Raw genomic sequence first — 222,801 nt, 5'->3', positions numbered from 1 at the left:
GAGGCTTTTTCATCCTGCTTCTCGGCTGGCTCGTTGGAGGGTAAGGACGGCCTGGACAAGGGCGGTGATGCGGGTGGTCGAGCATCGCAGTTTGCGGAGGAGCCGCCAAGTCTTCAAAATGGCCATGGCCTGGTCGACCAGTGCGCGGATCTTGGCGTGGGACCGGTTCACCGCCTGCTATCCTACGAAAAGGGTGTCCGGGCGCCCCCAGTAGGGCAGCCGTACGGTTCCGCCGAAACACCGGTAACCCTTGTCCGCCCTGCAGTCGGTCCCGACTTCTTCGAGCGCGTCGATGATGCCGTGTTCCCCGGTGGCGCGGACATCGTGGACGGCGCCGGGGAGTGCGGGCGAGACCCACAACAGCCGTCCGAACGGATCGGCGATGACCTGCACGTTCATCCCGTGCTTCTTCTGCTTCCCCGAGGAGAGGGGCGGTCGGCAGCAATTCAGTCGATCGCCGGCAGGTCCCGTCGAGGAGTACATACGCCTTGCGCGATGCGGTCCGAACGGCCTGGGAGCGGGTAGGTGCGAGCGGGGCCAGTACGTCGACGGCTTCGCGGATGTAGCGGTAAGCAGTACCCGTCCCGATCCGGAAACCGGCCGCGAGCTGCCTGTAGTTCATCCCGTTCCGCAGATGCGCCAGTGCCGGGAGGGTCTGACGGCCGGGCAGGAGCCGACGCGACTGGCTGCCGATCCGGCGACCGTTTTCACGCAGGTGAGCAGCGAGGAAACGCAGGGATCGGCTGGACACGTCCAGCCCGCACCGGTAAACAAGCACAGCCTCTGCCCACCCAACCACCCAACCCACGCGACAGGTTGGCAAACGCTCAGCGCCCCCGTCGATGCTGCGTACTGGTGTCGATGGCTTACACGGTGCATCGCCCTGGCCAGCCGAGTAACAGTGGCTAACACAATGAGGTGGATTGGGTCTGGTGGCCGTGTCCAACGCGGGAGTTGAGCGTTCGGTCCGGTGTGGAGACACCACCGTGGATCGTGTCGGATGAACTGTGGGATCGCCTGGAACCGTTGCTGCCACAGCGTGAACGTAGGTTCAGGTACCCGGGCCGCAAGGCGCTGCCCGACCGGGACGTGCTGTGCGGGATCCTGTACGTGCTGCACACCGGGATCCAGTGGGAGTACCTGCCCCAGGAACTCGGCTTCGGCTCGGGCATGACCTGCTGGCGCCGGCTGCGGGACTGGAACGAGGCCGGCGTGTGGCAGCGGCTGCACGAGGTCCTGCTGGCCGAGCTGAACGCGGCTTCCCGGTTGGACTGGTCTCGCTGCGTGGTCGACGCCTCCCACGTCAGGGCGTTAAAAGGGGGCGGCACACGGGCCCCTCGCCGGTCGACCGGGGCCGGGCCGGCTCCAAGCACCACCTGATCACCGAACGGGCGCGGCACCCCGCTCGCGGTCCTGCTGACCGGCGGCAACCGCAACGACGTCACCCAACTCCTGCCGCTGCTCGACACGATCCCGCCGGTCCGCGGCCGGGTCGGCCGTCCCCGTCGCAAGCCGGACTCGCTCTTCGCCGACCGCGGCTACGACCACGACGTCTACCGCGACCAGGTCCGCGCCCGCGGCATCGTGCCCGCGATCGCCCGCCGCGGCACCCGGCACGGCACCGGACTGGGCACCTACCGGTGGGTCGTCGAGCGGACACTCGCCTGGCTCCACGGCTTCCGACGCCTGCGGATCCGCTGGGAACGCCGTGCCGACATCCACGAAGCATTCCTCAAACTCGCCTGCTGCCTCATCACCCACCGACAACTCAGCTCATTGTGTTAGCCGCTGTAAGAGCTGACCGACTGCTGTCTGGTTCCCGCCGGGGCGGGTTCGGTACTTTGGCCGGGTGTGGGGAGACTTACGCCGACGGTGGCGGGCCCGGCGGCCCGGGGGCGGGCGCGAGCTGGACCTGGAGCGGCGGCTCCAGGAGTGCCGGCTGACGCTGGCCGAGCGCGACGCCGACGTCCGGCGGCTGCGCGCCGAGCTGGACCGGGCCCGGGCCTCGTCCGCCGACGACGCCGCGCGGCGGGGGCAGGCCCGGGTCGAGGAGCTGGTGGAGGCCATGGGCGCCGCGCTGGTGCAGCTGGCGACGCAGGCTCAGCTGCACGACGGCGGCGCCGTGCGGGTGCGTACGGACGACGTCGTCGCCGTCGGCGCGCGGCTGGTGCGGTCGCTGGGCGCGGCCGGTGTGGCCACCCTCGGCGCGCTCGGCGAGGAGGTCCCGTTCGACCCGGACCGGCACGACCCCCTGAGCATGAGCAGCGCCCCGGAGACCGGCACCCGGGTGCGGATCCGCGTGGTCGGCCTCCGCTACGGGGACCGCGTGCTGCGCCGCGCCGGGGTCGAGACGGTCGCCGCGGACGGGGGCTGTTGATGGCGGGCCGCCTCGGCGTCGACTTCGGCACCAGCAACACCGTGGTCGCGCTCTGGGACGACGCCGCCGCCCAGGGGTCGGCCGTGCGGCTGGCCGACTACGGCCGGTCGTTCGGCCAGGGCGACGACCGGGTGCCCGTGGTGCCCTCCCTGATCCACTACGCCGGGGACCGCCGCCGGCTCCTCGGCGAGCAGGTGCTCGCCGGGAACCTCTACCACGCCGCCGGCACCTTCCGGTGGATGAAGCGCTACGTCGGCAACCGCAGCCCCCTGACGATGGCGGCGAACGGCCGCCAGGTCTCCCCCGCCGAGGCCGGCCGCGACTTCCTCTCCGCCGTGCTGGCGTTCGCCGCGGTCGAGGCGGGCGCCGAGGGCGAGGAGGTCGCGCTGACCGCGCCCGTGGAGTCGTTCGAGCACTACGAGAACTGGCTGGGCGAGGTCGCCGAGGCCGCCGGGCTGAGCAGGTACCGGCTGATCGACGAGCCGTCCGCGGCGGCCCTGGGCTACGGCGCGCACATCCGGCCGGGGAACGTCTACCTGATGTTCGACTTCGGCGGCGGCACGGTGCAGGCCGCCGTGGTGCGCGTCCAGGACGAGGAGGAGCGCGCCGCGACCGGCCGCACCTGCCGGGTGCTCGGCAAGGCCGGGGACGAGCTGGGCGGCGCCACCATCGACCAGTGGATCTTCGAGGAGCTGCTGGCGCGCAACGGCCGGCACGACAGCGACGACGAGGTGAGGCGGAACAGCCGCGCGCTGCTCGTGGAGTGCGAGCGCGCGAAGGAGGCGCTGTCCGCGCGCGCACACGCCGAGATCAGCGTGCTGGACCCGGACACCGGCGCGGTCCTCGGCCTGGAGCTGGTACGGGACGGGCCCGCCCGCGGCGGCCGGCGGGTCGTGTCGTTCGAGGAACTGATGGACCGCCGCGAGCTGTTCTCCCGGATCGACCGCGTCGTCCGCCGCGCCCTCCGCGACGCCTCGGCCCGCGGCTACGACGAGGACGACCTGGCGGCCGTACTGATGGTCGGCGGCAGCAGCCTGATCCCCGCGGTGCGGCGGACGCTGGAGCGGATCTTCGGGCGCGACCGGGTGCTCTCCGAGCGCCCGCTGGACGCGGTCGCGCGCGGGGCGGCCGCCTTCGCGGCGGGCAGCGACTTCTACGACCACATCCAGCACGACTACGCGGTCCGCTGGTTCGACCGGGAGGCCGGCCGCTACGAGTACCGCACCTGCGTCACCGCGGGCACCGTCTACCCGAGCACCGAACCGGTGCACACCATGACCGTGAACGCCACCCACGACGGCCAGACCGAGCTGGGCATCGCGATCTACGAGCTGAGCCGCCGCCGCGGCGGCGGGCCCGGCGGCGCCGACACCGAGCTGGTGTGCGACCCGTCCGGCGCCTGGCGGGTGCGTACCGTACCGGCGGACGAGGACCGCCACCGGTTCTGGGTGAACGAGAACAGCCCGACGTTCCTGCGCGCCGAACCCGCCGCGCGGGCGGGACAGGCCCGCTTCCGGGTCGAGTTCGGCATCGACGGCAACAAACGCCTGCTGCTGACCGCCTACGACCTGGTCGGCGGCCGGGTGACACACCGGGACTTCCCGGTGGTGAAACTGACCTGACCTGCGGGGTGAGGAGAACACCGTGGAGTTCCAGGAGATCGAGGTGACGATCGCGCCGGACGGCACGACCCGGATCGAGGTGCACGGCGTCCCCGGCCGCGGCTGCCTCGACCTGACGGCCGCCCTGGAGGACGCCCTCGGCGGCGAGGTCGTCAGCCGCGAACTCACCGCCGACGCCTACGCGGTGACCGACGAGCAGGTGCCCGACCACCTCCGGCGCGGACCGCGGACGTGACCGCGCCCGGGCGGCGCCGGCTGCGGCTGCACGGGTTCGAACCGGCCAGCGCCGCCAACGGGCCCGGCACCCGGGCCGTGATCTGGGTGCAGGGCTGCACCCTCGCCTGCCCCGGCTGCTTCAACCCGGAGACGCACGCCCGGGCGGGCGTGGGGGACCGGGGCGCCGGGGAGGCCGGCGAGGTCGAGGTGGCCGAGCTGTACGAGCGCGTGGCCGGGCTCGCGGACCGGATCGAGGGCGTCACGGTCACCGGCGGCGAGCCGTTGCAGCAGCGCGGCGCGGTGCTGGACCTGCTGCGGCGGATACGTACCGGAACGGGCCTGTCCACGGTCCTCTTCACCGGCTACGACTGGCCCGAGGTGCGGCGGATGCGCGAACTCGACGAGCTGCGCCGCTGCGTCGACGTGCTGCTGGCCGGACGGTACCGGCAGGACCTGCGGGTCGCCAGCGGACTGCGCGGATCGTCGGACAAGTCCGTGCAGCTGTTCTCGGACCGCTATACGCACGCCGACCTCGACGCCGTACCCGAGGCCGAGGCCATCGTGCACCCGGACGGCAGGGTGACCCTGACCGGCATCGACCCGCCCGCGGGGTGGTGAGGAGCGGTGCGCGACGAGAAAGTCGAACGGCTCGCCCGCGTACTCCGGTCCGGCGGGTCGGTGCTGGTCTCGCCGCGGCGTGCGGCCAGACGGCTGGCCAGGGCGGGAAGGCCGGACGCCGTGCGCGCCCTGGCCGAGGAGCTGGCCAGGTTGGACGGCGACCTCGACGCGCGAAGGGTCGCGAGGAAGGCGCTGACGCGGCTGGACGACCAGGGCGCGATCGACGCGGCGTGCGAAATATGGTGCTACCGGACCGGCGATGCACTCGACCGGCTGGTCGGGCAGAACGGCTGGATCGCCGCGCGTCCGCCGTACGTACGGGCGCGCAGCGCCCTGCGGGCCGGCCGCCCGGACGTACTGGACGACACCGAGCCGACCGTGAAGTCGCTCCTCCGCATCGCCGACGGCGACCGCGACCGGAACCTGCGCGCCCGTGCCACCACCGCGCTGGCCGGGCTGGGCGCCCGGGAGGCCCGCAAGCAGGTATGCGTGGCGGCCGTCGACGGCGGGAGCGAGGCCGCACTCAACGCTGCGGTCGCCGGCGGTTACGCACCGGAGGACCCCGGCCGCCGCGCCGTTTTCCTGTTCCTCACGGAACAGTTCGACGCCTACGGGCAGGTGGACTTCGACGGGCGCCTGCTGCGCGCCGCGCACGAGGCGGCGGAACCGGACCTGCGCGCCCGGCTGGCCGCGGTGGCGCGGAGGACCGGCCGGCTGGACTGGGTGCGCGCGGCGGCGCTCGACCGCTCCGACGAGCGGCTCGCGGCGCTGTCCGACGACGAGTGGGAGATCTCGCGCGCCATGCTCGTGAGTGCCGGGCGGTGGCCGGACCTGTGGCGGCTCGCGCTGGCCGCGCCCCCGCTCTGGGCGGTCGGGATCCTGCGGGACCTCGGTTCGTCCGGCTGGCGTCCCCTGCCTGAGGCGGAGCGGGCCGCTTACGCGGCGCTCGTCGGGCTCGCCGAAAGGTGCGACCGGCATCCGGCGGACCGGCTGCTGCTCCATCCCGAAGGAGACCGCGCGGCACGTGCCCTCGCCGTCTCCGACGACGGCCAGGTGCTCGCCGCCGGCGACGACAACGGAGTGGTCACGGTGTGGACGCTGCCCGAGGTGCGGCGGCTCCGGCGCATCGAAGTGCGCCCCGGTACCGTCAGGTCGATCGTCATCGGCGACGGCACCCTGGTCGCGGCGGGTTCGGCCGTGATGACGTCCTGGCGGCTACGGGACGGCGCAGAGCTGGCGCGGGCGTGGGAATCACGGGCGAACCTCCTGCTCGCGCCGGACGGCAGGACGCTGTTCTCCATGGGCTACGAGGGCAAGCCGACCGTGTGGGAGTCGCCGGGGCTGGGCAAAGTCCGTACCGCCGAGGATTTCTACGGCTCCCTCAGCAACGTCGTCACCACCCCGGGCCGGGAACTCGCGGCCGGCCTGGACGAGTGGGGAGCCAGGGTGTGGGAGCTGCCGTCCGGTCACCTGCTGGAGCGGATCCGCGGCAACGGCCCGCTGGCGCTCGCGCCGGACGGCAGCCTGCTCGCGGGTACGCCGCGGCGGCAGCCGCCGCCCCCCGTGCAGTTCGGCGACATCGCGCTGTGGCACCTGCCCGCCGGCGAGGCGGCGGGCACGCTCACCGGACACGAGGGCAACGTCACGAGCCTGGCGATCACCCCGGACGGCAGCCTGCTGGCCAGTGCGGGCCGCGAGGGGACGGTGCGCCTGTGGCGGCTGCCGTCCGGGGAGCCGGCCGGGGTGCTCGACGTCCACGACCGCCCGGTCCAGTGGGAGCGGTGGAACAAGGACGAGGTCGGTCGCCTCACGATCACGGCGGACGGCCGCTTCCTGATCGCCGGCAGCCACAACGGCCGGCTGCACGTATGGCGGCTGCCCTCGGGGGAACCGGCCGACTCCCCGGAGGGACTGGGGGCCGAGATCACCGCGCTGACGGTGACGCCGGGCGGATACGCGGTCGCCGCGAGCGGCGCCGGCGCGCTCCGGCTGTGGCAGCCCGCCGTCCTGGGCCACGCGCGCGCCCCGTCCGGCCGCGCCGGGCCCGCCGAGGTCGAACGGCTGCGGACGTCCGCGGGCGTCGCGGGGCAGCCCTGGGTGGATCTCATGGAACGGCTGATCCGGATCCGGCACCGGCACGACGTGGAGATCGACGGCGGGCCGGCCGCGGCCGCCGCGACCGACATCGGGCTGAGCGAGTGACCGGCGCCGGGGACGGCGCGGACGACACCGCCCGGCTGGCCGCCGAAGTGGACGCCCCCGGGGCGCTGTTCGGCGCCCGGCGGCGGCGCCGCGCCGCGCGCCGGCTGGCGGCGCTGCGCACGCCGGCGGCCGTACGGGCGCTGGCGGCGGCGTATGCCGCGAGCCCGGACCGTACGGTCGTGGAGACCGCCGGGGACCGGCTGGCCCGGCTCGACGGCCGGGCGGAGGTCGACGCGCTGTGCGAGGCGGTGTTCGGCAGCGGCAGCGCGCGGCTGGCACACCTCGTCGTGTCCGCCGGGTACCGGCACTCCGACCCGGCGCGCCACGCGCTGCTGCTGTTCCTGACGGGGCGGTTCGAGGAGTACGCCGAGCTGGACTTCGACGGCGGCGCCCTGGCCGCCGCCCGGGCGGCGGCCGACGAGCCGCTGCGCGCGCGGCTGGCGGCGCGGGCCCGGGAGTCGGAACGTACCGACTGGGTCCGCGCGGTCGTCGGCACCGGCGGGCGCGCGACGGTCGCGGAGCTGTCCGAGGCGGAGTGGGACGCCGCGATCGGCACGCTCCTGGCCGCCGGCGAACCCGCGCGGCTGTGGCGGCTCGCCCTTCAGGCCCCGCCGTTCTGGTCCGTACGCATCCTGTCCGAACTGCACGGGCACCAGTGGCGGCCGGACGCCGCACCCGAGCGGGTCCGGCGCTACCGGGAGCTGACCGCGCGGGCGCGCCGCTGCGCCGGGAACCCCGCCGAGGGGTACGGCGACGCCGTGGTGCTGCCCGGTTGCGCCGGCGAGGTCACCCGGCTGGTGACCACCCCGGACGGCGCCCTGCTCGCGACCGCCGGGCACGGCGGCGGCGTGTGCCTGTGGCGCCTGCCCACCGGCGAGCCGGTCCGTCGGCTCGCCGACGGGCGCTGGTTCGACCTGGCGGTCTTCCCCGGCGGGGACCTGCTGGCCGGCAGCAGGATCGGCGAGACGGCGGTGTGGCGGCTGCCGTCGGGCGAGCAGGTCGGCACCGTACGCACCTCGCAGCGCGAACCCTGGTCGAGCATGCTGCTCGTCACGCCGGACGGGGAGCTGCTCATCGACTCCGGGCTGACCGCGGCCTGGTGGCGCCCGCCCTGGGGCCCGAAGGCCGACAGGGCCGACGACCGGGCCGTCTACCACGCCATGATGTCCAGGTCCGGCGGCCGGTTCGTCGTCGGCGGGCGCACCCGCCTGCCGCCCGGCATCGAGAACGACACCGTGGCGATGACCGGCAACGGCACCGCCCCGCACGGTGCCGTGGCGATCCCCGGCACCCCGCTGGTCGCGACCGGCGGCGACGACGGCGACATCCGGCTGTGGCAGGCGGGCGCGCCGCGGGCCGCGGGCGTGCTGGCCGGGCACACCGGGCGGGCGACGCACCTGGCCGTGACGGCGGACGGCACGCTGCTCGTCAGCGGCGGGGCGGATCGTACGGTCCGGCTGTGGCGGATGCCCGCGGGCGACCCGGCCGGCGTCGTGACCGGCCTGCGGAAGCGGGTGACGGCGCTGGTCCTGTCGGCGGCCGGGGACGCCGTGGCCGCCGGCGACGCGAGCGGCGCGGTCCGGCTGTGGCGGCTGCCCGCCGGCGGGCCCCCCGGCGAGTTCGCCGCGTTCCGGTCCGGGCACGAACGGGCCGTCACCGGGCTCGCGTTCACCCCGGACGGCGGGTCGCTGGTCAGCGGCGACCGGCGGGGCGGCCTGCGGCTGCGGCACCTCTGGCACCCGGAGCTGACGGCGCTGTGCCGCCTTCCGCTGCGTGACCTGCACCCCGGGCGGGTCGAGGCTCTGCGGCGTAGGGCGCGGTCCGCACCGGAGCGTCCGTGGGTCGACGTGATCTCCGCGCTGGTGCGGTGGCGCCACCGCGACGACATCGAGGTCGCCGGCCCCGGGCGGACGCCGGACACGACCGACATCGAGGTGGACGGCGCGTGAGCGACGACGAGATCGGCGGCCGGGGACCGTCCGGCCGGCTGCGGCCGTGAGGCCCGGTCGGCTACGGTCATGAGGCTGTTCAGCGAAGGGGCTGGGGGGTATCCGGTGGCATTCGAGAGCGACCTCGACCTGTACCTGCGCGCGCGGTACACCCTGATCGTGGCGGTGACGGTGGAGGAGGAACGGGCGCTGGAGGCGATTCGCGCGGTGTGCGAACGCGGGCGCCGCCGCTGCCTCGCGTGGGATCTCGCGGACGGGTTCGAGGCGCTGCACGGCCGGGACGGCGCCCTGCCCACCGCGCACGACCCGGTCTCGGTCATCGAGCAGGTGGAGAAGGCGGAGGACGGGACCGTCTTCGTCCTGAAGGACTTCCACGACTGCTGGAGCAACCCGCAGGTGAAGCGGAAGCTGCGCAGCGCGGTGCAGCGGCTCAAGTTCACCCGCAAGTCGGTCGTCGTCCTCTCGCCGAACCGCACCGTCCCCGAGGAACTGCGGGACGAGGCCGTGGTGATCGGGCTGCCGCTGCCGGACCGCGGCCAGCTGGACGAGGTGCTGGGCGGGCTGACGGCGACGCCGGGCGTGAAGGTCGACCTCACGGCGGCCGGCCGGGAGAAGCTGGGGCAGGCCGCGCTCGGGATGACGGCCGCGCAGGCGCGCCGCGCCTACGCCAAGGCGATCGTCCGGGACAACGCCCTCGACGACCGGCACATCGAGGTCGTCGTACAGGAGAAGAAGGAGGTCATCCGGGAGAGCGAGGCGCTGGAGTTCTATCCGGTGCACGAGACCCCCGACGACGTGGGCGGGCTCGACGTGCTCAAGCAGTGGCTGCGGCTGCGCGAGCGGGCGTTCACCCAGGAGGCCCGGGACTACGGCCTGCCCGCGCCCAAGGGCATCGCGCTGATCGGGATTCCGGGCACCGGCAAGAGCCTCACCGCCAAGATGATCGGCGGGCTGTGGCGGCTGCCGCTGCTGCGGCTGGACGTCGGCGCGCTCTTCGGCTCGCTGCTCGGGGAGGCGGAGGAACGCACCCGGCGGGCGCTGCGGCTCGCGGAGACGGTCGCGCCGTGCGTGGTGTGGATCGACGAGATGGAGAAGGCCCTCGCGCACGGCGGCGGCGACTCCGGCACCAGCACCCGGGTGTTCGGCACGATCCTGACGTGGATGCAGGAGAAGACGGCGCCGTGCTTCGTCGTCGGCACCGCCAACGACGTCGCCGGCCTGCCGCCCGAGGTGCTGCGCAAGGGCCGGTTCGACGAGATCTTCTTCCTCGACCTGCCGACCGCCGGCGAACGCGCGGAGATCGTCGACGTCCACCTGCGCAAACGCCGGAGGCTGCCCGCGGACTTCGACGTCCCGGCGCTGGCGCGCAGCTCGGAGGGGTACGTGGGCGCGGAGATCGAGCAGGCCGTGGTGGACGCCATGTACGTGGGGTTCAACGCGGGCCGCGAGTTCACCACCGACGACATCCTCACCGCGCTGTCCCGGCAGGTGCCGCTGTCGGTGTCGCAGCGCGAGACGATCGGCGCGCTGCGCGGCTGGCTGCGGGAGGGCCGGGCGCAGTCGGCGTCGTTCGCGGAGACGAGGGAGGCGGAGAGCCAGTTCGTCGTTCCGCTCGACCCGCTGGAGCCCCGGGAACCCGATGCGTTCCGGAAGTGAAGGAGTCGGCACATGTCCCATTTCAGCGTGCTCAGCACGGCGTTGACCGACACCGGCGCGCTGTGCGCGGCGCTGGCCGACGTCGGGTACGACGAGGTCGAGGTGCACGACGACCCGCAGCCGCTGCACGGCTTCCTCGGCGACCGGCGGAAGAACACGGCCCACGTGATCGTCCGCCGCCGGCACGTCGGCCGGCAGTCCAACGACATCGGCTTCCTGCGCCGGGACGACGGCCGCTTCAGCGCCGTGATCAGCGAGTACGACCGTCACAGGCACGGCGCCGCCTGGCTGGAGCGGCTCACCGCCCGGCACGCCTACCACGTCACCACGGCCCGGCTCACCGAAGAGGGCTTCCACCTCGCCGAGGAGACGACGGAGCGGGACGGGACCGTACGCATGGTGCTGCGCCGGGTGCGCTGAGCGCTCCGCGCGGGCGCGGGTCACCGGCGGGCCGGGAGCGGGAGGGGCCGGGGGGCGGTTCGGTGGCTCAGCCGAGGAGCAGGGTGTGCGGCTGGGCGGACAGGGCGCTGTCGAGCACCAGCGAGGCCGCGCCGATGGCCGCCACGTCCTGCCCCAGCGTGGTCGTCGCCACCGTCGTCGGGTGGACGGGGCGTACGAAGGGGCTGCTGGCCACCATCGGCTCGATCGTGGCCAGCAGCGGGGCGTCCAGCAGGTGCCAGAGCGGGCCGCCGAAGACGACGTTGTCGGCGTCCAGGAGCGTGGCCGCCGCGCAGACCCCCCGCCCGATGCGGACCGCGAGCCGGTCGACGACGCCGGCCGCCGGCCGGTCGCCCGCGGCCGCGAGCCCGGCCAGCCGCTCCAGCCCGCGCTGGGCGTCGGCGGGGTCCCGCACGGTGTACTCCGCGCCCAGCACGCCCAGCGAGATCGCCTCGTCGACCACGGTACGGACCGCGAACCCGGCGCCCAGCCCGCCGACCTCGCCGGCGTTCCCGGAGGCCCCGCGCAGCACGGTGTCCTCGACCACCAGCCCCATGCCGGAGCCGGTGCCGAAGTAGAAGAAGAGCAGGTTGCGGCTGTCGGTGGCCGCTCCCGCCCAGCGTTCGGCGACCACGGCGGCCGTGACGTCCTTGTCCAGCAGCGCCGGGAAGCCGGTCGCCTCGCTCAGCCGGTCGCGCAGCGGGTAGCGGCCCCAGCCCGGCAGCTCCGGCGGGTCCACCACCCGGCCGGCGGCGGCGTCGATGGGCCCGGGCGCGGCGATGCCCAGCCCCAGGACCCGGCCGGCGTCGATCCCCGCCCCGGCCACCAGGGCGGACACCGAGGCCGCCATGCCGGCGGCGATCCGGTCGGTGTCGCCGCCCCGCGGGGTCCGGCGGCTCCGCCGGGCGACGACGGTGCCGAGGAGGTCCACCAGCACGGTGGTGATCAGGGCCGGGTCGAGGTGGACGCCGAGGGCGTAGCGGGAGGCCGGGACGACCCGCAGCAGCGTGCGCGGCTTGCCGCTGCCGGTGTTCAGCTTTCCGGCCTCCCGCGCGACGCCCTGGTCCAGCAGCCGGCGCGTGATGTTGGAGACGGTCTGCGCGGACAGCCCGGTGGCCCGGGCCAGCTCCACCCGGCTCAGGCCGTCCGCGTGCCGGCGGATGGCGTCCAGGACCACGCTCTCGTTGAAGTCGGCCATGCGCGGCAGGTTGGTGCCGCGCCGTATCGCGGGTCTGTCCGCGTGCGCCGCCGCGCTCGCACCCGTGTTCGCCGCTGCGTTTGCCGCTGCGTTTGCCGCCGTGTTCGCCGCCGTCACCCTGCCTCCCCGCGCCCGCGGCCATCGTATGCCGCGGACGCGGCGCGGGTGCGGTCCTCAGGCCCGCGGGACGCGCAGGGTGACCATCTGGAACGGCCGCAGGGCCAGCACGACGGCTCCGTCCGCCGCCACGGCCGGCTTCGCCTCGGGCAGCGGGCGCTCCAGCAGGTCCACGTACGCGGCCCGCGCCGCGTCGAAGCCCTCGGCGAACCGCACGGACGTCCGCACCCGCCCGCCGTGGGCCTCGTAGAGGCGGACGACGAGATCCCCGCCGCGGTCGTCGGCCAGCTTCACGGCGCTGGCCACGACGGCGTCCTCGGCCACCGTCACCAGCGGCGCGACCCGGGCGGCGGTGCCCGTGACGGTACGTTCCGGCAGGTTGGCCCGGTAGCCCTCCCGGACCGCGTCGCCGATCGTCGCGCCCGGCACGAGCGCGTGGTGGAACCGGTGCACGCCCTGGTCGGTCTCCGGGTCCGGGTAGCGGGGCGCGCGCAGCAGGGAGGCGCGTACGGTCGTGGTCGTGCCCGCGTCCGCGCCGGTGCGCACGGCGCGCGTCACGTCGTGGCCGTACGTCGCGTCGTTGACGACGGCGACGCCCCAGCCGGGCTCGTCGAGGTGGACGAAGCGGTGGTTGCACGCCTCGAACTTTGCCCACTCCCAGCTGGTGTTCTGGTGGGTGGGCCGGTGGACGTGGCCGAACTGGGTCTCCGAGGCGTACCGGTCGGCCTTGACGTCCAGCGGGAAGGCGAGCTTCAGGAACTTCTCCCGCTCGTGCCAGTCCACCTCGGTGTCGATGTCGAGCCGCCGGACGTCCGCGGGCACGGTGAGCGACTGGCTGACCCGGGAGTCGCCGAAGGTGCGCACGACGCGCACCGCGCTGCCCGCCACGCCCAGTTCGGTGACCTCCGTGAGGTCGCTGCCGGTGTTGCGGTAGAAGGCGTCGACGTCCCAGGCGTCCCACTGGTTGGGGAAGTCCGGGTGCAGTTGCAGCAGGTTGGCCGCCCCGCCCGGCGCGATCGCCTCGCGGTCGGCGACCCGGTCGTAGGCGGACACCACGAGGCCGCGCGGGTCGATCTCGACCCGCAGCAGGCCGTTGTCCAGGACGTACCCGCCGCCGTCCAGCGCGACGGGCGCCACGTCCTGGACAACGCTGCCGGCCGCGCCCGCGCGCGCCGCCGCGCCGCCGGCCGGGACGCCCCCGCGGGCGTGCGGGGCCGCGTTGAAGACCAGCTCGCCGCCGCCGGGCCCGTCCCCGGCCAGCGCCCGCTGGGCGCCGCCGATGAGGTCCTCCAGCTCCGCCGCCACCCGCGCGTAGGTCGCCCGCGCCTCCCGGTGCACCCAGGCGATGGAGGAGCCGGGCAGGATGTCGTGGAACTGGTGCAGCAGGACGGTCTTCCAGAGCCGGTCCAGGTCGTCGTACGGATAGGGGTGCCCGGCGCGTACCGCCGCCGTGGCCGCCCACAGCTCGGCCTCCGCCAGCAGCGCCTCGCTGCGCCGGTTGCCGCGCTTGGTCTGCGCCTGGCTGGTGAGGGTGGCGCGGTGCAGTTCGAGGTACAGCTCGCCGACCCACACCGGCCGGTCCGGATACTCGGCCTCGGCCCGGGCGAAGAAGTCGGCGGGCGTCTCCCAGCGCACCCGCGGCGCGCCCTCCAGGCTGCGCATCCGGGCGGCCTTGGCGACCATCTCGCGGGTGGTGCCGCCGCCCCCGTCGCCGTAGCCGGCCGGCGCGAGGGAGTGCCGGGCGGTGCCCTTCTCCTTGAAGTTGCGGGCGGCGTGGGCGAGCTGGGCGCCGGTCATCTCGCAGTTGTAGGTGTCGACGGGCGGGAAGTGCGTGAAGATCCGGGTGCCGTCGATGCCCTCCCAGTCGAAGGTGTGGTGCGGGAAGGAGTTGGTGCGGCTCCAGGAGATCTTCTGGGTGAGCAGCCGCCGGGCCCCGGCCGCGCGGATGATCTGCGGCAGCCCGGCCGCGAAGCCGAAGGTGTCCGGCAGCCACACCTCGTCGCTCTCGACGCCGAACTCGTCGAGGAAGAACCGCTTGCCGTACGCGAACTGCCGGGCCATCGCCTCCGAGCCGGGCATGTTGGTGTCGGACTCCACCCACATCCCGCCCGCCGGTACGAACCGGCCGTCCGCGACGGCCTTCGTGACCCGCGCGTACACCTCGGGCCGGTGCTCCTTGAGCCACGCGAACTGCTGGGCCTGGGACATGGCGAAGACGAAGTCCGGCTCGTCGTCGAGGAGCCGGGTCATGTTGGCGGCGGTACGGGCGACCTTGCGGACCGTCTCGCGCAGCGGCCACAGCCACGCCGAGTCGATGTGGGCGTGGCCGACGGCGCTGACGCGGTGCGCGGCGGGGGCGGCGGGCGCGGCGAGCACGTCGGCGAGCCGGTCGCGGGCGGCCGGCGCGGTGCCGTTGACGTCCTGGAGGTCCACGGCGTCCAGCGCCCGGCCGACCGCGCGCAGGATCTCCCACCGGCGGGCGCCGTCGACGGGCAGCTCGGCCATGAGCTCGCCGAGCACCTCCAGGTCCATGACCAGGTCCCAGACGGTCTCGTCGAAGACGGCCAGCCGCATCTCGCCGAGTACGTAGAGCGGCGCGTCGCCCGCGGTGGCCGGGTCGCCCAGCGGCGTCGGCCGGAACGGGACGCCGTCGGCTTCGAGGTCGGGGTTGGACGCGGCCTCGACGTGCCAGTGGACGCGCTCGCCGCCGGCGGCCGGGGCGCCGACGCGGACGTGGGCGTTGCGCGGGTGGAGGCCCTTGACCGGGGTGCCGTCCGGCTCGTAGACGAGGCCCTCGCACTGGAAGCCGGGGGTGCGGGGGGTGAAGCCGAGGTCGAGGACGGCCTCCACGGTCCGCCCCGCCCACGCGGCCGGGACCTCGCCGGTGACCTTGAACCAGCTCGTCCCCCACGGCGCGCCCCACGGGGTGCCGGCGGCGATCGGCCGGGTCGGCGCCGCGAGCCCTTCGGCGACGGGGACGGGCTCGCCCGGGGCGGTCCAGACCTCCACGGCCAGCGGGGCGGTGACGGGGTGGACGGCGGGCCGGATGCGTTCCCGCAGGACGCGCTCCAGGCGTGCTTCGACCAGGTTCCGGTCATCGTGCATGGGGGACTCCTACGAAAGGGGCGTCACAGGACGACCGGGGCGGGGGTCGGGCACGCGCCGTTTCAACGTAGGAACGGGCCGTCAAGTTTGTCAATACGTTTGACTAACGCCCGCGTTCCGCCGGCGGCCGGGGCGTCACTCCATGAGGAACACCTGCTCCATCGGCGCCCACCACTCGCCCGGCGCGGCCTCCTCGACCGGCTCCTGGCACGGGTCGGTGCGCGCCCACCACTCCCGGGTGGCCTCGTCGGCGGCCACCCGGGCGAGGTCGGCGGCCAGGTCGTCGCCGTGGTACTCGAAGTAGCCGAAGAGCCGGTCGCCGAGGAGGTGGATGGAGTAGTTGGCGATGCGGCAGCGGCGCAGGGTGTCGAGCACCGGCGCGGGTACGTTCCGGTGCAGCTCGCGGTACTCGGCGAGCTTCTCCGGACGGACGCGGATGACCTGGGCGACGCGTTTCACGGGTGGGGCGTCCCTTCTCCCGGGGCTGCCCGGCCGTCGCCGGCGCGGGCCTGTCGGGGTCCAGTCTGGCCCCGCCGGGGCTCAGGGCTTGCGGCCCACCGCGCAGATCCGCCAGGGCGCCACCGTGCGGTCGCCGCCCAGGTCGGCGTCGTCGGGCCGCCACGCGGCGCAGGGGACGACGCCGGGTTCGAGGATCTCCAGGCCGTCGAAGTAGCCGGCGACCTCGTCCGGGGTGCGGAGCGTCTGCGGGTCGGCGCCCTCGGCGTTCCACAGCCGCAGGGCCGCGTCCACCTCGGCGCTGACGCCCTTGACCGGGTGGGCGAGGGCCAGGTGGCTGCCCGCGGGCAGCTCGTCGACGAACCTGCCCACGACCTCGCGCGCCTGCCCGTCGTCGACGATGAACTGGACGATCCCCAGCATCATCACCGCGACCGGGCTGCTGAAGTCGAGCGTGTTCCTGGCGCGTTCGAGGATCGTCTCGACGTCCCGCACGTCGGCGTCCACGTACTCGGTGACCCCCCGCGGGCCGCTCGTCAGCAGCGCCTCCGCGTAGCGCAGCACGAGCGGGTCGTTGTCGACGTAGACGACCCGGGAGTCCGGCGCCTGGTGCTGGGCGACCTCGTGGGTGTTGCGGCTGGTCGGCAGTCCGGCGCCGAGGTCGAGGAACTGGCGGATACCGGCGTCCGCGGTCAGATGGCGGACCGCCCGCACCAGGAAGCCGCGGTCCGCCCGCGCGGCCTCGGCGGCGTCGGGCACCAGCTGCTCCATCTGATCACCGACCTCGCGGTCGACCTGGTAATGGCTCTTGCCGCCCAGCCAGTAGTCCCACACCCGTGCCGAGTGGGGCCGCGACTGGTCCAGGGACTTTCCCTCGCCTGCGGACCCGGGTAATGCGGTCATGTGATGCGCTCCTCGACTCTCGGTCGTCACGTGAGCGCTCAACGTACTAGTTGGCACGCGAGGCGCCCGCCCGGGGCTGCGCCTCTCCGCTCCCGGTGGCCGCCTGAGCGCTCACCGCGCTCGTGACGTGCCCGGACAGGGCGCGGAGGAAGGCGGGGGCGTCGAAGGCGGCGCCGGCGGAGGCGACGCCGGCCGTACGGGTCCGGCCGGTGAGGATCCGGTGCGCCGCCTCCACCGCCAGCGGGGCGGTGACCGCGTAGATGTCCCGGCCCGCGGCCGTGGCGCGGCGTTCCGCGCCGCCGGAGCGTACGACGACGTCGACGACGAACGTCTGCGCGGAGCGCCCGCGTTCGTCGGCCGCGGCCGGCGCCGGGGTGTCCGGGGAGGCGAGGTCCCGGGCCGCCGCGGTCGCCATGTAGGTGCGCACCTCGGGGATCGCCAGGTGGCTGGGGAGGGTCACGACGTCGGCCATCGAGAACCCGCCGAGGACCGGCCGGGTGCCCAGCGGCGCCGGGAACGGCCAGTCGAGGACGGGGAGTCCGGCGTCGTGGTACTCCAGCCGGCCGCCCGTGTAGCGGACGCGCCTGCCGCCGCGCCGGGCCCCGGAGACCTCGCCCGCGGCGCGCGTCCCCGGGGTGGGGTGCCAGCTGCTCAGCCCGTACGCGACGTGTGCCTCGTCGGCGGCCGTCCAGTCGCCCATCGCCGCGGTGGCCAGCAGGTCGCCGAGGCCGCCGAAGAAGGCCATCGCGGGGACGACCAGCGCGCCGGCGGCGCGGGCGCGGCCGGCGAAGTGGGCGAAGGTGTCGGCGTTCGCCTCGATCTCGGCGGCCACGTCCACGTACGGGACCCCGGCGCGCAGCGCCGCCTCGACCACCGGCGCGGCGGTCGCGGCGAACGGCCCGGCGGTGTTGATCACCGCGGCGGCGCCGGCGAGGGCGGCGTCGAGCGCGGCCGGGTCGTCGACGGCCGCCGGGCGGGCCGCCAGGCCGGTCGCCGACGCCAGCGCCGCCAGCTTGCCGGCGTCCCGGCCGGCGAGCAGCGGGACGTACCCGCGGTCCCGTAGTTCCTGGACGACGAACCGCCCGGTGTGCCCGTACGCGCCGAAGACCGCCACCGTCTGACCTGCACCCCTGTCCATGCGGCCATCCTCGCGGGGAGGAGCGCCCCGGCACGACCGTCCGGAACGACAAGACGCATACACTTTCGGACATGGACCACCGGGACCACGCCGTCGCGCTCGCCGTCACCGACGGGATGCTGCACTTCGAGCTGTCCGTCGCGTACGAGGCGCTCGCCGCCGCCCCCGACGGCGTGACCGGCCCTTGGTACGACGTGGCGCTCTGCGGCCCGGCGCCCGTGCGGTTCGGCCGGTTCCGGCTGGAGCCCGACCACGGTCTCGACCGGCTCCGCCGCGCCGGCACCGTGATCGTCCCCGGCTGGGCGGACGTCGACGCCGCGCCGCCCGCCGAGCTGGTCGACGCGGTACGCGCCGCCCACGCGGCCGGCGCCCGGGTGGCCTCCCTCTGCACCGGCGCCTTCGTCCTGGCCGCCGCCGGGCTGCTCGACGGCCGGCGCGCGACGACGCACTGGGCGCACACCGGTGTCCTGGCCGCCCGCCACCCGGCGGTGGCGGTCGACCCGGACGTGCTCTACGTCGACAACGGCAGCGTGCTCACCTCCGCCGGGAAGGCCGCAGCGCTCGACCTGTGCCTGCACCTCGTGCGCCGCGACCGCGGCTCGGCCGTCGCCAACGCCGTCGCCCGCCGCCTGGTCGTGCCGCCGCACCGGGACGGCGGCCAGGCGCAGTTCGTCGCCGCACCGGTGCCCGCCACGGACGACCGGCCGCTCGCCGCGCTGTTCCCCTGGGTGCTGGAGCGGATCGACCGGCCGCTGACGGTCGGGGACCTGGCCCGGCAGGCGCGGATGAGCTCGCGCAACCTGACCCGCCACTTCCGCACGGCGACCGGCGCCACCCCGCTGCAGTGGCTGCTGACCCAGCGGATCCGCCGCGCCCAGGAGCTGCTGGAGACCACCGACCGCGGCATCGACGCCATCGCGGCGGCCACCGGCATGGGCACCGCCACGACGCTGCGCCGCCACTTCCAGCGCACCGTCGGCGTGCCCCCGGCGACGTACCGCCGCACCTTCCGCGCGCGCCACGGCGACCGGGCGGTTGACCCTCACGTGGCGTGATGCCGCATCGTCGGGGAGGTGGCAGAACACCTCACCGTGGGGCGCGTGGCCGAGCTGGCCGGCGTCAGCGTCCGCACGCTGCACCACTACGACGACATCGGCCTCGTCCGGCCGTCCGCCCGGACCCCCGCCGGCTACCGGGCGTACGCGCCCGCCGACGTGGAGCGGCTCCGCGAGGTGCTCGGCTACCGGCGGCTGGGCTTCGGGCTGCGCGAGATCGCGGAGCTGGTCGACGACCCGGCGGCCGACACCGTCGCCCGGCTGCGGCGGCTGCGCGGGCTGCTGTGCGAACAGCGCGACCGCACCGCCGCCCTGGTGACGGCCATCGACAGGGAACTGGAGGCACGGGCGATGGGGATCGAAACGACGTCCGAGGAGCGGCTGAAGGCGTTCGGACCGCAGCTGTACGAGGCCATCGGATCCGCCTATCCCGCGACGCGGCGCACCGAGCCGCGCATCGCCGCGCGGATCTGGGACGCCCTCGGGGACGCCCGTACGGTGCTGAACGTCGGCGCCGGCACCGGTTCGTACGAGCCCCCCGACCGCGACGTCACGGCGGTGGAGCCGTCGGCGGTCATGCGGGCGCAGCGCCCCGCGGGCGCGGCGCGGTGCGTGGCGGCCGGCGCGGAAAGCCTGCCGTTCGCGGACGGGTCCTTCGACGCCGCGATGGCGGTGAGCACCGTGCACCACTGGCCGGACCCGGTCGCCGGGCTGCGCGAGATGCGGCGGGTGGCGCGGCGCGTGGTGGTGTTCACGTACGACGCCTGCGACCCGGGCCGGCGGGAGCGGTTCTGGCTCACCCGCGACTACCTGCCGGAGTTCGCCGGCCTCCTCGCCGGCTGGCCGCCGCTGGCCGACCTGACCCGCGCGGTCGGGGGCCGCGCGGAGCCGGTGCTGGTCCCGTGGGACTGCGCGGACGGGTTCTTCGAGGCGCACTGGCGCCGGCCCGAGGCGTACCTGGAGGAGCGGGTGCGCCGCGCGGTGTCGGTGTGGACCCGGGTGGGGCCGGAGGCGGAGCGGCGGGCGGTGGCGGGGCTGCGCGACGACCTCGACTCGGGCCGCTGGGCCGAGCGCAACCGCGACCTGCTCGCCCTCGACGCCGCCGAGCTGGGGCTCCGCCTGCTGGTCGGCTGAGCGCGCTCAGCTGCGGGTCCGCTCCCCGCGCGGGTCGTCGGCCTCGATGCCGAGCCCGGCCTCCAGTTCGCGGATGCGTTCGTGTACGTGCCGGGCGCGCAGGCGGCGCTCGTACGAGCTGCGCCGGGGCCGCGCCGTGACCACGACGACCAGCAGCCGGCCGATGCCGTAGACCGGCACCGCCAGCGGCCAGAACAGCGCGGCGGCGACCGCCGCGCCGGCCACGCCGGGCCGGTCGTGGGCCTCGAAGTACCCGACGGGGTCGGGGCGTCGGCCCCCTTCGAGCGAGATGATCTGCCGGCGCTGACGCCCGTAGAACAGCCGGGCGGCGAGCGGAACGCCGAGAAGGTATCCGGCTGTCCCCAGGAGGAGGTACCACGACATCACGACGGAGCCTCCCTTCGTACGGAACCGGCCGCGCGGACCCGCGGCCGCACCGACCGGGTACCGCGCAAGCCCCCGCGCCATGCAGGCGGCGCTCCGGGGCGTCGGGCGGGGCGCGGTTTGCCGCCCGGCGGCCCGGTCGGTTAAGAAGCATGCATGCTACGAGGTACCAAGGTCGGGCTCCGGGCCCGGCACGCGGACGACATCCCCGTCCTGCAGGCCGAGCTGTACGACGACGTGGTCATCCACTCGCGGGCCAACGGCTGGCCGTGGCGGCCCGTGGCGGCCGACTCGAAGGAGTCCCCGCTGCTGGTGGACGACGCGAAGGAGTCGCTCGTCCCGTTCTCCGTGGTGGAGCTGGCCGGCGGCACGCTGGTCGGCAACGCCGCGCTGTGGAGCATCGACAACCACCACCGGTCGGCGCACCTGGGGATGGGGCTGATGCCGTCCGCCCGCGGCAAGGGCTACGGCACCGACGTGGTCGCCACGCTCTGCCACTACGGCTTCGTCGTCCGCGGCCTGCACCGGCTGCAGATCGAGACGCTCGCGGACAACACCGCGATGCTGCGCTCCGCCGAGCGCAACGGCTTCGTCCGCGAGGGCGTGCTGCGGTCCTCGTCGTGGGTGCTGGGCGAGTTCCTGGACGAGGTGCTGCTGGGGCTGCTGGCCGAGGAGTGGCGGCCGGCGGCGGCGTAGCCGGAGGGGCGGGCGCTGATCATCCGATCGCCCGGATCCGCGCGAGCCGCGAGGGTCCAGCACGCGGTTCCTTTGGCATGCTGCACTCATGTCGACGCCGCCCCCGCGCCCGGGTGTCTCCACCGGGGTCTTCCCGGGTGTCCCCGCTCCGCCGGCCGCCGGGCTGCGCCTGCGGGCGCGGCGGGTGAGCCGGGACGTACGCGGCGCGGGGCGGGTGCTGCGCGAGGTGTCGCTGGACGTCGCGCCCGGCGCCCTCACCGTGATCGCCGGGAGCAGCGGCGCCGGCAAGACGGTGCTGCTGCAGACGCTGGCGGGGCTGACGGCGCCGAGCGAGGGCGAGGTGCTGCACGACGGCGCGCCGCCCGGGCCGCCGGGGCCGGAGTTCGGGTTCGTGCCGCAGGACGACATCATCCACCGCGAGCTGCCGCTGCACCGCACGCTCGTGTACGCGGCCGGTCTGCGGATGCCGCCGGGCCTGCCGGCCGGGGCGGTCGCCGCGACCGTCGACGGGGTGCTCGCCACCCTCGGGCTCACCTCGCGGCGCGACACCCCGGTGCGGGCGCTGAGCGGGGGCGAGCGCAAGCGGGCAAGCATCGCGGTGGAGCTGCTCACCCGGCCCCGGGTGCTGTTCCTCGACGAGCCGACGTCCGGGCTCGACCCGGCCACGGGCGCGGAGCTGATGCGCACCCTGCGCCGGCTGGCCGACGACGGCACCACCGTGGTGCTGACCACGCACGTCCTCGCCGACCTGCCGCGCTGCGACCAGGTGGTCTTCCTGTCCGCGGCGGGTGAGGCGGCGTACGCGGGAGACCCGGGGGGCCTGTGCGCGGCGTTCGGGGTGCGGACGGCGGAGGAGGTGTACGAGGCGGTGGCCGGCGGCGCCCGGGCGGCGGGGGCGGAGCCCGGGGACGGCGCCGGGGGCGAGATCCCGGAGCAGGCCGACGCGCCGTCGCCGGCCGCGGCCCCGACGCCCCCGCCCGCCTCCGCCACCCCGCCCGCTCCGCCCGCCGCCGCTGTCCCCGCCGGGCGGGCGGCCCGCGTCGGCGCCCTGCGCCAGTGGGCCCTGCTCACCCGCCGCGGCACCGCCCTGATGCTCCACAACCGGCTCTCCGTCGCCGTCCTCGCCGGCTCCCCGGTCATGATCGTGGCGATGTTCGCCGTGCTCTTCCGCGCCGGCGCGTTCGACCCCGCGTCGCCGGATCCCGGGTCCAGCGCGATGATCATGTTCTGGATCGCCTTCGGCGCCTTCTTCTTCGGGCTGACCTACGGCCTGCTCCAGATCTGCACCGAGTTGGCCGTGCTGCGCCGCGAATGGCTCGCCGGGCTGCGGATCGGCCCGTACGTCGCCTCGAAGCTCACCACCGTGCTCCCGGTGCTCGCCCTGGCCGACGCGCTGCTGCTGGCCGTGCTCCGCGCGCTGGACCGGCTGCCCCCAGCCGGCTGGGGCACGTACGCCTCGCTGTTCGTGTCGTGCGTGCTGGCCTCCGCCGCCGCGCTCGCGCTCGGGCTGCTCGCGTCGGCGGCGGTGTCGGAGCCGGGGCAGGCGACGCTGATGCTGCCGCTGCTGTGCTTTCCGCAGGTGCTGTTCTCGGGGGCGTTCGTACCGGTGCCGCGGATGACCCTGGGCGGCGAGGCGCTCAGCTGGGCGATGACCAACCGCTGGGCGTTCGAGGCGCTGGGCAGCGGGGTGGGGCTCGCGTCGCTGTGGCGTACGGGCGGCTCGCCGCTGGGGCCGCCGCTGCTGGAGTCGTACGGGGACTCCTTCGGGCACCCGGCGGCGCGGGGGTGGGCGATCCTGGCGGGCTTCGCGATGCTGTTCCTGGCGCTGACCTGGTGGGTGCTGGTGCGCAAGTGCCGGGACGGCGCGGTGCGCAGCCGCCAGGGCCGCTAGCTCCGGGCCCGGCGGCCGGGCCCCCGGCCGCGGGTGCCGGGCGCCGCCCGCGGGTCAGCAGCCCTGCCGCGGCGCGAGCCCGGCCACGTCGGGCACCCGGTCCCGGTACGTCCGCGCCACGAACGACAGAAACGTTTCTACATCGACGGGCTGCGACGCCACCCCCAGCGAGACGCGCACCGCGCCCGCCGACGGCAGGCCCAGCAGCTCCAGGTACTCCTCCAGCGAGCCGAGCCGCCGCCGGGCCGCCCGCCGCAGCAGGCGCGGCGGCAGGCCGAAGGCCGCCTCGCCGGCGCCCGGGTTGCAGAAGCAGCCGGTGCGCAGGGAGATGCCGGCCGCGGCGCTGTCGCGGATGATGACGCGCTCGTCGACGACCCGGCCGGCGGCGTCGAGCACATTCAGCGCGACGGTGCCGCCGCGCGGCGTGCCCGTACGGCCCGGCGCCGCCGACCCGTCCGGCCCGTACACCCGCACCAGCGGCGAGCCGTCGCCGTGCCGCAGCTCCCGCAGCCCCGCGAGCAGCCGCCCGGTCAGCGCGGCGACGTGGTCGTGGACCCGGTCCATGCCGATGCGCCCGATCCAGGCGAGCCCGGCGGTGACGTCCGGTATGGCGAGGAAGTTGACCGTGCCGTCCTCGAACGCGGCCTCGTCGTCGGCGAGGACGTGCCACTGCGCCTGCGCGCTGACCGCGTAGATGGTGCCGCCGGCGAACCACGGCCGGCGCAGCCGCGCCAGCGCCGCCCGGCGGGCGACGAGGGCGCCGACGCCGGTGGGGTGGCCGAAGACCTTGTACCAGCTGACGACGGTGAAGTCCGGGTGGTGGCGGCCGAGGTCCAGGCCGTTCGCCGGTACGTAGGCCGCCGCGTCGAGGACGACGTCGTAGCCGAGCCGCTGGGCGGTCGCGATCCACTCCAGCGGGTGCTGCACGCCGGTGAAGTTGCTCTGCGCCGGATACGCCAGCAGCCCCCGCCGCCCCGCCCCGCCGCCGGGCCACCGGGCCCGTACCGCCAGGGCGGCGCGCATCCGGTCCTCGTCGATGCCCAGGTCCGGGGCGCGCAGCGGGACGTACTCGACGGCCGCGCCGCGCGCCCGCGCGTACTCGCGCAGGCCGTTGACCGAGTTGTGGTTGTCGAGCGGCATGACGAGCCTGCTCCCCCGCCCGAGCGGGTACGCCTCGCCGACCAGCCGCAGCGCGCCCGTGGCGTTGGGCGTGAAGATCACGGCGTACTCGGCGGGGTCGGCGTTGAAGTGCCGCAGCACCGCCGCGCGGGCCTCGGCGAGCAGCTCGCCGGAGGCGCGGGAGGCGGGGTTCTCGGAGTGCGGGTTGCCGAACAGCCCGCCGGTGACCCGCCGGGCGCTCCCCGCGACGAGGGAGCGGGGCGGGAGTCCGGCGCCGGTGTGGTCGAGGTAGGTGTGCCCGCCCTCGTCCAGATAGCCGAACTCGCGTCCCCGCAGCTCCGCGAAGAGGCCGGGGGCCTCCGCCGGGTCCTCGCGTACGTGCCGGGTGGTGTCTGCCCTGCCCATGGACCCCTCCGCATGAAATCTGCCAAAGGTAGCCATACCAGGATGACACCGACGAGGCCCGGCGACCCCCTGCCGACGCGGCGAATCGCGGGCCATCGGGCCCGCACGGCCCTGAATTCGGGTGGCGTGGACCCGCGGCGGGCCGCCCGCGCCACCGCCGTGGCGCGTCCGGATCCGCCGCGCCTCTTCGGCGGGGAGCACGACGGCGAGTTCGCCGCCGCCCGGCGCCCGGCGGGCGCGCGGGAGTTGCCCCTCGCTCCGGCCCGCGGCAACTCCCCCCCGGGAACAGCCCGGGAGCCTCGCACGCCCCGGCAGGCGGCACGTGCGCCGGGGGGCGGCACCCGTCTACGGAACACGATGCCCGAAACTGCCTGCCGCTGATCGCCGAGTTGCCGACCCCGGCGCAGTGGGCCGCGTTCGGCGCCGACCAGCGCCGGCGGGTCGGCGCTGGTCGGGGACCGGCGGCGCGGGGGCGTTCCTGCCGTGGCTGCTCGACGGCGTACCGGAGGGCCACCGGCGCGAGGTGCCGGCGGCGCTTCCGCCGCCGGTCCGCGCGCTGTTCCGCACCGTGTGGAACCCCCGCTGCCGCCCCCGCACCGGCGCCGCCGGATATACGCCCTGCGCGCGGAACAGCGGCCGGGCCGCCGCGGCATAGGGTGGCGAACATGGACCCAGCAGACTTCTACACCGGAATCGTCGCCGAACTGTACGGGCCGCTGAAGTCCGTCACCCAGGACCCGGAGCCGTACGCCGCCTTCGTCGAGGAGGCCGGTTCCCCGGCGCTGGAGCTGGGCTGCGGCGACGGCGAGCCGCTGCTCGAACTGCGCCGCCGGGGGCTGGACGTGGACGGCGTCGACTCCTCCCCGGACATGCTGGACCGGCTGCGGCGGCGCGCCGCCGAGGAGGGGCTGCACGTGGCCGTGTTCCATCAGCGCATGGAGGCGCTGGACCTGCCCCGGCGGTACGCGGCGGCCTTCCTCACCGGCCCGACGTTCAACCTGCTGCCCGACGACGCCACCGCGCTGGCCGCCCTGCGCGCCATCCGCGCCCACCTCACCGAGGGCGGCACCGCCCTCGTCCCGCTGCACCTGCCCGCGCCCACCCCCGCCGAGGACGTCGGCCGCGCCCGTACGGCCACCGCCCCCGACGGCGCCGAGCTGCGGGTCCGGGTCGTCGCCGAGAACCGCGACGAGCACACCCGCACCCAGACGACGCTGCTGCGGTACGAGCGCCTCCACTCCTCGGGCAGCAGCGTCACCGAACGCCCGTGGGTGCTGCACTGGTACACCCGCGACGGCTTCGAGACCCTGGCCGCCGTCGCCGGCCTCGACGTCGCCGGGGTGACCGACCCGCAGGGCGCGCCCGCCTCCCCCGACGCGTACGACGTCCACGTGCGGCTGCGGACCGCGGGCTGACCCGCGCGGCGGCGCCTACCCACCGGTCACCCAAACGGGCGTATCGTGTGATAAGGGGATGCATGCGACTCTTCTTGGAGAGGAGGCAGCAACCATGTCGTATCCGCAACACACCACCGACATGACCTCGCACCCCGACGTGGGCGAGATGCGGGAGCGATTCGATCGCACGGCGGCCGGGGGTGGTGTGGTTGCCCTCGAAGGACTGATCCTGCTCGCCGGCTTGTACGCCGCGATTTCGGCCTGGGTCGTGCACTTCACGGGGAACACCAACCTAGCCGTCAGCAATCTCATCGTCGGCATCACCGTCGGCCTGGTCGGCCTCGGGCTGTCCCTCGCGCCCGAGCGGACGTCCGGCCTGGCCTGGCTGGCCGTGCCCCTCGGGGCCTGGCTGGTGGTCTCCCCCTGGGTGGTCACCACCGCGAACACCGCACCCGACGGCGCCATCTGGAGCAACTGCTTCGTCGGCGGCGCCATCGCCCTGCTGGGGCTGCTCGCCATGGGAATGACCGTGCGCTTCGGCAGAAAGGCGAAGGAGTAGGACCGGACGCTCCTGCCCCGCGGCACCCGGCGCCGGACGCCGGGCGCCGCGGGGCGACGGAGGTGAGGTGAGGACCGGAAGGACCACGCCGCTGTTCAACTCCCCGCGCCCGCACGGCGGACGGCGCCCCGGGGTGGGGGAAACCCCCGGGCCGTTACGGCGACCAGCACCATCGCCGCCGCCCCGCCGCGGGCGGCAGGCTTCCCACGTACGGAAACGGCGACAGCGTGGGAGCACGGGTGAAGCGGGTACAGCGGGTGCTGGTGACGGCGGCGACGGCGCTGGCGGTGGTCGCCGGGGCGGCCGGCGCCGCACCGGGGGCGGGGCGGGACGGCCACGGCGGGGCCGAGGGGCCCGGGCGGCTCCAGGAGCGGCTGGACGGGCTCGTGGCCGAGGGGGCGGTGGGCGTCGTCGCGGAGGTGCACGACGGCCGGCGCGGGTGGCGCGGCACCGGCGGCGTCGCCGAGGCCGGTACGCCGCGGAAGGTCCCGGCGCACGGGCGGTTCCGGGCGGGCAGCGTCATGAAGACGTTCCTCGCCACCACCGTCCTGCAACTCGTCGACGACGGCACGCTGCGGCTGGACGACCCGGTCGACACGTGGCTGCCGGGCGCCGTCCCGGACGGCCGCCGCATCACCCTGCGGCACCTGCTGGGCCACACCAGCGGGCTCTACGACTACAAGCGCACCCTGACCGTGCTGCCGCCCGACCCGGCGTTCCTCGACGAGCGGTGGCGCACCTGGACCCCCGCCGAGCTGGTGCGCCGCGCCGTCGCCCACCCGCCGACCTCGACGCCGCCGGGCTCGGCGTACGCGTACTCCAACACCGGCTACGTCCTCCTCGGCCAGATCGTCGAGGCGGCCACCGGCCACTCGTACGCCGACGAGATCGAGCGCCGGATCATCCGGCCGCTGCGGCTGCACGGCACCTCGCTGCCCGGGACGGACCCGCGCATCCGCGGGCCGCACCCGCACGGCTACGTGCCGATCGAGCGGGACGGCGGCGGCACCCGGCTCGTGGACGTCACCGAGATGAACCCGTCGATGTTCGGCGCGGGCGGCGAGCTGATCTCCACGGCCCGCGACCTCGACCGGTTCTTCGCCGCGCTGCTCGGCGGGCGGCTGCTGCCGGACCGGCTGCTGACGGAGATGCGGACGGCGTCGTCCGCGGACGGGCGGTACGGGCTGGGGCTGGCCTGGAAGGAGACCGCGTGCGGGAAGACGGTGTACGGCAACGACGGCGACGCCCTGGCGTACCAGACCTGGTCGTACACGACCGCGGACCTGAGCCGCCGGGTCACGCTCGCGGTCACGCCGGACCACCGGGCGGACCTGGACGACTCCGTGGACGCCCTGCTGGACGAGGTCTTCTGCGGCTGAACCGGCCGCCCCGGGCCCCCGCTGCCGCGCTCAGCCGCGGTAGTGGGGGTCCGCCTCGGGTGAGAGCAGCGCGCGCAGGCCGCTGCTCAGTTCGCCGCCGACGTCCTTGAACACCGCCCGCTGCACGATGAACCCCTGGATCAGGGCCATCAGAACGCGTACGACGTGGTCGGCCGGGACGTCCGCGCGCAGGTGGCCGGCGTCCTGGTAGGTGCGTACGACGACGACCCACATGACGCGCATCCGGTCGTACAGGGCGTGGAGCGTCGCGGCCAGGCTCTCGTCCCGCAGGGTCTCGCTCCACACCTGGAGGATCAGCTCGGCGAACGCGCCCGGCCGGTCGGTCCCCGCGCGGCGCGCCTGCTCTTCGAGCGCGCGGGTCAGGACGCCGTCGATCACCTCGTCGAGCGGGCGCAGCGGAGCCTCCCGGCCGGCGGACTCGAAGGCCAGCCGCATCCGGTCGAACGCCTCCTCGGCGACGGCCCTGATCAGCTCGTTCTTGCCGCGGAAGTAGCGGTAGACGGCGCCGGAGGACAGCCCGGTCTCCTTGAAGACGTCCTGCATGGACGTGGCGTGGAAGCCGTTGCGCGTGAAGCAGCGCCGCGCGCCGTCGAGGATCTGCCGGCGCCGGGCGTCCAGGTGGGCCTGGGATACGCGAGCCATGCCGCCACCGTAAAACGAACGTTCCTTCTTGACAAGCCGCGGCGGCCGCGCGCATGGTGAGTCTCGTAAAACGAACGATCCTTCTCTTTACGATCGAGGCTTCCGATGTCCTCCACCCGCAGCGCGCTCGCGGTCGTCGTCCTGGTCCCGGCGCTGATCGCCCTCGCCCTCTGGGCCTTCGTCTGGCCCAGCGCCCGGCTCGCCCCCCGCGACCTGCCCCTCGGCGTCGCCGGACCGGCCCAGGCCACCGCGCCGGTCACGGCGCAGCTGGCCGAGCGCGGCGACGCCTTCGCGGTGCACACGTACCCGGACGCGGCCGCCGCCCGCACCGCGATCGAGGAGCGCGAGATCTACGGCGCCGTCGTCGCCACCCCCGACGGGCCCGAGCTGCTGATCGCCTCCGCCGCCGGCCCGAGCGTCGCCCGGCTGCTCACCGAGGCGGTCGGCGAGCAGGCCGCCGGCGGCGCCGGGGCGACCGCGCGCCCCGTACCGACGAAGGACGTGGTGCCGCTGCCCGCGGCCGACCCCCGCGGCTCCGCCCTCAACTCCAGCGTCCTGCCGCTGGCGCTGGCGGGCCTCGCGCTCGGCGGCGCGGCCACGCTGCTCGGCCTGCGCGGCGGCCGCGCGGTGCCGGTGCTGCTGGGCGGGGCCGCGGCGATCGGCCTGGTCGCCGCCGCGGTCGCGGACAGCTGGCTCGGCGCCCTGGCCGGCGGCTGGTGGACGGAGGCCGGCGCCCTCGGCCTGACCGTCCTCGCCGGCGCCGCGGGGGTCGCGGGCCTGGCCGCGGTGCTCGGCCGGGCCGGGATGGGGCTGGGCAGCCTGGTGGTGATGCTCCTGGGCAACCCGTTCTCCGGCGTCACCTCGGCCCCGGAGATGCTGCCGGAGCCGGTGGGCGCGATCGGGCAGCTGCTGCCCCCGGGCGCGGGCGGCTCGCTGGTCCGCTCGGTCGCCTACTTCGACGGCAACGGCGCCGCGGGCCCGCTGGCGGTGCTGCTGACGTGGACGGTCGCCGGGCTGTCGCTGGTGGCGGCCGGCCCCCTGCTCGCCGGCCGGCGGCGGAAGCGGGCGGAGGCGCCGGCCGCGGACCGGCCCGCGGGGGCGCGGGTGGCGGCGTGACGGGAGGGGGATGGGGGTGACGGTGGCGGCGTGACGGCCGGGCGGGTCCCTGGTCACCGCGGGCCCGCCCGGCGGCGCGGGCAACGCCCGGGCCCTACCGGCTCGTTGACGTGTACGCGATGTGATCATACGCTCCACGCGTCGGCCCGGCCGCGCCGGTCACCTGCGCTCCTCCGGGTACGCGGCCGTCCGCCGCCCCCCACAACTCCGTCACGTCACCCCGGGAGTTGCCTTGAAGAGACGCCACGCGGCCGCCTGGGCCGCCTCCGCACTCGCCGCCGTCCTCGCGGCCACCGGCGCGCTCGCCGGCCCCGCCACCGCGGCGCCCGACGCGACCGCCCCGAAGGCCCGTACCGCCACCGCCACCGACCCCGTCACCCACGAGGAGAACGACCGCGTCCCCGAGGGCGCGCGGTGGACGCAGCACTACTTCCCCTCCGCCGACGACTCCGGCACCGAACTGCACGCCGACGTGCTGCTGCCCGAGGGGCTGGAGCGGGGCGAGGAGGTGCCCGTCATCCTGTCCGTCGGGCCGTACTTCGCGCACGCCGGCGCCACCGGCGACGAGGGCTGGTCGCACGCCGGGCCCTCCTCGCGCTTCCTGGACTTCATCGAGGGCGCCGACGTCTTCGCCGAGGGCTACGCCTTCGTCATGGTCGACCTGCGCGGCTTCGGCGGCTCGACGGGCTGCCTGGACTGGGCCGGGCCCGGCGAGCAGGCCGACGTCGAGGCCGCGATCGACTGGGCCGCGAGCCGGCCGTGGTCGACGGGCGCGGTGGGGATGTACGGCAAGTCGTACGACGGCGTGACCGGGCTGATCGGCAACAACCTGGACCAGCGGGCGCTGAAGGCCGTCGTGTCGCAGGAGCCGGTGTGGGACATGTACCAGTACATCTACTCCAACGGCGTCCCCCGCCCCAACGTGACCGGCACGGCCAACGCGTACAACTCCATCGCCACCCTCCCCCCGATGGCCGACGACGACCCCCGCTACCGGGCCAACGCCCGCTGGGAGGAGACCCACCCGGAGTGCCTGACGGAGAACGCCGCCGGCTACCGGATCTCCGACCAGCGCAGCGAGCACTGGAAGGCGCGCGACCTGGCGCGGCTGGCCAAGGGCAGCGACACGCCCCTCTTCGTCACGCAGGGCTTCATCGAGCCCAACACCAAGCCGGAGGAGATGGAGGAGTACCTGCTGGGCCACCGCGGCCCCGAGCGCGGCTGGCTCGGCCAGTGGGACCACGTCCGCGGCGGCGACCGGGTGCCGGACGGCCGGCTGGCGATGGGGCGCGAGGGCTGGTACGACGAGACGCTCGCGTTCTTCGACGAGTACCTGAAGGGCGAGCGGCCGGACGTCCGTTACCCGAGGTACGCCATGGAGGACAACACCGGCGACTGGCGCGCGCAGCGCACCTGGCCGGTCGTCGAGCGGCGCGCGGGCATCCGGCTGGGCGGCGGCTCGTACGTCGACGACGGCGGCGCCGCGGCCCGCGCCGACCTCACCGCCTCCGGGCGCGCGGCCCCCGGCAAGCCCGCGCAGCCGCCGGGGAAGTGGGACATGGAGAACGCACCCGCGGCCGAGCCGGCCGCGCCGAACGGGCTGGCGGCGGAGGCCGCCCGGGCGCAGCGGGCCGGCGAGGTCACGTCGAGCTTCTTCGTGTGGTCCGAGCCGCTGCGGCAGGACGTGCGCGTCACCGGCACCCCGCGGGTCTCGCTGAACGCCGGGGGCGCGGGGAACGTCATGATCAAGATGTACGACGTCGCCCCCGACGGCACCGCCGTGATGTTCGACGAGCAGGTCTCGCTGCTGAAGCGGGGGCGGTTCACCGTCGACCTGAAGGCGACCGACTGGCGGCTGGCGGCCGGGCACGTGCTCGCCGTGGAGATCGGCACCATCCAGACCGGCTCGTGGCGGGACACCCCGTCCGGCGAGACGATCCGGGTCCGCGGCGCCACGCTGCACCTGGCCCTGGACGGCCCCGCCGACGACGTGCCGACCGGCGGCGCGCGCTCGCCGTACCTGGACAGCTACCTCGACCGGTACACGGTGGACCTCCCCGCGGGCCCGCCGTCGTTCACCGTCCCCGGCGTCCGGCACCGCTGACCGCCGGCCGACCAGGCACCGCACAGCACGGCCGCCGCCCGGGAGCGCACCGGCTCACGGGCGGCGGCCCCGCCCACTTTCGCGTGCGACGTACGGCGCCGCCGTGTGCGGGGCGTCAGCGCGGTGGGCCGAGGACGAGCTGGCCGTGGCTGTCCGCCGCGGCGGCCAGCGCGTCCGGGGTGATCTCGAAACCGTCGGGTCGGGGTGTGGTGATGTCGCGTCCGGCGCTGCGGAACATGCCCTCGATGCCGCTGGGGGTGGCGATCATCAGCAGGTCCGCGGTGTCGGAGGTGATGCGGTAGCCGTGCGGCAGGTTCCGTGGCAGGTAGACGATGCCGCCCTCGTTCAGCTCCAGTTCCTCGTCACCGGCCCAGAGCAGGGCGGTGCCGCTGATGAGCAGGAAGATCTCGTCTTCCCGGGTGTGCAGGTGGAAGGGTGGCGCCTCGCCCTTGTTCACCCGGAACCGGCCGACCGTGAGTGCGCCGTCGGTCGCCTGGCCGTCCAGCAGGACGGAGAAGGTCCCGCCGTCCAGCCACTCAAGGGTCTGCTGCTGGTCGGGCTGCGCGACGTAGCTCATGGACATGGGTACTCCTCGAAGGAGAAGGGGGCAGGTCGGACCGGGATGTCGGACCGGGGCGTCAGGTCGGGATCAGCTCGCCGACGATCGGGATGAGCTTCTCGCCGGCAGGGGTGGCCCAGTGGCGGGCCAGCTCGGTGAGGATCATGTTGGTCGAGGTGATGCCGGCGCCGGCGTTCGCCATCCGCTGCCTGGCGACCTCGTCGGCGAGCGTGCTCATCGAGCCGCCGGCGTCGGCGACCACCTGGACGCGGTGGCCCCGGTCGAGTGCGGTGAGCGTCGGGTAGACGGTGCACACGTCGTTGGTGACCCCGGCGATGATCAGGTTCTGCCGGCCGGTGGCTCGCACGGCGTCGGCGAAGTTCGGGTCGTCCATGGCGTTGACGACACCGACGCGCTGGATCCGGTCGGCGAACTCCGCCGGGGCGACCTGCTGGAACTCCTCAAGCAGCGGGCCCTGCGCGTGGTCTTCCAGCGAGGTGGTCAGGACCAGGGGGATGTCGAGTGCCCTGGCCGCCTTGGCCAGGGCCAGGGCGTTGGCCTTGACGTCGGCGAAGGGCGCCGAGCGGATCCAGCTCATCGTGCCGACCTGGTGGTCGATGAGCAGGACGGCGGAGTCCTCGGGGGTGAACAGGTTGAGGGACATGGGCTTCTCCCCGGGTGTGGTGGTGATGGCTGTCGTGGTGCCGGGAGGCGTCCGACCGATATGTGGTCGGCCACGTAACTTCGACAGTACAGATATGTGGTCGGCCACGCAAATGGGGGAGAGAGGCCGGACGTCGCGCTATGCTCATTCCCGTTGCCAGCCACGTAACTGTCCGACAGGTCCGGGAGGTCCCATGGAGTCCGCCGAGCGGGGCGAGAGCGCCGGGGCCGGGTGGCCGGAGCGCACCGGCCGCCTCAGCTATGCGATCTTCTCCCTGGCGCGCACCCACCGCGCCTACGCGGCCAAGCTGCTGCGCGACCTCGGCCTGTACCCGGGTCAGGAGCATCTGCTGATGCAGTTGCTGGACCGCGACGGGCAGAGCCAGTCCGAGCTGCTCGCCGCCGTGGGCCTGGACCACTCCACCGTCTCCAAGTCGCTCAAGCGGATGCAGGACGCGGGGCTGGTCGTGCGGGAGAAGTCCAGCGAGGACCGGCGGGCGATGCGCGTGTACCTCACCGAGGCGGGACGGGCCATGCGCGACCGGCTTGAGCAGATGTGGTCGACCCTTGAGGACGCTTCGACGTCCGGGCTGAGCGAACAGCAGGTCGAGGACTTCATCGCGACCAGCGAGTCCATCAGCGCGGCGATCGTGGACCACCACGCCCGCAGCCCGCACCCCGCACCCGCCCCCGGCCTGAACTGACCGTCGGCCGGGACCGCCGGCGCCCGGCCGCGGGGGCCGTTTCTGACGGACTATCGTGTACGCCATGTCCGTGCCCGAGCACATCCGCATCGTCTCGCGCGACTCCCCCATGGCTCTCGCCCAGGTCGAGCGCGTCCGCGCCGAGCTGGCCGCGCTGCACCCCGGCATCCGCACCGAGGTCGTGCCGGTGAAGACCACCGGCGACCGGTGGCTGGGCGACCTGTCGCAGGTCGACGGCAAGGGCGCGTTCACCAAGGAGGTCGACGCCGCGCTGGTGACCGGGGCGGCGGACCTCGCGGTGCACTGCGTCAAGGACGTGCCCGCGGACCGGCCGCTGCCGGCCGGGACGACGTTCGCCGCGTTCCTGCGCCGGGACGACATCCGCGACGCGCTGGTCCACCCCGGCGGGCTCGGCCTGGACGACCTGCCCGCGGGCACCCGGATCGGCACCTCCTCCGTGCGCCGGATCGCGCAGCTGTCCGCCGCGTACCCGCATCTGGAGTGCGTGCCGTTCCGCGGCAACGCCAACCGCCGGCTGGCGAAGCTGTACGCCGGGGAGGTCGACGCGCTGCTGCTGGCGGTGGCCGGGCTGGAGCGCATCGGCCGGGCCGACGTGATCACCGAGGTGCTGCCGGTGGAGACGATGTGCCCGCCGCTGGGCGCCGGGATCCTGGCGTTGCAGTGCCGCGAGGACGACACCGCGACCATCGACGTCGTCAGCGACCTCAACCACCCGGAGACGTACCGGGAGGCGATGGCGGAGCGGATGTTCCTGCACGTGCTCCAGGGCCACTGCAACAGCCCGATCGCCGGCTTCGCCACCGCCGCGCCCGACGAACTGTGGCTGCGCGGCCGGGTGTTCACCCCGGACGGCAAGACCGTGCTCGACGCCCGCGAGTCCGCCGGGCGGCTCACCCCGCCGGACCTCGGCACGTCGGTGGCGCTGGCGCTGCTGCGGCAGGGCGCGCGCGAGCTGATCGACGGCATCGCGCACTGACGGCGGGCCTGCGGCAGCCGGTGGTCGAGGGCCGGCGCCTCCCCGGTGCCCGGCCGCGCTGAACTTCAGCCCGTGGACAGGCGCGCGTGGGGCGGAAGTCGGCCACGATACAGGGCGGTTTTCGCCACAAGCGGGCCCGTCGGACCGGCCGGGGCGCGCCGTCGCGCCCGTTCAGGGCGGGGGCGGCCGCCGCGGAAACGGGCCGAACCGGGCACGATCCGCCGCGTTCCACGCGCCGGTCACCGGCCGGTACGGCGGTAGCTTGCGAACTGACCAGTCGGGTTTTTCTGCGCGACCAGATCCGTATCAGTGAGGTGAGTTCGCGTGCTTTCCGTAGGGATCGTGACGCCTGACCGCCGGCACCTGTCGCACGTGCTCGGGCTCGCACTCGACAAGTTCCACATCGACATCGTGCTCAGCGGCGCCGCGGTGGCGGACGCCGTCTCGCGCCCGGAGGCCGGGCGGGTGGACGTCTGGCTGGCGCGGCCGGCCGCGGCCACCGCGGAGTCCGTACGCGAGTTCCGGCGGCTGGTGCCGCCGCGGGGGACGGCCGAGTACGGGGCAGAGGACGGCGGCGCCGGGGCAGGGGCCGGCGCCGGGGCGGGGGCTGTGGGGCGGCCGCGGCCGCTGGCCGTCGTCTGCGGGGGCGAGGAGAGCCAGGTGTCGCAGGCGCTGGCGTTGGGGGCGTCGGCCGTGATGCTGCCGGACGACTCGGTGTTCGACACGGCGGCCGCCCTGTACGCGGCGGCCTCCCGGGACCTGTTCGTCTCGCCGCGGCTGCTGCGCCGGGTGTCGCGGCGGCTGAGCGACGTGCTCAGCGGGCCGCTGCCGGTGAGCGTGGACGTGCTGACCGAGCGGGAGCAGCGGGTGCTGAGCCTGATGTCGGCGGGCATGTCCAACGGGGCCATCGCCCGCTCGCTGTGCATCAGCCCGGCGACGGTGTCCACGCACGTGGGGCACATCCTGCGCAAGCTGGGCGCCGGGAACCGTACCCAGGCCGTGATCGCCGCCCTGCGGCAGTCGCTGATCGCCCACCCGGCGCACCGCGCCTGAGGGCGGCACGGCGCGCCGGGGCGCGGCGGCGGTCACGGCGGGGCCGTCACGTACGGCCCGTCAGGTACGGCCCGTCACGTCCGGCGGCTCGGCGGCAGCTCGTGGAAGTCGGACGCGAACAGCGTGCGCGGCTCCTCCTCCTCGTCGAAGCCGCCGGACGACACCACGAGGAACTGGACCCGCCGGGCGCCCGGCGGGTGCGGGCAGTGGTGCGTGACGAAGGTGAGCAGCGCCAGGTAGGGGATGGTCAGTTGCAGCACCTCGATGCGCTTCTCGTCCAGCGCGAGCTGGGTCAGCTCCGAGACCGTGTCGGGCAGCAGCTTCTCCACCCGCCGCCCGGGGTGCCAGATCATGTGCCGGAGCGTGCGCCGCTCCAGCATCGGCGCCTCGGACCACGGGGTGGTGCCGCCGTCCGCGAGCCGCTCGCGCTTCAGGACGTGGATGTCGGAGCGGCCGGGGTTGGGGGCGAAGAACGTGGTGACGGGGATCGCCGTGTTGATCGGATCGATGCGGGTGAGGAACCGCGGGGTCCTGCGGAACTGCTTGGCCACGGTGAGCCCCAGCCAGGAGGCGAGGACGCCGTAGAGCCCGTAGCGGGCGGCGGTGTGCGGGAGTGCGGTGCCGGTGGTGGTCATGTGCGGTCTCCTTGGGCTCCTTCGGGGGCGGGCTCGGCGGGTACGGCACGGGCCGGGCCCGCCGCCGCGCGCGTACGCGCCCACTCCACGGCCCGTACGACGTGCGCGGCGTGCGCCTCGTCCAGCACCAGCGACTCATGCCCCGCCTCCTCGACGAGGTCGTGCCGGGAGACCGTCGACAGCAGCGCCAGCTCCCGCTGGAGCTCGGCGTGCAGCGGATCGCTGCGCACCGTCTCGCCCGCCGTGACCACCGCGACCGGGGTGTCGGTCGCCGGCAGCGGCAGCCGCGCGTCGGGGCCCCAGGTGCGCTGCGACTCGGCCAGCTCCTCGCGCGCCGTACGCCACAGCCGCGGCCGGCGCACGATCCGCGCCGTCGCCTCGCCCAGCGGCCCCGGCAGCCCGCTCATCTGCTGCGGGCGGCCGGAGTAGCGCAGCAGGCCGAACGCCGCCTGGAGGCCGGTCGTCGTCATGCGCTGCCGGATCCAGGGCAGCGCCTCGCGCTGCCGCGGGGAGCGGACGAACTGCTCGGGGTGGGTGGCGTCCACGAACACCAGGGCGCCGGTGAGTTCGGGGTGGCGGCGGGCGAAGGTGCGGATCAGCAGGCCGCCGACGGAGTGGCCGACGAGGACGTACGGCGGCTCGATCCCGAGCGTGCGCAGGGTCCCGGCGAGGACGTCGGCGGCCTCGTCCGGGCCCTGCGGGCGGTCGGCGGCGTCGCTCCAGCCGATGCCGGGGCGGTCGTACGCGGTGCTGGGCGTCCGCGGGTCGAGGCCGCGCTGCACCCAGCCCCACTGGGTTGCGGGGGCGGCGAGGCCGTTCTCGAAGACGACGGCGGGGCCGTCGGCGCCGGGGTTGCGGGGCAGCGCGTGGACGGTGCGGCCGGCGACGGTGAGGAGGCGGCCGGGCGCGTCGCGGCGCAGCCGGGCGTCGCGTACCCGGTCGGCCCGCCGCGCCGCGGCGCCGGCCAGCAGCGCGAGCCCGGCGCCGACGGTGACGGCGGCGGCGCCGCGGGGGGTGGCGGCGGTGCGGAGGAGGCGGCGGGCGGCGGCGTACGGGGCGGTGGTGCGGGGGGCGCCGGGGCGGGCGCGGGGGCCGAGGGAGCGGGAGACGTGGGCGAGCGCCGGGTAGGTGGAGCAGTACGACCACACGAACCGGTTGAGGCCCATGAAGCGGGCGTTGCCGAGGTGGAAGCCCGTACCCGCGGCCAGGATCCCGCGCGCCACCGGCCGCGGGGCGACCAGCACCAGCGGGAACGCCATCTCGCCCAGGATCGTCGCCCACGCCACCGACTTCGCCAGCCACGGCCGGTCGCGTACGGCGCGGAAGAAGAGCGGGTCGCCGAAGGTACTCGTGCGGAAGATCTCCGGGATCGCCGTGCCGTCGCGCCACACCGGGGAGATCAGCTTGGCCGCGCCCGAGGTGAAGTACGCCATGCAGACCTGCGCGGCGAGGAAGCGCACCAGCGTCTCGCGGGCCCGCGGGTCGTGCCCGAACGCCTTCTCGGCGGCGGACACCGCGTAGTTGACGAACGTCAGGTGGTCCGAGCCGTCGAGGCCGAAGCCGCCCATGCGGGTGTGCAGGCCGTGCGCGGTGCCGCACATCGTGGCCGCGAGCACGCCGCGCTGCGCGCGGGTGGCGCCGGGCAGCAGCAGGCCGAGGCCGGTGAGCGCGCGGGTCTGCACCAGGCCGACGACGCCGGGGTAGCCGAAGACCTTCGCCAGCCGCTCCTCGCCGGCGCGGCGCCACCACAGCGGGGCGCGCAGCCGCATCACGGGCCAGGAGAACAGGCCGTCGTCGGCGAGGGTGTCGGCGGTGGCGAGCTGTTCGACGGCGCCGATGGTGGCGCCGACGGAGGTCATCAGCTCCAGCTTGCGGAAGACGGTGTCGATGTCGTCGCGGCCGCCGCAGAGCCGGCCGGCGAGGAGGCGGGCGGCGGCGACCGGGGCGGGGGCGGGGGCGGGTGGGGCATCGGGGGGTGTCACGGGGCGGGTCTCCCTTCGGGCGGTGCGGCGGTGCGCTCCCGGGCGGCGGCGGGTGCCGTCCGCCCGGGAGCGCCGCGGCCGGCCGGACGCCGGGCGGTGCCGGGGTGCGGGCGGTGCCGGACGTCAGGCCGTACGGCGGCGGGGGTGCGGGCCGGCCGTCAGACCATGCCCGGGTGGCCGCCGGTCAGCTGGTCGACCGAACGGCCGCGGACCGCGGCGCCGTCGGGGGCGTCGGGCGAGGTGCCGTCGTGGTAGCCGAACGCGGTGGCGAAGGCCGTGGCCGGGCCGAGCGCGCAGCCGACCGCCCCGGCGACCGTCAGCGCGATCAGCGGGGTGAAGAGCACCGGGACGACCCGGTCGGCCGGGGCGGCGAAGTGCTCGTCGTGCTCGGCCGCGTTCCGCTGCGCCCAGACGGCGATGCGGGAGTCCTCCGTCGTGGGGGGCTGCATGGTCGGTGTCATGACCACTCCTTTCGTCGGGAGGTTCCGAAGCTAGGTCCGGCGGCGGGGCCCGGCATCCGGCCGATGCACCGTCTCGGCGGCGGGTGGGGAGGTGTTCTGCGGATTGACGCGGCGCCGGGGTCCGGTTTACGGGCAGGGGCGTGGCGCGCGGGTCCGGCGGCTGTCAATCCCCCGTGGCCCGCTCGTGTGCGGTGGGCCCTCCGGTGAACGGCGGATGCGCGGGCGCGGGCGCCGGTCCTACGTTCCGGGGCACGAGGACGCCGAGCGGGAGGGCCGGAGCATGAGCGAGCCGACGCACGACGGGGGCGGGGAGCGTACGCGGGAGCAGGAGGGGACACCGGCGCGGGAGGGGGCGCCGGCGGGAGACCGCGGCGGCGCCGACGAGGACGCCGCCCTGCGCGCCGCCACCGGCGCCCTCGTCTACGGCTTCGCGCTCTCCCGGGTCACCGCCGCCTTCGTTCGCCTCGGCATCCCCGACGCCCTCGCCGGCACCGCGCTCCCCGCCGGCCGTCTGGCCCGTGCCACCGGCACCCACGAGCCCTCCCTGCGCCGCCTGCTGCGCGCCGCGGCGGCGCTCGGCCTGCTGACCGTACGGCCCGGCGGGCGGTACGAACTCACCCTGCTCGGCGAGCTGTTCCGGGACGACCCGCGGCTGCGCCGGCTGGCGGAGCTGTACGGCGAGCCGGCCGTGTGGGGGGCGTACGGCGCGCTGGAGGACGCGGTGCGCGAAGGCGGCTCCGCCTTCCAGCACGCCCACGGCACCGGCCTCTTCGCGGCGCTGGAGGCGGACCGGCCGCTGGCGGGGCGGTTCACGGAGGCGATGGGCACGGTGACCGCGGCGCAGACCGCACCGGTGGTGTCGGGCTTCGACTTCGGCGGCGTCGGTCACCTCGTGGACGTCGGCGGCGGCGACGGGACGCTGCTGGCCGCGCTGCTGCGCGCGTACCCGCGGATGCGCGGCACCCTGCTGGAGCGCCCCGCGGCCCTCGCCGCCGCGCCGCGGGTGCTGCGGGCGGCGGGGGTGGCGGACCGGTGCGCGCTGGTGGAGGGCGACTTCTTCGCCGCGGTGCCGGCGGGCGCCGGCGGCCCGGCCGACGCCTGCCTGCTGAAGAACATCCTGCACAACTTCGGCGACGACGACTGCGTGCGCCTGCTCCGCGCCTGCCGGGCGGCGCTGCGGCCGGGCGGGCGGGTGCTGGTGCCCGCGCCGGTGCTGCCGGAGGCCGGGGGCGGGAGCGGGGACGGGGGCGGTGGCGGGACGCGCGGGGAGGCGGACGTGGCGCTGGCGCTGAGCGACGTGGAGATGATGGTGCTGACGGCCGGGCGGGAGCGCACCCTCGGCGAGTACCGCGCGCTGTTCGCCCGCGCCGGGCTGGCGCTGCCGGCCGGGGCGCCGGCGGTTTTGCCCGGGCTGCCCCACCATCACATGCTGGAGGGGAGGAACGAGGACGGGTACGGGACCGAGGAGGCGCGAGATGCAGCTGCTGTACGACGGTGACTGCGGCTTCTGCACCGGGTGGGCCGACTTCGGGCGCCGGTGGTTCGCGCCCCGGGTGCGGATCGTGCCGTGGCAGTCGGTGGACGTGGCGGCGTACGGGGTGCCGGAGGAGCGGCTGCTGCGCGAGGTGGTGCTGGTCGGGGCGGAGCCGGTGGAGAAGAGCGGACCCGCGCGGGCGGCCGGCGGCCGGGCGGCGGCCGGGTCCGGGTCCGCCGCCGCGGCCCCGTACCCCGGCGGCGCTCTGGCCATCGCCGGCACCCTCCGCAGCGGCAACCGCGCCGGCCGGCTCCTCGGCCGCGCCCTCGCCGCCCGGCCGGTGCGCCGCCCCGCCGCGGCCGTCTACCGCCTGGTCTCCCGCCACCGCTACCGGCTGCGCTTCCCCCTCCTCCCGGCCCGCTCCGGCGCGAGCTGCGGCGTCCCGCCCCGGACCTGATCCACCAGGCTGTTCAACCGACCGGTTGACCACGCCCGGGGCCTGCCTTACGGTTTATTCAACCGAACAGTTGAAGAGACAGGTGGCCACGGTGCCCGAACCCGACGAACGGCTGTCGCTGGTGTTCTCCGCGCTGGCGGACCCGACCCGGCGCGACATCGTCGCCCGCCTCGCCTCCGGCGACGCCACGGTCAACGAGCTGGCCGAGCCGTACGACGTCAGCGTGCAGGCCGTGTCCAAGCACATCCGGGTCCTTGAGGACGCCGGGCTGGTCAGCCGCAGCCGGGACGCCCAGCGGCGGCCCTGCCATCTGGAAGCCGAGGTCTTCGACCTCATGACGAAGTGGATCGAGCGCTACCGGCGGGCGGCGGAGGACCGTTTCCGCCGTCTGGACGCCGTCCTGGAGCGGATGGCCGCCCAGGACGGGGAGCCGGTGGCGGAAACCCGGACGACGAAGGAAGAAGAAGCATCTTGACTTCCTCCCCACCTAGGGGCGGGGAGTTCCAGCGGTCGCCCGCTGGGTTTCCTGCTTCACCGACGACTGCCCCGTCCGGGAGGACTCCCGTTGAGGTCTTATACCATCTCCACAGGCAGACGCCGCCAGCCCGGCGGCCAGAATGTTGCGTGCCGCGTTCACGTCGCGGTCATGCACGGTGCCGCAGCGGCACGTCCACTCGCGGAGGTTCAGCGGCAGCTTCTGCGCGACCGTGCCGCAAGTTCCGCACAGCTTCGAGCTGGGGAACCAGCGGTCGATCACGACGAGTTCGCGCCTGTACCAGGCACACTTGTACTCCAGCATGGCGCGCAGTTCCGTCCACGACGCATCCGAGATCGCCCGCGCGAGCGAGTGGTTCTTCAGCAGGTTGCGGACGGTGAGGTCCTCGATCACGACCGTTTGGTTCTCACGGACGAGACGAGTCGACAGCTTGTGCAGGAAGTCGCGGCGCCGGTCGGCGATCCGCGCGTGCAAGCGGGCGGCCTTGCGCCGGGTCTTCTCCCGATTCGCCGAGCCCTTGGTCTTGCGCGACAGCTCACGCTGCGCGTGGGCCAGGCGGGCGCGGTCACGGCGCTCGTGCCGGGGATTGGCGATCTTCTCGCCGGTGGACAGGGTCACCAGGGAGGTGATGCCGGCGTCCAGACCGACCGCGTTCGTGGTATCAGGGGCCGGGGTGATGGTGTCCTGGCACAGCAGGGACACGAACCAGCGGCCTGCCGCATCACGGGACACGGTCGCCGTGGTCGGTTCTACGCCTTCGGGCAGGGGACGCGACCACCGGACGTTCAGGGGCTCTGCCATCTTTGCGAGCGTCAGCTTGCCGTCGCGCCACTTGAAGGCGCTGCGGGTGTACTCGGCCGACGCGCGGGACTTCTTCCGGGACTTGTACCGGGGGTACTTGGCCCTCTTGGCGAAGAAGTTCCCGAAGGCCGTCTGAAGATGCCTGAGTGCCTGCTGGAGCGGGACGGAGGGCACCTGCGACAGGAAGGCGAGTTCCTCGGTCTGCTTCCACTGCGTCAGCGCGGCCGACGACTGCACGTAGGAGATGCGGCGCTGCTCCCCGTACCAGGCGCGGGTGCGCTCTTCCAGCGCCTTGTTGTACACGAGGCGGACGCAGCCGAACGTGCGCGACAGCTCCGCTGCCTGCACGTCCGTGGGGTAAAAGCGGTACTTGAAAGCCCGCTTGACCTGCTGCGGCACGCCTCACATTCTATCAGATCCCGTGTGAGCGGAGCGCGTTGGGCGGTCAGCGGAGCGTGCTGCGCCGCTGCCCGGCTCCGGGCACGGGATGCGGTTCCTCCCCCGGCTGATGCCGGGGGTTTCCACGCAAGGAGTCTCCGATGAGCACCACACCCGCCGGCCACCGCAACGAGACCGGGATCACCGTCGACCCCACGCTTCCCACCATCGTGATCACCCGGGAGTTCGAGGCCCCGCCCGCGCGCGTGTTCCGCGCGCACACCGACCCCGACCTGGTCGTCCAGTGGCTCGGCCCACGCGCGCTGACCATGAGGATCGAGCGGTACGACGCCCGCACCGACGGCTCGTACCGGTACGTCCACACCGACGACGAGGGCAACGAGTACGGCTTCCACGGCGTCTTCCACGAGGTGCGCCCCCACGAGCGCATCGTCCAGACCTTCACCTACGAGGGCATGCCCGACAGCGTCAGCCTGGAGACGGCCGTCTTCGAGGACCTCGGCGGCCGCACCCGGCTGACCGCCACCTCCCTGCTCGACTCCGTCGAGTCCCGCGACGCGATGATCTCCAGCGGCGCCGAGACCGGCATCCGCGAGGGGTACGAGCGGCTGGACGAGCTGCTCGACCGCGGCGGCGCGGGCCCGTCCGCGGCGGACGAGCACCGGAAGGTCGCCGGTGACTTCACCGCGCGCGTCCGCGGCGTCCCCGCGGGCGCCTGGGACAGCCCGGCGCCGTGCGAGGGCTGGGTCGCCCGCGACGTCGTGCGGCACCTGACCGACTGGTTCCCGGGCTTCCTGAAGACCGGCACCGGCATCGAGCTGCCGGCGGGCCCCTCGGTGGACGACGACCCGGTGGCCGCCTGGCAGGTCCACAGCGACGCCGTGCAGGCGCTCCTGGACGACCCGGCCACGGCGGGGAAGAAGCTGTCGCACCCGCAGATCGGCGAGGTCCCGCTGGACCGGGCCGTCGACCGCTTCTACACCGCCGACGTCTTCATGCACACCTGGGACCTGGCGCGGGCCACCGGCCAGGACGAGCGCCTCGACGCGGACAAGTGCGCCGCGCTGCTGGAGGGGATGCTGCCGATGGACGAGGTGCTGCGCGGAAGCGGCCACTACGGGCCGCGCGTCGAGGTCCCGGAGAGCGCCGACGCGCAGACCCGCCTGCTGGCGTTCATCGGCCGTACGCCCTGAGCCCCGGCGGCCGCCGGGCCGCGCGGCGCGCCCCCGGCGTGCGGCGCCGGGCCCCGGCCGGGGCGGCCGCGGCGCGGGCCCCGGGGCGCCCGCGCGCCCTCACGCCGGGGCGGGCGCCCCGATCGTCGCCCACACCGCGAACCCCGCCCCCGACGGCTCCGTCCCCCACGCCTCGCTGAGCGCGGCCACCAGGCTCAGCCCCCGCCCGCACTCGTCCTCCGGCCCGGCGACGGTGCGGATCGGCACCCCGTACGACCCGCCCTGGTCCCGCACCTCCAGCCGGACCCCGTACGGCCGCGGCGCCAGCCGGCAGACAATCCGGCCGCCGCCGGCGTGCAGGACGGCGTTGGTCACCAGCTCGGAGATCACCACCTGCGCCGCGCCGCACACGTCGTCGCACAGCCGCCAGCGGCCGGTCAGCCGTCTGACGTACGCGCGCGCCTCGGCCACCGAGGCGGGGCGGGCCGGGAGTTCGAAGCTCTCGCCGGACGGCGCGAGGGCGAGGCGGGCCGCGGCGCCGGGCGCGCTGTGGGATGAGGAGGCCATGGGCCGGGTGCCTTCCGTACGTCCGTCGAGGGGGCCACGGCGTCCGGCCGCCCCGGAGCCTCGGGCGCGGGTGGCGGACGGCCGTGTGAACGGCGTCACGCGCCAACTATGCGTGCGCCGCCCACAGATCGCAAGCGTCGTTTTGCAGACTGCACACCCGGGAATGCATATCGCTGCGAGCGGTCCCCCGGCGTGACACACTGCGCACCGGCGAACTCCCCCACGACACCCCGAGTCGGCTCCGGAGGTGCAGCGCATGGCGCGAGCGGGCGGCGATGCGGCCCCCACGGCGATATCCGGCCAGCCGGCCCCCACGGCGGGCCAGATCGTGCTGGGCCGCCGCCTCCAGAACCTCCGCGAGGGCGCCGGCTTCACCCCCGAGCAGGCCGCGCGGGCGCTGCGCGTGAACGCGACCAGCGTGCGGCGCATGGAGAAGGCCGAGGTCGGCCTGAAGTACGCCTCCGTGGAGAAGCTGCTGCGCACCTACGGGCTGCCGGAGCCGGACATCGGGGACTTCCTCGACCTCGTCGAGGAGGCCAACAGGCCCGGCTGGTGGCACCGGTTCCGCGACGTCCTGCCGGAACGGTTCAGCCTGTACGTGAGCCTGGAGTCGGCCGCCAGCCTCGTCCGCGCGTACGAACCGCACTGCGTGCCCGGCCTGTTGCAGACCGAGGACTACGCCCGCGCGCTGCTGTCCGCCGGCCACCTGCCGCTGGCCGCCGCGGAGCGCGAACGCCGGGTGGCGCTGCGCCTGGAGCGGCAGGGGCTGCTCCTGCGCGAGCCGAAGCCGCTGCGGCTCTGGGCCATCGTCGACGAGGCGGCGCTGCGGCGCACCGTGGGCGGGCCGCGGACGATGCGGGCGCAGCTGGACCGGCTGATGGCGGCCGCCCGGATGCCGAACGTCACCCTCCAGGTGCTCCCGTTCGACACCGGCCCGCACCCGGCCATGTACGGCCCGCTGCACCTGCTGCGCTTCCCGGCCGCCGAGCTGGGCGACTTCGGCTACAGCGAGAGCATGACCGGCCCCGCCTACGTGGAGGACACCGCGCTGGTCTCCCAGTGCCTCGAAGCCCTCAACCGCATATCCACCCAGGCCCCGCCGGCACATCAGACCGAGAACATCCTCGCCAACATCCGGAAGGAAGTATCAGGATGACGCACATGCACGGCACGCACGACGACGGCCGCGGCACCACCGCCCCGGCCGGCGACCAGGTGTACAACGGCATGCCCGCCCGCGACCTCGGCCCCGACGGCTGGGACAAGCCGTGGAGCGGCCCCAACGGCGACGCCTGCGTCGAGGTGAAGCGGCTGCCCGACGGCCGGGTGGCGCTGCGCCAGTCCACCGCCGCCGACGGCCCCGCGCTGATCTACACGGCCGCCGAGATGCGGGCGTTCATCGCGGGCATCAAGAACGGCGACGCGGACTTCCTGCTCTCCTGAGCCCGCACCCCGGCCGCCGGCCGCGGTCGTCCCGTACGCATGGCGTCCCGCCGGGTGGTACAGCCGATCAGCGGACCGGAACGAGCAGGTCACGCCGAGTGCTCCGGCCGCGGCATCACCGGTACCCGACCGGGCCACCTCGCGTGCCGCACCCACGAAGAAGACCATCGCGAACCCGGCACCGGCGGGCGAAGCCCGTGATCGCTCGCACCACCCCGCGGGACGCGACCCCGTACGCCGCCTCCGCCACCGCCCGGCCCGACCGAAACGGACCGAACCCGTGACCGACGAGACCCCCGGCCCGCCGCACGTCGACCGGACCCGGGCCCACCCCGCCCGTATCTACGACTACATCCTCGGCGGGCACGACAACTACGAGGTGGACCACGCCGCCGCCCGGCAGGTGCTCTCCGTCTGGCCGCAGGCCCGTACCGCCGCCCGCGTCAACCGCGCCTTCATGCGCCGCGCGACGCACTGGCTGGCCGCCGAGGCGGGCATCGACCAGTTCCTCGACATCGGCACCGGCATACCCACCGAACCCAACCTGCACCAGGTCGCGCAGGACGCCAACCCGGCCGCGCGGGTCGTCTACACCGACAACGACCCGCTCGTGCTGCGCTACGCCGAGGCGCTGATGACGAGCACGCCGCAGGGCCGCACCGCGTACCTGCACGCCGACGTCACCGCGCCGCACACCATCCTGGAGGCCGCCGAGCTGCGGAGCACGCTCGACCTCGACCGGCCGGTCGCGCTCTCCTGCAACGCGCTCTTCCACTTCATCCCGGACCGGGACGCCCCCCACGAGATCATGGAGGCGCTGCTCAAGCCGCTGGCCCCGGGCAGCTATCTGGCGCTGTCGCACGGCACCGTCGACTTCGCGCCCGAGCACATCGGGCGGGTCATGGAGATCTACCACGGGCAGGGCATCCCGCTGACCGCGCGCCCGAAGGCGGCGATAGAGCCGTTCTTCGCCGGGCTGGAGCCGGTCGCCCCGGGGCTCGTCGCCCCGCACCGCTGGCGGCCGGACCGGGATGCCGGCGCCGACTCCGGCGCGACGGCGCTGGACGCGGAGGTGTCCCAGTACGCGGCGGTGGCGCGCAAGCCGTAGCGGCCCCCGGAGGGGACGACCGCGGCAGAAGGCGGGACGGGGGGCTGCCTTCCGCCGCGGTCGCCGGCGGCCGTCCGCGACAGCAACGAGAGCTGCCGCGGACAGCCGCGGGCGGCGGCCCGGTCGCCGGCGTCAGCCGACGGCCAGCCGCCTGGTCACCTGGACGCGGGACTGGCAGCCCAGCTTGCGCATCACCTTGCGCAGGTGGTTCACGACGGTCCACTCCGCGATGCCCAGCTTGCGGGCGATGACCCGGTTCGTCAGCCCCTCCGACACCAGCAGCGCGACCTCCAGCTCCCGCTTGGTGAGGATGTCCGCGATGTCGTCGGGCACCTCCGGAGCGGCCACGGCCGGCTTCGTCTCCTCGGCCGGCATCAGCCGCATGGCCGCCTCCCAGGAGAGGTCGGCGCCCGAGCGCCACGCCCACGTGTAGTCGTCGGCGGTCAGCTCCTGGCTGGCGGTGGCGAGGATCGCGGTGGTCAGGTCGGTGAGCGGGCGCGGCCGGGTCAGGCCCTGGCGCCGGCGCAGCCGCTCGGCGAGGCCCAGCGTGGCGGTGAGCAGCCGCCAGTCGGTGATACGGCGCCATTTGTACAGCGCGATCGCCAGCAGCTCCAGGCACTCGGGCTGCTCCGCGACGTCCGGCAGCCCGCCGATCTGCTCCGCGGCGTCGGCGAACAGGGCGCGCGTCTCCGCCGAGTCGTGCTCCAGCAGCCGGACGGAGGCCAGGACGTAGCGGGCGGGCACCGCGCCGCCGAAGTCCTCGCGGCCCAGCTCCGCCGCCAGGGCGGTACGGGCCAGCTCGTCGGCGCGGGCGAGGTTGCCCGCCTCGCGGAGCACCACGGCGAGCCGCCGGGTCAGGTACCGGCCGGCGGCGGCCGCGGCGTCGCCCGTGGCGCCGGCGCCGCCGGGGCGGGTGGGCGCGGCGAGGACGGCCAGGCCCTCCTCGAACCGGCGCCGGGCCCGCTCCAGGTCCCCGGCGGTGTACGCCTCGTCGCCGAGCAGCCCCAGGCAGCGCACCACGCCGGCGTCGTCGTGCACGGCGCGGTGGGCGTCGCGGGCCTGGGCGAGGTAGCCGCGGGCCGCGGCGGAGCCCAGCCGCATGGCGAGTTCGCCGGCGGCCTCCAGCGTACGGGCGTGCAGCCGCGCGTCCTCGACGCCCGTCCGCAGCACCTCCTCGGTCAGCCGCAGGCACTGCCGGATCTGGGCGGTGCCGGCGGACTGCTCGCGCAGCGCGCCCGCGAGCACCGCCATCGACCGGCCGTCGCCGGCCTCCCGCCAGTAGCCGAAGGCGGCGAGCAGGTCCGCCTGCGTCTCCGGGCCCGGCGCGGGGCGCGGCGCGGCCGCGGCGCCGGGCTCGGGGCCGGTGCGGGCGGCGGCGAGCGTACGGAAGTACTCGCCGTGGGCCCGGCGCAGCGCCGGGTAGCCGGGCTGCCGGGCCAGCGAGCGGACCGCGGCGGACCGCACCGGGCTGGGGATGCTCAGGCTCAGCTCGCCGTCGTGCCGCTCGTCGGGGACGAGCACGCTGGCGTCGATGAGGCGTTCCATGGTCCGGTAGCCGGCCGCGTCGAAGCCCGCCAGCACGCCGGCCGCCGCGCGGGTGGTGAACGGGCCCTCGAAGACCGCCAGCTGGTCGAGCAGCGCGCGCTCGTCCGGCTGCAGCCGGGCGAAGACCCAGGCCACCATGTCGGAGACGCCGGCGTGCCGGGAGTACGGGTGCCGGTCCAGGCGCGTGAGGTCGCCGGCGCCGCGCTCGAAGCGCTCCAGGATCAGGTCCGGCTCGGCCAGCTTCACCTGCGCGGCGGCCAGCTCGATGGCGAACGGCAGGCCGCCGACGAGCCGGCAGAGGGCCAGCACGTGCCGGGAGTTGGCCGCGGTCAGCTTGAACTCGGGCCGTACCGCCCGCGCGCACTGTACGAACAGCTCCACGGCCGGTATCCGCGCGACGGCCGGCAGGTCGGCCGGTACGCCGTTGCCCGTCGCCAGCGGCCGGAGCCGGACGACCCGCTCGCCGTACAGGCCGAGCCGGGCGGTCCCGACCGTGACGATCCGTACCTGCGGGCAGCTCCGCCGGAACTCCGCGAGCAGTGGCGCCAGCTCATCGGCGACATCCTCGTAGTGGTCGAACAGCACGGTGTGCCGCCCGGGTCCGAGGCGTTCCAGGGCCGAGCGGACGGAGGTGGAGCCCTCGTGGAACTGCTCCTTGAGCTGGCGCAGCATCAGCGCGCCCACGGCGGTGTCCGTGACCTGGCCGAAGTCGAACACCTCGACGGTGCCGCCCGGGCCGGGGCCCAGGCGCCGGAAGTACTCCATGACCAGCCGGCTCTTGCCCACCCCGGCCGGGCCGGTGACCGTCACCAGCCCGGCGTCCGGCGTGGCCAGCGCGGCGGCCAGCCGGTCGAGGTCCCGGGCGCGGCCGATGAGCGAGGTGGGCGTGGCGCCGATGTACCCGGCCGGGCTGGTCGTCCGGCCGGCGAACAGGTCGGCGAGTCCCAGCGCCTCCTCGTGCTCCTCCTTCGGTGCCACCACGACGCCGGCGCTCATGGCGTCACTTCACGGGAGGTGCCGGGAACGACCGCCGACGGCGCGTGCGCCGAGGCGTCCTTTCGATTGCCAACAGGGCTGCTCACTGCGTTCCCTCCGATGACCTGTCCCGCTCCCCCATGCACACGACCGGCTCGTCCCTTACCGGGCGAAGATCAGTGTGGTCGGCGAAGGCGTGGGCTGGAACGTGATCTCCTCGTACCCGGTCTTGGTGAGCCAGGCGTGGTAGTCGGCCCGCCGCCAGGTGCTCCCGTGCCTGCTCTTCAGCAGCATCTCCGAGGCGAACTGGAGCGCGAAGCGCGGGCCGCCGCGGTCGTCGTCGACGACGTAGTCGGAGATGACGAGGGTGCCGCCGGGCTTCAGGGCCTTCTTCACCTTGGCGAAGAGGGCCATGTTGTCCTCGGGGCCCTCCTGGTGGGCGATGTTGGAGTACACCACATAGTCGTACGCGGCCTCGCCCAGCTCGGTGGTGTGCAGGTCGCCGTCGATGTGGTCGACGCGGTCGCCGACGCCGCGCTCGGCGAGCAGCCGGCGGGCGATGTTGTTGATCGGCGCCCAGTCGAGCTGGGTCGAGCGGGCGGCCGGGTTCAGGCCCAGCCAGGTGGCGGAGTAGATGCCCGAGCCGCCGCCGATGTCGAGGACGGAGAACTCGCCGGCGCCGGCCAGCCCGAGGGCGTCGGCGGCGACCTCGGCCACCGCGACGGACTGCGCGGCGAGCGCCTGGACCAGCGCCTCCCAGTGCGGGTTGTCGGCGACCTCGACCACCGAGGTGGTCAGCGGGGCGCCCTCGCGCACCACGTCGGGCAGGTCCACCAGGGAGCCCATGTGGCCCATCTTGACCTTGGCGAAGCCGGTGAGGCTGGTCGGCCGGTGGTCCACCAGGAAGGCCGCGGCCTCCTCGGTGTTGCGGTACTCGCCGGCCCGCAGTTCGAGAAGCTCCAGGCTGACGAGCCCGTCGAGGAGCGCCTGCGCGCCGCGGACCGAGATCCCGGCGCGCGCGGCGAGTGCGTCGACGGTGCGGGCGCCGTCCTCGATGTGGGTGAACAGCGCGTACGTCGACGCGGTGCCCACGATGCCGGTGGCCCAGTAGCCCGTGATGAGCCGCATTATCCGATCGGACGTCGGACGGCCGTCGCTCATGCCGCTCCTCCCTTGGTGGCCTGCCGGCCGGTGCCGGAAGTCTTCGTACGGGACGCGGCCGGTCCCTCGTAGCGCCGCGCCGAACTGACGTTGTTGCGCAGGGCGGCCCGCAGCGCCTCCACGACGCGCTCGGCCTGGTCGACGGAGAGCTCCGCGTGCATCGGGATCGCGAGCTGGCGCTGCGCGAGGTCCGCCGAGACGGGGCAGCTCTGGTCGGTGTCGTACGCGGGCTGGAGGTGGCTGGCCCAGGTGCCGTGCCCGCAGCCGATGCCCTGGGCGCGCAGGTCGGCGGCGACGCCGGCGCGGTCGACCCCGGGGTCGAGCGTCAGCAGGTAGGACTGCCAGGCGTGGGTGCGGTCCGCCGGCACGTGCGGCACGGTGACCAGCTCCTCGTCCTTGAGGAGTTCGGCGTAGCGCGCGGCCACCACGTTGCGGCGGTCCAGCAGCTCCTCGACCCGGCCGAGCTGCACCTGGAGGATCGCGGCGGAGATGTCGGACAGCTTGTAGTTGTAGCCGACGTCCGTGAAGATCGGGATCGGCAGGCCGATGACCCGGGCCTTGTCGAAGATGCTCCCGATCCCGAACGACGAGCGCAGCCGCACGTCCGCGCCGATCGCCGGGTCCTCGGCGAGCAGGGCGCCGCCCTCGCCGCTGGTGATCCCCTTGCGCCCGTGGAAGGACAGGCAGGCGACCGGTGCCAGCGAGCCCGCCGGGCGGCCCTGGTACGTGGCGCCGATGGCGCAGGCCGCGTCCTCGACGAGGAACAGGCCGTGGCGGTCGGCGAGCTGCCGCAGCTCCGCGTAGTCGGCGGGCAGCCCGACGGTGTCCACGGCGATGATGCCGGCGGTGCGCGGGCCGATGAGGTCCGCGACGGCCCGCGGGTCGACGGTGCCGGTGTCGGCGCGTACGTCGGCGAACATCGGCGTGGCGCCGACGTAGCGCACCGCGTGGGCGGGGGCCGGGAAGGTGTAGTCGGCGACGATCACCTCGGCGCCGGGCTCCACCTTCAGCGCGAGCAGGGCGAGGTGCAGCGCGGCGGCGCAACTGCTCAGGGTGACCGCGTCGGCGACGCTGTAGCGCTGGGCCAGCTCGGCCTCCAGGGCCTTGCCCCGGGGGCCCTGGCCGGCCGTCCAGTCGGAGGCGAACACCTCCTCGACGGCGGCCAGCTCCTGCTTGCCCAAACTCGCGTGAACCAAGGGAATGCTGTCCATCGTGCCCTCTCCGTGGCGCTTGCAGGAGACCGGTTGCCGGTCACCCGTAGCGAAGCGGCGTGATCTGGTTGACGTCGTAGCGGTCCCGCAGCAGCTGCACGGCGCCGGGGTCCACGGTTTCGCCGCTGGAGAAGATCTCGCAGATCTCCTCGAAGTACCGCTCGTGGTCCGGCGGGGGCGAGCTCTGGAAGAGCATGCGCGTCGGGGTGTCCGTGGGGTTGCGGAAGGCGTGCGGGGTGCCGCTGTCCACGAACATGCAGCTGCCGGGGCCTCCGCGCAGGGGCTTGGCGCCTTCCGGGGACTCCCAGTTGTGCCAGGTGTCCTCGGTGCGGGCGACGGGCTCGAACGCGAAGACCTCCAGCTCGCCTTCGAGGACGTAGAAGAACTCCTTGGCGTCCTGGTGCACGTGCGCGCCGACGTCGAAACCGGGGGGCACGACGACCTCGAAGGTCGAGGCGAAGCCGTTGTCCGCGCCGGTGACCTTGAAGGTCACCTCCTGCGCCTTGGTGATGAGCTTCCGTCCCTGACCGGGCGGGACGACCAGGCTGGTCATACGATCTCTACCCCTTCGTGGTGTGTGCCGAGGCGCGGGCGGGCCGGGGCGCGGCTCAGCCGACGGCGGCGGCGACGGGCGTGCCGGTCGCGTGCTCCCGCGGGCCGTCGCCGACCCAGCTGCCGACCGACATCTCGGCGGTGATACCGGGGCCGAAGCCGGCGATCATGCCGCTGGCGCCGGGGAGGACGGAGTTCTCCTCGAAGAGGCGGCGCAGCGCCTCCAGCACGACGGCGCTGGCGATGTTCCCGTAGTCCGTCAGGGTCGACCAGCTGTGCCGGAACATGTGCCGGTCGGTGTTGAGGAACTTGCTCAGGTCGTCCAGGATCCGCGGGCCGCCGGCGTGGATGATGTAGAAGTCCAGCTTCTCGACGTCCCAGCCGTGGTTCGTGGCCAGCTGGCGCAGCACCGGCGCGAGCGGCTCCATGGTGCCGGGGACCCGGCGGTCGAGCTGGAAGTGGAAGCCGGTGGAGCGGACGGCGTAGGAGATCCACTCCTCGGTGTCCGGGATGAGGTACGAGGCGTTGCGCTCCAGCGTGACGCCGGTGCCCCCGCGGCCGCGGACGACGGCGGCGGCGACGGCGTCGCCGAAGAGGCCGTCGGAGAGCAGCGAGCCGATGCCGTCGTCCTCCGGCTGGTAGCACAGCGAGCACAGCTCGGCGGAGACGATGAGGACGTTGGTGTCCGGGTAGGCGCGGATGAAGTCGTGCGCCCGGTTGATGGCTGCGCCGCCGGCGGCGCAGCCGAGCTGCGCGATGGGGATCTGCCGGGTGTCGGAGCGGAAGCCCATGGTGTTGATGAGCCAGGCGGTCAGCGACGGCATGAGGAACCCGGTGCAGGACACGTAGATGATCGCGTCGATGTCCCGGGGGGTCACGTCCGCGTTCGCCAGGGCCTCTTCGATGACCGGCGGGGTCATCCGCTTCGACTCGACCTCGTAGACCCGGTTGCGCTCTTCCAGACCCGGGTGGTCGAGCGTCTTCTCGATGGGCTGGACGATGTGCCTTTTGCGCACCCCGGTCTTCTCGATGAGACGAAGCGCCAGCGGCAGCTGCGGCTTTCCCGCGTGCACCTTCTTGGCGAATTCGAGGGTCTCTGCCATGGTGATGACGTATTCCGGCACACTCACCGCAGGTTTGCAAAGAGTCGACATGCCTGGCATCCACCTTCTGTAGGTAGAGATTTCCCCGAAGTTTCCCGTCGTCAGACCCCGGGTTACAACGAATTCAGCCGTGCCATCCGTGCATTCAGCACGGTGCACAAGCGGTATCTTTGCCCATTTCGCTTGCGATCGGCTTGGTGACGACTTGGCAACGCGTTTGCCCACCTCGCGGATCATGCGGGGGCGCAGGTCACACCGGCCCGTTCACCCAGTAAGCTCACTCCCGAGCTGACGGGTGGGAGGATCTGACCAGATGCATGAACACGACTGGCTGGCCGAGAGATTCGAGACCGATCGCCCTCGTCTGCGCGCCGTCGCGTACCGGATGCTCGGCTCGACCGACGAGGCGGAGGACGCCGTCCAGGAGGCGTGGATCAGGCTGAGCCGCTCGGACACCAGCCGGGTCGAGAACCTCGGCGGCTGGCTCACCACCATCGTCGCCCGAGTCTCCTTGAACATGCTCCAGTCCCGCAAGTCCCGTCCCGAGGACCTGGTGGACACCGAGCGGGCCGGCCAGACCCGCGACGAGCACGCGCCGGACGACCCGGAGGAGGAGGCGCTGGTCGCCGACTCCGTGGGCCTCGCGCTGCTCGTGGTCCTGGACGCGCTGTCGCCGGCGGAGCGGCTGGCGTTCGTGCTGCACGACATGTTCGCCGTGCCGTTCGACGAGATCGCGGCGATCGTGGACCGGTCCCCCGCCGCGGCCCGGCAGCTGGCCAGCCGCGCCCGGCGGCGGGTGCAGCACGCCACGCCGGTCGCCAAGACCACGCCGGTGGGGGTCTACCGGGAGGGCGCGGCGGCGGCGGTGCGCAGCGGCAAGACGAGCCTGGCGAGCGCGTTCCTCGCGGCGTCCCGGGAGGGCAACTTCGAGGCCCTGCTGGAGCTGCTGGACCCGGACATCGTGCTGCGCTCGGACCCCGCCGCCGTGCAGATGGGCGTCGAGGCGGAGCTGCGCGGGCCGGACGCGGTCAACCGGGTCTTCGCCGGGCGTACGTGGGCGCCGGTGCTGGCGGACGTCGACGGCACGGAGGGCCTGGTGTGGGTCGTCGGGGGGCGGCCGCACGTGGCGTTCCGGCTCACCGTCACCGACGGCCGGATCTCGGCGATCGACATCAAGGCGGAGCTGGACGAGATGGACATCGCCCTCGCCGGCTAGCGGGCCCGCGCACGGCGGCAGGGCCGGCGCGCCCCCCGGTCGGGGACGGCCGGCCCTGGGCCGTACGGCGGTGCTCAGCGGGAGCCGACGACGGTGTCCGCGCTGTCGCTGCGGCGGCCGGAGACCGCCTCGGTGACGGAGCGGGCGATGTGCTGGCCGGTGAGCCCGGCCTGTTCGAGGATGCCGCCGCGGGTGTTGTGGTCCAGGAACTCCTGCGGCAGCCCGAAGCACGTCACCGGGGTGGCGACGCCCGCGTCGCGCAGGTCGCGGGAGACGGCGTCGCCGAAGCCGCCGGAGATGCCGTTGTCCTCGACGGTGACCACGAGCCGTACGTCCCGGGCCGCGGCCGCCAGCGCCGGGTCCACCGGCTTGACCCACCGCGGGTCCACGGCGAGCGCGCCGATGCCCTGGTCCGCGAGGCGGGCCGCGGCGTCGGCGCACACCCCGGCCATCACGCCGGCGCCGACGAGCAGCACGTCGGCGGCGGTGCCCTCGACGGGGCGGGCGACGATGTCCATGCCGCCCAGCTTGCCCAGGCCCGGGACCTCCTCGCCGGCCGGGGCCTTGGGCCAGCGCAGCAGCGTCGGCCCGGTGGAGTCGTCGAGTGCCTCCGTCAGCAGCTCCGACAGCCGGGTGGCGTCCCGCGGCGCGGCGACGCGCATGCCCGGGACCATCTGGCTGATGGAGCCGTCCCACATGCCGTTGTGGCTCGCGCCGTCGGGACCGGTGACGCCGGCGCGGTCCAGGACGAAGGTGACCGGCAGCTTGTGCAGGGCCACGTCCATGAGCATCTGGTCGAAGGCGCGGTTGAGGAACGTCGAGTAGAGCGCCACCACCGGATGCAGCCCGCCCATCGCCAGCCCGGCCGCCATGGTGACGGCGTGCTGCTCGGCGATGCCGACGTCGAAGACCCGGTCCGGGTGCGCCTTCGCGAACGGCGCGAGCCCGGTGGGGTGCAGCATCGCCGCGGTGATGCCGACCACGTCCTCGCGCTTGCCGCCGATCTTCAGGATCTCGTCGGCGAACACGTGGGACCAGGTCCGCGACCCCTTCTTCACCGGCGTGCCGGTGAGCGGGTCGGTGTTGGCCCCGACCTGGTGCAGGTGGTCCTCGTCGTTGTTCTCCGCGGGCGCGTAGCCGTGGCCCTTGCGGGTCAGCACGTGCACGATCACCGGGCCGCCGAAGTCCTTGGCGTGGGCCAGCGCCAGCTCCAGGCCGGCCTGGTCGTGGCCGTCGATGGGGCCGACGTACTTCAGGCCCAGGTCCTCGAACATGACCTGCGGCTGGAGGACGTCCTTCAGGCCCTTCTTGATTCCGTGCAGCGTCTCGTACAGGGGCGCGCCGACCAGCGGGGTCTTCGGCAGCGTCGACTTGATGGAGGCGAGCACGTTCTCGTACTTCTGCGACGTCCGCACCTGCGCGAGGTGCGTGGCGATGGCGCCGTGCGTCGGCGAGTACGAGCGGCCGTTGTCGTTGACGATGACGACGACGCGGTTGGACTTGGCGGCGGCGATGTTGTTCAGCGCCTCCCAGGCCATGCCGCCGGTCAGCGCGCCGTCGCCGATGACCGCGGCCACCGTGCGGTCGTCCTCGCCGCGCAGCTTGAACGCCTTGCCCAGCCCGTCGGCGTACGACAGGGAGGTCGAGGCGTGCGAGTTCTCCACGTGGTCGTGGGGCGACTCCGCCTGGCACGGGTATCCGGACATGCCGCCCGGCTGCCGCAGGGTGGCGAACTCCTCCTGCCGACCCGTCAGCAGCTTGTGCACGTACGCCTGGTGGCCGGTGTCGAAGATAAGCGGATCGCGCGGGGAGTCGAAGACACGGTGCATGGCGATGGTGAGCTCCACGACCCCGAGGTTCGGACCCAGGTGCCCACTGTTCGCCGACACCGTGGAGATCAATCGGTCTCTGATCTCCGCGGCCAGGCCGGTGAGCTCATTCGGCCCAAGGTCCTTGAGATCCTGCGGACCACGGAGCGAATCAAGAAGTGTCATGGAACAACACTCGGGGCGCGCACCGAATTCAGCAAGGAGTCTTGAGAGGCAACATGTTGCTGGCGGCCCGGCATGACAGACTCTTGTCATTTTTCGGGCAAATGATCGATCGACCGGCGGGCTCACGAGCCGCCAAGCCAACGCCAAGTCGGAGCCCAGTCCGGCCCAAGGAGCACCGTCATAATCATGGCTGTGGAGCGGTAGGACGAGACAATTATTCATGTAACGCGGGAGCGCTCGTCCGCCGCTCCACTATTCGGCTCCGGCCCGTGCGGACGCCCGGCGCATTTCCGCGTCGGCGCGTCTTGGCGCGGGCCTTCTCCTTTTGTCCCGGCACACCGTCGACAACCCACGAACGCGCAGGTGGGAGCGGTTTCGAAAGGGGCGTGACAAGATGTTGCCCCACCGTGATTGTTGACGCTCGTCCCACGGATTCCGCACCCTGTCCCATATGGCTATCGCGGTGGAAAAAAGGAAGCAAACGGGCGGCAAGAAGGTCATTCTCGCAGAGCCGCGTGGCTTCTGCGCCGGCGTCGAGAGGGCCATCGAGATCGTGGAGCGCGCGCTGGAGATTCACGGCGCGCCCGTGTACGTACGCAAACAGATCGTGCACAACCAGCACGTCGTGCACGAACTGGAGGAGCGCGGCGTGGTCTTCGTCGACTCCGAGAGCGAGGTGCCGGAGGGGGCGGTGTGCATCTTCTCCGCCCACGGCGTCTCGCCCGAGGTGCGCGAGAACGCCGCCGGGCGGCAGCTCAACGTCATCGACGCGACCTGCCCGCTGGTGTCCAAGGTGCACCAGGAGGCCCGGCGCTACGCCCGCGACGAGCGCACCCTGCTGCTCATCGGACACGCCGACCACGAGGAGATCGAGGGCACCTACGGCGAGGCGCCGGACCGGACGCTGATCGTCGAGGACGCCGAGGAGGCGCGGCAGGTCCAGCTGCCGCCGGGGACGGAGGCGGCGTTCCTGACCCAGACCACGCTGTCGCTGGACGACACCTCGGAGATCGTGTCGATCCTCAAGGAGCGCTTCCCCGACATCGTCGGCGCGGGCAGCGAGGACATCTGCTACGCCAGCCAGAACCGGCAGAACGCCGTCAAGGCCATCGCCGCCCGCAGCGACTTCGTCCTGGTCGTGGGCGCCACCAACTCCAGCAACTCCATCCGCATGGTCGAGGTCGCCGAGGCGCACGGCACCCCGGCCAGGCTGGTCCCGTCCGTCGACGACTTCGACCCGGCCTGGCTGGAGGGCGTCGAGACCGTCGGCGTCAGCTCCGGCGCCAGCGCGCCGGAGATCCTCGTCCAGCAGGTCATGGAGCGGCTCGCGACCCTCGGCTACGTCGACACCGAGTCGGAGGTGACCGCGAAGGAGACCGTCGTGTTCCGGCCGCCGTCGGGGCTCGAAACCCCCGCGGAGCGCGCCGAGGCCGAGGCCGAGGCCGCCGAACCGCCGGCGGGGGAGGACGGGGAGAAGCTGCTCGCCCGCGCCGTCACCCGCATCGACGGCCTGCTGCGCGCCGAGACCGAGCGCTGGGGCGGCGTGGACGCCCGCGCCGCGCAGCCCATCGAGTCCATCGCCGAGCTGGTCGCCGCGGGCGGCAAGCGGCTGCGCCCGACCTTCTGCATCAGCGGCTACCTGGCCGCCGGCGGCGGCCTCGACGGCTCGCCCGCCGAGGAGGCGGTCGTCAACGCCGCCGCGGGTCTGGAGTTACTCCACGCCTTCGCCCTCATCCACGACGACGTCCTCGACAACTCCCCCACCCGGCGCGGCCGGCCGACCGCGCACGTGAAGCACGCCGGCATCCACGAGCGGCACGGCTGGGCCGGCGAGTCCCGCCGCTACGGCGAGAGCGTCGCCATCGTCGCCGGCGACCTGGCCTTCAGCTACGCCAACCGGATCACCGGCGGCCTGCCGGACGCCGCCCGGGAGGTGTGGGCGCACCTCGGCACCGAGATGCTCATCGGCGAGCAGCTCGACATGGCCCTCGCCGCCGAGCTGGCCCCGGACCCGGACCTGGCCCGCTACGTCGCCGTCTGCAAGTCCGGCCAGTACACCATCCACCGGCCCCTGGCCCTCGGCGCCGCCATCGCCGGCCGGGAGGACCTGCGCGAGGCGTTCGAGGCGTACGGCGTCGCCGCCGGCGAGGCGTTCCAGCTCCGCGACGACCTGCTGGACGCCTTCGGCGACGCCGCGGCCACCGGCAAGCCCGCGGGCCTGGACATCAGCGAACACAAGATGAACCTGCTGCTCGCCCTCGCGGCCACCAAGGACGCGGACGTCGCCGCCCTGGTCGCCGACGGCGAGAACTGGGACCCCGCCCGGCTGCACGCCGCGCTGCTCGCCTCCGGCGTGCGGCAGGAGGTGGAGGACCGGATCGACCAGCTCGTACGGACCGCGCGGGCGGCGCTCGCGGACGCGCCGCTGGCGGACGGCTGGCGGGAACGGCTGGACAGGATGGCGGAGCGGGTCGCGTACCGCGACCGCTGACGCAGAGCGAGACCGTCGGGGTCCGGACTCCGGCCCGGCACGACCCAATTGAGAGGATGATCAAACGTGGTGGACCTGGGCATGCCCAAGGTGCCGCAGCAGGTTGCTCCCCGGCGGGAGAGCCGGCAGCTGAAGCTCGGGCACGACGACAGGGCCGTGCTGGTGGGCGGCGGTGCGCCGGTGAGCGTGCAGTCGATGTGCACCACCGTGACGGCCGACGTGAACTCGACGTTGCAGCAGATCGCGGAGCTGACGGCGTCCGGTTGCCAGATCGTACGCGTCGCCGTGCCCTCGGCCGACGACGCCGACGCGCTGCCGGAGATCGCGCGCAAGTCGCAGATCCCGGTGATCGCGGACATTCACTTCCAGCCCCGGTACGTCTTCGCGGCGATCGAGGCGGGCTGCGCCGCGGTCCGCGTGAACCCGGGCAACATCAAGGCGTTCGACGACAAGGTCGGCGAGATCGCCAAGGCCGCCGCGGAGGCGGAGGTGCCGATCCGTATCGGCGTGAACGCGGGCTCGCTGGACAAGCGGCTGATGGAGAAGTACGGCAGCGCGACCGCGGACGCGCTGGTGGAGTCGGCGCTGTGGGAGTGCTCGCTGTTCGAGGAGCACGGCTTCCGGGACATCAAGATCTCCGTGAAGCACCACGACCCGGTCGTGATGATCACCGCGTACCGCAAGCTGGCCGCCGCCTGCGACTACCCGCTGCACCTCGGCGTGACCGAGGCCGGCCCCGAGTTCCAGGGCACGGTGAAGTCCTCGGTGGCCTTCGGCGCCCTGCTGGCCGAGGGCATCGGCGACACGATCCGGGTGTCGCTGTCGGCGCCGCCGGCCGAGGAGGTCAAGGTCGGCGCGGCGATCCTGGAGTCGCTGGGGCTGAAGGAGCGCCGCCTGGAGATCGTCTCGTGCCCCTCGTGCGGCCGGGCCCAGGTGGACGTCTACAAGCTGGCGAACGAGGTGACCGCCGGGCTCGACGGCATGGAGGTCCCGCTGCGCGTCGCCGTGATGGGCTGCGTCGTCAACGGGCCGGGCGAGGCCCGCGACGCCGACCTGGGCGTGGCGTCGGGCAACGGCAAGGGCCAGATCTTCGTCAAGGGGAAGGTCGTCGCCACCGTGCCGGAGTCCAAGATCGTCGAGACGCTCATCGACGAGGCCATGCGCATCGCCGAGGAGATGACCGAGGAGGAAGACGCGCCCGTCGGCAAGCCCCAGGTCATCACCGCCTGAGGCGAACCGGCCCGCTCTGTCGAATGACGCATGACGAATCGCCAAGTGAACGCCAAGTCGATGGTGTGCGGTGGCCAAGCGTGGTCCCGGATGCTGGGTGAGCGTGGCTGCGGGACTGCACGTTCATCCGTCGGTATCCGGGAACGACGCTGGTCTGGGTGGAGGACCTCATGAACCAGAGTCCGATGCACAAACGTGGGTTGTTTTTGGGTGTGTTGGCGCAGCGTGCGGCTGTGCGGCACGGGTCGGTGTTGCTGACGCTGGATCATGATCTGGATGTGCTGCCACAGGCGGGGCGTCGGATCACGGTCAATGAGCTGGCGTATCACGTGGGTGATCTGGCGGGGCGGCTGGCGGCGGCGGGGTTGCGGGCCGGGGATCATCTGGTGGTCTACAAGCGGCCGAACTTCGACTCGTGGATCCTGGGCACCGCCGCGGCGCGGGTGGGTGCGGTGCCGGTGATGCTGTCCCCGGCGCTGGACGCGCCCACCGTCGCCGCGCTGATGCGGCGTCTGGGCCGTCCGCGGCTGCTGACCGACGCCGCAAAGCTTCAACTGCTGGCCGGTGAGGACCTCGACACGCTGGCCGAGTCGGTGATCACGGTGGCGGACCTGGCCGGGCTGGAGGACTCCCCGGGCATCCGGCCGGTCTTCACGGGGCTGGACGAGCCGGCGATGATCACGCACACGTCGGGGACGACGGGCCTGCCGAAGCTGGTGGTCCACACCGCCCGCACCATGCGCACCCGGCTGCGCCCGCAGCTGTTCATGCTCGGCGTCATGCCCCGGCGCGAGACCGTCGCGATCAGTATCCCGTTCGTGCACTCCCGGCTGTTCGCCGCGATGGCCCTGGTCCTGACCAAGGGCATGCCGACGCTCCTGGTCAACGACCAGAGCCCGGACGCGGTGGCGAAGTTCTTCGTCAAGAACCGGCCCGGGCTCATCGAGGCCCTGCCCAACTCCTTCCTGGCCTGGGAGGAACTCGTCGACGACCCCCGCCGCCCGTTCGCGTCGGTGAAGTACTTCTCCTCCACCTTCGACGCCATCCACCCGCGGACCGTGCGCCGCCTGCTGGACTCCTCGCGGCGCCGGGCACCGCAGTTCTTCCAGATCTACGGCCAGTCCGAGGTCGGCCCCGCCGTCGGCCGCCCCTACTACCGCCGCCACGCCCGCGAGATGGACGGCCGCTGCGTCGGCTTCGCCCTGCCCGGCAGCGCCAGAGTCCGCGTCGTGTCCCAAAACGACGCCCCCGTCGGCGAGGACAACCCCGGCTTCATCGAGGTCCGCTGGGACGGCATCGCCAAAACCTACCTGGGCGAACAGGACCGCTACGACGAGAACGTCCACGACGGCTGGTGGCGCACCGGCGACGTCGGCTACCGCACCCGCGCCGGCTGCCTGCACATGCTCGACCGCGAAATCGACACCATCCCCGGCGTCGGCTCCGTCCTGGAAATCGAGGACGCCGTCCTGGACCGCCTGACCGAACTCGTCGAACTCGCCGTCGTCCCCGGCCCCGACGCCACCGCCGTCCCCATCGTCTGCACCCGCGACGACCAGCCCGTCGACCCCGACCGCTGGCGCCAGGCCACCACCGACTACCCCCAACTCACCGCACCCGTCCACCTCCCCCTCGCCCAACTCCCACGCACCGCCACCCTGAAGACCCGCCGCGTCGAACTGTCCCGCATCCTCCACGACAAACTCCAAGAACAATCCTGAAGCACCCGTGGGCCGGGCCACCCCCGGCCCCACCCGCTGAGCGGGCGCGCCGGCGGAACAGCCGTCGGCGCGTCCGCCGACACGCATGTGAGCAGCCACCGCACCGCGACTCGTCCGCTGGGGTGCAGGACCGTCTCACGGCCACGGGCGGCGCACCCGCCGCCTTCTTCCGTCGCTGACCTTGGGAGGGTCGACCCGGTGTTCAGCCGTATAGCGATCATCAACCGCGGCGAGGCCGCGATGCGGCTCATCCAGGCCGTCGGAGAGCTCAACGCCGCCGGCGGGCCGCGGACCGAGACCGTAGCGCTCTACACCGACGCCGACGCCACGGCCTCGTTCGTACGGGCCGCCGACCTCGCCTACGACCTGGGCAGGGCCGCGGACCGCCCGTACCTCGACCTCGCCGTGCTGGAGCGCGCCCTCGTCGAGACCCGCGCCGACGCGGCCTGGGTCGGGTGGGGCTTCGTCGCCGAGGATCCGGCCTTCGCCGAGCTGTGCGCGAAGCTGGGCGTGGCCTTCGTCGGCCCCGACGCCGAGGCGATGCGCAAGCTGGGCGACAAGATCAGCGCCAAGCTGCTCGCCGAGGAGGTCGGCGTCCCCGTTGCGCCGTGGAGCCGCGGCCCCGTCGACGACCTGGACACGGCGCTGCGCGAGGCCGAGCGGATCGGCTACCCGCTGATGCTCAAGGCCACCGCGGGCGGCGGCGGCCGGGGCGTACGGGCCGTGCACCGGGCGGAGGAGCTGACCGAGGCGTTCGAGCGCACCAGCCAGGAGGCGGAGCGCGCCTTCGGCAACGGCGCGGTGTTCCTGGAGCGGCTGCTGGTGAGCGCCCGGCACGTCGAGGTGCAGGTGATCGCCGACGGCCAGGGCGGGGTGTGGGCGCTGGGCGTACGCGACTGCTCGGTGCAGCGCCGCAACCAGAAGGTCGTGGAGGAGTCGTCCTCGCCGGTGCTGGGCCCGGAGCAGGCGGAGCGGCTGAAGGCGGCGGCCGAACGGCTGGCGCTCGCCGTGGGCTACCGCGGCGCGGGCACGGTGGAGTTCCTGTACCAGCCCAAGGACGGCATGTTCGCCTTCCTGGAGGTCAACACCCGGCTCCAGGTGGAGCACCCGGTCACCGAGGCCACCACCGGCATGGACCTGGTCAAGGCGCAGCTGCACGTGGCCGCCGGCGGCCGGCTCACCGGCACCCAGCCCGCCGAGCTGGGCCACGCGGTCGAGGCCCGGCTCAACGCCGAGGACCCCGACCGCGACTTCGCGCCCGCCCCCGGCCGCATCGCCCGGCTCGACCTCCCGACCGGCCCGGGCATCCGGGTCGACACCGGCGTCAGCCGGGGCGACTCCATCCCCGCCGACTTCGACTCGATGATCGCCAAGATCATCGCGTACGGCCGGGACCGCGCCGAGGCGCTGTCCCGGCTGCGGCACGCGATGCGCGACACCACCGTGCTGATCGAGGGCGGCACCACCAACAAGAGCTTCATCCTCGACCTCCTCGACGAGCCCGAGGTGATCGACGCCAGCGCCGACACCGGCTGGATCGACCGGGTACGGGCCGGCGGCGGGCTGGCGTCGCCGCGGCACTCCGGCGTCGCGCTCGCCGCCGCGGCGATCGAGGCGTACGAGGACGGCAAGCGCGCCGAGCTGCGGCGGCTGCTGACCACCGCGCGCGGCGGCCGGCCGCAGGTGCACCACGAGAGCGGCCGGCCCGTCGACCTCACGCTGCGCGGCGTCGGCTACCGGCTCACCGTCGTGGAGACCGGCCCCGGCCGCTACCGCGTCGGCTTCGTCACCGGCGGCCCCGGGGACCCGGCGGAGTCCGTGCGTACGGTCGACGCGACGCTGGAGCGGTTCGACGCGCACACCGGCCAGATCCAGCTCAACGGCCGCCGCTTCCGGCTGGCCACCGGCGCGCACGGCGCCGTCCAGCTGGTCGAGGTCGACGGCGTGACCCACCGCGTCGCCCGCGACGAGGGCGGCGTCGTCCGCTCCCCCGCCCCGGCCCTGGTGGTCGCGACCCCGCTCGGGGTCGGCGACGAGGTCGAGGAGGGCGCTCCGGTGCTGGTGCTGGAGAGCATGAAGATGGAGACGGTGCTGCGCGCGCCGTTCCGGGCGTCGCTCAAGGAGTCGCTGGTCTCGGTCGGCAGCCAGGTCGAGACCGGCGCGCCGCTGGTGCGGCTGGAGCCGCTGGACGACCTCGACGCGGCCGCCGCCACCGCCGAAGGCGTTGACCTGGACCTGCCCGCCGAGCCCGCCGGGCTGACGGCGGCGCAGCGCGCCGACCGCGGCCTGGCGGAGCTGCGCAGCCGGCTGCTCGGCTTCGACGCCGACGCGCGCGGCGCGGAGGTCACCCTCGCCGAGCACCTCGCGGTCCGCGCCGAGCTGGCGGAGCGGCCGCTGGCCGCCGAGGCCGGGCTGCTGGAGGTCTTCGCCGACCTCTCCGAGCTGAGCCGCAACAAGCCGGAGCGCGACGAGGTCCCGGCCGAGACGTGGGTGCGCAGCCCGCGCGAGTACTTCCACACCTACCTGCAGAGCCTCGACGCCGAGCGCGCCGGGCTGTCGGACGGCTTCCGGGAGCGGCTGACCCGGGTGCTGGGCCACTACGGCATCGACTCCCTGGACCGTACGCCCGCGCTGGAGGAGGCGGTCTTCCGCATCTTCCTGGCCCGGCAGGCCGCCGGGACGGACGTCGCGGTGGTCACCGGCCTGTTGCAGCAGTGGCTCAACGAGGAGCCGCCGCCGGCCCGTTCGCGCCCGGCCGTGAGCCGGGCGCTGGAGCATCTGCTCCGCGCCACGCAGCTGCGCTTCCCGTCGGTGGGCGCGCTCGCCCGGAGCCTGGTGTACCGCTGGTTCGCCCAACCGCTGCTGCGCACCGCCCGCGAGAAGGTCTACGCCCAGGTGCGCGAGCACCTCGCCCACCTCGACGCGCACCCGGACGCGCCCGACCGCGACGCGCGCATCGCCGACATGTCGGCCAGCTCGGAGTCCCTGGTGCAGCTGCTCGGCGAGCGCATCGGCCGGTCGGGCGCGCTCCCGGACCCGCTGCTGGAGGTGCTGTGCCGGCGCGCGTACCGCGACCACGGGCTGTCCGACGTGCGCTGCGACTCCATCGGCGGGCGCCCGTTCGTCCTCGGCGCGTACGACCTGGACGGCGTCTCGCACCGGCTGCTGGTGACCGTCTCCGACTACGACGACCTCGCCGCCGCGGCGGCGACCGTGGCGGAGGCGGCGGCGGCCGAGCCGGACTCCACGGCCGTCGTCGCCGAGTTCTACCTCACCTGGACCGGCCGGCCGGCCGACGCCGAGGCCATGGCCGCGGGGCTGCGCACCTCGCTGTCGGCCGCGGAGCTGCCCGGCGGCCTGCACCGCATCACCACGACGGTCGCCGGCCGCGACGGCGCCGCGCCGCACCACTTCACGTTCCTGCCGACCGCGGACGGCCTGGTCGAGGACAAGCTGATGCGCGGCATGCACCCGCTCATCGGCCGCCGGCTGCTGCTGCGCCGGCTGCGCAACTTCGACCTCACCCGGCTGCCGTCCGCGAACGAGGAGGTCTACCTGCTGCGCTGCGTCGCGCCGAACAACCGGTCCGACGAGCGGCTGGTGGCCATGGCCCAGGTGCGCGACCTGACGGCGCTGCGCGACGACGACGGCCGCATCCTCGCGCTGCCGGAGGTCGAGGCGGCGCTCGGCGCCTGCCTGGACGCGATCCGCAAGGAGCAGATCCGGCACCCGGCGAGCAAGCGCCAGGACACCAACCGCATCTTCATCAACGTCCGGCCGCCCAGCGACCTCACGCTCGCGGACCTCGACGCGGTCGCGCGGCGGGTGCTGCCGACGACCGCGGGGCTGGGCGTGGAGGAGGTGCTGTTCCTCGGCTGCCGGCGCGACCGGCGCGGCGGGCTGGTGCCCGCGGCGGTGCAGGTGTCGTACGACCTGGCCGCCGGCGTCAGCCTGCGCGTCACCGACCCGCCGACCGACCTGATTCAGCCGCTGGACGACTACGGCCAGAAGGTGCTGCGGGTGCGGCGCCGGGGCACGGTCTACCCGTACGAGCTGTTCGGCATGATCGCCGGCGCGGGCGGCACGTTCACCGAGCACGACCTCGACGATGCCGGCGCGCTGGTCCCGGTGCAGAGACCCAAGGGCCTCAACAAGGCCGGCATCGTGGCCGGGGTGGCCACCACGCCGACCGAGCGCTACCCGGAGGGCGTGACCCGCGTCGTGCTCCTCGGCGACCCGGTGAAGGCGCTGGGCGCGCTGTCGGAGGCGGAGTGCGCCCGGGTGGTCGCGGCGCTGGACCTGGCGGAGCGGCTGGCCGTGCCGGTCGAGTGGTACGCGCTGAGCGCGGGCGCCCGGATCGCGATGGACTCGGGCACCGAGAACATGGACTGGATCGCGCGGGCGCTGCGCCGCATCGTGCACTTCACCCAGGGCGGCGGCGAGGTCAACGTGGTCGTCGCCGGCGTCAACGTGGGCGCGCAGCCGTACTGGAACGCCGAGGCCACGATGCTGATGCACACCCGGGGCGTGCTCGTGATGACGCCGGACTCGGCGATGGTGCTGACCGGCAAGCGGTCGCTGGACTTCTCCGGCGGCGTCTCCGCCGAGGACAACTTCGGCATCGGCGGCTACGACCGGGTGATGGGCCCCAACGGCCAGGCGCAGTACTGGGCGCCGGACCTGAAGGCCGCGCGGGACGTGCTGCTGTCGCACTACGACCACAGCTACGTGCTGCCGGGCGAGACGGGCCCGCGCCGGGCGGCCACCACCGACCCGGCCGACCGGGACGTCTGCGACTTCCCGCACGCCGTCGAGGGCAGCGAGTTCACCACGGTCGGCCAGATCTTCGCCCCCGAGACCAACCCGGACCGCAAGAAGCCGTTCGACATCCGCACGGTGATGCGCGCGCTCGCCGACCAGGACCACGCGGTGCTGGAGCGCTGGGCCGACATGGCCGAGGCGGAGACGGCGGTGGTGCAGGACGTGCACCTGGGCGGGCTGCCGGTGTGCCTGGTGGGCATCGAGTCGCGGTCGGTGCGGCGGCGCGGCTTCCCGCCGGCCGACGGCCCGGACGCGTACACGGCGGGCACGCTGTTCCCGCGCTCGTCGAAGAAGGTCGCGCGGGCGGTGAACGCGGCGAGCGGGAACCGGCCGCTGGTGGTGCTGGCGAACCTCTCCGGATTCGACGGGTCGCCGGAGTCGATGCGCGAGCTGCAACTGGAGTACGGGGCCGAGATCGGCCGGGCGATCGTCAACTTCCGCGGCCCGATCGTGTTCTGCGTGATCTCGCGCTACCACGGCGGCGCGTTCGTGGTCTTCTCCAAGGCGCTGAACCCGGGCATGACGGTGCTGGCGGTGGAGGGCTCGTACGCCTCGGTCCTCGGCGGCGCGCCGGCCGCGGCGGTGGTCTTCGCCGCGGAGGTCGACTCCCGTACGGCCGCCGACCCCCGGGTGGCGGACCTGGAGGCCCGCATCTCGGCGGCCTCGGGCCGGGAGCGGGCGCAGCTCGCGGGCCGGCTGGAGAACGTGTGGGCGGCGGTGCGCGCGGAGAAGCTGGGCGAGGTCGCGGCGGAGTTCGACGGCGTGCACTCGATCCAGCGGGCGCAGCGGGTGGGTTCGGTGGACGCGATCATCCGCCCCGAGGAGCTGCGGCCACAGATCATCGCCGCGGTGGAGCGCGGTCTCGCCGCCGCCTCCGATGGAAACACCGAAATCCAGCCATGAGTAGCCGCCGGAATACCGGCCACCGGAATGGAATTTCACCGGGAGCGGCGGTCCCCAAACTGACAATATCTGTGTACCCGGCTCGACCTTGACGGCCCCCGCCCGTCTTGGAGAGTGTTTATCCACGTCCGCACACGGTTACGGAGAGGGAATGTCGGCGGAGCACGAGTTATGTCGAATCCCGGCATGCCCGAGTGAACTGCACGGGGTAACCGGACCGGCCGCTGTCCTGGCCTCCTCAGCGAGACGTGCCAGCCTTGTCCCTCCCAGCAGCCAGGAGACCCGCCATGGTTACCCGTGAATCGCAACTGGTGGAACTCGTCGACGCCGGCGGCACCCCCCTCGGCTCCCTCAAGGTCTCCGAGGCGCACGCCGCGCCCGGCCGGCTGCACCGCGCGTACTCGGTGCTGCTGCTCGACGGCACGGGCCGCGTCCTGTTGCAGCAGCGGGCGAAGGTGAAGACCCGGTTCGCGCTGCGCTGGGCCAACGCCTGCTGCGGCCACCCGGCGCCCGGGCAGGCCGTGGTCGCCTCCGCCGCCGAGCGGCTGGTCGAGGAGATCGGGCTGAGCGGGGTCGCGCTGCACGAGGCGGGCGTCTACCTCTACCGGGCCGAGGACCCGCACACCGGCCGGGTCGAGCACGAATACGACCACGTCGTGATCGGCCAGGTGCCCGCGGACGTGCCGCTGGACCCGGACCCGGCCGAGGTCGCCGACGTCCGCTGGGTGCCGCCGGAGCAGCTGCGCGCGGACCTGGCGGCGCGCCCGGACGACTACTCGCCCTGGCTGGGCGGCGTGCTCGCGGTGGCCACCAACGCCGCCGGCCGGCTGCCGCAGGCCGCCGGGCTCGCCGTCCCGTAGCCCGGCGGCGGCCGCCCGCGAACCGAATTCACCTCTCTTCGTCGAATGCTTTCCGGCCTTCGCGCGGTCACGCCTGCGCGCGTACGCCCACGAGAAGACAGAACACGCAACCGAAGGAGATCAGAATGACCAATCTGATGCTGCTGCCCGACGGAATGCGCCGCTGGTCCAAGGCCAACGGTGTCTCCCTCGACGACGGTTACAAGGCGATGGCGGACAAGCTGGTCGAGTTCATGGGGTGGGCCCGCGGGGAGGGCATCAAAACCCTGTACATCACGACCTCCTCGGCCGCGAACTTCAGCCGCCCCGAGCCGGCGGTGACGACGTTCCTGGTCGCGTTCAACGACATAGTCAGGCGCGTCCACGACAACCTCAGCTTCGACTTCTCCGGATCGCTGCACCTGGTGCCCGAGCGGTACCTCATCGAACTGGAGGAACTGCGCGACAAGTCGAATCAGGAGGCGGACTTCACCCTGCACTACATCATGGGGATGTCCCTCACCGAGGAGGTCGTCCAGATCTTCAACCGGCTCAACGGCAAGATCCCCGAGATGACCGAGGAGATCCTGGCCGAGAACGCCTACGTCCCGCAGAACGTCGACTACCTCATCCGCACGGGCGGGGCGATCCGGATGTCGTCCTTCTTCCCGCTGCTGTCCCCGTATGCCGAACTGCACTTCTCCCCCGTCCTGTTCCCCGACATCACGAAGGCCGAGTTCGACACCGCGATGCGGGACCTGCGCGGACGGGAGCGGCGCTACGGAAACTACCCCGCCTAGCCACCGCCGCGCGGGCGGCCGTCGCCGCCGGTGGAGACGGCCGGGCAGGGCGCGCAGCACCGCGCCCTGCCCGGCTTTTCACGCGGTCTCCAGGGCTCAGCCGCCGGAGCCGGCGTCGCCGAGGCCGTCGAGGAAGGTGCGCAGCTCGTCCCACTGCGCGGGCAGCGCGTGGTCGCCGTCGCCGAGCGGGTCCTTGAAGAAGAAGGCCAGCTGCGTCAGCGGCCCGGAGCGCCCGGCGGCGTGCGCGGCCAGCGAGATCCGGGCCAGGTCGAGGACGAGCGGCGCCGCGAGCGCCGAGTCGCAGCCCTCCCAGGTGAACTGGAGCCGCATGGAGGTGCCGAGGAAGCCGCCGAAGGTGATGAGGTCCCAGGCGGTCTTGAAGTCGCCGATGTCGGCGACGTAGTCGATGTGGGTGTCGCCCTCGGGCGCGTAGCCGAGCGTCTCGCGCAGGACGCGCTGCTTGCTGACGGACTTCGCCGCGTTGGCGCCGGGCTCGGTGAGGTTGGCGCCGTCGCCGCCGCCGAGGAGGTTGATGCCCGACCAGGAGCGGACGGCGAGGTTGCGCATGGCGAACATCGGCGCCAGCACGGACTTCAGCAGCGTCTCGCCGGTCTTGCCGTCGTGGCCCGCGTACGGCAGGCCGCGGGCGGCGGCCAGCTCGTCCAGCGCGGGCAGCCGCGCCCCGGTGGAGGGGGTGAAGTCGACGTACGGGCAGCCGGCCGTGAACGCCGCGTACGCGTAGAGCGAGCTGGGCGGCAGCACCTGGCCGGGGGCGGCCAGCGCCGCGTCGAGCGCGGCGAGGCTCGCGTGCGCCGGGTGCGGGTCGGCGACGGGTTCGGTGGAGGCGACGTTGACGACGACGACGCGGGCGAGGCCGTGGCGCCCGGCGAACGCCTCGATGTCGGCCACGACCGCCGCGGCGGTCTCGGCCTGCGTGTCGCCGGCGGGCGCCTGCCGCAGCTCGGACTCTGCCCCGGCGAGGTCGGCCGCCAGCGCGTGAACGAGCCGGGCCGGCACGACGCCGGCGGCGGCGAGCTGCTCGGCCTTCTTGGCCACCGGGCCGGTGCTCACGTCGTGGCCGCCGAAGACCAGGTCGCCGAAGCCCGGCAGCGCGTCGGCGGCCAGCTCGGGGTGGGCGGTGACGCAGCCCACGGGATCGGCCAGGCCGGCGCGCAGCGCCAGCCCGCCGACGAGGGCGGTGGTGGCGACCGAACCGCGGGCGCCGACGAACCAGATGCCAACTCGCATGAAGACCCCTCCGTTACAGCACTGCGGTGGAAAGTGAACGGGGCCGGGCCGGCGGCTTGGCAGCCACGGCCCGGCCCCGGCAGGACGTCCGGTCGCCGATCAGCCGATCTTGACGACCTCGCCCCCGTCCCAGTCGCCGGTGGTGCCCGGAGGCCACCACAGGCACTTGTTGGTCACGTAGATCGACCCGTCCTTGCCCGCCAGGAAGCCGTGCGGGAAGAAGAGCTCGCCCTTGGCCAGCTCCGTGCGGGTGCCGTCCCGGCCGATCTGGATGACGCTGCCGCCCTCGTCGTCGGGCGTCGGCAGGAAGCCGGACGAGGTGGCCTGGGTGACGTAGAAGTCGCCCTTCTTGCCGAAGCCGCAGCCCGTGATGGCGCTGAAGCCGCGCTGCCAGACCTCCAGGTCACCGCTCCACGGCTCGTAGCGGTAGACCTTGGCGGCCTTGGCGCCGTCCTCGCCGGTGTTGCCGTGGCCGGTCAGCTCGCCGATGTAGACGGCGCGGTCCGGGCCCTGGTCGACGCAGGTGGGTACGGCGTCGGAGCCGGCCGGGCTGGGCGGGAAGCTGGTGAGGATCTCGGTGTTGCCCCACCGGTCGATCTCGCCGAGCACGTTGGCGCCGGCGTCCACGTAGTAGAAGCCGCCGCCCCGCTTCTTCGTCAGCGAGTACGGGTTCGCCACGTCGAAGTCGGGCGTCGGGTCCGGGTTGTCGTTGATGTAGTCGTAGTCGGCCTCGCCCGGCCGGGCCACCACGCGGGGCCGGTGGGGGTTGGTGACGTCCATCAGGGTGCCGACGACGGGCTTGATCTTGTTCCGCAGGCCGTCGGACAGCCAGTCGCCGTCCGGGACGGCCTGCGGCGCGCCCGCCTGCAGCGTGTAGAGGCGGCCCCGGCTGTAGGCAAGGCCGTTCGGGCCGATCATGTCCTGGAGGTTGAGCGCCGAGGGCAGGTTCTTCACAATGCGCTTGGGCTCACCGGAGCTGATGTCGGCGATCGACCCGGTGAAGCCGAAGCACTTCATCTCCATGACGATCTCTTCCGACTGCATGTTGCACTCGGAAGGCGCCGTCAGGGGCGGGGTCCCGGTCTCCGAGACCAGCAGCCGGCCGCGCGGGCCCCAGGCCAGGGAGCGCGGCGAGTACAGCCCCTCCGCGACGACCTCGACCTCGGCGTCCTTGCTGAGCGTGCCCGAACCTCTGCCGTGATCGGCGGCCGCGGCCACCGGTCCGGAAGATCCGGCCGCCACACCGGCGAGCGCTGCCGCCGCCAGGGCGGCAAGCGGCATCCGACATCGTGCGAGACGTCGCATCGAGCTCTCATCTCCTCGAAAAGTGGGGTGAGCTGGTGGTGGTGACAACGCGCTCGGCCGAAGCCGGCCGCCGCGGCAAGGAAGCCGTCGGCCGGGTGCCCGGCCGACGGCAGCCTTTCCGCTGCGGTCAGCGGCCGGGGTCAGCCGATCTTGACGACCTCGCCCTGGTCCCAGCGGTTCGTGGTGCCGACCGGGTACCACACGCTGTTGTTGGTGACGTAGACCGAGCCGTCGGGGCCCGCCAGGAAGCCCTGCGGGGCGAACAGCTTGCCCAGGCCAAGCTCGGTGCGGGTGCCGTCCTTGGCGATCTGGGTGACCACGCCCTGCGGGTCACCGGGCGACGGGAAGCCCGTCGTGTCGAACTGGGTGACGTAGAAGTCGCCGTTGGCGCCGAAGCCGCAGCCGGAGATGGTGGCGAAGCCGCTCTCCCAGACCTTCAGCTCGCCGGTCTCCGGGTCGTAGCGGTAGACGTTGGCGGCGTTCTTACCGGTGTTGCCGAAGCCGGTGAGCTGGCCGACGTAGACCCCGCCGTCGGGGCCGACGTCGACGCAGGTGGGCACGGAGTCCGCGCCGTTGGGGGCCTTCGGGATCCACTTGAGGACCTCGACGCGCCCCCAGCGGTCGATCTCGCCGAGGATGTTCGCGGCCGCGTCCACGTAGTAGAAGCCGCCGCCCGGCTTCGCGGCCATCGAGGTGGGGTTGGACGTCGGGTCCTCGCTGATGAGGTCCGGGTTCTCCGTCATCCACTCGAAGCCGGCCCGGCCCGGGTTGGCGACCGGGCGGGCCCGGTCACCCTTGATCTGGAGGACCCGGCCGTACTGGCGCTTGAGGGTGCGGGTGAGGTCCCGGGGCAGCCAGTCGGGCATGCCGATGCTGTGGCCCGCCATCAGCACGTGCAGCCTGCCGTTGACGTACTCCATCGCGTTCGGGCCGACGACCTCGGCGTTGTTCACGTTCGACGCGAGCCCCTCGACGACCCGCTCCGGCTCGCCGTCGGTGATGTCGGTGATGGCGCCGGTGGTGCTGAAGCACTTCGCCGTCATGATGTCGGCGCTGTCGCAGAGCTGTTTGATGCCGCCCGCCTCGGAGACGAGAAGCCGTCCGTCGGGCGTCCAGGTCAGGTCGCGGGGCGAGTGCAGGCCCTCCGCCACCACCTCGACCGGGGCATCGCCGGGCAGCGTGCCGTTGCCCGTGCCCGCCGCCGTCGCCTGGCCGGACGGCACGGCTGCCACACCGGCGAGCGCTGCCGCCGCGGCGGCGGCGAGCGGTATGCGGAACCTCTTCAGACTACGCATCTTCGCCTGTTCCTCCGTTTCGACGTTTCTGTTGGACTCATGACAAGACGCGTCGAGAGAAGCTCCTCGCCAGAGCCGGCCGGGGCATCGCAAACACCCGGCCGGCGCAATGAGCATCGGCCACACGCCTTGAAGGGGCCTTCGTTATCGATTGGCATCGAGTTGGCGGCCACGGCCCCGCGGGGGGGGTGGCGGCCGCCGGCTCCTGGCCGATGGCTCTCGCCCGTACCCGGAACCGCGCGGTCCCGGAAATGCGCGCCCGTCCACGCCGCCCGCGGCGGGGCGGGCCGACGTCTCAGTAGAAGAGGCGGTACGTACCGACCGACGTCATCATCTCGGCGGCCAGCGGCTCCGAGATCCACTCGTTCTTCAGCCCGTTCATCGTCTCCTGGAACGCGGGCATGGTGAGGAGCGGGTTCTTCTCGTCGTCCTCCAGGTCCACCACCAGGACGAAGGTCTGCCCGTCGGGGAGCTTGCACCAGGAGTAGCGCACGCCCTCGGGCTTGGCCTCCTCGATCGCCGCGAACAGCTCCTTCGCGGCCTTCTCCGCGGTCTCGACCTTGTCTTCCTTGATCTTGGCACGGAACATGCGGACGCTCATCGTGAATCTCCTCGGTAACGTGCACGCCGCCGGGTGCGGGCGGCGGTTATCAGGATTGTTCTTGGAGTTTGTCGTGGAGGATGCGGGACAGTTCGACGCGGCGGGTCTTCAGGGTGGCGGTGCGTGGGAGTTGGGCGAGGGGGAGGTGGACGGGTGCGGTGAGTTGGGGGTAGTCGGTGGTGGCCTGGCGCCAGCGGTCGGGGTCGACGGGCTGGTCGTCGCGGGTGCAGACGATGGGGACGGCGGTGGCGTCGGGGCCGGGGACGACGGCGAGTTCGACGAGTTCGGTCAGGCGGTCCAGGACGGCGTCCTCGATTTCCAGGACGGAGCCGACGCCGGGGATGGTGTCGATTTCGCGGTCGAGCATGTGCAGGCAGCCGGCGCGGGTGCGGTAGCCGACGTCGCCGGTGCGCCACCAGCCGTCGTGGACGTTCTCGTCGTAGCGGTCCTGTTCGCCCAGGTAGGTTTTGGCGATGCCGTCCCAGCGGACCTCGATGAAGCCGGGGTTGTCCTCGCCGACGGGGGCGTCGTTTTGGGACACGACGCGGACTCTGGCGCTGCCGGGCAGGGCGAAGCCGACGCAGCGGCCGTCCATCTCGCGGGCGTGGCGGCGGTAGTAGGGGCGGCCGACGGCGGGGCCGACCTCGGACTGGCCGTAGATCTGGAAGAACTGCGGTGCCCGGCGCCGCGAGGAGTCCAGCAGGCGGCGCACGGTCCGCGGGTGGATGGCGTCGAAGGTGGAGGAGAAGTACTTCACCGACGCGAACGGGCGGCGGGGGTCGTCGACGAGTTCCTCCCAGGCCAGGAAGGAGTTGGGCAGGGCCTCGATGAGCCCGGGCCGGTTCTTGACGAAGAACTTCGCCACCGCGTCCGGGCTCTGGTCGTTGACCAGGAGCGTCGGCATGCCCTTGGTCAGGACCAGGGCCATCGCGGCGAACAGCCGGGAGTGCACGAACGGGATACTGATCGCGACGGTCTCGCGCCGGGGCATGACGCCGAGCATGAACAGCTGCGGGCGCAGCCGGGTGCGCATGGTGCGGGCGGTGTGGACCACCAGCTTCGGCAGGCCCGTCGTCCCCGACGTGTGCGTGATCATCGCCGGCTCGTCCAGCCCCGTGAAGACCGGCCGGATGCCCGGGGAGTCCTCCAGCCCGGCCAGGTCCGCCACCGTGATCACCGACTCGGCCAGCGTGTCGAGGTCCTCACCGGCCAGCAGTTGAAGCTTTGCGGCGTCGGTCAGCAGCCGCGGACGGCCCAGACGCCGCATCAGCGCGGCGACGGTGGGCGCGTCCAGCGCCGGGGACAGCATCACCGGCACCGCACCCACCCGCGCCGCGGCGGTGCCCAGGATCCACGAGTCGAAGTTCGGCCGCTTGTAGACCACCAGATGATCCCCGGCCCGCAACCCCGCCGCCGCCAGCCGCCCCGCCAGATCACCCACGTGATACGCCAGCTCATTGACCGTGATCCGACGCCCCGCCTGTGGCAGCACATCCAGATCATGATCCAGCGTCAGCAACACCGACCCGTGCCGCACAGCCGCACGCTGCGCCAACACACCCAAAAACAACCCACGTCTCTGCACCGGATTCCGGCTCACAAGGCCCTCCACCCAGACCAGCGTCATTGCCCGAAGCGCCAATCCAGCATCCGGCAACCCGCTTGGCCACCACACACCAACGACTTGGCGTTCAGTTGGCGCGTGCGGCGCCGACCCAGGTCAGTGCGGTCGGCCGGCCGGTGGAGGGCCGCCGTCCGCGGGCGCCGCCCACGTGCTCGGGCGGCCCGCTGCCGCGGGCCGCCCGGTCTGCCGTGTGCGGTTTCGGGGTGGCTTCCGTGCCGGTGGTCGCGTCAGGAATGCGCCTTCTCCGTCGTGTCCGCGGCCTTCTCCCCGTACGCGGGCGCGGGCAGCGGACCGGAGCGGATCAGCAGGCCGCAGATGACGGCGCCGGCCGCGAACAGGCCCGCGCACCACCAGAACACGGTGACGTAGCTGTCGACCGCGGCCAGCTGGAGGAGCTCCTCGGTCGGCGGCCCCTGGGCGTGCTCGGTCACGTAGTCGGTGATGGCGCTCGCCGCGATGGTGTTGAGCAGCGCGGTGCCGATCGAGCCGCCGAGCTGCTGGCCGACCTGGATGCTCGCCGAGGCGATGCCCGCGTCCTGCGGCTGGACGCCGGTGGTGCCGGTCTGGAGCGCCGCGGCGAAGATGAAGCCCATGCCGAAGCCGAAGATCAGGATCGGGCCGAGGAGCGCGGTGGCGTAGGAGGAGTCGACGTCCACGTTGGTCAGCCAGGCGGTGCCGAGTGCGTTGAGCGTCAGGCCCGCGATGACCAGCGGCTTGGGGCCGTACTTCGGCATGATCTTGATGTTGCCGATGTTCACCGCCACGGCGGTGAGCACGACCATCGGCAGCAGGGCGACGCCCGAGGTGATCGCCGAGTAGTCGAGCGTGGTCTGCATGTAGTAGATGAGGAAGAGGAAGAAGCCGAAGACGCCGGCGCCGACGAGCAGCATCGTCAGGTACGCGCCGCCGCGGTTGCGGTCGAGGACGACGCGCGGCGGCAGCAGCGGGTGCGCCGCGCGGGCCTGCCAGCCGGCGAAGGCGATCAGCAGCACGACGCCGGCGACGAGGAAGCCCCAGGTCTCCGGGGTGCTCCAGTCCTCGTTCGCCGCGTTGGAGAAGCCGTAGACGACGCAGAACATCGCGCTGGACACCAGGACGACACCCGGGATGTCGAGCCGGGCCCGCGGGCCCTGGGGGCCGCCCTTGCCGCCGAGGGGGAGCCCCGCGCCGATCAGCGCGACGGCGGCGAAAAGCAGGTTGACGTACATGCACCAGCGCCAGGAGAAACCGGAGGTGAGCGCCCCGCCGATGATCAGGCCCAGGCCCGCGCCGCTGGCCGCGACCGCGCCGAAGGCGCCGAACGCCTTCCCCTTCTCCTTGGGGTCGGTGAACGTCGTGCTCAGCAGCGTCAGCGTGGCCGGCGCCAGCAGCGCGGCGAAGACGCCCTGGCCGACGCGGGCGCCGACCAGCATCTCGAAGCTGGTCGCGGCGCCGCCGACGGCGGAGGCGCCGGCGAAGCCGACCAGGCCGACGAGGAAGCTCCGCTTGAGGCCGAAGAGGAGGACGAGCCGGCCGCAGAAGAGCAGCAGGCTGCCGAACGCCAGCGCGTACGCGGTGACGACCCACTGCCGGTTCGCGAGCGAGAACTCCAGGTCCTCCTGCGCCGACGGCAGCGCGAGGTTCATGATGGTCGCGTCCAGGACCACCATGAGCTGGGCGACGCAGATGACGAGGAGGATGAGCCACCGCCTGGGGTCGGCCTCCGTCACTCCGCCCGCTCCCGGGCCCGGCCCGGCAGCAGAGTCTGCGCTCTGTGTTGCCACGATCTTCTCCTTGTCGCGTGTGACGGACAAACGTCCCCAACCCTCTTGACAGGGGCGGTGGGGCGAATGTGACCCGGGGCCGGGCCGCACACGTGCGCGACCGGCCGGGGCGGCGCGGCACCGCGGCCGCGCCGCCCGGCGGGTGGTGCTAACCCCGGGCGAGGACGTGCGAGAGCGCGTCGCCCAGCGCGGCGGCCGGGTCGTCGCCGGCCGTCCTGCTGCGCCAGGCCACGTGGTGATCGGGGCGCACCAGGACGGCGCCCTCGTCGGTGATCTCACGGACGGCCGCCCACCGGGCGTCGGCGGCGGTGTACTCGGCGCCGTCGCCGATGCGGACCGTGGTGAGCGGGACCGCGAGCTTCTCGGCGGCCTCGGCCGCCGCGTCGCACCACGCCTTGCCCTCCGGGCCGGCGATCAGCACGAAGCCGCCGGCCCGGCCGACCAGGTCGTGGGTGGACAGCCGCTCGCCGTCGCGCTCGATCCAGGCGTGCGGGAGCATGTGCCCGGGCCGGGTGGTGGGGTGGTACTCGTTGCCCAGGGCCGCGCGGGCGGGCGGCTCGGTGCCGTCGGGGACGAGCGCGCCGTCCTCGTACGTGAAGCCCACCTCCAGGTCGAGGGCCTGGCACTCGGAGCGGTGGGTGTTGAGGATCTCCGCCGCCCGGGCCCGGACGGCCCGGCCGACCGGGGAGGAGTCGAAGAAGGCGGCGAACACCGAGGGGCGGCGCTCGACCGGGATGTGGGCGCCGAGGCCGACGGCGGCCTCGGTGACCACCTTGTGGTGGAACCAGGTCGACAGGCCCCACTCGACGTTCCGCTTCCCGACGGGGCGGCGCTCGGTCTCGTACGAGTCGAGGAGGCTGTCGTCGGCGCGGCCGGAGACCACGGCGGCCAGCTTCCACGCCAGATTGTGCACGTCCTGGACGCCGCCGTTGAGGCCGAGGCCGGTGGTCGGCGGCTGGCGGTGCGCGGCGTCGCCGACGATGAGCACGCGGCCCTGGCGGTAGCGGTCGGCGAGGACGCCCTCGACGGTCCACTGGCTGATCCGGTGCAGGGTCAGCTCCAGGTCGGGGATGCCGAGGACCTCCCGGATCCGGGCGATCATCTGGTCGGGGTCGTCGCGGTCGGCGTCGCCGGGGTTGAAGTGGAGCGCCCACTCCTCGCAGTTCTTCCCCCAGGTGGGGCCCATCTCCATCAGGGTGCAGGAGAGGTCGGGCCGGTAGGGGTTGACGAACCAGGTGATGATCGTGCCGTCGTGCCACCAGCGGGAGAGGTCGGCGGTGAGGTACGCGGTGGTGACGTTGAGCATGCTGGGCACGCCCTCCATCCGCACGCCCAGCTGGGTGCCGACGGTGCGGCCGCCGTCGGCGGCGATGAGGTACTGCGCCGTGACCGTCGTGGTCTCGCCGGTGGCGACCTCGCGGATCTCGGCGACGACGCGGTCGCCCTCGTCGGTGAAGGTCGTCAGCTCGTGGCCGAAGAGCACCCCGCCGGGGTTGTCCCGCTCGGCGCGGCGGCGCATCTCGGGCTCCAGCCGCAGCTGCGGGAGCTTGGCCGGCAGCACCGGGCCGTGCTCCGCGTACACGTCGGTGAGCGCGCCGCCGCCGAAGGCGTCCATCTCGTGAATGACCCGGGCGTCGAGCGGCCCGTCGCCGGTGAGCGAGGTCTGCCAGCGCACCCGGCCGAACATCTCCACCGGCGCCGCGAGTTCGTGGACGACGTCCACGAGTCCGTGCTGCCGGAAGATGTCCATGGTGCGCTGGTTGAGGTAGTGGGCGCGCGGCAGCCTCGACGTGTCCGTGTGCCGCTCGACCAGCAGGTGCTCCACGCCCAGGTCGGACAAGAAGAGGGAGGCGGACAGGCCGCACCCGCCGCCGCCGACGATCAGAACCGGAACTTCGATGGCATCCATGCTCGGCCTTCCCTGTGTGACGGCTCGGGCAGGCCACCGGGGAGCCCGGGCAGCCCCCGACCGCCGCCGCCGAACCGCAGGAAGCGGCGTCCGAGACCGGGCGCCGTCGTCATCCCCGCGATCTGGAAGCGAGAGCTTCCGGATGAGCCTCCCCGACACCGTCCTGCCGACGTCTCTTTACCGATGCTGCGTGTGCTCAGCATCGGCCGGGTGATTTGGCTGGCACTATCGAACGGGTTGGCGCCGGCTTGGCGGCATTCCGGAACCGGCCCGCGGACCCGGCCCCCGGCGGGGCGACGCGGGGGCCGTGCGCCGGCCCGGCGGCCGGTCCGGCGCCGCCGGTGGCCGTACGGGCACGCCGGCCGCCTGCGTCGCGCGGGCCCGGTTCCGCGGAACGCCCCGGCGCGGGGCCGCCCGGGCGATGTCGGCCACACCCCCGGGAGGGACCCGGCCGCGACGCGGGCGGCGGCCGCTTGCCGGGGTGGTGACCTGCGGGATCTCGGCGCCCGACCGGCCGTGCCGCGCCGCGGGGAGCTCCGCGGCCCGCCCGGGGCCGCCGGGCCCCGGGGCCCGCTCCCGGCGGACGTCTCCGCGCCGCGCCCCTCCCCCGCCTCCCCCGATCCAGGCGCTCCCGGCGCGCGCACCGCCCCGCGGGCGGGGCCCGGACCCCGGCCGCCGGCGCCCCGGGGTAGATTCCGCTTTCGTCGGCATTGCAAAGGACCGGACCCTCCGCCGCACCTCCCGGCCGACTATTATTCAACGCATCGGGAATTGAAGAACGGCGGGAAAACCTCCGGCTCCGGAGGGCACGGCGAGGACGGCCCCCGGGGCTCGGTGACGTCTCGGCAAACAACGGATTATTTCGGCTCGATAATCGCCTGAACCCGGCCCCGGAAAGATGAAGATCGGCATCCGGCGGGCCCGGGACCAGCCGGGGAGCCGCATCCGGTCCGTAGCTCGCGGACCGGGATGAAATTTCATTGCCGACTTTGCCGGACTTGCCACCCCCCGGCCCGTCTCCGGCACCGCCCGGGAGGGCTCCCCCACGGGGGTCGCCGTCACGCTCTGCTACGCGCGTGGAGGGCTCCGCGGTGCTGACGGAGGGTCTACGACACCCGCTCCCGCCGACCGGATCCGGAACCTTCCCCTCCACCCGCCTTCCGCTTGACGCACCCGCACCCACCTGGGCGTCGACCCCGGCGCGGGCGTCCCGGACGAGCCCGTAAACGATCTTGCCGGAACGTCACGGCAACCCTCTGAGTAGCAAGTTCCTGCCATGTCCCGGGCGGATGGCAGGACCTTGCCCCCCACCCCCCGGCTGGCACAATCGATCACACCTTCGACGTGCGAGAACAGACAGGCACCCGAACAGGAGAGGGGCGACGGCACCGGAACCGTGTTGACAACACCGGTAGGCGATGTTGGGATCGAATAGCCGGGGAGAAAAGCGTCGAAGCCCCCAGATCGATCGTTGCTCTCAGTACCCGGCAAGGCGAAGATCCATTGCGTTGTGTACCGGTCGTGTAAAACCCACAGCCGGCAATGCCGGGCCTTGACTGGATTAGGGTTCACGGCTACGCTGGCCCCCGGCCAGTCTCGGGGGACTGGACGACAAACACGGGGGCAGCAGAAATGCTAATGATCGACGCAGGGCCGGAACCCGGCCACTGGCCGCACGGCCAGATTCGGAACTCCTGGCCGCCGCATCCGGCAAAAGTCGAATTTCACGAAACTCCAGTTGCGATTGCTGCTTTTCGGCAGCAAATCCCTACGGCGCCTACGCTCTCTGACGCGGCGCACATCGTCTCCGCTTACCGCCCGGTAGTCCGACAGCGCGCACCCATCGCGCTGCGCTGCCGGCGGGCCGCTGTCATGCCGCGGTGTGAAAGCGCTCCCCGGGGCGCCACGCAGCACCACTCGCGCACACCGCACGGAACGTACGGTGACCGGACCCTGCTTGGCTGCACGGCGGGCATCCGGCCAGGCCGACACCCGGCCGTGGCCAGGCGCCCCGGAAAAGGCGGTGAGATGTTGGGAGTTCACAGATGACGAACGACAGAACCAACGTCGACACGATGGTAATCGGCGCTGGATTGGGCGGAACCTGCCCGTCCCCCGTGGACGGCGGCCACCGCACGGCAACCGGCAACGGTGATGCGCGGCGCATCGCGGAGCTGGAGCGCGAAGTTCAGGAACTCCGCCGCGCAAACGAGATATTGAAGGTGTATTTCGCAAAGGAACTCGACCTAGAACTCGAATCCACCACATCCCCTCTCGCCGTCGGCACGCCCGGTGAACCCGCGCTCACGGAGCCGCCGCCGGCCGCGCCTCCGGCCCCTTCCGCGCGTTCCCCGCGCCCGATCCACTGGAGCCCGGCGCAGTCCTCGATGATCCCGGACCCGCCCCGGCCCATGGCGGAGTTCCGGGCGCTCGGCCCCATCGAGGCCGTCGTCGACGGCCGGGTATTAGACCTGGGCGCCCCGAAGCAGCGGGCTCTGCTCGCGCTGCTGGTCAGCAAGGTCGGCCAGCCGGTGGCGGTGGACGTCATCGTCGAGGAGCTCTGGACCGGCAACCCGCCGCCGTCGGCGATCACCTCACTCCAGGCGTACGTGGCCAACCTGCGCCGCGTGCTCGAACCCAACCGCGCACCGCGCACCCCCGCGACCGTGCTCCGCACCTACGGTCGCGGCTACCTGCTGGACAACCACGTCGTCGAGGTCGACGTGCACCGGTTCAGCGAGCGCGCCAGCGCGGGCTGGGAGGCCCTCGACCGCGGCAAGCCGCAGCAGGCACTGCGTGAATTAGAAGCCGGACTGATGCTGTGGCGCGGTCAGGCCTACGCGGAGGTGGCCGACACCACCTACGTACGGCCCGAGGTCGCCCGGCTGGAGGAGCTGCGGCTCTCGGTCATCGAGGGGCGGTGCGCCGCGCTGCTCGCGGTGGGCGCTCACGAGATGGCCGTGGCGGAGCTGGAGGCGTTCACGCAGGCGCACCCGCTGCGCGAGTACGGCTGCGAGCTGCTGAGCCTGGCGCTGTACCGGGCCGGCCGGCAGGCCGACGCCCTGGCGGTGCTGCGGACCAACCAGCGCCGGCTGGCGGAGGAGCTGGGTATCGATCCCCGGCCCGCGCTCCAGCACTTGGAGAACGAGATCCTGAACCACGCGCCCGCGCTCGACTGGCGGCCGCGACCGGGCGGTGGTGCGTGAGATCGCCGTATCGCGGTCTCTTTTCAGCAGGACATTCGCACATGTCCGCACGAACGTCGCGGCCCGGGGACACTCCTCGGGCCGCTTCCGTTTGCGCCGGGCGGGACGGGCGGGGGGCCGCCGCGTCGGCTGCGGGGCGGGAGTGGGCGGCGCCTCGCGGGGCGCGAAAGAGGAGGGGGCACACACGTCGCGGCCCGGGGAGACTCCCTCGGGCCGCTTCCGTTTGCCGGGCTCGCCGGTGGGGCTCACTCCGGGGGGCGTACCAGGCCCGACTGGTAGGCCAGGACGACGAGTTGGGCGCGGTCGCGGGCGGCCAGCTTCGTCTTCGCGCGCTGCACGTGGGTCCGTACCGTCAGCGGGCTGACCACCAGCTCCGCCGCGATCTCCGCGTTCGACAGCCCCGCCGCGACCAGCGCCGTCACCTCGCGCTCCCGGGCGGTGAGCACCGCCAGGTCGCCCGGCGCGGCGACCGCCGCGCCGGGTTCGGGGGTGGCGAGGAAGCGGGCGATGAGCGAGCGGGTGGCGGTCGCCGACAGCAGCGCCTCGCCGTCGGCGACCGTGCGGACGGCGTCGACGAGTTCGTCGGCGGAGGCGTCCTTGCCGAGGAAGCCGGCGGCGCCGACGCGTAGCGCGCGGGCCACGTGCTCGTCGGTCTGGAACGTGGTGAGGACCAGCACCCGCACGTCCGCCAGCTCCGGGTCGACGCAGATCGTCTCGGTCGCGGCGAGGCCGTCGGTGCCTGGCATGCGGATGTCCATGACGACGACGTCGGGGCGGTGCGCGCGGGCGAGTTCGACGGCCTCGTCGCCCTCGGCCGCTTCGGCGACGACCTCCAGGTCCGGGTACGAGTCGAGCAGGACCCGGAACGTGGCCCGCAGCAGGGCCTGGTCGTCGGCGAGCAGCACGCGGACGGTCATCGGGGCTCTCCGGGGGGCTCGGGGGGCGGCGGGGCGGGGGCGACGGGCGCGGGCGGGGGCCGTACGGGCAGGGGCAGCTCGGCGGTGACGGCGAAGCCGCCTTCCGGCCGGGGCCCCGCGCGCAGGCTGCCGCCGGCGGTCTGGGCGCGCTCGCGCATGCCGATGAGCCCGAAGCCGCCGCCCGGCGGCGGGGGCGGCCGGCCGGCGCCGCCGTCGTCGCTGACGGTGAGGGTCAGCCGGTCATGAGCGTACGTGAGCCGCACCCGCGCCGCACCCGCGCCGGCGTGCTTGGCGACGTTCGTCAGCGCCTCCTGCACGATCCGGTACGCGGTGAGGTCCAGGCCCGGTGGCAGCGCCCGCTCCGCGCCCTCGGCGTCGACGGTGACGGACAGCCCCGCGGAGCCGAACGCGGCGACCAGCTCGGGCAGCCGCCCGAGGCCCGGCGCCGGTTCCAGCGGCTCCCCCGCGCCGTCCGGTTCGTCGCCCTCCCCCGGCTGGCGCAGCAGGCCGACGGTGGCCTGGAGTTCGCGCAGCGCCGCGGACGTGGTGCCGGTCAGCTCGCCGAGGATCTCCTCGGCCTGCACCGGCCGGTTGCGCGCCAGCCGGGCGGCGGCCCCGGCCTGGGCGTGCGCGAGCGCCATGTGGTGAGCGACGACGTCGTGGAGGTCGCGCGCGATGCGTACGCGCTCTTCCGCGACCCGGCGGCGGGCCTCCTCCTCGCGGGTGCGCTCGGCGTACTCGGCGCGCAGGTGCACGGCGTCGAGGTACGCGCGCCGCACCTGCACGGCGGTGCCGGCGAGGACCGGCAGCAGGAGCCAGAACACCGGGCCGATCGACTCCTGCACCCAGCCCTGCCCCTCCTCGTCGGCGAGCAGCGCGGGCGGCACGACGAGGAGGACGACGAGGGCGTGGTGCAGGTAGACGGTCCGCTGCGGGGCGCGTACGGCCAGCTCGTACAGCGCGACGACCGACGCCGCCATCAGCGGCGGCGAGAGCGTGTAGCCGAGGCCCGCGGAGACGGCGGCGACGACCGCGGTGGCCACCACGACGGGGCCGGGGTGGCGGCGGCGCCACAGCAGCGGGACGACGGCCGCGACCGCGAGGGGCTGCCCGGCGGCCCAGCCGTGGTCGCCTTCGACGTACTGGCGGCTGGTGATGGCGAGCACGAGCAGCAGCAGGCCCGCCTCGACGAGACGGGGGTGGCGGTCGTGGAACCGCGACCAGATGGGGAGCACGGCATTCTCCGCTCGGGGGTGGTCCGGCCCGTGGTCCGTTCCATGGTCGGACACACGGCGGGCGTCCGGCGAGCGCCACCCGGGCGGCGGCCCGGGTGGCGCCGGCCGCCGGGCCGCGGGCGGCGCCGCGGCCCGGGGCGTCAGACGCGCGTCAGGTGGTCCCGGTCCAGCTCGTCGTCGTCCGGGACCGGCCGCGGGCCCGGGGCCCCGCGGCCCAGCGCCTCGCCCTCCACGTCCACGCGCGGCAGCAGCCGCTCCAGCGGGCGCGGCAGCCACCAGGCGCGCTTGCCGAGCAGCGCGAGGACGGCGGGGACGAACACCATGCGGACGATGACGGCGTCGAAGAGGACCGCGGCGGCCAGCCCGAAGCCGATCATCACGATCACCTGCTCGCCGCCGGTCATGAACCCGGCGAACACGGCCATCATGATCACCGCGGCGACCGTCACCACCCGCGCGCTGTGCCGGAACCCGCTGACCACCGCCTCGCGGGGGTCTTCCCCGTGTACGTACGCCTCGCGCATCCGGGAGACGAGGAAGACCTGGTAGTCCATGGCCAGGCCGAAGACGATGCCCACCAGGATGATCGGCATGATGCTCGCGATCGGCCCGGGCTGCTCCACACCGAACAGGCCGGACAGGTGCCCCTTCTGGAAGACCGCGACGACGGTGCCGAGGGCGGCGAGCACCGACAGCAGGAACCCGAGGGTCGCCTTCAGCGGCACGAGCACGGAGCGGAAGACCAGCATGAGCAGTACGAACGCGAGGCCGATGACGGTCGCCAGATACGGGACCAGGGCGTCCTGGAACTTCTGCCCGACGTCGATGTTGAGCGCGGTGGTGCCGGTGACCTCGTACGTCGCGCCGGTGGCGGCCTCCGTCGCCGGGCGCTGGCCGCGGATGTCGTGCACGAGGTCCTTGGTGCGCTCGCTGGTGGGGGCGGTGGCCGGGGTGGCGGAGAGCACGGCGGTGCCGCCGGCCTCGTCGAACTCCGGCGGCGAGACGGAGACGACGCCGTCGGTGGCGCCGATCGACGCGGCCACCTCGCCCACGGCGGCCTTCGGGTCGTCGGCGCCGGTCGCGTCGACGACGACGGTGAGGGGGCCGTTGAAGCCGGGGCCGAAGCCCTCGGCGAGGGCGTCGTAGGCGCGGCGCTCGGTGCTGGAGGTGGGCTTGGCCTCGTCGCCGGGCATGCCGAGGCGCATGTCGAGGGCGGGTACGGCGAGGATGCCGAGCCCGGCGACGGTGACGAGGAGGACGGGAACGGGGCGGCGCAGGACGAAGCGGGCCCAGCGGACGCCGAGGGGGCGTTCCGCACCGGCCCGGCCGCCGCGCCCCCAGCGCCGGCGGGACCCGCCCCGGCGCGAGCCGCGCGTCAGCACCGCGTCCGGCCACCAGCCCAGCAGCGCCGGCACCAGCGTCAGCGCGACCAGCACGCCCACCAGCACCGCCCCCGCGGCGCCCAGCCCCATCTTCGTCAGCATCGGCATCCCGACCACCGCCAGCCCGGCCAGCGCGATCACCACGGTCAGCCCCGCGAACACCACCGCGGACCCCGCCGTGCCCGCCGCCCGGCCCGCCGCCTCGCGCGGCTCGTACCCGGTGGCCCGCTCCTCGCGGTAGCGGGAGACGACGAAGAGCGAGTAGTCGATGCCGACCGCGATCCCGAGCATCATCGCCAGCTCGCCGACCGTCGAGGACAGCCCGAACGTGCTGCCCAGGGCGATGATCGCGGACATGCTGACGCCGATGCCGACGCCCGCGGTGAGCAGCGGCACCCCGGCCGCGGCCAGCGAGCCGAAGGTGATGAGGAGCACCACCGCGGCGACGCCGAAGCCGAGCACCTCGCCGATGCCCGCCGACTCGGCGGGCTCCACCGCGCTGCCCCCGGCCTCGACGGTCACGCCCGTGTCCCGGGCGGCGTCGACGGCGTTGTCGAGCGCCGCCTTGGCGGCCCCGCTGACGTCGGCCTCGGCGACCTCGTAGGTGACGGTGGCGTACGCGGTGGTCTTGTCGTCGCTCACCCCCTGCCCGCCGAACGGGTCCGCCACCGTGGCGACCTGCGGCGCGTCGGCCATGTCGCGGACGAAGGCGGCCACGGCCCCGCGCCCCGCCCCCTCGGTGATCTTCTCGTCCCCGGGCGCGACGAAGACGACGCGGGCGTCGGCGCCGTCGGCCGCGGCGCCGGGGAAGCGCTCCTCGATGAGGTCGAAGGCGCGCTGCGCCTCGATCCCGGGCATCGACTCGGAGTCGTCGGGCGGGTCGCCCGCGCTCATTCCGGCGAGGCCGACGGCGGCGAGAACGGCTGCCCACAGCAGCACGACGGAAAGCCGCCGGCGGAAGGCGAACCGGCCCAGCCGGTACAGGAAGGTGGCCATGGAAGGGGTCTCCGCTTCTGGGGTCTCGACGTACCCCTCCAGCGTTTCCGCGGGGACCCCGCGCCGTCGTCGTCGCCCGTACGACACTTCCGGCTACTGAAAACCGAGTACGCCGCCCGCCCCCGTCCCCCGCGGGGATGACGTACGCGCAGCGCCGGCGGGGTGCCGGGCGGGCCGCCCGGCACCCCGTCCGTACGCGCGTGCGTCAGCCGAGCCGCTCGCCGTAGACGCGGTCGACGGCCATGGTCATGAGCACCCGGCGGTCGGCGACCATCACCGCGCGGTACTCGTCCCAGTCGGGGTGCTCCCCCGCCGCGGCGCGGTAGTAGTCCACCAGCGCGCCGACCTCCGGGCCGTGCGGGTCGGTGCCGGGGCCGACGAGGGTGACGGCGCCCTCGGCGGTGGCCCAGGAGCGGCCGTCCGGGGCGGTGACCTCCAGGGCGGCGCGGGGGTCGCGGCGCAGGTTGGCGGTCTTGGCGCGGCCCTCGGTCATCGAGACGTGGAGGACGCCGGCGTCCCGGTCGTAGAAGGGCATGACGGGCGACAGCTGCGGGCGCCCGTCCTTCTTGAGGGTGGCCAGCACGCCGAGGCGGCTCTCGGCGAGCAGCGCGCGGGGGTCGTACGGGGTCGTGGTCATGTGGGTAGCCAAGTCCTGGTCGGTGGGTGGTGTTCCGGCGGCGCTACGTCTGCGTGGGCGCCGCCGGGCGGCGGAACTCCTCGATCATCACCGCGTATCCCTCCCCGCCGTGCCCGGCCGCCGCGGCGCGGTCGGCGAGGGACTTGATCAGGGCCGGGAACTCCGCGTTCACGCCGAGGGATTCGCTCTCCTGAACGAGGTGTGCCATCGACGCCCGGTGGATGTCGAGCGTGGCGTCGTCCCCCGGGAAGACACCGGCGTCGATCTGCTTCGCGTAGCCGGGGAGCCAGGCGGTGACGGTCGCGATGCCCTTCCCGGCGACGGCCGTGTACGCGTCCGCGGGCACGCCCGCCGTGCCGAGCAGCGCGGCGCCCTGGAGCCAGCCGTTGAGGATGCTCCACATCAGGCCCACCACCGCCATCTCGTACAGCGCCGTGCGCCCCTGGTCGTCGCCGAGGTACGCGAGGTCGGCGGCCAGCGCGCGCAGCGCGGGCGCGTGGCGGTCGAACTCCGCGCGCGCGCCGCTGACGACGATGGTCGCCTCCGCGGTGCCGATGCCCGACGGGTTGGCCATGATGCCGCCGTCGAGGTACGCCGCGCCGCGCCCGGCGGCCCAGGCGGCGGTGTCGCGCGCCTGCGCCGAGGTGCCGCTGGTGAGGTTGAGCAGGGTGCGGCCGCCGAAGGCGGCGGGGTCCACGGGGTCGAGGAGGGTGCGCAGCGCGTCGTAGTCGGTGACGCAGGCGATCACCAGCGGGGCGGCGGCGACGGCCTCGGCGGGCGTGGCGGCGCGGCGGGCGCCGGCGGCGACGAGGTCGTCGGCCTTGGCGGGGGTGCGGTTGAAGACGGTGGTGGGGTGGCCGGCGCGCAGCAGGGCGGCGGCGAGGGCGTGGCCCATCAGGCCGAGGCCGAGTACGGCGACGGGGGCGTCGCCGGGGCGGTTGTCGTTCGTCATGGCAGAATGGTCAACCTTCACATCGGTATGAAGGTCAAGCCCACCGGGGGCGGGGAGGAGCGCGGATGCGGATCGGCGAGCTGAGCAGGCGCACCGGCGTCCACGCGCACCAGCTGCGCTACTACGAGGCCCAGGGCCTCCTGGAGCCCGCCCGCTCCGGCAACGGCTACCGCGAGTACGCGGACGACGCCGTGCTCACCGTCACGCAGATCGTGCGCCTCCTCGACGCCGGCCTGTCGACCGCGGACATCGCCTGGCTGCTGCCGTGCGCCACCGGCACCGGGCCGGACTTCGAGCCCTGCCCCGAGCTGGTGGACAAGTTCCGCGACCGGCTGGACGGCCTCGACGCGCACATCACGACGCTCACCCGCTCCCGCCGGGCGCTGAGCGAGTACCTCGCCGCCGCCGAGCGGCGCGTCGCGCAGTACGGCTGAGGGCCGCGCGCCGCCCACGGGCGGTTCGTACCTGCGCCCACGGGCCGTCCCGTACCGCCGCGTTGCGGGTCCCGACCGTCTCTCTGCCGTCCCGCACCCCTTCACCTGCGCGTCGCGCACCGGCCATCCCGCCCGGTGACCATCCTTCCGGATCTTCACCACACCCGGGAGGCCCAGGTGACGTCAGCACCCCATTCCCCGCGCCGCCGTTCGTTCCTCCAGGCCGCGGGCGTCGGCGTCGGCGCGCTGCTCGCCGGGGCCGGGCTCGCCGGGCGGGCCGAGGCCGCCGGCGGCGCCCCCCGGCTGCGCGCCGACCCGTTCCGCCTCGGCGTCGCCAGCGGCGAACCCGCCGCGGACGGCGCCGTGCTGTGGACCCGGCTGGCGCCCGACCCGCTGGCCGACGACGGCCACGGCGGCATGCCCCGCGCCGGCTACCGCGTCGGCTGGCAGGTCGCGGAGGACGAGCGCTTCCGCCGGGTCGTACGCGCCGGCTCCGCGCTCGCGCTGCCCGAGCTGGGGCACTCGGTGCACCCGCAGGTCCGCGGGCTGCGCCCGGGCCGGCAGTACTTCTACCGCTTCCGCACCCGGGGCCACACCAGCCCCGCCGGCCGGTTCCGCACCGCGCCCGGCGCCCGCTCCGCCCGCGGCTCGTTCACCTTCGCCACCGCCTCCTGCCAGGCCTGGTACCACGGGCACTTCACGGCGTACCGGGACATGCTCGACCGCGACCCCGACGTGGTGTTCTTCCTCGGCGACTACGTCTACGAGTACGGCATCACCGCCGCGAACATGAGGCGCAACGCCCCGGCGCCCGGCGCGCGCCACGCGACCGAGACCAGCACCCTCGCCGACCACCGCCTGCGCTACGCGCTGTTCAAGACCGACCCCGACCTCCAGGCGATGCACGCCGCGGCGCCGTGGATCCTCACCCCCGACGACCACGAGGTGCAGAACGACTACGCCGACGAGGACTCGTACTACGGCCTGAGCGAAGAGGACTTCCTGCTCCGCCGGGCGGTCGCGTACCGCGCGTACTACGAGAACTGCCCGCTGCCCCCGCTCGCCCTCGCCCACGGCCCCGACGCCCGCCTGCACCGCCGGCTGCGCTACGGCGGCCTGGCCACCCTGCACGTGCTCGACGCCCGCCAGTACCGCGACCCCAGGCCCGCCGACGCCGCCGAGCAGCACGCGCCCGACCGCACCATGCTCGGCCGCGAGCAGGAGCGCTGGCTCGCCCACGGGCTGCGCTCCGCGGGCACCCGCTGGAACCTGCTGCTCCAGCAGGTCGGGCTGGTCCGGGTGACGGAGAACCGCGTCGACCAGTGGGACGGCTACCCGGCCGCCCGGCAGCGCCTCCTCGACGTCCTCGGCGAGCCGGGCGTCGCGCCGTCCGTCGTCTTCACCGGCGACTGCCACCGCTCCATCGCGGGCGACCTGCTCGCGGACTTCGCCGACCCCGGATCGCGGGTCGTGGGCAGCGAGTTCCTCGGTACGTCCATCGCCTCCGACGGCGACGGCGCCCCGACGGACGGCTACACGCAGGACTGGATGCAGCACCCCTGGATGCGGTTCTACGACGGCCGCCGCGGCTACGTCCTCGGGCACGCGGACGCCGGCGCGGTCACGGCCGAGTACCGGGCGGTGCCGTACGTACAGGCGGACAACCGGGCGGCCGGGTTCCGGCTGGACCGCTTCCGCGTCGAGCACGGCCGCCCCGGCATGCAGAAGGTGAGCTGACGATGACCACGGACACCACGGACACCACGGACACCCCGGACCCCGCCACCGCCGACCCTGCCACCGTCCCCGCCGCCGGGCACGGGCACGGGCACTCCGGCCGGGCCCCCGGCGCGGTCTCCGGGCTCGCCGCCGCCGGCGGGCTGGGCGCCGTCGAGCTGACGTGGCGCCCGTACCGGACGCGCGGCCGGCAGCTCGTCGACCACTACGAGGTCCACGAACTCACCGCCGCCGGCAGCACCCTCCTCGCCCGCACCCTCTTCCCGCACCACACCCACCGCGTCGGCCCCGCGCCCGTGACCCGCCGCTACACCGTCGTCGCCGTGGTCGACTCCGGCGCGCGGACCCGGCCCGCGCGCCCCGCCGAGGCGGCCAACGCGCGCTCGCTGGCCGCGGGCCGCCCGGTGGCGCAGGTCGGCGACTTCGACCACCGGGGGCTGGAGTTCGCGCTGTCGCCCAACCAGAGCGCGCGCTACCCGACGGCCTTCCCGCAGGACGTCGACTTCCGCCACGGCACCTCCGACCCCGGCCGCGACTGGTGCTACCTGCACCCGGGCCCGCGCGACTCCTGGGCCGGCCGGAAGGAGCACACCTTCACCCTCCGCTTCGACCTGCCCGCCGCCCCCGCGCACGACCTCGGCTTCGCGCTCTGGCTCATCGACTCGCACGCCACCGCCGCCGGCACCGCCGACCTCGCGCTCAACGGCCACGCGGTACGCACCCTTGCGTTCCGCGGCGGCGCGACCCGCGGGTCGCTGGAGGGCGACGCCGCCCGGCCGGGCAGCGTACTGAAGCCGTCGTCCTACGAACTCCCGCTGGCGGCGGGCCTCTTCACCCCCGGCGAGAACGTCCTGACGCTGCGCAAGACGAGCGGGTCGTGGATCGCGTACGACGCGCTGGGGGTGTTCGCCCCGCGGTGACGGACGGCCGGTGGCTAGGCAGGACGCGTAGCAACCGATTACCGTGCGGAGGTTCCCCCCGCACGAGACGAAGGACGGTGTATGGCTGCCGAGCTGCGAAGCGCCCAGTGGTACGGGGGTACGGACCGGAACGCGTACATGCACCGCGCGTGGATGCGCCGCGGCCTGCCGCACGACGCGTTCTCCGGCCGCCCCCACATCGCGATCGCCAACACGGCCTCCGACCTGACCCCCTGCAACTCCCACCTCACCGAGGTCGCCCGCTCCGTGCGCGACGGCGTGCACGAGGCGGGCGGCATCCCGCTGGAGCTGCCCGTGGTCTCGCTCGGCGAGACCCAGGTGCGGCCCACCGCGATGCTGTGGCGCAACATGGCGGCCATGGCGGCGGAGGAGATGTTCCGCGCCAACCCCGTCGACGGCCTGGTGCTCCTCGGCGGCTGCGACAAGACGATCCCCGCCCTGCTCATGGCCGCCGCCTCGGTCGACCTGCCCGCGCTCGTCGTCCCCGGCGGGCCGATGCTCACCGGCACCTTCCGCGGGCAGCCGCTGGGCTGCGGCACCGACGTGTGGCGGCTGAGCGAGGAGGTGCGCGCGGGCAAGATGTCCGAGCGGGACTTCACCCGCTCCGAGTCCTCCATGATCCGCAGCCGCGGGCACTGCAACACCATGGGCACCGCCTCCACCATGGCCGTGCTCGCCGAGGCGCTGGGCATGGTCCTCCCCGGCCTGGCCGGGACGCCGGCGCCGGACAGCCGGCTGCTGGAGGCGGCGCACGAGTCGGGGCGGCTGTCGGTCGAGCTGGTGCGCGAGGAGCGTACGCCGTCGCGGATCATCACGGCCGCCTCGTTCCGCAACGCGATCGTCGCGCTCGCCGCCACCGGCGGCTCCACCAACGCCGTCGTCCACCTCCTCGCCCTCGCCGGCCGGCTCGGCGTGGAGCTCGGCCTCGACGACTTCGACCGGGTCGGCGCGGACGTACCGCTCCTGGTCGACCTGCTGCCGGCCGGCCGGTTCCTGATGGACGACCTGTACCGCGCGGGCGGCCTCGCGGCCGTGCTGGCCGAGGTACGCGACCTCCTCGACCCGGCGGCGCTCACCGTCACCGGCCGCCCGCTGGCGGACCACCTCGACGGCGCCCGCATCTGGGACCCCGAGGTCATCCGCACCCGCGCCGCGCCGCTCCAGCCCGCCGCCGGCATCGCCGTGCTCCGCGGCAACCTCGCCCCCTCCGGCGCCATCGTCAAACCCGCCGCCGCCTCCCCCGAGCTGCTGCGGCACCGCGGACGCGCGGTCGTCTTCGACAGCATCGAGGACTTCCACGCCCGCATCGACGCCCCGGACCTCGACGTCGACGCCGACTCGGTGCTCGTCCTGCGCGGCTGCGGCCCGCGCGGCTACCCCGGCATGCCGGAGGTGTCGAACATGCCGCTGCCGCGCAAGCTGCTGGAGCAGGGCGTACGCGACATGGTGCGGATCTGCGACGGCCGGATGAGCGGCACGGCGTACGGGACGGTGGTGCTGCACGTCGCGCCGGAGGCGGCGGCGGGCGGGCCGCTGGCGCTCGTACGGAACGGCGACTGGATCGCCCTCGACGTCGAGGGGCGCACCCTCACCCTGGACGTACCGGACGCGGAGCTGGCGGCCCGCACGCCGAACGCGGCGACGGTGGCGGGCTACGCGGCGCCGCGGCGCGGCTGGGAGCGGCTGTACGTGGACCACGTGCAGCAGGCGGACACCGGGGCGGACCTGGACTTCCTCGTCGGCTCGTCCGGCTCCGAGGTGAGCCGTGAGTCGCACTGAGGGCCACCGCCGTTGAGGGCGTTCGTGCTGCACGGCCCCGGCGACGGCGCGGTCGTGGACGCCGCGCCGCCGGCCGCCGGACCGGGCGAGGCGGTGGTGGACGTCGCGCGCGTGGGGCTGTGCGGGACGGACGTGGAGCTGTACTCCGGCGAGTTGCAGTACCTCCGCGACGGCCGCGCGCGCTTCCCCGTACGCCCCGGACACGAGTGGTCCGGCCGGGTCGCGGCGGTGGGCACCGGCGCCGACCCGGGCTGGGTGGGGCGGCGCGTGACGGGCGACACGATGCTGGGCTGCCGCGGCCCCGCCTGCCGCCGCTGCCGGGGCGGGCGGCAGCACCTCTGCGAGGACCGCGAGGAGGTGGGCATCCGCGGCCGCCCGGGCGCGCTCGCGGCACAGCTGGCCGTACCGGCGTGGTCGCTGCACGCGCTGCCGGACCCGGTCGACGACACCATGGGCGCGCTGGTGGAGCCGGGCGGCAACGCGCTGCGCGCGGCCCGGGCGGCGGTGGCCGCGGCGGGCGACCGGGTGCTGGTCGCGGGCCCGGGCACGATCGGCCTGCTCACCGCCATGTTCGCCCGCCGGGCGGGCGCGGAGGTGCACGTGCTGGGCCGCGACCCGGCGTCGCTGGAGTTCGCCGCGTCGCTGGGCTTCGACCGCTGCTGGACGGCGAAGACCCTGCCGCCGATCCGCTACGACGCGGTGGTCGACGCCTCCAACGCGGAGTCGCTCCCGGCGCGGGCGGTGGAGCTGGTGGAGCCGGGCGGCCGGGTGGTGTTCATCGGCCTGGCGGGCACCCCGAGCCTGCTGGACACCCGCGCCCTGGCCCTGAAGGACGCGACGGCGGTGGGCGTGCTGAGCGCGTCCCCGGGCCTGGCGGAGACGATCACGGCGTACGCGGAGGGGTCGGTGGACCCCCGCCCGCTGGTGGCGGCGACGGTGGGCCTGGAGGCGGTGGCGGGAGTGCTGTCGGGAACACGCCCGCAGGGCGCGGGAGCGGGACCAAAGGTGCATGTGTCCCCGGGCGCGCCGGGGGCGCCGGAGGGCCGGGGGTAACAAGGGCCGGGGGCGGCGATTGCCGGGGGCGGCCGGGAGCCGGACATCGGTATGCACGTGGCGGTGACGAACTCGGGGTAACCCACCCCCTGAGCCAGCACAAATCACCCACGGGGGCCGAGTTTCGCCCACCTACGTACACCCGGCGGGCACCCGCTGCGGACGGCATGCGGGCGAGCCGGGGCTGATGGAGGGCCGCCCGCCGTGCCGGCGGCGGACGTAGCGGGCTGGGCGGGGGTCAGTGGGTGGGGTGTCTGCGGATGAGGACGTTGGCGTCGCTGACGGCGGACATATCGCCCGCCGCGCGGCACGCCGCGCGGTCGTCGGCCAGGTCGGTGCACCGGCCGCAGCCGGGTGCCGGGGTGGCGTCGCGGATGGGCCACATACCGGGCAGGGTGACCGGGCCGTCCGCGAAGGTGCGCCGCGCGGGCGCGGTCACGGGGCCTCCCCTCGTCCGCGACAGCGGGCGCACTCGCAGGGCGGGTAGACGCCGTTCAGCTCCGGGGGTTCGCAGTCGCGGGCGTAGACGTGCTTCACGCGGCCGAAGGTGCGCCCGCTGTCGCGGGACACCCGCAGCGTCATCCGAGGACGGTCAAGAAGCTCGGCGTCGTGCTGTGAGTCGGGCGTCATGGTGGTCCTTGCGTCGTCGATGACGCGGTGCCGGCCAGAGCCCTCGCGGAGGGCCGGTACAGCTGGCGCCGCTTCTCGGAGGACGCACCGTAAATCGGGCTCCTGCGCGGGGACAGTGACGCTCTGCACCACTCTGCTACGCGGGTAGGACGCCGTGCCCTACCCGTCGAGGTGGAGCCGGGAGGCGAGTTCGGTGACCGGAGACGTGCGGCGCCGCTCGCGACCGCGCAGCTCGGCGACGATTCGGCGCGCCGTGGTGTGGTACCGCATCCACTCGGGGGCGTCGGTCTCTGCCTGGAGGAGAGCGCGCACGGCGTGCTCGTCCCGGTTGAGGTCGACGTAGGCGAGGGCGCGGTCGACGTGGAATCTGGCCCGCCACGTCGGCGGGAGCGACGGCAGGTCGGGGATGGTGCGGGAGGTGGTGATCGCCTCCCGGTTCTTCTCCATCTCCACCAGGAAGTTCACCTTGGCCACGCCGGTGTTGGTGGGGCCGAACGGCGTGGCGTAGTCGAGGCGGTCCCGGCCGATGGTGGCTGCCGCGGCGGTCGCCATGCGCAGCAGCTCGTCCACGCGGTCGTACGTGCTGGTGCCCTGACGGACCGTGGCTGTGGCCGCGCGGAGCAGCAGGATTCCCCACAGGGACAAGTCCGCCGGAGCGGAGCGGAAGCCGGGGTCGATGTCGTCGGCGTAGCGCAGCGCCACGTGTTCGGCGTCCTCAAGCCGCCCCTGTCTGGTGAAGATCCACGCGAGCGTGGAGGCGCCGACGATCTCCAGGCGTGGGTCGTCGGAACGGCGGGCGGCGTCCGTCGCCCGTTCCATGGCCGTGAACGCCGCGTCGTCCTTTCCCAGCGCGGTGAGGGTGGTCGCGGCGACCTGGTACGCCTCCGCGAGGACGGCATACGCGGACGCCCGCGAGGCGCCGTTGTAGGCGCGTGCGGCGGTGAGGGCGTCGCGGATGAGCGGGGGCAGCCGGAGCCCGATGTCGGCCATGCGGCCCTCGCGGCGGATACGTTCAGTCGAGTGCAGCGCGGCGCGTAGAGCACCGAGGGCCGGCGGGTCCTCGGGGTCCGGGTCGTCCCCGAGGAGCCCGGCGAGGGGCGCGACCGCCTGCCGCAAAGCGAGCACGGAGGGGAGTTCGCCGCTGGGCGGGGCCTCGAACGTGGTCGGCTGGCCGAGGAGCGTGGACGTGTCGACGTCGAGGGCTCGTGCAAGCTGGTTGAGGGTCGCGAGCCTGGCCGTCAGCCGCCGGTTCTGCTCCAGCTTGCGCACGGTGTCGACGGACACGTCGGCGCGGTCCGCCAGTTCCTCTTGGGTGAGGCGGCGTCGTGTGCGTAGCCGCCCGATGCGGTCGCCGATGGACTCGCCGTGTTCGTGCATGGGGCACCCCCGCCAGGTGGATGAGAATTCCACGCTACGCCGTATGTATGGGGGTTGGGGGCGGGCGAATGTGACGGGAGCCCCAACCCCCGGCGTCGGCCCGACCACCCGTCCCGGGCCACCTCCCGTTCTCGGTCGCCGCGGCGCGGGCTCCTTCGCCGGGCCCTCCGCTGCCGTCGTCAGGCCGGAGTTGGGCGTCCGGCGCCCAGGGCCTCCGCTACCCGGGCCAGGTCCGTCGACGACGCCAGCCCGGCGTGGTAGAGGCGGAGTTCGTCCGCGCCCAGGTCCGTCGCGTGTGCGGCGTCCGCCGCCAGGGTCGACGGGGAGCCGCCCATGCCGGAGACCACGGTGAGGTTCGCCGCCAGGGTCGTCTGCGGGCGGCGGTGCGGGGCGCAGGGTTCCAGGGCGGCGGTGCGGGCGGCGGGGCCGCCGGTGCAGGGCAGCACCAGGCCGTCCGCGAAGGTCAGCACCTCCGCCGGGTCCACCCCGGCGTTCGCGCCGCAGGCGTACGGCTCCGGGGTGGCGTGCAGCAGGACGCGGAAGGCGGAGTCGGGGGCGGCGGCCCGTACCGCCTCGACCGCTTCGCGCTGGAGCCGGGTCGCCGCCGCGCGCCGCCAGCCCAGCACGGCCGCCGCCCGCTCGGTGCCGAGCAGTTCGTCGATCCGGGCCGGGATCTCCGCCGCCGGGGGCGGGGGTGCCGCGGCGGTTCCGTCCCAGTACGGGCGCAGCGCCGCCGTGACCGCCGCCCGCAGGGCCGCCGGCTCGGCGCCGTACGCGGCGTAGCCGTCGCGGCAGCGGTCGCAGAAGCACAGCGACATGAGGAGCTGCCCCGCCGCGTCCAGCGCCACCCCGGCGGTCTTGTCGTGGGCGTGCAGGTGCGCCAGCCCGTACCAGCCGCAGGACTCCAGCTCGCAGCCCCGCGCGCCCGGCCGGGTCGCGGCTTCGGCGGCGAGCCGGACGAGGTAGTCGCGCACCTCGGGGCGGCCGATGCACGGGGCCCACGGGTAGCGGTCGCCGTGCGCGTTGACCACCGAGGTGTCCGGGTGCTCGGCGCCCAGGCGGGAGTTGTGCGCGAGCACCACCCAGCTGTGGACCTCCAGGCCCGCCCCGGCCAGCGCCTCCGCGGCCGCGTCGAAGGGGTCGGCGGCGTCCACCCAGTCCTGGGTGTACGGGCGGAGCGCCTGCCCGGACCACCGTCGCGGGTCCGGCGGGTAGAGCACGGAGGAGTGGCGGGCGGTGACGACGCGGTGGCGGGGGTGGCGGGGGGTCAGGGCGCGGGTGGAGTGGTACGCGGCGGCGAGCGTCGCCTGCCGTACGCCCAGCTCCGCCACCCGGCGCGGGGCGGCGGGGTCGCCGACGACGTCCCACGGATAGAGAAAGACCGAAGCACGAGGTGTCATCATCAGGGTGTACACATTTCTGCCCGGCGTCCATATTGGTGAACACGCACGCTATGGCCGCCCCGACACACCGTCAAGACCGAGCCCGAGGAGCCCTCCACGATGTCAGCCCACCGTCCCCCGCGCACCGTCCTGCTCACCGGCGCCGCCGGCGGCGTCGGCACCCTGATGCGCGGCCTGCTGCCCGACCACGGCTACGAGCTGCGGCTGCTCGACCGCGTCGCCGTCGACCCCGGCCCGGAGGAGGTGCACTACGCCGACCTCGCCGACACCGCCCCCCTGCGCGAGGCGGTCCGCGGCGTCGACGCGGTGCTCCATCTCGCGGGGATCTCGGTGGAGTCGACGTTCGACAAGGTGCTGCGGGCCAACGTGGAGGGCACGTACCACCTCTACGAGGCCGTGCGCGCCGAGGGCGTCCCGCGCGTCGTCTACGCCTCCAGCAACCACGCCGTCGGCTACCACCCGCGGCCGCGCCACGCCGGCCGGGTCCCCGCCGGCGAGCTGATCGGCGTCGGCGCGGCGCACCGCCCGGACACCTTCTACGGCCTGTCCAAGTGCTTCGGCGAGGACCTGGCGCAGCTCTACTGGGACCGGCACGGCATCGAGACCGTCTCCGTCCGCATCGGCTCCTGCTTCCCGGAGCCGACCAGCGTGCGCATGCTCTCCCTGTGGCTCAGCCCGGCCGACGGGGCCCGGCTGTTCCACGCCGCGCTGACCGCCCCGGACGTCGGCCACACCGTCGTCTACGGCAGCTCCGCCAACACCCGCGTGTGGTGGGACCTCGGCACGGCGCGGGCGCTCGGGTACGAGCCGCGGGACGACTCCGAGCGTTTCGCCGGCAAGCTGCTGGCGGAGCTGGGGCCCGACGACCCGGACGCGCCGGAGGCGGCGAACCTGGGCGGCCCGTTCTGCACCGACCCGCCGATCTGGCCGCACTGAGCCCGCCGTTCGCCCGGCCCACCGCCGTCCCGCAGCCCCGAACCGCGCGCACCCCCTTGACGGCCCGGCGCCCCCGGTTCTACTTTTCCGGCACCAATTCAGATTCATATCTCACGTTCAGATACATGAATCGAGGTTCCGGTGCGGCTCGACGGCATCCTGTTCTTCCCCCTCACCCCCTTCGACGGCGGCGGTTCGGTGGCCGAGGACGTGCTCGCCGGCCACGTCGCCGACGGCGTCGCCCACGGCGCGGGGGCGGTCTTCGCCGCCTGCGGCACCGGCGAGTTCCACGCGCTCGACGGCGCCGAGCACCGCCGCGTGGTCGGTACCGCCGTGGCCGCCGCGGCCGGCCGGGTGCCGGTGTTCGCCGGCGCCGGCGGCCCGCTGCCGCACGCCGTCGCGTGCGCCCGGGCCGCCGCCGAGGCCGGGGCCGACGGGGTGCTGCTGATGCCGCCGTACCTGGTGGCCGCGCCGGAGGCGGGGCTCGTGGCGTACGTGCGCGAGGTCGCCGCCGCGACCGGCCTGCCGCTGGTCGTCTACCAGCGCGACAACGCCCGCTTCACCCCCGCCGGCGCCGCCGAACTCGCCCGGATCCCCACCGTCACCGGCTTCAAGGACGGCCTCGGCGACATCGAGCTGATGCAGCGCATCGTCCCCGCCGTGCGCGCCGCCCTCGGCGAACAGCGGGCCCCCGCCAAGGACTTCACCTTCTTCAACGGCCTGCCCACCGCCGAGGTCTCGGTCGCCGCGTACGCGGCCGTGGGCGCCCGGCTGTACTCGTCCGCGGCCTTCTGCTTCGTCCCGGAGGTCGCGCTCGCCTTCAACCGCGCGCTCGCCGACGGCGACGACGCCCTCGTACGGCGGCTGCTGACCGCCTTCTACATCCCCCTCGTCCAGCTGCGCAACGAGGTCCCCGGCTACGCGGTGTCGCTGGTCAAGGCCGGTGTCCGGCTGCGCGGCCGGGACGTGGGCGGCGTCCGGCCACCGCTTCAGGACCCGCATCCCAAGCACCTGGCCGAGCTGGAGCAGCTCGTCTCCGCCGGGCTGGAGACCGCCGGGGCGGCGGCCCGATGACCCCGGCGCTGCGAATACGCGAGATCACCGTCACCCCCGTCGCCTTCCGCGACCCGCCGCTGCTCAACGCCTCCGGCGTGCACGAGCCGTGGGCGCTGCGCAGCGTCGTCGAGGTCGTCACCGACGACGGCCTGACCGGCCTCGGCGAGAGCTACGGCGACGCCTCCCACCTGGACCGGCTGCGCGCCGCCGCCGACGCCCTGACCGGCGCCGACGCCGGCCACCACCACGGCCTGTACGCCCGCGTCGCCGCGTCCGTCGGCGACGCCGTCTTCTCCGACCAGCACGGCCTGACCGGCGCCGGCAGCAACGGCAAGACCGTCGACTCCGTCTTCTCCCCCTTCGAGGTCGCCTGCCTCGACATCGTCGGCAAGGCCACCGGCCGGCGGGTGGCGGACCTCCTCGGCGGGCCGGTGCGCGACGCCGTGCCGTACAGCGCGTACCTCTTCTACAAGTGGGCCGGCCACCCCGGCGAGGACGCGGACCGCTTCGGCGAGGCCCTCGACCCGGACGGCATCGTCGCGCAGGCGCGGCTGCTGATCGGGGAGTACGGCTTCCGCTCGCTGAAGCTCAAGGGCGGGGTCTTCCCGCCCGACGAGGAGATCGCGGCCGTCCGCGCCCTGGCCGCCGCCTTCCCCGGCCTGCCGCTGCGCATCGACCCCAACGCCGCCTGGACGCCGGAGACCTCCGTACGCGTCGGCGCCGAGCTGGCCGGGACGGTGGAGTACCTGGAGGACCCGGCGCCCGGGATCGACGGGATGGCGGAGGTGGCGGCGAAGGTGCCGATGCCGCTGGCCACGAACATGGCGGTGGTCACGCACGCGCACCTGCCGCCGGCCGTCGCCCGCCGCGCCGTCGGCGTCCTGCTGATGGACCACCACTACTGGGGCGGGCTGCTGAGGTCCACGCAGGTCGCCGCGCTCTGCGGGACGTTCGGCATCGGGCTTTCCATGCACTCCAACTCCCACCTCGGCATCAGCCTGGCCGCGATGACGCACCTGGCCGCCGCCACCCCTAACCTCGACCACTCCTGCGACACGCACACCCCCTGGCTGACCGCGCGGGACGGCGGCCAGGACGTGATCACCCCCGGGGCCCTCACCTTCGCCGGCGGCGCCGTACCGCTGCCGCCGGGGCCCGGCCTGGGCGTCGAGCTGGACCGCGACGCGCTGGCCGTGCTGCACGAGCAGTACGAGACATGCGGTGTCCGGCGCCGCGACGACACCGCGTACATGCGCCGCTTCCACCCCGGCTTCTCCCCCGCGCGGGCGCGCTGGTGAGCCGGTGAGAGCAGCGCACGCGGCACGTGCACCACCCCCACCTCTCATCGGAGCACACACAGGCAGGAGCCGCGATGTCCCCCGCTGACTGGATCATGGTCGGTGCCTACTTCTGCGTGATGGTAGGCATCGGCTGGTGGTCGAAGAACCGCATCCACACCGTGAAGGACTTCTTCACCACCGGCGGCCGCATACCGTGGTGGCTGTCCGGCATCTCGCACCACATGTCCGGCTACAGCGCGGTGATGTTCGTCGCGTTCGCCGCCGTCGCCTACGACCACGGGCTGACGGTGTACGTGTGGTGGGCGCTGACCATCGGCCTCGGCATCGGCGTCGGGGCGTTCCTCTTCGCGCCGCGCTGGGCGCGGCTGCGCGCGAAGCACGACGTGGCCTCCCCGCTGGAGTACCTGGCGAAGCGCTACGACCTCCCGACCCAGCAGGTGCTCGCGTACAGCGGCGCGCTGCTGAAGGTCGTCGACATCGCGGCCAAGTGGGTGGCGATCTCGGTGCTGCTCCAGGGCTTCGCGGACGTGCCGCTGGAGTGGGGCATCCTCTTCACCGGCGTGGCCACGATGGCGTACATGGCGGTGGGCGGGCTGTGGGCGGACGTGCTCACGGACTTCAGCCAGTTCGTCATCCAGCTGGTCGCGGGCGCGGTGATGTTCGTGGCGGTGCTGGCGGAGCTGGGCGGCTTCTCGTCGCTGTGGACGATGTGGGACGACCTGCCGGAGCACCACAACGACCCGGTCACCGGGCCGGTGACGACGACGCTGGTGCTGGCGTTCCTGCTGGTGAAGACCTTCGAGTACAACGGCGGCATGTGGAACCTGGCGCAGCGCTACATGGCCGCCCCGTCCGGCTCGGCGGCGAAGCGCTCGGCGCTGCTGTCCAGCGGGCTGTGGCTGGTGTGGCCGTTCGTGCTGTTCCTGCCGATGTTCGCGGCGCCGCTGATCGTGCCGGGGCTGGAGAACACCGAGGAGTCGTACATCGAGCTGGCCAAGGAGCTGATGCCGGCCGGGCTGACGGGGCTGGTGCTGGCCGGGTTCTTCTGTCACACGATGGCGATGGTCGCCTCGGACTCCAACGTCATCTCGGCGGTCATCACCCGGGACATGGCGCCGGTGCTGGTGCCGCGGGTGCGGCGGCTGACGGACCGGGCGCAGCTGACGTTCGCGCGGGTGACGACGGTGTCGTTCGTGTCGCTGAGCATGGTCCTGGCGATCGCGACGGGGGGTGAAGGGTTCGTGCTCGACGTGGTCGTGGACCTGGTGGCGGCGACGATGGGGCCGATCTCGATCCCGCTGATGCTGGGCATGCTGCCGTGGTTCCGGCGCAGCGGGCCGACGGCGGCGATCGTGTCGTGGGCCGGCGGCCTGGGGCTGTGGACGGTGCTGAAGTGGGTGCTGGAGGACACCTCGCAGGCGGCGCTGGTGGGGCTGCCGCTGCTGACGTCGCTGGTGCTGTACGTGGGCGTGGGACTGCTGCGGCCCGAGGGCGGGGCGGAGCAGGACGCGCTGATCGACTCGCTGGGGTCGGACCCGGAGGACGGAGCGGCGGAGGCGAAGGACGCCAGGCCGCCGGAGGCGGCGGCGGACGTCGCCTCGCGCTGAGGGGTCTCGGCGGCCCGGCAACCCCCGCGCGTGCGGCGGGGGTTGCCGGGGCCCGGGCCGGCCCGCGGGCCGGCGGCCTACTCCACGTCCAGGACCAGCTTGCCGCGCGTACGCCCCGACTCGCTGCGGCGGAACGCCTCCGCCGCCTCCGCCAGCGGCAGCGCCGCGTCGACGTGCACCGTCAGCTTCCCCGCCGCCGCGAGCGCCGCCAGCTCCGCCAGCCCGTCGGCGTCCGGGCGTACCCACACGACCTGGCCGCCGAGCTTCTGCACGTCCCCGTCCGCGATCGACGCCGACCGCGCCGCGTCCTTCAGCACCTCGCGGGAGACGTGCACCGCGCCGCCGCCGGCGAAGTCCAGCGCCGCGTCCACCCCGTCGGGGGCGATCTCCCGCACCCGGTCGGCGAGGCCGTCGCCGTACGTCACGGGCTCGGCGCCCAGCGAGCGGAGGAAGTCGTGGTTGCGCTCGCTCGCGGTGGCGATCACGCGCGCCCCGCGCACGGCCGCCAGCTGCACGCCGAGCGAGCCGACCCCGCCCGCGCCGCCGTGGATGAGGACCGTCTCGCCCGCCCCCAGGTCGACGCGGTCCATCGAGCGCAGCGCGGTGAGCCCGGCCAGCGGCAGCGCCGCGGCCTGCTGCCAGCCCAGCGCGGCGGGCTTGCGGGTGAGGGTCCGTGCGGGCGCGGCGACGTACTCCGCGTACGTCCCGTGCCCGATCTCGTCGCGGCGCACGTACCCCAGCACCTCGTCGCCCACCGCGAACTCCGGGGTGTCCGCGCCCAGCTCCTCGACCACCCCGGCGGCGTCCCAGCCGGGGATGAGCGGGAAGTGGACGTACATCATGGGGTCGAGCCAGCCCTTCGCGACCTTCCAGTCCACGGGGTTGACCCCGGCCGCCTTCACCCGCACCAGCACTTGGTCGGGGCCGACCTTGGGCCTGGGCACCTCGTCGAGGCGCAGGTTCTCCGGGCCGCCGTACTCGTTCGTGACGATCGCCTTCATGATCCCCTTCCAAGGTCGGCTCCGGGAAGATTATTCCTCCGCGGCGGCCCGTAGAGTCGGTGACATGGCTGGAGAGGACGGGAGCGTACGGGTCGACAGCTGGATCTGGTCCGTGCGGCTCACCAAGACCCGCTCCGCGGCGGCGGCCGCGTGCAAGGCGGGACACGTCCGGGTCAACGGTGACCGGGTGAAGCCCGCCCACGCGCTGCGGGTCGGCGACGAGGTGCGGGTGCGGCTGGCCGGGCGGGACCGGATCGTGGTGGTCAAGCGGCTGCTGCGCAAGCGGGTGGGCGCGCCGGTGGCCGTCGAGTGCTACGCGGACCACAGCCCGCCCCCGCCGCCGCGCGAGATGGCCGCCCCGGTCGCCCGCCGCGACCGCGGCACGGGACGGCCGACGAAGCGGGACCGGCGCGAGATGGAGCGGCTGCGCGGCCGGGCGGAGGACCGGGGCGGCGGGGAGCGGTAGCGCTCCGCCGCGCCGCTCCGGCAGCGGTGTGACGCAGGTCATGTTCCGTTCCTGTCAGCAATCGGGGCGCTGTTCCGCTCAGGTCTCGACAGCGACCGAACGACAGGAGCGCAGCCCATGAAGCACCGCATCGTCGTCCTCGGCGCCGGCTACGCCGGTGCCTACACGGCCGGAAACCTGGCCCGCCGGCTGTCGCCGGCCGACACCGGGATCACCGTGGTCAACGCGGTGCCCGACTTCGTCCAGCGGCTCCGGCTGCACCGGCTCGCGGCCGGCGGGGAGCTGGCGGCCCCGACGCTCGCCGACGTCTTCGCGGGCACCGGGATCCGGGTGCGGGTGGCCCGCGCCACCGCCGTGGCCCCCGACAGCCGGATCGTCACGGTGGCCGACGCCGAGGGCGGCGGCGAACTGCCGTACGACACCCTCGTCTACGCCCTCGGCAGCCGGGTCGCCGACCACGGCGTCCCCGGCGTGGCCGAGCACGCCTTCCACGTCACCGCCCGGCCCGCCGCGCTGCGGCTGCGCGAGCGCCTGGACGACCTGGAGGAGCGGGGCGACGGCGGGCGGGTGCTGGTCGTCGGCGACGGGCTCACCGGCATCGAGACCGCCACCGAGATCGCCGACGCCCGGCCCGGGCTGGCGGTGACCCTGGTCGCCCGCCGCGAGCTGGGCGCCCGGCTCTCCGCCGGCGCCCGCGCCCACCTGCGCCGCGCCTGCGACCGGCTGGGCATCGACATCCTGGAGCACGCGAGGGTCGAAGCCGTGGAGGCGACGGGCGTACGGTGCGCCGACGGCACCGCCGTCGCGGCCGACGCGACCGTGTGGGCGGCGGGGTTCGCGGTCGGCCCCCTCGCCGCGGCCGCCGGGCTGGAGGTCACGGGGAGCGGTCAGCTGGCCGTCGACCGCACCATGCGGTCGGTCTCGCACCCGGACGTCTACGCCGTCGGCGACAGCGTGTGCGCCATCGGCGACAACGGCATCCAGCTGCCGATGTCCTGCGGCTCGGCCGGCTACACCGGCAAGCAGGCGATCGACGCGATCGTGGCCCGCCTGACCGGCCGCCCGGTCCGGCACACCAAGCTCGTCTACACCTTCAACCACATCAGCCTCGGCCGCCGGGACGGGATCCTGCAGTGGGTCGACGAGGAGGCGCGCGCGAAGCCGTGGTACCTGGGCGGCCGGACCGCCGCGCGGGTCAAGGCGGGCATCGTGCGCGGCTCGCTGTGGGCCACCGAGCACCCGGCCTACGGCCTGCCCAGGCGCCGGCGCCGCCTGACCGCGGCCGGCGCCACCGCCCCCTCCGGCCACCGCCCGGCGGGGCCGGCGACCGGCTCCGACCCCGCGTGGGACGCGTCCGACGGACCGGCGTCCGCGGGCGCCTAGAGTGGTCCGCGTGGACGGCACCGCCACCGACGGCTTCGACACCGGGCTGTTCGAGGCCAGCCGGAGCCGGCTGGCCTCGCTGGCGTACCGGATGCTCGGCTCCGCCGCCGACGCCGAGGACGCCGTGCAGGACGCGTACCTCCGCTGGCAGGCCGCCGACCGCCGCCGGATCGAGACCCCGGAAGCCTGGCTGACCAGGGTCGTCGTCAACCTGTGCCGCGACCGCCTGCGCGCCGCGCACACCCGGCGCGAACGCACGGTCGGCACCTGGCTGCCCGAGCCCCTCCTCGACGGCGACCCGATGCTCGACCCGGCCGACACCGTCGAGCAGCGCGAGTCGGTCTCCCTGGCCGTGCTCACCGTCATGGAACGCCTGTCGCCCGTCGAGCGGGCCGTCTACCTCCTGCGCGAGACGTTCTCGTACGGCCACGCCGAGATCGCCGGCATCCTCGGCATCACCGAGTCCGCCAGCCAGCAGCACCTCCACCGGGCCCGCCGCCGCATCTCCGCCGTGCGCCGCCGCGGCGGCGAGGTCGACCCGGAGTCGGCCCGCCGGATCGCCGAGGAGTTCTTCCTCGCCGCCTCCTCGGGCCGTACGGAACGGCTGGTGGCCCTGCTCACCGACGACGCGACCGCGATCTCCGACGGCGCCGGGATGACCGACAGGATGTGGCGGTACGACACGCCGCAGCGCATCGCGGGCGTCGCGCGGGCCGGCTTCGCCACCTCCCGGGTGAAGCGGCGGCTCACCGGCGGCACCCCCTCCGTCCACTCCGCGGTCGTCAACGGCGGGCCCGCGATCCTCTTCGCGGTCGAGGACCGGGTCTTCGGCACCGTCACCTTCGACCTCGACGGCGGGAGGATCGCGCTGGTGCGCGGCATCGCCGCGCCCGTCCGGCTCACCCGCCTCGCCGACGCCTGGCGGGGTGACGAACCGGGCCCGCCGCTCCTCGCCCGCTGGTAGGGCCCCCGCCGTCGCGCACCCGCGGGAACATCCGGCGCGCCCCGGCGGGTTGTCCCCGCATGACCGACGTACTGCGCTACACCGCCTTCGCCACCGACCCCGCCGGCGGCAACCGGGCCGGGGTCGTCCTCGACGCCGCCGGGCTGACCGACGAGCGGATGGCCGCCATCGCGGCCGAGGTGGGCTACTCCGAGACCGCCTTCCTCACCCCCGGCCCGGCGGACGGGGCCGCGGGCGGGGAGGCGGCCGGCGCGGCGGGGCGGTCGTTCACCGCCCGCTACTTCAGCCCCGCCGCCGAGGTCCCGTTCTGCGGCCACGCCACCGTCGCGACCGCTGTCGCGCTCGCCGAGCGGCTGGGCCCCGGCGACTTCGTCCTGCACACCCGGCCCGGCCGGGTGCCGGTCGCGGTGACCGAGGCGGAGGGCGTGCTGAAGGCGACGCTCAGCAGCGTCGAGCCGCACGTCCGCGAGGCCGCGGACGGCGACGTCGCCGAGGCCCTGGCCGCGCTGCGCTGGCCCGCCGCCGACCTGGACCCGGCCCTGCCGCCGCGCATCGCGTTCGCCGGCGCGCACCACCTCGTCCTCGCCGCCGCCACCCGCGCCCGCCTCGCCGGCCTCGACTACGACTTCGAGCGGCTGCGGGCGCTGATGGAGCGGCTGGACCTCACCACCGTCCAGCTCGTGTGGCGCGAGTCCCCCGACGTCTTCCACGTCCGCGACCCGTTCCCGGTCGGCGGCGTCGTGGAGGACGCGGCCACCGGCGCGGCGGCGGCCGCCTTCGGCGCGTACGCCCGCGAGCTCGGCCTCGCCGGGGACAGCGCCCGGCTCACCCTCCACCAGGGGCACGACATGGGCAGGCCCTCGCTGCTGGAGGTCGAGATGCGCGCGGACGACCCCCGGGTGCACGTCACGGGCGCGGCGGTCCGCATCTGACGGACCCCTCCGCCGTGTGATCCACATCACATCGAGGATTTCTTCGGCTCCGGTGTCGAAATCCGTCCCTCCCGCTCGACGCACGGGTGACAGGCGCCCGCGGGGCGCCGGACGGTTGTCCACGACACGCTAAGGAGCACCCCTCATGCCGACCGACATGGCCACCGAGATCGCGGCGCCCCGGGCCGGGCGGCGGGAGTGGATCGGGCTCGCGGTGCTCGCGCTGCCCGTTCTGCTCATCTCCATCGACGTCTTCGTCCTGCTGCTCGCCCTGCCGCACCTCAGCGCCGACCTGGGCGCGAACAGCTCCGAGCAGCTGTGGATCATGGACGTCTACGGCTTCATGCTCGCCGGGTTCCTCGTCACGATGGGCACCCTCGGCGACCGCATCGGCCGCCGCCGGCTGCTGCTCACCGGCGCGGCGGCGTTCAGCGTCGCCTCCGTGGTCGCCGCGTACTCGACCAGCCCGGAGATGCTGATCGCCTCCCGGGCGCTGCTCGGCGTCGCCGGGGCCACGCTGGCGCCGTCGACGCTGGCGCTGATCACCAACATGTTCCGGGACCCGCGGCAGCGGTCGGCGGCCATCGGCATCTGGTTCATGTGCTTCATGGGCGGCGCGGCGATCGGCCCGCTGGTCGGCGGGGCGATGCTGGAGCACTTCTGGTGGGGTTCGGCGTTCCTGCTCGGGGTGCCGGCGATGGTGCTGCTGCTGATTCTGGGCCCGGTCGTGCTGCCCGAGTACCGCGACGCGAAGGCCGGCCGGCTGGACCTGGCCAGCGTGGGCCTGTCGCTGGCCGCGGTGCTGCCGATGGTGTACGCGCTGAAGGAGCTGGCGAAGGACGGCTGGGCGCCGCTGCCGCTGGCCGCGCTCGCGGTGGGCGGGGCGTTCGGGACGGTCTTCGTACGGCGCCAGCAGCGGCTGGAGCACCCGCTGATGGACCTGCGGCTGTTCCGCAACCGGGCCTTCTGCACCGCGCTCGGCGGGATGTTCGCCGGCACGTTCCTGATGGGCGCGCTGATGCTGTTCATCACGCAGTACCTCCAGCTGGTGCAGGGGCTCAGCCCTCTGAAGGCGGGCCTGTGGATGCTGCCCGCGGTGGTGGCCTCGGGGATCAGCTTCGGCCTCGCCCCCGTCGCGGCCCGCTCCGTGCGCCCGGCCCGGCTGATCGGCGGCGGGCTGTGCGTGTCGGTCGCGGGCCTGCTGCTGCTCGTGCTCGCGGACGCCTCCGGCGGACTGCCGTACGTCGTCACCGGGTTCGCGCTCATCAACCTGGGGGCGGGGCCGCTGGTGACGCTCGGCACCGACCTGGTCGTCAGCTCCGCGCCGCCGGAGAAGGCGGGCTCGGCGGCGGCGCTGAACGAGACCAGCGGCGAGTTCGGCTACGCGCTGGGCATCGCGGCCCTCGGCAGCATCGGCACGCTCGTCTACCGCGACCGGCTGGAGGGCACCGTCCCGGCCGGCACCCCGGACCCGGCGGCCGACACCGCCCGCGAGGGCCTCACCGGCGCGGCGACGGCGGCGGCGGACCTGCCGGCCCGGGCCGCGGAGGCGCTGCTGACGCCGGCGCGGGAGGCGTACGTCGGCGGGATGCACGTGGCGGCGGTGATCGCGGCGGTGCTGCTGGCGGGGGTGGCGGTCCTGGCGGTACGGCTGCTGAACCACGTGCCGCCGACGGGCGCGGCCGCGGCGGCGCCGGCGGAATCGGGAGACCCCGTGGGCCCCGCGGACTCCGGAGTCCCGGAGAACGCCGGAGTCCCGGAGAGCTTCGGGGACTCCGGGAGCGCGGACGGCGAGCCGCGCGTCCCGGAGCCGGTACGGAGCTGAGCCCGGCCCCGCGTACGTAACAGGTCGAACCACCCCCGGGGTGGGCGGTCCCCCCGCCCACCCCGGTTCGTCATCCGCACCCGCGTCCGCGTCCGCACCTCAGGCGCCCGGTCCGCGCGCCGCCTCGCGCAGCGCCATCCGCGCCGCGACCGTGCCGCCGTTCAGCGTCTCCCAGAACGGGTGGATCGATATCTCGATGGACAGCTCGCGGAACCTCTTCCGCAGCACCGTCTCCTGCCGGTCCAGCTCCGGCGTCCAGCCGCTGTCGGCCCGGTGCTCGACGCCCGCGCTGTCCGTGTAGGGGCGCAGCGGGAACTCCTCCAACCGCTGCGCGACGGCGAACCACTCCCGCTTCGCCCGCAGCAACTCCTCCGGAAACTCGTAGTCGCTCACGACTCGCCATCATACGTGTGTTCGAATTCGAGAAGCGAGCACCGACGCGCGGCCGGGGCGCCTACGATCGCCGTATGCCGCTGCGACCGGTCCAGGTGAACATCAAGGCCCTCGACGCGCCGGCGGTCGGCCGGTTCTGGGCGGCGGCGCTCGGCTGGCGCCTGTACGAGCCGGGCGTCACCGTGTACGTCGACCCGGCGGGCGGCTCCGCCGACGGCCCCGTCTGGCCGGCCCCGGCCGGCGTCGGCATCGACGTCGTGCCCGTACCCGAGCCGAAGACGGCGACGAAGAACCGCGTGCACCTCGACCTCGCCACCACCTCCGCAGCCCACCAGGCGGAGCTGGTGGCCCGCCTGAAGGCGCTCGGCGCGACCCCCGCCGACGTGGGCCAGGGCCGGGTGCCGTGGACCGTCCTGGCCGACCCCGAGGGCAACGAACTGTGCGTGCTGGAGCCCCGGGAGACCTACCGGGACACCGGCCCGCTCGCCGCGGTCGTGGTCGACTGCGCGGACCCGCCGGCCATGGCCCGGTTCTGGGGCGCGGCGACGGACTGGGAGGTCCACGAGGCGACCGCCGACCAGGCGGTGCTGCGCTCCGCCGCGGGCACCGGCCCGTACCTCGAATTCCTCCGCACGCCCGAGCCGAAGCGGGTCCCGGACCGCGTCCACCTGGACCTGCTGCCGTCCCCCGGCGACGACCGGGAGGCGGAGGTGGCCCGGCTGCGGGACCTCGGCGCGGCGGACCTCGACCTCGGCCAGGGCGACGTGCCGTGGACGTGCCTGACCGACCCGGACGGTCACGAGTTCTGCGTGCTCGCCCGGTCGTGAGGCGCCCGGCGGACGAGCCCGGCGACCGCGCGGGCCCGGGTAAGGGGCGCGTTTAAAGAATGGCGCCCCTTACCGGGCCCGCTCCCCCGTGCCCTACGGCACCAGCACCAGGCGGCCCCGAACGCCGCCCTCCGCCAGCCGGGCGTGCGCCTTCGCCGCGTCGGCCAGGTCGTACGTCGCGGCGACCCGGAGCGTCAGCGCGCCGTCGTCGACGAGCCGGGCCAGCTCCGCCAGCCGGGCGCCGTCGGCGCGTACCTCCAGGGCCGCCGTGCGGATGCCGCGGACCGGGTCCGGGGCGGTGTAGGGGATGACCGCGGCGTACGTGCCGCCGTCGCGGGTCCAGCGCAGGGCGGTCTCGCCGCCGAGCACCGCCGCGTCCAGCACGGCGTCGTAGCCGCCGTCGGCCGGGGCCGTCGTGAACTCCGCGCCGAGGGAGCGGACGAGGTCCTCGTCGGCCGGGCGGGCCAGCCCCGTCACCGTGACGCCGCGGCGGGCGGCGAGCTGGACCGCGTATCCGCCCAGCGCCCCCGCCGCGCCCGTGACCAGCAGCGAGGCGCCCGGCGGCAGTTCCAGAAGGCCGAGGGCCTGGTCGGCGGAGAGGGCGTTGAGCGGCAGCGTCGCGGCGTGCACCGGGTCCGCCGTCGTCGGCGCGGCGGCGACGGCGTCGCCGTCCACGACCACGTACTCGGCGTGCGTGCCGAGCGGCTTCGCCGGGCCGTGGACGAGCGCCACGACCGCGTCGCCCGCGGCCCACCCCGCGCCCGCGCCCACCGCGTCCACCGTCCCCGCGACGTCCCAGCCGAACCCGGTGTGCGCCCCGCCCGGCGCGGCGCCGAAGGCACCGCCCCGCGTCCCGCCGTCGACGGGGTTGAGCGCCGCGGCGGCCACCTTGATCCGTACCTGCCCCGCGCCCGGCTCGGGCACGGCCACGTCGGCGATCGTCACGGCCTCGGGGCCGCCGAACTCCGTCACGACTGCTGCGCGCATGGTCATTTCTCCCTTTTCGGTATCGGTTCTGTTGCTGCAACCGTAGGAAGAGTTGGTATCTTCTGGTAAGTAGTTACCTGAGAGTGCCTATGCCACCCGGAGGAGAGCCATGGCGACCAGGACGGCGGCCCAGCGGCGCGAGGAGGCGCGCATCGCGTACGACGCGTTCATGCGGGACTGCCCCACCAACCAGTTGCTCGGCCGCCTCAGCGACAAGTGGGTCAGCCTCGTCGTCGCCGCCCTGTCCGGCGGCCCGCAGCGCTACAGCGACCTGCGCCGGAAGATCGCCGGCGTCAGCCCGAAGATGCTCACCCAGACCCTGCGCACGCTGGAGCGCGACGGCATCCTCTCCCGCGCCGTCACCCCCGCCGTCCCCGTCCGCGTCGACTACGAGCTGACGCCGCTGGGGCGCAGCCTCTCCGGGCTCCTCACGGCCGTGAAGGACTGGGCGGAGGAGCACATCGAGGAGGTGCACGCGGCCCGCGAGCGGTACGAGGCGGGAGAGGCGGCGGCGACGGGAACGTTTCCGCAGGCCGCCGCGTTGAGGTAGCGAGCCGAGTCGCGGGAGGCGCGGGGATGAACATCGTTGCGGAGCTGTTCGCGCCCAGTGCCGCCCACGCGCGGCGGGAGCGCGAGCGGATGGAGCTCGTCGTGGACAACGTCGGCTCGGGAGACCCGCATCGCGGGCCGATAGACCTCAGGTCGGGCAAGGTCGTCATCGCGCTGGGCGCGACGGGGGCCGACCCGGAACCGGAGGACGCCGTACCGCCCGGCGCCGAGCCGTCCGACGCCGTACGCGCCGAGCCCGCCGACGCCGTACCGCTCCACGCCACAGGCGCCGAACCCGCCGACGCCGTACCGCTCCAGGCGTCCCCCGCCGACGCCACCCCCGCCGACGCCACCCGCCGCTAGCTGTCCGAGAATCGCACGCATGACGAAGGTTCTCGTGGTGCAGAACGGCCCCGACGGCGGCCCGCGGCGCTTCGGCGCCTGGCTGGAACAGCGGGGGCTCGCCCTCGACGTCGTCCACGCCTACGCCGGCGCCCCCCTCCCCCGCCGTCTCGACCACGCCGCGATCCTGCCGCTCGGCGGCGGCCCCATGCCCGACGACGACGTGGCGATGCCGTGGCTGGCGGCCGTGCGCGAGCTGGTCGCCGAGGCGCTGGCGCGGGACGTCCCGGTCTTCGGCGTCTGCCAGGGCGGCCAGCTCCTCGCCCACGTCGCCGGCGGCCGGGTCACCGCCTCGCACGGCGAGCCCGAGATGGGCAGCACGCCCGTCGCGCTGCGCGCGGAGGCGGCGGCCGACCCGCTGTTCGCCGGGCTCCCGGAGCGCGTGACCGCCGTCCAGCGGCACGTCGACGCCGTCACGGAGCTGCCGCCGGGCGCGGCGTGGCTGGCGGAGAGCAAACGCTGCCCGCACCAGGCGTTCCGCCACGGCGACCGGGCGTGGGGCGTGCAGTTCCACCCGGAGGCGGGCGCGGACAACGTCCGGGCGTGGAGCGACGAGTCGATCCGCGCCCGCGGCTTCGACCCGGACCGGCTCCGCACGGAGGCGGACCGCGACGAGCGGGAGTCGGCGGCGGTCTGGGAGCAGGTGGCCCACCGCTTCGCCCGGGTGGTACGCGCGGAGGGCTGACCGCGCGCGGCCCACCCACGCGGCCCCGGTGACCCGCACCCCGCTCCGGCAAGCCCGTATCCCCGCCCGGGCCCCGGGCGCGCCCGGGGCCCGCATAGCGGGCCCCCGCCACACCCGCGGCACGCCGGCCGGCCCCGGGCGCGCCAGCCGCCAGCGCTTCGCCCCCGGGGTCCGCGCATCCGCACGCCGCGGCCCCTCCGCGGCCGCGCTCCCGCAGCCCGCCGCCCGCGCCCGCGCGGGACCGGACGATCAACCGCCGGGGCAAGCGCAAGCGCACCCTCGCCGCCCGCGCCCGCGCGGGACCCGGACGCGCGCGCCCGCAGCACCCGGGCCCGGGTCCGCGCAACCGCATCCGCGCCCCCGCCCGGATCCCCCCGCACCCGCGCGCCCGCAGCACCCGGGTCCGGGTCCGAGTCCGGGTCCGCGCAACCACATCCGCGCCTCCGCCCGGATCCCTCCGTCCGCGCGCCCGCCGGACCCGGGTCCCCGCAATCGCATCCGCTCCCCCGCCCGGATCCCCCGTACCTGCGCCCGGAGACCCACACCCGCGCGCACCGCCCCCGCGCACCGGCCCCCCGCCCTCCCGCACCCGCGCGGCCCGCGCCTCGCGCCCCGCGCGCACCCCGCATACCCGACAAAACGCCTGCCGCTTGCTACGTTGCCCCGGTGACCACCGCCACCGACCCGGCCCAGGCCCTCCGCCCGCCGGGCCGTGCGCGGCGGCTGGCCACGCCGCCGCCCCCGGTGCCCCGCCCCCGCCGCCGTGGCGCCGAACTCGGGCTGCTGGCCTGCGCCGTCGCCGTCATCGCCTACGGGTACGCCGCCGTCGGCTTCGCCACCTCCGGCGGGCTCCCCGCCGACCTGCCCACCCACGTCGGCGGCCTCGCCGCGCTCGCCCTCGCCGCCCACGTCGTCGTCCGCCTCCGCGCGCCGTGCGCGGACCCCGTGCTGCTGCCGGTGGCGCTGCTGCTCAACGGCCTCGGTCTGGTCCTCATCCACCGCCTCGACCAGGGCACTCCCGGCGACCACGCCGCGCCCGCCCAGCTCCTGTGGTCCACGGTGGGCGTCGTCCTCTTCGCCGCCGTCCTCGTCGTCCTGCGCGACCACCGCGACCTGCGCCCGCGCGCCGGGAAGTACGCGTTCACCGCCCTGTGCCTGATGGCCGCGCCGATCCTCTTCCCCGCCGTCAACGGGGCCCGGATCTGGATCCGGATCGGCGGCCTGTCCCTTCAGCCCAGCGAGTTCGCGAAGGTGCTGCTCGCGATCTTCTTCGCCTCGTACCTGGCCGCCAACCGCCACGCGCTGACCTTCACGCGCGGCCCGCGCATCCGCCGGCTGCTGCTGCCGCCGTGGCGCGTGCTGGGCCCGATCGTCGCGGTCTGGGGCGTCAGCCTGGCCCTGCTGATCCTGGAGCGGGACATCGGCGCCTCGCTGCTGTTCTTCAGCCTGTTCGTGGCGATGCTGTACGTGGCCACGGGGCGGGCCGGGTGGCTGGCGGTCGGGCTGCTGCTGGCCGCGGCGGGCGCGGCGGCGGTGGGGGCGCTGGAGCCGCACGTGCACGAGCGGGTGGCGGACTGGCTGTCGCCGTTCCGGGCGATCGAGGAGGGGCACGGGCCGGGGCAGCTGGCGCAGTCGCTGTTCGCGTTCGCCGCGGGCGGGGCGCTGGGCGCGGGACTCGGGCAGGGGCACTCGCTGCTGATCGGCTTCGCGGGCAAGTCGGACTTCATCCTGGCCACCGCGGGCGAGGAACTGGGGATCGCGGGGCTGACCGCGCTGTTCCTGCTCTACGCGCTTCTCGTCGCCCGCGGTTACCGCACGGCGATCGCGGTCGGCGAGCCGTTCGGCGCGCTGCTGGCGGCCGGGCTGGCGGCGATCATCACGTTGCAGGTGGTGGTGATCGCGGGCGGGGTGCTGGGGCTGATCCCGCTGACCGGGATGGTGACGCCGTTCCTGGCGCAGGGCGGGTCGTCGGTGGTGACGAACTGGGTGATCGTGGCGCTGCTCGTACGGCTCAGCGACGAGGCCCGTACGCCGCGGACCGCGCCCCGCCCACCCGGGGACCCGACCACAGCCACAACCACAGTCACAGCCCCGGCCCCGGCCCCGGACGGCGGCGCCCCGTGATCCGCAACACCCGCATCGCCGCCGCTTGCAGCCTCCTGCTCTTCCTCGGCCTCCTCCTCGGCGCCGCCCGCGTCCAGGTGCTCAACGCCCCCGAGTACGACGCCAACCCCGCCAACCGCCGCCACGCCCTCGACCGCTACGCCCAGCCGCGCGGCGACATCTTCGCCGCCGGCCGCCGCCTCACCGGCTCCACCGACACCGGCCAGGACCTCCGCTACGAGCGCTCCTACACCCACGGCCGCCGCTACGCCCCCGTCACCGGCTTCGCCTCCCAGCTCTACGGCGCCACCCTCCTCGAAGACGCCGAGGACCGCGTCCTCGCCGGCACCGACCCCCGGCTCGCCCCGCTGCCGCTGTGGGGCGACCTCACCCGCGCCCGCCGGCGCGGCGGCCAGGTCCACACCACGGTCGTACCGGCCGTCCAGAAGGCGGCGTTCCGCGCGCTGCGCGGCCGCAAGGGAGCCGTCGTCGCCCTCGAACCGGCCACCGGCCGCGTCCTCGCCCTCGTCAGCAGCCCCGGCTACGACCCCGCGCTGCTGTCCGGCAACTCCCCGGCCACGACGCTCGCCTGGGAGCGCCTCACCGCCGACCCCGGCCAGCCGCTCCTCAACCGCGCGATCCGGCAGACGTACCCGCCCGGGTCCACGTTCAAGGTGATCACCGCCGCGGCGGCGCTGGAGTCCGGCGTCGTCACCGACATCGACGCGCCGACCCGCACCCCGAGCCCGTACCGCCTCATCGGCAGCACCACCCTGCTGCGCAACGAGGCGAGCGGGTGCGCCGACGCGCCGCTGCGGGAGGCGTTCATGCAGTCGTGCAACACCGTGTTCGCGAAGCTCGGCGCGACGGTCGGCACCGAGCGGATCGTGGAGACCGCGGAGGCGTTCGGCTTCAACGGCGAGGGCCTGGAGATCCCCTCGCCCGTGCTGCCGAGCCACGTCGACACGCGGATGGATCCGGCGCAGGTCGCGCTCTCCGCCATCGGGCAGTACGACACCCGCGCGACGCCGTTGCAGATGGCCCGGGTCGCGGCGGCGGTGGCGGCCGGCGGCCGGTCGATGCGCCCGTACCTGGTGGAGCGGGTGGCGGACGCCGACGGCGAGACGGTGGCACGGACCCGGCCGGAGGCCGGCGAGCCGGCGATGAGCCCGGGGACGGCGGCGCTGCTGCGGCAGATGATGATCGACACGGTCTCCGGGGGCACCGGCGGGCTGGCGGCGATCGACGGCCTGACGGTCGGCGGCAAGACGGGCACGGCGCAGCACGGGGTGGGCAACTCGGAGAGCCCGTACGCCTGGTTCATCTCCTGGGCGCAGGAGCCGGGGGCGGCGCTGCCGGGGGTGGCGGTGGCGGTGGTCGTGGAGGACGCGGAGGCGGACCGGGCGGACATCAGCGGCGGCGGCAGCGCGGCACCGGTCGCCCGCACGGTGATGCGGGCGGCGCTGCGCTGAGGCGGCGGCGGCGCGTTCCGCCCTCTTCCCGTCGCCGCCCCCGGGTCGTCCGGGTCCGTGCGAGCCGGGGACCGCTCCTTACCCGCGCGTAAATCAAGCGCGTCCGGGGCATTGACGGGCTTGCTGACAAGCTGTCTCATAAGAGGTGACCGCCGGTAACCCTCCCAGGAGACGCGATGACCACGACGACGGGGCACCTCGCGCTGACGGACGCGCTCGGCCCGCTCAAGGACCGCGAAAAGGTGGCGGAACGGCTGCTCGCGGCCTCGGAGAAGCACTCCTTCGACCCGGACAAGGAGCTGGACTGGGACGCCCCGGTCGAAGACGGCAAGTGGTTCTGGCCGCCCGAGCTGGTCTCCCTCTACGACACCCCGATGTGGCGGCGGATGTCGGAGGAGCAGCGCATGGAGCTGGCCCGGCTGGAGGCGGCGTCGCTCGCCTCGCTGGGCATCTGGTTCGAGATCATCCTCATGCAGCTGCTCGTCCGGCACATCTACGACAAGCCGGTCACCAGCAACCACGTGCGCTACGCCCTCACCGAGATAGCCGACGAGTGCCGGCACTCCATGATGTTCGCGCGGATGATCACCAAGGGCGGCGCGGAGCCGTACCCGGTCTCCCGCTTCCACCACAACCTCGCCCGCATCCTCAAGACCGTCTCCACCACCCCCGGCTCCTTCACCGCGACCCTGCTGGGCGAGGAGATCCTCGACTGGATGCAGCGGCTCGTCTTCCCCGACGAGCGGATCCAGACCCTCGTGCGCGGCGTGACCCGGATCCATGTCGTCGAGGAGGCACGGCACGTGCGGTACGCCCGCGAGGAGCTGCGCCGCCAGATGCTCACCGCCCCGCGCTGGGAGCGGAACTTCACCCGGCTCACCTCCGGCGAGGCCGCCCGGGTGTTCTCCGTCTCCTTCGTCAACCCGCAGGTCTACACCGACGCCGGCCTGAACCGGGCGGAGGCCGTCGCGCAGGTGAAGGCCAGCCCGCACCGGCGCGAGGTGATGCAGACGGGCGCGAAGCGGCTCACGGACTTCCTCGACGACATCGGGGTGCTGCGCGGGGTCGGACGCCGGATGTGGCGCAGCTCCGGGCTGCTGGCCTGAGCGCGGGTGGGGACGGACGGCCCCGGGGGGCCGGGCCCCGGCCGGGCGGCTACGCTGCGGGACATGAGCACTGCGTCCGGCCGGGGACCCCGGTCCGCAGCGACCCCGCCCGCCCCGGCCCCGTCCACCGGGGCCCGCACCGCCGGGACCCGGTCCACGGGGACCCCGGCCGCCGGGACCCCGAAGACCGCGTCCCCGCCCGCGGTCGCGTACCGCAGGATGAGCGTCTCCCAGCGCCGCAGCCAGCTGATCGAGGCCGCGCTCGGCCTCTTCGCCCACCGCGCCCCGGAGGACGTGTCGCTCGACGACGTCGCCGCCGCCGCGGAGGTCTCCCGGCCGCTGGTCTACCGCTACTTCCCCGGCGGCAAGCAGCAGCTCTACGAGGCCGCCCTGCGCAGCGCCGCCGACGAGCTGGAGCTGTGCTTCCGCCAGCCCCAGCAGGGCCCGCTCACCCTGCGCCTCACCCGCGCCCTGGACAGCTACCTCGGCTTCGTCGACGAGCACGACGCCGGCTTCAAGGCCCTCCTCCAGGGCGGCAGCGTCGTTCAGACCAGCCGCACCACCGCCATCGTGGACGAGGTCCGCCGCTCCGCCGCCGAACAGATCCTCCTGCACATCGCCGTGCCCGAGCCCGGCCACCGGCTGCTGACCATGATCCGCACGTGGATCACCGCGGTCGAGGGCGCGTCGCTGATATGGCTCGACGAGGGCAAGCAGCCGCCGCTGCCCGAGCTGCGCGGCTGGCTCGTCGACCACTTCGTCGCGCTGCTGGTCGCTACCGCCGCGAGCGACGAGGAGTGCGGGCAGGTGCTGCGCCGGGCGCTGGCGCTGGAGACCGCGGACGGCCCGGTGGGCGACCTCGTCCGGCGCGTCGCCGCGTTCCTGCCGGAGGCCGGGCACCTGCTCGGCGAGGACTGACCGCCGTGCGCACCGAGGACACCGCCTTCATCGGCGGCCCGCTGGACGGCCGTACGCTCCCCGTGCACGTCGGCGCGACGGGCCGGCCGCCGAAGGTGTACGAGGTGCCGGTGCCGGACCCCGCGGGCGGCGCGCCGGCGGTGTACGTCTACCGGCTGGAGCCGGCGAACCTGACCCCGCGGCTGAAGCTGCCGCGGGGGTGGGTGTACACGTACGACCCGGAGGGCGTGCCGGAGCGGCGCAAGTGGCCCTGGTCGCGCTGACGGGGCGTCAATCCGGGTGATGGTATTACTCGGTTTCGCCCCAGCGTTGACGGCAATGCGGGGAATGCGGCGAGGGCGGTGGAAGCCTTCCGTCCATGGCCCGCACCCCCCGCTCCGCGCTCTCCGCCGCCTCCGCCGTGCTCCTCGCCGCCGTGCTGGCCCTGCCCGCGGGCGCGGCGCCGGTGCCGGACGTGCCGGAGGGCAGGGAGGCGGGTGACGCGGAGGGGCCGGTGGACGCGGGTGACGCGGCCGGGTCCGGCGCCGCCGACGCCCCCTCCGAGGCCGGGGAGGCCGGGGAGTCCTCCGGGGCGGCCGGGGAGGCCGGGGAGGCGGCCGAGCCCGGCGAGCCCGCCGCCGACGCCCCGCTCGGCGAGCTGCTCACCCGGCTCCAGACCCTCCACCGGCAGGCCGAGCGCGCCACCGAGGCGTACCACGCCACCGCCGAGGACCTGAAGGACCTCCGCGCCGAGACCGCCGAACTCGCCGGCGACCTGGCCGACACCCGCGCCGACCTCGCCACCGCGCGGCACCGGGCGGCCCTGATCGCCCGCGCCCAGTACCGGGGCCCGGGGCTCGCCCCGTACCTCCAGCTGCTCGTCGCGCGCGACACCGAGACCGCGCTGGACCGCAAGCAGATCATCAGCCGCGCCATCGGCAACCAGGCCGCCGTCGTGACCCGGCTCGAAGCGGGCGCCAAGCGGCTCGACGCGCTCACCGGATCCTCGCGGGAGGCGCTGGCGCGCCAGCGGAAGCTGGCCGACGAGCGGAAGCGGCGCCGGGACCGGGTGGACGACCGGCTGGCGGAGGTGGCGGAAGCGCTGGCGGGGCTGACGCCGGAGCAGCTCACGGCGCTGGACCGGCTGGAGGTGCGGGGGGCGGAGGCGGAACGCCGGGAGCTGATGGCGGCGGGCGCGGAGGGGCGGGGCGCAGGCGCGGAGGCGGGGACGGCGGACGGCAAGCCGGGCGGTACGGAACGGGCCCGGCGGCCGGGTGCGCCGGGCACTCCGGGTGCTCCGCGCGCGCTGGGCGACGCCGAGCAGAAGCCCTCGCGCGCCGGGCGGCGGGCCGTCTCGTACGCCCTCGACCAGGTCGGCAAGCCGTACCGCGCGGGCGCGGACGGGCCCCGGGCCTTCGACTCCTCCGGGCTCACGCAGCGCGCGTGGCGGGAGGCGGGCGTGCGCATCCCCCGGACGGCGCGGGGCCAGTGGCGGGAGCTGCGCCGGGTGCCGCTGACAGAGCTGCGGCCGGGGGACGTCGTGGTGTACCACCGCGACGCCTCGCACGTGGCGCTGTACCTGGGCAGCGGCCGGGTGGTGGAGGCGCCGCGCACGGGCCAGCGGGTCCGGGTCGTACCCGTGACCATCCGCCCCCTGCGCGGCGCCGTACGCCCCGGCTGACGCCCCACGAGCCGGGCGTCAGCCGGTCAGCTCGCCGCGCAGCCCCGGGGTGAGGACGTGGCCGACGCGGCCGACGAAAAGCTCCATGTGGTACGCGGCGACGCTCAAGTCGCAGTCCGGCTCGGTCAGCACGCCGAGCAGCGACCCGTCGCCCGCCTGCATCACCACCAGGCAGCCGTCCTCCATCGCCACCATGGTCTGCTTCACCCGCCCCCCGTCCATGACGTCCGCGGCCCCGGTGGTGAGGCCACCGATGCCGGAGACCACGGTGGCGAGCTGTTCGCCGTCCGCCTCGGACTGCGGCGGGGCGGCGAGGAGGGGCAGCCCGTCGACGGAGACGACGACCACGGAGCGGACGCCGGGCACCTCCGCGGTGAAGTTGTCGAGCATCCAGCGCAGGCCGCTGAGGGCGGTCCGCTGGTCCTCTGTGCTGTTCACGTGTGCGCTCCCTGCTCCGTCGCTTCCAGCTTCGCCTGCCACGAGGCCGCCTCCGCCGCGGCGGCGCGCCGCCCGTCCCGGGACCCCTGCTGCAACCCGCCGAGAAGCCGCCGCACCTCGCGGGCGTCGACGGCCTGCCGCGACGGCTGCGCGGGCAGGGTGGGGACGGCGGTCATGGTCCGGACCCCGGCGGCGGGGGTGACGCCCGCGGGCGCCACGGGGCGGCCGCCGGAGGGCCGTGCGCCGCCCTGCCCGCCGGAGGCGGCGGTGGGCTCGGTGCCGGGCGGCAGGTCACCGACATCCACCGGCCCCGAGGGGCGGCCGCCGGGGGACGGCACGCCGCGCCCGCCGCCGGAGGGCCGTCCGCCGCGCTGCCCGCCGGGGACGGCGGTGGGCTCGGTGCCGGGCGGCAGGTCACCGACGTCCGCCGACCCCGCGGATCGGGCACCAGGCGACGGCACGCCGGGGGCGCCGCCGGAGGGCCGTCCGCCGCGCTGCCCGCCAGGGACGGCGGCATGCTCGGTGCCGTCCGGCAGGTCACCGACATCCACCGGCCCCGCGAGGCGGGCACCAGGCGACGGCACGCCGCGCCCGCCACCGGAGGGCCGTCCGCCGCGCTGCCCACCAGGGACGGCGGCGCGCTCGGTGCCGTCCGGTAGATCGCCAATGTCCGCGGGCCCCGCGGAGCGGCCGCCGGGGTACGGCGCGCCGGGGGCGGCGATGGGCGCGGCGCCGGGCGGCGCGGCGCCGCCGGGCGCCGGGTGGTCCTGGGCGCCGTCCGCCGCCGGGGCGCCGTCCGCCGGGCGGGCGGGGGCGTCGTCGCCGGGCGACGCGTGACCCGCCGCCGGGCGGGCGAACGCCGCGTCGCCGGGCGGCCCGTGGCCGCTCGCGGCTCCGTGCAGCGCCGCGGCTCCGGTCACCACGGCGCCGGACATCGTCCCGCCGGGCTCCCGCCGCGGCAGCAACCCCGCCTCCGCGCGCACCCACCCGCCGGTCGGCGGTGCCGTCACGGGTGGCGCGGGGGCGGGCCCGCCGTCGCCGGGCGGGACGGAACGCCGCGGCCCGAGCCGTACGGGCGCGGCACCGCCCCCGTCCCGTACCGGAGCCCCGTCCCGCACCGGAGCCCCGTCCCGTACCGGAGACTCGCCGTCCCGTACCGCAGCCCCGTCCCGCGCCGCCGCCCCGTCCCATGCCGGGCCGCCGTCCTCCCCCACCCAGGCCGCGCCGTGCGCGCCCTCGTGCCCGCTGTCCCGTACGCCCGCGGCGACCGCACCCGGCTCGCGCCCTCCGACGCCACCCCCGACGCCACCGCCGCGCGCCGGCGCACCGCCGACCGCGCCGCCGACCGCACCGTTCCCACCCCCGTCTTCGTCCCCCGCCGGGTCCGTCAGTAGCCGCGCCGGGAGCCGCACCTCCGCGTCGAGCCCCCGTTCCCGCTGCCGCAGCTCCACGCGCGCCCCGTGCCGTGCCGCCAGCCGCGCGACCACGTACAGCCCGAGCCCCAGCGTGTCCCGCGGTGCCGGGCCCGGGTCGGCGTCGGCGAGGCGGGCGTTGAGGTCGTCGAGCCGCCCCGGCGGGCTGATGCCGATGCCCTCGTCCCGTACGACGAGCAGCAGGTCACCGGTCCCCAGCAGCCGCCCGGTCAGCAGCACGTCGGACTCCGGCGGGGAGCAGGCCGTGGCGTTCTCCAGCAGTTCGGCGAGCAGGTGACTGGCGTCGGCGGAGGCGAAGCCCGTGACGTGCGGCCGCGGGAGGTCCGGGGAGAGCACCACCCGCCGGTACGACTCGATCTCGCCGACCGCCGCGCGCAGCACGTCGATCAGCGGGACGGGCGCGCGGCGGGTGCCGCGGTGGTCGGCGCCGGCGAGCACGAGCTGGTTCTCGCTGTGGCGGCGCATGCAGGCCGCGAGGTGGTCGAGCCGGAACAGGGTGTCCAGTGTGGCGGGTTCCTGCTCGTGCGCCTCCAGTTCGTCGATGAACGACAGCTGGCGCTCGACCAGGCCCAGGGTGCGGCGCGACAGCCCGACGAAGGTGCCCTGCACGCTGGCCTGGAGCCCGCCGATGCGCTCGGCGAGCGCCGCGCGTTCGCGGAGCAGCGAGTCGCGTTCAGCGACGTGGTGCTCCCTGGCGGCGGCCAGCTCCGCGCGTACGGCGGCGAGTCCGGCCTCGGCGGCGGATCCGGCGCCGGCCGCGGATCCGGCGCCGGCCGCGGGTAGGGCTCCGGCCGCGGGTCGGGCCCCGGCCGCGGGTCGGGCCCCGGCCGCGCGCGCGGCGGCCGTACGCCCCGCGCCCCCGCCCGCCGCGGCGGCACCGCCGGTGCCCCGCCCGCCCCGGGCCGCGTAGACGACGACGCCCACGGCCAGCAGCGCGCACAACGCCAGCAGCGCGCCGTGCAGTTGCAGCGCGCTCGCCGCCTGCGCCCGCCGCTCCGGGTCCGCGGCGCGGACGCCGCGGACCGCGCTGACCAGGCCGGGCGCGCCCGCCGCGAGCACCGCGGTGCCGACGACGAGGTACGCCGCCCTGGCGCGCGCCGACGTGCGCCCCGACGTACGCTCCGGCGTACGCGCCGCGCCGCGCGCGCCGCCGCGCCGGGCGCCCCTGCCCTCCTGCCGATCCGGCTGCACGGGGGTCCGCAATGGCCCTCCTTCAACTCTTTGTCCGCGGGCTCGATGTCCTTGCATTTCGGACTGTTTGCCACTGAGTCCGATAGCGCCTCGGTCCCGCTGGTTGACCTTCGCAGCAGGGGTGCCGCACATGCGGACTTTGCCCCGGCGCTCACCCGAACGAGCGAATATTGTTTGCTTGTCGGCCGCCGGGCCGTCAGCTCGGCACCGAGGGCGGACGGCGCGTACCGGCAGACTGGGATCATGCGCATCGAACTGGCCACCGACCCCGCCGCTCCCCCCGCCCCGAACGAGGACTACGCCGCCGTCGCCCTCCCCGCCGCCGGCGCCGGCGGGGCGCTGGTGGTGCTGGACGGCGTGACGCCGCCGCGGGACGGGGACACCGGCTGCGTGCACGGGGTGCCGTGGTTCGTGGCGCGGCTCGGCGGCGCGTTCCTGGAGCTGGCCGGCGCCCGCGCGGGCACCTCGCTCGCGGACTGCCTGGCGGAGGCGATCCGCCGCACCGCCGCGGCCCACGGCCCGGCCTGCGACCTGACCCACCGGCGCACCCCGCAGGCCACGGTGGCGGCGGCGCGCTGGGACGGCGAGACGGTGGAGCAGCTGGTGCTGTGCGATTCCGCGCTGCTGCTGGAGGCGCCGGACGGCACGGTCCGGCCGGTGCTCGACCCGCGGCTGTCGCGGCTGCCCCGGGACCGCCCGGCGGAGGAGATGCGCAACCGCGAGGGCGGCTTCTTCACCGCCGCCGCCGACCCGGGGGTCGCGGCCCTGGCGGTCACCGGCAGCGTGCCGCGTACGGAGGTGGCGGTGCTGGCGGCGCTGACGGACGGGGTGACGCGCTGGACGGAGGTGTTCGGCCTCGGCGACTGGGCGGCGCTGCTGGGCCGGCTGCGGAAGGCGGGTCCGCAAGGGGTGGTGGACGAGGTGCGGGCGGCGGAGTTGGCGGACGCGGACCGCAGCCGCTACCGCAGGGGGAAGGTGCACGACGACGCGTCGGCGGTGCTGGTGGAGCTGTAGGCCGACGCCCGGAGCCCGGGCGGCCGCGGCGGGGCCGCCCGGGCTCCGGGCAGAGTGCGGGGACTGGACTGGACCGGACTGGACAGGTAACGGACGGCACGGGACCGTGCGGGCCGTCAGGCGGCGCCGAAGGCGGTCTTGAGGACGGCGACGGCCTGGTTGATCGCGGCGTCCGCGGCGTGGGTCTCGCGCAGGGCGTTGAGCATCACGAAGTCGTGGATGACGCCCTGGTAGCGGACGGCGGTGACCGGCACCCCGGCCTGGCGCAGCTTGTTCGCGTACGCCTCGCCCTCGTCCCGCAGCACGTCGGCCTCCGCGGTGATCACCAGCGCCGGCGGCAGCCCCCGTAGCTGCGCCTCGCTCGCCCGCAGCGGCGAGGCGGTGACCTCGGCGCGCTGCGCCTCGTCCGGCGTGTACTGGTCCCAGAACCACTCCATCGCGTCCCGGCGCAGGAAGTACCCCTCCGCGAACTGGCGGTACGAACCGGTGTCGAAGCTCGCGTCCGTGACCGGGTAGAACAGCACCTGCTGCACCAGCGGCAGGTCGCCGCGCTCCTTGGCCTGCAAGGTGAGGGCGGCCGCCATGTTGCCGCCGACCGAGTCCCCGGCGACCGCGATCCGCGTGGCGTCGAGGCCGTGGGCCGCGCCGTCGGCGACGACCCAGCGGGCGACCGCGTAGTTCTGCTCGACGGCGACCGGGTAGCGGGCCTCGGGCGACAGGTCGTACTCGGGGAAGACCACCGCCGCCCCCGCGCCCACGGCCAGCTCGCGCACCAGCCGGTCGTGGGTGTGCGCGTTGCCGAACACCCAGCCGGCGCCGTGGATGTAGAGGATCACCGGCAGCTGCCCGGGGTTGCCCGCCGGCCGGACGAGGTGCGCCCGGACCGAGCCGGCGGGCCCGCCCTGCACGGTGACCCACTCCTCCTCGACCTCCGGTTTCTCGATCTCCCCGGACTGCACCTCGTCGACGGTCTTGCGGCCCTCGACCGGTCCGAGGTCGAACAGGTACGGCGGGGTGGCGGTGGCTTCGGCGAAGGCCGCGGCGGCGGGCTCCAGGACGGGGGCGGCGGGGGTGTACGCGGCGGGCTTGAGGTTCTCGGACACGACGGTGCTCCTCTGCGGATCGTTCGCTCTCGACGTCCACAACACTAGAGCGCGATTACCTTGTGCGCAAGTCAATCGCTCAGCATTAACTTTTGAGCTTGCAGACGGGTACGATGACCGCACGAGCAGAGAGGAGACCCGCATGGCGACCACCGGCACGGACGCGGACACGGGCACCGACGTGGGCACGGACACCGGCGAGGAGTTCCGCAAGCTGGACGAGTTCATGTGCTTCGCGCTGTACTCCGCGCAGCGCGCGGTGATGAACGCGTACCGCCCGCTGCTCGACAAGCTCGGCGTCACCTACCCGCAGTACCTGGTCCTGGTCGCGCTCTACGAGAACGGCCCGTCCCTGGTCAAGAACCTGGGCACCGCGCTGCACCTGGACTACGGGACGCTGACCCCGCTGCTGAAGCGGCTGGAGGCGAACGGGCTGGTGAAGCGGCAGCGCCGCGCGGACGACGAGCGGCTGGTGGAGGTGTCGCTCACGGCCGAGGGCACGGCGCTGCGCCGGAAGGCGAACGTCGTGGTGCCGTCGCTGGACACGGCGATGGGGCTGACGCAGGAGGAGCAGCGGGAGGCGAAGGAGCTGCTGCGCCGCATGTCGGAGAACCTCGCCGCCCACGGCTGAGCCCCCCCCCCGGCCCCCGCTAGCGCAGCTCGTTGAAGCGGCCCAGCAGCCGGGCCAGTTCGGCGACCTCGGCGCGGTCCCAGCCGGCCAGCCGCTCGACGTACTCGGCGTGCCGCGCCTCGCGTACGCGGTGCAGCCGCCGCCGCCCCTCGTCCGTCAGCCGTACGAGCACCGCCCGGCCGTCGGCGGGGTCGGGCTCGCGGTCGACGAGGCCGAGTTCCTCCAGGGCGTGCAGCTGCCGGCTGACGGTCGCCTTGCCGATGTTGAAGTAGCCGGCGAGTTCGCTGGCGCGCCGCCCGTCGCCCTCCAGCTGGGCCAGCATGGCGTACGCGCCGGGTTCGAGCCCGGGGTCCACCTGGCGGGCCATCTCCGCCGCGATGCCGCGGGCCCGGCGGTAGAAGACCGCCAGCTCGCGCTCCAGATCGAGGAAGGCGTGGTCCACACCACTCCCCTCGTCCTCGCGCCTGCCTCCGGGGGATTCGGCCTTGTGCACGTCAGAGCCCTTTCCGGCTTTCCACGGGCTGAAAGTTTTCTTCAGAAGCGGCAGAAGCCGCAGCTCCCCCAGTATTTCGCAGGCGTAGACCAAAGGCACCTGTCGGACCCTCTTTCCCTGCGGCACAGCGTAGTGACATGGTCACACCAAGCACAGCGTCCGCGCCCCTCACCTCCACACCTCCGCCCGCCGGCACCACCGGCACGACCGAGGACCCCCCACACCCGGAGGAACCCATGCCATCCCGAGTACGCATCCGCCCACGCACCGCCCGCCGCTCCCTCGCCGCCGCCCTCGCCACCGCGGCCACCTCCCTCGCCCTCGTCGCCGGCCTCACCACCCCCGCCGCCGCGGCGGGCGGCGACCGGCTCAACCCCGACCCGCACGACATCGAGCGCGGCGAGGCGTACATGGGCGCGGGCGTCCGCCTCCACGAAGGCACCGGCGCCACGGGCACCCCCGCCGACGCGGACGCGGGCCCGCTCGCGACCGTCGAGGGCGTCGACGTCTCCAGCCACCAGGGGAACGTCAACTGGTCCGCGCTCTGGAACAGCGGCGTGCGCTTCGCGTACAACAAGGCCACCGAGGGCACGGGCTACAAGAACCCGTACTTCGCCCAGCAGTACAACGGCTCGTACAACATCGGCATGATCCGCGGCGCCTACCACTTCGCGCTGCCCAACGTCTCCAGCGGCGCCGCCCAGGCCGACTATTTCGCCGGCAACGGCGGCGGCTGGTCCCGCGACGGCAAGACCCTCCCGGGCGTGCTCGACATCGAGTACAACCCCTACGGCTCCACCTGCTACGGCCTCAGCCAGGCGTCGATGCGCAACTGGATCGGCGACTTCCTGGGCCGCTACCACCAGCGCACCGGCCGCTACGCGGTGATCTACACGACCACCAACTGGTGGGTCCAGTGCACCGGCAACTACGGCGGCTTCGCCGGCAACCACCCGCTCTGGATCGCCCGCTACGCCTCCTCCCCGGGCACCCTCCCGGCCGGCTGGGGCTTCCACACCTTCTGGCAGTACACCTCGACCGGCCCGACGGTCGGCGACCACAACAAGTTCAACGGCGCCTACGACCGCCTCCAGGTCCTCGCCAACAACGGCTGATCCCCCACCCGAACCCCGCCGGTCTCTCCAGAGCTGCTCCTCCGGAGAGACCGGCGGTCACGTCACCCCGGCGACCCGGCCGGCAGACACCCGGCGTCGACCAGCGCCCGGCGCAGGTCGACCACCATGCCGGGAGTGACGTCCGCCACGGGCAGGGGGAAGGAGTTGACCGCGGCCGGAAGCGTCCCGGTCAGCGCACCACCGTCTGGATCTCCTCCACCGTCACGTCGTACGTCGTCTCGAAGACCCCGTCCGGCAGGTCCCCGTCCGCACCGCCCGTGCCGACCCAGTCGACCTCCCAGGTGATCGACGCCTTCAGCTCGTACGAGCCGCCGGCCGCCTCGCTGGAGCGGTGGTACGTGATCCCGCACGCCGGCACCGCCTCGTCGTCGCCGCTGTACTTGCGGCCGACACTGCCGTCGTCGTCGATCGCGCACTCACCGCCCTCGGGGTGGACGACCGCGTCCTCCGTCCCGGGGTCGAGCCGCAGGCTCGTGGGCGTGGCGGTGGTCTCGGCCCACAGGTCGGTGCCGGGCAGCGACGCCCGTACCTGCACCTCGTCGAAGGCGGCCCGCTCCTGCCAGATCCAGGTGGCCAGGTTCACCTTGAGCCGGTCGTCGGCGGGCTGCATCTCGATCTCGGTGTCGGGCACCTTGACGGAGTCGTAGGCGTACTCGGCGAGCATCTCGGGGGTGATGGCGGTGGGCACGTCGGGCGGGTTGCCGTTGTCGGCCCAGAACATGAGCTGGTCGTCGCACTCGCCCGCGGCGAGTTCGTCCTCGCGGTTGGGGTTGCGCACGGCGCGCCACCACATGCCCTCGCCCTGCTTGTCGAGGTTGTAGTTCTCGGGATTTCCGTCGCCGCCGTCGCGGTAGTACTCGAACATGAGGTCTTCGCCCCAGTGGAGGCTGCTGCTGACCGGCACGAGGTTGGACTGGGGCTCGATGGCCTTGACGGCGTCCCGCAGTTCCTCGGGGGTGGCGACCGGCTCGTGCCAGCAGGCGGGCGGCGTCCAGTTGGTGTCCACCGCGCTGATGGGCTGCCCGCCCTGCTCGCCGCCGCCGGTCTGTTCGATGACGACCTGGGTGGCGGTGGCGCTGATGGTGCCGTCGCCGGGGTCGGAGTCGCCTTCCAGACCGATGCCGCCCTGGGCGAGCGCGTCCTGCGTCAGCGGCAGGAGCAGGAGTGCCGTGACGGCCGCGAGCGTGACCGGTCTGCGGGGGTTCACTGCGCCAGCCCTCCGGCGTCGCAAGCGTCCCGCTTGTTCTCGACGTTGGCCGTCTGCCAGGCGCCCTCGTCGTTCTTCTGCAGGGTCGTGGTGTATTCGACGTACTCGTACGGGTCCGCCTGGGTCAGGACCTTGCCGGTCTCACGGTTCTTCTGGTCCACGTCGCGCTCGTCGGAGCAGAAGCGGAGGGTGGCGGTGATGCCGTTGTCGGCGACCCGCACCTGCGGGTCGAAGAAGCGGAAGGTGCCCTCCACGGTGGCGTTGGCGGCCTTGAACTCGCCGATCCAGTCCTGCAAGGACGTCCAGGCGCCCGTGCCCTTCATGTTGTAGAGCGCGATGTACTCGGAGTCCGGGTTGGGCGGGTCCTGGGTGATCGCCTCGTACGTGGCCCGCTGGCGCTGCGCGCCGGAGTCCAGCACCGCCTGCTCCTCCGGATCCGCCGACTCCCAGTCCCCGAAGACCAGTTCCACGCTCGCCGGCAGCTCGATCTCCGGCGCGTCCGGGTCCGTGCCCTTCTCCGACGCCGACGGCGACGCCGCCGGGCTGCTCTGCGACGCGCCCTCGATCTTGTCGTCCGACGACCCGGAGTCGTCGCCCCCGCACGCGGAGACCAGCAGGGCCGCGGCGGCGACCGCCGCGAGGGTGGCTGAACGGAAGGGGCGGCGGCGGACCACGTCGGCTCCAGCGGAGATTCGGGGACGTTGAGCAACAGGACGCTACCAACGCGCGTCCGGTTCCGTCACCGCGCCCATGCCCGCCCGCCTGCGCGGGCCCCGCCGGACGCCGGACGCCGGACGGCCCCTCCCGGGTGGGTGGTCGGGAGGGGCCGTGTCTGTGGGTCCGGGCGGCGTCAGGCCGCCAGCGGCACCTCCGGTGCCGAATCCGGCGCCGCCGGCGCTGCCGTGTCGGCCGGGGTCAGGGCCAGCTCCAGGACCCGCCGTACGTCCGACACCGGGTGGACCTCCAGCTTCTCCAGGACCTCCGCCGGCACGTCGTCCAGGTCGGGCTCGTTCCGCTTCGGGATGATCACCGTGGTGACCCCGGCGCGGTGTGCCGCCAGCAGCTTCTGCTTGACGCCGCCGATCGGCAGCACCCGGCCCGTCAGCGACACCTCGCCGGTCATCGCCACGTCCGTGCGCACCTGCCGCCCGCTCAGGAGCGACGCCAGCGCCGTCGTCATGGTGATGCCCGCGCTCGGGCCGTCCTTCGGGACCGCGCCGGCCGGTACGTGCAGGTGGATGCCCCGCTCCTTGAGGTCCGCCACCGGCAGTTCCAGCTCCGCCCCGCGCGAGCGCAGGTAGGACAGCGCGATGTGCGCCGACTCCTTCATCACGTCGCCCAGCTGCCCGGTCAGGGTCAACCCGGACGCGCCGGACTCGGAGTCGGCGAGCGACGCCTCGATGTAGAGCACGTCGCCGCCGGCGCCCGTCACCGCGAGGCCGGTCGCCACGCCGGGGACCGCGGTGCGGCGCTCGGCGGGGTCGGTGGCGGACTCGGGGGTGTGGTGCGGGCGGCCGATCAGCGGGCGGAGCTGGTCGACGCCGACGTCGTACGGCAGCTTCGCGTCGCCCAGTTCGTGCTGTGCCGCGATCTTGCGGAGCAGCCGGGCGAGGGCGCGCTCCAGGTTCCGTACGCCCGCCTCGCGGGTGTATTCGCCGGCCAGCTTGCGCAGCGCGTCGTCCGCGACGGCGACCTCGCCGGTCTCCAGGCCCGCGCGCTCCAGCTGCCGGGGCAGCAGGTGGTCGCGGGCGATGGTGACCTTCTCGTCCTCGGTGTAGCCGTCGAGGCGGACGAGTTCCATCCGGTCGAGCAGCGCCTCGGGGATGGCTTCGAGGACGTTGGCGGTGGCGAGGAAGACCACGTCGGACAGGTCCAGCTCCACCTCCAGGTAGTGATCGCGGAACGTGTGGTTCTGCGCCGGGTCCAGGACTTCCAGCAGGGCCGCGGCCGGGTCGCCGCGGAAGTCGGAGCCGACCTTGTCGATCTCGTCGAGCAGCACGACCGGGTTCATGGACCCGGCCTCCTTGATGGCCCGTACGACCCGGCCGGGCAGCGCGCCGACGTAGGTGCGCCGGTGGCCGCGGATCTCCGCCTCGTCGCGGACGCCGCCGAGCGCGACCCGGACGAACTTGCGCCCCATGGCGCGCGCCACGGACTCGCCCAGCGACGTCTTGCCGACGCCGGGCGGGCCGACGAGCGCGAGCACGGCGCCGCCGCGCCGGCCGCCGACGAGGCCCAGGCCCCGGTCGGCGCGGCGCTTGCGCACCGCCAGGTACTCGGTGATGCGCTCCTTGACATCCTCCAGGCCCGCGTGGTCGGCGTCGAGGATCTCCTTGGCGCCGGTGATGTCGTACGCGTCCTCCGTGCGCTCGCTCCACGGCATCTCCAGGACGGTGTCGAGCCACGTCCTGATCCAGCCGCCCTCGGGCGAGGCGTCGGAGCTGCGCTCCAGCTTGTCGACCTCCTTCAGGGCCGCCTCGCGGACCTTCTCGGGCAGGTCGGCGGCCTCGACGCGGGCGCGGTAGTCGTCGGACTCGTCGCCTTCCGTGTCGCCGTCCAGCTCGCGCAGCTCCTTGCGCACGGCCTCCAGCTGGCGCCGCAGCAGGAATTCGCGCTGCTGCTTGTCGACGCCCTCCTGGACGTCCTTGGCGATGGACTCGGCGACGTCCTGCTCGGCGAGGTGGTCCTTGAGCCACTTGGTGGCCAGCTTCAGCCGGGCCACCGGGTCGGTGGTCTCCAGCAGCTCGACGCGCTGCTCGGCGGTGAGGAAGGGCGAGTAGCCGGAGTTGTCGGCGAGCTGGCCGACGTCGTCGATCTGCTGCACGCGGTCCACGACCTGCCAGGCGCCGCGCTTGCGCAGCCAGTCGGTCGCGAGGGCCTTGTACTCCTTCATCAGCTCGGCGACGGCGCCGGGAACCGGGTCGGGTACGGACTCCTCGACCTCCGTGCCCTCGACCCACAGCGCGGCGCCGGGGCCGGTGGTGCCGGCGCCGATACGGATCCGGGTGACGCCGCGGATCAGCGCGCCGGGGTCGCCGTCGGCCAGCCGGCCGACCTGCTCGACGCGGCCGAGGACACCGGTGCCCACGTAGGTGCCGTCGACCCGTGGAACGAGCAGGACCCGTGGTTTGCGTCCGCTGCCGCGCGCCGCGGCCTGGGCGGCCTCGACCGCCGCCCGCACCTCGCGGTCCGAGAGGTCGAGCGGGACGACCATGCCGGGGAGCACGACGTCCTGGTCGGCGGAATCGAGCGGCAGTACGGGCAGGGCCAGCGGCGTGTGCGAGTCGGACTCAGTAGCCATTGATCTCCCCTTCGGCATGCAAGTTGAGTTACATGGACTCAACCCGGAGGGGCGCCGTGGTGTTCCCGGCCGTCTGTTCGCTGTGAGCGATCGGGCAGGATGGGCCCATGAGCAGCGAGAACGACGCGGCGGCCACGTCGAACGCAGCGGTCACGGTGGAGCGCAGGTCCGGCCCGTACGGAGAGGTCGTGCTGCGGCGGCGCGGCGCGCACCACGAGATCATCGCGAACGGCGTCTTCCTCATGGATACCTCCGACGGCCGCTCGGAGCGAACCCTGGTCCGGGCCGCGGCGGCGGCCGTGCGGAGCGCCACCCCGGCCCCGGCGGTGCTGATCGGCGGGCTGGGGGTGGGCTTCTCGCTCGCCGAGGCGGCGGCGGACCCGCGCTGGGGGCGGATCACGGTGGTCGAGCGCGAGCCGGCGGTCATCGAGTGGCACACGGGCCCCGCCGCCGGCGGGAACGGCGCGCCCGCGCACCTCGCCCACCTCAGCGGCCCCGCCCTCGCCGACCCCCGCGTCGCGCTCGTCGAGGCCGACCTCCTCGACCACCTCACCACGGCCCCCCGGCGCTACGACGCCGTCTGCCTCGACATCGACAACGGCCCCGACTGGACCGTCACCGACGGCAACGCCGGCCTCTACGCCCCCGCCGGCCTCGCCGCCTGCCGCGACCGCCTCACCCCCGGCGGCGTCCTCGCCGTCTGGTCGGCCCGCCCCTCCGCCGCGTTCGAGGACGCCCTGCGCGCCGCCGGCTTCACTTCGGTGGGCACCGAGGAGATCCCGGTGCGGCGCGGCGTACCCGACGCCGTCCACCTCGGCGTCCGCCCGCCGGACAGACACCCGTAGCCGAGGCGCGTCACCTCCCCATACGCTGCTAGCTGAACGGGAGGGCCTACGGGGAACGAGACGGCGAGGGCCACGAACCATGGACAGACAAGCCCTGACCGGCCGCGCTGACCACGCGGCCGCGGTGACGCCCGGTGCCCAGCGCAGGGTGCTGGTCGTCGAGGACGACCCGACCATCGGGCAGGCGATAGCGGCGCGGCTGCGCGCCGAAGGCTTCCAGATACGCACGGCCGCGGACGGCCCGGCAGCGGTCGCGACCGCCGCGGAGTGGGTGCCCGACCTGCTCGTGCTCGACGTGATGCTGCCCGGCTTCGACGGGCTGGAGGTGTGCCGCCGGGTGCAGGCCCAGCGGCTCGTGCCGGTGCTGATGCTGACCGCGCGGGACGACGAGACCGACATGCTCGTCGGCCTCGGTGTCGGCGCCGACGACTACATGACCAAGCCCTTCTCCATGCGCGAGCTGGCCGCGCGGGTGCACGTGCTGCTGCGCCGCGTGGAGCGCGCCACGCTGGCGGCGGGCACCGCCCGGGACGACACGCTGCGCCTGGGCGAGCTGGAGATCGACCACACCGAGCGGCGGGTGCGGGTCGGCGGCGACGACGTACACCTGACGCCGACGGAGTTCGAGCTGCTGGCGTGCCTGGCGAACCAGCCGCGGGCGGTGCTCTCCCGAGAGCAGCTGCTGGTGGAGGTCTGGGAGTGGGAGGACGCCTCGGGGACGCGCACCGTCGACAGCCACATCAAGGCGCTGCGCCGCAAGATAGGCGCGGAGCGGATACGCACCGTCCACGGCGTCGGGTACGCGCTGGAGACCCCCGTCACATGACGACGGCGGACGGCGGCACGGAGCCCGGCTTCTGGCGGCGGGTGTGGGACGCGCTGCGCCCGCTGGACCCGCTGCGGTCGGTGAACGCCGCGCTGGGCGCGCTGGTCATCGGCTCGGTGGTGATCGCCACCGGGCTGGTGTGGGTGGCGATCCGCTCCTCCACGGAGGTGCGGCTGATCACGGTCTTCTCGCTCATCGCCTCGCTGCTGATCACGCAGTTCGTGGGCCAGCGGCTGACGTCGCCGCTGGGGCAGATGACGGCGGTCACCCGCGCCATGGCGCACGGCGACTACACCGCCCGGCTGGCCACCCGCCGCCGCGACGAGTTCGGCGAGCTGGCGCAGACGTTCAACCGCATGGCGGCCGACCTGCAGTCCGTCGACCGGCACCGCAAGGAGCTGGTCGCCAACGTCTCGCACGAGCTGCGCACCCCGATCGCCGCCCTGCGCGCGGTGCTGGAGAACGTCGTGGACGGCGTCTCCGAGGCCGACCCCGACACGATGCGTACGGCGCTGCGCCAGACCGAGCGGCTGGGGCGGCTGGTGGAGCAGCTGCTCGACCTGTCGCGGATCGACAGCGGGGTGGTGCCGCTGCGGCTGCGGCGGTTCTCGGTGGAGCCGTATCTCGCGGGGGTGCTCAAGGAGTCGCACTTCGGCAGCGGCGCCCACGGCGCGGCCGGCGCCCCGGAGGCCGCCGCCGACCCGGCCGGCTCCCCCGGCCCGCGGGGGCGCGGCGACGTACGGCTGCTGCTGGACGTGTGGCCGCCGGAGCTGGTCGTACGGGCCGATGCCGAGCGTCTGCACCAGGTGATGGCGAACCTCATCGACAACGCCGTGAAGCACAGCCCGCCGGGCGGCCGGGTCACCGTGCGGGCCCGCTCCGGTACGGAGCCGGACGGCCTGGAGGTGGAGGTGCTCGACGAGGGTCCCGGCATCCCGGCCGCCGAGCGGCACCGGGTCTTCGAGCGCTTCAACCGCGGCCGGGAGACCGGCGTGCCCGGCGGCCAGGGGGCGGACGGCGGCGGCACCGGCCTGGGGCTGGCCATCGCGCGCTGGGCGGTCGATCTGCACGGCGGCCGGATCGGGGTGGCCGAATCGCCCCGCGGCTGCCGGATCAGGCTCACTCTTCCGGGTTAACGCCCGTTCGTCACTTGACCTAGACTTGACCTTGGCCGAGCGTGGGAACGGACTCGCAACGGCGGCAGAGCAGCCGGTGAACGGCCCGGTACGGCGCCGGGACGCGGCGCCACCGCCCTGATGCCCCCATGCCGAACGCGGCCAAACTGATTCTTTTTCCCGCCAAAACCAGGGCCCAAACCACGTTCGCTTTGTGACTTGCGCGACCTCGGGCGGGTGCGGCCTGCACGTTCCAGCTCGGGGGGCGTAGCCTTGTTTTCCGCTGTCCATCACCTTGTGAAGCGGAAGAGGGCGGTTGCCGCCGTGTCGTCACAGTCCCCTAAGAGCAGCTCGTCGAGCGTCCGTACCGAAGAGCCGGGCCAGGGCCGGGACCCTGCCGCGGCGTTCGGTCCCAACGAGTGGCTCGTCGACGAGATCTATCAGCAGTACCTCCAGGACCCCAACTCCGTGGACCGGGCCTGGTGGGACTTCTTCGCCGACTACAAGCCCGGCGCCGCCGCCGGGAACCAGGGGGCGGCGACGACGGCGGCGCAGCCCGCCCCCGCCGCACCCCCGTCGCCGGACGGCAGGCAGGCCGCCGCCGCGCCGGCCCAGCCCGCGCCGGCCGCTCCCGCGGCCCCCGCCGCGCCGCAGCAGCCCGCCGCCCCGGCGGCGCCCGCCGACGGCCGGGCCGTGGCCAAGCCCGCGGCCAAGCCGGCCGCCGCGCCCGCGCAGCCGGCGGCCAGGCCCGCCGCCGCCCAGCCCGCCGCCGCGGCCCCCGCCGCCGGCCCCGAGCTGGTCACCCTGCGCGGCCCGGCCGCCGCCGTCGCCAAGAACATGAACGCCTCGCTGGAGCTGCCGACGGCCACCTCGGTCCGCGCGGTCCCGGTGAAGCTCCTCTTCGACAACCGCATCGTCATCAACAACCACCTGAAGCGCGCCCGCGGCGGGAAGGTCTCCTTCACCCACCTCATCGGGTACGCGATGGTCCAGGCGATGAAGCTGATGCCGTCGATGAACCACTCCTTCGCGGAGAAGGACGGCAAGCCCACCCTGGTCAAGCCCGAGCACGTCAACCTCGGCCTGGCCATCGACCTGGTCAAGCCCAACGGCGACCGCCAGCTCGTCGTCGCGGCCATCCGGAAGGCCGAGACGCTCAACTTCTTCGAGTTCTGGCAGGCGTACGAGGACATCGTCCGCCGCGCCCGCGCCAACAAGCTGACCATGGACGACTTCACCGGGGTGACGTGCTCGCTCACCAACCCCGGCGGCATCGGCACCGTGCACTCCGTGCCGCGGCTGATGCCCGGCCAGTCCATGATCCTCGGCGTCGGCGCGATGGACTACCCCGCCGAGTTCCAGGGCACCTCCCAGGACACCCTGAACAAGCTGGGCGTCTCCAAGGTGATGACGCTGACGTCCACGTACGACCACCGGGTCATCCAGGGCGCCGCCTCCGGCGAGTTCCTGCGGATCATGAACCAGCTGCTGCTGGGCGAGAACGACTTCTTCGACGAGGTCTTCAAGTCCCTGCGCATCCCGTACGAGCCCGTCCGCTGGCTCCGCGACATCGACGCCAGCCACGACGACGACGTCACCAAGGCCGCCCGGGTCTTCGACCTGATCCACTCCTACCGGGTCCGCGGCCACGTGATGGCCGACACCGACCCGCTGGAGTACAAGCAGCGCAAGCACCCCGACCTCGACGTCAACGAGCACGGCCTGACGCTCTGGGACCTGGAGCGGGAGTTCGCGGTCGGCGGCTTCTCCGGCAAGTCGATGATGAAGCTGCGCGACATCCTCGGCGTCCTGCGCGACTCGTACTGCCGCACCACCGGCATCGAGTACATGCACATCCAGGACCCGAAGGAGCGGAAGTGGATCCAGGAGCGCGTCGAGCGCCCGCATGACACCCCGGAGCGCGAGGAGCAGCTGCGCATCCTGCGCCGGCTGAACGCCGCGGAGGCGTTCGAGACGTTCCTGCAGACGAAGTACGTCGGCCAGAAGCGCTTCTCGCTGGAGGGCGGCGAGTCCGTCATCCCGCTGCTGGACGCGGTCATCGACGCCGCCGCCGAGTCCCGCCTCGACGAGGTCGTCATCGGCATGGCGCACCGCGGCCGGCTCAACGTGCTGGCGAACATCGTCGGCAAGTCGTACGCGCAGATCTTCCGCGAGTTCGAGGGCAACCTCGACCCGAAGTCGATGCACGGCTCCGGCGACGTGAAGTACCACCTGGGCACCGAGGGCACCTTCACAGGGCTGGACGGCGAGCAGATCAAGGTCTCGCTCACCGCCAACCCCTCCCATCTGGAGGCCGTCGACCCGGTGCTGGAGGGCGTGGTCCGCGCCAAGCAGGACATCATCGGCAAGGGCGGCACGGACTTCACCGTGCTGCCGCTGGCGCTGCACGGCGACGCCGCGTTCGCCGGGCAGGGCGTGGTCGCCGAGACGCTCAACATGTCGCAGCTGCGCGGCTACCGCTGCGGCGGCACGGTGCACGTCGTCATCAACAACCAGGTCGGCTTCACCGCCCCGCCGGAGTCCGCGCGCTCCTCGATGTACGCCACGGACGTGGCCCGCATGATCGAGGCGCCGATCTTCCACGTCAACGGCGACGACCCCGAGGCCGTCGTGCGCGTCGCACGGCTGGCCTTCGAGTACCGCCAGGCGTTCAACAAGGACGTGGTCATCGACCTCATCTGCTACCGCCGCCGCGGGCACAACGAGGGCGACAACCCGCAGTTCACCAACCCGCAGATGGTCGAGCTGATCGACAAGAAGCGCTCGGTGCGCAAGCTCTACACCGAGTCGCTGATCGGCCGCGGCGACATCACCATGGAAGAGGCCGAGCAGGCCCTCCAGGACTTCCAGGGCCAGCTGGAGAAGGTCTTCACCGAGGTGCGGGACGCCACCGAGACCCCGGCCCCGGCCGAGGTGCCGCCGCACGCGCTGCCCGGCTTCCCGGTCGCCATGGACACGGCCGTCTCCGAGGAGGTCGTCAAGCGGATCGCCGACTCCCAGGTCAGCCTCCCCGACCAGGTCTCGGTGCACCCGCGGCTGCTGCCGCAGCTCCAGCGCCGGGTCGCGATGGTCGAGGAGGACACGATCGACTGGGGCATGGGCGAGACGCTGGCGTTCGGCTCGCTGCTGATGGAGGGCACCCCGGTCCGGCTCTCCGGCCAGGACTCCCGGCGCGGCACGTTCGGCCAGCGGCACGCGGTGCTCGTCGACCAGAAGACCGGCGAGGACCACACCCCGCTGAACTACCTCGCCCCCGACCAGGCCCGCTACAACGTCTACGACTCGCTGCTCAGCGAGTACGCGGCCATGGGCTTCGAGTACGGCTACTCGCTGGCCCGCCCCGACTCCCTGGTGCTCTGGGAGGCGCAGTTCGGCGACTTCGTCAACGGCGCGCAGACCGTCGTCGACGAGTTCATCTCCTCCGCCGAGCAGAAGTGGGGCCAGTCCTCCGGCGTCGTGCTGCTGCTGCCGCACGGCTACGAGGGCCAGGGCCCGGACCACTCCTCGGCCCGTATCGAGCGGTTCATGCAGCTCTCCGCGCAGAACAACATGACCGTCGCGATGCCCTCGCTGCCGTCGAACTACTTCCACCTGCTGCGCTGGCAGGTCCACAACCCGCACCACAAGCCGCTGGTGGTCTTCACCCCGAAGTCGATGCTGCGGCTGAAGGCGGCGGCGTCGCGGACGGAGGAGTTCACCACCGGCGGCTTCCGCCCGGTCATCGGCGACGACTCCGTCGACCCGGCCGCGGTCCGCAAGGTCGTCTTCTGCTCCGGCAAGGTCTACTACGACCTCGACGCCGAGCGGCAGAAGCGCGGCGCCCAGGACACCGCGATCGTGCGGCTGGAGCGGCTGTACCCGCTGCCCGGTGCGGAGATCCAGGCAGAGCTGGCGCGCTACAGCGGCGCGGCGACGTTCGTCTGGGCCCAGGAGGAGCCGGCCAACCAGGGCGCCTGGCCGTACATCGCGCTCAACCTGGTCGACCACCTGGACCTGATCATCGGCTCCGGGCCGGTGCCGAACGCCGACCGGCTGCGCCGGGTCTCGCGCTCGTCGTCGTCCTCGCCGGCGGTCGGCTCGGCCAAGCGCCACCAGGCGGAGCACGCTCAGCTGATGGCGGAGGTCTTCGACCTCTGAGCCCTTCGCGGGGTACGGGCCCGGCCCGTACCCCGCAACGGCGAACGAGAAGGGCCCCGCGCGCGGGGGGCCCTTCTCGCGTGTCCGGGGGCCGCGTGTCCGGGGAAGGCGCCCGCGGCCTGGGCTCGCTCAGTTCGGCTGCGGCTCGAAGTCCCAGTACGGGCGCTCCCGGCGGCGCGACGCGAGGGTGTGCGGGTGGTCGGCGCCGAGGGTGTCGCTGAGGATCTGCATCGCCTCGCGCTCCACCTTCTTCGCCTCCTGCGCGCGCCGCAGCGACCGCAGGTCGTCCGCGAGCGCCATCATCGCCGAAAGCGCCATGGGGTGCCGGTCGCCGAGGACCTCCCGTACGGTGCCGAGCGTCTGCCGGCTCAGCTCTTCGGCGTGGTCCGGGGCCTCCAGCCGGTTGCGGGCGGCGGCCGCGTTGAGCGCGCAGCCCAGCGTCCACGGGTGCTCCGGGCCGACGGCGGCGGTCATGCGGGTGAGCGCCAGCTCCGCGATCTCGGAGGCGTCCTGCCAGTCGCCGGTGGGCCACAGGGCGAGCCCGACGTTGCCGAGGGTGCCGGCGGTGTACGGGTGCTGCTCGCCGAGCATCGCCTCGTACCGCCGGTTGACCGACTCGGCCAGCTCCCGGGCCCGGTGCAGGTCGCGGTGCTCGCGCAGGAAGGTGGCGTAGTCGGCCTCGACCATCAGGGTCTCGGGGTGCCGGGGGCCCTGGACCTGCGTGAACCGCTGGACCACGGACTCCATGAGGGTGTCGGCCTCGGTGAGCCGGCCCAGCCGCCGCAGGCACAGGGCGAGGTTGTGCTCGGCCCGCAGGGTCTGCGGGTTGTGCTCGCCCATGACCTGACGGTGCAGCGCGGCGTTGCGCTGCTGCCGGGAGTGGGCCTCCTCGTAGCGGCCGAGGAGGCGGAGCATCCAGGCGTAGCGGGTGCCGGAGGCCATGGTCTGGTGGTGCCGGGTGCGCAGCCGCCGCTCCCGCTCGACGAGCACCGCCCGGTGGATCTCCAGCGCGTCCTGGTACCGGCCGAGGAGGGCCAGGGCGAAGGCGAGGTTGCTGCGCCCGGACATCGCGCGCGGGTGGTCGGCGCCGAGGAGCGCGGCGTACTTCTGCCACACGTCGTCGAACGCCTCCCGCGCCGCCTCGTACTCCCCGAGGCCCAGCAGCGCGCCGCTGAGGCCGTTCCGGGCCTGGAGCAGATCGGGGTCCTCCGCGTCCCGTACCGGCGCGAGCACGTCGACCAGCCGCCGGCCGGCGGCCTCGGACTCGCGGTAGCGGCCGAGGTTGCGCAGCGCCTCGGCGTGCCGGTGCACCAGCGTGATCATCGAGCGGTGCGTGGGGTCGAGCCGGATGTTCCAGGGGGCGAGCGTCTGCTCGCACATCTTCAGCGCGGCGCGGTACTCGCCGCGCTGGAGGAGGTAGTCGATGCAGTGCAGGACGAGCTCCTGCACCGCCGGGTCGGCGCTCTCCATCGCGCCGGCCGGCTCCAGGTGCGGCAGCAGCTCGGCGTACCGCCCCCACTCCCGCGTGTCCGTGGGACGGCGGGGGTCGGCCGCGGCGAGGATCCGGCAGGCGGTCGCCGACATGGCCTCCCGCTCGTCCTCGGGCAGGTCGCTCTGCAGGAAGCGATGGTACAGACGGTGCATTTGGACCTTTTCGACCTCGGTCTCCGGCGAAGGGTCGGTGAGGTAGTCGATCGTGACGGCGGTGGACTCCGACAGCCGGCGCAGCGCGGAGTGCCAGCTGATCGGGTCGCTCGCCAGCTCCGCCAGATAGCCCGGCAGCTGGTCGCTGCGCTCGACGATCCGGGACACCGGGATGCTGTCCGGGGAGAAGAAGGCGAGCAGGTTGAGCATCGCGGCCGCCGCCGGGGCCTTCTCGCGCATCCCGTTCAGCGTTATCGACCAGCTGGTCAGAAAGCCCATCGGGTAGTCGGAGCCGATGCTGATGCCGACCTTGCCGGGCTCCTTCTCGCGCAGCAGCTCGATGTAGTCGGCGGGCGCCATCGTGCTGGAGTCGAGCCAGGCCGCGGTCTGGCTCAGCACCAGCGGCAGGTCCTGCACCGCCTCGGCCAGCCCGTCGGCCTCGTCCTCGGACAGCCGGGGGGCGCGCCGACGGGCGAAGGCGACGCTCTCCTCCCGGGTGAAGTGCGGGACCTCGATCTCCTGGGCGCCGCCGCTGACGGCCCAGTCCCGGGTGCGGGTGGTGATGAGCACGTGCCCGTCGCCCTCGGGGATGATGTCGTCGAGCAGCTCCATCTCGTCGGCGCTGTCGAAGACCAGCAGCCAGCGGCGGTACGGGCGGCCGGTGCGCAGCGCGTCGCGGACGCGGCGGACGCGGTCGCCGATGTTGCTGCCGACCGGCAGGTTGAGCCGTACGGACAGGTCGGCGAGCTGCTCGCGGGCCGTCATGCGGTAGTTGGCGTTGACGAACCAGACGACGTCGTAGTCGTTGCCGAAGCGGTGGGTGTACTCGATGGCGATCTGGCTCTTGCCGACGCCGGAGATGCCGGACAGCGCGATCCGGGCGCCCTGGCCGACGGCGCCGGAGGACAGGGTGCCGTGCAGCTGCTCCAGGATGTCGTCGCGGCCGGTGAAGCGGTAGTTGCGGCGGGGGGTGTTGAAGACCACGGGCGGGTCGTTGGGGAACCGCGGCGCGCGCTCGGGCTCGCGGTCCGGGCGCACCGGGGTGTCCGGGTCGATGCCCAGCCGGGTCAGCACCCGGCGGCGGGCCTCGACGGTGCCGAGGTCGCGGAGGTCCACGGGGGCCAGCGCCGCGGCCGCGCCCGGCATCCTGGTGGCCACGCTGGCGGCGGCGAACCGCTGCCCGTGCTGCGGGATGACCGTGCGCAGCGCCTCGTTCCACTCGTCCTCGTCGCGCGGGCCGAGCCCGAAGAACCAGTCGTCGAGCACCAGCAGGATGCGGTCCGGCGCCGCCAATAACCCCGACAGCTCGTCGGCCAGCGGGCGGCCGGGCGCGGGGCTCCAGCGCAGCATCGCGGTGGGGTGTCCGAGCAGCTCCAGCTGATGAGCGATCCAGGCCGCCCAGGGGCGGTTGAACCCCGCGTAACTGATGCTGATGGGCTCGGCCATACGACCGTCTCCCTCCGATTCGAGACGGGCCTTCTCCTGGCACAGTATCCCATCTGGTGGCCCGTCAGCTCACGCACGGCGGCTGCACTGGAAGGTCGTAGACCTTCCGCTGCGCGGTCACCGCGGTCGCCAGCCGGTGCGCCACGTGCCGGATGAGCCGCTCCAGGTCGGCGCAGTACACGGAGGGGTTGCGGAACCCCTCGCCGGCCCGGAAGCGGTGCGCGTAGTTGCCGCCGCCGCACACCTCGACGACCGCGCAGCGGCGGCACTGCGCGGACAGCGCCCGCAGCCCCAGCTGCCGGGCGGCGATGCCGGGGTGGTCCAGCGCCTCGTCGAAGGAGTTGCGGAAGACGTCGAGGCCGGTGCCCGCCGCGCCCTCGTACACCGACTTGAGCGAGTCGATCTGCTCGACGGCGCCGTCCGTCTCCACCACCACCGCCGTGACCGGCGACAGGCCCACGGCCTCCGTACCGCTCGGCCGGCCCAGCAGCAGCCCCAGGATCTCGGTGAACAGCCGCACCCGCGGCGACGGCCGGGGCAGGTCCCACCACAGGTCGAAGACCTCGCAGAGCCAGTCGCCGTACGGGGCCGGGCCGCGGCCCGGCGCGGCGGGCGGCGGCGCCGACCAGTTCGCGTGCGGCAGCAGGAAGTCGACGACCGGCGGCCGCAGGGCGCACAGCGAGTCCAGCACGGCGGCCGGCGAGGCGGTGACGTCGACCGTGCACAGGATGCCGCCGTGGCTGCCCGGGTGCCGGCTCAGCAGCCGGGCCGCGCGCTCCAGCGCGGGCCAGGCGGGGCGGCCGGCGTGGTCGACGCGGCGGGCGTTGAGCCCGGGCGTGCCGCCGTCGGCGCTCAGGCCCACCCGGATGCCGCCGGCGGCGAGCGTCGCCAGCGCGGACTCGGTGAGCAGCGTGCCGTTGGTCTGCACGCCGGCGACGAGGGTGCAGTCGGCCGGCAGCGCCGCGCGCACCAGCGCCGTCTGCCGGACCAGCGAGGCGGCGCCGGCGAGCAGCGGCTCGCCGCCGTGCAGCTCGACGCGGATGCGGCGCAGCCCGTGGGCGCGGACGTGCTCGGCGATGCGGCGGGCGGTGTGCCGGGTGACGGCCTCGGGCATCCGGGCGGGGCGGTCGCGCCAGCCGCTGTCGGCGCCGTGGTAGACGTAGCAGTAGGTGCACGACAGGTTGCAGCGGCTCTGCACCTTCAGGATGAACTGCCGGAACGGCACCGCCCGGACCCCGGTGGCGCGCAGCAGGTCGACGTCCAGCAGCCGGCCCGGCCAGGGCGCCTCCCGCTCCGCGCCCGTGCCTCCGTAGTCCATGCGGCTCCCCGGTCCCCCCCGAGTCCGGACGGTGACGACCCACCGCCCCTGAATGCATGGCGCACATGTCACCCGGGTGAAACCCGGTGGCAGCCCAACTGACTGTTTCTGTGCGTAATCTGCCGCGATCCGGCCGCCCGGCTTCGTCGGCGGGCTGTGTGCTTCCGTGCCGGTGTCGGCCGGCGTGTGCGCCGCGAGGTGCTGCCGTCGTCCTAATCGTCGTCGTCGGGGCCGTTGTCGAAGTAGGCGCCGGCATCATTGTCGGACGGCCAGTGACGGAGCAGGTGGGCGACGGCTCCCGCAAGCACCGGGGGCTCGCCGCGGGCGGCCACCGCGTACACGTCCACGTCGCCGAAGTCGGGGAGGCGGACGGACGGGCCTCGCGCCGACGGTGTCCCGTCCGGCGCCGCCGACAGGGGGTTCTCCACGCTGTTCTCCTCCGAAGGGTGTGAGAGTCCTTCCCCGAACAGTCGTGCAGTGAAACGGACCGGGGTCAGTCCTCGCCTTCGAGGGCGCGGATCTGCTCGCGGGTCAGCGCCGCGCCGGCGCTCTCCGTCTGCTCCGCGCGGTGCCACTGCTCCCAGGCGTCCCGGTACGCCCGGAGCGCCGCCGGCCGCCCCGCCGTGGGCTCCAGCATCTGGCCGCGCCGGTGGTGCGCGCGGGCGGCGTCGGCCGGGTCGCCGGCCCGTTCGGACAGCAGCGCGGCGCGCCGGTAGCAGTCCGCGGCCCGCTCCTGCCGCTGCCGGAACTCGGTGCGCAGGTCGATCAGCAGCTGTACGTCCCCCAGCTCCAGCCAGGCGTGGGCGCGTACCCGCGGCGGCGCCTCGTCCTCGCGCGCGGCGAGGTCGAGCACCCACTCCGCCTCGTACAGGTCGGTGCGGGTGCCGAAGGACTCGTAGCGCAGCCGCAGCGCCCGGCCGAAGAGCAACTGCCGCCGCGGCAGGTCCGGATGGCGCTGCGGCGTCTCCGCCAGCACCTCGCGCAGCACCGGCACCGCCCGCCCGCGCAGCTCCGGGTCGGCCGGGGTGAGCCGGGCGCGGCGCAGCAGCAGCTCGCCGTGCTCGGTCAGCACCTCCCCGTACAGCGCCGCCCCGGGCGGCAGCAGCCGCCGCGCGTCCGCCAGCCAGCCGTCGGCCTCGACCAGCAGCTCGCCGTCCCCGCCGCGGGCGAACTCCGCGACCCGCACCTGGGCTTTGCGGCGCAGGCTCTCGGCCTGCAACCGGTAGTCGTCGAGGGCGGCGGCGAGCCGGCCCGCCCGGTCCAGCGCGGCCAGCGCCCGGCCGGCGCCGGCGTCGCCGGCGGCGGTCGTGTTCGCCTCGGCCAGGTCGAGCAGCGCCTCGCACTCCTGCCGGCGCAGCTCCGGCCCGCCCTCCATGCGCAGCAGGTCGACGCCGGTGCGCAGGTCGGCGGCGGCGCGCAGCCCGTACGCCCGGGTCTCGTCTATCGTCTGCTCGGCGTGCGCCCGGCCGAGGGTGACGCGGCCGCGGGCGAGGAACAGCCGCGCGGGCACCAGCTCGTCGTCGGACCAGCCGGCCAGCAGCTCGTCTATGGTCTCCTCGGCCTCGTGCAGCGCGGCGCCGTCGCCGGTCAGGGAGTGCAGCCGGCGCAGCACCTCGGCGAGCAGGCCGCCGCGCTCCTGCCGGTCGTCGTGCGTGGTGGCCAGGGCGCGGCTGCCGCGCAGGTGGGCGGCCGACTCGCGGAGCGCCGCGAGGGCCTGTTCGTGCTCGCCGTCGGCCACGCGCTCGCGCGCGACCTCCCACATCACCTCGGCGTACGTGAGCCGTTCGCGCAGCGGCGGCCCCTCCCCCGCCGCCGGCACCGGCACGGCGCCGCCGGCCGGCGCGCCCGGCGCGCCCGCCGCGGCCAGCGCGCTGCGGGCCCACCGCTCGGCCTCCGCCAGCGCGTCCGGTTCGCGGAGCCGCTGCCAGTGCAGCAGCAGGGCGCGGGCGAGCAGCCCCTGCTGGGCGGTGTCCCGCTCCTCGACGACGGCGCGCCGCAGGGCCCGTACGGCGTCGAGCAGGTCGCGGACGCTGCGGTTGCGCTCGTACCGCCGCAGCAGATCCGCGCCGCTCGCCGCCTGGGGGCCGCGGAAGGCGGGCTGGAAGGCGCGCAGCACCTGCTCGGAGACGCGCGCGAACTGGTCGGGGACCTTGCCCCCGCCGAGGTCCGGCTCGCGGTCCTCGCCGGAGAGGTAGGCGACGGCGACGGCGGGGAAGTTGCGGGCGCCCTGGCCGAACGTCCGCTCGATGTACAGCGAGCAGTGCTTGAGCACCAGGGCCGCCTCGCCGTGGCTGAGGCGGCGCAGCAGCAGATCGCGCACGCCGGGGCGGAAGTCGAACCAGGGGTCGTCGCCCACCGCTTCGCGCCCCGGATCGCGCGCCTCGCGCGCGGGGGCGCGTACCGGCTCGCGCGCCTCCACCAGCTCGCTCAGCAGGATCTCCGCGGTCTCCGCCGGCCCGGTGTCGGGGAACAGGGCGCGCTGCACCAGCCGGATGACCGGCAGCACCAGCGGCACCGCGGCCAGGTGGATGGCCAGCAGCCGGGCGGCCGGCGAGGCGGTCGCGTCGAACGCGGCGAGCGCGGCGGCCGGGCCGGGGCCCACCTCGGCGGGCCGGGCGGGCGCGGCCGGGGCGGCGGCCCGGCCCCCGCCGGACGGGCGCACCCAGCCGGCGGCGCCGGGCAGCGAGAGGCCCTCGCCGGCGGCCAGCAGCCGCGCCCAGGTGCCGATCGCGGCGGGCTCGGGCGCGAGCACCGGCAGCGGGCGGGCGCCGTCCGGGGCCACGTCGCCGCGGGTGCCGGGGCGGAAGTCCAGCGCCGGGTACGGGCCGGGGTGGCGGACGAGCAGCCCGGGCAGCGCGGCGAACGGCATCTCCCGCCACCGCCGGTGCGGCAACGGCTGGACGACGGCGACGGGGGCGGTGCCGAGCCAGCCGTGCAGCATCCGCTGCATCCGGCCGTCGCGCCACATCGGTCCCGCGCAGTCGCTCAGCACCAGCGTCAGCCGCCGCCCGCCGGGGTCGTGCAGCCGGCCGGCGTCCTGGAGCATCGCCGGGCGGCCGGCCGCGCCGGTGCAGCCGACGCCGCCGTCGGGCAGCGGGTGGAGGCGCTGCACGGTGACGTCGCGGAAGGCGCCGGAGCGCTCGGCGACCGTACGCAGGTCCTCCAGCAGCCGGCCCCACACCTCCATGGCGGGCGAGGCGTCCATGAGTAACTGGAGGGTGGCGCGCCGCCGGGGGGCGCGCAGCACGGGGATGACCAGGTCGGCCCGGGCGCTGAGCTCGGCCGTGGCGTCCTCGTCCAGCTCGCCGGGGGCGACGGCGGCGACCCGCGGCTGGTAGCGCCGCAGCGGCCGCAGGGCGCGCTGCAACGGGACCAGGGCGGGCAGCGCGGGCGGCTCGGGGACGCCGACGCGGCCGACCTGGCGGTACGCGGGGGTGTCCGCGCCGCGTACGGCGTCGCGGTCCGGTCCCCGCGGCGGGAGGACCGGGCCGGCGGCGAGCCCCACGTGCCGCTCGGGCGCGGTGTACGTCCCGGCGCCGGGCCGGTCCGGGGCGTCGCCGGTGTCCGCGTCGGCGGTCGCCGGGCCGGCGCCGGTGTCGGTGTCCGCGGCGGGGTCGGGGTCCGTAAAAGTGGCCGAATCCGTGCCCTTCGCCGGCCCGCCCGGGCCGGCGCCCGGGTCCGCGCCGCCGCCCGCGGCGTCCGCCGCCTCGGCGCTGCGCGCCAGCTCCCCGGCGAGCCACAGGACGTCGGCGAGGCCGCGGGCGTCCGGGGGCAGTCCGGCCGCCAGCAGCCGGCCCACCAGCTGCTCGGCCCCCTGCCCGGCCGCACCCGCGCGCCCCGCCATCGCGCTCACCGCGGCCTGTTGATGGGCCGCATCAGCTCCTCGGTGACGCGCCGGGCGGAGCCGTCCGCCGGATCCCAGTCCGCCTGCCGGGTCAGTTCGATGGCGTTGAGCAGCTGGTCCACGGCGCGTACGTCGCCGGCACCGGCCGCCAGGAAGCGGTCGATCAGCTCCCCGAACCGCTCGTCGTCGCCCTCGGGGAAGTGCGACCGCACCATCCCCGTCAGCCGCGCCCGGTCCGGCACCGGCAGCTGGAGCTCGATGCAGCGGCGGCGCAGGGGCGCCGGGAACTCGCGCTCGCCGTTGCTGGTCAGCACGATGAACGGGAAGGCGCCGCAGCGCACCCGGCCGCCGCGCACGGGCACTTTCGTACCGTCGTCGCTGAGCACCTCGACGACCGGCGCGCGGTCGGCGATCCGCTCCAGCTCGGGGATCGTGAACTCACCCTCCTCCAGCACGTGAAGAAGGTCGTTGGGCAGGTCGATGTCGCTCTTGTCCAGCTCGTCGACGAGCAGCACGCGCGGGCGCGCGGAGGGCAGCAGCGCGGTGCCGAGCGGCCCGAGGCGGATGTAGCGCCCGATGCCGCCGCCGGGCTCCTCGGCGGCGTCCCCGGCGGCCTCGGCGGCACCGGGGCGCTGCGCGGCGCGCTCCAGCTGGGCGTCCTGGAGCCGGCCGATGGCGTCGTAGGCGTAGAGGCCGTCGCGGAGGGTGGAGCGGCTGACGATGGGCCAGGTCAGCACCCGGCCGAGCCCCAGCTCGTACGCCACCGAGTGCGCGAGGGTGCTCTTGCCGCTGCCGGCCTGCCCGGTGACGAGCAGCGGGCGGCGCAGATAGAGCGCGGCGTTGACCATCTCGCACTCGCGGGTGCTGGGCCGGTGGTGGCTGGCCTCGCGGCGCCGCTGGCCGAGCCTGCGCTCGGAGGACGGCTCCAGCGCGGCGGGCGGTGGCACGGGCGGGCCGCCGTCGAATTCTCGCCAGGGCGGCGGTGACGGCAGTCTCTCCATGCCGTCGTGGGGGGCGCCGGTGCCTCGGTAGATGAGCCACTCGCTCACGTCGTAACCCCTTTGTCGCCGACCGGGCAGCGGGCTTGCCCCACTGTCTGCCCTGCGACGGACGGGGGCAACCCTCACGGGGGTAAGAGGCTAGCCGGGCGTGCTGACGCCGGGTGCCGAATCGGCCAATCCGCGTGGTGGCGGGCGGGTTTCGACCAAGTGCCGGACGGGTGCGCGCCGTTCGCCCCCGGCGCGCCCGGTACGGCCGCGCGCCGGGTCACCCGTTCACCGGCACCCGTACGAAGGCGGCGGGGACGCCGGTCGGCGGCCGCCCCGCGAAGGCCGGGGCCGTCCCCGCCCGCGCGGGACCCAGCCCGCCTTCGCTCACCGGCCCGCGCCGATGGCGTCATCCACCACACCCACCACCCGCACCCGGCCCCACCCCAACCCCGGCCAAACCGCACTCCCGGGCCAGGCGCGGCCCGCGCACGCAGCCACCCCCACTCACCGCCCCGCACCGATCGCGTCATCCGCGTCGTCGTAGAAGAGGATCACGTCCCCCGCGCAGCCCCGCCCCGTCTCCAGCGCCTCGCGGCGCACTTCGTGGAGCCGCTCCGGCAACCCCCGCACGACGGTTCCCGCACCGTTCGACAGCAGTGCCGCCAGCTCCTCGTGATACGCCGCGCACGCCTCGCCGCACGCGTCGTCCTCGTGTCCGTCCGCCCGCCAGAGCGCCACCGCCGTGCCCTCGTCGAGCAGCTGCCCCACCACCGCCGCCCGGCCGCTCCCGCCGCCGAGCGCGTGGCAGAACACCGGCACCGCCCCGTCGTCCGCCCCGCGCCCCCACCGCGGCGGCTCCGCCCGCTCCAGCCGCTGCCGCGGCGCCCGGCTCATCCGCCGCCACCGGTCCCGCCACAGCGGGTCCGGCTCCGGCCCGCCGCGCGCCACGTCCCGGTGCACCACCGGCCGCACCGTCCCGGCCGGCGGGCGGGCCGCGGTGGCCCGGCCGGAGGCCGGCAGCTCCCAGCGGTACGTGGGCTGCGCCTGCCGCTCCTCCGGCAGCGCCACCTCCAGCCGCACCCGGGTCTGCGCCTCGACGTCGGCGCCGAGCAGCTGCGGCGCGAGCGCCGCGAGCACCTGCTGCTCGACCTCCTCGAACGGCCCGCCGGCGTACGACTGGTCGAGCGCGACGTGCTCCCACTCCCCCTCGCCGTAGCCGCGCCGCACGGTCCAGTTGTAGCGGGGCACGGCCGGCGCGGCGGGGTCGCGGAACGGCAGTTCGTCGAACGTGACGAGGACGCTGACCGGCGCGCGCCGTACCGCCCGGATCTCCTGGCGCTCGCTCGGCGTCAGCTCGCCCGCCCGCTCCGCGACCCACGCTTCGAGCGAGTCCACGGCGTCGCGCCCCCCGCCCTCGCCGGAGCCGGCGCCCGCGCCCGTGTCCGCCGCGGCCTCGCGGGCCACGAGCTTCAGGTACAGCAGCATGTCGCGCAGCGCCCGTTCCGGCGCGCACTGCCGGTGCAGCAGCCCGTGGCCGTCGCGCCAGTCGCGCAGCCGCCGGTCGCCCAGGGGGCGGCCCTGGATGTCGAGCACGTGGTGCACCAGCCGCTCGACGACCTCGGGGTCGCGCGGCGCCGGCAGGTCGGCGAGCCGCTTGAGCGCGCTGAGGCGGTCGAGGGCGCCCCAGGCGCCGAAGCGCAGCGGGCCGAGGGCGCGCTGGAGGTCGGTCCAGGAGGTGCGTTCGTCGTCGATGCCGTGGTGGCGGCGCCAGTGCCAGGCGTCGTGCAGCCGCATCAGCTCGCGGTACGGCTCGGGGCCCAGCCCCGGTGCGCCGGGCAGCAGGTGCTCCGGCGAGAGCGCGTGCAGCTCGGCGAGGGAGACGGCGGTGCCGCCGCCGGTGCCGGAGCGGTAGCGGGCCTTGACGACGCCGACGACCTCGCCGCGGCCGAGGTGCAGGACGGGCCCGCCGGAGGCCCCCCGGCGGATGGGGGTGGGGGTGCCGAGCAGGATCTGCTGCCCGTTGCGCCCGGCGAACTCGGCGCTCAGCAGGGCCGCGTCGCCCCCGGTCCCGTTCCCGGCGCGCCCCTGGGCGGCGCTGAGGAGGACGGCCTCGTCGAGGAAGTCGTCGTAGCGGTCGCCGAGCCAGACGGGTTCGCTGCCGGCCGGGGGCCGGGCGGCGACGCCGCGCCCGTTCCCGTACGCCGTCGCGAACGCGCTCCCGAACGGCGCCGGCGCGAACTGCGACTCGCCTCCGGCCGCGTCGGGCAGCAGCCGCACCAGGGCCAGATCCGGCCCCACGTTCATCACCGCTTCGGCGAACGTCTCATCCCTTATCTCCGGGTCGCGTCCCATCCGCGCCGCCGTGCCGTCCGGCGACGGCATGCTGTACTCCACCCGCCCCGGCACCGTACGCCCGCCCACGACCACGCCGACCAGCTCGCCGGGCGCCGTACCGCGCCGCCAGCCGTCGGGGTGGACGAAGACGTGCGCGCAGGTCAGCACCCACTCCGGCGCGACGAGGAACCCGCTGCCCCACAGCGAGCCGTCCTTCGCGCCGGGCGCGGCCCGGATCTCGACCGTGGCCGCCGCCGCCAGTTCGCACAGCCGCCGACGCGCGTACTCGCCGGACCCGCCGCTCTCGACCGGAACTCTCATACCGCTTCGGACGCCGTCGAAGACGCACCGGATGCACCGGATGCAGCCGAATCGGGCGCGACCGCGCCGGAGCCGCCGTCCGGTGCCGAGCCGGGCTGCCAGGTCAGCGTCACCGACAGCTGCGCGGTCGTCTGCGCGTCGGCCAGCAGCGCGAGCGCCTTCCCCGGCCCGGCGGAGATCTCCACCCCGAACGTCACGCTCACCTCGTGCGGCACGGCGGCCGCGGTCGCGGCCCGCACGGAGGCGGCCACCCCGCCGACGAGCGGCCCGAGCCCGGCCAGCCGGGAGGTCAGCCGGCCCCAGTCGGCGACGTCCTCCGGCTCCTCGTCCACGTCCGGTCCGGCGCCCTCCCGTACGACACGCTCGTCGAGCGGTGTCGCGCGGACCCACACCTCGGTGCCGTCCGGCAGCGTCACGCGCTGCGGCAGGCTGCTGCTCATCCGATTCCCCCGACTACGCTGGGTGCCCAATGCACTGACATTAGTCCGCCGCCGGCCGCCCCGCGACAGCGCTCGCCCGCCCCTCGGGCGCCCGTACGAGGGCATTTCCGGCCAGACCGCGCAAGCGGGAGCCGCGCCGCCTGACCGGCACCCGCCCCGTCGGCTGCGGGATACTGAACCGGTCACCGTCCCCCGTCCGGAGCACCCACCATGTACTTCACCGACCGCGGCATCGAGGAACTGGAGAAGCGGCGCGGCGAGGAGGAGGTCACCTTCGAGTGGCTCGCCGAGCAGCTGCGCACCTTCGTCGACCTGAACCCGGAGTTCGAGGTTCCGGTGGAGCGGCTGGCCACCTGGCTGGCCCGCCTCGACGACGAGGACGAGGAGTAGTCCGCGCTTGACTTCCGCCCACCGCGATATATCGTGTCTTACGGATACGCGATATGTTGCGTGAGCCTCGGGCGTGCCCGCCCGCGAGGCGCGAGAGCCGGAAGTCAGGAGGCCGTGGATGTCGGTGCAGCTGGTGGCCGATCCCCAGACCCTCGCCTTCGAGGAGCCGGTCACGGCCCTGAAGGTGCGGATCGTCAACGGGGCCGTGCACGTCGTGGGCACCCACGGCGACGCCGGCGCCCGGCTGGAGGTCAGCGAGATCGAGGGGCCGCCGCTGCGGGTCTCCCTGGAGGACGGCGAGCTTACGGTCGCGTACGAGGACCTGCCCTGGCGCGGCTTCCTGAAGTGGCTCGACCGCAAGGGCTGGCGCCGCCGCGTCGTCGTCTCCCTCGCCGTGCCCGCCGCCGCCCGCGTCGAGGTCGGCGTCGTCGGCGCCGACGCCGTCGTCTCCGGCATCGCCGGCCGTACGGACGTACGCGGCGTCAGCGGCGGCGCCACGCTCGTCGGGCTCTCCGGCCCGGTCCGCGCCGACACCGTCTCGGGAGCGCTGGAGGCTCAGGCGGTGGAGGGCGACCTGCGCTACAACTCCGTCTCCGGCCCCCTCACCCTGATAGACGGCGCCGGCGGCAGCGTCCAGGCCGACACCGTCAGCGGCGACATGATCATCGACCTCTCCCCCGCCGCCCGCGCCGCCGACGTCCGCGTCAGCACGGTGTCGGGCGAGATCGCCCTGCGGCTGCCCGAGGGCCCCGACGTCGAGGTGCAGGCGAGCACGACGAGCGGCGCCGTCTCCAACGCCTTCGACGCGCTGGACGTCAGCGGCCAGTGGGGCGCGAAGTCCGTGTCCGGCCGCCTGGGGACGGGCAAGGGCACGCTGCGCGCGACCACCGTCTCCGGCGCCCTGGCCCTGCTCCGCCGCCCGCCGGGGGTGGACGAGGAGCCGGAAGACGCGCCCGGCCCCGCAGACAAGAAGGTGCTCTGACATGCCCCCCGTCTTCGCCCACGGCAGGCTCCGGCTCTACCTGCTCAAGCTCCTCGACGAGGCCCCCCGCCACGGCTACGAGGTGATCCGCCTCCTCGAAGAGCGCTTCCAGGGCCTCTACGCCCCCTCCGCCGGCACCGTCTACCCCCGGCTCGCCAAGCTGGAGACCGAGGGCCTGGTCACGCACGCCTCCGAGGGCGGCCGGAAGGTCTACGCCATCACCGACGCCGGCCGCGCCGAACTGGCCGCCCGCCAGGCGGAGCTGGCCGAACTGGAGCTGGAGATCCGCGAGTCCGTCGCCGAACTGGCCGCCGAGATCCAGGCGGACGTCAGCGGCACGGCCAGCGACCTGCGCCGCGAGATGCGGCAGGCCGCCAAGGAGAGCCGCACGTCGGGCGGGGCCCGCGGGGCGGGCGCCGGGGAGAAGGAGTCGTGGCGGCAGGCGAAGGAGGACTTCAAGCGGGCGAAGCAGGAGTTCAAGGAGCAGGCGAGGCGCGCGAAGGACGAGACGCGCCGCGCCCGGCAGGACGCGGAGCAGGCGCGCAAGCACGCGCGCGAGACGCAGGAACGGGTGCGCAGCGAGGCGGAGCGGATCGCGCGGCAGGTGCAGGAGCAGGTGCAGACGAGGGTCCGTACGGGCGACTGGCAGAGCGGGTTGATGGACGGGCTGGCGGAGCTGACGCGGGAGCTGGGGAACCTGGGCGGCTTCGGCGGCCGCGGCACGGGCCCGGCGCCGGCCCCGGAGACGCCGGCCCCGGACTCGCCGGCCGACAAGGTGGCCGACGCGGCCACCCCGGCACCCCCCGGCGGGGCGTGGACCGGCACGCCCGGCGGACACACCCCGATGGGCGGCGTCTCGACGCCGTGGCCGCCGTACGTCAAGCCGGACCCGGCCGACACCCCGGAGTGGGCCGAGGACGACACCCCGCAGGACGCCACCCCCGCGGAGCTGGCCCGCGAACTGGAGCGCCTGCTGGACCGGTTCCGCGACGACGTCCGCGACGCCGCCCGCGACAACGGCGTCTCCCCGGACCAGCTCCGCGAGGCCCGCCGCCACCTCTCCACCGCGGCGGCCCACCTCGCCGCGCTGCTGCGCGGGGGCGGCCGGCCCGACTGAAACCCCGGCCTCCGCAGGCATCTTGAAATGTACGCGGTGAGTGTGCGAAAAAGGTCTGGACCTTTGCTCCGCACGATGAGAGGCGTCCCTGTGAGGCCCACCCCCACGCTCGCCGCGCTGAGCACCACCGCCGCCTGCCTCGTCGCCCTGACCGCGACCTCGTGCAGCTCGGACAGCGGTGCCGCCGAACCACCCGACACCCCGGCCGTCCCCACCGGCGTCACCGTCTACACCAGCAGTTCCACGTCGGCACACGTCATGTGGAACAGGTCCGCCGCGGCCGAGGAGATACGGCGCTACGAGGTGTACCGGAACGGCACCAAGATCCAGAACGTACCGGCGGCGAAGCACATGGTCGACATCACCGGCCTCAAGCCCTCGACCTCGTACACCTTCTCCGTCCGCGCCCGCGACGCCGACGGCAAAGTCTCCGGCGCCGGCAAGGCCACCCCGGTCACCACCCCCTCCGCGGACAGCGACGACAGCAAGCCCCCCACGCGCCCCGCCACCCTCAAGGCACGCGCGGACGGGCCCCGTTCGGCCACCCTGACCTGGACGAAGGCCGAGGACAACAAGGGAATCACGTCCTACGACATCTTCCAGGAAGGCACCAAGATCCACAGCGTCGGCGGCACGAAGACCACCGCCTCCGTCACCACCCTCCGCCCCGGCACCCGCTACACCTTCACCGTCAAGGCCCGCGACGCCGCCGACAACTCCGGCCCGGACAGCCCGCCGGCCACCGTCACGACGGAACCGGCCCCCGAGGGCAAGGCGCGCGCGGAACTCCCGACGGACCTCCAGGCCACCGCAAAGAAGGAGGCCGGCGCCTGGAGCCTCGACCTGGTGTGGAACGCCCCGAAGGCGGGCGGGGACATCACGGAGTACGAGGTGTATCTGAACGGGAAGTTCGGCTCGAAGCTGGTGCTGGGCGAGTCGGCGCCGAAGGAGACGGGCCGGATCAACCTGCCGCTGGAAAAGCAGGAGAAGGCCACCTACGCCGTGAAGGTGCGGGCGAAGCTCCCGGACGGGAAGTGGGGCCCGTTCACGAAGGAAGTAGAGGTCACGGCAGGTTCGTAGACCGCCGCCTACCCCGTCACCGTCCGGCCGGCGGTGAGTCCGGCAGGGCGGTCAGTCCGGCAGGCTGACCCGGGCCCAGACGGTCTTCCCCAGCGGCGCCCGGTCGTGATGACCCACGCACTCCGCCAGTTCGGCGACCAGTTGGAGCCCACGGCCACGCTCGTCATCGGGCCCGGCGGCGAGCTTGCGGGGCGGGATGCGGGTCGCGTCGCTGACCTCGACGAGGCAGTCCCGCCCACGCAGGGTGAGCCGCACCATGAACAACCGCCCGGGGGTGCGCGCGTGCTGGAGTACCGGTAGGCCGTTGGTCGCCAGTTCGCTACAGATCAGCACGATGTTGTCGGCGGCGTCCCCGCAGCAGCCCCAGGCGGCGAGGGCCTTGGTGACCTGCGCGCGGACGAGGCGGACGCTCTTGGCGTAGGGGGTGAAGAGCATCTTCCACATTTCGGTCATGGGCTTGCTCCGTAAGCCGGTTGATCTGGTGGTCGGAAAGGCTGGACAACTACAGTCCGTAGCGGGTTGACTACGAGTGTGCCGCCAGGAGGGTCGTGTGACGACGCTCACACAGGTCGGCGCGGGGGCCCTCGGCGGTTGTTCCAGACCTTCTGCGACGGGAGAACGGCGCATGCCACCACGACGAGCAGTCACGGGACGAAGCCAGGAAGCACGGCAGCGATTCGCGGAGGAGCTGCGGTTACTGCGTACGAAGAAGGGAGAGAGTCTGCGGCAGCTCGGCGAGGCGCTGGGCTGGGATCCGTCGTTGTTCCACAAGCTGGAGACGGGGGCGACGCTGGGGAGCCCGGAGGTGGCGGAGGCGCTGGACACGCATTACGGGACGACGCCGTTGGTGTTGGCGCTGTGGGAGGTGGCGGCGGCGGATCCGACGCAGTTCAGGGAACAGTACAGGCGGTATATGACGCTGGAGAAAGAGGCGACGAGCCTGTGGCACTTCGCGGTGAGCAACCTCCCCGGCCTGCTCCAGACCGAGGAGTACGCACGCGAGCTGCTCTCGGCAGGCGGCGCGAAAGGCAACGAGCTGGAGCAGCAGGTCGAGGCTCGCATGAACCGCCGCATGCTGCTGGACAGCGAGCGCGAGCCGCGCTTTCGGTCCATTCTCTCCGAAGCGGTGCTGCGCATGCCCTTGGGCGATCGGAAGGCATGGCGGGAACAGCTGGAGCACTTGCTGGAGATGGCCGAGCACAACCTGAGTGACGCTCCAAGTGCTCCCCTTCAGCGCCGGAGCGCACCCGCTCGTCAGCACCGACGTCATGTTCCTGCGCCTGCCCGAAGGGCGTACCGTGGCGTATACGGAAAATGCCCACCGCGGCGAACTCGTCCAGGAAAACGGGTCAGTTGAGCGTTTGCAGCTCGCGTACGATGCCGTCCGCGATCGGGCGCTCACACCGGCCGAGTCGCGCAAGCTCATCGTGCAGACGTTGGAGGAAGTCCCGTGCGACGAATCGACCTGAGTACTGTCACCTGGCGCAAGAGCAGCTACAGCAACCCTGACGGCGGCCAGTGCATTGAGGTCTCCGACGACTTCCTGCAGACCGCCACCTGGCGCAAGTCGAGCCACAGCGACACCACGCACGCTGAATGCATCGAGGTCTCCGACGACCACCCCGCCCTCGTGCCCGTCCGTGACAGCAAGGACCCCGACGGCTCCGCCCTGATCTTCGAGGCCGCCGCCTGGTCCGCGTTCGTCAGCGCCGTCAAGTCAGGCGAACTCTCCGCCTGACCGCACCCGCAACGCCGCCCACCCCCGCCCAAGGCGAGGGGGAGGGCGGCGTCGGCGTCTCCCGGAGCCCCGGCCCCAAGGGACCCTGTACCCGCAGCCCCAACCCTCCTTGCCCGAAAGCCCCGAGCCCCGAGCCCCGAGCCCCGAGCCCCGAGCCCCGAGCAACGATCCCCGGAAACACGTCCCCCGCACTCCCGCCCAAGGGTATGCGTCTCCTCTGACAACGCACCTGCTCACGGCGCAGTAGCCCGCCCCCACCCCGGCGGTACGCCACGGAGTTCACCGCGGTACGCGGACCAGCAGCCCGGCCCCGACGAGAGCGGCGCCCGGCCGACCGGACCCGTACGGTGAGCCGGGCCGCCGGCAACGGCACCGGGGCAGACGGCCGCCGGTGGCCGACCGGCACCGCCCGAAGCGGCGCCGACCAAACCGCGGTACGTCACAGAAGCCCGGATCCGCCGGGGCCCGCGCCGGTGCACCCGATGCCGCGCGGCACCCCCGGGGCGTCCTCCGACCCCCCTACGAAGGCGAAGCCCGGACGACGGGGGGCCACCCCGGCCCGGTCCCGCCCGCTCGCGGATGCACCCGGCGGACGGGGGCGGCCTCCGGCGCAGGGGTCGGTCCGTTCGCGCACGTACCCGGGCTCCGGGGTGGACGGGGTGGGGCGGCGCGCAGGAAAGCTGGGTCGACGGGGGTGTGGAGCATTGGCCCCCCGGGGCCCCGCCGCACGGTTCTCCAGGAGCGCCGGGCGCCGGGGTGTGGTCGGCGATGTCACGGAGCGGGCGGCGATCGGCCCTCGCATCCCGCCCGCACCGCCATCCGGGCCACCGCACGCGCCCCGGCGCAGCCCAGAGCCCGCCGTGTGCACGTGGGTGGGCGAAACTCCACCCCCGTGGGCGATTAGGGCTCTTCGCAGGGGTCGAGGTCTCTCAAGGATGGAGGTGACTATGATCTCGGGCTCGAAGTGCGCGGGCAGCGGTTGGAGCCCGATCGGGCGATTCTCCGGTGCCGGGTTGTCGACCCCGACAGACGGTGTCGTCGCTGCGGATGCCAGGGCGCGACCAGGGACACGGTGGTCCGGCGGTTGGCGCACGAGCCGTTCGGGTGGCGGCCCACGGTGTTGGAGGTCAGCCTCCGCCGATACCGGTGTAACGCCGCCTCCGACGACCGGAACACGGACCGACGACGCGCCGCGAGCCGTCAGTCGCCGACGCTGCCATCGATCATCTCGCGCAGGATGTCCGCGTGGCCCGCGTGCCGGCCGGTCTCCAGGATCACGTGCAGGTACACCCACCGCAACGTCAGCTCCTTGCCCCGCGGTGCGTAGTCGAGGCTGTGCTGGGCGGCGATCTCGCGGGAGCGGTCGCACTCCGCCTGGTAGGCGCCGATGACGTCGTCGAGCCTCTCGTTCGGCTCCAGCCGCAGGTCGGCCTCCGGGTCTGCGTCGGTCCACGGCGGCGTGGGCAGCTCCGCGGCGGGGATCTGCCCGATCTGCTCGGCGAACCCGCCCAGTTCCACCCACCGCAGGTGTTTGATCAGGCCGCCGAGGTTGGTGCCGGTCGGCACCGGGCTGCGCCGGGCGTCCTCCTCCGACACCCCGCGGGCCTTGCGCACGACGGCGTCGCGCAGGTAATCCAGGAACGTCTCGAGCTGTTCGCGCTCGCCGGCGGCGACCACGCTGCCGAGGATCTCACCGGGTCTAGTCATGGCCCGAACGTAGCACTCGGGCCGACCCTCGCACCGGGGGCTATTTGGGCTCTTCGCAGTCGCAGTTGAGGGTGTAGACCGGTCGGCGCGTCGGTGGCCGGGTAGGGGTCGAGGTCTCCCGAGGATGGAGGTGAGTATGCCGTCCATCTGGAGGACCTCGGCGTGTCTGACGCTACCTTCGCCCGCCCTGACCTGACCACGTTCGCTCGTCTTGATGATCTCGGGCTCGACGTGCTCGGGCAGCGGTTGGAGCCCGATCGGGCGATTCTCCGGTGCCGGGTTGTCGAGCCCGACAGATGGTGTCGTCGCTGCGGATGCCAGGGCGCGGCCAGGGACACGGTGGTCCGGCGGTTGGCGCACGAGCCGTTCGGGTGGCGGCCCACGGTGTTGGAGGTCGGCCTCCGCCGATACCGGTGCACCGGGTGCGGTCACGTGTGGCGCCAGGACACGTCGCGGGCCGCCGAGCCGCGCGCGACGCTGTCGCGACGTGTCCTGTGGTGGACGCTGGAAGCCCTGGTGTGCCAACACCTGAGTGTCGCCCGCGTCGCCGACGCTCTGGGGGTCTCGTGGAACACCGCCAACGACGCGGTCCTGGCCGAGGGCCGCCGGGTCCTGATCGACGATCCGCACCGCTTCGACGACGTGCAGGTCGTCGGCGTGGACGAGCACGTCTGGCGGCACACCCGGCGTGGCGACAAGTACGTGACCGTAATCATCGACCTGACGCCGATCCGCGATGGCACCGGGCCGGCGCGGCTTCTGGACATGGTCGCCGGCCGCCTGATGAGGCAGTTGATCGAGTCGATCAGCCGAGGCGTCCCCAACTACACCCTCGATCGCGAAGAGCCCGATTTAGGGAGGTTTGGCGGGTGGGTTACCCCGGGTTCGTCACCGCCACGTGCACACCGAGCGCCCCCGGGGGCCGGATACGGCCGAAAAGGCGGCCCGCACGCACGTAAGTGGTCAAAACTCGGCCCCGGCGGGCGATTTGCCCGGGTTCGGGAAGGGGGTTACCGCGGGTTGTGATACGCGGCGCGTTCCCTCCCGGGGGCGGCGAGCAGCCGCAGGCGCATCGCCGCAGGGCGGCAGCGCCAGTGGGGCGCCCTGCGGTGCGGACGCGATACGAGGGCCGATCGCCGCCCAGCTCCGCCACTTCGCCGACCAAGCCCGACGCCCCGCACTCCTGACACACCGGGCAGCAGGGCCCCGGGGGACAAATGCTCCACCACCCCGACGCCGCGCCCCCACACGCCCGCCCGCCACCCCGACACCGCCCCACCCACCGCCCCCGGCCACCCCCGACACAGGTGCCCCGTCGCCGCGCCCCCACGCCCACGCACGCCCACCCCGACACCGCCCCACCCCCGCGGCGGCCACGGTCGCAGGTGCCGCCGCCCCGCCGTTCCGGCCCACGCGGCAACCTCCGCAACCACGGCAACCACCAAAACCCCGAAACCCCCGCGACCCCCGCAACCCCCAGCACACCCGGGGCGAGCGCAACCACCACCCTTCGGAAAACCCCGCCCCGTTTCCACCCCGCCGCCGGAAAGAAGATCCCGGCCCGATATCGCCGCCCCCGCCGTAAAGATCATGGACTTCAGCGACGATGGCTGGGAAATTAATATCGGCGTGCCAGGCACCGACGGAAAACTCTGGCTGAACGATCGCTCGCTGCGAGGAGTGTGGAGCGGCCGACACCGGTGAGCACATGCCCCGACCACGTGCGCCGGCCCCCGCGCCCCGGACCTCCGACCGGTTTCTGAGAGGATGTCATGTCAGCACGACGACGCCGCACCTCCCTGGCCCGCAGAGTCAACGCCCTGCTCGCGGCCGCCGCGCTGCTGGCGGGATCCGGGCTTGTCGCCGGATCCGGATTCGCGTTAGGGACGACGCGGGACACCGCCTCCCCGTCGCCCTGCGACGACGTTCCGCATACCAACAGCTCCAGCGCCGTCGAGGTATTCCAAAGAAGCGGCGACCTGAAGACCCGGCCCGCCGCCGAGTGCGGCGACGTCGCCCGGGCGGACCGGGGCGACGTCTTCTACGCGTGGTGCTATCACGTCGACGACAACGGCAACCGGTGGGTCTACGGCCGCCTCAAGAGAACCCAGACCCGGGGCTGGAAGTCCGTCGGCGACCTGGACTACCGGGAAGGCACGACGAACTCCTGCTGAACCGGCGCCGGGCCGGGCCCTTCCCGACCCGGGCGGTCCGCGCACTCCCCCTCCGAGACGCTCCCCCGCCCGGGCGCTCCCCCCTCACCCCGCCCGCTGCACCGCCGGCAGCGCCGCCTCGACGGCCGCGTACGTCGCGCCGTGGTCGGCCAGGACCTCCGCCGGGATGCCGCGCGCGGCGACGAGGGCGAGCAGGATGTGTTCGTCGCCGATGGCCTTGTCGCCGCGGCCCAGGGCCACCCTGAGGGACTGTTCCAGCACCGCCTTGGCGTCCGCGTCGAAGCGCGTACGGCCCCGCCGCCACGCCCGCGACCGGGCGAGGGCGCCGCGGCCGTGGGTGGACTCGACGCGGTCGACGACCTCGGCGACGTCGATGCCGATCCCGGCGAGGGCGGCGGTGTCGGACTTGGTGATCCCGCCGCGCCGCCGGGCCTCGTTCAGGTCCCGTTCGACGGCGGAGCGCCGCTCCTCGCCGTCGATCCCGGCGGTGGCGAGCGCGACGGCCCCGGGGGTGCCGGAGGTGGCGAGCAGCCGGCGGAGCAGGTGCTCGGCGGTGACGTACGGGTCGCCGACCCGTTCCGCGTGCTCGGCCGCGCCGCGGACGAGGTCCTTGGCGGGCTTGGTGAACCGTTCGAACATCAGCGCCTCCCGTGTTTCTTGTGCACCGCCTGCCGGCTGACCCCCAGCTCGGCCGCGACCTCCTGCCACGACCAGCCCTGGTTGCGGGCGCTGCGCACCTGCACGGCCTCCAGTTGCTCCAGCAGCCGCCGCAGCGCGGCGACGGCCCGGAGCCCGTCCCGCGGGTCGGCGCCCCCGGCCCGCTCGGCAAGTTCGGTAGCCTCACTCATACCGTCAACCTACGTTGACACCGCCCTCCACGTCAACCGTGATTGACATGGAGGGCGGTGCGCGCCCGTGGCCGCAGGTCCCGGCGGTACCGGAGGCCCCCGGCGGCCCCACAGGCCCCCGAAGGCCCCCGGAGGCCCCGGCGGCCTCAGCCCGCGGCGGTCACCGCAGTTCCTTCACCCGGATGTTGCGGAACGCCACCTCGTCCCCCTCACCGTGGTTCTGGATCCCCACATGCCCGTCCGTCAGGCTGCGGACAGGGTCGGTGTTGGTGAAATCGTTGATCTTCTCACCGTTGAGGAAGACCCGCAGCCGCTCGCCCTCGACCCGGATCTCGTACGTGTTCCACTCCCCCGGCGGGTTGAGCACCCTGTCCCGCACCGCGGTGTCGGGGGCCTGGACGCCGTAGATCGCGCCGGTGGTCCGGTCGTCGGAGTCGGTGGCGTCGATCTGGACCTCGTAGCCGTTGTCCATGGCGTCCTCCCAGCCGGCGGGCGGCGGGAAGCCGACGAAGACCCCGGAGTTGTCGTCCCCGGCCGTCTTCCAGTCCAGCTTCAGCGAGTACGCACCGAACTCCTCGGCCTCGTACCAGAGCAGCCCCGTGCCGCCCTCTGAGACCAGCGTGCCGTCCTCGACGCGGAAGGAGCCGGGCCCGGTCTGCTGCCAGCCCTCGGTGGACGTGCCGTCGAAGATCGGGGAGTAGCCGGGCTTCGCGTCGTCGCAGTCGCCCTCGGCCGCGCCCGCGGCGTACTGGATGCCGCCGAGCAGGTGGGCGCGGAAGGCAGGCTCGGTGTACGACTCCTTGGTGTGGCCGCCGCCGGTGTAGAAGGCCCGGCCGCCCTCGTAGCTCTGGCACCAGGCGATGGGGTGGTCCTCGCCCATGGTGCCGCCGTCGTAGCTGGACTCGTCGAGGGTGGCGAGGACGTGGGCCTGCTCACGCGGGTTGGTCCGGTAGTTGTACCACTCGTCCGTACGCACCCACTTCCTGTCCAGGTGCTCGGTGGCCGGGTGCTTGCGGTCCTCGACCGTGACGGTCGCCTCCTGGATCGCCGGGTGGCCGTCGAAGTACGCGCCCACCAGGCCGCCGTAGAACTCCCAGTCGTACTCGCTGTCGGCCGCGGAGTGGACCCCGACGTATCCGCCGCCGCCGGCGACGTAGTCCTCGAACGCCTGCTGCTGCTCCGCGTCCAGGACGTCGCCCGTGGTGGAGAGGAAGACGACCGCCTCGTACTTCTCCAGGTTCTCGGCGGTGAAGGCGCCGCCGTCCTCGGTGGCGTCGACGCCGAAGCCGTTCTCGGCGCCCAGTTCCTCGATGGCGGCGATGCCCTCGGGGATGGAGTCGTGCCGGAAGCCGGCCGTCTTGGAGAAGACGAGGACGTTCTCGTCCTCCTCGGCCGTGCTGCCGGTGGTGAACGTGAAGTCGTCGACGTCGAAGAGGAACGGGCCGTCCGTCCCCTGGAAGACGAGGTACAGCTTCGTGGTGCCCGCCGGGGCGTCCGACAGCTCCGCCGTCACGTCCTGGAAGGTCTCCCAGCCGCCGGTCACCGGCACCTCGGCGGAGCCGAGGAGCTTGCCGTCGGGGGCACCGGCCCGGACCTCCAGGGTGCCGCCGTCGCCGGCGGAGGAGATGCGGGCGGTGAACTCGGTGGCGTTCGACAGGACGTACGGCTCGAAGGCGATCCAATCGCCGTTGTGGATGTCGCCGACGGTCTTGCCCCCGTGGGCGGGGGTCTTGTTGTACTGCTTGACGCCCTGCGAGTCGGTGTAGTGCTCGGCCTGCCGGTGCCGGGGCTGGGCGACGGAGGTGTCCGTCCCGGTCAGGGCGCCCTGGCCCCCGCCGCCGCCGTCGGTGTACGTGGCGGTGAAGCTGCCGTAGAGGTTGGCGTTGGGGTCGTGCTCGCCGTCGGCGGGCGAGTCGATGGTGCCGGAGCAGCCGTTGGCCGAGGTGAGGTCGTGGACGTGCGAATCGTGTCCGACACCGTAGGTGACCTCGACCTTCGAGCAGTCGACGTCGCCGTCCTCGGGGTCGGTCACGGTCACCTCGAAGGGGACGTCATCTCCGAAGGAGAACAGCCGCCCGTTCTCCGGCAGGTCCAGCTTCACCGTGGGCGCGGTGTTGCCCACGACGACCCGCACGTCGGCCGTGCCGCTGAGCCCCCCGGGGTCGGTGACCGTGAGGGTGGCGTCGTACGTCCCGTTCCCGGCGTACGTGTGGGCCGGGTCGGGCTGGTCGGAGGTGGCGCCGTCACCGAAGTCCCAGGCGTACGTCAGGTCGGTGCTGTCCGGGTCCGTGGTGCCCTCGGCGGAGAACCGCACGTCCAGGGGCGCCTGCCCGGAGGTGACGTCGGCCGACGCCGCGGCGATCGGGGACCGGCCGCCGGTGATGTTCTCGATGCGGTACAGCCCGCGGGTGTCGGGCGAGGTGCCGTAGTCCAGGACGTACAGCGCGCCGTCGGAGCCGAAGTCCATGTCCATCACCTGCGTGCCGGTCCAGGGGAAGTCGTTGATGGACTGCACGGTGCCGTCGCCGCCCTGCTCGATGCGCTTGATCCACTGGCGGCCGTACTCGCCGGCGAAGAAGTCGCCGTCCCACTCGGCGGGGAACTTCACCTCCGACCCGGGGTCCGTCTCCGCCTCGCGGTAGACGGGGCCGCCCATGGGGGACTCGGAGCCGTCGCCGAACTCGGGCACGGAGCCGCCGTTGTACGGGATCCACGCGGCCTGCGCCGGCGGCAGCTCGGTCAGCCCGGTGTTGTGCGGCGAGTCGTTGACGGGGGCCGCGCAGTCGTAGGCGGCGCCGGAGGTGCCGGAGCCGAAGTCGTAGTCCTGGTAGGCGTCGTTGGCGCCGGTGCAGTACGGCCAGCCGTAGTTCCCGGCCTCGGTGACCCGGGCGAACTCGACCTGGCCCGCCGGGCCGCGGTCGGGGTTCGCGGCGCCGGCGTCGGGACCGTAGTCGCCGACGTAGACGGTGCCGGTGGGCTTGTCCACGGTGAAGCGGAAGGGGTTGCGGAAGCCCATGGCGTAGATCTCGGGCCTGGTCTTCTCCATCCCCGGCTCGAAGAGGTTGCCCTCGGGTATGTCATACGAGCCGTCGGCGTTGACCTTGATCCGCAGGATCTTGCCGCGCAGGTCGTTGGTGTTCGCCGAGGAGCGCTGGGCGTCGAAGGCCGGGTTGCGGTCGGCGCGCTCGTCGAGCGGGGAGTAGCCCCCGGACTGGAACGGGTTGGTGTCGTCGCCGGTGGAGAGGTAGAGGTTGCCGTCGGCGTCGAAGTCGATGTCGCCGCCGACGTGGCAGCAGACGCCGCGGGAGGCGGGTACGTCGAGGACCTTCTTCTCGCTGCCCATGTCGAGGGTGCCGTCGTCCTTCAGCACGAACCGGGAGAGCCGGTTGACACCGTCGAACGGCGCGAAGTCGGCGGCCGTGCCGGTCTCCGGCGCGTCGCCCGCGGGGGTGTCGAGCGACGGCGCGTAGTAGAGGTAGACGAAGCGGTTGTCCGCGAAGCCCGGGTCGACGCCGACGCCTTGCAGGCCCTCCTCGTCGTGGCTGTAGACGTCGAGCTTGCCGGCCACGCCGGTGGCGCCGGCGGCGGTGGTCAGCCGCACCGTCCCGTCGCGCGAGGTGTGCAGGACCGAGTTGTCCGGGAGCATCGCCATGGTCATCGGCTCGCCGGTATCGGCGTCGCCCTTGGCCAGGGGCACCTGCTGGAACTCGGGGGCCGCGGCCGCCGGTTCGAGCGGGGCGGCCTGGGAGCTGGACGTACTCAGCAGGAGGGCCGGGCCGGCGAGGAGGCCGGCGGTCAGCAGGCTGAGGTACCTGCGCAGTCTTCTCTTGTGCACGTGATCTCTCCTACGGGAGTCGGGGGATCTGCGTGTCGGGGTGGGGTGGGGTGGGCCGGGCCGGGCGGCGAGGCGGCAGCCGGGGTCAGCGGCTGGCCCAGAGGAGCCCCTGCCGGGTGAGGGTGCGCACGTGCGGGTTGCGGAAGTCGGCGGGCACCCGGCCGACCGTGGAGACGAAGACGCGGCCCTTGCCCCACGTCCTGGTCCACACCGCGGGCACGGTCACCGCCCGCTGCCGGGTGTCGTCCGGGTCGTACGTGACCGTGGCCAGCACGTCGTTGAGCGGGTCGGTCAGCGTCCAGCACCCGTCGGTGTCCACGGCGAAGTCGTCGAGCCCGGCGAGGACCGGGTGGTCGGCGTGCGCGGCGCACAGCCGGACGCGCAGGGGTCCGCCGCCCGAGGGGTCGCCGGCGTACGTCCCGCCCGTCATGAGCTGGTAGCCGGGGTCCTCGCGGAAGGCGTCGACGACGCCGCGGTGCCAGCCCGCGAAGCCGGTGCCGGCCCGGACCGCCGCGAGCAGCCCGGCGCTCTCGCCGCGGGTGATGTCGCCCCGGGAGAAGCACTGGAGGACGAGGTCGGTGCCGAGCAGCAGGTCCTCGTCCTCGTAGACCTCCAGCGAGTCCTCGACGACGACATCGAAGCCGTGCTCGCGGAGGAACGGGAGGAACATGTTCGTCGTCTGCACCGGACGGTCGCCGTCGCGGCCACCGCGCACCACCAGAGCCCGCCGCCGTCCGGAGGTCATGGACCGTCACCCCTCCCCGAGGTAAAAAAGTTTCGCAACTCTTGTCGTACGCCCGGACCATAAGAACGCGCCGTGCCGGCCGTCAAGGCTTCACGCACGGGACGTACGAAGAAGTTGCGAAACCGGGGTGGGCCCGGGGAGCGGGGGCGCGGGCGGAGCGGCGGGCGGAGCCGTGGGCTCCGGTCAGTCCCGGGCGGCGGTGCTGCCGCGTACCACCAGGGTCGTCGCCAGCTCGACGCGCGGGCTCTCCAGCTCGTCGCCGTTCATCAGCCGCAGCAGCGTGCGCAGCGCGCTGCTGCCCATGTCCTTGAGCGGCTGGCGCACCGTCGTCAGCGCCGGGGCGACCCAGCGCGCCTCGGGCAGGTCGTCGAAGCCGACGATGCTGACGTCCCCGGGCACCCGCAGCCCCGCCGCGGCCAGGGCCTCGTAGCCGCCGATGGCCATGTGGTCGGAGCAGATGAACAGGGCGGTCGGCGGCTCCGGCGCCACGAAGAGCGCCCGCACCTGCTCCGCGCCGCTCGCGCGGTCGTACGAGCCGTGCCGGACCAGCTCGGGGGGCACCTCGGCGCCGGCCGCCGCCATGGCGGAGCGGTAGCCGGCGGTGCGGGCACGGGCGTAGAGGTGGTGCGGCGGACCGGTCACCAGGGCGATGCGCCGGTGGCCGCGGTCGAGGAGGTGGGTGGTCGCCTCGTAGGCGCCGGCCCAGTTGGTCGTGCCGACGGAGATCACGTCGGGCGGCGGGTCGCTGAGCGGGTCGATGACGACGATGGGCACCTGCGCCTGCCGCAGCCGGGCGAGCTGGTCGGGGGCCGGCTCGATGAGGCCGAGCACCACGCCCGCACTGTCGCGCTCCAGCACGCGGTCCACCCAGTCCTGCGCGGCGTGGTTGTTCGCGGCGGCGCCCTGCCGGGCGACGGAGATCACCACGTGCACCCCGGCCTCGTACGCGGCGGCCTCAAGACCGCTCGCGACGCTCGCCGGCCAGGACCCGTCGAGCCCGTTCATCACCAGGTCGACGGTGCGGGCGCCGGGTTCGTTCAGCGACGCGCCGCGGCGCCGGTAGCGGTGCTCGCGCAGGGCGGAGTCGACCTTGGCGCGGGTGTCCCGGGAGACGTCGTCCCGGCCGTTGAGGACCTTGGAGACAGTGGAGACCGACACGCCGGCCGTCTCGGCGATCTGCGCGAGTGTGGGTCGCGGCATCCTGGTACGGGTCACGATCCGCTCTCTGCCTTACCGATAAAATTTCGGAACACCGTCGTGCCCAGCACGGTGCTTTCTTTGTCCTGCCCTGCCTAGCGCACCCTACTCGACTCCCCCGGCTCCGGCCACGGGCCCTCTCCTGCCAGGGATCTTGACGGTCCTGGCGGGGCCCTCTAGCTTCCGTAGCGCCGCTTCGAAAAATTTTCTGCGTGTTCTTGTAAGTGCGAGGGAGATCCCATGTCGTCGCCGAAGCCACCGGCTGCCCCGCTGCGCGTCACGGTCTGGGGCGAGGGCCTCCACGAGCAGCGCGAGCCCGAGGTCGCCAAGCGGTACCCGGACGGCATGCACGGCGCCATCGCGCAGGGGATCGCGGAGCACCTGGGGGACGGTGTGCGGCTGCGCACGGCGACGCTGGCGGACCCCGAGCACGGGCTGACCGAGGAGGTGCTCGCGGAGACGGACGTGCTGACCTGGTGGGGGCACCTGGCCCACCGGGAGGTCGCCGACGAGGTCGTCAAGCGGGTGCACCGGCGCGTGCTCGCCGGCATGGGGCTGGTCGCGCTGCACTCCGCGCACTGGTCGAAGGTCTTCACCAGGCTCATGGGCACCACCTGCACCCTGCGCTGGCGGAACGAGGGCGAGCGCGAGCTGGTCTGGACCGTCGACCCCACCCATCCGATCGCCGCCGGCGTGCCGCACCCGATCGTCATCGAACAGCAGGAGATGTACGGGGAGTTCTTCGACATCCCCGCCCCCGACGAGCTGGTCTTCGTCAGCTCCTTCAGCGGCGGCGAGGTCTTCCGCAGCGGAGTCACGTTCCGGCGCGGGCACGGGAAGGTCTTCTACTTCTCCCCCGGCGACCAGGACTACCCGGTCTACCACCACCCGCACGTACGCCGCGTCATCGCCAACGGCGTCCGCTGGGCCGCCCCGGGCGGCGACGGCGCCGCGCCGCGGCTGGTGCACAGCGAGACCGGCTGGTGGGCGGGTACCGGCGACGGCGGCGAGGGCGACGGCGACGGCGGGCGGCCGTGACGCCTCGGTCCTTCGCGACGGTGCCGGACGACGGCGCGCCGCTGCGCGTCGTGGTGGTGGGCGCGGGCCGGATGGCGCGGCTGTGGCTGCGTACCATCGCCGCCTCACCGGACGTCACCCTCGCCGGCGTCGTGGACACCGACCCCGCGGCGGCCGTACGGGCACTTCAGGAGACCGGCGCCGGCGAGGTGCCCACCGGCACGAGCCTCACCGCGCTGGCACGCGCCGCCGCGGCGGACGCGGTCGTCGACGTCACCGTGCCCGAGGCCCACCTGCCCGTCACCCTGGAGGCGCTGGGGCTCGGGCTGCCGGTGCTCGGCGAGAAGCCGCTCGCCGCCACGCTCGCCGAGGCCCTGCGGCTGGCCGCGGCGGCGGAGGCGGCGGGGCGGCTGTTCATGGTCAGCCAGTCGCGCCGCTACCACCCGCACCTCTTCGCGTTCCGGGACCGCGCCGCGGCGCTGGGCCGGCCGGGCATCCTCACGACCGAGTTCTTCAGGGACCCGCACTTCGGCGGGTTCCGCGACGCCATGGACCACCCGCTGCTGATCGACATGGCGATCCACCCCTTCGACACCGCCCGCTGGCTGCTGGACGCGGACCCCGTGTCGGTCCACTGCGAGGAGTACAACCCGCCCTGGAGCTGGTACGCGGGCGCGGCCGCCACCACCGCCGTCTTCGAGATGACGGGCGGCAGCCGCTACGTCTTCACCGGCAGCTGGTGCAGCCCGGGCCTGACGACCTCCTGGAACGGCGCCTGGCGGCTGAGCTCCGAACACGGCTCGCTGGTCTGGGACGGCGCGAACCCCGTCACCGCGGAGGCCGCGGACGCAGCCAACGCCGCGGACGCCGCCGTGCCCGCCCCGGCGGCGCCGGCGCCGGACGCGCAGCCGGTGCCGAAGGGGATCACCGGCTCCCTGGCGGAGTTCGTACGGGCGCTGCGTACCGGCGACGTACCGATGGGCGAGGTCCACGACAACGTACGGAGCCTCGCGATGGTCACCGCCGCCGTCGAGTCCGCCGAGACCGGCCGCCGCGTCCGGGTCGACGCCCTCCTCGACACCGCCCTGACCGAAGCCCTGGCGGCGTCGGAGCCCCCGGAGCGCGCCGCGCTCCGCGCGTGGCCCGGCGCCGGAGGCGGATAGCGCGCCGGCCCGCTCAGGGCGTGAGGACCACCTTGCCGAAGAGGTCGCCCCCGGCCATCCGTTCGAAGCCCTCCCGCGCGCGGTCCAGCGGCAGCACCGTGTCGATCACCGGGCGTACGCCCTTCGCCGCGCAGAAGTTCAGCAGACCGGCCAGCTCCTCCTTGCTGCCCATCGTCGAGCCGACGACCTTCAGCTCCAGGAAGAAGATCCGCTGCAACTCCCCGGCCGCCGGGTTGGGCCCGCTGGTCGCGCCGGAGATGACGAGCGTGCCGCCGGGGCGCAGCGACTTCACGGAGTGGGACCACGTCGCCGCGCCGACCGTCTCCAGGACCGCGTCCACCCGGCGGGGCAGCCGCGTGCCCGGCTCCACCGCGGCGTCGGCGCCGAGGTCCTCGGCGCGCCGGCGCTTCGCCTCGTCGCGGCTGGTGGCGTACATCCGCAGCCCGGCCGCCGCGCCGAGGACGATCGCGGCGGTGGCGACGCCGCCGCCCGCGCCCTGGACCAGGACGGAGTCGCCGGGGCGGACGCCGGCGTTGGTGAAGAGCATGCGGTACGCGGTGAGCCAGGCCGTCGGCAGGCAGGCGGCCTCCTCGAAGGACAGCTCCTTCGGCTTGGGCAGGACGTTCCAGGCCGGGACGGCGACCTGCTGCGCGAACGTGCCCTGGTACCGCTCGGTCAGCAGGGACCGCGGCTCGTCGGGGCCGACGCCGTGGCCGGTCTGGCCGATGACGGAGTGGAGGACGACCTCGTTGCCGTCGGCGTCGACGCCGGCGGCGTCGCAGCCGAGGATCATCGGCAGGGCGTCCTCGCCGAGTCCGACGCCGCGCAGCGACCACAGGTCGTGGTGGTTGAGGGAGGCGGCTCTGACGTCGACGACGGCCCATCCGGGCGGGGGCTGCGGCGCGGGCCGCTCCCCCAACTCCAGGCCGTTGAGGGGCTCGTCGCGGTCGATGCGTGCGGCGTAGGCGGCGTACATGACCATGAAGTTACGCGGCCGGGGCGGGGGCGTACCAGCCCCCGCCCCGCCGAGCGAGCTTTCTCACCCGCCGGGCCGCCGGCGGCGCGGGCTCACAGGACCTTCGACAGGAACGCCTTCGTCCGCTGGTGCTGCGGGTTCATCAGGACGTCCCGCGGGTGGCCCTCCTCCACCACCACGCCGTCGTCCATGAACACCAGCGCGTCCCCGACCTCCCGCGCGAACCCCATCTCGTGCGTGACGACGACCATCGTCATGCCCGACTCCGCGAGGTCGCGCATCACGTCCAGCACCTCGCCGACCAGCTCCGGGTCGAGGGCCGACGTGGGCTCGTCGAAGAGCATCAGCTTGGGCTCCATGGCCAGCGCCCGCGCGATGGCGACGCGCTGCTGCTGGCCGCCGGAGAGCTGCGTCGGGTAGCCGTCCGCCTTGTCCCCCAGGCCCACCCGGTCCAGCAGCCGCATCGCGCGCTCCCGGGCCGTGGCCTTGGACTCCCGCTTGACCTGGACCGGCGCCTCCATGACGTTCTCCAGCGCGGTCATGTGCGGGAAGAGGTTGAAGCGCTGGAACACCATGCCGATGTCCTTGCGCTGGGCGGCGACCTCCTTGTCCTTCAGCTCGTGGAGCTTGTTGCCGTGCTGCCGGTAGCCGACGAGGTGGCCGTCGACGTAGAGCCGGCCGGCGTTGATCTTCTCCAGGTGGTTGATGCACCGCAGGAAGGTGGACTTGCCGGAGCCCGAGGGGCCGACGATGCAGAAGACCTCGCGCGGCGCGACCTCCAGGTCGATGCCCTTGAGCACGTAGGTGGGCCCGAAGGACTTGTGTACGCCCTCGGCCTTGACCATTGCCGTCATGGCGCCGCTCACCTCGTTCCCATCAGACGCGGCCCGGAGAAGACGCTGCGCCGGATCTTCTGCCACGGTGTCGGCGGCAGCTGGCGGACGGAGCCCTTGGCGTAGTGCCGCTCGATGTAGTACTGGATCACGCTGAAGACGCTGGTCATCGCCAGATACCAGACGGCGACGACGATGTACATCTCCATCGGGTTCAGGTTGGTCGTGGAGATCTCGGTCGCGACGAAGGTCAGCTCGGTGTACTGGATCACCATCGCCAGCGACGAGGTCTTGAGCATGTTGATGAACTCGTTGCCCGTCGGCGGCACGATCACCCGCATGGCCTGGGGCAGCACGATGCGCCGCATCGTCTTGCCCTGGCTCATGCCGAGCGCGTGCGACGCCTCCGTCTGGCCCTCGTCGACCGACTGGATGCCGGCCCGCACGATCTCGGCCATGTACGCGGCCTCGTTGAGGCCGAGGCCGAGCAGCGCCGCCATGAACGGCGTCATGACGTCGGTCATCTCGTTCTTGTAGAGCGGCCCCAGGTTGAGGGTCTGGAAGACCAGGCCGAGGTTGTACCAGAGCAGCAGTTGCAGCAGCACCGGGGTGCCGCGGAAGAACCAGATGTAGAGGTTGGCGAAGGCCGAGGTCACCGGGTTGTCCGACAGCCGCATGATCGCGAGCACGATGCCGAGGACCACGCCGAGCAGCATGGCGAGCACGGTGACCAGCAGCGTTTTCCCGGCGGCTTCGACCACCCGGTCGGCGAACAGGTACTCGGGGACGTCGTCCCACTCGATGTCGGCGTTGGCGAAGGCGTAGACGAGCAGCCCGAGGAGGGCGAGGACGACCGCGGCGCTCACCCAGCGCAGCGGGTGGCGTACGGGGATCGCCCTGATCGCCTCGGGCGGCACCGCGGTGGCGGTGCCGGACTTCGAGGGCCCGGGCCCGGCCGGTACTTTGTCGGCCGGGCCCGGTGAGGTCGGGTCGGTCACGGGAGGACTCTCTCTGGAACGGCTACGGGCGGCGGTTACTCATTGCCTCCGTTGATGGTGGCCTTGTCGACACCGCCGTTCTCGACGTTCCACTTCTCCAGCACCTTCTGGTACTCCCCGTTCTCGATGATCGCGTCCAGCGCCTCGGCGAGCGCGTCGCGCAGCTCGGGGTTGTCCTTGGAGACGGCGATGCCGTACGGGGCGGCGTCGATCTGCTCGCCGACGACCTCGAAGTCCTCGCCGCCGCCCGACTCGCGCGCGTTGTACGCGGCGACCGGGAAGTCGTTCAGGTCGGCGACGGCCCGGCCCTGCTTGACCTGGAGCAGCGCCTCGGTGTCCTTGGTGAAGGGCAGCGTCTCGATCGGCTTGTCGCACTTCTCGTTCTGCGCCTTGGCGATGTCGGCGCTGACCGTGCCCCGCTGGAAGGCGACGGTCTCGCCGCACAGGTCGTCGAGCGTCTTGATGCCCTCGGGGTTGCCCTTCTGGACCAGGATGGAGACACCGGCGGAGAAGTAGTCGACGAAGTCGACCTCGGCCTGGCGCTCCTTGTTGTCGGTCATCGACGACATGATGATGTCGAAGCGGCCGGAGTCCAGCGACGGGATCAGGTTGTCGAAGACGTTGTTCTGGAACTGGAACTCGACGCCGAGCTCCTCGCCGAGCGCGTTGGCGATGTCGATGTCCACACCGGCGGGCTTGCCGCCCTGGTCGAACTCCATCGGGGCGTACGCGATGTCCGAGCCGACCTTGATCACGCCGGCGTCCTTGATGGCCTTCGGCAGCGTACCGGGCGCCGCGTTCGCCGAGCCCTTGGTCTCACCGCCGTCGCCGCCGTCGCCCCCGCCGTCGGTCTGGTCGCCGCAGGACGAGAGCACGAGTGCCCCCGCCGCTGCGAGTGCCCCGACGGCCACCAGTCGTGACTTGGCTGCTCGGGTGCGCCGGGTGCTGCGAGGGGTCATTGCGCGGTCCTCCTGCGGGGGTGAACGGGGGTCAGAAGTTCACGGCCCCGGACGCGACAGTTGGTGCGCCTGGGGCAGGTGCCGACGACTGTCGACGACGGCATCTTTGCATCCGGAAGTCGTGCCTCAGGAATGCTCCCGGGTCAAAATCCGATAACAGGTTCGGTAATGAGACGTAGCTCACGTTAATACATACCGGCAATAACCTGCCATACGAGACTTTTCACGGCATACGAATCTCCGCATGGCTATGCGCCGCCGCCCCGGTCCGGCCCCGCTCACTCTCTCAAAGTAGCTCGCACGCGGCGCTCGGGTTCCTGTAGAACGGACACTTACACCCCAGATCCGGGGCCCAGGGCGCGAGTGCGGCGCGCCCGGTGTCCGGGCCTCACCGTGGCCATGGCGCTCACTCCGCGGCCAGGCGGCCGGACACGTGCCCGCCCGCCCCTCGACCGAGAGGGGCGGTTCCTCTCTTTATGACTGCGACTAAGGGGTCAACAACGTGGCAGCGGAGATCGTCAACCCTCCGAGCGGGGCGGATACGTCCGACAGCCCCGGCGACGACTACTTCGATCCGGCCTTCGCCCTGCACCGGGGCGGGAAGATGGCCGTGCAGGCGACCGTGCCGGTGGACGACAGGGACGACCTGTCCCTCGCCTACACGCCGGGCGTCGCCAAGGTGTGCACCGCCATCGCCGAGCAGCCCGATCTGGTGCACGACTACACCTGGAAGTCCCAGGTCGTCGCCGTCGTCACGGACGGCAGCGCGGTCCTCGGCCTCGGCGACATCGGGCCGGAGGCGTCCCTTCCGGTGATGGAGGGCAAGGCCATCCTGTTCAAGCAGTTCGGCGGCGTGGACGCGGTGCCCGTCGCGCTGGACTGCCGCGGCGTCGACGAGATCGTCGAGACCGTGGCGCGGCTGGCGCCCTCCTTCGGCGGGGTGAACCTGGAGGACATCTCCGCCCCCCGCTGCTTCGAGATCGAGCGCCGGCTCCAGGAGCGCCTCGACATCCCGATCTTCCACGACGACCAGCACGGCACCGCCGTCGTCACGCTCGCCGCCCTGCGCAACGCCGCGAAGCTCAGCGGCCGGGCGCTCGGCGCGCTGCGCGCGGTGATCTCCGGGGCCGGCGCGGCGGGCGCGGCGATCGCCAAGATCCTGGTGGAGGCCGGCATCGGCGACGTGGCGGTCGCCGACCGCAAGGGCATCGTCTCCGCGGACCGCGAGGACCTGACCGACGCCAAGCGCGAGCTGGCCGCGCTGACCAACCGCGCGGGGCGTACGGGCTCGCTGGAGTCGGCGCTCGCGGGCGCCGACGTGTTCATCGGCGTCTCCGGCGGCACGGTGCCGGAGCGGGCGGTGGCGACGATGGCGGAGGGCGCCTTCATCTTCGCCATGGCCAACCCGAACCCGGAGATTCACCCGGACGTGGCGCACCGGCACGCGGCGGTCGTGGCCACCGGCCGCAGCGACTACCCGAACCAGATCAACAACGTGCTCGCCTTCCCCGGCATCTTCGCCGGGGCGTTGCAGGTGCGCGCCTCGCGGATCACCGAGGGCATGAAGCTGGCCGCGGCGGAGGCGCTGGCGGACGTGGTCGCCGGCGAGCTGAGCCCGGAGTGCGTGATTCCGTCGCCGTTCGACGTGCGGGTGGCGCCGGCCATCACGCGCGCGGTGGCCGCCGCGGCGCGCGCGGAGGGCGTGGCGCGGCGGTAGGCGGCCGAGCACGCCGTACGGTCCCGGGGCGCCCGGGACCGTACACGCCGCCCTCAGGGCCGCCCTCGGGGCCGTCCTCAGGCCGCCGCGCGCTCCTGCGGCGCCCTGCGCCGCAGCCCGGCGCGCAGGATCGCCGGCGGGTCGTACGCCATGTCCAGCCGGCCGACCTCGGTGCCCGGCGGCACCAGGGCGTCGATCTCGTCCAGCACGTCGTCGCCCAGCGTCGTCCCGGCGCCCGCGAGCAGGTCGTCGAGCTGCTCCATGGTGCGCGGCCCGATGATCGCGGACGTGACGCCGGGGTGGGAGACGACGAAGGCCAGCGCCATGTGGGTCAGCGACAGGCCCGCCTTCTCCGCGACCGGGATCAGCTGCTCCACGACGTCGAGCCGGCGCTCGTCGGCGAGGTACCTGAAGCCGTAGCCGCCGCGGTGGGTGGTGTTCTCCCGCCCCTTGCGGTAGCGCCCGGTGAGCATGCCGCCGGCCAGCGGGCTCCACACCAGCGTGCCCACCCCGTAGCGCTCGCAGACGGGCAGCACCTCGCGCTCGATGCCGCGGTCGAGGATCGAGTACTGCGGCTGCTCGGTGCGGAACCGGACGAGTCCGCGCCGCTCGGCCGTCCACTGCGCCTCGACCAGGTCGGAGGCGGGGAAGGCCGAGGTGCCGACCGCCCGCACCTTGCCCGCGCGCACCAGGTCGGTGAGGGCGGAGAGGGTCTCCTCGACGTCGGTGTCCGGGTCCGGCCGGTGGATCTGGAAGAGGTCGACGTGGTCGGTCCCGAGCCGGCGCAGCGAGTCCTCCAGCGCGCGGACCAGCCAGCGGCGGGAGCCGCCCTGCCGGTTGGGGTCGTCGCCCATGGGCAGGTACGCCTTGGTGGCGAGCACGACGTCGTCGCGCCGGCCGCCCCTGAGGGCCTTGCCGACGATCTCCTCGGACTCGCCGTGGCTGTAGATGTCGGCGGTGTCGACGAAGTTGACGCCCGCGTCCAGCGCCTTGTGGATGATGCGGACGGAGTCGTCGTGGTCGGGGTTCCCCTGGGCGCCGAACATCATCGCGCCCAGGCAGTAGGGGCTGACCTTGATCCCGGTCCGGCCCAGCGTGCGGTACTGCATGGCTCTCCTCCTGCGTGGACTGCGGGTCGTACGCCCCGCTAGATTGAAATGCGGAACGCCGTTCAGCTCCCAACAATACGGAACGCTGTTCCATTTTTGCAAGGAGGTCCTCCCGCATGCCCGATCGCACCACGCAGGAGCCGGCCGCCGGCCGCCGCATGCGGCCGGACGTCCGGCGCAGCCTCGACGCGCTGCTGACCGCGGCCGCCGAGGTCTTCGAGACGGACGGCGTGGACGCGCCCGTACGCCGCATCACCGCGAAGGCGGGGGTGGGGGCGGGAACGCTCTACCGCCACTTCCCGCAGCGCTCGGACCTCATCACCGCCGTCTTCCGCAAGGAGGTCGACGCCTGCGCCGCGGCCGCCCCCGCCCTCGCCGCGGAGCACGAGCCGCTGGAGGCGCTGCGCCGCTGGCTGCACCGCTTCACGCGGTTCATCGCCGCGAAGCAGGGGCTGAAGGCCGCGCTGCACTCCGGCGACAGCGCGTACGAGAGCCTGCCGGGGTACTTCCGGGACCGCTTCGTCCCGGCCCTCACGGGGCTGCTGGACGCCGCCGCCGCGACCGGCGACGTCCGCACCGACATACCCCCGTACGACCTGCTACAGGCGCTCAGCAGCATCATCGACCCCGACGACCCGGAGTACACGCACCGCATGATCGAGCTGATCCTCGACGGCCTCCGCTACCGCGCCTGAGCCCCCGCGCCCCCTCCGCCGCCCCGCCCGCCCGTGCGGCCCGGCTCAGCGCAGCGCCAGCACCGCCGCGTCGCGCGCCGAGGCCCACACCGTACGGGCCTCGGCGAAGCCCGCGGCGCGCAGCGTCTCGGCGTGCCAGGAGGGCGGCTGGACGTCGCCGTCGGCGTGGCCCTCGTTCGGGTCGTTCGGGTCGCCGAAGATCGCGAAGCGCTCCGCCGCCGGGCCGCCGAGCACCGGGTCCGCGGCGACCACGCGCCACCAGTCCGCCCAGTCCAGCACCCCTTCGGCCCGCTCGCGGTCCTGGCGCACCTTGCTCCAGTTGCGCACCGCCTCGTTGATGCCCGGGGTGGCCGGGTCGGGCATGTGGTCGGCGTTGATGAAGATGCCGCCCTCGCGGACCACGCCGGCCAGCTGCCCGTAGAGCGCGGCGAGCTGGTCGGAGAAGAGCCAGTGCAGGGCGGTGGAGGTGAGCACCGCGTCGTACGAGGCGTGCGGCAGCCGCGCCGTCCAGTCGGGCCCGGACAGGTCGGCGGTGACGAACTCCGCGCGCGGGTCGTCCGCGAAGGTGCCGCGCGCGATGGTGAGCAGCGCCGGGTCGAGGTCGACGCCGGTGGCGCGGGCGCCGGGCAGCCGGCGCAGCAGCCGGGCGCTGATGCTGCCCGTGCCGCAGGCCAGGTCGAGCACCCGGGGCTCGGGGCCGACGAGGGCCTCGACCATGTCGATGAGCACCCGGAAGCGCTCCTCGCGGTCCGGCATGTACCACTCCTGCTGACGGTCCCAGCTCGCCTGCCAGCCCTCCCAGTCGGCGCCCACGGGCGTCGGGGCCCCGGTCGTTGCGGCCATTGCTGTCTCCCCTGTGTCGGCTGCGTAATACCCTCTACGCAGGGTCGTCCATTACGACCCCGCGGCGTCAGCATAAGTCGACCTCGTAAGGACTACAAGTGGAACTGGCCTATTACTCGGACATGGCCGTGCGCCTCGTCAACACCGAGGAGCCGGAGCGCGGCACGGATGCGCTGACCTCGCTGGAAGCGGCCAAGGAACTCTTCCGGGACAGCGGCAACTTCACCCGGCGGGCCACCGACGCCGACGTCAGCCGGCTGCGCCAGGTGCGCGGGCGGCTGCGCGCGATCTTCGAGGCCGCCGACGAGGACGACGAGGTGCGCGCGGTGGACATGCTCAACGCGCTGCTCATCGACTTCCCCGTGAGCCCGCGGATCAGCGGGCACGACCTGCGCGACGAGGACGGGCGGCCGAAGTGGCACCTGCACATCGCCGAGCAGTCGGCCAACTCGGGGGCGGGCTTCGCCGCGGCGGCGTGCATGGGCCTGGCCGTCCACCTCACCGACTACGGCGTGGACCGCCTGGGCCTGTGCACCGCGCCACCGTGCCGCAACGTCTTCCTCGACACGTCGACGAACCGCTCCCGCCGCTACTGCTCGGACCGCTGCGCCACCCGCGCGAACGTCGCGGCCTACCGCGCCCGCAAGCGCGAGGCGAGCGGCCGCACCGCCGGCCCCGGCCCCGCCACCGCCGAACCTCCGGCCGGCCCCGCCCCCGGGACCGGCTGACGCGGACCGGCGGACCCGGCGCGAACGCCGCCGGCTAGCGCGCCCGGAAGCGCCAGGCCAGCGGCCGCACCGCCGACGCCGCCCACGACACCGCCGCCGGCACCGACCGTACCGACCGCTCAAGCCCGCGCGGCGGCCGCAGCCGCAGCAGCGCGCGGGCGACGACCAGTTCGTCGGGGACCGCGCCGAACTCCCGGCTGTCGTTCTCGACGAACCTGTTGTCGCCCAGCACCCACCAGCCGCCGTCGCGGCGCGCCACCACCCGCTTCACGATCAGCAGATCCTGCTGGAACGGATGGCGCACCACCGCCACGTCACCGGCCCGCACCGCCTCCCCGTACCGCACGAGCAGCTGATCCCCCGGACGCAGCGTCGGCACCATCGACGGACCGTCGACCGCCGCGAGGCCGAGGCGCTGCAGTCCTCGGCGCTCGGCGTCGTGCCTGCGCTCGTTCACCTGGCCCTGCATCGGGCATGCACCTCCGGCCTGTCGTCCACAAGGCCCAGCCTTCCACTGGACTTTTGACCTAAGCCCTCCGGGGCACTCGCGAATTTTCGTTCCCCACGGAGTAATGTCCCACCTGGAAGACGATCACGAGGAAGGACGGCTGCTTTCCATGTTTGCTCGCCTGTTCGCCCCCAAGGTGACGGTCAGTGCCCACTGCGACCTCCCCTGCGGCGTCTACGACCCGGCCCAGGCCCGTATCGAGGCCGAATCGGTCAAGGCCATCCAGGAGAAGATGCAGGGCAACGACGACCCGCACTTCCAGGCGCGGGCCACCACCATCAAGGAGCAGCGCGCGGAGCTTGCCAAGCACCACGTTTCGGTGCTGTGGAGCGACTACTTCAAGCCCCCGCACTTCGAGAAGTACCCTGAGCTGCACCAACTCGTCAACGAGACCCTCAAGGCGCTGAGCGCCGCCAAGGGGTCCACCGACCCGGCCACGGGCCAGAAGGCACTGGACTACATCGCCCAGGTCGACAAGATCTTCTGGGAGACCAAGCAGGGCTGAGCCCGGCACCACGCCCGCGGCCACACCCGCACACACCGGCGCGCCCGCACCGTCCGTGACGGTGCGGGCGCGCCGTCGTCCGGGCCGCCGCCGGGCGGATTCGCGGATTCCCCCCGCGTCCGCTGGCAGTTCCCTGCTACGTCCGCCCCCGCTGATAACTTCTTGCTACCGCGCGCGTGGTCATTCCTCACTTCTCGGCGAGACCGGCGAGCGCCGCCTTCATCTCCGCCTTCAGCATCCGCTCCACCTCGTCGTACGACGGCGGCTCGGCGGAGTCGGTACCTCCGCCGTAGTAGCTCCAGTCCATCTCGTAGGTGAACCAGCCGTCGCGGACGGCCAGGCTCATCGAGCGGCTGCTGGAGTCGCCGCCGCTGTCCTCCCGGACGAGGAACGCCTCCTCGCCCAGGTCCCCGACGGGCTCGGTCCGGTACTCGTAGTCGTCGGTCGAGCGGTCCTCGAAGCCCTTGTACGTGGCGGCGAACTCGCCGGTGGGGTCGGACGCCTCGTGCCAGATGGCGCTGCTGGAGAGGTACGAGCTGGAGTAGTCGGACGAGTCGGCCTCGCGGTCCGTCAGGTTCCAGCTGCAGAAGCTCTGGTCCAGCCCGTCCTGCTGCGAGCCCCAGCCGGTAGCGTCCTCGGCGCTCTGCTCGACGTCGTAGCGCTCGTCGAACGCCTTCAGCTCCGTGGAGCCGCAGAGGTCCTTCTCGAAGGCGTAGCCGAGGACCGCCTCGGGCTCCTCGTCGGAGAACCCGCCGGTGGCGAAGAGCACCCCGGCCCACACCGCGGAGGCGACGACCAGGCCGCCCAGACCCCACAGCCAGCCCGGCACGGACTTCTTCGCCGGGGCGCCGGGCGGCGCCCCCGGCGGCATTCCCGCGGGCTGGCCGGCGGGGGCGCCCGGGGGCTGGCCGGGCGGGGCGCCGGCGCCGGCCTGGTTCGCGAGCGGGACGCCCGCGGGCATCGTCGGCTGGGCGTACGGGTACTGCTGCGGCACCGAGCCCTGGGGCTGCTGCTGGGCGTAGGGGTTGGGGTTGGGGTTGTTCTGCTGGTACGGGTTCGGCGGCTGGCCCGGCGGTATCGACATGTGCGCAATGTACCGTCCGGCGATGCCGGGCGGAGCCGGGACCGGTCGGCGGTCGGACACGCCCCTCGGCGGCCGGACGTGCCCGTCTGCGCGACCGGGCCGGCCGGTCACGGAGGACCCCCGATCGGCGCGTCAGCGCAGCCGGGCGGCGCGCAGTTGCAGGTAGCGCTGCTCGGGCACGCTCAGCGTGCGCTCCGCCGCGCGCCCGTACGCCTCCCGCGCCGCCGCGCGCTCCCCCGCCAGCTCAAGCAGGTGGGCCCGGACGGCGGCGAGGCGGTGGTGCTCCGCGAGCCGCGGGTCGTCCGCGAGCTTGGCCAGCAGGTCGAGCCCGGCCCGCGGGCCGTCGGCCATCGCCACGGCCACCGCCCGGTTGAGGCTCACGACGGGGCTCGGCGCCAGCCGCTCCAGCAGGTCGTACAGCCCGAGGATCTGCCGCCAGTCGGTGTCCTCCGCGCGCTCCGCCTCGTCGTGCACGGCGGCGATGGCGGCCTGCACCTGGTACGGGCCGACGGCCGCGGTCGTCAGCGCCCGGCTGACCAGCGCGACGCCCTCGTCGATCTGCGCCCGGTCCCAGCGGCCGCGGTCCTGCTCGGCGAGCGGCACCAGCACGCCGCCCGGCCCGGTGCGGGCGTCCCGGCGGGCGTCGGTGAGCAGCATCAGCGCCAGCAGCCCGGCCGCCTCGCCGCTGTCCGGCGCCAGGGCGCGGACGGCGCGGGCGAGACGGATGGCCTCGGCGGCCAGGTCGGCGCGGCGGAGGGCGGCGCCGGAGGTGGCGGTGTAGCCCTCGTTGAATATCAGATACAGCACGTGGAGCGCGGCGGTGAAGCGCCCGGGCAGCTCCTCGGGCTCCGGCCGCTGGAAGCGGGCGCCGGCGTCCTTGAGGGTCTTCTTCGCCCGGCTGATCCGCTGCGCCATCGTCGCCTCGGGCACCAGGAAGGCGCGGGCGATCTCCGCGGTGGTCAGACCGCCGACCGCGCGCAGCGTCAGTGCGATGCGGGACGGGTGGGTGAGCGCGGGGTGGCAGCACAGGAGCAGCAGGGTGAGGGTGTCGTCCTCGGAGGGGTGCCGCGCCTCCCCCGGCGGCGGCGCGCGGAAGTCGTCGCGGGGCGTCATCGCGGCGGCGGCCTCCTCGCGGCGGCGCCGGGCCTCCTCGCTGCGCAGCTCGTCCGTCAGCCGCCGCGAGGCGACGCGGATCAGCCAGCCGCGCGGGTTGTCCGGCACCCCCTGCTCCGGCCACCGGCCGGAGGCGGCCAGCAGCGCCTCCTGGACGGCGTCCTCGGCGGCGTCGAAGTGCCCGTAGCGGCGTACGAGCGCGCCGAGGACCTGCGGCGCGTGCCCGCGCAGCAGGTCCTCGACGGAGGCGCTCACTTTTCCGGCGCCCCCTGCTGGAGGGGGCGGATCACCACGTCGGAGGGCGGGGAGCCGACCGGGACGGGGCACTGGTGCACGCGCTTGGCGATCTCGGTGACCCGCTCGTCGCTGGCGCAGTCCAGCACCCAGTAGCCCGCGAGGACCTCCTTGGTCTCGCCGAACGGGCCGTCGGAGACGACGGAGGTCCCGTCGGGGCCGCCGGTGACGACGATGGCCTGCTTGGGCGGGGTCAGCCCGTTGCCGTCGACGATCTCCCCGGCCTCGGCCAGGTCGTTGTTGATCGACTCCATGTGCTGAAACATCGCCTGGAGGTCCTTCTCGGTCCAGGCGGGGTGGCCCTCGGAGCCCGCGCCGTTCATGGCGTCGTAGTCGGCCTGCGAACCGTAGATCATCACCAGGTACTTCATGGTTCTCACTTCCCCAGGTTCCCGGCACCCGGTGTGGGCGCCTCTCGCAGGAGACGTCGGGGCCGGACCGCGGTTCTCGACATGCTCCGCCAAAGATTCTTGCGGGAATTTTCCGCGCCCGCCCGTTCTCCGCCGGAGCAGGGTGGCGTAATCTCGATTACATGATTACATCCCAAGACACGGACGAGCTACGCGGCTGGATCACCGGCCGCCTGCCCGACGGCCTCTACGCGGCACCGGTCGAGGTCACGGTCGACCGGGAGGAGATCCGCGTCGTCGGCACGATCCCCGAGCCCGCGGGGCTCGCGACGGACGTCACCGGCGCCGAGCGCGACGCGGCGCTGGACGGCCGCATCGCCGAGTTCCGCGAGCGCACCCGCAAGGAGCGCATGGCGGTGGCGCGGGCGGCGGAGCGGCGCTACCGCAGGAAGGTCTCCTGGGGCGCCGAGTGCGGCGGCCGCCGGGAGGTCTTCACGAACGTCTCCGCGCCGGTGATGACCCGGCTGCGGCAGCCGCAGCGCCGGGTGCTCGACACCCTCATCGAGGCGGGGGTGGCGCGCAGCCGCAGCGAGGCGCTGGGGTGGTGCGTACGGCTGGTGGAGACGCACGCGGACGACTGGCTGCGGGAGCTGCGGGACTCGCTGGAGCACGTACGGCACGTACGCGAACAGGGCCCGGACCGCGACGGCGAGCCGGCGGACGCGGCACCGGACGGCGCGCGGGACACGCAGGACGCGCAGGACGGGGAGGACGGGGCATGAGCGACCGCACCCCGAGCCTGTTCGAGTGGGCGGGCGGGGACGAGGCGTTCCAGCGGCTCACCGAGGTCTTCTACGGACACGTGCGCAAGGACCCCGTCCTGGCACCGGTGTTCGCGCACATGGACGACGCGCACCCGCGGTACGTGGCGATGTTCCTCGCCGAGGTCCTCGGCGGCCCCGAGCGCTACAGCGCCGAGCGCGGCGGCCACGACCACATGGCCCGCATGCACCTCGGCCGGCACATCACCGAGGAGCAGCGCAGGCGGTGGGTGTCGCTGCTGACGGACAGCGCGGACGAGGTGGGCCTGCCGGCCGATCCGGAGTTCCGGGCGGTGTTCTCCTACTACATCGAGTGGGGGACGCGGATGGCGCTCGTCTACTCCGCCGACGACCCGCCGCCCACGGCGGGCCCGATGCCGAAGTGGGACTGGGGCCAAACCCCGCCGTGGCAGCCGGGCGGCTGACCCGCCCGCCAACCGGCCCGGGCGGTCTGGACATTGGGGCACGCGGTCGGATAAACAGGGGTCTCCGTCGCACATACGTACACGGAGCAGCGTGACGTACCCCCCACCATCCGTATCGTGAGAGGACCGCCATGCGACCTGCGCCCCGTGTGAACGTCTCCCGGCGAACCGCGCTCAAGGCCGGCGCGGGCGCCGCGCTCGCCGCCGGCGGGGGCGGCGCGCTGCTCCTCGGCGACGGCATCGCCGCCGCCGACGGCGGCAGTTCGATGCGCCGGACGGCGGACGACCCGTCGTACGTCATCGGCACCGGGGACTGGGGCGCGCGGCCGCCCGCCCGCAAGGTCTCGGTCTCACGGGGCACGACGACGAAGATCGTCGTCCACCACACCGCGTTCTCGAACACCACGGACTACTCGTACGAGGCCGCCCTCTTCCTCGCCCGCCGGATCCAGAACCTGCACATGGACGACAACGGCTGGATCGACAGCGGGCAGCACTTCACGATCAGCCGCGGCGGGTACGTCCTGGAGGGCCGGCACCGCAGCGTGAAGGCGCTGTCCCACGGCGGCTTCCAGGTCGTCAGCGCGCACGCGGTCGGCGAGAACCGGCGCGGGATCGGCATCGAGAACGACGGCCACTACGTCAACGACACCCCGCCGGCGGCGCTGCTGTTCTCGCTGCAACGGCTGTGCGTGACGATCGGCACGCAGTACGGCTTCGGGGCGGACCGCATCTTCGGCCACTGGGACTTCAACGACACGCAGTGCCCGGGCGCGCTGTTCTACCGGGAGTTCCCGGCGCTGCGCCGGCAGGTGGCGCAGGTGCTCGGCCAGAGCCCGGACGAGATCCCGGAGCGCACCTGGCCCGACACGTACTCGTCGAGCAAGGGCGGCACGGTCGAGATGGTGCAGCGCCTGCTGCGCGCGTACGGCTACGAGCTGGCGGCGGACGGCGTGTACGGGCCGGTGACGCTGGAGGCGGTGCACACCTTCCAGCGCACGATGGGCCTGCCGGCCGCCGACGACGGCACGCTCGACGCCGCCACCTGGGAGGCGCTGACCGTGCCGGTGAGCACGGGGCACAGCGGCGACGCGGTGCTGGCGGTGCAGCAGATGCTCGTGCGCAAGCTGCACCTGGCGCAGGCCACGGGTTCGTACGACGCGGCGACGACGGCGGCGGTGGCGGAGATGCAGGAGCTGCACGGGCTACAGGCGACGGGCGCGATGGACGTGGCGACGTGGTGCGCGACGGCGGGCGGGATCGTCCGCGAGGAGTTCACGACCGTCTGAGCCCGCGGCGCGGGGGCCGACCGGGCCGCCCGCGCGGCCCGACTGGGGCCGGCCGGATGCCCGTGCGGATGTGCGCCGCCGGTGCCGCCGCCGGGGCGCGGCGACGGTCACCCCTCCCGTATCGCGTAGTCGGCGAGGGAGGGTTCCAGGAAGCCGAAGACGCGCTCGGCGGCGGTCACGAGCGCGCCGGCGATGCTGTCGGTGTCCTCCCCGGCCATCGTGCGGCGGACGATCTCGGCGAACAGCACCCGGTGGGCGCCGCCGAGCTGCGCGGCGGCGGCCTGCGGCGTCATGTCGCCGTCCGCGGCGGCGGTCTCCTCGGCCAGCCGCTCCGCGAGCGCGTCCTCCCGCAGCTCGTGGAACTCCCGCAGCCGGGCGGTGAGCGCGGGGCTCTCGACGATCATGCCCGTGAACTCCGGCCCCGCGAAGCCGATGACCGGGTCCCGCTGCTCGACCGCCGCGAGGAACTCGCGGCGCAGCGCGGCCAGCGCCGACTCCCCCGCGGCCCGCTCGGCGACGGTGCGGGCGAGCGAGCCGACGAACTCCTCGCGGAGGTCGAGGGCCAGATCCTCCTTGCGCGGGAAGTAGTTCGTGACGGTCATCTTCGCGACCTGCGCCGCGGCCGCGATCTCGGCGATGGTCACCGCCTCGAAGCCGCGCGCGAGGAAGAGGCCCGTCGCGGTGTCCGAGATCGCCTGCCGGGTCTGCCGCTTCTTCAGCTCGCGCAGCCCCGGCTCCCGCCGGGTCTGCGTCGTCGGTTCCTTCGCCATGCCCCCAGCATGTCATAGGTCGAGCCGAAAATTGTTCTTGACACGTATCTAGGTCCGACATAAATTTAGGCCAGGTCGACAGAGGATCGGAGGGAGTCACGGATGAATCTGCGCATCACGGCGTTCGACGACCCGGCCGCCACCGGACCGGGCGGATCGCGCCGCGGCCGTCGCCGCGGCGGCCGGGACCCGCTGCGCCGGACGGCGGACGCCCCGGGCCGCGGCCCGTCGGGGCGGACGCCACCGCCGCCGCGGATGCACCGCAAGCAGACGCGCTGACGCGGCGCGCCCCGGGAGGGGGTGGGCCGCCGGAGCAGGACATCGGCAGGGACGGACGGAGGAGGGGCCGGATGAGCGTGACGCAGACCGAGCGGGGGCGTGCCCCGGCCGACGCGGTGCGGGACTACCTGGACCGGATCGGCCGGATCCCGCTGCTGACCGCGGCGCAGGAAGTGGAGCTGGCCCGGCTCGTCGGCGAGGGCGCCCTCGCCGAGAGCCGGCTGGCCGCCGACGCCCCCGCCGCCGACGCCCCGGCGGTCGGCCCGGCGGTCGACGCCCCGGCGGTCGGCCCGGCGGTCGGCGGCGCGGCGGTCGGCCCGGCGGTCGACGCCCCGGCGGTCGGCCCGGCGGTCGGCGGCGCGGCGGTCGGCCCGGCGGTCGGCTCGGCGGTCGACGCCCCGGCCGCCGGGCCGTACGACGGCGCGGAGCGCGACCGGCTCGCGGCGGCGGCCGCGGCCGGGCGCCGGGCCCGGGCGCGGATGACGGAGGCGAACCTCCGGCTGGTGGTGTCCGTCGCCCGCCGCCACACGGGCCGCGGCCTCTCGCTCCTCGACCTCGTCCAGGAGGGCAACATCGGGCTGATGCGCGCGATCGAGAAGTTCGACCCCGCGCTGGGCTTCAAGTTCTCCACGTACGCGGTGTGGTGGATCCGGCAGGCGATCGGCCGGGCGCTCGCCGACCAGGCCCGAACGATCCGCATCCCGGCCCACATGGTCGAGTGGATCAACAAGCTGGGCCGGGCCCGCGCCCGGCTCCGCGTCGAGCTGGGCCGGGAGCCGGAGCCCGCCGAGCTGGCCGCGGCGCTGGACGTCACCGGGGAGCGGCTGGCCTCGATCGAGGAGTTCGCCCGCCGTGAGCCGGTCTCCCTGCACGCGCCGGCCGGCGCGGAGGGCGACGGCGAGCTGGGCGACCTCATCGAGGACCGGGACGCTCCGCCGCTGGACGACGCGATAGGCCGCGCGATGCTGCGCCGGGCGGTGGCGCGGGCGCTGGGAGAGCTGACGGAGCGGGAGGCGGGGGTGATCGGGCTGCGGTACGGCCTGACGGGTGCGAAGCCCAAGTCCCTGACGGAGATCGGGGAGGTGTACGGGGTGACGCGGGAGCGCATCCGTCAGGTGGAGGCGAAGGCCATGGCGAAGCTGCGGCTGCCGAGCCGGGCGGGAACGCTGCGGGACTTCCTCGACTGAGCGCTCCGTCAGGGCGGCCGGCGACCGCCGCGCCCGCCGGCGCGGGCGGGCCCGCGGGGGCGCGCGCCCCGCGTGGGCGCGCCCCGCGTGGGCGCGCCCCGGGGGCTACGCCGGATCCGCGAACCGGACGTCCGTCTTCTCCGCCTCCGGGGCGGCGAAGGCGAGCAGGTCACCGGCGGCCGCCGCCAGCCGGTCCCGGTCCGGCCCGGACAGCGGCGCGAAGGGCCGCAGTTCGACCGCGGCCGTCCGCCGCTTCAGCTCCGGCTGCCACACGCCCGCGACGCGGCCGTCGAGCAGCAGGGTGCCGCGGACGATGCCGTTCGCCGTGAACACCCGCCGCTCGTCGGCCTTGTCGATGATCCGCGTGCGGTCCGCGTGCGCGAGCAGCACGTTGTCGAAGGGGCCGAGGAGCAGCGGCGGCACCGGCGCGCCGGGGTCGGGCAGCTCGGTGCCGGCGAGGTCGAACAGCTCCCGCCCGGTCGCGTCCCGGTACGTCACGAGCCGCGGGCGCAGCCGGTCGAAGACCGCCTTGAGGCCGGTCAGCGACAGCCACTTCTGGGCGTCGGCGACCGACGCCGGGCCGTACGCGGCGAGGTAGCGCAGGACCGTCTCGTCGGGGGCGGGGTCGGTCGCGGAGGGGGCTCCGAGGTACTGGTCGGCGTGCGCGTAGACGAGCCCGCCGCCGGCGCCCCACACCCCGCGCGGCGGCACCTGCACCAGCGGCAGGAGCGAACGGGCCAGGTACGCCAGGTCGTTCGGCTCCCCCTCCGGCCAGCGGGCGGCGAGCCGGGCGCCCAGGTCGTCGTTCGGCAGCGGTCCGCCGGCGAGGGCCGCGCGGGCGGCGTCCGCCAGCTCGGCCGGGTCGAGCCCGGTGAGCCGGCGGCCGGCGGTGGTGGAGAACAGCGTCCGGTCGAGGTACGGCTGCACCACCGCGCGCAGCCGCAGGGCGTCACGGGCGGTGACGAGGTGGAGGGTGCCGCGCATCAGCACCACCCGCACCGCCCGGCGGTCGGTCAGCGGCGCCGACAGGTCGCCGGTGGTGAAGCCGGCGAGCCGGCTCCACAGCTGGTAGTACGGGGCGTCGCCGGACTGCGCCTGGAGCGCGACAAGGTGCTCGACGGCTTCCAGCGGCGTCGCCGCGCGCCGCTCGACGAGCCACTGCCGGTGCAGCAGGGCGCGGCCCAGCGCGCGGGCGTCGAGGACGGTGCCGGGCGGGGTCATGCGGGTTCCCTTCGTCGCGCAGGTGTACGAAGCATGCCAGCCGCCACCGACACCCGCCCCCGGCAGCGCGCCGTGGCGCCGCCCCGGCTAGCCGCTCCCCCGCGCCGCCGGGCGCGGCGGGGTCCGTACCGCGCCGACGCTCGCCGCGATCACCATGCCGATCGCCGCGCACTGCGCCGCCGTGAGTCCCTGGTCCAGCACCAGGAACCCGGCGAGCGCCGCCAGCGCCGGGGCCAGGCTCATCAGCAGCGCGAACGTCGCCGCCGGCAGCCGGCGCAGGGCGAACTGGTCCAGCGCGTACGGCAGCCCGGAGGACATCACGGCCACCGCCAGGCCCAGGCCCAGCGTCACCGGCTCCACCAGCCGGCTCCCCGCGCTCACCGCCCCGACCGGCAGGCTGATCACCGCGGCCACCGCCATCGCGACCGCCAGCCCCTCGGCCCGGGGGAAGCGCGCGCCGGCGCGCGCGCTCATCAGGATGTACACGGCCCACAGGGCGCCCGCGCCGAACGCGAACGCGACGCCCGCCGGGTCGAGACCGCCGAACCCGCCGCCGCTCAGCAGCACCACCCCGCCCAGCGCCAGCGCCGCCCAGAGCAGGCTGGCCGCGCGCCGCCCGGCGATGACGGACAGGGCCAGCGGCCCGAGCACCTCCAGGGTGACCGCGGGGCCCAGCGGAATTCGGTCGATGGCCTGGTAGAAGGACATGTTCATGCCGCTGAGGGCGACGCCGAAGGCGCACAGCACCGCCCAGTCGCCCCGCGTGTGGCCGCGCAGCCGGGGCCGGAACACCAGCAGCAGCAGGACGGCGGCGAGCGTCAGCCGCAGCGTGACCACGCCGAGCGGGCCCGCCCGCGGAAACAGCAGCGCCGCGACCGCGGCGCCGAACTGCGTGGAGAGCGACCCGCTCACCACCAGCGCGACGCCGCCGAGCCGACCGGCGCCCCACCCCCCGCGGGCGCCGCCCCGCGCGCCGGGGCGCCCGGCGCGTACCCCCGTGGGCGCCGGCGCCGCCGCGGGCCGCCCGGCGGTGGAGACGGGGTCGGCGGACGCGGCGGGACCGGGGCTCTGGGACGTCACGCCCCCACGCTACGAGCGCACGCTCCCCGCGTGAAATGCATAACGAGCCCCGGTTATGCTTCCGAAGCATGACGGTGGAGCTGCGGCACCTGCGCGCCTTCCTCGCCATCGCGGAGGAGGGCGGCATCACCCGTGCCGCCGCCCGGCTGGGCACCGGCCAGCCCGCCGTCTCCCGCATCCTGCGCCGCCTGGAGGACCACCTCGGCGTCCTCCTCGTCGACCGCTCCACCCACCATCTGGAGCTGACCCCCGCGGGCCGCGCCTTCCTCGACCGGGCCCGCGCCGCCGTCGCCGCGGCCGACGCCGCCCTGGACCCCGCCGGGCTCGTGGTACGCCCCCTGCGGCTGGGCCACTCCTGGGCCGCCCTCGGCGACGAGACCACGGCGCTGCTGCGCCGCTGGGACGAGGATCACCCCGACGTCCCGCTTCAGCTGCTGCGCATCGACGACCGCTGCGCCGGCCTCGCCCAGGGCCGCGTCGACGTCGCCCTGCTGCGCGCCCCCGCCGCCGGCTGCGCGGCGCGTACTGAGCTGCTGCGCACCGAGGCCCGGGTCGCCGCCGTTCCCGCGGACAGCCCGCTCGCCGCGCCCGGGCGCGGCCCGCTGACCCTCGCCGACCTCGCGCACCTGCCGCTGGCGGTCAACACCGTCTCCGGGATCACCACCCCGGACCTGTGGCCGAAGGCGCACCGGCCGCGCCGGACCGTCGAGGTGGCCAACACGGACGACTGGCTGGCCGCCATCGCCGCCGGCCGCGCGGCCGGCGTCACCACCACGGCCACCGCGCAGGCGCACAGACATCACTCGGTTGCCTACGTCCCGCTGACCGGCGCGCCCACGGTCCCCCTGGTGCTGGCGTGGCGGGATCCGCCGGGCCACCCCGCGGTTCGCGCGCTGGTGACGCTTGCGCACCGGGTGGCCGGGGAACCCGCCCGGGAACCGCCGGGCCCCGGCAGCCGTTGATCGAATAAGGAGCGCGCGGGATAATTGGCCCCACAGCGGTTACAGCGGTAGAAAACCCCCGAACCGTCAGGCAAGACGTCAGGAGACAGACATGGCAGGCTTCCTCGACCGCGCGAAGGAGAAGGCGGAGACCGCGCTGAGCCAGGGCAAGGAGAAGGTCGGGGAGGTGCAGGCGCAGCGCGAGGGCCAGGCCCTCCTGCGCCGGCTGGGCGCGGCCTACTTCAACGAGCAGCGCGGCAGCGGCTCGTCGCAGGAGGTGCAGGACGCCCTTCAGGCCGTCCACGCGCACATCGCCGAGCACGGCGACGGATTCCTCACCCGCGGCTGACCCGGGGCCGCCCACCGGCGTCCCGTGCGTCCCGTGCCCGCAGCCCCGCGACCGGATGAACCGCAGCCGGACGAACCGCGCCCCGGCGGCCCGTCCGGCGGGCGGCTCGCCGCGCTGCGCCCTCGGCTGCCGTCGCCGCTGGAGGAGGTCGCGGACGACCGCCTCGCCGCCCGCGGCATACGGCTGCTGCTCAAGCGCGACGACCTGATCCACCCGGCGCTGCCGGGCAACAAGTGGCGCAAGCTGACACCGAACCTCGCACAGCGGGCGGCCGGCTCCCCGGATGGGAACGGCCGCCCGCTGCTGACCTTCGGGGGCGCGTACTCCAACCACCTGCGCGCCACCGCCGCCGCGGGCCGGCTGCTCGGCATCCCGACCGTCGGCGTGGTCCGCGGCGACGAGCTGGCGGACCGCCCGCTCAACGACTCCCTCGCCCGGGCGGCGGCGGACGGCATGGAGCTGCACTTCGCGTCGCGCGCGACGTACCGGCGCCGCGCCGACCCCGGCTACCACGCCGAACTGCGCGCCCGCTTCGGCGACTTCCAGCTCATCCCGGAGGGCGGCAGCAACGCCGCGGCGGTACGCGGCTGCGCCGCCCTCGGCCGCGAACTCGCCGGCGCGACCCGGACCGCGGTGATCGCCTGCGGCACGGGCGGCACGCTCGCCGGCCTGGCCGCGGGGCTGCCGGCCGGCGCGCGGGCGATCGGGATACCGGTGCTCAGGGGCGGGTTCCTCGGGGCCGAGGTGGAGCGGCTCCAGACCGCCGCGTTCGGCGGCCGGCGCGGCGACTGGCGGCTCGCGGACGGCTTCCACTTCGGCGGCTTCGCCCGCCGCACCCCGGAACTCGACGCCTTCGCCGCCGACTTCGCCGCCCGCCACGGGCTCGTCCCCGAACCCGTGTACGTCGCGAAGATGCTCTACGCCGTCGTCGCGCTCGCCGCCGAGGGCGCGTTCCCGCGCGGTTCCACGGTCGCGGCGGTCGTCACCGGCTGACGCCGGGTCGCCCGGACGAGGGATGCCGGTCGGCGGTCGCCCGCGGGCCCTGTCATAATGGCAACCCGGAGTGACCGTACGGGAATTGGGACGACCAGAACCCTAGCCACGGAGCGTAACTAGGGTTTACTATTAGTGACAGCCGCGGGATAGGGTGGCCTTCTCCGGACCAGGAGACATCCGCTCATCGCACGCGGTAGCGTCGCAGGCGAACGATTTGCCGCGCCGGTCCGTTACTCCCAGTGACGGGGGTCAGGCCGGCGTTTCCATGGCAGAGAGTCGCCACGCACCTTGGAGGTGAGGGTGTCCCAGTTCGAAGGCGAGCCCAGTCCGAAGGACTTCGTCGAAGTCCGGCTGCCGGCTGCCGGGGCGTACCTGTCGGTGCTCCGCACCGCCACGGCAGGGCTCGCTGCCCGCCTGGACTTCACGCTCGACGAGATCGAGGACCTGCGCATCGCGGTCGACGAGGCGTGCGCGATCCTTCTCCAGCAGGCCGTCCCCGGCTCCGTTCTCACCTGCGTCTTCCAGCTCGGGGACGACGCGCTGCTGGTCACCGTCTCGGCGCCGACCACCGACGGCCGGGCGCCCGAGCGCGACACCTTCGCGTGGACCGTGCTGTCCGCGCTGGCGGGCCGGGTGGACGCGACCGTGGGCGAGGACCGCACGGTCACGATCAGCCTGCTCAAGGAGCGCGGCGCGGCGCCGGGGCTGACGTGACGTACGTCAGGGGCGTTCCGATGCGAGACGAGGGCCGGCTGGCCGCGGCGGAGCGAGAGCGGGCGGACCACATGGACGGACTGCAGCAGCACGACGGGCGGGAACCGCAGGACCGCAGCGGCGCGCGGGCGATGTTCCACGAGCTGCGCAAGCTGCCCGCGGAGTCCGCCGAGCACGCCGAGCTGCGGAACGCCCTGGTGCAGATGCACCTGCCGCTGGTGGAGCACCTGGCCCGGCGCTTCCGCAACCGCGGCGAGCCGCTGGACGACCTCACCCAGGTCGCCACCATCGGCCTGATCAAGTCCGTGGACCGCTTCGACCCCGACCGCGGCGTCGAGTTCTCGACGTACGCGACGCCGACGGTCGTCGGCGAGATCAAGCGGCACTTCCGCGACAAGGGCTGGGCGGTGCGGGTGCCGCGGCGGCTCCAGGAGCTGCGGCTGTCGCTGACCTCCGCCACCGCCGAGCTGTCCCAGCTGCACGGCCGGGCCCCGACGGTGCACGAGCTGGCCCACAAGCTGAACATCTCCGAGGAAGAGGTGCTGGAGGGCCTGGAGTCGGCGAACGCGTACTCCACGCTCTCCCTCGACGTCCCCGACACCGACGACGAGTCCCCGGCCGTGGCCGACACCCTCGGCGCGGAGGACGACGCCCTGGAGGGCGTCGAGTACCGCGAGTCGCTCAAGCCGCTGCTGGAGGAGCTGCCGCCGCGGGAGAAGAAGATCCTGCTGCTGCGCTTCTTCGGAAACATGACCCAGTCCCAGATCGCGCAGGAGGTCGGCATCTCGCAGATGCACGTCTCCCGGCTGCTGGCGCGCACGCTGGCGCAGCTGCGCGAGCGGCTGCTCGTCGAGGAGTGAGCCGGGCCGGCGGGTGAGGCGGGTGGCGGGTGCGCGCGGCCGTGACCCCCGGGGCGCGCTGTGCGCCGTTCTGCGGCGCCCGGAGCGTCCGCGGCATCCGGGAGAGCCCCGGGTCCGGTCCCGGGCCGTACGGGCCCGGTGGGCGGCGTGCGGCAGGTGACCGACCGCGCGCCCGTACGGGTACGGGCCGGCGGCCGCCGTGACGCGTACGCGCGCCCGCTCCCCCGGCCCGCCCCGCGGTGCTACGCCGTCCGGCTCGGCCCCACGCCCAGCGCCTCCGCCGTGCTCGGGCTGAGCACGCACACGAGCGTCACCAGCGCGACCGCGCCCAGCAGCAGCCCCAGCGGCAGCATCACGCCACCCGTGGACGCCATCGCCCAGGCCACCGGCAGCGCCAGGATCTGCGTGATCATCGAAGGGCCGCGGCTCCAGCGGCGCTGCCGCCACAGCCCGGCCGAGGCGGCCAGCGGCAGCGCGGCGAGCGCCAGCACGGTGAGCCCGCCGAAGACGGCCTGGCGGGTGCTGTCCGGCTCGCCGAAGACCCCGAGCACCAGCTCGTAGCAGCCGAAGGCGGCGATCACGAGCCCCTCGATCCCGCTCAGCACGGCGGCGACGGCCACCCGCGGCGGGCGCGGCCCGCGCGTGCCGCTCTCCGCGGCCGCACCGGACGCGGCGACCTCCGCCGTTTCCGGCTTGCCCGATCCCCGCTTGCCCGATCCCCGCCCGTCCGGCGCACGCCCCACCGGCTCACGCGTCCCGGAGCCGGCGCCGGCGGGCTTGCGCTTGGCCGTCATACCCGCCGAAGCCCCGTCCGCCGCACCGGTCGCGGGCCTGCGCCCCGTCCCGGCCGCCTTCTCCTGCCCGGACCGAGCGGGCGCCCGCTTCCGCCCGCCCCGGCCCTGCGTTCCGCTCATGCCCTCCAGCCTACCGAGCGGCTCCGGCCCCCCGCGCCAGGGCTGGGCCCGTCTACTTCGCGGTAGGTAACCTGCATGCCATGCGTGCGCTCCTCGTGGTCAATCCCGCCGCCACCGACACCAGTGCCCGGACCCGCGACGTGCTGATCCACGCACTCGCCAGCGATCTGAAGCTGGAGACCGTCACCACCGAGTACCGGGGCCACGCCCGCGACGTCGCCCGGCACGCGGCGGACGGCGGCGAGGTCGACATCGTCGTCGCCCTCGGCGGCGACGGCACCGTCAACGAGGTCGTCAACGGCCTCCTCCACCGCGGCCCCGCGCCGGAGGAGCTGCCCCGCCTCGCCGTCGTCCCGGGCGGCTCCACGAACGTCTTCGCCCGCGCCCTCGGCCTGCCCAACGACGCGGTCGAGGCCACCGGCGCGCTGCTCGACGCGCTGCACTCCGGCAGCGGCCGGACCGTCGGCCTCGGGCTCGCCTCCGGCACCCCGGACACCGACGACGAGGGCGCGCCGCCGCGCTGGTTCACGTTCTGCGCGGGCATGGGCTTCGACGCCGGCGTCGTCGGCCGCGTCGAGCAGAAGCGGGAGCGCGGCAAGAAGTCCACGCACCCGCTCTACGTCCGGCAGTTGCTGCGCCAGTGGCTCGGCGAGGGCGACCGCCGGCACGGCGCGATCACCCTGCGGCGGCCGGCCGAGGACCCCGTCGAGGGCCTGGCCCTCTCGCTCGTCTGCAACACCTCGCCGTGGAGCTACCTGGGCAACCGCCCCCTGTACGCGACCCCCGGCGCGTCCTTCGACACCGCCCTCGACGTGCTCGGACTCGCCAGGCTCTCCGGTCCCGCCCTGCTGCGCTACGGCACCCAGCTGCTGACCTCCTCGCCGGAGCACGGGCCGCACGGCAAGCACGCGGTGTCGCTGCACGACCTCACCGACTTCACCTTGGAATCCCAGGCCCCGCTGCCCTTCCAGATGGACGGTGACCACCTGGGACTGCGTACGAGCGTGACCTTCACAGGCGTACGGCGCGCACTGCGTGTGATTGTGTGAGTGGAAGAGCCGAAAGTCCTTCCAGTCGAACGTTTAGGCTGCGCCTCACCCCCTCGAAGTGGGGCCGTGAGCCAACTGAGACCAAGGAATCCAAAGAAACTTCCCTGAAGGGGTTGTATCCGAAGCTGAGGTTTGCGAACCTTCTTCATGGCGGCCGGAGCGCCTTCCCCACGGGACATGCCTCCAGCGCACTCGCCCCCTCCACATGTTGAAGGTCACACCGGAAATCTGGTCGGACCCCTTCACTTGTCGGAGGATTCGTGAAAGCGTTCACATTCACAAGCAACTGACTCAACACGAAGAGATGGAGCAGTCATGGACTGGCGTCACAGCGCCGTTTGCCGCGAGGAAGACCCCGAGCTCTTCTTCCCGATCGGCAACACCGGTCCTGCGCTGCTGCAGATCGAGGAAGCCAAGGCCGTCTGCCGTCGCTGCCCCGTCATGGAGCAGTGCCTGCAGTGGGCGCTGGAGTCCGGCCAGGACTCCGGTGTCTGGGGTGGCCTCAGCGAGGACGAGCGCCGCGCGATGAAGCGCCGCGCCGCCCGCAACCGGGCGCGCAGGGCAAGCGCCTGACCCGACACCCCCCGGATGCGCGAAGGCGCCGTGGGTCCCACGGCGCCGCTCTCCCCGAGCCGCAGCGCAGCAGCCACCAGCCACACCCCGAGCACCTCAGAGCCCCGGAGCCCGACGGCCCGGGGCTTTTTGCTGCCGCGACGCGGCCGCGACGCGGACCCCCGCGTCAACCCCCGTACGCCCAACCCCCCGGCGCGTCAGCGCTTTTCGGGTTGCACGGGGATGTCGAACACCACCCGCGTGCCCCCCTCCGGCGCCCGCGCCATCGAAAACGTGCCCGCCAACTCCCCCTCGACGAGCGTCCGTACGATCTGCAACCCCAGGCTCCCGGACGCCGCCGGGTCGAACCCCTCCGGCAGCCCCCGCCCGTCGTCCTGCACGGTGACCAGCAGCCGGCTCTCCGGCCGCCCGGCCGAGCGCAGCGCGGTCACCTCCACCCGCCCCGACTCCCCCGTCCCGAAGCCGTGTTCCAGCGCGTTCTGCAGCACCTCGGTCAGCACCATGGACAGCGGCGTCGCGACCTCCGCCGGCAGCACGCCGAAGCGCCCGGTGCGGCGCCCCGTCACCCGGCCGGGGCTGATCTCCGCCACCATCGCCACCACCCGGTCGGCGATCTCGTCGAACTCCACCGTCTCGTCGAGGTTCTGCGACAGCGTCTCGTGCACGATGGCGATCGAGCCGACCCGCCGCACCGCCTCGTCCAGCGCCGCCCGCGCCCGCCCGTCGGGATCCTCGGCGGCCAGCCGGCGCGACTGCAACCGCAGCAGGGCGGCGACGGTCTGGAGGTTGTTCTTCACCCGGTGGTGGATCTCCCGGATGGTGGCGTCCTTGGTCATCAGCTCGCGCTCACGCCGCCGGATCTCGGTGACGTCGCGCAGCAGCACCAGCGACCCGATGCGCGTGCCGCGCGGCTGGAGCGGGATCGCGCGCAGCTGGATGACGCCGCCGTTGCCCTCCACCTCCGCCTCCCGCGGCGCCCAGCCGCTGGCGAGCTTGACCAGCGCCTCGTCCACCGGCTCCTTGCTGACCGCCAGCGCGGAGGTGGCCTGGCCGAGGTGGCGGCCGACGAGATCGGCGGCCTGGCCGAGCCGGTGGTAGGCGGAGAGCGCGTTGGGTGAGGCGTACTGGACGATGCCGTCCGCGTCGAGCCGGATGAGCCCGTCGCCGACGCGCGGCGAGGTCTCGGTGTCGCCCTGCTGCCCGGGGTAGGGGAAGGCCCCGGCGGCGATCATCTGCGCCAGGTCGGAGGCGCTCTGCAGGTACGTCAGCTCCAGCCGGCTGGGGGTGCGCACGGTCAGCAGGTTGGTGTTGCGGGCGATGACGCCGAGGACGCGGCTCTCCCGGCGCACGGGGATGGATTCGATCCGTACGGGCACCTCTTCGCGCCACTCCGGGTCGCCCTCGCGCACGATCCGGCCCTCGTCGAGGGCGGCGTCGAGCATGGGGCGCCGGCCGCGCGGGACGGTGTGGCCGACCATGTCGTCCTGGTACGAGGTGGGTCCGGTGTTCGGGCGCATCTGGGCGACGGAGACGTAGCGGGCGCCGTCGACGGTCGGGACCCAGAGCACGAGGTCGGCGAAGGACAGGTCGGCGAGCAGCTGCCACTCCGAGACGAGGAGGTGCAGCCACTCCAGGTCGGTCTCGCTCAGCGCCGTGTGCCGGCGGACGAGCTCGTTCATGGACGGCACACCTGGAGCCTACCGGCGCCACCACGAGGCGCCTGCGGCCCGCCCGGCCGGACGGGGGCGCCCCGGAGCCGCGGCGGCATGGGCCGCACCGCCGAAAGCCGCAGCGCGCGGCCCCGGTGCCAGCGCGCGCCGCGGAGCACGCGGCCCCGCACAGAGAGGCCCGAGCAGGCATGCCCCCGCGGACAGCGGGCCGGGATGTGCCCCCGACCGCGGTCCGCCGCCACGGGGCGCCTGCGGCCCGCCCGGCCGGACGGGGGCCCCGGAGCCGCGGCGGCATGGGCCGCACCGCCGAAAGCCGCGGCGCGCGGCCCCGCGCAGAGAGGCCGAGGCAGGCAAGACCCCGCGGGCAGCGGGCCGGACGCGCCCCCGACCGCGGTTCCAGGGCCGAACGCGCCCCGACCGCCGCACACCCGCCACCCGCCGCACCGGCGCAGGCGCCGGTGCGCTTCAGGTCGCGGGTCCAGGACAGAACGTGCCCCGGCTGCCGCAGGCGGGCCGCCGCGGCGGAGCCGCCGGCGGGGCCCCGCGGTGCGGGCCGCAGGCCGGAACGCACTTCGGGCCGCGGTGCCTGGACCGGGACCCTCAACCCGTCCGGCACCGCGGCCCGGAGCCAAGCACCGGTGCGCGCGCCGCGGAGTGTGCGGCCCCGCGGCTTCGCAGCCGGTGAGGAGGCCGGGGACGCAGTCAGGGCAGAGAACGCCTCGGGCCTCGTTCCACCCCGTCGTGCGGAAGGGGTGGAAGCCTGACAAGCATTGTGGACTAGACCACTCCCGGCTGTCTACGCCCCGGACGCACCGACTTCACGCCCCTCCGCCGCCGCCGCGAAACCCGCCGCCGCGATCTCCGCCACCCGCTCCAGCAGCTCCCGGTCGGCGCCGTCCCTGGCCTGCGTGGACATGCCCTGGAGCACGGCCCCCGTGTAGCTCGCGAGCTTCTCGGCGTCGGTCCCGGCGGGCAGCACGCCGGCGGCCACGTCGGCCTGTACCCGCGCGGCCATGTTCGTCATGTTCAGCGCGCGCAGCTCGCGCAGCTTGGCCACCACCTCCGGGGTGGTGGCGCTCATGCCGACGCTGAGGACCATGCAGCCGCGCGGCCGGTCGGGGTCGGTGTAGCCGACGGCGGCCTCGCGCAGGATCCGCGTGAAGGCGGCGACGGCGGTGGGCTCCTCGGCCAGGGCGCGGTCGATGAACGTGCCGTTGTCGGTACGGGCGTACACCTCGACCGCCGCGTCGAAGAGCGCCTCCTTGTCGCCGAAGGCGGCGTACAGGCTCGGCGCGCCGATGCCGAGGGACCGCGTGAGGTCGGCGACCGAGGTGGCCTCGTAGCCGTGCTGCCAGAAGGCGTGCAGGGCCTTCTCCAGCGCCTCGTCGCGGTCGAAGGAGCGGGGGCGTCCGCGCTGCTTGGTGGCCATGCCACCAATTCTATAGCGCCCGCTAGCCAATGTGATACGGTTCTTTCTGTAGCGACCTTTACAGAAAGGGGGGCGCAGCCATGGGCGCGCTCACTGGGAAGACGGCACTGGTCACGGGCGCAAGCCGGGGCATCGGCAGGGCGATCGCGGAGCGGCTGGGGCGGGACGGCGCGCGCGTCGCCGTGCACTACGGCAGCAACGAGACGGCGGCGAAGGAGACCGTCGCCGCGATCGAGGCGGCCGGCGGCGAGGCGTTCGCGATCCGGGCCGAGCTGGGCGTGCCGGGGGACGCGGCGGCGCTGTGGGCGGAGTTCGACCGGCACGCGGACGGGCTCGACATCCTCGTCAACAACGCGGGGGTGGCGCTTCAGGCGCTCATCGAGGACACCGAGGAGACGGACTTCGACCGGCTGTTCGCGGTGAACACCAGGGCGCCGTTCTTCGTCACCAAGCTCGGTCTGCCGCGGATGCGCGACGGCGGGCGCATCGTCAACGTGTCCACGGTGGCCACGCACGCGGCGATGATGCCGACGCTGATGGCGTACACGATGACGAAGAGCGCGGTCGACGCCTTCACGAAGTTCCTGTCGAAGTCCGTGGGCGACCGGGGCATCACCGTCAACGCGGTCGCGCCCGGCGCGCTGGACACCGACATGAACGCGGCCTGGCTGCGGGACAACGACGACGCGAAGGCCGGCATGGCCGCGATGTCGCCGCTCGGGCGGATCCCGGAGGTGAGCGAGGTCGCCGACACGGTGGCGTACCTGGTCTCCGGGGACGCAGGGGTGCTGACGGGGACGTACGTCGACGTGTCGGGCGGCGTGCTGCTGTAGCACGCGCCACGGGCCACGGCCCCGGCTCCCCCGCGGGGGAGCCGGGGCCGTGGCCCGTACGCGATCAGCCGGTCAGCGGGTCAGCGGGTCTCCGTGACCTTCGCCAGCGACCGCGGTGCGTCCGGGTCCTGCCCCCGGGCGATCGTCACCTCGTACGCCAGCAGTTGCAGCGGCAGGATCTCCAGGATCGGCTGCACCTCCTCGGCCACCCCGGCCGTCGGCAGCACGAAGCCTCCCGCCGCCGCGTCCACCTGCGCCTTCGGGCCGATGACCACCAGGTCCGCGCCGCGGTCCCGCAGCCGGTCCAGCACCGGCTGGAGCGCCTCGCCGCCGCGGCCGTCCGTGACGATGGCGATGACCGGCGAGACGTTGTCGACCATGGCGAGCGGGCCGTGCAGCAGGTCCGCGCCGGAGTAGGAGAGCGCCGGGATGTACGACGTCTCCATGAGCTTCAGCGCCGCCTCCTTCGCCGTCGGGTAGCCGAAGCCGCGCGACGTGAGGACCATCCGCTCGGCGAAGCGGTACCGCTGCGCCAGCGCCTTCACCTCGTCCTGGCGGGCGAGGATCTGCTCCGCCAGCTCCGGCAGCACCGCCGCCGCCTCCCCCTGCCCGCCGCGCATGCCCTCGACGAAGAGGTAGAGCGCCAGCAGCGAGGCGGTGTACGTCTTCGTCGCCGGCAGCGCCTTCTCCGGGCCCGCCTGGACGTCGATGTGGTACTCGCTGACGCCCGCCAGCGGCGAGTCCGGGTTGTTCGTCACCGCCAGCGTGATCGCGCCGGCGTCACGGGCGGCGCGGGTGGAGGCGACGAGGTCCGGCGAGCCGCCGGACTGGCTGACGGTGATCACCAGCACGTCGGTGAGGTCCGGCTTGGCCTCGTACGCCGTCGTGGTCGACATCGAGGTCAGCCCGCAGGGCAGCCCGAGCTGGATCTCCAGCAGGTACTTGGCGTACAGCGCGGCGTTGTCCGACGTGCCGCGCGCCGTCAGCAGCGCGAAGCGCGGCGAACGGGCGGCGATCGCCTCGGCGACCCGGCGGATCTCCGGGGCGCCGTGGGCCAGGACGCGGCGCAGGGCCTCGGGCTGTTCGGCCATCTCGCCGGCCATGATCCGGCCCGGCTGGGCGGTGGTCATGCGGGGTGCCTCCGTATGCGGTGTCAGGTGGTACGGGCGGAAGGGCAGTGGGGGTCAGGCCCCGGCGCCCTTGCCGGTGACGACCTCCGCGGCGGCGCGCCCGCAGACGCGCGCGGCCCCGTGCGTCGCGATGTGCAGCGCCCCGCGCGGCGGCGCCTGCGGCACACCCATCTCCACCACGACGGTGTCGGGGCGGACGGCCAGCAGGGCGTCGAGCGCGTCCGCCATCCAGGGGTGGCGGTGGACGTCGCGCACCACTGCGATGATCCTACGGTCACCGGCCGCCGCGAGCACATTTGCGGTCAGCGCCGACAAACCCTCCCGGCTCGCCACGTCCCCGCTGCCGCCGGAGCCCTCGGCGCCGGCGGCGGAGCCGTCGAAGACCGCGGACTCGGTGCCGGGCAGCGCGCGCTCCAGCTCCGCGCCCACGCCCCACGGGGTCTCCCGGCCCACCGCGATGCTCGCGACCGGGGTGAACCCCGCGACGTACACCGGGCCGGACGGCGGCACGTAGTCCCGCGCGCCGGTGAGGCGCAGCGCCCGGCGCGCAGCGGTCTGGCCGACGCCGGGGTCCGGCGCGATCCCCTCCACCGCGCCGCCCGCGGCCGGCGCCGGCCAGCCCGCCAGGGCCCGTACCCGGGCAGCGGCGTCGGCGAGCCGCTCCTCGGGCAGGTCCCCGCTGCGCACCGCGGCGACGAGCGCGTCCCGGGTGCGCAGCACGATCTCCTCGTCGCCGCGGGCGCCGATGCACATCGCGTCGGCGCCGGCGGCCACGGCCCGTACGGCGCCGCCCTCGATGCCGTACTTGGCCGCGATGGCCTGCATCTCCAGCGCGTCGGTGATGACCAGCCCGGTGAAGCCGAGCCCGCCGTCGGCGACGGGGGCGCGCAGCAGGCCGGTGAGCACCGCCGGACTGAGGGTGGCGGGCAGGTCGGTGCGGAGCGCGGGCAGCAGGATGTGCGCGCTCATGACGGCCCGGGTGCCGGCGGCGACCGCGGCCCGGAACGGCACCAGCTCACGCTCGCGCAGCACGTCGGCGGAGACGTCGATCCGCGGCATCGCGTGGTGCGAGTCGACGTTGGTGTCGCCGTGGCCGGGGAAGTGCTTCGCGCACGCGCTGACGCCCGCCTCCTGGAGGCCTTCGATGTACGCGGCGGTGTGCCGGGCGACGAGGGCGGGGTCGGCGCCGAAGGAGCGGGCGCCGATGACGGGGTTGTCGGGGTTGGAGTTGACGTCCGCGGACGGCGCCCAGTTCAGGTTCACGCCGACCTCGGCGAGCCGGCGGCCCAGCTCGCGGGCGACGGCCCGGGTGAGTCCGGGGTCGTCGACGGCGCCGAGGGCGAGGTTCCCGGGGAACGAGGAGCCGCTGCGCACCTCCAGCCGGGTGACGTCGCCGCCCTCCTCGTCGATCGCCACCAGCACCTCGGGCCGGACGGCGCGCAGCCGGGCGGTGAGCCGGGCGACCTGCTCCGGGCTCTCGATGTTGCGGCCGAAGAGCCCGACGCCGGTCAGGCCCTCGTCGAGGCGGCGCAGCACCCAGTCCGGGGGCTCGGTGCCCAGGAAGCTCGGCTGCAGTACGGCGAGGGCGTCCCGGGTCAGGGTGTCGGTGGCCCCTGCGAGTGTCGTCATGGGCGTCGTGCTGTCCCTTCCCGCGGCGGTGGTCCCGCCGCAGCTTACGAGGTGGTACGTCAGCCCTTCACGGCGCCGGCGGTGAGGCCGGCGGTGACCTTGCGCTGGAGGTACAGGAAGAGCAGGAGGATGGGCAGGGCGAACAGCGACGCGGCGGCCATGGTGGCGCCCCAGTCGTCGCCGAACTGGGTCTGGAACTGCGACAGCCACAGCGGCAGGGTCTGCGCCTCGGCCTCCTTGTTGAGGACGAGGACCATCGGGAACTCGTTCCAGGCGGTGATGAAGCCGAAGAGCGAGGTGGCCATCAGGCCCGGCGCCAGCAGCGGGAAGATCACCTTCCGGAACGCCTGGGTGCGGGAGGCGCCGTCGACCATGGCCGCCTCCTCCAGGTCCTTGGGTACCGCGGCCACGTAGGTGCGCAGGGTCAGGATCGTCAGCGGCAGCACCATCACGGTGTAGAAGAGCGTCAGCGGCACCAGGCTGTTCAGCATGTCCGCGTCGCGCACCAGCATGTACACCGAGATGACCATGACCTCCCAGGGGGCCATCTGCGCGAACATGAACACCAGGATGACGCCGCTGCGGCCCTTGAACCGCATCCGGGCGATGGCGAAGGACGCGAAGAGGGCGATGAGCAGCGAGAACCCGACCGCCAGGAGGGTCACCGTGAGCGAGTTCCGCCAGAAGTTCCAGAAGTTCTCGGCGTCGAAGGCCGTGCGGTAGTGCTCGAAGGTCGGGTCCAGCGGGAACCAGACCGGGTTCTCGCTGATGATGTCGCTGCGCGGCTTGAAGGACGTGGCGAACATCCAGTACACGGGGAAGAGGAAGAGCACGAACAGCACCAGGGCCGTCGCGTTCGGCCAGAAGCGGCCTATGAGCGAGCGCCTCACGAGTCTTCCCTCTCCTGCTTCAGGGCCATGCGGATGTAGTACGACGTCAGCACCATCAGGACCAGGATCGTGAGCACGGAGATCGCCGCCCCCACGCCGTAGTGCTGGTTGCCGACGCCCTCGACGAAGGCGTAGACGGGCAGCGTCTCGGTGAGCCGGTCGGGCCCGCCGCCGTTGACCGCGTACACGTGCGGGAACGCCTTGAAGATCCAGATGATCTCCAGGAACGTGGTGGCGATCAGGAACGGCTTGATGAACGGCAGCGTCACCGAGGTGAAGGTGCGCCAGCCGCCGGCGCCGTCCAGCGCGGCGGCCTCGTACAGCTCCTTGGCGATCGTGGTCGTGGCGGCGTAGAGGTTGATCGCCACGAACGGGACCGACGTCCAGACGAGCATCACGATGATCACGAAGAAGGTGGAGGTCTGGCTGCTGGTCCAGCTGTAGTCGGCCATCGAGTGCCAGCCGAGCTTGTCCAGGACCCAGTTGACGACGCCGTAGTTCTGCGCGAACAGCCACTGGTAGACGGTGGTGGCCGCGATGATGGGCATCGCCCAGGCGAGCACGAGCGCCATCAGCAGGGTCAGCCGCATCTTGCGGCCGAGCCGGGCGAGCAGCAGCCCGACCAGGGTGCCGCACACCATGATGAGCGCGACGTTGATCGCGGTGAAGATGACGGTCCGGAGCGTGACGCGCCAGAAGTCCTCGCCGCCGAGGACGTCCGTGTAGTTGTCGAAGCCGTTCCACACCGTGAGGTGCTGGATGATCTCCTTCATGCCGAGCTGCTGGAACGACAGGATGCCGTTCTTCACCAGCGGCCAGCCGAGCAGGATCGCGGTGATCGTCAGCGCGGGCAGGATCAGGAGGTACGGCAGGGTACCGGCGGAGACCTGGGACTTGCGGTGGCGTCCGGGCGGTGGGGGTTGGTGACGGGCGCGGCCTGCGGCCTTCTCGGCGGCCGGCCCCGGGGTCTGCACAGTCATGAGGCGTCGATCTCTTCGGGACGAGGTGGATTCGGACCCGCGGGTGCGGGCGGGGCCGGGTGCGTACCCGGCCCCGCCCGCCCGCTGTCGCTTACTCCTGCGAGAGACGCTCGTTCAGATCGTCCTCGACCGACGCGGCCGCTTCCTCGTGGGAGTCACCGTTGAGGAAGGCGGTCATGTAGGACTTGATGGGGTTAGGGGTGTTCTCCACCGCGCCCCACTCGGGGATGAGCGGCGTGGTGCCGCCGACGGCGGCGGCGGGCGCCGCGGCCTCGGCCGCCTCGTTGCCCTCCAGCTTCGACAGCAGCGACTCCTTGTTGGGAATCACGCCGTTGGCCGCCGCGAGGGCGCCCTCGTGCTTGTCCGAGAGCACGATCTTCAGGAACTCCTTGGCCAGCTCCTGCTTGTCGCTGCCGGCCGCGATGGCCAGGTTGGAGCCGCCGAGGAAGACGCTCTCCGGGGTCTCGGCGGTCTCACCGGGGATGGTGAAGTAGCCGATCTTCTTGTCGAAGTTCTTGTCCTTGCTCGCCTCGGCCGCGATGCCGGCCTCCCAGCCCATCGCGACGATGGCGCCGGTCTCGCCCTTGCCGAAGACCTCACCCTGCTGCGGGGTGGCCTCGTCCTTGTCCTTGGGCGCCGTGGAGTAGTCGGCGTACTGCTTGTAGATCTCCATGGCCGCGCCGACCTTGGGGTCGGAGAGGTTGGACACCCACTTGTCGCCGTCCTTCTTCACCAGCTCGGCGTCCTGGCCGATGAGCAGGCCGTCGAAGAAGTACCAGTTCTGGCCGGGCATGTAGATCGGCTCGGCGTCGGTGTTCTTCTCGATCTTGTCGAACGCCGCGAAGAGGTCGTCCCGGGTCTTGGGTATCTCCTTGATCCCGGCTTCCTCGAAGATCTCCTTGTTGTACATCACCACGCGGTTGGCGAAGAACCACGGGACGGCGTACTGCTGGCCCTCGTAGATCGACGACTCGTTGAGGGACTCGGTCCACTCGGTGCCGATCTCCTCCTTCAGGTCGGTCAGGTCGGCCAGACCGCCGGTCGCCGCGTAGGCGGGGGTCTGGGTGTTGCCGACCTCGATCACGTCGGGCGGGCTCGACTCGGACAGCGCGGTGGTCAGCTTCTGCTGAATGCCGTTCCACTGCTGCACCTTGTATTCGAGCTTGGCGCCCGTCTTCTTCTCGAACTCCGCCTTGACGTCCTGCAGCCAGTCGTCCGGTGTGGAACCGTCCATGGCCCAGAAGGTGAGTGTCTCGCCCTTGTACGAGTCGGGGCCCTTGGCCTCCCCGTCCCCACCGTCACTGTCGTCAGAACCGCAGGCGGCGAGGCTTGCCACCAGGCCAGCCGCCGCCAGCACCGCTACCGCCGTGCGCTTCACGTCACCCTCCTCAACATGCCGGCCCACGCCCCCCTGCCGTCGTTCGCCAGCGATTCGCCACCGAAAAGTCCTTGCTCCCGGACCCTGCCCGTGGAGTGGACTTGTGGTCTTTAATGGTTTAGACCAGGTTGACGGTCTTGGTCTGGACCAATCGTGAAACGAAGCCTGGCCTAGACCAATGAGGGTGTCAAGGGTATGCGGCCTGCTGGTTCGGCTTCCGTTACCGGACCGACATGTGAGCAATCCCGTCACCCCGCGCGTGCACCGACGGGTGACGAGCCGTGCCAGGATGTGAGCCGCTACCAGACGGAGGAGTCATGAGGACGAACGCCGGACCGGCCGAGGGAACGCCGGCTGCGACGGTACCGGCAGCCGACGAGCCGGGACGCGCCGGGGGGAGCGCCGGGCGGACCACCCGGGTGCCCAAGTACTACCGGCTCAAGCGGCACTTGCTGGAGATGACCGAGACCCTGCCGCCCGGCACCCCGGTGCCGCCGGAGCGCACCCTCGCCGCCGAGTTCGACACCTCCCGCACGACCGTGCGCCAGGCGTTGCAGGAGCTGGTCGTGGAGGGGCGGCTGGAGCGGATCCAGGGCAAGGGCACGTTCGTGGCCAAGCCCAAGGTCTCGCAGGCCCTCCAACTGACCTCGTACACCGAGGACATGCGCGCCCAGGGGCTCGAACCCACCTCCCAGCTGCTCGACATCGGCTACGTGACCGCGGGCGACCAGCTCGCCGAACGGCTCGACATCGCGCCCGGCGGGCGGGTGCTGCGCATCGAGCGCCTCCGGCTGGCCAACGGCGAGCCGATGGCCATCGAGACCACCCACCTGTCCGCCAAGCGCTTCCCCGCGCTGCGCCGCAGCCTGGTCAAGCACTCCTCGCTCTACACCGCGCTCGCCGAGGTCTACGACGTCCACCTGGCCGAGGCCGAGGAGACGATCGAGACGTCGCTCGCCACGCCCCGGGAGGCGGGGCTGCTGGGCACGGACACCGGGCTGCCGATGCTGATGCTCTCCCGGCACTCCGTGGACACCCACGGCGAGCCGGTGGAGTGGGTCCGGTCGGTGTACCGCGGCGACCGGTACAAGTTCGTCGCCCGCCTGAGGCGCCCGGTGGGCTGAGCGGGCGGCGCGGCGGCGCGCCCGGCGCCGGGCCCGCCGCCGCGCCGTACGGGGGCGCCCGCCGCGCCGGTCGTCGGCGCGCGCACCGCGGAGCAGCTCACCGCGACGCTGCCGTCCTCGGACTGGGAGCTGACGCCGGAGGAGACCGCGCGGCTCGACGAGGCGGGCGCGCCGCCGGAGCCGTACCCGTACGACGTCGTCGCCACCGACCCCGAGGAGCGCTGAGCCCCGGCCGGGGCCCCGCCTGATCGAACGGCTGTTGATCGCCCTAGTGACGGCGGCCACACCCTGCTCTACATTTCGAGCGCGTCGCAAGCGATTGAGAGCTCAGGGGACGGAGCCGCCATGACAGTGCAAGCACCTCCGGACGCACCGAAAAAGCCACGTATGGCGCCGAAGAGCATCGCCGTGTGGACCGTCGTCGCCCTGCTGGGCGCCCTCGGCTGGACCATGCTGGCGCTCTCGCGGGGCGAGGAGGTCTCCGCCGCCTGGATGGTGGCCGCGGCCCTCGGCTCGTACGCCATCGGCTACCGCTTCTACTCGAAGTTCATCGCCTACCGCGTGCTCAAGGCCGACAAGACGCGCGCCACCCCGGCCGAGCGGCTGGACAACGGGATCGACTTCCAGCCGACCGACCGGCGGGTGCTCCTCGGCCACCACTTCGCCGCCATCTCCGGCGCCGGACCGCTGGTCGGGCCGGTGCTGGCGGCGCAGATGGGCTTCCTGCCGGGCACGATCTGGATCGTCGCGGGCGTGATCTTCGCGGGCGCGGTTCAGGACATGGTGGTGCTGTTCTTCTCCACCCGCCGCAACGGCCGTTCGCTCGGCCAGATGGCGCGGGAGGAGATCGGCCCGGTGGGCGGCGTCGCCGCGCTGGTCGCGGTCTTCGCGATCATGATCATCCTGCTGGCGGTGCTGGCGCTGGTCGTCGTCAACGCGCTGGCGGAGTCCGCCTGGGGCACGTTCTCCATCGGCATGACGATCCCGATCGCGCTGTTCATGGGCTTCTACCTGCGGATGATCCGGCCGGGCCGGGTCGTCGAGGTGTCGCTGATCGGCGTCGGGCTGCTGCTGCTCGCGCTGGTCGGGGGGCGCTGGGTGGCCGAGTCCTCGCTCGCGGACACGTTCACGCTGAGCAAGGAGGCGCTGGTCATCTGGATCGTGATCTACGCCTTCATCGCCTCGGTGCTGCCGGTGTGGACGCTGCTCGCGCCGCGCGACTACCTGTCCACGTTCATGAAGCTGGGCACGATCTCGCTGCTGTTCATCGGCGTGGTCGTGGCCGCACCGACGCTGAAGATGGAGGGCGTCACCGACTTCGCCGGCGAGGGGACGGGACCGGTCTTCGCCGGCTCGCTGTTCCCGTTCGTCTTCATCACCATCGCCTGCGGCGCCCTGTCCGGCTTCCACTCCCTCATCTCCTCCGGCACCACGCCGAAGATGGTGGAGAAGGAGACGCAGGTACGGATGATCGGCTACGGCTCCATGCTGATGGAGTCCTCCGTGGCGGTCATCGCGATGATCGCCGCCTGTGTGCTGGACCCCGGGCTGTACTTCGCGATGAACTCGGCGCCCACGATCATCGGCGACACCGCGCAGTCGGCGTCGCAGGCGATCCAGGGCTTCGGGTACGAGATCACCCCGGCGGCGATGCAGGCGGCGGCCGACTCCGTCGAGGAGTCGACGCTGCTGGGCCGTACCGGCGGTGCGCCGACGTTCGCGCTGGGCGTCTCGGAGATCTTCTCCAACGTGACCGGGGACAGCCTCAAGGCGTTCTGGTACCACTTCGCGATCATGTTCGAGGCGCTCTTCATCCTGACCGCGCTGGACGCGGGCACCCGGGTGGGCCGCTTCATGCTCCAGGACACCCTCGGCAACGTCTACAAGCCGCTCAAGCGGGTCAGCTGGTGGCCGGGGCTCATCGGCACCAGCGCGGTCGTCGTGGGCCTGTGGGGCTACTTCCTGTGGGTCGGCGTCAACGACCCCCTCGGCGGCATCAACCAGCTCTTCCCGCTCTTCGGCATCACCAACCAGCTGCTCGGCGCGGTCGCGCTGACGGTCTGCACCACGCTGCTGATCAAGTCCGGCCGGCTGAAGTGGGCGTGGGTGACGGGCGTCCCGCTGATCTGGGTCGCGGTGGTCACGCTCACCGCGAGCTGGCAGAAGGTGTTCTCGGACGACCCGCGGGTCGGATTCTTCGCCCAGGGCGACGTGGCGCAGGAGGGCATCGACTCCGGGAAGCTGTCCGGGCAGGAGCTGGAGGACGCGGAGACGATCGTCACCAACACGACGGTCGACGGCGTGCTGTCCGCGGTCTTCGCCATCCTGGTGGTCGTCGTGATCGTGGACGCGGCCCGGGTGTGCGTGAAGTCCCTGCGCAACCCGGAGTCGGTGGTCAGCCACGAGGAGCCGTACCACGAGTCGACGTACGTGGCGCCCGCGCAGCTGATCCCGACCAAGGAGGAGAAGAGAGAGCTGGAGGCGGCCGGGCTGGGCAGCGGCGGGGGGTTCCTGCCGGGCACCGGGCCGGGCGGCGGCGGGGCTCCCCGGGACGGTGCGGGCTCGTGACCGGCACGGCGGCGGTGGCGGCGGCCGGGCGCAAGGTCTGGTGGTACGTGCGCGAGGTGCTCGGCGACACGGCGTACGAGCGCTACGCCGCGCATCTGCGCGCGCACGACCCCGAGGCGGAGGTACCGAGCCGGCGCGAGTTCGAGCGGATGCGCACGGACGCGGGCGACGACCCGCGCAAGGGGTTCCGCTGCTGCTGAGCGCGGTGGAACGCAGTTAGGGGGCCACGGGCCGCCGTCCCCGGTTCTCCGGGGGCGGCGGCCCGTTGTCCACAGGCGGGGGCGCGTTGTCGGTGGGGCAGGGCAGACTCGGGGGCATGGACTTCACGGTGCGGCCGGTGCGGCCGGAGGAGTACGAGCGGGCGGGCGAGCTGACCGCCGAGGCGTATATGGCGGACGGGCTGCTGACGTTCGGCGAGGGCGACGAGTACGCGGACGAGCTGCGGGACGTGCGCGGGCGGGCCCTCGCGGAGCGCACGGAGGTGCTGGTCGCGGTCGACGGGGACGGCCGGCCGGGCGGCGGCCGGGTGCTGGGCAGCGTGACGTTCGTCACGGCGGGCTCGCCGTTCGCGGAGCTGAGCGAGGACGGCGAGGGCGAGTTCCGGATGCTGGGGGTGGCGCGGGAGGCGCGCGGCCGGGGCGTGGGCGAGGCGCTCGCCCGGGCCTGCATGGACCGGGCCCGGGAGCTGGACGCCCGGCGGATGGTGATATCCAGCGCCCCGGACATGACCCCGGCCCACCGGCTGTACGGGCGGCTCGGGTTCCTGCGCACCCCCGAGCGCGACTGGTTCCCGCTGCCCGGGCTGCCGCTCTGGGCCTTCGTCGCCCACCTCTGAGGTGCGACACAACATGTAGGGGTGGCTCCCCGGCGAGCCACTAGATGTATGCTCATCTCAGCTGCCGACGCAGGGGAATCCGGTGGAAGTCCGGAGCTGTCCCGCAACGGTAAGCGATGTGCCGTCATGCCTGCCGCGCGCCGGTCTGCCCGTACGTCGTGAGCCCGAGAACCTCCGGCAGCGATCGATGACGTCCGGGTCTCGCGGATTGGGCCCACGGACGCAAGCGGGGCCGTCTCGTGCGCGACGCGGCATGCCCGCGTGCGCCCGTGGCGCCCTCTCCCGCGCGGCCCCGCCGAGCGAGGGAGAGCAGCACCTTGACGATCGCACCACCGGCCGCGCTTGCGGAGCCCGCCTCAGCCACCCCCGGTGCCGACGACGGCCCCGCCGCCGCCCTCGCCCGCACGCTCACCGCGCTGGCCGCCGGCCTGCCCGCCACCGACCCGGCCCGGGTCGCGGCGGACGCCCTGCGCGGCCGGCATCCGGGCTCCGGGGAGGCGGAGTTGCGGGAGCTGGCCACGGACGCCGCGGCGGCGCTGATCGCCGAGGAGCCGGAGTACTCGCGGCTGGCCGCCCGGCTGCTGACCCGGGCGATCGCCGAGGAGGCCGCCGGCCAGGGCGCCACGTCCTTCTCCGCGTCGGTCGCCGTGGGCCACCGCGAGGGCCTCGTCGCCGACGCCACCGCCGCCTTCGTCCGGCGGCACGCCGCGCGCCTCGACGCCCTGGTCGACGAGGCCGTCGCGGAGGGCCGCGACGACCTCTTCGGCTACTTCGGACTGCGCACGGTCCACACCCGCTACCTGCTGCGCCACCCCACCCGGCGCGCCGTCGTCGAGACCGCCCAGCACTTCTTCCTCCGCGTCGCCTGCGGGCTGGCCGCCGACGAGTCCGACGCCGCCCTCGCCGAAGTCGCCGAGCTGTACGGGCTGATGAGCCGCCTGGACTACCTGCCCTCCTCCCCCACCCTGTTCAACTCCGGCACCCGCCACCCGCAGATGTCGTCCTGCTACCTGCTGGACTCCCCGCGCGACGAGCTGGACTCGATCTACGAGCGCTACCACCAGGTCGCCCGGCTGTCGAAGCACTCCGGCGGCATCGGCATCCCCTTCACCCGGGTCCGCTCCCGCGGCTCGCTGATCCGCGGCACCAACGGCCACTCCAACGGCATCGTCCCGTTCCTGCGCACGCTCGACGCCTCCGTCGCCGCCGTGAACCAGGGCGGCAAGCGCAAGGGCGCCGCCTGCGTCTACCTGGAGCCCTGGCACGCCGACGTCGAGGAGTTCCTGGAGCTGCGCGACAACACCGGCGAGGAGGCCCGCCGCACCCACAACCTCAACCTCGCGCACTGGATCCCCGACGAGTTCATGCGCCGCGTCGAGGCCGACGGCCCCTGGTCGCTGTTCTCGCCGTCCGACGTCCCCGAGCTGGCCGACCTCTACGGCGCGGACTTCGACGCGGCGTACGCGCGCGCGGAGGCCGCCGGGCGGTACGTGAAGCAGGTCCCGGCGCGGCAGCTGTACGGCCGGATGATGCGTACGCTCGCGCAGACCGGCAACGGCTGGATGACGTTCAAGGACGCCGCCAACCGCACCGCCAACCAGACCGCGGAGCCCGGCGCCGTCGTGCACTCCTCGAACCTGTGCACCGAGATCCTGGAGGTCTCGGACGACGGCGAGACGGCCGTGTGCAACCTGGGCTCGGTCAACCTCGCCGCCCACCTGGGCGACCCGGCCGGCGGCCCGGAGGGGGCGATGGACTGGGAGCGGCTGGACGCCACGGTCCGTACCGCGGTGACGTTCCTCGACCGCGTCGTCGACATCAACTACTACCCCACCGGCCAGGCCGCCGCCTCCAACTCCCGCTGGCGGCCGGTGGGCCTGGGCGTGATGGGGTTGCAGGACGTCTTCTTCCGGCTGGGGCTGCCCTTCGACTCCGCCGAGGCGCGGGCGCTGTCCACCCGGATCGCCGAGCGCGTCATGCTCGCCGCGTACGCGGCCTCCGCCGACCTCGCCGAGCGGCACGGCCCGCACCCGGCCTGGTCCCGCACCCGCGCCGCCCGCGGCGTGCTGCACCCCGACCACTACCCCGACGCCGACACGACCTGGCCGGAGCGCTGGACCGCGCTGCGCGCGCGGATCGCGGCGACCGGCCTGCGCAACTCGCTGCTGCTGGCGATCGCGCCGACCGCGACGATCGCGTCCATCGCCGGCGTCTACGAGTGCATCGAGCCGCAGGTCTCCAACCTCTTCAAGCGCGAGACGCTGAGCGGCGAGTTCCTCCAGGTCAACTCCTACCTGGTGGCCGAGCTGAAGGAGCTGGGGGTGTGGGACGCGCGGACCCGCGAGGCGCTGCGCGAGCACGACGGGTCCGTGCAGGACCTGGCCTGGCTCCCCGCGGAGGTCCGGGCGCGCTACCGCACGGCGTGGGAGCTGCCGCAGCGCGCGCTGATCGACATGGCCGCGGCCCGTACGCCGTACCTCGACCAGGCCCAGTCGCTCAACCTCTTCATGGCCGCGCCGACCATCGGCAAGCTCAGCTCGATGTACGCCCACGCCTGGAAGTCCGGGCTGAAGACGACCTACTACCTGCGCTCGCGCCCGGCGACCCGCATCGCCCGCTCGGCCCGCGCCGCCGCCCCGGCCCACCCCGTACCCGTACCCCCGCCCGGCCGGCAGCTGCCGCACGCCGCCGACGAGGCCGCCGCCTGCTCCCTGGAGAACCCCGAGACCTGCGAGGCATGCCAGTGACCGCCGCCACCGCCGCCCGGGGCAGGAACCTGCTCGACCCCGGCTTCGAGCTGACCCTGCGCCCCATGCGCTACCCGGACTTCTACGAGCGCTACCGGGACGCCATCAAGAACACCTGGACCGTCGAGGAGGTCGACCTCCACTCCGACGTCTCCGACCTCGCGAAGCTCTCGCCGGGCGAGCAGCACCTCATCGGCCGGCTGGTGGCGTTCTTCGCCACCGGCGACTCGATCGTGGCGAACAACCTGGTGCTCACGCTCTACAAGCACATCAACTCGCCGGAGGCCCGCCTCTACCTCTCCCGCCAGCTGTTCGAGGAGGCCGTGCACGTCCAGTTCTATCTGACGCTGCTCGACACCTACCTGCCCGACCCGGACGAGCGGGCCGCGGCGTTCGACGCCGTGGAGAACATCCCGTCGATCCGCGAGAAGGCGCAGTTCTGCTTCCGCTGGATGGACTCCGTGGAGAGCATCGAGCGGCTGGAGACCCGGGAGGACCGCCGCCGCTTCCTGCTCAACCTCATCTGCTTCGCCGCCTGCATCGAGGGCCTGTTCTTCTACGGCGCGTTCGCGTACGTCTACTGGCTGCGCTCCCGCGGCCTGCTGCACGGCCTGGCGACCGGCACGAACTGGGTGTTCCGCGACGAGAGCATGCACATGAACTTCGCGTTCTCCGTGGTCGACACGGTGCGCGAGGAGGAGCCGGACCTGTTCGACGAGGAGCTGGGGCGGCAGGTCCGCGACATGCTGGACGAGGCGGTGCGGGCGGAGCTGCAGTTCGCCCGGGACCTGTGCGGCGACGGCCTGCCGGGGATGAACACCGAGTCGATGCGCGCGTATCTGGAGTGCGTGGCGGACCAGCGGCTGGCGCGGCTGGGCTTCGCGCCGGTGTACGGGTCGCAGAACCCGTTCGCGTTCATGGAGTTGCAGGACGTGCAGGAGCTGACGAACTTCTTCGAGCGCCGCCCGTCCGCGTACCAGGTGGCGGTGGAGGGCTCGGTGGCGTTCGACGACGAGTTCTGAGCGCGCGCCGGCGCCGGCCGGGCCCGCCACGGGGGCGGGTCCGGCCGGCGGTTGCTCGGTCGTGCGGTGCCGCGGTCAGACGCCGCAGCTGGGGGCGCTCCAGTAGCGGGAGGAGCGGCCGTCGACGTGCACGTGGTCGTTGTGGCCCGGGTAGCCGGGACCGAGGATCCCGCCGAACCCGTGCGTGCGGGCCTGCCGCGACAGCGTGCAGAACGACGGGGTGCCGACCAGGTCGGCCGCCGTGCCGTACATGTGCTGGCTGTTGGAGGAGCCGCCGACCGCGCTGTTGCACGACACCGAGCGGAAGCCGCTGCTGATCTGGATCGGCCGGTCACCCAGGGCGTGCCGCATGGCCTCCAGCTTCCACATGGTCCGCTTGGCGTTCTCCTTGGCGGTGCCCGCGGATACCTTGCCGCCGCCCCAACTGGAGTTGCACTTGTTGAGTTCGCTGTAGGTGAAGTGCGCCGGCGTGCAGTCGCCGTCCTGCAGCCCGTAGATCTTGCTGTAGGTGTTCGGGCCGGCGACGCCGTCCGCGCTGAGCCCGTACGCCCGCTGGAAGCGGGTGACGGCAGCCTTCGTGCGCGGGCCGTACTGGCCGTCGATGGCGAGGATCTCGCCGGACGTCACGTGGCCCGCCACCCGGATCTGCAACTGGGTGACGTCGGAACCGGACATGCCTTCCTTGAGCGTGCGGTTCCAGGTGTAGCACGAGTCCGCCTGCGCGGTGCCTGCGGTGGCGACCGTGCCGACGACACCTGCCGCCGCGATCATGACAATACTGAGGATGAGTCTGACCGTACGTCTGAGCATCGGGCCTCCGTGCCGTGCGAATGGGGGGCTCCGAGCGTCGCGCGCGGCGGACGCGCGGTCAACGGACCGCCATTGCGCCAGTGGTCCAGACCACCGCAGTAACCGCCGCGCAAGAGGCGGCGGTTGCGGACACACTGGGCGGGCCGGCACCGGCCCGGCGGGGGGCGGCGCGGAGCTCCGTCAGTCGTTCGGCACGATCTCGTACCGCGGGGTGTTCTCCGCCATCTGCTGCATGACGTCCTTGCGCTCCCGCTTGGAGAGCCGGTCGATGTACAGCCGCCCGTAGAGGTGGTCCGTCTCGTGCTGGAGGCAGCGGGCGAAGTACCCCGTGCCGTGCACCAGGACGGGGGCGCCGTCGAGGTCCCGGCCGCTCACCACCGCGTAGTCCGGGCGGGCCAGGGACATGTACGCGCCGGGGACCGACAGACAGCCCTCGTTGCCGTCGTCGAGCTGGCGGCGCTCGGCGGGCAGCTCCTGAAGCACCGGGTTGCACACGGCGCCCACGTGCCGTACACCGTCGTCGTCCGGGCAGTCGTAGACGAAGACCTTCAGGTCCACGCCGATCTGGTTGGCCGCGAGCCCCACGCCCTCCGCCGCCCGCTGGCTGGCGAACATGTCGTCCACCAGCCGCCGAAGCCCGTCGTCGAACTCCGTGACGTCCCGGCACTCGCGGTGCAGCACCGGATTGCCGACCACCGTGACCGGCCTGACCGTCCCCCGCTCGCGGGCCTCCCGCTCACGCTCCTCGGCGTTCGTCACGTCATCGAGGAACGCGTCCGGCGACTCCGCTTCCCGCCCCGTCTGCTGCTGCTCCGCCTGCTGCGTCATCCTCGCCGTACGCCTTCCTGGTTCCCGCCCTCACGAGCTTCATGAAAAGACCGGAGTCCAGGGTACGGCCCGCCGCCGACAGCCTCAGACGACTTCTTCGAGATCCCGCCAGTCCCGGGTGTCCGGGCTGTCCGCGGCCCAGCTCTCCAGCAGCCCGCGCACCAGCGACGCGGGCGCGGCTATCCCGCACTCCCGCTCCGGCACCCACAGCCCGTCCTCGGTGCGGTGCACCAGGGGGCCCGGCTGGCCGGGCTCGCTGTGGTCGTGCGGGTCGAGGGACGCCTGGAGCGAGCCCTCGGCGCTGGGCATGCAGCTCTCCGAGCAGGTACGGCAGAGCAGCCGCACGGACGACGACCAGTCCTCGGCCGCGTATCCCGCCTCCGCCGCCAGCAGCTCGACGGCGTCCCGGTCCGCCTCGGTGGCCGCCTCCAGCAGCACCACCCACGTCGGCACCGGCGACGGCGCCCACAGCTCTATCTCGTCGAAGACCGGGTACGACGGGCCCGCGAGCGTCGCCCGCTCGCCGTGCGGCACGCCGTCGTGCAGCACGACCTCGCCCCAGCGCCGCCCCGACGACGGCAGCGGGATGCTCTGCACCTCGACGCGCGCCGGATCCAGCCGGCGGCCCCAGACGACCTCCGCCTCGCCCTCCGGCGACAGCCGGACCGCGGCGCTGCCCAGCTCCATGTCCTCCGGCGGCTCGGCCGCGCCCTGGTGGGCGGCGCCGCCGGGCACGCGCAGCCCGTACGCCTCCCAGGCCCGCCGCGCCAGCGGCCAGTCCTGCAACGCGGTGGCGGCGATGCCGACGTTCCACCAGTCGGGCGCGCCCGACTCGCGGTCGAGCAGCGCGACGGCCCGCAGCCCGGCGGCGCGGGCCTGCTCCCAGTCGTGCCGGAACTTGTGCAGCAGCGCGAGGTTGAACCACGACTCCGACAGCCAGGGCTCCAGGCCCGCGGCACGGGTGAGCAGCGCGCCCGCGTCGTCGTACCGGCCGTCGCCGATCAACGTGAACGCGCGGTCGGTCGCCTGCCGCCACGAGGCGGAGGGCCGGTGCCGTGTTCTGCCGAAGATCTTCACGATTCCTGCCTGCCGTCTTTGACTCCAGGATGACCACTGTGCGCCCCGTCCGCACGGTGTGCTCTCCCGGGGGGCGCCGTTGCTCCCCGCCACTTCCTGTCCGCTCGGCTGCCGGGCTATGCCCGCATCCAACCACGCGGTGCCGTACACCCGCTTCTTACCGGTCAGTTCAGGTGTGCGCCACTCGCCAGGACCTCGCGCAAGGCGTCCACCACGGCCGGGTCGTACTCGGCGCGGCCGGCCAGGCGCAGCTGCTCCAGGGCCGCCAGCGGGCCGGCGGCCACCGCGCCCTCACCCTTCGCGTTCCCCGTGACCAGGGCGTCGTATGCGGCGGCCACGCGCACGATACGGGCCGCGACCGGCTGGTCACGGTACGGCTCCGCCTGCCGCTCCACGACGACGGCGACCTCGGCGGCCACCCCCGTCTGCCGCACCACCGCGCCGCCCAGCAGGGCGATGCGCCGCCGGTCGGCGAGGCTCTCCGGCCCGCCGGTGGAGGGCACGGGGTCGTCGGCGCCGTCGCCGGGTGCCGGGCCGGACAGCGACAGCTTGCCCAGGTCGTGCATGAGCGCGGCCTGCTCCAGCACGTCCAGCTCCCGCTCGGACAGCCCCCGCACCCGCCCGACCGCCCGGCTGAGGGCGGCGACGCGGTGGGCGTGGCCCGGCGCGTGGAAGCCCGCCATCTCGGTGGCGCGGGCGAGGGAGGCGATGGTCTGGCGGTACGTCCGGCGCACGGCGGCGTAGCGGCGGAACGAGACCTGGGTGAGCAGCAGCGGCAGGCTCAGCACCGGCAGCGCCCACGGCCCGGCCACCTGCGCGGCGAGCGCGATGACCACGCCGGTCGCGCACATCGCGGAGCCGACGCCGGGCAGGGCGCGCAGCTCGTCGCGGAGCAGGGGCCCGTACGGCCAGCCGGTGCGGGCCCGGGCGAGGCAGGCGGCGAGGACGGCGTCGCAGAGCGCCGTCAGCGCGAGGACGCCGAGCAGCGCCGGTACGTACAGGGGGCCGGCGCCGGCGGTGAGGCCGTCGTCCGCGTCGCCGGCGCACAGGGGGCGGCAGCAGGCGGCGGCGAAGGCGGTGCCGAGCACCCGCCGGACCAGGTGCTCGGCGGTGGGGCCGCGGCCGCGGGCGACGTGCGGGACGGTGCCGACGACGGTGGCGGTGAAGGAGACGGCGGCGATCTCCAGCACGGCGCCGCCGACGGTGTCCACGGGGATGCAGAGCAGCGCGTAACCGAGCGCGCCCGCGGTGGCGAGGGGCGCGGGGAAGCGCGCGGGGGCGCTCGCACGGTGGTCGCCCGCCACCTCGCCGAGCACGATGAGCAGGCCGAAGGCGAGCGCGGCCCGCGGCTGCGCCAGCCCGTGCGTCAGCGTCCAGCAGAACCCCGCCGCGGTCACCGCCCCGGCGGCGCCGACCGCCACCCGCACCTCGGGCGGGGTCGTCCCGCCCCCGGGGAGGCGGTGCGGCGCCGATGGGCCGCGCGGTGCGCCGGACGCGTGCCGTGCGCCGCTCACCGCCGGCCGCCGCCGGCCGCCGGGGCGCCGCCGCTGAGCGCCGCGCCGCCGTCCGGGGCCGCCGCCCTGTCCGTCACCGCGTCCGCCGGCGTCCTGTCCGCCGCGCCGCCCGCGGGGGCGCCGCGCAGCGGCGCGGGGACCTTCGCGGGCTCGTCCGCGGTGACCTCGGCGTGCCAGCCGCGGCGCGCGATGGCGCCGGCCAGCGCGTGCACCATCCGGGGGTCGAACTGCTCCCCCGCACACCGCCGCAGCTCCGCCAGCGCCGCGGGCACGCCGCGCGCGCGGCGGTAGGAGCGGGTCGACGTCATGGCGTCGAAGGCGTCGGCCACCGCCACCACCCGGGCGTATTCCGGAATCCGCGCGCCGGTGAGCCCGTACGGGTAACCGCGGCCGTCCATCCGCTCGTGGTGGTGCAGGATCGCCGAGCGCACCTCCTCCAGGAAGCCGATGCCGCGGACGATCTCGTGCCCGTACTCCGGATGCAGCTCGATGACCCGCCGTTCCTCGGGCGTGAGCGGACCGTCTTTACAGAGAATGCGCGTCGGTACGCCCAGCTTGCCCACGTCGTGCAGGATCCCGGCGAACCGCAGCACCTCCTGCCGGCGCTCGTCCATGCCCAGCTCGCGGGCGATGAGCACCGACGCGCGGCCGACGCGCTCGCTGTGCCCGCGGGTGTAGCGGTCCTTGATGTCGACGGCCTGCACCAGCGCCCGGATCGTCGCCTGGTGCGCCGCCCGTTCGCGGTTGGCCTGGGCGAACGCCCAGCAGGAGATGGCCATCGGCAGCAGCACGAGCAGCCCGCTGGCGGGGCCGTGCGGGCTGTGCCAGAGCATCGCCATCATCAGCCCGGCGAGCCCGTGCACGAGGTACGCGCCCGCCGCCGCCGGCGCACCGGCGAGCGCCGCGCGCGGCGACCGGCGCTCGGCGGCGGTCTGCATCAGCGCGTCGAGGCAGGTGAGGACGGTCCAGAAGGCCGCGACCGCGGCGAGCGCGGCGGGCAGCAGCTCGGGGAACCCGGCGGCGCCGAGCCGGGCGTGGCCGGGCACGTGCCCGGCCGCGTACGCGGCCGCCCAGCCGGCGAGCGCCAGCTCGGCGGCCCGCCAGAGCCGGCGGGGGGCGGCGGGCTGCTCGGCGATCCGGGCGGTCAGCGCGCCCGCGAGGGGGACGAGGGCCGCCGCGGCGGGCGGCAGCAGAAACGCTCCTGCAAGCAGGACCGGCAGAAAGGCGCCGATGCCGTCGGGTACCCGCCCGGCCAGCGGCGGGCAGCGCCACAGGTGCTCACCGGCCGCGTAGACGGCGGCGAGCAGGGCCAGCGCGGCCCAGGGGACGGCGGCGCCGGGCCGCAGCGCGGGGGCGGCGCAGACCGCCGCGGCGAGCACCGCGCCCAGCAGGCAGGCGCGTCCGGCCGCCGAGACCTGCGCCAGCTGCCGCATGCGCCCCACGCTCCTCGTCCGCGCTCTACTCCGTACGAGTTGGGGAGCATAGGGCGGGCCGTACGGCCGGATGGGGCGCTGTCGCGCAAAAGAACACTACGAGCCGGGCGGATTCGCCCCTTCGAGTGACGTGGGGCGACCCTCGTCGCCGCTGCCGCCGGCGTCGAGCACGGGCTGCTCCGGCACGTCCTCGCCGGACCTGATGAGGTCGATCCGGCCCATCACCTTGGCGCGGAGGTCCGTCGGCACGTCGTCGTGGCCGCAGCAGCGCTTGACGAGCTTCTTCACGGCCTGCTCCAGGCCGTACTTCTCCAGGCACGGGCTGCACTCGTCGAAGTGCACCTGGATCTTCTCGCAGTCCCCCTCGGGCATCTCCCGGTCGAGATACTCGTAGAGGTGGTCGAGGACCTCGGAGCAGTCCGTCTCGTGCTGCTCTCCGCAGCTCATGATCCCGAACCCTTTCCCGTGGGCGAACCGGCCGACTCGGGTCCGGCTCCCGCCGGCGTCAGGCCGCGCTCCTGCGCGTAGTCCTCCAAGAGGCCGCGCAGCTGGCGGCGGCCACGGTGCAGCCGGGACATGACCGTACCGATCGGTGTCCCCATGATGTCGGCGATCTCCTTGTAGGCAAACCCCTCGACATCCGCGAGATAGACCGCGATGCGGAACTCCTCGGGGATCGCCTGGAGGGCCTCCTTCACGTCGGAGTCCGGCAGGTGGTCGAGCGCCTGGGCCTCGGCGGAGCGCAGGCCCGTCGACATGTGGGACTCGGCCCGCGCGAGCTGCCAGTCCTCGATCTCCTCGGCGGCGCTGCGCTGCGGCTCGCGCTGCTTCTTGCGGTACGAGTTGATGAACGTGTTCGTCAGGATGCGGTAGAGCCACGCCTTGAGGTTCGTGCCCTCGCGGAACTGGTGGAAGGACGCGTACGCCTTGGCATAGGTCTCCTGCACCAGGTCCTCCGCGTCGGCGGGGTTGCGCGTCATGCGCAACGCGGCCGAGTACATCTGGTCGAGGAACTGGAGCGCGTCGCGTTCGAAGCGTGCGTTCCGCTCGGCGGACGTCTCCTCGGGCACCGTCTCGGCCGGCTCGCCCTTCCCCGTGTCGGTCCCTGTGACGAGACCCACCTCCTCCAGCACCGTGGTGGAGCCACCCGTGGCCCCGTACCGTTCGGAGGATAGACGACGTCCGTGCACATCCGCCGCCCAGTAGTTCTCCGCTGCCTCCGGCTGCGGACGCGACGGGCATGCAACCCCGCTCATACGCTTCCCTTCGTTGATCGCGTGGAACGTACATCCGCCACAACGCACGCTCCCGATCGCGCATTCCCCCGGGGCGTCAGCCGAGGCCCGCGAGCCACTCCACGGCGGCGCCGGTGATCGCGTCGGCGGTCCCGGCCTCGTCGGCCGGCGCGCTCCTGGCCACGGCGAAGCCGTGGTCCGCGTACGGCACAGGCACGACGTCGGCGTCCGCGGGGAACTCCGCGGGGCCGCCGAACGGGTCCCGCTCGCCCTGCACCACGCGGGTCGGCACCCCGGCCTCCAGCAGCTCCGCCAGCCGCGACTTCTCCGGCTTGCCCGGCGGGTGCAGCGGGAAGGCCAGGGCGAGCACCGCCCGGGCGCCGAGCGCGCGGGCCGTACGGCACGCGACGCGCGCGCCGGCGCTGCGGCCGCCCGCGACGACGGGCACGCCGGGCTTCTCCAGCGCGGGCCACAGCGCGGTCCAGCCGGCGTCGAGGGTCTTGGGCGCGGGGGCCAGCTTGCGGCCGGCGACCCGCCAGGGCTGCTCGACGAGCGCGACGGCAACGCCCTCGGCGGGCAGCGCGGCGGCCAGCGCCCGCAGGTCACGGGCCTCGATGCCGCCGCCGGCGCCGTGGCCCAGGGCGAGCACGAGCCGCGGGCGCGCGGCCCGGTGCCAGGTGATGCGGGCGTCTCCGGACGGGGTGGCGACGGTCTCGGTGGTGGGCTTCACCCGCCTCAATCTAGGCGGGGCACCGGCCCGGCAGGACAGCACCCGGACGGCATGTCCGCCCGTCCGGCGAAACCCGCACCCCCGGCGGGGCACGGGCCGGAACCCCGCCGGTGCCCGCCCGGCTAGAACCCCGGCTAGAACCCCGGCTAGAACAGCGTCTCCTCCTCCGGCGCCGCTATCTCCTCGACCAGCTCCGCGCCGTTGTTCCGCACGTCGCTCACCTTCGTCGACACCGGGAACGCCCGCAGCAGCCCCGCGGGCGGCGGGCGCAGCAGCCCGCGCAGCGCCTCCGGGTCCTTGCCGGCCGGATCGAGCCAGGCGTCCCAGCGGTCCGGGGTGAGCATCAGCGGCATCCGCGGGTGGATGTCGGCGAGGGTGTGCGGCCCGGACTCCCCCGCCGCGCCGCCCGCCAGCCCGGTGGTCTCCGCCTCCGTCGTCACCACCGTGCACGTCACCCACCACGCGCGCGGGTCCTCGTCCGGCAGGGTCTTGTCCCGCCAGAACTCGAAGAGCCCGGCCATCGCGAAGACCGAGCCGTCGGCCGGGGTGACGAAGTACGGCTGCTTGCGGGGGCGCTTCTTCCTGCCCTGTTCCTCCAGCTGCCGCTCGCCCTTGTACGTCAGCCACTCGAAGTACCCGTCGGCGGGCAGCAGGCAGCGCCGGGAGGCGAACGCCCGGCGGTAGGCCGGCTTCTCGTGCACGGTCTCGGCCCTGGCGTTGATCATCTTCACGCCCAGGTCCGGGTTCTTCGCCCAGGACGGCACCAGGCCCCAGCGCAGCGCCCGCAGCTGCCGCACCGGCCGCGGGTCGTCCGCGTCCCGCTCCGGGCGCTCCAGCACCGCGTACACGTTCTTCGTGGGTGCCACGTTGTAGTCGGGCGCGAGGGTCTCCTCCGGGTCCCATTTCTCCACCTCGAAGAGGTCGACCAGGTCCTCGGGCTTCCTGCTCGCCGCGTACCGTCCGCACATGGGTGACAAGACTGCCACGCCCCTCTGACAGCCCGCACACACCGCCTTGGCTACCCTGCTCGTTCCGAGCACCGGGAGGGCACACATGGAAGGAACCAGCCTCGGCGAGCTGTGGGACCGCGTCGTCGGCACCCAGCCCGACCC

Annotated in this window: 188 protein-coding genes, 7 pseudogenes and 1 riboswitch (1 of these 196 only partly in view); of the genes and pseudogenes, 103 read left to right on the top strand and 92 right to left on the bottom strand. The window is 74.0% G+C overall.

Translation table 11 applies throughout. The annotated features are described in order from the left end of the window. Window positions 1-9: 9 nt before the first annotated feature. A pseudogene (locus ACHZ99_RS23630) lies at window positions 10-778 on the bottom strand (transposase family protein). 194 nt (window positions 779-972) lie between these two features. Between ACHZ99_RS23630 and ACHZ99_RS23625 the strand changes: the two are divergent. From ACHZ99_RS23625 to ACHZ99_RS23585, 9 genes and pseudogenes are all read left to right on the top strand, one after another. Then, window positions 973-1,785, top strand: a pseudogene (locus tag ACHZ99_RS23625) (IS5 family transposase). A 64-nt stretch (window positions 1,786-1,849) separates the two neighbouring features. Continuing rightward, window positions 1,850-2,377 carry a hypothetical protein gene (locus ACHZ99_RS23620; protein ID WP_420306708.1) on the top strand — a complete coding sequence of 176 codons (528 nt, stop codon included), beginning with the start codon at window positions 1,850-1,852 and terminating at the stop codon, window positions 2,375-2,377. After that, window positions 2,377-3,999 (top strand): Hsp70 family protein, encoded by a 1,623-nt coding sequence (locus ACHZ99_RS23615; RefSeq protein ID WP_420306707.1) that lies wholly within the window; start codon window positions 2,377-2,379, stop codon window positions 3,997-3,999. Before ACHZ99_RS23620 ends, ACHZ99_RS23615 begins: the two co-directional genes overlap by 1 nt. 22 nt (window positions 4,000-4,021) lie before the next feature. Continuing rightward, window positions 4,022-4,234 (top strand): DUF2997 domain-containing protein, encoded by a 213-nt coding sequence (locus tag ACHZ99_RS23610; RefSeq protein WP_420306706.1) that lies wholly within the window; start codon window positions 4,022-4,024, stop codon window positions 4,232-4,234. Continuing rightward, window positions 4,231-4,833 carry a 4Fe-4S single cluster domain-containing protein gene (locus ACHZ99_RS23605; protein WP_420306705.1) on the top strand — a complete coding sequence of 201 codons (603 nt, stop codon included), beginning with the start codon at window positions 4,231-4,233 and terminating at the stop codon, window positions 4,831-4,833. The genes ACHZ99_RS23610 and ACHZ99_RS23605 overlap by 4 nt, the downstream gene beginning before the upstream one ends. A 6-nt stretch (window positions 4,834-4,839) precedes the next feature. Next, window positions 4,840-7,035 (top strand): hypothetical protein, encoded by a 2,196-nt coding sequence (locus tag ACHZ99_RS23600; protein WP_420306704.1) that lies wholly within the window; start codon window positions 4,840-4,842, stop codon window positions 7,033-7,035. Next, complete coding sequence (locus ACHZ99_RS23595; RefSeq protein ID WP_420306703.1) at window positions 7,032-8,984, top strand: WD40 repeat domain-containing protein; 1,953 nt, start codon at window positions 7,032-7,034, stop codon at window positions 8,982-8,984. Before ACHZ99_RS23600 ends, ACHZ99_RS23595 begins: the two co-directional genes overlap by 4 nt. Before the next feature lie 105 nt (window positions 8,985-9,089). Continuing rightward, the gene (locus ACHZ99_RS23590; RefSeq protein WP_420306702.1) at window positions 9,090-10,640 is read left to right on the top strand and encodes an AAA family ATPase; all 1,551 of its coding nucleotides are present in this window, start codon (window positions 9,090-9,092) and stop codon (window positions 10,638-10,640) included. A 12-nt stretch (window positions 10,641-10,652) separates the two neighbouring features. Further along, entirely contained in the window at window positions 10,653-11,060 is a 408-nt protein-coding gene (locus ACHZ99_RS23585) for a DUF1257 domain-containing protein (RefSeq protein ID WP_420306701.1), read from the top strand. Window positions 11,061-11,127: 67 nt separating this feature from the next. On the opposite strand, the gene ACHZ99_RS23580 is transcribed toward ACHZ99_RS23585, so the two are convergent. From ACHZ99_RS23580 to ACHZ99_RS23560, 5 genes are all read right to left on the bottom strand, one after another. Next, a complete protein-coding gene (locus ACHZ99_RS23580; RefSeq protein ID WP_420306700.1) occupies window positions 11,128-12,276 on the bottom strand; it encodes an ROK family transcriptional regulator in 1,149 nt (382 codons plus the stop codon). Window positions 12,277-12,450: 174 nt separating this feature from the next. Then, window positions 12,451-15,498: an alpha-mannosidase gene (locus ACHZ99_RS23575; RefSeq protein ID WP_420306699.1), complete on the bottom strand. Its 3,048-nt coding sequence runs from the start codon at window positions 15,496-15,498 to the stop codon at window positions 12,451-12,453. A gap of 135 nt (window positions 15,499-15,633) precedes the next feature. Next, a complete protein-coding gene (locus ACHZ99_RS23570; protein WP_420306698.1) occupies window positions 15,634-15,957 on the bottom strand; it encodes an L-rhamnose mutarotase in 324 nt (107 codons plus the stop codon). A gap of 81 nt (window positions 15,958-16,038) precedes the next feature. Continuing rightward, on the bottom strand, window positions 16,039-16,857 hold the full coding sequence (locus ACHZ99_RS23565; protein WP_420306697.1) for an SAM-dependent methyltransferase: 819 nt from the start codon (window positions 16,855-16,857) through the stop codon (window positions 16,039-16,041). Window positions 16,858-16,903: 46 nt separating this feature from the next. Then, on the bottom strand, window positions 16,904-17,995 hold the full coding sequence (locus ACHZ99_RS23560) for a saccharopine dehydrogenase NADP-binding domain-containing protein (RefSeq protein ID WP_420306696.1): 1,092 nt from the start codon (window positions 17,993-17,995) through the stop codon (window positions 16,904-16,906). 71 nt (window positions 17,996-18,066) lie between these two features. Here ACHZ99_RS23560 and ACHZ99_RS23555 point away from each other — a divergent pair, with 71 nt between their 5' ends. Continuing rightward, entirely contained in the window at window positions 18,067-19,050 is a 984-nt protein-coding gene (locus tag ACHZ99_RS23555) for a helix-turn-helix domain-containing protein (protein ID WP_420306695.1), read from the top strand. A gap of 45 nt (window positions 19,051-19,095) precedes the next feature. Continuing rightward, on the top strand, window positions 19,096-20,184 hold the full coding sequence (locus ACHZ99_RS23550) for a MerR family transcriptional regulator (protein WP_420306731.1): 1,089 nt from the start codon (window positions 19,096-19,098) through the stop codon (window positions 20,182-20,184). Between the two features lie 6 nt (window positions 20,185-20,190). On the opposite strand, the gene ACHZ99_RS23545 is transcribed toward ACHZ99_RS23550, so the two are convergent. Beyond that, window positions 20,191-20,568, bottom strand: a complete 378-nt coding sequence (locus tag ACHZ99_RS23545) for a hypothetical protein (RefSeq protein ID WP_420306694.1) — start codon at window positions 20,566-20,568, stop codon at window positions 20,191-20,193. Between the two features lie 156 nt (window positions 20,569-20,724). Here ACHZ99_RS23545 and ACHZ99_RS23540 point away from each other — a divergent pair, with 156 nt between their 5' ends. Together ACHZ99_RS23540 and ACHZ99_RS23535 are read left to right on the top strand one after the other, a co-directional pair. Beyond that, window positions 20,725-21,264, top strand: coding sequence for a GNAT family N-acetyltransferase (locus tag ACHZ99_RS23540; protein ID WP_420306693.1), 540 nt, complete (start codon window positions 20,725-20,727; stop codon window positions 21,262-21,264). Window positions 21,265-21,352: 88 nt separating this feature from the next. Further along, window positions 21,353-23,155, top strand: coding sequence for an ATP-binding cassette domain-containing protein (locus ACHZ99_RS23535; RefSeq protein WP_420306692.1), 1,803 nt, complete (start codon window positions 21,353-21,355; stop codon window positions 23,153-23,155). 54 nt (window positions 23,156-23,209) lie between these two features. On the opposite strand, the gene ACHZ99_RS23530 is transcribed toward ACHZ99_RS23535, so the two are convergent. Beyond that, a complete protein-coding gene (locus ACHZ99_RS23530) occupies window positions 23,210-24,679 on the bottom strand; it encodes an aminotransferase class V-fold PLP-dependent enzyme (RefSeq protein ID WP_420306691.1) in 1,470 nt (489 codons plus the stop codon). 665 nt (window positions 24,680-25,344) lie between these two features. Between ACHZ99_RS23530 and ACHZ99_RS23525 the strand changes: the two genes are divergently transcribed. The 3 genes from ACHZ99_RS23525 (at window position 25,345) to ACHZ99_RS23515 (ending at window position 28,014) form a co-directional block, all read left to right on the top strand. After that, a complete protein-coding gene (locus ACHZ99_RS23525; RefSeq protein WP_420306690.1) occupies window positions 25,345-26,094 on the top strand; it encodes a class I SAM-dependent methyltransferase in 750 nt (249 codons plus the stop codon). Window positions 26,095-26,188: 94 nt separating this feature from the next. Further along, entirely contained in the window at window positions 26,189-26,635 is a 447-nt protein-coding gene (locus ACHZ99_RS23520) for an SPW repeat protein (RefSeq protein WP_420306689.1), read from the top strand. Window positions 26,636-26,874: 239 nt separating this feature from the next. After that, window positions 26,875-28,014, top strand: a complete 1,140-nt coding sequence (locus ACHZ99_RS23515) for a serine hydrolase domain-containing protein (protein WP_420306688.1) — start codon at window positions 26,875-26,877, stop codon at window positions 28,012-28,014. 30 nt (window positions 28,015-28,044) lie between these two features. Here the strand turns inward: ACHZ99_RS23515 and ACHZ99_RS23510 are convergent, their stop codons facing one another. After that, on the bottom strand, window positions 28,045-28,677 hold the full coding sequence (locus ACHZ99_RS23510; RefSeq protein WP_420306687.1) for a TetR/AcrR family transcriptional regulator: 633 nt from the start codon (window positions 28,675-28,677) through the stop codon (window positions 28,045-28,047). Between the two features lie 105 nt (window positions 28,678-28,782). On the opposite strand from ACHZ99_RS23510, the gene ACHZ99_RS23505 reads away from it, so the two are divergent. Continuing rightward, window positions 28,783-29,793, top strand: a complete 1,011-nt coding sequence (locus ACHZ99_RS23505) for an ABC transporter permease (RefSeq protein WP_420306686.1) — start codon at window positions 28,783-28,785, stop codon at window positions 29,791-29,793. A gap of 232 nt (window positions 29,794-30,025) precedes the next feature. Continuing rightward, window positions 30,026-31,897 (top strand): CocE/NonD family hydrolase, encoded by a 1,872-nt coding sequence (locus ACHZ99_RS23500; protein ID WP_420306685.1) that lies wholly within the window; start codon window positions 30,026-30,028, stop codon window positions 31,895-31,897. A gap of 115 nt (window positions 31,898-32,012) precedes the next feature. Here ACHZ99_RS23500 and ACHZ99_RS23495 read toward each other — a convergent pair whose 3' ends face one another. After that, on the bottom strand, window positions 32,013-32,480 hold the full coding sequence (locus ACHZ99_RS23495; protein ID WP_420306684.1) for a cupin domain-containing protein: 468 nt from the start codon (window positions 32,478-32,480) through the stop codon (window positions 32,013-32,015). Window positions 32,481-32,535: 55 nt separating this feature from the next. Next, window positions 32,536-33,120, bottom strand: a complete 585-nt coding sequence (locus ACHZ99_RS23490) for an isochorismatase family protein (RefSeq protein WP_420306683.1) — start codon at window positions 33,118-33,120, stop codon at window positions 32,536-32,538. 193 nt (window positions 33,121-33,313) lie between these two features. Here ACHZ99_RS23490 and ACHZ99_RS23485 point away from each other — a divergent pair, with 193 nt between their 5' ends. The 3 genes from ACHZ99_RS23485 (at window position 33,314) to ACHZ99_RS23475 (ending at window position 35,873) form a co-directional block, all read left to right on the top strand. Beyond that, window positions 33,314-33,823: a MarR family winged helix-turn-helix transcriptional regulator gene (locus ACHZ99_RS23485; protein ID WP_420306682.1), complete on the top strand. Its 510-nt coding sequence runs from the start codon at window positions 33,314-33,316 to the stop codon at window positions 33,821-33,823. A 64-nt stretch (window positions 33,824-33,887) separates the two neighbouring features. Next, window positions 33,888-34,820: a hydroxymethylbilane synthase gene (gene hemC, locus ACHZ99_RS23480; protein ID WP_420306681.1), complete on the top strand. Its 933-nt coding sequence runs from the start codon at window positions 33,888-33,890 to the stop codon at window positions 34,818-34,820. A 342-nt stretch (window positions 34,821-35,162) separates the two neighbouring features. Further along, entirely contained in the window at window positions 35,163-35,873 is a 711-nt protein-coding gene (locus tag ACHZ99_RS23475; protein ID WP_420306680.1) for a response regulator transcription factor, read from the top strand. 74 nt (window positions 35,874-35,947) lie between these two features. Here the strand turns inward: ACHZ99_RS23475 and ACHZ99_RS23470 are convergent, their stop codons facing one another. The 3 genes from ACHZ99_RS23470 to ACHZ99_RS23460 all read right to left on the bottom strand — a co-directional run bounded on the left by ACHZ99_RS23470 (window position 35,948) and on the right by ACHZ99_RS23460 (window position 38,951). After that, window positions 35,948-36,508, bottom strand: coding sequence for a hypothetical protein (locus ACHZ99_RS23470; RefSeq protein WP_420306679.1), 561 nt, complete (start codon window positions 36,506-36,508; stop codon window positions 35,948-35,950). Next, window positions 36,505-38,490, bottom strand: a complete 1,986-nt coding sequence (locus ACHZ99_RS23465) for an alpha/beta fold hydrolase (protein ID WP_420306678.1) — start codon at window positions 38,488-38,490, stop codon at window positions 36,505-36,507. Before ACHZ99_RS23465 ends, ACHZ99_RS23470 begins: the two co-directional genes overlap by 4 nt. A gap of 158 nt (window positions 38,491-38,648) precedes the next feature. Further along, complete coding sequence (locus ACHZ99_RS23460; RefSeq protein ID WP_420306677.1) at window positions 38,649-38,951, bottom strand: hypothetical protein; 303 nt, start codon at window positions 38,949-38,951, stop codon at window positions 38,649-38,651. 280 nt (window positions 38,952-39,231) lie between these two features. On the opposite strand from ACHZ99_RS23460, the gene ACHZ99_RS23455 reads away from it, so the two are divergent. The 3 genes from ACHZ99_RS23455 (at window position 39,232) to ACHZ99_RS23445 (ending at window position 41,357) form a co-directional block, all read left to right on the top strand. Then, window positions 39,232-40,449 carry a methyltransferase gene (locus tag ACHZ99_RS23455; protein ID WP_420306676.1) on the top strand — a complete coding sequence of 406 codons (1,218 nt, stop codon included), beginning with the start codon at window positions 39,232-39,234 and terminating at the stop codon, window positions 40,447-40,449. Next, window positions 40,427-40,882, top strand: coding sequence for a thiol-disulfide oxidoreductase DCC family protein (locus tag ACHZ99_RS23450; RefSeq protein ID WP_420306675.1), 456 nt, complete (start codon window positions 40,427-40,429; stop codon window positions 40,880-40,882). The genes ACHZ99_RS23455 and ACHZ99_RS23450 overlap by 23 nt, the downstream gene beginning before the upstream one ends. Window positions 40,883-40,973: 91 nt before the next feature. After that, the gene (locus ACHZ99_RS23445) at window positions 40,974-41,357 is read left to right on the top strand and encodes an ArsR/SmtB family transcription factor (RefSeq protein WP_420306674.1); all 384 of its coding nucleotides are present in this window, start codon (window positions 40,974-40,976) and stop codon (window positions 41,355-41,357) included. Between the two features lie 12 nt (window positions 41,358-41,369). Here the strand turns inward: ACHZ99_RS23445 and ACHZ99_RS23440 are convergent, their stop codons facing one another. Continuing rightward, the gene (locus ACHZ99_RS23440; protein ID WP_420306673.1) at window positions 41,370-42,578 is read right to left on the bottom strand and encodes an RNA-guided endonuclease InsQ/TnpB family protein; all 1,209 of its coding nucleotides are present in this window, start codon (window positions 42,576-42,578) and stop codon (window positions 41,370-41,372) included. Between the two features lie 140 nt (window positions 42,579-42,718). Here ACHZ99_RS23440 and ACHZ99_RS23435 point away from each other — a divergent pair, with 140 nt between their 5' ends. Then, window positions 42,719-43,771: a TIGR03086 family metal-binding protein gene (locus ACHZ99_RS23435; protein ID WP_420306672.1), complete on the top strand. Its 1,053-nt coding sequence runs from the start codon at window positions 42,719-42,721 to the stop codon at window positions 43,769-43,771. Window positions 43,772-43,870: 99 nt separating this feature from the next. Here ACHZ99_RS23435 and ACHZ99_RS23430 read toward each other — a convergent pair whose 3' ends face one another. Further along, a complete protein-coding gene (locus ACHZ99_RS23430) occupies window positions 43,871-44,317 on the bottom strand; it encodes an ATP-binding protein (RefSeq protein ID WP_420306671.1) in 447 nt (148 codons plus the stop codon). Between the two features lie 256 nt (window positions 44,318-44,573). Here ACHZ99_RS23430 and ACHZ99_RS23425 point away from each other — a divergent pair, with 256 nt between their 5' ends. The 3 genes from ACHZ99_RS23425 to ACHZ99_RS23415 all read left to right on the top strand — a co-directional run bounded on the left by ACHZ99_RS23425 (window position 44,574) and on the right by ACHZ99_RS23415 (window position 46,868). Further along, on the top strand, window positions 44,574-45,473 hold the full coding sequence (locus tag ACHZ99_RS23425) for a helix-turn-helix domain-containing protein (RefSeq protein WP_420306669.1): 900 nt from the start codon (window positions 44,574-44,576) through the stop codon (window positions 45,471-45,473). Between the two features lie 5 nt (window positions 45,474-45,478). Beyond that, window positions 45,479-45,760, top strand: a complete 282-nt coding sequence (locus tag ACHZ99_RS23420; protein ID WP_420306730.1) for a DUF397 domain-containing protein — start codon at window positions 45,479-45,481, stop codon at window positions 45,758-45,760. Window positions 45,761-46,040: 280 nt separating this feature from the next. Continuing rightward, a complete protein-coding gene (locus tag ACHZ99_RS23415) occupies window positions 46,041-46,868 on the top strand; it encodes an SAM-dependent methyltransferase (RefSeq protein WP_420306668.1) in 828 nt (275 codons plus the stop codon). Between the two features lie 132 nt (window positions 46,869-47,000). Here the strand turns inward: ACHZ99_RS23415 and ACHZ99_RS23410 are convergent, their stop codons facing one another. The 5 genes from ACHZ99_RS23410 to ACHZ99_RS23390 all read right to left on the bottom strand — a co-directional run bounded on the left by ACHZ99_RS23410 (window position 47,001) and on the right by ACHZ99_RS23390 (window position 53,466). Continuing rightward, window positions 47,001-49,409 carry a LuxR C-terminal-related transcriptional regulator gene (locus tag ACHZ99_RS23410; protein WP_420306667.1) on the bottom strand — a complete coding sequence of 803 codons (2,409 nt, stop codon included), beginning with the start codon at window positions 49,407-49,409 and terminating at the stop codon, window positions 47,001-47,003. A 141-nt stretch (window positions 49,410-49,550) separates the two neighbouring features. Next, complete coding sequence (locus ACHZ99_RS23405) at window positions 49,551-50,516, bottom strand: methyltransferase (protein WP_420306666.1); 966 nt, start codon at window positions 50,514-50,516, stop codon at window positions 49,551-49,553. A 29-nt stretch (window positions 50,517-50,545) separates the two neighbouring features. Beyond that, window positions 50,546-51,760 (bottom strand): DegT/DnrJ/EryC1/StrS family aminotransferase, encoded by a 1,215-nt coding sequence (locus tag ACHZ99_RS23400; RefSeq protein ID WP_420306665.1) that lies wholly within the window; start codon window positions 51,758-51,760, stop codon window positions 50,546-50,548. Between the two features lie 40 nt (window positions 51,761-51,800). Then, window positions 51,801-52,313: a cupin domain-containing protein gene (locus ACHZ99_RS23395; RefSeq protein ID WP_420306664.1), complete on the bottom strand. Its 513-nt coding sequence runs from the start codon at window positions 52,311-52,313 to the stop codon at window positions 51,801-51,803. A 55-nt stretch (window positions 52,314-52,368) separates the two neighbouring features. Then, window positions 52,369-53,466, bottom strand: a complete 1,098-nt coding sequence (locus ACHZ99_RS23390) for a type III polyketide synthase (protein WP_420306663.1) — start codon at window positions 53,464-53,466, stop codon at window positions 52,369-52,371. 262 nt (window positions 53,467-53,728) lie between these two features. On the opposite strand from ACHZ99_RS23390, the gene ACHZ99_RS23385 reads away from it, so the two are divergent. Further along, entirely contained in the window at window positions 53,729-54,631 is a 903-nt protein-coding gene (locus ACHZ99_RS23385; protein ID WP_420306662.1) for a sigma-70 family RNA polymerase sigma factor, read from the top strand. Window positions 54,632-54,705: 74 nt separating this feature from the next. Here the strand turns inward: ACHZ99_RS23385 and dxs are convergent, their stop codons facing one another. Then, window positions 54,706-56,625 (bottom strand): 1-deoxy-D-xylulose-5-phosphate synthase, encoded by a 1,920-nt coding sequence (gene dxs / locus ACHZ99_RS23380; RefSeq protein ID WP_420306661.1) that lies wholly within the window; start codon window positions 56,623-56,625, stop codon window positions 54,706-54,708. Between the two features lie 451 nt (window positions 56,626-57,076). On the opposite strand from dxs, the gene ACHZ99_RS23375 reads away from it, so the two are divergent. From ACHZ99_RS23375 to ACHZ99_RS23350, 6 genes are all read left to right on the top strand, one after another. Next, on the top strand, window positions 57,077-59,116 hold the full coding sequence (locus ACHZ99_RS23375; RefSeq protein ID WP_420306660.1) for a 4-hydroxy-3-methylbut-2-enyl diphosphate reductase: 2,040 nt from the start codon (window positions 57,077-57,079) through the stop codon (window positions 59,114-59,116). Between the two features lie 81 nt (window positions 59,117-59,197). Continuing rightward, entirely contained in the window at window positions 59,198-60,346 is a 1,149-nt protein-coding gene (ispG, locus tag ACHZ99_RS23370) for a flavodoxin-dependent (E)-4-hydroxy-3-methylbut-2-enyl-diphosphate synthase (RefSeq protein WP_420306729.1), read from the top strand. A 170-nt stretch (window positions 60,347-60,516) separates the two neighbouring features. Then, on the top strand, window positions 60,517-62,067 hold the full coding sequence (locus ACHZ99_RS23365) for a class I adenylate-forming enzyme family protein (RefSeq protein WP_420306728.1): 1,551 nt from the start codon (window positions 60,517-60,519) through the stop codon (window positions 62,065-62,067). Between the two features lie 198 nt (window positions 62,068-62,265). Beyond that, entirely contained in the window at window positions 62,266-67,791 is a 5,526-nt protein-coding gene (locus tag ACHZ99_RS23360; protein ID WP_420306659.1) for a carboxyl transferase domain-containing protein, read from the top strand. Between the two features lie 287 nt (window positions 67,792-68,078). Next, on the top strand, window positions 68,079-68,651 hold the full coding sequence (idi, locus tag ACHZ99_RS23355) for an isopentenyl-diphosphate Delta-isomerase (RefSeq protein ID WP_420306658.1): 573 nt from the start codon (window positions 68,079-68,081) through the stop codon (window positions 68,649-68,651). Window positions 68,652-68,776: 125 nt separating this feature from the next. Next, window positions 68,777-69,430, top strand: coding sequence for an undecaprenyl diphosphate synthase family protein (locus ACHZ99_RS23350; RefSeq protein WP_420306657.1), 654 nt, complete (start codon window positions 68,777-68,779; stop codon window positions 69,428-69,430). Between the two features lie 96 nt (window positions 69,431-69,526). On the opposite strand, the gene ACHZ99_RS23345 is transcribed toward ACHZ99_RS23350, so the two are convergent. The 7 genes from ACHZ99_RS23345 to ACHZ99_RS23315 form a co-directional block, all read right to left on the bottom strand. Beyond that, a complete protein-coding gene (locus tag ACHZ99_RS23345; RefSeq protein WP_420306656.1) occupies window positions 69,527-70,678 on the bottom strand; it encodes an inositol-3-phosphate synthase in 1,152 nt (383 codons plus the stop codon). Window positions 70,679-70,777: 99 nt separating this feature from the next. Continuing rightward, window positions 70,778-71,959, bottom strand: coding sequence for a ScyD/ScyE family protein (locus ACHZ99_RS23340; RefSeq protein WP_420306655.1), 1,182 nt, complete (start codon window positions 71,957-71,959; stop codon window positions 70,778-70,780). Between the two features lie 164 nt (window positions 71,960-72,123). Then, window positions 72,124-73,278 (bottom strand): ScyD/ScyE family protein, encoded by a 1,155-nt coding sequence (locus tag ACHZ99_RS23335; protein ID WP_420306654.1) that lies wholly within the window; start codon window positions 73,276-73,278, stop codon window positions 72,124-72,126. A gap of 295 nt (window positions 73,279-73,573) precedes the next feature. Beyond that, window positions 73,574-73,879: a hypothetical protein gene (locus ACHZ99_RS23330; RefSeq protein WP_420306653.1), complete on the bottom strand. Its 306-nt coding sequence runs from the start codon at window positions 73,877-73,879 to the stop codon at window positions 73,574-73,576. Window positions 73,880-73,928: 49 nt separating this feature from the next. Beyond that, window positions 73,929-75,506, bottom strand: a complete 1,578-nt coding sequence (locus tag ACHZ99_RS23325; RefSeq protein WP_420306652.1) for a class I adenylate-forming enzyme family protein — start codon at window positions 75,504-75,506, stop codon at window positions 73,929-73,931. A 224-nt stretch (window positions 75,507-75,730) separates the two neighbouring features. Further along, complete coding sequence (locus tag ACHZ99_RS23320; protein ID WP_420306651.1) at window positions 75,731-77,212, bottom strand: MFS transporter; 1,482 nt, start codon at window positions 77,210-77,212, stop codon at window positions 75,731-75,733. Window positions 77,213-77,414: 202 nt separating this feature from the next. After that, window positions 77,415-79,175, bottom strand: coding sequence for an FAD-dependent monooxygenase (locus ACHZ99_RS23315; RefSeq protein WP_420306650.1), 1,761 nt, complete (start codon window positions 79,173-79,175; stop codon window positions 77,415-77,417). A gap of 2,075 nt (window positions 79,176-81,250) precedes the next feature. On the opposite strand from ACHZ99_RS23315, the gene ACHZ99_RS23310 reads away from it, so the two are divergent. Further along, window positions 81,251-82,381: an AfsR/SARP family transcriptional regulator gene (locus ACHZ99_RS23310; RefSeq protein ID WP_420306727.1), complete on the top strand. Its 1,131-nt coding sequence runs from the start codon at window positions 81,251-81,253 to the stop codon at window positions 82,379-82,381. A 245-nt stretch (window positions 82,382-82,626) separates the two neighbouring features. Here the strand turns inward: ACHZ99_RS23310 and ACHZ99_RS23305 are convergent, their stop codons facing one another. The 5 genes from ACHZ99_RS23305 to ACHZ99_RS23285 all read right to left on the bottom strand — a co-directional run bounded on the left by ACHZ99_RS23305 (window position 82,627) and on the right by ACHZ99_RS23285 (window position 88,500). After that, window positions 82,627-83,298, bottom strand: coding sequence for a response regulator transcription factor (locus ACHZ99_RS23305; protein ID WP_420306649.1), 672 nt, complete (start codon window positions 83,296-83,298; stop codon window positions 82,627-82,629). Next, window positions 83,295-84,533 carry a sensor histidine kinase gene (locus tag ACHZ99_RS23300; protein WP_420306648.1) on the bottom strand — a complete coding sequence of 413 codons (1,239 nt, stop codon included), beginning with the start codon at window positions 84,531-84,533 and terminating at the stop codon, window positions 83,295-83,297. Before ACHZ99_RS23300 ends, ACHZ99_RS23305 begins: the two co-directional genes overlap by 4 nt. A gap of 140 nt (window positions 84,534-84,673) precedes the next feature. Then, window positions 84,674-86,911 carry an MMPL family transporter gene (locus ACHZ99_RS23295; RefSeq protein WP_420306647.1) on the bottom strand — a complete coding sequence of 746 codons (2,238 nt, stop codon included), beginning with the start codon at window positions 86,909-86,911 and terminating at the stop codon, window positions 84,674-84,676. A gap of 205 nt (window positions 86,912-87,116) precedes the next feature. Beyond that, window positions 87,117-87,548 carry a PPOX class F420-dependent oxidoreductase gene (locus ACHZ99_RS23290; RefSeq protein WP_420306646.1) on the bottom strand — a complete coding sequence of 144 codons (432 nt, stop codon included), beginning with the start codon at window positions 87,546-87,548 and terminating at the stop codon, window positions 87,117-87,119. 43 nt (window positions 87,549-87,591) lie between these two features. Next, complete coding sequence (locus tag ACHZ99_RS23285; RefSeq protein ID WP_420306645.1) at window positions 87,592-88,500, bottom strand: NAD(P)-binding domain-containing protein; 909 nt, start codon at window positions 88,498-88,500, stop codon at window positions 87,592-87,594. 65 nt (window positions 88,501-88,565) lie between these two features. Between ACHZ99_RS23285 and ACHZ99_RS23280 the strand changes: the two genes are divergently transcribed. The 5 genes from ACHZ99_RS23280 (at window position 88,566) to ACHZ99_RS23260 (ending at window position 94,444) form a co-directional block, all read left to right on the top strand. Beyond that, a complete protein-coding gene (locus tag ACHZ99_RS23280; protein ID WP_420306644.1) occupies window positions 88,566-88,934 on the top strand; it encodes a MerR family transcriptional regulator in 369 nt (122 codons plus the stop codon). Window positions 88,935-89,111: 177 nt separating this feature from the next. After that, window positions 89,112-90,671, top strand: a complete 1,560-nt coding sequence (locus ACHZ99_RS23275) for an alkaline phosphatase D family protein (RefSeq protein WP_420306643.1) — start codon at window positions 89,112-89,114, stop codon at window positions 90,669-90,671. 2 nt (window positions 90,672-90,673) lie between these two features. Further along, window positions 90,674-91,591: a polysaccharide lyase family protein gene (locus ACHZ99_RS23270; RefSeq protein ID WP_420306642.1), complete on the top strand. Its 918-nt coding sequence runs from the start codon at window positions 90,674-90,676 to the stop codon at window positions 91,589-91,591. Between the two features lie 81 nt (window positions 91,592-91,672). Continuing rightward, the gene (locus tag ACHZ99_RS23265; protein ID WP_420306641.1) at window positions 91,673-93,391 is read left to right on the top strand and encodes an IlvD/Edd family dehydratase; all 1,719 of its coding nucleotides are present in this window, start codon (window positions 91,673-91,675) and stop codon (window positions 93,389-93,391) included. Between the two features lie 12 nt (window positions 93,392-93,403). Continuing rightward, complete coding sequence (locus ACHZ99_RS23260; RefSeq protein WP_420306640.1) at window positions 93,404-94,444, top strand: zinc-dependent alcohol dehydrogenase; 1,041 nt, start codon at window positions 93,404-93,406, stop codon at window positions 94,442-94,444. A gap of 238 nt (window positions 94,445-94,682) precedes the next feature. Here ACHZ99_RS23260 and ACHZ99_RS23255 read toward each other — a convergent pair whose 3' ends face one another. The 4 genes from ACHZ99_RS23255 to ACHZ99_RS23240 form a co-directional block, all read right to left on the bottom strand. Further along, on the bottom strand, window positions 94,683-94,883 hold the full coding sequence (locus tag ACHZ99_RS23255; RefSeq protein ID WP_420306639.1) for a hypothetical protein: 201 nt from the start codon (window positions 94,881-94,883) through the stop codon (window positions 94,683-94,685). Next, complete coding sequence (locus ACHZ99_RS23250; RefSeq protein ID WP_420306638.1) at window positions 94,880-95,074, bottom strand: hypothetical protein; 195 nt, start codon at window positions 95,072-95,074, stop codon at window positions 94,880-94,882. The genes ACHZ99_RS23255 and ACHZ99_RS23250 overlap by 4 nt, the downstream gene beginning before the upstream one ends. A gap of 159 nt (window positions 95,075-95,233) precedes the next feature. Next, complete coding sequence (locus ACHZ99_RS23245; protein WP_420306637.1) at window positions 95,234-96,451, bottom strand: helix-turn-helix domain-containing protein; 1,218 nt, start codon at window positions 96,449-96,451, stop codon at window positions 95,234-95,236. Window positions 96,452-96,630: 179 nt separating this feature from the next. Further along, window positions 96,631-97,854, bottom strand: coding sequence for a hypothetical protein (locus ACHZ99_RS23240; protein ID WP_420306636.1), 1,224 nt, complete (start codon window positions 97,852-97,854; stop codon window positions 96,631-96,633). A gap of 99 nt (window positions 97,855-97,953) precedes the next feature. Between ACHZ99_RS23240 and ACHZ99_RS23235 the strand changes: the two genes are divergently transcribed. From ACHZ99_RS23235 to ACHZ99_RS23220, 4 genes are all read left to right on the top strand, one after another. After that, window positions 97,954-98,790 carry an NAD-dependent epimerase/dehydratase family protein gene (locus ACHZ99_RS23235; RefSeq protein WP_420306635.1) on the top strand — a complete coding sequence of 279 codons (837 nt, stop codon included), beginning with the start codon at window positions 97,954-97,956 and terminating at the stop codon, window positions 98,788-98,790. Between the two features lie 141 nt (window positions 98,791-98,931). Next, complete coding sequence (locus tag ACHZ99_RS23230) at window positions 98,932-99,864, top strand: 5-dehydro-4-deoxyglucarate dehydratase (protein WP_420306634.1); 933 nt, start codon at window positions 98,932-98,934, stop codon at window positions 99,862-99,864. Next, on the top strand, window positions 99,861-101,144 hold the full coding sequence (locus ACHZ99_RS23225; protein WP_420306633.1) for an enolase C-terminal domain-like protein: 1,284 nt from the start codon (window positions 99,861-99,863) through the stop codon (window positions 101,142-101,144). The genes ACHZ99_RS23230 and ACHZ99_RS23225 overlap by 4 nt, the downstream gene beginning before the upstream one ends. A 74-nt stretch (window positions 101,145-101,218) precedes the next feature. Next, a complete protein-coding gene (locus ACHZ99_RS23220; protein WP_420306631.1) occupies window positions 101,219-102,754 on the top strand; it encodes a sodium:solute symporter family protein in 1,536 nt (511 codons plus the stop codon). Window positions 102,755-102,831: 77 nt separating this feature from the next. On the opposite strand, the gene ACHZ99_RS23215 is transcribed toward ACHZ99_RS23220, so the two are convergent. Next, on the bottom strand, window positions 102,832-103,755 hold the full coding sequence (locus ACHZ99_RS23215) for an NADP-dependent oxidoreductase (protein WP_420306630.1): 924 nt from the start codon (window positions 103,753-103,755) through the stop codon (window positions 102,832-102,834). Window positions 103,756-103,819: 64 nt separating this feature from the next. Between ACHZ99_RS23215 and ACHZ99_RS23210 the strand changes: the two genes are divergently transcribed. From ACHZ99_RS23210 to ACHZ99_RS23190, 5 genes are all read left to right on the top strand, one after another. Continuing rightward, the gene (locus ACHZ99_RS23210; RefSeq protein ID WP_420306629.1) at window positions 103,820-104,221 is read left to right on the top strand and encodes an RNA-binding S4 domain-containing protein; all 402 of its coding nucleotides are present in this window, start codon (window positions 103,820-103,822) and stop codon (window positions 104,219-104,221) included. 117 nt (window positions 104,222-104,338) lie between these two features. Continuing rightward, a complete protein-coding gene (locus ACHZ99_RS23205) occupies window positions 104,339-105,604 on the top strand; it encodes an NAD(P)/FAD-dependent oxidoreductase (protein WP_420306628.1) in 1,266 nt (421 codons plus the stop codon). 1 nt (window position 105,605) lies between these two features. Next, window positions 105,606-106,568 carry a sigma-70 family RNA polymerase sigma factor gene (locus tag ACHZ99_RS23200; RefSeq protein WP_420306627.1) on the top strand — a complete coding sequence of 321 codons (963 nt, stop codon included), beginning with the start codon at window positions 105,606-105,608 and terminating at the stop codon, window positions 106,566-106,568. Window positions 106,569-106,627: 59 nt separating this feature from the next. After that, window positions 106,628-107,500 (top strand): PhzF family phenazine biosynthesis protein, encoded by an 873-nt coding sequence (locus ACHZ99_RS23195; protein ID WP_420306626.1) that lies wholly within the window; start codon window positions 106,628-106,630, stop codon window positions 107,498-107,500. A 157-nt stretch (window positions 107,501-107,657) separates the two neighbouring features. Beyond that, window positions 107,658-109,325, top strand: a complete 1,668-nt coding sequence (locus ACHZ99_RS23190) for an MFS transporter (protein WP_420306726.1) — start codon at window positions 107,658-107,660, stop codon at window positions 109,323-109,325. A 99-nt stretch (window positions 109,326-109,424) separates the two neighbouring features. Here the strand turns inward: ACHZ99_RS23190 and ACHZ99_RS23185 are convergent, their stop codons facing one another. Then, on the bottom strand, window positions 109,425-109,718 hold the full coding sequence (locus ACHZ99_RS23185) for a hypothetical protein (RefSeq protein WP_420306625.1): 294 nt from the start codon (window positions 109,716-109,718) through the stop codon (window positions 109,425-109,427). A 74-nt stretch (window positions 109,719-109,792) separates the two neighbouring features. Here ACHZ99_RS23185 and ACHZ99_RS23180 point away from each other — a divergent pair, with 74 nt between their 5' ends. Then, on the top strand, window positions 109,793-110,545 hold the full coding sequence (locus ACHZ99_RS23180; protein ID WP_420306624.1) for a VOC family protein: 753 nt from the start codon (window positions 109,793-109,795) through the stop codon (window positions 110,543-110,545). Window positions 110,546-110,638: 93 nt separating this feature from the next. On the opposite strand, the gene ACHZ99_RS23175 is transcribed toward ACHZ99_RS23180, so the two are convergent. Continuing rightward, window positions 110,639-111,532, bottom strand: a complete 894-nt coding sequence (locus tag ACHZ99_RS23175; protein ID WP_420306623.1) for an NADP-dependent oxidoreductase — start codon at window positions 111,530-111,532, stop codon at window positions 110,639-110,641. A 109-nt stretch (window positions 111,533-111,641) separates the two neighbouring features. Here ACHZ99_RS23175 and ACHZ99_RS23170 point away from each other — a divergent pair, with 109 nt between their 5' ends. The 9 genes from ACHZ99_RS23170 to ACHZ99_RS23130 all read left to right on the top strand — a co-directional run bounded on the left by ACHZ99_RS23170 (window position 111,642) and on the right by ACHZ99_RS23130 (window position 120,427). Continuing rightward, window positions 111,642-112,082, top strand: a complete 441-nt coding sequence (locus tag ACHZ99_RS23170; protein WP_420306622.1) for a winged helix-turn-helix transcriptional regulator — start codon at window positions 111,642-111,644, stop codon at window positions 112,080-112,082. Window positions 112,083-112,108: 26 nt separating this feature from the next. Further along, the gene (locus ACHZ99_RS23165) at window positions 112,109-112,444 is read left to right on the top strand and encodes a DUF6191 domain-containing protein (protein ID WP_420306621.1); all 336 of its coding nucleotides are present in this window, start codon (window positions 112,109-112,111) and stop codon (window positions 112,442-112,444) included. Between the two features lie 19 nt (window positions 112,445-112,463). Beyond that, window positions 112,464-113,168 (top strand): type 1 glutamine amidotransferase, encoded by a 705-nt coding sequence (locus ACHZ99_RS23160; RefSeq protein WP_420306620.1) that lies wholly within the window; start codon window positions 112,464-112,466, stop codon window positions 113,166-113,168. Between the two features lie 723 nt (window positions 113,169-113,891). Continuing rightward, a complete protein-coding gene (locus ACHZ99_RS23155) occupies window positions 113,892-115,292 on the top strand; it encodes an FtsW/RodA/SpoVE family cell cycle protein (protein WP_420306725.1) in 1,401 nt (466 codons plus the stop codon). Next, the gene (locus ACHZ99_RS23150) at window positions 115,289-116,743 is read left to right on the top strand and encodes a penicillin-binding transpeptidase domain-containing protein (protein ID WP_420306619.1); all 1,455 of its coding nucleotides are present in this window, start codon (window positions 115,289-115,291) and stop codon (window positions 116,741-116,743) included. The genes ACHZ99_RS23155 and ACHZ99_RS23150 overlap by 4 nt, the downstream gene beginning before the upstream one ends. A 176-nt stretch (window positions 116,744-116,919) precedes the next feature. Beyond that, a complete protein-coding gene (locus tag ACHZ99_RS23145) occupies window positions 116,920-117,849 on the top strand; it encodes an AurF N-oxygenase family protein (protein WP_420306618.1) in 930 nt (309 codons plus the stop codon). 219 nt (window positions 117,850-118,068) lie between these two features. Beyond that, complete coding sequence (locus ACHZ99_RS23140) at window positions 118,069-118,767, top strand: TetR/AcrR family transcriptional regulator (protein ID WP_420306617.1); 699 nt, start codon at window positions 118,069-118,071, stop codon at window positions 118,765-118,767. Between the two features lie 5 nt (window positions 118,768-118,772). Continuing rightward, complete coding sequence (locus ACHZ99_RS23135) at window positions 118,773-119,030, top strand: hypothetical protein (RefSeq protein WP_420306616.1); 258 nt, start codon at window positions 118,773-118,775, stop codon at window positions 119,028-119,030. A gap of 95 nt (window positions 119,031-119,125) precedes the next feature. Continuing rightward, the gene (locus ACHZ99_RS23130) at window positions 119,126-120,427 is read left to right on the top strand and encodes an NlpC/P60 family protein (protein WP_420306615.1); all 1,302 of its coding nucleotides are present in this window, start codon (window positions 119,126-119,128) and stop codon (window positions 120,425-120,427) included. Window positions 120,428-120,445: 18 nt separating this feature from the next. Here the strand turns inward: ACHZ99_RS23130 and ACHZ99_RS23125 are convergent, their stop codons facing one another. Both ACHZ99_RS23125 and ACHZ99_RS23120 read right to left on the bottom strand, forming a co-directional pair. Further along, complete coding sequence (locus tag ACHZ99_RS23125; protein ID WP_420306724.1) at window positions 120,446-120,817, bottom strand: roadblock/LC7 domain-containing protein; 372 nt, start codon at window positions 120,815-120,817, stop codon at window positions 120,446-120,448. A gap of 44 nt (window positions 120,818-120,861) precedes the next feature. Next, on the bottom strand, window positions 120,862-123,501 hold the full coding sequence (locus ACHZ99_RS23120; protein ID WP_420306614.1) for an ATP-binding protein: 2,640 nt from the start codon (window positions 123,499-123,501) through the stop codon (window positions 120,862-120,864). 231 nt (window positions 123,502-123,732) lie between these two features. Here ACHZ99_RS23120 and ACHZ99_RS23115 point away from each other — a divergent pair, with 231 nt between their 5' ends. Beyond that, window positions 123,733-124,503 (top strand): protein phosphatase 2C domain-containing protein, encoded by a 771-nt coding sequence (locus ACHZ99_RS23115; protein WP_420306613.1) that lies wholly within the window; start codon window positions 123,733-123,735, stop codon window positions 124,501-124,503. 116 nt (window positions 124,504-124,619) lie between these two features. Here ACHZ99_RS23115 and ACHZ99_RS23110 read toward each other — a convergent pair whose 3' ends face one another. Further along, entirely contained in the window at window positions 124,620-125,606 is a 987-nt protein-coding gene (locus tag ACHZ99_RS23110) for an alpha/beta hydrolase (RefSeq protein ID WP_420306612.1), read from the bottom strand. A gap of 142 nt (window positions 125,607-125,748) precedes the next feature. Here ACHZ99_RS23110 and ACHZ99_RS23105 point away from each other — a divergent pair, with 142 nt between their 5' ends. Further along, a complete protein-coding gene (locus ACHZ99_RS23105) occupies window positions 125,749-126,237 on the top strand; it encodes a MarR family winged helix-turn-helix transcriptional regulator (protein WP_420306611.1) in 489 nt (162 codons plus the stop codon). Window positions 126,238-126,256: 19 nt separating this feature from the next. Here the strand turns inward: ACHZ99_RS23105 and ACHZ99_RS23100 are convergent, their stop codons facing one another. Continuing rightward, a complete protein-coding gene (locus tag ACHZ99_RS23100) occupies window positions 126,257-126,730 on the bottom strand; it encodes a MarR family winged helix-turn-helix transcriptional regulator (protein ID WP_420306610.1) in 474 nt (157 codons plus the stop codon). A 236-nt stretch (window positions 126,731-126,966) separates the two neighbouring features. Between ACHZ99_RS23100 and ACHZ99_RS23095 the strand changes: the two genes are divergently transcribed. After that, entirely contained in the window at window positions 126,967-127,845 is an 879-nt protein-coding gene (locus ACHZ99_RS23095; RefSeq protein WP_420306609.1) for a lysozyme, read from the top strand. Between the two features lie 190 nt (window positions 127,846-128,035). On the opposite strand, the gene ACHZ99_RS23090 is transcribed toward ACHZ99_RS23095, so the two are convergent. The 3 genes from ACHZ99_RS23090 to lon form a co-directional block, all read right to left on the bottom strand. Then, window positions 128,036-129,073 carry a hypothetical protein gene (locus tag ACHZ99_RS23090; protein WP_420306608.1) on the bottom strand — a complete coding sequence of 346 codons (1,038 nt, stop codon included), beginning with the start codon at window positions 129,071-129,073 and terminating at the stop codon, window positions 128,036-128,038. Further along, complete coding sequence (locus ACHZ99_RS23085; RefSeq protein WP_420306607.1) at window positions 129,070-129,747, bottom strand: hypothetical protein; 678 nt, start codon at window positions 129,745-129,747, stop codon at window positions 129,070-129,072. The genes ACHZ99_RS23090 and ACHZ99_RS23085 overlap by 4 nt, the downstream gene beginning before the upstream one ends. Before the next feature lie 176 nt (window positions 129,748-129,923). Further along, complete coding sequence (gene lon, locus ACHZ99_RS23080) at window positions 129,924-132,374, bottom strand: endopeptidase La (RefSeq protein WP_420306606.1); 2,451 nt, start codon at window positions 132,372-132,374, stop codon at window positions 129,924-129,926. A gap of 107 nt (window positions 132,375-132,481) precedes the next feature. Here lon and ACHZ99_RS23075 point away from each other — a divergent pair, with 107 nt between their 5' ends. From ACHZ99_RS23075 to ACHZ99_RS23060, 4 genes are all read left to right on the top strand, one after another. Continuing rightward, the gene (locus ACHZ99_RS23075; RefSeq protein ID WP_420306605.1) at window positions 132,482-133,219 is read left to right on the top strand and encodes a spermidine synthase; all 738 of its coding nucleotides are present in this window, start codon (window positions 132,482-132,484) and stop codon (window positions 133,217-133,219) included. A gap of 79 nt (window positions 133,220-133,298) precedes the next feature. Next, window positions 133,299-134,045 carry a response regulator transcription factor gene (locus ACHZ99_RS23070; RefSeq protein WP_420306604.1) on the top strand — a complete coding sequence of 249 codons (747 nt, stop codon included), beginning with the start codon at window positions 133,299-133,301 and terminating at the stop codon, window positions 134,043-134,045. After that, on the top strand, window positions 134,042-135,181 hold the full coding sequence (locus ACHZ99_RS23065) for a HAMP domain-containing sensor histidine kinase (RefSeq protein WP_420306603.1): 1,140 nt from the start codon (window positions 134,042-134,044) through the stop codon (window positions 135,179-135,181). Before ACHZ99_RS23070 ends, ACHZ99_RS23065 begins: the two co-directional genes overlap by 4 nt. 303 nt (window positions 135,182-135,484) lie before the next feature. After that, a complete protein-coding gene (locus tag ACHZ99_RS23060; RefSeq protein WP_420306602.1) occupies window positions 135,485-139,318 on the top strand; it encodes a multifunctional oxoglutarate decarboxylase/oxoglutarate dehydrogenase thiamine pyrophosphate-binding subunit/dihydrolipoyllysine-residue succinyltransferase subunit in 3,834 nt (1,277 codons plus the stop codon). A 129-nt stretch (window positions 139,319-139,447) separates the two neighbouring features. On the opposite strand, the gene fxsT is transcribed toward ACHZ99_RS23060, so the two are convergent. The 7 genes from fxsT to ACHZ99_RS23025 form a co-directional block, all read right to left on the bottom strand. Beyond that, window positions 139,448-142,408 (bottom strand): FxSxx-COOH system tetratricopeptide repeat protein, encoded by a 2,961-nt coding sequence (gene fxsT / locus ACHZ99_RS23055; protein ID WP_420306601.1) that lies wholly within the window; start codon window positions 142,406-142,408, stop codon window positions 139,448-139,450. A 64-nt stretch (window positions 142,409-142,472) separates the two neighbouring features. Beyond that, a complete protein-coding gene (locus ACHZ99_RS23050; RefSeq protein WP_420306600.1) occupies window positions 142,473-143,726 on the bottom strand; it encodes an FxsB family cyclophane-forming radical SAM/SPASM peptide maturase in 1,254 nt (417 codons plus the stop codon). A gap of 212 nt (window positions 143,727-143,938) precedes the next feature. Continuing rightward, entirely contained in the window at window positions 143,939-144,154 is a 216-nt protein-coding gene (locus ACHZ99_RS23045) for a hypothetical protein (RefSeq protein ID WP_420306599.1), read from the bottom strand. 65 nt (window positions 144,155-144,219) lie between these two features. Then, on the bottom strand, window positions 144,220-147,570 hold the full coding sequence (locus ACHZ99_RS23040; RefSeq protein WP_420306723.1) for an SAV_2336 N-terminal domain-related protein: 3,351 nt from the start codon (window positions 147,568-147,570) through the stop codon (window positions 144,220-144,222). Window positions 147,571-147,575: 5 nt separating this feature from the next. After that, window positions 147,576-148,619, bottom strand: a complete 1,044-nt coding sequence (locus ACHZ99_RS23035; RefSeq protein WP_420306598.1) for an AAA family ATPase — start codon at window positions 148,617-148,619, stop codon at window positions 147,576-147,578. A 444-nt stretch (window positions 148,620-149,063) separates the two neighbouring features. Next, on the bottom strand, window positions 149,064-151,214 hold the full coding sequence (locus ACHZ99_RS23030; RefSeq protein ID WP_420306597.1) for a trypsin-like peptidase domain-containing protein: 2,151 nt from the start codon (window positions 151,212-151,214) through the stop codon (window positions 149,064-149,066). Then, window positions 151,211-151,654 (bottom strand): CU044_2847 family protein, encoded by a 444-nt coding sequence (locus ACHZ99_RS23025; RefSeq protein WP_420306596.1) that lies wholly within the window; start codon window positions 151,652-151,654, stop codon window positions 151,211-151,213. The genes ACHZ99_RS23030 and ACHZ99_RS23025 overlap by 4 nt, the downstream gene beginning before the upstream one ends. 210 nt (window positions 151,655-151,864) lie before the next feature. Here ACHZ99_RS23025 and ACHZ99_RS23020 point away from each other — a divergent pair, with 210 nt between their 5' ends. The 4 genes from ACHZ99_RS23020 (at window position 151,865) to ACHZ99_RS23005 (ending at window position 155,223) form a co-directional block, all read left to right on the top strand. Next, a complete protein-coding gene (locus tag ACHZ99_RS23020; protein WP_101421641.1) occupies window positions 151,865-152,044 on the top strand; it encodes a DUF6104 family protein in 180 nt (59 codons plus the stop codon). Window positions 152,045-152,162: 118 nt separating this feature from the next. Further along, window positions 152,163-153,026: a DUF4097 family beta strand repeat-containing protein gene (locus ACHZ99_RS23015; protein ID WP_420306595.1), complete on the top strand. Its 864-nt coding sequence runs from the start codon at window positions 152,163-152,165 to the stop codon at window positions 153,024-153,026. A 1-nt stretch (window position 153,027) separates the two neighbouring features. Beyond that, window positions 153,028-154,143 carry a helix-turn-helix transcriptional regulator gene (locus ACHZ99_RS23010; RefSeq protein ID WP_420306594.1) on the top strand — a complete coding sequence of 372 codons (1,116 nt, stop codon included), beginning with the start codon at window positions 153,028-153,030 and terminating at the stop codon, window positions 154,141-154,143. A gap of 90 nt (window positions 154,144-154,233) precedes the next feature. Continuing rightward, window positions 154,234-155,223 (top strand): fibronectin type III domain-containing protein, encoded by a 990-nt coding sequence (locus tag ACHZ99_RS23005; RefSeq protein WP_420306593.1) that lies wholly within the window; start codon window positions 154,234-154,236, stop codon window positions 155,221-155,223. Window positions 155,224-155,274: 51 nt separating this feature from the next. Here the strand turns inward: ACHZ99_RS23005 and ACHZ99_RS23000 are convergent, their stop codons facing one another. Further along, window positions 155,275-155,676 carry an ATP-binding protein gene (locus ACHZ99_RS23000; protein WP_420306592.1) on the bottom strand — a complete coding sequence of 134 codons (402 nt, stop codon included), beginning with the start codon at window positions 155,674-155,676 and terminating at the stop codon, window positions 155,275-155,277. A gap of 172 nt (window positions 155,677-155,848) precedes the next feature. On the opposite strand from ACHZ99_RS23000, the pseudogene ACHZ99_RS22995 reads away from it, so the two are divergent. The 3 genes and pseudogenes from ACHZ99_RS22995 to ACHZ99_RS22985 form a co-directional block, all read left to right on the top strand. After that, window positions 155,849-156,692, top strand: a pseudogene (locus tag ACHZ99_RS22995) (helix-turn-helix domain-containing protein). Next, window positions 156,674-156,961 (top strand): DUF397 domain-containing protein, encoded by a 288-nt coding sequence (locus ACHZ99_RS22990; RefSeq protein ID WP_420306591.1) that lies wholly within the window; start codon window positions 156,674-156,676, stop codon window positions 156,959-156,961. The pseudogene ACHZ99_RS22995 and the gene ACHZ99_RS22990 overlap by 19 nt, the downstream one beginning before the upstream one ends. 949 nt (window positions 156,962-157,910) lie before the next feature. Further along, window positions 157,911-158,112 (top strand): annotated as a pseudogene (locus ACHZ99_RS22985) (ISL3 family transposase); the annotation flags it as partial. Window positions 158,113-158,161: 49 nt separating this feature from the next. On the opposite strand, the gene ACHZ99_RS22980 reads toward ACHZ99_RS22985, so the two are convergent. After that, a complete protein-coding gene (locus ACHZ99_RS22980) occupies window positions 158,162-158,668 on the bottom strand; it encodes a DinB family protein (RefSeq protein ID WP_420306590.1) in 507 nt (168 codons plus the stop codon). Window positions 158,669-158,830: 162 nt separating this feature from the next. Between ACHZ99_RS22980 and ACHZ99_RS22975 the strand changes: the two are divergent. Both ACHZ99_RS22975 and ACHZ99_RS22970 read left to right on the top strand, forming a co-directional pair. After that, window positions 158,831-159,448 (top strand): annotated as a pseudogene (locus ACHZ99_RS22975) (ISL3 family transposase); the annotation flags it as partial. 992 nt (window positions 159,449-160,440) lie between these two features. Next, window positions 160,441-160,842: a hypothetical protein gene (locus ACHZ99_RS22970; protein ID WP_420306589.1), complete on the top strand. Its 402-nt coding sequence runs from the start codon at window positions 160,441-160,443 to the stop codon at window positions 160,840-160,842. An 84-nt stretch (window positions 160,843-160,926) separates the two neighbouring features. On the opposite strand, the gene ACHZ99_RS22965 is transcribed toward ACHZ99_RS22970, so the two are convergent. The 5 genes from ACHZ99_RS22965 to ACHZ99_RS22945 form a co-directional block, all read right to left on the bottom strand. Next, entirely contained in the window at window positions 160,927-161,481 is a 555-nt protein-coding gene (locus tag ACHZ99_RS22965; RefSeq protein ID WP_420306588.1) for a Clp protease N-terminal domain-containing protein, read from the bottom strand. Continuing rightward, window positions 161,481-161,690, bottom strand: a complete 210-nt coding sequence (locus ACHZ99_RS22960; protein ID WP_420306587.1) for a helix-turn-helix domain-containing protein — start codon at window positions 161,688-161,690, stop codon at window positions 161,481-161,483. Before ACHZ99_RS22960 ends, ACHZ99_RS22965 begins: the two co-directional genes overlap by 1 nt. Window positions 161,691-161,850: 160 nt before the next feature. Further along, complete coding sequence (locus ACHZ99_RS22955; protein ID WP_420306586.1) at window positions 161,851-165,525, bottom strand: ThuA domain-containing protein; 3,675 nt, start codon at window positions 165,523-165,525, stop codon at window positions 161,851-161,853. A gap of 85 nt (window positions 165,526-165,610) precedes the next feature. After that, window positions 165,611-166,270, bottom strand: a complete 660-nt coding sequence (locus ACHZ99_RS22950; RefSeq protein ID WP_420306585.1) for a ThuA domain-containing protein — start codon at window positions 166,268-166,270, stop codon at window positions 165,611-165,613. Window positions 166,271-166,453: 183 nt separating this feature from the next. After that, window positions 166,454-167,470, bottom strand: coding sequence for a LacI family DNA-binding transcriptional regulator (locus ACHZ99_RS22945; RefSeq protein WP_420306584.1), 1,017 nt, complete (start codon window positions 167,468-167,470; stop codon window positions 166,454-166,456). A 237-nt stretch (window positions 167,471-167,707) separates the two neighbouring features. Here ACHZ99_RS22945 and ACHZ99_RS22940 point away from each other — a divergent pair, with 237 nt between their 5' ends. Continuing rightward, the gene (locus ACHZ99_RS22940) at window positions 167,708-168,505 is read left to right on the top strand and encodes a ThuA domain-containing protein (RefSeq protein WP_420306583.1); all 798 of its coding nucleotides are present in this window, start codon (window positions 167,708-167,710) and stop codon (window positions 168,503-168,505) included. Next, window positions 168,502-169,647 (top strand): Gfo/Idh/MocA family protein, encoded by a 1,146-nt coding sequence (locus ACHZ99_RS22935; RefSeq protein ID WP_420306582.1) that lies wholly within the window; start codon window positions 168,502-168,504, stop codon window positions 169,645-169,647. Before ACHZ99_RS22940 ends, ACHZ99_RS22935 begins: the two co-directional genes overlap by 4 nt. 13 nt (window positions 169,648-169,660) lie before the next feature. Here the strand turns inward: ACHZ99_RS22935 and ACHZ99_RS22930 are convergent, their stop codons facing one another. From ACHZ99_RS22930 to ACHZ99_RS22915, 4 genes are all read right to left on the bottom strand, one after another. Then, complete coding sequence (locus tag ACHZ99_RS22930) at window positions 169,661-170,623, bottom strand: zinc-binding dehydrogenase (RefSeq protein ID WP_420306581.1); 963 nt, start codon at window positions 170,621-170,623, stop codon at window positions 169,661-169,663. Window positions 170,624-170,715: 92 nt separating this feature from the next. Continuing rightward, the gene (locus ACHZ99_RS22925; protein WP_420306580.1) at window positions 170,716-171,477 is read right to left on the bottom strand and encodes an amino acid ABC transporter ATP-binding protein; all 762 of its coding nucleotides are present in this window, start codon (window positions 171,475-171,477) and stop codon (window positions 170,716-170,718) included. Window positions 171,478-171,485: 8 nt separating this feature from the next. After that, complete coding sequence (locus ACHZ99_RS22920; protein ID WP_420306579.1) at window positions 171,486-172,454, bottom strand: amino acid ABC transporter permease; 969 nt, start codon at window positions 172,452-172,454, stop codon at window positions 171,486-171,488. Between the two features lie 35 nt (window positions 172,455-172,489). Then, window positions 172,490-173,413: an ABC transporter substrate-binding protein gene (locus ACHZ99_RS22915; protein WP_420306578.1), complete on the bottom strand. Its 924-nt coding sequence runs from the start codon at window positions 173,411-173,413 to the stop codon at window positions 172,490-172,492. 502 nt (window positions 173,414-173,915) lie between these two features. Here ACHZ99_RS22915 and ACHZ99_RS22910 point away from each other — a divergent pair. Beyond that, complete coding sequence (locus ACHZ99_RS22910; protein ID WP_420306577.1) at window positions 173,916-175,130, top strand: NAD(P)-dependent malic enzyme; 1,215 nt, start codon at window positions 173,916-173,918, stop codon at window positions 175,128-175,130. Window positions 175,131-175,207: 77 nt separating this feature from the next. On the opposite strand, the gene ACHZ99_RS22905 is transcribed toward ACHZ99_RS22910, so the two are convergent. Beyond that, window positions 175,208-176,239, bottom strand: a complete 1,032-nt coding sequence (locus ACHZ99_RS22905) for an aldo/keto reductase (RefSeq protein WP_420306576.1) — start codon at window positions 176,237-176,239, stop codon at window positions 175,208-175,210. Between the two features lie 116 nt (window positions 176,240-176,355). On the opposite strand from ACHZ99_RS22905, the gene ACHZ99_RS22900 reads away from it, so the two are divergent. Next, on the top strand, window positions 176,356-176,934 hold the full coding sequence (locus tag ACHZ99_RS22900) for a TetR/AcrR family transcriptional regulator (RefSeq protein WP_420306575.1): 579 nt from the start codon (window positions 176,356-176,358) through the stop codon (window positions 176,932-176,934). A gap of 45 nt (window positions 176,935-176,979) precedes the next feature. On the opposite strand, the gene ACHZ99_RS22895 is transcribed toward ACHZ99_RS22900, so the two are convergent. Further along, entirely contained in the window at window positions 176,980-177,777 is a 798-nt protein-coding gene (locus ACHZ99_RS22895) for a class I SAM-dependent methyltransferase (protein WP_420306574.1), read from the bottom strand. 98 nt (window positions 177,778-177,875) lie between these two features. Here ACHZ99_RS22895 and ACHZ99_RS22890 point away from each other — a divergent pair, with 98 nt between their 5' ends. After that, on the top strand, window positions 177,876-178,505 hold the full coding sequence (locus ACHZ99_RS22890) for a CGNR zinc finger domain-containing protein (RefSeq protein WP_420306573.1): 630 nt from the start codon (window positions 177,876-177,878) through the stop codon (window positions 178,503-178,505). 34 nt (window positions 178,506-178,539) lie between these two features. Here the strand turns inward: ACHZ99_RS22890 and sodX are convergent, their stop codons facing one another. Further along, the gene (gene sodX / locus ACHZ99_RS22885; RefSeq protein WP_420306572.1) at window positions 178,540-178,974 is read right to left on the bottom strand and encodes a nickel-type superoxide dismutase maturation protease; all 435 of its coding nucleotides are present in this window, start codon (window positions 178,972-178,974) and stop codon (window positions 178,540-178,542) included. Between the two features lie 148 nt (window positions 178,975-179,122). Here sodX and sodN point away from each other — a divergent pair, with 148 nt between their 5' ends. Beyond that, the gene (gene sodN, locus ACHZ99_RS22880; RefSeq protein ID WP_420306571.1) at window positions 179,123-179,518 is read left to right on the top strand and encodes a superoxide dismutase, Ni; all 396 of its coding nucleotides are present in this window, start codon (window positions 179,123-179,125) and stop codon (window positions 179,516-179,518) included. A gap of 187 nt (window positions 179,519-179,705) precedes the next feature. Here sodN and ACHZ99_RS22875 read toward each other — a convergent pair whose 3' ends face one another. The 3 genes from ACHZ99_RS22875 to ACHZ99_RS22865 all read right to left on the bottom strand — a co-directional run bounded on the left by ACHZ99_RS22875 (window position 179,706) and on the right by ACHZ99_RS22865 (window position 182,380). Next, window positions 179,706-180,602, bottom strand: coding sequence for a hypothetical protein (locus ACHZ99_RS22875; protein ID WP_420306570.1), 897 nt, complete (start codon window positions 180,600-180,602; stop codon window positions 179,706-179,708). A gap of 132 nt (window positions 180,603-180,734) precedes the next feature. Then, entirely contained in the window at window positions 180,735-181,970 is a 1,236-nt protein-coding gene (locus ACHZ99_RS22870; protein ID WP_420306569.1) for an RNA polymerase sigma factor, read from the bottom strand. Then, window positions 181,967-182,380, bottom strand: a complete 414-nt coding sequence (locus tag ACHZ99_RS22865) for a YciI family protein (protein WP_420306722.1) — start codon at window positions 182,378-182,380, stop codon at window positions 181,967-181,969. Before ACHZ99_RS22865 ends, ACHZ99_RS22870 begins: the two co-directional genes overlap by 4 nt. A 161-nt stretch (window positions 182,381-182,541) precedes the next feature. Here ACHZ99_RS22865 and ACHZ99_RS22860 point away from each other — a divergent pair, with 161 nt between their 5' ends. The 3 genes from ACHZ99_RS22860 to ACHZ99_RS22850 all read left to right on the top strand — a co-directional run bounded on the left by ACHZ99_RS22860 (window position 182,542) and on the right by ACHZ99_RS22850 (window position 184,894). After that, window positions 182,542-183,141, top strand: coding sequence for a hypothetical protein (locus tag ACHZ99_RS22860; RefSeq protein WP_420306568.1), 600 nt, complete (start codon window positions 182,542-182,544; stop codon window positions 183,139-183,141). Beyond that, window positions 183,138-183,605, top strand: coding sequence for a group II truncated hemoglobin (locus ACHZ99_RS22855; RefSeq protein WP_420306567.1), 468 nt, complete (start codon window positions 183,138-183,140; stop codon window positions 183,603-183,605). Before ACHZ99_RS22860 ends, ACHZ99_RS22855 begins: the two co-directional genes overlap by 4 nt. Before the next feature lie 131 nt (window positions 183,606-183,736). Beyond that, window positions 183,737-184,894 (top strand): peptidoglycan-binding protein, encoded by a 1,158-nt coding sequence (locus ACHZ99_RS22850; protein ID WP_420306566.1) that lies wholly within the window; start codon window positions 183,737-183,739, stop codon window positions 184,892-184,894. Window positions 184,895-185,001: 107 nt separating this feature from the next. On the opposite strand, the gene ACHZ99_RS22845 is transcribed toward ACHZ99_RS22850, so the two are convergent. Continuing rightward, window positions 185,002-185,664 carry a TetR/AcrR family transcriptional regulator gene (locus ACHZ99_RS22845; protein ID WP_420306565.1) on the bottom strand — a complete coding sequence of 221 codons (663 nt, stop codon included), beginning with the start codon at window positions 185,662-185,664 and terminating at the stop codon, window positions 185,002-185,004. Between the two features lie 102 nt (window positions 185,665-185,766). Here ACHZ99_RS22845 and ACHZ99_RS22840 point away from each other — a divergent pair, with 102 nt between their 5' ends. The 3 genes and pseudogenes from ACHZ99_RS22840 to ACHZ99_RS22830 all read left to right on the top strand — a co-directional run. After that, window positions 185,767-185,943, top strand: a complete 177-nt coding sequence (locus ACHZ99_RS22840; protein ID WP_420306564.1) for a hypothetical protein — start codon at window positions 185,767-185,769, stop codon at window positions 185,941-185,943. A 71-nt stretch (window positions 185,944-186,014) separates the two neighbouring features. Continuing rightward, window positions 186,015-186,134: pseudogene (locus ACHZ99_RS22835) on the top strand (sigma-70 factor domain-containing protein); the annotation flags it as partial. A gap of 258 nt (window positions 186,135-186,392) precedes the next feature. Next, window positions 186,393-187,130 (top strand): annotated as a pseudogene (locus tag ACHZ99_RS22830) (sigma-70 family RNA polymerase sigma factor); the annotation flags it as partial. Window positions 187,131-187,235: 105 nt separating this feature from the next. Here ACHZ99_RS22830 and ACHZ99_RS22825 read toward each other — a convergent pair. Both ACHZ99_RS22825 and ACHZ99_RS22820 read right to left on the bottom strand, forming a co-directional pair. Beyond that, window positions 187,236-188,351, bottom strand: coding sequence for a winged helix DNA-binding domain-containing protein (locus ACHZ99_RS22825; protein WP_420306563.1), 1,116 nt, complete (start codon window positions 188,349-188,351; stop codon window positions 187,236-187,238). A gap of 87 nt (window positions 188,352-188,438) precedes the next feature. Further along, complete coding sequence (locus ACHZ99_RS22820; protein ID WP_420306562.1) at window positions 188,439-189,431, bottom strand: EamA family transporter; 993 nt, start codon at window positions 189,429-189,431, stop codon at window positions 188,439-188,441. A 68-nt stretch (window positions 189,432-189,499) separates the two neighbouring features. Between ACHZ99_RS22820 and ACHZ99_RS22815 the strand changes: the two genes are divergently transcribed. From ACHZ99_RS22815 to ACHZ99_RS22795, 5 genes are all read left to right on the top strand, one after another. Beyond that, a complete protein-coding gene (locus ACHZ99_RS22815; RefSeq protein WP_420306561.1) occupies window positions 189,500-190,393 on the top strand; it encodes a LysR family transcriptional regulator in 894 nt (297 codons plus the stop codon). 91 nt (window positions 190,394-190,484) lie between these two features. Beyond that, complete coding sequence (locus ACHZ99_RS22810) at window positions 190,485-190,721, top strand: hypothetical protein (protein ID WP_420306560.1); 237 nt, start codon at window positions 190,485-190,487, stop codon at window positions 190,719-190,721. A 33-nt stretch (window positions 190,722-190,754) separates the two neighbouring features. Next, complete coding sequence (locus tag ACHZ99_RS22805; RefSeq protein WP_420306559.1) at window positions 190,755-191,714, top strand: 1-aminocyclopropane-1-carboxylate deaminase/D-cysteine desulfhydrase; 960 nt, start codon at window positions 190,755-190,757, stop codon at window positions 191,712-191,714. Between the two features lie 303 nt (window positions 191,715-192,017). After that, complete coding sequence (locus ACHZ99_RS22800; protein WP_018835073.1) at window positions 192,018-192,431, top strand: anti-sigma regulatory factor; 414 nt, start codon at window positions 192,018-192,020, stop codon at window positions 192,429-192,431. Further along, window positions 192,320-193,291: an RNA polymerase sigma factor SigF gene (locus tag ACHZ99_RS22795; RefSeq protein WP_420306558.1), complete on the top strand. Its 972-nt coding sequence runs from the start codon at window positions 192,320-192,322 to the stop codon at window positions 193,289-193,291. Before ACHZ99_RS22800 ends, ACHZ99_RS22795 begins: the two co-directional genes overlap by 112 nt. 242 nt (window positions 193,292-193,533) lie before the next feature. Here the strand turns inward: ACHZ99_RS22795 and ACHZ99_RS22790 are convergent, their stop codons facing one another. Continuing rightward, entirely contained in the window at window positions 193,534-194,205 is a 672-nt protein-coding gene (locus ACHZ99_RS22790; protein ID WP_420306557.1) for a hypothetical protein, read from the bottom strand. A gap of 80 nt (window positions 194,206-194,285) precedes the next feature. On the opposite strand from ACHZ99_RS22790, the gene ACHZ99_RS22785 reads away from it, so the two are divergent. Further along, window positions 194,286-195,254 carry a diacylglycerol/lipid kinase family protein gene (locus tag ACHZ99_RS22785; RefSeq protein ID WP_420306556.1) on the top strand — a complete coding sequence of 323 codons (969 nt, stop codon included), beginning with the start codon at window positions 194,286-194,288 and terminating at the stop codon, window positions 195,252-195,254. A gap of 315 nt (window positions 195,255-195,569) precedes the next feature. Beyond that, window positions 195,570-195,827, top strand: coding sequence for a WhiB family transcriptional regulator (locus ACHZ99_RS22780; RefSeq protein WP_018835069.1), 258 nt, complete (start codon window positions 195,570-195,572; stop codon window positions 195,825-195,827). Window positions 195,828-196,024: 197 nt separating this feature from the next. Here the strand turns inward: ACHZ99_RS22780 and ACHZ99_RS22775 are convergent, their stop codons facing one another. After that, window positions 196,025-197,506, bottom strand: coding sequence for a sensor histidine kinase (locus tag ACHZ99_RS22775; RefSeq protein WP_420306555.1), 1,482 nt, complete (start codon window positions 197,504-197,506; stop codon window positions 196,025-196,027). 787 nt (window positions 197,507-198,293) lie between these two features. After that, a complete protein-coding gene (locus tag ACHZ99_RS22770) occupies window positions 198,294-198,926 on the bottom strand; it encodes a TetR/AcrR family transcriptional regulator (protein ID WP_420306554.1) in 633 nt (210 codons plus the stop codon). A gap of 80 nt (window positions 198,927-199,006) precedes the next feature. On the opposite strand from ACHZ99_RS22770, the gene ACHZ99_RS22765 reads away from it, so the two are divergent. Further along, window positions 199,007-199,759, top strand: coding sequence for an SDR family oxidoreductase (locus ACHZ99_RS22765; protein WP_420306553.1), 753 nt, complete (start codon window positions 199,007-199,009; stop codon window positions 199,757-199,759). Window positions 199,760-199,839: 80 nt separating this feature from the next. Here ACHZ99_RS22765 and ACHZ99_RS22760 read toward each other — a convergent pair whose 3' ends face one another. From ACHZ99_RS22760 to ACHZ99_RS22740, 5 genes are all read right to left on the bottom strand, one after another. Next, window positions 199,840-200,889, bottom strand: coding sequence for an SIS domain-containing protein (locus tag ACHZ99_RS22760; protein WP_420306552.1), 1,050 nt, complete (start codon window positions 200,887-200,889; stop codon window positions 199,840-199,842). A gap of 54 nt (window positions 200,890-200,943) precedes the next feature. Next, window positions 200,944-202,518 carry a glycoside hydrolase family 3 protein gene (locus tag ACHZ99_RS22755; RefSeq protein ID WP_420306551.1) on the bottom strand — a complete coding sequence of 525 codons (1,575 nt, stop codon included), beginning with the start codon at window positions 202,516-202,518 and terminating at the stop codon, window positions 200,944-200,946. A 59-nt stretch (window positions 202,519-202,577) separates the two neighbouring features. Then, window positions 202,578-203,408 (bottom strand): carbohydrate ABC transporter permease, encoded by an 831-nt coding sequence (locus tag ACHZ99_RS22750; RefSeq protein WP_420306550.1) that lies wholly within the window; start codon window positions 203,406-203,408, stop codon window positions 202,578-202,580. After that, window positions 203,405-204,388: a carbohydrate ABC transporter permease gene (locus tag ACHZ99_RS22745; RefSeq protein WP_420306549.1), complete on the bottom strand. Its 984-nt coding sequence runs from the start codon at window positions 204,386-204,388 to the stop codon at window positions 203,405-203,407. The genes ACHZ99_RS22750 and ACHZ99_RS22745 overlap by 4 nt, the downstream gene beginning before the upstream one ends. Before the next feature lie 91 nt (window positions 204,389-204,479). Beyond that, on the bottom strand, window positions 204,480-205,766 hold the full coding sequence (locus tag ACHZ99_RS22740; protein ID WP_420306548.1) for an extracellular solute-binding protein: 1,287 nt from the start codon (window positions 205,764-205,766) through the stop codon (window positions 204,480-204,482). A 317-nt stretch (window positions 205,767-206,083) separates the two neighbouring features. Here ACHZ99_RS22740 and ACHZ99_RS22735 point away from each other — a divergent pair, with 317 nt between their 5' ends. From ACHZ99_RS22735 to ACHZ99_RS22710, 6 genes are all read left to right on the top strand, one after another. Beyond that, window positions 206,084-206,890: a GntR family transcriptional regulator gene (locus ACHZ99_RS22735; RefSeq protein WP_420306546.1), complete on the top strand. Its 807-nt coding sequence runs from the start codon at window positions 206,084-206,086 to the stop codon at window positions 206,888-206,890. A gap of 345 nt (window positions 206,891-207,235) precedes the next feature. After that, the gene (locus ACHZ99_RS22730) at window positions 207,236-209,458 is read left to right on the top strand and encodes a carbon starvation CstA family protein (RefSeq protein ID WP_420306545.1); all 2,223 of its coding nucleotides are present in this window, start codon (window positions 207,236-207,238) and stop codon (window positions 209,456-209,458) included. Beyond that, a complete protein-coding gene (locus ACHZ99_RS22725; protein ID WP_420306544.1) occupies window positions 209,455-209,658 on the top strand; it encodes a YbdD/YjiX family protein in 204 nt (67 codons plus the stop codon). The genes ACHZ99_RS22730 and ACHZ99_RS22725 overlap by 4 nt, the downstream gene beginning before the upstream one ends. 116 nt (window positions 209,659-209,774) lie before the next feature. Further along, window positions 209,775-210,293, top strand: a complete 519-nt coding sequence (locus ACHZ99_RS22720) for a GNAT family N-acetyltransferase (RefSeq protein ID WP_420306543.1) — start codon at window positions 209,775-209,777, stop codon at window positions 210,291-210,293. Between the two features lie 47 nt (window positions 210,294-210,340). Next, a riboswitch (cobalamin riboswitch) is annotated at window positions 210,341-210,488 on the top strand. A 122-nt stretch (window positions 210,489-210,610) separates the two neighbouring features. Further along, window positions 210,611-213,040, top strand: a complete 2,430-nt coding sequence (locus tag ACHZ99_RS22715; protein WP_420306542.1) for a ribonucleoside-diphosphate reductase subunit alpha — start codon at window positions 210,611-210,613, stop codon at window positions 213,038-213,040. Further along, window positions 213,031-214,062 carry a ribonucleotide-diphosphate reductase subunit beta gene (locus ACHZ99_RS22710; protein WP_420306541.1) on the top strand — a complete coding sequence of 344 codons (1,032 nt, stop codon included), beginning with the start codon at window positions 213,031-213,033 and terminating at the stop codon, window positions 214,060-214,062. The genes ACHZ99_RS22715 and ACHZ99_RS22710 overlap by 10 nt, the downstream gene beginning before the upstream one ends. 75 nt (window positions 214,063-214,137) lie before the next feature. Here ACHZ99_RS22710 and ACHZ99_RS22705 read toward each other — a convergent pair whose 3' ends face one another. The 9 genes from ACHZ99_RS22705 to ACHZ99_RS22665 form a co-directional block, all read right to left on the bottom strand. Beyond that, a complete protein-coding gene (locus ACHZ99_RS22705; RefSeq protein ID WP_420306540.1) occupies window positions 214,138-214,872 on the bottom strand; it encodes a D-Ala-D-Ala carboxypeptidase family metallohydrolase in 735 nt (244 codons plus the stop codon). A gap of 180 nt (window positions 214,873-215,052) precedes the next feature. After that, window positions 215,053-215,700, bottom strand: a complete 648-nt coding sequence (def, locus tag ACHZ99_RS22700; RefSeq protein ID WP_420306539.1) for a peptide deformylase — start codon at window positions 215,698-215,700, stop codon at window positions 215,053-215,055. Between the two features lie 84 nt (window positions 215,701-215,784). After that, window positions 215,785-216,777 (bottom strand): tetratricopeptide repeat protein, encoded by a 993-nt coding sequence (locus ACHZ99_RS22695; protein WP_420306538.1) that lies wholly within the window; start codon window positions 216,775-216,777, stop codon window positions 215,785-215,787. Between the two features lie 164 nt (window positions 216,778-216,941). After that, window positions 216,942-218,204 carry a metal-dependent phosphohydrolase gene (locus ACHZ99_RS22690; protein ID WP_420306537.1) on the bottom strand — a complete coding sequence of 421 codons (1,263 nt, stop codon included), beginning with the start codon at window positions 218,202-218,204 and terminating at the stop codon, window positions 216,942-216,944. Between the two features lie 83 nt (window positions 218,205-218,287). Next, window positions 218,288-219,715 (bottom strand): HD-GYP domain-containing protein, encoded by a 1,428-nt coding sequence (locus tag ACHZ99_RS22685; RefSeq protein ID WP_420306721.1) that lies wholly within the window; start codon window positions 219,713-219,715, stop codon window positions 218,288-218,290. Window positions 219,716-219,820: 105 nt separating this feature from the next. Further along, window positions 219,821-220,171 carry a mycothiol system anti-sigma-R factor gene (gene rsrA / locus ACHZ99_RS22680; protein WP_420306536.1) on the bottom strand — a complete coding sequence of 117 codons (351 nt, stop codon included), beginning with the start codon at window positions 220,169-220,171 and terminating at the stop codon, window positions 219,821-219,823. Beyond that, complete coding sequence (locus ACHZ99_RS22675) at window positions 220,168-220,845, bottom strand: sigma-70 family RNA polymerase sigma factor (protein ID WP_420306720.1); 678 nt, start codon at window positions 220,843-220,845, stop codon at window positions 220,168-220,170. The genes rsrA and ACHZ99_RS22675 overlap by 4 nt, the downstream gene beginning before the upstream one ends. A 211-nt stretch (window positions 220,846-221,056) precedes the next feature. Beyond that, on the bottom strand, window positions 221,057-221,689 hold the full coding sequence (locus ACHZ99_RS22670; RefSeq protein WP_420306535.1) for an alpha/beta family hydrolase: 633 nt from the start codon (window positions 221,687-221,689) through the stop codon (window positions 221,057-221,059). Window positions 221,690-221,835: 146 nt separating this feature from the next. Further along, the gene (locus ACHZ99_RS22665; RefSeq protein ID WP_420306534.1) at window positions 221,836-222,657 is read right to left on the bottom strand and encodes an SOS response-associated peptidase; all 822 of its coding nucleotides are present in this window, start codon (window positions 222,655-222,657) and stop codon (window positions 221,836-221,838) included. A gap of 85 nt (window positions 222,658-222,742) precedes the next feature. On the opposite strand from ACHZ99_RS22665, the gene ACHZ99_RS22660 reads away from it, so the two are divergent. Beyond that, on the top strand, window positions 222,743-222,801 hold the 5' portion of the coding sequence (locus ACHZ99_RS22660; RefSeq protein ID WP_420306533.1) for a M50 family metallopeptidase. 655 nt of this gene lie beyond the right edge of the window; only the first 59 of its 714 coding nucleotides appear in the window; its start codon is at window positions 222,743-222,745; its stop codon lies beyond the right edge, outside the window.

Origin of the sequence: Streptomyces sp. MAR4 CNX-425, from assembly GCF_048656465.1 — a bacterium.
In the GTDB taxonomy this organism is placed as follows: domain Bacteria; phylum Actinomycetota; class Actinomycetes; order Streptomycetales; family Streptomycetaceae; genus Streptomyces.
This window is presented reverse-complemented; position numbering and strand designations above follow the sequence as displayed.

Excerpts from the sequence above, each read along its gene's own strand:
- ACHZ99_RS23615 (WP_420306707.1), top strand. The coding sequence starts at position 2,377 with ATGGCGGGCCGCCTCGGCGTCGACTTCGGCACCAGCAACACCGTGGTC.
- ACHZ99_RS23585 (WP_420306701.1), top strand. The coding sequence starts at position 10,653 with ATGTCCCATTTCAGCGTGCTCAGCACGGCGTTGACCGACACCGGCGCG.
- ACHZ99_RS23580 (WP_420306700.1), bottom strand. The coding sequence starts at position 12,276 with ATGGCCGACTTCAACGAGAGCGTGGTCCTGGACGCCATCCGCCGGCAC.
- ACHZ99_RS23575 (WP_420306699.1), bottom strand. The coding sequence starts at position 15,498 with ATGCACGATGACCGGAACCTGGTCGAAGCACGCCTGGAGCGCGTCCTG.
- ACHZ99_RS23565 (WP_420306697.1), bottom strand. The coding sequence starts at position 16,857 with ATGACCGCATTACCCGGGTCCGCAGGCGAGGGAAAGTCCCTGGACCAG.
- ACHZ99_RS23560 (WP_420306696.1), bottom strand. The coding sequence starts at position 17,995 with ATGGACAGGGGTGCAGGTCAGACGGTGGCGGTCTTCGGCGCGTACGGG.
- ACHZ99_RS23555 (WP_420306695.1), top strand. The coding sequence starts at position 18,067 with ATGGACCACCGGGACCACGCCGTCGCGCTCGCCGTCACCGACGGGATG.
- ACHZ99_RS23545 (WP_420306694.1), bottom strand. The coding sequence starts at position 20,568 with ATGTCGTGGTACCTCCTCCTGGGGACAGCCGGATACCTTCTCGGCGTT.
- ACHZ99_RS23540 (WP_420306693.1), top strand. The coding sequence starts at position 20,725 with ATGCTACGAGGTACCAAGGTCGGGCTCCGGGCCCGGCACGCGGACGAC.
- ACHZ99_RS23535 (WP_420306692.1), top strand. The coding sequence starts at position 21,353 with ATGTCGACGCCGCCCCCGCGCCCGGGTGTCTCCACCGGGGTCTTCCCG.
- ACHZ99_RS23530 (WP_420306691.1), bottom strand. The coding sequence starts at position 24,679 with ATGGGCAGGGCAGACACCACCCGGCACGTACGCGAGGACCCGGCGGAG.
- ACHZ99_RS23525 (WP_420306690.1), top strand. The coding sequence starts at position 25,345 with ATGGACCCAGCAGACTTCTACACCGGAATCGTCGCCGAACTGTACGGG.
- ACHZ99_RS23520 (WP_420306689.1), top strand. The coding sequence starts at position 26,189 with ATGTCGTATCCGCAACACACCACCGACATGACCTCGCACCCCGACGTG.
- ACHZ99_RS23510 (WP_420306687.1), bottom strand. The coding sequence starts at position 28,677 with ATGGCTCGCGTATCCCAGGCCCACCTGGACGCCCGGCGCCGGCAGATC.
- ACHZ99_RS23505 (WP_420306686.1), top strand. The coding sequence starts at position 28,783 with ATGTCCTCCACCCGCAGCGCGCTCGCGGTCGTCGTCCTGGTCCCGGCG.
- ACHZ99_RS23495 (WP_420306684.1), bottom strand. The coding sequence starts at position 32,480 with ATGTCCATGAGCTACGTCGCGCAGCCCGACCAGCAGCAGACCCTTGAG.
- ACHZ99_RS23490 (WP_420306683.1), bottom strand. The coding sequence starts at position 33,120 with ATGTCCCTCAACCTGTTCACCCCCGAGGACTCCGCCGTCCTGCTCATC.
- ACHZ99_RS23485 (WP_420306682.1), top strand. The coding sequence starts at position 33,314 with ATGGAGTCCGCCGAGCGGGGCGAGAGCGCCGGGGCCGGGTGGCCGGAG.
- hemC (WP_420306681.1), top strand. The coding sequence starts at position 33,888 with ATGTCCGTGCCCGAGCACATCCGCATCGTCTCGCGCGACTCCCCCATG.
- ACHZ99_RS23470 (WP_420306679.1), bottom strand. The coding sequence starts at position 36,508 with ATGACCACCACCGGCACCGCACTCCCGCACACCGCCGCCCGCTACGGG.
- ACHZ99_RS23460 (WP_420306677.1), bottom strand. The coding sequence starts at position 38,951 with ATGACACCGACCATGCAGCCCCCCACGACGGAGGACTCCCGCATCGCC.
- ACHZ99_RS23455 (WP_420306676.1), top strand. The coding sequence starts at position 39,232 with ATGAGCGAGCCGACGCACGACGGGGGCGGGGAGCGTACGCGGGAGCAG.
- ACHZ99_RS23450 (WP_420306675.1), top strand. The coding sequence starts at position 40,427 with ATGCAGCTGCTGTACGACGGTGACTGCGGCTTCTGCACCGGGTGGGCC.
- ACHZ99_RS23435 (WP_420306672.1), top strand. The coding sequence starts at position 42,719 with ATGAGCACCACACCCGCCGGCCACCGCAACGAGACCGGGATCACCGTC.
- ACHZ99_RS23430 (WP_420306671.1), bottom strand. The coding sequence starts at position 44,317 with ATGGCCTCCTCATCCCACAGCGCGCCCGGCGCCGCGGCCCGCCTCGCC.
- ACHZ99_RS23425 (WP_420306669.1), top strand. The coding sequence starts at position 44,574 with ATGGCGCGAGCGGGCGGCGATGCGGCCCCCACGGCGATATCCGGCCAG.
- ACHZ99_RS23420 (WP_420306730.1), top strand. The coding sequence starts at position 45,479 with ATGCACGGCACGCACGACGACGGCCGCGGCACCACCGCCCCGGCCGGC.
- ACHZ99_RS23410 (WP_420306667.1), bottom strand. The coding sequence starts at position 49,409 with ATGAGCGCCGGCGTCGTGGTGGCACCGAAGGAGGAGCACGAGGAGGCG.
- ACHZ99_RS23405 (WP_420306666.1), bottom strand. The coding sequence starts at position 50,516 with ATGCGGCTCATCACGGGCTACTGGGCCACCGGCATCGTGGGCACCGCG.
- ACHZ99_RS23400 (WP_420306665.1), bottom strand. The coding sequence starts at position 51,760 with ATGGACAGCATTCCCTTGGTTCACGCGAGTTTGGGCAAGCAGGAGCTG.
- ACHZ99_RS23395 (WP_420306664.1), bottom strand. The coding sequence starts at position 52,313 with ATGACCAGCCTGGTCGTCCCGCCCGGTCAGGGACGGAAGCTCATCACC.
- ACHZ99_RS23390 (WP_420306663.1), bottom strand. The coding sequence starts at position 53,466 with ATGTCGACTCTTTGCAAACCTGCGGTGAGTGTGCCGGAATACGTCATC.
- ACHZ99_RS23385 (WP_420306662.1), top strand. The coding sequence starts at position 53,729 with ATGCATGAACACGACTGGCTGGCCGAGAGATTCGAGACCGATCGCCCT.
- dxs (WP_420306661.1), bottom strand. The coding sequence starts at position 56,625 with ATGACACTTCTTGATTCGCTCCGTGGTCCGCAGGATCTCAAGGACCTT.
- ACHZ99_RS23375 (WP_420306660.1), top strand. The coding sequence starts at position 57,077 with ATGGCTATCGCGGTGGAAAAAAGGAAGCAAACGGGCGGCAAGAAGGTC.
- ispG (WP_420306729.1), top strand. The coding sequence starts at position 59,198 with ATGCCCAAGGTGCCGCAGCAGGTTGCTCCCCGGCGGGAGAGCCGGCAG.
- ACHZ99_RS23365 (WP_420306728.1), top strand. The coding sequence starts at position 60,517 with ATGAACCAGAGTCCGATGCACAAACGTGGGTTGTTTTTGGGTGTGTTG.
- idi (WP_420306658.1), top strand. The coding sequence starts at position 68,079 with ATGGTTACCCGTGAATCGCAACTGGTGGAACTCGTCGACGCCGGCGGC.
- ACHZ99_RS23350 (WP_420306657.1), top strand. The coding sequence starts at position 68,777 with ATGACCAATCTGATGCTGCTGCCCGACGGAATGCGCCGCTGGTCCAAG.
- ACHZ99_RS23345 (WP_420306656.1), bottom strand. The coding sequence starts at position 70,678 with ATGCGAGTTGGCATCTGGTTCGTCGGCGCCCGCGGTTCGGTCGCCACC.
- ACHZ99_RS23340 (WP_420306655.1), bottom strand. The coding sequence starts at position 71,959 with ATGCCGCTTGCCGCCCTGGCGGCGGCAGCGCTCGCCGGTGTGGCGGCC.
- ACHZ99_RS23335 (WP_420306654.1), bottom strand. The coding sequence starts at position 73,278 with ATGCGTAGTCTGAAGAGGTTCCGCATACCGCTCGCCGCCGCCGCGGCG.
- ACHZ99_RS23330 (WP_420306653.1), bottom strand. The coding sequence starts at position 73,879 with ATGAGCGTCCGCATGTTCCGTGCCAAGATCAAGGAAGACAAGGTCGAG.
- ACHZ99_RS23325 (WP_420306652.1), bottom strand. The coding sequence starts at position 75,506 with ATGACGCTGGTCTGGGTGGAGGGCCTTGTGAGCCGGAATCCGGTGCAG.
- ACHZ99_RS23315 (WP_420306650.1), bottom strand. The coding sequence starts at position 79,175 with ATGGATGCCATCGAAGTTCCGGTTCTGATCGTCGGCGGCGGCGGGTGC.
- ACHZ99_RS23310 (WP_420306727.1), top strand. The coding sequence starts at position 81,251 with ATGGTAATCGGCGCTGGATTGGGCGGAACCTGCCCGTCCCCCGTGGAC.
- ACHZ99_RS23305 (WP_420306649.1), bottom strand. The coding sequence starts at position 83,298 with ATGACCGTCCGCGTGCTGCTCGCCGACGACCAGGCCCTGCTGCGGGCC.
- ACHZ99_RS23295 (WP_420306647.1), bottom strand. The coding sequence starts at position 86,911 with ATGGCCACCTTCCTGTACCGGCTGGGCCGGTTCGCCTTCCGCCGGCGG.
- ACHZ99_RS23290 (WP_420306646.1), bottom strand. The coding sequence starts at position 87,548 with ATGACCACGACCCCGTACGACCCCCGCGCGCTGCTCGCCGAGAGCCGC.
- ACHZ99_RS23285 (WP_420306645.1), bottom strand. The coding sequence starts at position 88,500 with ATGACGAACGACAACCGCCCCGGCGACGCCCCCGTCGCCGTACTCGGC.
- ACHZ99_RS23280 (WP_420306644.1), top strand. The coding sequence starts at position 88,566 with ATGCGGATCGGCGAGCTGAGCAGGCGCACCGGCGTCCACGCGCACCAG.
- ACHZ99_RS23270 (WP_420306642.1), top strand. The coding sequence starts at position 90,674 with ATGACCACGGACACCACGGACACCACGGACACCCCGGACCCCGCCACC.
- ACHZ99_RS23265 (WP_420306641.1), top strand. The coding sequence starts at position 91,673 with ATGGCTGCCGAGCTGCGAAGCGCCCAGTGGTACGGGGGTACGGACCGG.
- ACHZ99_RS23250 (WP_420306638.1), bottom strand. The coding sequence starts at position 95,074 with ATGACGCCCGACTCACAGCACGACGCCGAGCTTCTTGACCGTCCTCGG.
- ACHZ99_RS23245 (WP_420306637.1), bottom strand. The coding sequence starts at position 96,451 with ATGCACGAACACGGCGAGTCCATCGGCGACCGCATCGGGCGGCTACGC.
- ACHZ99_RS23240 (WP_420306636.1), bottom strand. The coding sequence starts at position 97,854 with ATGATGACACCTCGTGCTTCGGTCTTTCTCTATCCGTGGGACGTCGTC.
- ACHZ99_RS23235 (WP_420306635.1), top strand. The coding sequence starts at position 97,954 with ATGTCAGCCCACCGTCCCCCGCGCACCGTCCTGCTCACCGGCGCCGCC.
- ACHZ99_RS23225 (WP_420306633.1), top strand. The coding sequence starts at position 99,861 with ATGACCCCGGCGCTGCGAATACGCGAGATCACCGTCACCCCCGTCGCC.
- ACHZ99_RS23220 (WP_420306631.1), top strand. The coding sequence starts at position 101,219 with ATGTCCCCCGCTGACTGGATCATGGTCGGTGCCTACTTCTGCGTGATG.
- ACHZ99_RS23215 (WP_420306630.1), bottom strand. The coding sequence starts at position 103,755 with ATGAAGGCGATCGTCACGAACGAGTACGGCGGCCCGGAGAACCTGCGC.
- ACHZ99_RS23210 (WP_420306629.1), top strand. The coding sequence starts at position 103,820 with ATGGCTGGAGAGGACGGGAGCGTACGGGTCGACAGCTGGATCTGGTCC.
- ACHZ99_RS23205 (WP_420306628.1), top strand. The coding sequence starts at position 104,339 with ATGAAGCACCGCATCGTCGTCCTCGGCGCCGGCTACGCCGGTGCCTAC.
- ACHZ99_RS23195 (WP_420306626.1), top strand. The coding sequence starts at position 106,628 with ATGACCGACGTACTGCGCTACACCGCCTTCGCCACCGACCCCGCCGGC.
- ACHZ99_RS23190 (WP_420306726.1), top strand. The coding sequence starts at position 107,658 with ATGGCCACCGAGATCGCGGCGCCCCGGGCCGGGCGGCGGGAGTGGATC.
- ACHZ99_RS23180 (WP_420306624.1), top strand. The coding sequence starts at position 109,793 with ATGCCGCTGCGACCGGTCCAGGTGAACATCAAGGCCCTCGACGCGCCG.
- ACHZ99_RS23175 (WP_420306623.1), bottom strand. The coding sequence starts at position 111,532 with ATGCGCGCAGCAGTCGTGACGGAGTTCGGCGGCCCCGAGGCCGTGACG.
- ACHZ99_RS23170 (WP_420306622.1), top strand. The coding sequence starts at position 111,642 with ATGGCGACCAGGACGGCGGCCCAGCGGCGCGAGGAGGCGCGCATCGCG.
- ACHZ99_RS23165 (WP_420306621.1), top strand. The coding sequence starts at position 112,109 with ATGAACATCGTTGCGGAGCTGTTCGCGCCCAGTGCCGCCCACGCGCGG.
- ACHZ99_RS23160 (WP_420306620.1), top strand. The coding sequence starts at position 112,464 with ATGACGAAGGTTCTCGTGGTGCAGAACGGCCCCGACGGCGGCCCGCGG.
- ACHZ99_RS23145 (WP_420306618.1), top strand. The coding sequence starts at position 116,920 with ATGACCACGACGACGGGGCACCTCGCGCTGACGGACGCGCTCGGCCCG.
- ACHZ99_RS23140 (WP_420306617.1), top strand. The coding sequence starts at position 118,069 with ATGAGCGTCTCCCAGCGCCGCAGCCAGCTGATCGAGGCCGCGCTCGGC.
- ACHZ99_RS23130 (WP_420306615.1), top strand. The coding sequence starts at position 119,126 with ATGGCCCGCACCCCCCGCTCCGCGCTCTCCGCCGCCTCCGCCGTGCTC.
- ACHZ99_RS23125 (WP_420306724.1), bottom strand. The coding sequence starts at position 120,817 with ATGCTCGACAACTTCACCGCGGAGGTGCCCGGCGTCCGCTCCGTGGTC.
- ACHZ99_RS23115 (WP_420306613.1), top strand. The coding sequence starts at position 123,733 with ATGCGCATCGAACTGGCCACCGACCCCGCCGCTCCCCCCGCCCCGAAC.
- ACHZ99_RS23105 (WP_420306611.1), top strand. The coding sequence starts at position 125,749 with ATGGCGACCACCGGCACGGACGCGGACACGGGCACCGACGTGGGCACG.
- ACHZ99_RS23095 (WP_420306609.1), top strand. The coding sequence starts at position 126,967 with ATGCCATCCCGAGTACGCATCCGCCCACGCACCGCCCGCCGCTCCCTC.
- lon (WP_420306606.1), bottom strand. The coding sequence starts at position 132,374 with ATGGCTACTGAGTCCGACTCGCACACGCCGCTGGCCCTGCCCGTACTG.
- ACHZ99_RS23075 (WP_420306605.1), top strand. The coding sequence starts at position 132,482 with ATGAGCAGCGAGAACGACGCGGCGGCCACGTCGAACGCAGCGGTCACG.
- ACHZ99_RS23070 (WP_420306604.1), top strand. The coding sequence starts at position 133,299 with ATGGACAGACAAGCCCTGACCGGCCGCGCTGACCACGCGGCCGCGGTG.
- ACHZ99_RS23065 (WP_420306603.1), top strand. The coding sequence starts at position 134,042 with ATGACGACGGCGGACGGCGGCACGGAGCCCGGCTTCTGGCGGCGGGTG.
- fxsT (WP_420306601.1), bottom strand. The coding sequence starts at position 142,408 with ATGGCCGAGCCCATCAGCATCAGTTACGCGGGGTTCAACCGCCCCTGG.
- ACHZ99_RS23050 (WP_420306600.1), bottom strand. The coding sequence starts at position 143,726 with ATGGACTACGGAGGCACGGGCGCGGAGCGGGAGGCGCCCTGGCCGGGC.
- ACHZ99_RS23040 (WP_420306723.1), bottom strand. The coding sequence starts at position 147,570 with ATGGCGGGGCGCGCGGGTGCGGCCGGGCAGGGGGCCGAGCAGCTGGTG.
- ACHZ99_RS23030 (WP_420306597.1), bottom strand. The coding sequence starts at position 151,214 with ATGAGAGTTCCGGTCGAGAGCGGCGGGTCCGGCGAGTACGCGCGTCGG.
- ACHZ99_RS23025 (WP_420306596.1), bottom strand. The coding sequence starts at position 151,654 with ATGAGCAGCAGCCTGCCGCAGCGCGTGACGCTGCCGGACGGCACCGAG.
- ACHZ99_RS23020 (WP_101421641.1), top strand. The coding sequence starts at position 151,865 with ATGTACTTCACCGACCGCGGCATCGAGGAACTGGAGAAGCGGCGCGGC.
- ACHZ99_RS23015 (WP_420306595.1), top strand. The coding sequence starts at position 152,163 with ATGTCGGTGCAGCTGGTGGCCGATCCCCAGACCCTCGCCTTCGAGGAG.
- ACHZ99_RS23010 (WP_420306594.1), top strand. The coding sequence starts at position 153,028 with ATGCCCCCCGTCTTCGCCCACGGCAGGCTCCGGCTCTACCTGCTCAAG.
- ACHZ99_RS23000 (WP_420306592.1), bottom strand. The coding sequence starts at position 155,676 with ATGACCGAAATGTGGAAGATGCTCTTCACCCCCTACGCCAAGAGCGTC.
- ACHZ99_RS22980 (WP_420306590.1), bottom strand. The coding sequence starts at position 158,668 with ATGACTAGACCCGGTGAGATCCTCGGCAGCGTGGTCGCCGCCGGCGAG.
- ACHZ99_RS22970 (WP_420306589.1), top strand. The coding sequence starts at position 160,441 with ATGTCAGCACGACGACGCCGCACCTCCCTGGCCCGCAGAGTCAACGCC.
- ACHZ99_RS22965 (WP_420306588.1), bottom strand. The coding sequence starts at position 161,481 with ATGTTCGAACGGTTCACCAAGCCCGCCAAGGACCTCGTCCGCGGCGCG.
- ACHZ99_RS22960 (WP_420306587.1), bottom strand. The coding sequence starts at position 161,690 with ATGAGTGAGGCTACCGAACTTGCCGAGCGGGCCGGGGGCGCCGACCCG.
- ACHZ99_RS22950 (WP_420306585.1), bottom strand. The coding sequence starts at position 166,270 with ATGACCTCCGGACGGCGGCGGGCTCTGGTGGTGCGCGGTGGCCGCGAC.
- ACHZ99_RS22945 (WP_420306584.1), bottom strand. The coding sequence starts at position 167,470 with ATGCCGCGACCCACACTCGCGCAGATCGCCGAGACGGCCGGCGTGTCG.
- ACHZ99_RS22940 (WP_420306583.1), top strand. The coding sequence starts at position 167,708 with ATGTCGTCGCCGAAGCCACCGGCTGCCCCGCTGCGCGTCACGGTCTGG.
- ACHZ99_RS22930 (WP_420306581.1), bottom strand. The coding sequence starts at position 170,623 with ATGTACGCCGCCTACGCCGCACGCATCGACCGCGACGAGCCCCTCAAC.
- ACHZ99_RS22925 (WP_420306580.1), bottom strand. The coding sequence starts at position 171,477 with ATGACGGCAATGGTCAAGGCCGAGGGCGTACACAAGTCCTTCGGGCCC.
- ACHZ99_RS22915 (WP_420306578.1), bottom strand. The coding sequence starts at position 173,413 with ATGACCCCTCGCAGCACCCGGCGCACCCGAGCAGCCAAGTCACGACTG.
- ACHZ99_RS22905 (WP_420306576.1), bottom strand. The coding sequence starts at position 176,239 with ATGCAGTACCGCACGCTGGGCCGGACCGGGATCAAGGTCAGCCCCTAC.
- ACHZ99_RS22900 (WP_420306575.1), top strand. The coding sequence starts at position 176,356 with ATGCCCGATCGCACCACGCAGGAGCCGGCCGCCGGCCGCCGCATGCGG.
- ACHZ99_RS22895 (WP_420306574.1), bottom strand. The coding sequence starts at position 177,777 with ATGGCCGCAACGACCGGGGCCCCGACGCCCGTGGGCGCCGACTGGGAG.
- sodX (WP_420306572.1), bottom strand. The coding sequence starts at position 178,974 with ATGCAGGGCCAGGTGAACGAGCGCAGGCACGACGCCGAGCGCCGAGGA.
- sodN (WP_420306571.1), top strand. The coding sequence starts at position 179,123 with ATGTTTGCTCGCCTGTTCGCCCCCAAGGTGACGGTCAGTGCCCACTGC.
- ACHZ99_RS22875 (WP_420306570.1), bottom strand. The coding sequence starts at position 180,602 with ATGTCGATACCGCCGGGCCAGCCGCCGAACCCGTACCAGCAGAACAAC.
- ACHZ99_RS22865 (WP_420306722.1), bottom strand. The coding sequence starts at position 182,380 with ATGAAGTACCTGGTGATGATCTACGGTTCGCAGGCCGACTACGACGCC.
- ACHZ99_RS22860 (WP_420306568.1), top strand. The coding sequence starts at position 182,542 with ATGATTACATCCCAAGACACGGACGAGCTACGCGGCTGGATCACCGGC.
- ACHZ99_RS22855 (WP_420306567.1), top strand. The coding sequence starts at position 183,138 with ATGAGCGACCGCACCCCGAGCCTGTTCGAGTGGGCGGGCGGGGACGAG.
- ACHZ99_RS22850 (WP_420306566.1), top strand. The coding sequence starts at position 183,737 with ATGCGACCTGCGCCCCGTGTGAACGTCTCCCGGCGAACCGCGCTCAAG.
- ACHZ99_RS22845 (WP_420306565.1), bottom strand. The coding sequence starts at position 185,664 with ATGGCGAAGGAACCGACGACGCAGACCCGGCGGGAGCCGGGGCTGCGC.
- ACHZ99_RS22840 (WP_420306564.1), top strand. The coding sequence starts at position 185,767 with ATGAATCTGCGCATCACGGCGTTCGACGACCCGGCCGCCACCGGACCG.
- ACHZ99_RS22825 (WP_420306563.1), bottom strand. The coding sequence starts at position 188,351 with ATGACCCCGCCCGGCACCGTCCTCGACGCCCGCGCGCTGGGCCGCGCC.
- ACHZ99_RS22815 (WP_420306561.1), top strand. The coding sequence starts at position 189,500 with ATGACGGTGGAGCTGCGGCACCTGCGCGCCTTCCTCGCCATCGCGGAG.
- ACHZ99_RS22810 (WP_420306560.1), top strand. The coding sequence starts at position 190,485 with ATGGCAGGCTTCCTCGACCGCGCGAAGGAGAAGGCGGAGACCGCGCTG.
- ACHZ99_RS22790 (WP_420306557.1), bottom strand. The coding sequence starts at position 194,205 with ATGAGCGGAACGCAGGGCCGGGGCGGGCGGAAGCGGGCGCCCGCTCGG.
- ACHZ99_RS22785 (WP_420306556.1), top strand. The coding sequence starts at position 194,286 with ATGCGTGCGCTCCTCGTGGTCAATCCCGCCGCCACCGACACCAGTGCC.
- ACHZ99_RS22780 (WP_018835069.1), top strand. The coding sequence starts at position 195,570 with ATGGACTGGCGTCACAGCGCCGTTTGCCGCGAGGAAGACCCCGAGCTC.
- ACHZ99_RS22775 (WP_420306555.1), bottom strand. The coding sequence starts at position 197,506 with ATGAACGAGCTCGTCCGCCGGCACACGGCGCTGAGCGAGACCGACCTG.
- ACHZ99_RS22770 (WP_420306554.1), bottom strand. The coding sequence starts at position 198,926 with ATGGCCACCAAGCAGCGCGGACGCCCCCGCTCCTTCGACCGCGACGAG.
- ACHZ99_RS22765 (WP_420306553.1), top strand. The coding sequence starts at position 199,007 with ATGGGCGCGCTCACTGGGAAGACGGCACTGGTCACGGGCGCAAGCCGG.
- ACHZ99_RS22760 (WP_420306552.1), bottom strand. The coding sequence starts at position 200,889 with ATGACCACCGCCCAGCCGGGCCGGATCATGGCCGGCGAGATGGCCGAA.
- ACHZ99_RS22755 (WP_420306551.1), bottom strand. The coding sequence starts at position 202,518 with ATGACGACACTCGCAGGGGCCACCGACACCCTGACCCGGGACGCCCTC.
- ACHZ99_RS22745 (WP_420306549.1), bottom strand. The coding sequence starts at position 204,388 with ATGACTGTGCAGACCCCGGGGCCGGCCGCCGAGAAGGCCGCAGGCCGC.
- ACHZ99_RS22735 (WP_420306546.1), top strand. The coding sequence starts at position 206,084 with ATGAGGACGAACGCCGGACCGGCCGAGGGAACGCCGGCTGCGACGGTA.
- ACHZ99_RS22730 (WP_420306545.1), top strand. The coding sequence starts at position 207,236 with ATGACAGTGCAAGCACCTCCGGACGCACCGAAAAAGCCACGTATGGCG.
- ACHZ99_RS22720 (WP_420306543.1), top strand. The coding sequence starts at position 209,775 with ATGGACTTCACGGTGCGGCCGGTGCGGCCGGAGGAGTACGAGCGGGCG.
- ACHZ99_RS22710 (WP_420306541.1), top strand. The coding sequence starts at position 213,031 with ATGCCAGTGACCGCCGCCACCGCCGCCCGGGGCAGGAACCTGCTCGAC.
- ACHZ99_RS22705 (WP_420306540.1), bottom strand. The coding sequence starts at position 214,872 with ATGCTCAGACGTACGGTCAGACTCATCCTCAGTATTGTCATGATCGCG.
- def (WP_420306539.1), bottom strand. The coding sequence starts at position 215,700 with ATGACGCAGCAGGCGGAGCAGCAGCAGACGGGGCGGGAAGCGGAGTCG.
- rsrA (WP_420306536.1), bottom strand. The coding sequence starts at position 220,171 with ATGAGCTGCGGAGAGCAGCACGAGACGGACTGCTCCGAGGTCCTCGAC.
- ACHZ99_RS22665 (WP_420306534.1), bottom strand. The coding sequence starts at position 222,657 with ATGTGCGGACGGTACGCGGCGAGCAGGAAGCCCGAGGACCTGGTCGAC.